General features: G+C 38.8%; 194 protein-coding genes, 1 pseudogene and 1 riboswitch. Of the genes and pseudogenes, 173 read left to right on the top strand and 22 right to left on the bottom strand.

What is annotated here, in order from left to right:
* Positions 1-99 precede the first annotated feature (99 nt).
* From MKX96_RS16660 to MKX96_RS16585, 16 genes are all read left to right on the top strand, one after another.
* A complete protein-coding gene (locus MKX96_RS16660) occupies positions 100-573 on the top strand; it encodes a DUF2975 domain-containing protein (RefSeq protein WP_340885489.1) in 474 nt (157 codons plus the stop codon).
* Positions 570-884, top strand: coding sequence for a hypothetical protein (locus MKX96_RS16655; RefSeq protein WP_340885486.1), 315 nt, complete (start codon positions 570-572; stop codon positions 882-884). Before MKX96_RS16660 ends, MKX96_RS16655 begins: the two co-directional genes overlap by 4 nt.
* 34 nt (positions 885-918) lie before the next feature.
* Positions 919-1,545 (top strand): immunity protein Imm33 domain-containing protein, encoded by a 627-nt coding sequence (locus tag MKX96_RS16650; RefSeq protein WP_340885482.1) that lies wholly within the window; start codon positions 919-921, stop codon positions 1,543-1,545.
* A 12-nt stretch (positions 1,546-1,557) separates the two neighbouring features.
* Positions 1,558-2,238, top strand: coding sequence for a DUF1963 domain-containing protein (locus MKX96_RS16645; protein ID WP_340885479.1), 681 nt, complete (start codon positions 1,558-1,560; stop codon positions 2,236-2,238).
* A 534-nt stretch (positions 2,239-2,772) separates the two neighbouring features.
* A riboswitch (cobalamin riboswitch) is annotated at positions 2,773-2,914 on the top strand.
* A gap of 120 nt (positions 2,915-3,034) precedes the next feature.
* Positions 3,035-3,988, top strand: coding sequence for an ABC transporter substrate-binding protein (locus MKX96_RS16640; RefSeq protein WP_340885477.1), 954 nt, complete (start codon positions 3,035-3,037; stop codon positions 3,986-3,988).
* 4 nt (positions 3,989-3,992) lie between these two features.
* Positions 3,993-4,976 carry a FecCD family ABC transporter permease gene (locus tag MKX96_RS16635; protein ID WP_445678221.1) on the top strand — a complete coding sequence of 328 codons (984 nt, stop codon included), beginning with the start codon at positions 3,993-3,995 and terminating at the stop codon, positions 4,974-4,976.
* A gap of 1 nt (position 4,977) precedes the next feature.
* Positions 4,978-6,447 carry an adenosylcobinamide amidohydrolase gene (locus MKX96_RS16630; protein WP_340885471.1) on the top strand — a complete coding sequence of 490 codons (1,470 nt, stop codon included), beginning with the start codon at positions 4,978-4,980 and terminating at the stop codon, positions 6,445-6,447.
* Position 6,448: 1 nt separating this feature from the next.
* Entirely contained in the window at positions 6,449-7,405 is a 957-nt protein-coding gene (gene cbiB, locus MKX96_RS16625; RefSeq protein ID WP_340885468.1) for an adenosylcobinamide-phosphate synthase CbiB, read from the top strand.
* Positions 7,392-8,468 carry a pyridoxal phosphate-dependent aminotransferase gene (locus MKX96_RS16620; RefSeq protein ID WP_340885466.1) on the top strand — a complete coding sequence of 359 codons (1,077 nt, stop codon included), beginning with the start codon at positions 7,392-7,394 and terminating at the stop codon, positions 8,466-8,468. The genes cbiB and MKX96_RS16620 overlap by 14 nt, the downstream gene beginning before the upstream one ends.
* Positions 8,441-8,971 carry a bifunctional adenosylcobinamide kinase/adenosylcobinamide-phosphate guanylyltransferase gene (locus tag MKX96_RS16615; RefSeq protein ID WP_340885464.1) on the top strand — a complete coding sequence of 177 codons (531 nt, stop codon included), beginning with the start codon at positions 8,441-8,443 and terminating at the stop codon, positions 8,969-8,971. The genes MKX96_RS16620 and MKX96_RS16615 overlap by 28 nt, the downstream gene beginning before the upstream one ends.
* Positions 8,972-8,980: 9 nt before the next feature.
* Positions 8,981-9,730, top strand: coding sequence for an adenosylcobinamide-GDP ribazoletransferase (cobS, locus tag MKX96_RS16610; RefSeq protein WP_340885462.1), 750 nt, complete (start codon positions 8,981-8,983; stop codon positions 9,728-9,730).
* Complete coding sequence (locus MKX96_RS16605; protein WP_340885459.1) at positions 9,700-10,299, top strand: histidine phosphatase family protein; 600 nt, start codon at positions 9,700-9,702, stop codon at positions 10,297-10,299. The genes cobS and MKX96_RS16605 overlap by 31 nt, the downstream gene beginning before the upstream one ends.
* Positions 10,251-10,664: a bifunctional adenosylcobinamide kinase/adenosylcobinamide-phosphate guanylyltransferase gene (locus tag MKX96_RS16600; RefSeq protein WP_340885457.1), complete on the top strand. Its 414-nt coding sequence runs from the start codon at positions 10,251-10,253 to the stop codon at positions 10,662-10,664. The genes MKX96_RS16605 and MKX96_RS16600 overlap by 49 nt, the downstream gene beginning before the upstream one ends.
* Entirely contained in the window at positions 10,639-11,229 is a 591-nt protein-coding gene (locus tag MKX96_RS16595; RefSeq protein WP_340885455.1) for a cob(I)yrinic acid a,c-diamide adenosyltransferase, read from the top strand. The genes MKX96_RS16600 and MKX96_RS16595 overlap by 26 nt, the downstream gene beginning before the upstream one ends.
* Before the next feature lie 5 nt (positions 11,230-11,234).
* Positions 11,235-11,717, top strand: coding sequence for an ECF transporter S component (locus MKX96_RS16590; RefSeq protein ID WP_340885451.1), 483 nt, complete (start codon positions 11,235-11,237; stop codon positions 11,715-11,717).
* Positions 11,710-12,372, top strand: coding sequence for a hypothetical protein (locus tag MKX96_RS16585; RefSeq protein WP_340885448.1), 663 nt, complete (start codon positions 11,710-11,712; stop codon positions 12,370-12,372). Before MKX96_RS16590 ends, MKX96_RS16585 begins: the two co-directional genes overlap by 8 nt.
* 61 nt (positions 12,373-12,433) lie before the next feature.
* Here the strand turns inward: MKX96_RS16585 and MKX96_RS16580 are convergent.
* Positions 12,434-12,806: pseudogene (locus MKX96_RS16580) on the bottom strand (enoyl-CoA hydratase).
* A gap of 305 nt (positions 12,807-13,111) precedes the next feature.
* On the opposite strand from MKX96_RS16580, the gene MKX96_RS16575 reads away from it, so the two are divergent.
* Complete coding sequence (locus MKX96_RS16575; protein WP_340885446.1) at positions 13,112-15,166, top strand: bifunctional diguanylate cyclase/phosphodiesterase; 2,055 nt, start codon at positions 13,112-13,114, stop codon at positions 15,164-15,166.
* An 88-nt stretch (positions 15,167-15,254) separates the two neighbouring features.
* Here the strand turns inward: MKX96_RS16575 and MKX96_RS16570 are convergent, their stop codons facing one another.
* A complete protein-coding gene (locus MKX96_RS16570; RefSeq protein WP_340885444.1) occupies positions 15,255-15,920 on the bottom strand; it encodes an HAD hydrolase-like protein in 666 nt (221 codons plus the stop codon).
* 922 nt (positions 15,921-16,842) lie between these two features.
* Here MKX96_RS16570 and MKX96_RS16565 point away from each other — a divergent pair.
* The 10 genes from MKX96_RS16565 to MKX96_RS16520 all read left to right on the top strand — a co-directional run bounded on the left by MKX96_RS16565 (position 16,843) and on the right by MKX96_RS16520 (position 30,675).
* Entirely contained in the window at positions 16,843-18,996 is a 2,154-nt protein-coding gene (locus MKX96_RS16565; protein WP_340885443.1) for a (Fe-S)-binding protein, read from the top strand.
* Positions 18,997-19,154: 158 nt separating this feature from the next.
* Positions 19,155-20,363, top strand: coding sequence for an acetyl-CoA C-acetyltransferase (locus tag MKX96_RS16560; protein WP_340885440.1), 1,209 nt, complete (start codon positions 19,155-19,157; stop codon positions 20,361-20,363).
* Positions 20,360-21,211 carry a 3-hydroxybutyryl-CoA dehydrogenase gene (locus tag MKX96_RS16555; RefSeq protein ID WP_340885437.1) on the top strand — a complete coding sequence of 284 codons (852 nt, stop codon included), beginning with the start codon at positions 20,360-20,362 and terminating at the stop codon, positions 21,209-21,211. The genes MKX96_RS16560 and MKX96_RS16555 overlap by 4 nt, the downstream gene beginning before the upstream one ends.
* Before the next feature lie 20 nt (positions 21,212-21,231).
* On the top strand, positions 21,232-22,368 hold the full coding sequence (locus tag MKX96_RS16550; RefSeq protein ID WP_340885434.1) for an acyl-CoA dehydrogenase: 1,137 nt from the start codon (positions 21,232-21,234) through the stop codon (positions 22,366-22,368).
* A 114-nt stretch (positions 22,369-22,482) separates the two neighbouring features.
* Entirely contained in the window at positions 22,483-22,887 is a 405-nt protein-coding gene (locus MKX96_RS16545; RefSeq protein ID WP_340885431.1) for a DUF6188 family protein, read from the top strand.
* A 72-nt stretch (positions 22,888-22,959) separates the two neighbouring features.
* Positions 22,960-24,099 (top strand): acyl-CoA dehydrogenase, encoded by a 1,140-nt coding sequence (locus MKX96_RS16540; protein ID WP_169359441.1) that lies wholly within the window; start codon positions 22,960-22,962, stop codon positions 24,097-24,099.
* Position 24,100: 1 nt separating this feature from the next.
* A complete protein-coding gene (locus MKX96_RS16535) occupies positions 24,101-24,739 on the top strand; it encodes a TetR/AcrR family transcriptional regulator (RefSeq protein ID WP_169359442.1) in 639 nt (212 codons plus the stop codon).
* A gap of 49 nt (positions 24,740-24,788) precedes the next feature.
* Positions 24,789-28,046 carry a fused isobutyryl-CoA mutase/GTPase IcmF gene (gene icmF / locus MKX96_RS16530; protein ID WP_340885426.1) on the top strand — a complete coding sequence of 1,086 codons (3,258 nt, stop codon included), beginning with the start codon at positions 24,789-24,791 and terminating at the stop codon, positions 28,044-28,046.
* 319 nt (positions 28,047-28,365) lie between these two features.
* Entirely contained in the window at positions 28,366-28,935 is a 570-nt protein-coding gene (gene rpoE, locus MKX96_RS16525; protein ID WP_340885424.1) for a DNA-directed RNA polymerase subunit delta, read from the top strand.
* A 144-nt stretch (positions 28,936-29,079) separates the two neighbouring features.
* Positions 29,080-30,675: a CTP synthase gene (locus MKX96_RS16520; RefSeq protein WP_340885422.1), complete on the top strand. Its 1,596-nt coding sequence runs from the start codon at positions 29,080-29,082 to the stop codon at positions 30,673-30,675.
* A 510-nt stretch (positions 30,676-31,185) separates the two neighbouring features.
* Here MKX96_RS16520 and MKX96_RS16515 read toward each other — a convergent pair.
* Positions 31,186-31,704: a DUF2529 family protein gene (locus MKX96_RS16515; RefSeq protein WP_340885419.1), complete on the bottom strand. Its 519-nt coding sequence runs from the start codon at positions 31,702-31,704 to the stop codon at positions 31,186-31,188.
* Positions 31,705-31,901: 197 nt separating this feature from the next.
* Here MKX96_RS16515 and MKX96_RS16510 point away from each other — a divergent pair, with 197 nt between their 5' ends.
* The 43 genes from MKX96_RS16510 (at position 31,902) to MKX96_RS16300 (ending at position 68,972) form a co-directional block, all read left to right on the top strand.
* Positions 31,902-32,258, top strand: a complete 357-nt coding sequence (locus MKX96_RS16510) for a response regulator (protein WP_169359446.1) — start codon at positions 31,902-31,904, stop codon at positions 32,256-32,258.
* 198 nt (positions 32,259-32,456) lie between these two features.
* Positions 32,457-33,314: a class II fructose-bisphosphate aldolase gene (locus MKX96_RS16505; protein ID WP_340885414.1), complete on the top strand. Its 858-nt coding sequence runs from the start codon at positions 32,457-32,459 to the stop codon at positions 33,312-33,314.
* A gap of 101 nt (positions 33,315-33,415) precedes the next feature.
* Positions 33,416-34,063, top strand: coding sequence for a fructose-6-phosphate aldolase (gene fsa, locus MKX96_RS16500; RefSeq protein ID WP_169359448.1), 648 nt, complete (start codon positions 33,416-33,418; stop codon positions 34,061-34,063).
* A 20-nt stretch (positions 34,064-34,083) separates the two neighbouring features.
* The gene (locus MKX96_RS16495) at positions 34,084-35,361 is read left to right on the top strand and encodes a UDP-N-acetylglucosamine 1-carboxyvinyltransferase (RefSeq protein ID WP_169359449.1); all 1,278 of its coding nucleotides are present in this window, start codon (positions 34,084-34,086) and stop codon (positions 35,359-35,361) included.
* Positions 35,362-35,664: 303 nt separating this feature from the next.
* Positions 35,665-36,627 (top strand): class II fructose-bisphosphatase, encoded by a 963-nt coding sequence (glpX, locus tag MKX96_RS16490; RefSeq protein WP_340885410.1) that lies wholly within the window; start codon positions 35,665-35,667, stop codon positions 36,625-36,627.
* A 119-nt stretch (positions 36,628-36,746) separates the two neighbouring features.
* On the top strand, positions 36,747-38,030 hold the full coding sequence (rho, locus tag MKX96_RS16485; protein WP_340885408.1) for a transcription termination factor Rho: 1,284 nt from the start codon (positions 36,747-36,749) through the stop codon (positions 38,028-38,030).
* A gap of 151 nt (positions 38,031-38,181) precedes the next feature.
* The gene (locus tag MKX96_RS16480) at positions 38,182-38,724 is read left to right on the top strand and encodes a sigma-70 family RNA polymerase sigma factor (protein ID WP_340886090.1); all 543 of its coding nucleotides are present in this window, start codon (positions 38,182-38,184) and stop codon (positions 38,722-38,724) included.
* Complete coding sequence (locus MKX96_RS16475; RefSeq protein WP_340885406.1) at positions 38,709-39,122, top strand: helix-turn-helix transcriptional regulator; 414 nt, start codon at positions 38,709-38,711, stop codon at positions 39,120-39,122. Before MKX96_RS16480 ends, MKX96_RS16475 begins: the two co-directional genes overlap by 16 nt.
* Entirely contained in the window at positions 39,112-40,440 is a 1,329-nt protein-coding gene (locus MKX96_RS16470) for an FtsW/RodA/SpoVE family cell cycle protein (protein WP_340885404.1), read from the top strand. The genes MKX96_RS16475 and MKX96_RS16470 overlap by 11 nt, the downstream gene beginning before the upstream one ends.
* Before the next feature lie 164 nt (positions 40,441-40,604).
* Positions 40,605-40,820: a 50S ribosomal protein L31 gene (gene rpmE / locus MKX96_RS16465; protein WP_340885400.1), complete on the top strand. Its 216-nt coding sequence runs from the start codon at positions 40,605-40,607 to the stop codon at positions 40,818-40,820.
* A gap of 344 nt (positions 40,821-41,164) precedes the next feature.
* On the top strand, positions 41,165-41,743 hold the full coding sequence (locus MKX96_RS16460; protein ID WP_169359456.1) for a thymidine kinase: 579 nt from the start codon (positions 41,165-41,167) through the stop codon (positions 41,741-41,743).
* A gap of 435 nt (positions 41,744-42,178) precedes the next feature.
* Complete coding sequence (gene prfA / locus MKX96_RS16455; protein ID WP_169359458.1) at positions 42,179-43,258, top strand: peptide chain release factor 1; 1,080 nt, start codon at positions 42,179-42,181, stop codon at positions 43,256-43,258.
* Positions 43,251-44,108, top strand: coding sequence for a peptide chain release factor N(5)-glutamine methyltransferase (gene prmC, locus MKX96_RS16450; protein ID WP_340885397.1), 858 nt, complete (start codon positions 43,251-43,253; stop codon positions 44,106-44,108). The genes prfA and prmC overlap by 8 nt, the downstream gene beginning before the upstream one ends.
* 45 nt (positions 44,109-44,153) lie before the next feature.
* Complete coding sequence (locus MKX96_RS16445; RefSeq protein WP_340885395.1) at positions 44,154-44,684, top strand: stage II sporulation protein R; 531 nt, start codon at positions 44,154-44,156, stop codon at positions 44,682-44,684.
* A gap of 67 nt (positions 44,685-44,751) precedes the next feature.
* Entirely contained in the window at positions 44,752-45,783 is a 1,032-nt protein-coding gene (locus MKX96_RS16440; protein ID WP_340885392.1) for an L-threonylcarbamoyladenylate synthase, read from the top strand.
* A gap of 88 nt (positions 45,784-45,871) precedes the next feature.
* Complete coding sequence (locus tag MKX96_RS16435) at positions 45,872-46,375, top strand: manganese efflux pump (RefSeq protein WP_340885390.1); 504 nt, start codon at positions 45,872-45,874, stop codon at positions 46,373-46,375.
* A 44-nt stretch (positions 46,376-46,419) separates the two neighbouring features.
* A complete protein-coding gene (locus MKX96_RS16430) occupies positions 46,420-46,851 on the top strand; it encodes a low molecular weight protein arginine phosphatase (protein WP_340885387.1) in 432 nt (143 codons plus the stop codon).
* A gap of 11 nt (positions 46,852-46,862) precedes the next feature.
* Positions 46,863-48,173: a methyl-accepting chemotaxis protein gene (locus MKX96_RS16425; RefSeq protein ID WP_340885384.1), complete on the top strand. Its 1,311-nt coding sequence runs from the start codon at positions 46,863-46,865 to the stop codon at positions 48,171-48,173.
* Between the two features lie 115 nt (positions 48,174-48,288).
* Complete coding sequence (rpiB, locus tag MKX96_RS16420; RefSeq protein WP_298471536.1) at positions 48,289-48,726, top strand: ribose 5-phosphate isomerase B; 438 nt, start codon at positions 48,289-48,291, stop codon at positions 48,724-48,726.
* Between the two features lie 21 nt (positions 48,727-48,747).
* On the top strand, positions 48,748-49,293 hold the full coding sequence (locus MKX96_RS16415) for a TIGR01440 family protein (protein ID WP_340885380.1): 546 nt from the start codon (positions 48,748-48,750) through the stop codon (positions 49,291-49,293).
* A 20-nt stretch (positions 49,294-49,313) separates the two neighbouring features.
* Positions 49,314-50,549, top strand: coding sequence for a serine hydroxymethyltransferase (gene glyA, locus MKX96_RS16410; RefSeq protein WP_445678201.1), 1,236 nt, complete (start codon positions 49,314-49,316; stop codon positions 50,547-50,549).
* 378 nt (positions 50,550-50,927) lie between these two features.
* Complete coding sequence (gene upp, locus MKX96_RS16405; RefSeq protein ID WP_169359468.1) at positions 50,928-51,557, top strand: uracil phosphoribosyltransferase; 630 nt, start codon at positions 50,928-50,930, stop codon at positions 51,555-51,557.
* 599 nt (positions 51,558-52,156) lie between these two features.
* The gene (locus MKX96_RS16400; protein ID WP_340885372.1) at positions 52,157-52,528 is read left to right on the top strand and encodes an ATP synthase subunit I; all 372 of its coding nucleotides are present in this window, start codon (positions 52,157-52,159) and stop codon (positions 52,526-52,528) included.
* Between the two features lie 26 nt (positions 52,529-52,554).
* The gene (atpB, locus tag MKX96_RS16395) at positions 52,555-53,268 is read left to right on the top strand and encodes a F0F1 ATP synthase subunit A (protein WP_169359470.1); all 714 of its coding nucleotides are present in this window, start codon (positions 52,555-52,557) and stop codon (positions 53,266-53,268) included.
* A gap of 66 nt (positions 53,269-53,334) precedes the next feature.
* Entirely contained in the window at positions 53,335-53,559 is a 225-nt protein-coding gene (atpE, locus tag MKX96_RS16390; RefSeq protein WP_144540512.1) for a F0F1 ATP synthase subunit C, read from the top strand.
* Between the two features lie 142 nt (positions 53,560-53,701).
* Positions 53,702-54,229, top strand: coding sequence for a F0F1 ATP synthase subunit B (gene atpF, locus MKX96_RS16385; protein WP_169359471.1), 528 nt, complete (start codon positions 53,702-53,704; stop codon positions 54,227-54,229).
* Positions 54,226-54,762 (top strand): F0F1 ATP synthase subunit delta, encoded by a 537-nt coding sequence (locus MKX96_RS16380; RefSeq protein WP_340885366.1) that lies wholly within the window; start codon positions 54,226-54,228, stop codon positions 54,760-54,762. Before atpF ends, MKX96_RS16380 begins: the two co-directional genes overlap by 4 nt.
* Positions 54,763-54,789: 27 nt before the next feature.
* The gene (atpA, locus tag MKX96_RS16375; protein WP_340885363.1) at positions 54,790-56,298 is read left to right on the top strand and encodes a F0F1 ATP synthase subunit alpha; all 1,509 of its coding nucleotides are present in this window, start codon (positions 54,790-54,792) and stop codon (positions 56,296-56,298) included.
* A 44-nt stretch (positions 56,299-56,342) separates the two neighbouring features.
* Positions 56,343-57,209 carry a F0F1 ATP synthase subunit gamma gene (locus tag MKX96_RS16370; RefSeq protein ID WP_169359474.1) on the top strand — a complete coding sequence of 289 codons (867 nt, stop codon included), beginning with the start codon at positions 56,343-56,345 and terminating at the stop codon, positions 57,207-57,209.
* A 28-nt stretch (positions 57,210-57,237) separates the two neighbouring features.
* Positions 57,238-58,653 carry a F0F1 ATP synthase subunit beta gene (atpD, locus tag MKX96_RS16365; protein WP_169359475.1) on the top strand — a complete coding sequence of 472 codons (1,416 nt, stop codon included), beginning with the start codon at positions 57,238-57,240 and terminating at the stop codon, positions 58,651-58,653.
* Positions 58,654-58,677: 24 nt separating this feature from the next.
* Entirely contained in the window at positions 58,678-59,082 is a 405-nt protein-coding gene (locus tag MKX96_RS16360; RefSeq protein WP_169359476.1) for a F0F1 ATP synthase subunit epsilon, read from the top strand.
* A gap of 359 nt (positions 59,083-59,441) precedes the next feature.
* Positions 59,442-59,675: a DUF1146 family protein gene (locus tag MKX96_RS16355; RefSeq protein ID WP_169359477.1), complete on the top strand. Its 234-nt coding sequence runs from the start codon at positions 59,442-59,444 to the stop codon at positions 59,673-59,675.
* A gap of 325 nt (positions 59,676-60,000) precedes the next feature.
* Positions 60,001-61,296, top strand: coding sequence for a UDP-N-acetylglucosamine 1-carboxyvinyltransferase (gene murA / locus MKX96_RS16350; protein WP_340885359.1), 1,296 nt, complete (start codon positions 60,001-60,003; stop codon positions 61,294-61,296).
* A 452-nt stretch (positions 61,297-61,748) separates the two neighbouring features.
* A complete protein-coding gene (gene spoIID, locus MKX96_RS16345; RefSeq protein ID WP_340885357.1) occupies positions 61,749-62,690 on the top strand; it encodes a stage II sporulation protein D in 942 nt (313 codons plus the stop codon).
* Positions 62,691-62,721: 31 nt separating this feature from the next.
* On the top strand, positions 62,722-63,381 hold the full coding sequence (locus tag MKX96_RS16340) for a M23 family metallopeptidase (protein ID WP_340885355.1): 660 nt from the start codon (positions 62,722-62,724) through the stop codon (positions 63,379-63,381).
* Positions 63,382-63,447: 66 nt separating this feature from the next.
* Positions 63,448-63,708, top strand: coding sequence for a sporulation transcriptional regulator SpoIIID (locus MKX96_RS16335; RefSeq protein ID WP_340885352.1), 261 nt, complete (start codon positions 63,448-63,450; stop codon positions 63,706-63,708).
* 159 nt (positions 63,709-63,867) lie between these two features.
* Positions 63,868-64,287, top strand: coding sequence for a hypothetical protein (locus tag MKX96_RS16330; protein WP_340885349.1), 420 nt, complete (start codon positions 63,868-63,870; stop codon positions 64,285-64,287).
* 681 nt (positions 64,288-64,968) lie between these two features.
* The gene (locus MKX96_RS16325) at positions 64,969-65,961 is read left to right on the top strand and encodes a rod shape-determining protein (RefSeq protein WP_340885346.1); all 993 of its coding nucleotides are present in this window, start codon (positions 64,969-64,971) and stop codon (positions 65,959-65,961) included.
* Positions 65,962-65,977: 16 nt separating this feature from the next.
* Entirely contained in the window at positions 65,978-66,814 is an 837-nt protein-coding gene (locus MKX96_RS16320) for a flagellar hook-basal body protein (RefSeq protein ID WP_340885342.1), read from the top strand.
* Between the two features lie 21 nt (positions 66,815-66,835).
* The gene (locus tag MKX96_RS16315) at positions 66,836-67,675 is read left to right on the top strand and encodes a flagellar hook-basal body protein (RefSeq protein ID WP_340885339.1); all 840 of its coding nucleotides are present in this window, start codon (positions 66,836-66,838) and stop codon (positions 67,673-67,675) included.
* A 15-nt stretch (positions 67,676-67,690) separates the two neighbouring features.
* The gene (locus MKX96_RS16310) at positions 67,691-67,987 is read left to right on the top strand and encodes a DNA-directed RNA polymerase subunit beta (RefSeq protein WP_340885335.1); all 297 of its coding nucleotides are present in this window, start codon (positions 67,691-67,693) and stop codon (positions 67,985-67,987) included.
* Positions 67,988-68,002: 15 nt separating this feature from the next.
* Positions 68,003-68,443: a 3-hydroxyacyl-ACP dehydratase FabZ gene (gene fabZ / locus MKX96_RS16305; RefSeq protein ID WP_340885333.1), complete on the top strand. Its 441-nt coding sequence runs from the start codon at positions 68,003-68,005 to the stop codon at positions 68,441-68,443.
* A gap of 154 nt (positions 68,444-68,597) precedes the next feature.
* On the top strand, positions 68,598-68,972 hold the full coding sequence (locus tag MKX96_RS16300; RefSeq protein WP_340885331.1) for a hypothetical protein: 375 nt from the start codon (positions 68,598-68,600) through the stop codon (positions 68,970-68,972).
* A 40-nt stretch (positions 68,973-69,012) separates the two neighbouring features.
* Here the strand turns inward: MKX96_RS16300 and MKX96_RS16295 are convergent, their stop codons facing one another.
* Positions 69,013-69,447 carry a YwpF family protein gene (locus MKX96_RS16295; RefSeq protein WP_169359488.1) on the bottom strand — a complete coding sequence of 145 codons (435 nt, stop codon included), beginning with the start codon at positions 69,445-69,447 and terminating at the stop codon, positions 69,013-69,015.
* A gap of 247 nt (positions 69,448-69,694) precedes the next feature.
* Between MKX96_RS16295 and MKX96_RS16290 the strand changes: the two genes are divergently transcribed.
* Entirely contained in the window at positions 69,695-70,093 is a 399-nt protein-coding gene (locus MKX96_RS16290; RefSeq protein WP_169359489.1) for a single-stranded DNA-binding protein, read from the top strand.
* An 85-nt stretch (positions 70,094-70,178) separates the two neighbouring features.
* Here the strand turns inward: MKX96_RS16290 and MKX96_RS16285 are convergent, their stop codons facing one another.
* From MKX96_RS16285 to MKX96_RS16275, 3 genes are all read right to left on the bottom strand, one after another.
* Positions 70,179-72,890: a DEAD/DEAH box helicase gene (locus tag MKX96_RS16285; RefSeq protein ID WP_340885327.1), complete on the bottom strand. Its 2,712-nt coding sequence runs from the start codon at positions 72,888-72,890 to the stop codon at positions 70,179-70,181.
* Positions 72,887-74,467: a hypothetical protein gene (locus MKX96_RS16280; RefSeq protein ID WP_340885326.1), complete on the bottom strand. Its 1,581-nt coding sequence runs from the start codon at positions 74,465-74,467 to the stop codon at positions 72,887-72,889. The genes MKX96_RS16285 and MKX96_RS16280 overlap by 4 nt, the downstream gene beginning before the upstream one ends.
* A 142-nt stretch (positions 74,468-74,609) precedes the next feature.
* The gene (locus tag MKX96_RS16275; RefSeq protein WP_340885324.1) at positions 74,610-75,005 is read right to left on the bottom strand and encodes a helix-turn-helix domain-containing protein; all 396 of its coding nucleotides are present in this window, start codon (positions 75,003-75,005) and stop codon (positions 74,610-74,612) included.
* Positions 75,006-75,648: 643 nt separating this feature from the next.
* Between MKX96_RS16275 and MKX96_RS16270 the strand changes: the two genes are divergently transcribed.
* The 29 genes from MKX96_RS16270 (at position 75,649) to MKX96_RS16130 (ending at position 121,910) form a co-directional block, all read left to right on the top strand.
* Positions 75,649-76,110: a transcriptional regulator gene (locus MKX96_RS16270; protein WP_169359493.1), complete on the top strand. Its 462-nt coding sequence runs from the start codon at positions 75,649-75,651 to the stop codon at positions 76,108-76,110.
* A gap of 514 nt (positions 76,111-76,624) precedes the next feature.
* Positions 76,625-77,452, top strand: coding sequence for a flagellin N-terminal helical domain-containing protein (locus tag MKX96_RS16265; RefSeq protein ID WP_340885321.1), 828 nt, complete (start codon positions 76,625-76,627; stop codon positions 77,450-77,452).
* 345 nt (positions 77,453-77,797) lie between these two features.
* On the top strand, positions 77,798-79,174 hold the full coding sequence (locus MKX96_RS16260; protein ID WP_340885319.1) for a S41 family peptidase: 1,377 nt from the start codon (positions 77,798-77,800) through the stop codon (positions 79,172-79,174).
* Positions 79,175-79,189: 15 nt separating this feature from the next.
* On the top strand, positions 79,190-79,867 hold the full coding sequence (locus tag MKX96_RS16255) for a hypothetical protein (RefSeq protein ID WP_340885317.1): 678 nt from the start codon (positions 79,190-79,192) through the stop codon (positions 79,865-79,867).
* Entirely contained in the window at positions 79,864-81,123 is a 1,260-nt protein-coding gene (locus MKX96_RS16250) for a hypothetical protein (RefSeq protein WP_340885315.1), read from the top strand. The genes MKX96_RS16255 and MKX96_RS16250 overlap by 4 nt, the downstream gene beginning before the upstream one ends.
* Before the next feature lie 340 nt (positions 81,124-81,463).
* A complete protein-coding gene (locus MKX96_RS16245; protein WP_169359498.1) occupies positions 81,464-82,381 on the top strand; it encodes a DMT family transporter in 918 nt (305 codons plus the stop codon).
* 211 nt (positions 82,382-82,592) lie between these two features.
* Positions 82,593-83,573, top strand: coding sequence for a hypothetical protein (locus MKX96_RS16240; protein WP_340885311.1), 981 nt, complete (start codon positions 82,593-82,595; stop codon positions 83,571-83,573).
* A gap of 86 nt (positions 83,574-83,659) precedes the next feature.
* The gene (sigI, locus tag MKX96_RS16235) at positions 83,660-84,409 is read left to right on the top strand and encodes an RNA polymerase sigma-I factor (protein ID WP_340885309.1); all 750 of its coding nucleotides are present in this window, start codon (positions 83,660-83,662) and stop codon (positions 84,407-84,409) included.
* Positions 84,406-85,506 carry an anti-sigma factor domain-containing protein gene (locus tag MKX96_RS16230; RefSeq protein ID WP_340885306.1) on the top strand — a complete coding sequence of 367 codons (1,101 nt, stop codon included), beginning with the start codon at positions 84,406-84,408 and terminating at the stop codon, positions 85,504-85,506. Before sigI ends, MKX96_RS16230 begins: the two co-directional genes overlap by 4 nt.
* 417 nt (positions 85,507-85,923) lie before the next feature.
* Positions 85,924-87,222, top strand: a complete 1,299-nt coding sequence (locus MKX96_RS16225) for a right-handed parallel beta-helix repeat-containing protein (RefSeq protein WP_340885304.1) — start codon at positions 85,924-85,926, stop codon at positions 87,220-87,222.
* 304 nt (positions 87,223-87,526) lie between these two features.
* Positions 87,527-89,692 carry an NAD-dependent epimerase/dehydratase family protein gene (locus MKX96_RS16220; RefSeq protein ID WP_340885300.1) on the top strand — a complete coding sequence of 722 codons (2,166 nt, stop codon included), beginning with the start codon at positions 87,527-87,529 and terminating at the stop codon, positions 89,690-89,692.
* A 1-nt stretch (position 89,693) separates the two neighbouring features.
* Positions 89,694-90,611 carry a hypothetical protein gene (locus MKX96_RS16215; RefSeq protein WP_340885298.1) on the top strand — a complete coding sequence of 306 codons (918 nt, stop codon included), beginning with the start codon at positions 89,694-89,696 and terminating at the stop codon, positions 90,609-90,611.
* Entirely contained in the window at positions 90,586-92,421 is a 1,836-nt protein-coding gene (locus MKX96_RS16210; RefSeq protein WP_340885296.1) for a DUF2194 domain-containing protein, read from the top strand. Before MKX96_RS16215 ends, MKX96_RS16210 begins: the two co-directional genes overlap by 26 nt.
* 2 nt (positions 92,422-92,423) lie before the next feature.
* The gene (gene pelF, locus MKX96_RS16205) at positions 92,424-93,854 is read left to right on the top strand and encodes a GT4 family glycosyltransferase PelF (RefSeq protein WP_340885294.1); all 1,431 of its coding nucleotides are present in this window, start codon (positions 92,424-92,426) and stop codon (positions 93,852-93,854) included.
* A complete protein-coding gene (pelG, locus tag MKX96_RS16200) occupies positions 93,842-96,934 on the top strand; it encodes an exopolysaccharide Pel transporter PelG (RefSeq protein ID WP_340885292.1) in 3,093 nt (1,030 codons plus the stop codon). Before pelF ends, pelG begins: the two co-directional genes overlap by 13 nt.
* Positions 96,934-97,641 carry a polyphosphate polymerase domain-containing protein gene (locus MKX96_RS16195; protein ID WP_340885290.1) on the top strand — a complete coding sequence of 236 codons (708 nt, stop codon included), beginning with the start codon at positions 96,934-96,936 and terminating at the stop codon, positions 97,639-97,641. Before pelG ends, MKX96_RS16195 begins: the two co-directional genes overlap by 1 nt.
* A gap of 107 nt (positions 97,642-97,748) precedes the next feature.
* Positions 97,749-98,429: a DUF4956 domain-containing protein gene (locus MKX96_RS16190; RefSeq protein ID WP_340885288.1), complete on the top strand. Its 681-nt coding sequence runs from the start codon at positions 97,749-97,751 to the stop codon at positions 98,427-98,429.
* 283 nt (positions 98,430-98,712) lie between these two features.
* Entirely contained in the window at positions 98,713-99,747 is a 1,035-nt protein-coding gene (gene argC / locus MKX96_RS16185; protein WP_340885286.1) for an N-acetyl-gamma-glutamyl-phosphate reductase, read from the top strand.
* A gap of 14 nt (positions 99,748-99,761) precedes the next feature.
* Positions 99,762-100,988 (top strand): bifunctional ornithine acetyltransferase/N-acetylglutamate synthase, encoded by a 1,227-nt coding sequence (argJ, locus tag MKX96_RS16180; protein WP_340885284.1) that lies wholly within the window; start codon positions 99,762-99,764, stop codon positions 100,986-100,988.
* On the top strand, positions 100,951-101,730 hold the full coding sequence (gene argB, locus MKX96_RS16175; RefSeq protein WP_340885281.1) for an acetylglutamate kinase: 780 nt from the start codon (positions 100,951-100,953) through the stop codon (positions 101,728-101,730). The genes argJ and argB overlap by 38 nt, the downstream gene beginning before the upstream one ends.
* Positions 101,727-102,851 carry an acetylornithine transaminase gene (locus MKX96_RS16170; protein WP_340885278.1) on the top strand — a complete coding sequence of 375 codons (1,125 nt, stop codon included), beginning with the start codon at positions 101,727-101,729 and terminating at the stop codon, positions 102,849-102,851. Before argB ends, MKX96_RS16170 begins: the two co-directional genes overlap by 4 nt.
* Positions 102,852-103,882: 1,031 nt before the next feature.
* Positions 103,883-106,198, top strand: a complete 2,316-nt coding sequence (locus MKX96_RS16165) for a hypothetical protein (RefSeq protein WP_340885276.1) — start codon at positions 103,883-103,885, stop codon at positions 106,196-106,198.
* A 255-nt stretch (positions 106,199-106,453) separates the two neighbouring features.
* Complete coding sequence (locus MKX96_RS16160; protein ID WP_340885273.1) at positions 106,454-108,688, top strand: hypothetical protein; 2,235 nt, start codon at positions 106,454-106,456, stop codon at positions 108,686-108,688.
* Positions 108,689-108,980: 292 nt separating this feature from the next.
* Positions 108,981-109,814 (top strand): hypothetical protein, encoded by an 834-nt coding sequence (locus MKX96_RS16155; RefSeq protein ID WP_340885271.1) that lies wholly within the window; start codon positions 108,981-108,983, stop codon positions 109,812-109,814.
* 22 nt (positions 109,815-109,836) lie between these two features.
* Positions 109,837-111,570 carry a TcaA NTF2-like domain-containing protein gene (locus tag MKX96_RS16150; protein ID WP_340885268.1) on the top strand — a complete coding sequence of 578 codons (1,734 nt, stop codon included), beginning with the start codon at positions 109,837-109,839 and terminating at the stop codon, positions 111,568-111,570.
* A 66-nt stretch (positions 111,571-111,636) separates the two neighbouring features.
* Positions 111,637-113,046 (top strand): TcaA 3rd/4th domain-containing protein, encoded by a 1,410-nt coding sequence (locus tag MKX96_RS16145; protein ID WP_340885265.1) that lies wholly within the window; start codon positions 111,637-111,639, stop codon positions 113,044-113,046.
* 947 nt (positions 113,047-113,993) lie between these two features.
* On the top strand, positions 113,994-119,318 hold the full coding sequence (locus MKX96_RS16140; RefSeq protein ID WP_340885263.1) for a S8 family serine peptidase: 5,325 nt from the start codon (positions 113,994-113,996) through the stop codon (positions 119,316-119,318).
* A 380-nt stretch (positions 119,319-119,698) separates the two neighbouring features.
* Positions 119,699-121,582: an SEC-C metal-binding domain-containing protein gene (locus tag MKX96_RS16135; RefSeq protein ID WP_340885261.1), complete on the top strand. Its 1,884-nt coding sequence runs from the start codon at positions 119,699-119,701 to the stop codon at positions 121,580-121,582.
* A 166-nt stretch (positions 121,583-121,748) separates the two neighbouring features.
* The gene (locus MKX96_RS16130; RefSeq protein ID WP_340886096.1) at positions 121,749-121,910 is read left to right on the top strand and encodes a hypothetical protein; all 162 of its coding nucleotides are present in this window, start codon (positions 121,749-121,751) and stop codon (positions 121,908-121,910) included.
* A gap of 143 nt (positions 121,911-122,053) precedes the next feature.
* Here the strand turns inward: MKX96_RS16130 and MKX96_RS16125 are convergent, their stop codons facing one another.
* Positions 122,054-123,535 carry a methyl-accepting chemotaxis protein gene (locus MKX96_RS16125; RefSeq protein WP_340885259.1) on the bottom strand — a complete coding sequence of 494 codons (1,482 nt, stop codon included), beginning with the start codon at positions 123,533-123,535 and terminating at the stop codon, positions 122,054-122,056.
* A gap of 759 nt (positions 123,536-124,294) precedes the next feature.
* Between MKX96_RS16125 and MKX96_RS16120 the strand changes: the two genes are divergently transcribed.
* The 6 genes from MKX96_RS16120 (at position 124,295) to MKX96_RS16095 (ending at position 132,302) form a co-directional block, all read left to right on the top strand.
* Positions 124,295-125,536, top strand: a complete 1,242-nt coding sequence (locus tag MKX96_RS16120; RefSeq protein WP_340885255.1) for an Nramp family divalent metal transporter — start codon at positions 124,295-124,297, stop codon at positions 125,534-125,536.
* A gap of 18 nt (positions 125,537-125,554) precedes the next feature.
* Positions 125,555-126,571 (top strand): NAD-dependent epimerase/dehydratase family protein, encoded by a 1,017-nt coding sequence (locus MKX96_RS16115; RefSeq protein ID WP_340885253.1) that lies wholly within the window; start codon positions 125,555-125,557, stop codon positions 126,569-126,571.
* A complete protein-coding gene (locus MKX96_RS16110) occupies positions 126,572-127,606 on the top strand; it encodes a dihydrodipicolinate synthase family protein (protein WP_340885250.1) in 1,035 nt (344 codons plus the stop codon).
* 58 nt (positions 127,607-127,664) lie between these two features.
* Positions 127,665-128,975, top strand: coding sequence for a hypothetical protein (locus MKX96_RS16105; protein WP_340885247.1), 1,311 nt, complete (start codon positions 127,665-127,667; stop codon positions 128,973-128,975).
* A 10-nt stretch (positions 128,976-128,985) separates the two neighbouring features.
* Entirely contained in the window at positions 128,986-129,846 is an 861-nt protein-coding gene (locus MKX96_RS16100; protein WP_340885243.1) for a Gfo/Idh/MocA family protein, read from the top strand.
* Positions 129,847-130,133: 287 nt separating this feature from the next.
* Positions 130,134-132,302, top strand: a complete 2,169-nt coding sequence (locus MKX96_RS16095; protein WP_340886088.1) for a 5'-nucleotidase C-terminal domain-containing protein — start codon at positions 130,134-130,136, stop codon at positions 132,300-132,302.
* Positions 132,303-132,594: 292 nt separating this feature from the next.
* Here MKX96_RS16095 and MKX96_RS16090 read toward each other — a convergent pair whose 3' ends face one another.
* The 5 genes from MKX96_RS16090 to MKX96_RS16070 all read right to left on the bottom strand — a co-directional run bounded on the left by MKX96_RS16090 (position 132,595) and on the right by MKX96_RS16070 (position 139,223).
* Complete coding sequence (locus MKX96_RS16090) at positions 132,595-133,899, bottom strand: hypothetical protein (protein WP_340885241.1); 1,305 nt, start codon at positions 133,897-133,899, stop codon at positions 132,595-132,597.
* Positions 133,900-134,043: 144 nt separating this feature from the next.
* Positions 134,044-135,216: an iron-containing alcohol dehydrogenase gene (locus MKX96_RS16085; protein WP_340885240.1), complete on the bottom strand. Its 1,173-nt coding sequence runs from the start codon at positions 135,214-135,216 to the stop codon at positions 134,044-134,046.
* 12 nt (positions 135,217-135,228) lie between these two features.
* Positions 135,229-136,650 carry an aldehyde dehydrogenase family protein gene (locus MKX96_RS16080; RefSeq protein ID WP_340885236.1) on the bottom strand — a complete coding sequence of 474 codons (1,422 nt, stop codon included), beginning with the start codon at positions 136,648-136,650 and terminating at the stop codon, positions 135,229-135,231.
* A 65-nt stretch (positions 136,651-136,715) separates the two neighbouring features.
* Entirely contained in the window at positions 136,716-138,089 is a 1,374-nt protein-coding gene (locus MKX96_RS16075) for a hypothetical protein (RefSeq protein WP_298472066.1), read from the bottom strand.
* Positions 138,090-138,221: 132 nt separating this feature from the next.
* The gene (locus MKX96_RS16070) at positions 138,222-139,223 is read right to left on the bottom strand and encodes a LacI family DNA-binding transcriptional regulator (protein WP_340885233.1); all 1,002 of its coding nucleotides are present in this window, start codon (positions 139,221-139,223) and stop codon (positions 138,222-138,224) included.
* Between the two features lie 100 nt (positions 139,224-139,323).
* On the opposite strand from MKX96_RS16070, the gene MKX96_RS16065 reads away from it, so the two are divergent.
* The 4 genes from MKX96_RS16065 to MKX96_RS16050 all read left to right on the top strand — a co-directional run bounded on the left by MKX96_RS16065 (position 139,324) and on the right by MKX96_RS16050 (position 143,474).
* On the top strand, positions 139,324-139,722 hold the full coding sequence (locus MKX96_RS16065; RefSeq protein ID WP_340885231.1) for an acyl-CoA thioesterase: 399 nt from the start codon (positions 139,324-139,326) through the stop codon (positions 139,720-139,722).
* A 240-nt stretch (positions 139,723-139,962) separates the two neighbouring features.
* A complete protein-coding gene (locus tag MKX96_RS16060) occupies positions 139,963-140,796 on the top strand; it encodes an SLAP domain-containing protein (RefSeq protein WP_340885229.1) in 834 nt (277 codons plus the stop codon).
* Positions 140,797-141,444: 648 nt separating this feature from the next.
* Positions 141,445-142,113 carry a response regulator transcription factor gene (locus MKX96_RS16055; protein ID WP_340885227.1) on the top strand — a complete coding sequence of 223 codons (669 nt, stop codon included), beginning with the start codon at positions 141,445-141,447 and terminating at the stop codon, positions 142,111-142,113.
* Positions 142,110-143,474, top strand: coding sequence for a sensor histidine kinase (locus MKX96_RS16050; protein WP_340885224.1), 1,365 nt, complete (start codon positions 142,110-142,112; stop codon positions 143,472-143,474). Before MKX96_RS16055 ends, MKX96_RS16050 begins: the two co-directional genes overlap by 4 nt.
* Before the next feature lie 298 nt (positions 143,475-143,772).
* Here MKX96_RS16050 and MKX96_RS16045 read toward each other — a convergent pair whose 3' ends face one another.
* Complete coding sequence (locus MKX96_RS16045) at positions 143,773-143,934, bottom strand: hypothetical protein (protein ID WP_340726877.1); 162 nt, start codon at positions 143,932-143,934, stop codon at positions 143,773-143,775.
* 375 nt (positions 143,935-144,309) lie between these two features.
* On the bottom strand, positions 144,310-144,672 hold the full coding sequence (locus MKX96_RS16040) for a DUF4181 domain-containing protein (RefSeq protein WP_340885221.1): 363 nt from the start codon (positions 144,670-144,672) through the stop codon (positions 144,310-144,312).
* Positions 144,673-144,864: 192 nt separating this feature from the next.
* Between MKX96_RS16040 and MKX96_RS16035 the strand changes: the two genes are divergently transcribed.
* Genes MKX96_RS16035 through MKX96_RS16020 form a run of 4 tightly spaced genes read left to right on the top strand, consistent with a single transcriptional unit; the run spans position 144,865 to position 148,463 of the window.
* Positions 144,865-145,776, top strand: a complete 912-nt coding sequence (locus MKX96_RS16035) for an ABC transporter ATP-binding protein (RefSeq protein WP_340885218.1) — start codon at positions 144,865-144,867, stop codon at positions 145,774-145,776.
* Positions 145,773-146,483: an ABC transporter permease gene (locus MKX96_RS16030; protein WP_340885216.1), complete on the top strand. Its 711-nt coding sequence runs from the start codon at positions 145,773-145,775 to the stop codon at positions 146,481-146,483. Before MKX96_RS16035 ends, MKX96_RS16030 begins: the two co-directional genes overlap by 4 nt.
* Positions 146,484-147,209: an ABC transporter permease gene (locus MKX96_RS16025; RefSeq protein ID WP_340885213.1), complete on the top strand. Its 726-nt coding sequence runs from the start codon at positions 146,484-146,486 to the stop codon at positions 147,207-147,209. It begins immediately after the preceding gene.
* Positions 147,210-147,212: 3 nt separating this feature from the next.
* Positions 147,213-148,463, top strand: coding sequence for an erythromycin esterase family protein (locus MKX96_RS16020; protein ID WP_340885210.1), 1,251 nt, complete (start codon positions 147,213-147,215; stop codon positions 148,461-148,463).
* 36 nt (positions 148,464-148,499) lie between these two features.
* On the opposite strand, the gene MKX96_RS16015 is transcribed toward MKX96_RS16020, so the two are convergent.
* From MKX96_RS16015 to MKX96_RS16000, 4 genes are all read right to left on the bottom strand, one after another.
* On the bottom strand, positions 148,500-148,871 hold the full coding sequence (locus MKX96_RS16015) for a hypothetical protein (RefSeq protein ID WP_340885207.1): 372 nt from the start codon (positions 148,869-148,871) through the stop codon (positions 148,500-148,502).
* Between the two features lie 108 nt (positions 148,872-148,979).
* Positions 148,980-150,329: a glycosyltransferase gene (locus MKX96_RS16010; RefSeq protein ID WP_340885204.1), complete on the bottom strand. Its 1,350-nt coding sequence runs from the start codon at positions 150,327-150,329 to the stop codon at positions 148,980-148,982.
* A gap of 24 nt (positions 150,330-150,353) precedes the next feature.
* Complete coding sequence (locus MKX96_RS16005; RefSeq protein ID WP_340885202.1) at positions 150,354-151,220, bottom strand: glycoside hydrolase family 16 protein; 867 nt, start codon at positions 151,218-151,220, stop codon at positions 150,354-150,356.
* A gap of 413 nt (positions 151,221-151,633) precedes the next feature.
* On the bottom strand, positions 151,634-153,208 hold the full coding sequence (locus MKX96_RS16000; protein ID WP_340885200.1) for an NlpC/P60 family protein: 1,575 nt from the start codon (positions 153,206-153,208) through the stop codon (positions 151,634-151,636).
* A 755-nt stretch (positions 153,209-153,963) separates the two neighbouring features.
* On the opposite strand from MKX96_RS16000, the gene MKX96_RS15995 reads away from it, so the two are divergent.
* The 44 genes from MKX96_RS15995 (at position 153,964) to MKX96_RS15780 (ending at position 201,040) form a co-directional block, all read left to right on the top strand.
* A complete protein-coding gene (locus tag MKX96_RS15995; RefSeq protein ID WP_340885197.1) occupies positions 153,964-155,109 on the top strand; it encodes a hypothetical protein in 1,146 nt (381 codons plus the stop codon).
* Between the two features lie 126 nt (positions 155,110-155,235).
* Positions 155,236-155,958: a hypothetical protein gene (locus MKX96_RS15990; protein ID WP_340885195.1), complete on the top strand. Its 723-nt coding sequence runs from the start codon at positions 155,236-155,238 to the stop codon at positions 155,956-155,958.
* A gap of 146 nt (positions 155,959-156,104) precedes the next feature.
* Positions 156,105-156,833 carry a YveK family protein gene (locus tag MKX96_RS15985; RefSeq protein WP_340885193.1) on the top strand — a complete coding sequence of 243 codons (729 nt, stop codon included), beginning with the start codon at positions 156,105-156,107 and terminating at the stop codon, positions 156,831-156,833.
* 1 nt (position 156,834) lies between these two features.
* Complete coding sequence (locus MKX96_RS15980) at positions 156,835-157,545, top strand: CpsD/CapB family tyrosine-protein kinase (protein ID WP_340885190.1); 711 nt, start codon at positions 156,835-156,837, stop codon at positions 157,543-157,545.
* Positions 157,546-157,597: 52 nt separating this feature from the next.
* On the top strand, positions 157,598-158,368 hold the full coding sequence (locus MKX96_RS15975) for a tyrosine-protein phosphatase (protein ID WP_340885188.1): 771 nt from the start codon (positions 157,598-157,600) through the stop codon (positions 158,366-158,368).
* Positions 158,369-158,877: 509 nt separating this feature from the next.
* Complete coding sequence (locus MKX96_RS15970) at positions 158,878-160,710, top strand: polysaccharide biosynthesis protein (RefSeq protein ID WP_340885186.1); 1,833 nt, start codon at positions 158,878-158,880, stop codon at positions 160,708-160,710.
* An 86-nt stretch (positions 160,711-160,796) separates the two neighbouring features.
* Complete coding sequence (locus MKX96_RS15965; protein WP_340885184.1) at positions 160,797-161,912, top strand: DegT/DnrJ/EryC1/StrS family aminotransferase; 1,116 nt, start codon at positions 160,797-160,799, stop codon at positions 161,910-161,912.
* Positions 161,913-162,551 carry a sugar transferase gene (locus MKX96_RS15960; protein WP_340886086.1) on the top strand — a complete coding sequence of 213 codons (639 nt, stop codon included), beginning with the start codon at positions 161,913-161,915 and terminating at the stop codon, positions 162,549-162,551.
* A 26-nt stretch (positions 162,552-162,577) separates the two neighbouring features.
* Positions 162,578-163,210 carry an acetyltransferase gene (locus MKX96_RS15955; protein WP_340885181.1) on the top strand — a complete coding sequence of 211 codons (633 nt, stop codon included), beginning with the start codon at positions 162,578-162,580 and terminating at the stop codon, positions 163,208-163,210.
* Positions 163,211-163,248: 38 nt separating this feature from the next.
* Positions 163,249-164,538 carry a hypothetical protein gene (locus tag MKX96_RS15950; protein ID WP_340885179.1) on the top strand — a complete coding sequence of 430 codons (1,290 nt, stop codon included), beginning with the start codon at positions 163,249-163,251 and terminating at the stop codon, positions 164,536-164,538.
* Positions 164,539-164,565: 27 nt separating this feature from the next.
* Complete coding sequence (locus MKX96_RS15945; RefSeq protein WP_340885177.1) at positions 164,566-165,804, top strand: glycosyltransferase family 4 protein; 1,239 nt, start codon at positions 164,566-164,568, stop codon at positions 165,802-165,804.
* 43 nt (positions 165,805-165,847) lie between these two features.
* Positions 165,848-166,972, top strand: a complete 1,125-nt coding sequence (locus MKX96_RS15940) for a glycosyltransferase family 4 protein (protein ID WP_340885173.1) — start codon at positions 165,848-165,850, stop codon at positions 166,970-166,972.
* Between the two features lie 18 nt (positions 166,973-166,990).
* The gene (locus tag MKX96_RS15935; protein ID WP_340885171.1) at positions 166,991-168,175 is read left to right on the top strand and encodes an O-antigen ligase family protein; all 1,185 of its coding nucleotides are present in this window, start codon (positions 166,991-166,993) and stop codon (positions 168,173-168,175) included.
* On the top strand, positions 168,172-169,392 hold the full coding sequence (locus tag MKX96_RS15930; RefSeq protein WP_340885169.1) for a lipopolysaccharide biosynthesis protein: 1,221 nt from the start codon (positions 168,172-168,174) through the stop codon (positions 169,390-169,392). Before MKX96_RS15935 ends, MKX96_RS15930 begins: the two co-directional genes overlap by 4 nt.
* 83 nt (positions 169,393-169,475) lie before the next feature.
* On the top strand, positions 169,476-170,789 hold the full coding sequence (locus tag MKX96_RS15925; protein WP_340885167.1) for a nucleotide sugar dehydrogenase: 1,314 nt from the start codon (positions 169,476-169,478) through the stop codon (positions 170,787-170,789).
* Between the two features lie 27 nt (positions 170,790-170,816).
* Complete coding sequence (locus MKX96_RS15920; RefSeq protein WP_340885166.1) at positions 170,817-171,380, top strand: N-acetyltransferase; 564 nt, start codon at positions 170,817-170,819, stop codon at positions 171,378-171,380.
* A gap of 36 nt (positions 171,381-171,416) precedes the next feature.
* Positions 171,417-172,544 carry a DegT/DnrJ/EryC1/StrS family aminotransferase gene (locus MKX96_RS15915; RefSeq protein WP_340885163.1) on the top strand — a complete coding sequence of 376 codons (1,128 nt, stop codon included), beginning with the start codon at positions 171,417-171,419 and terminating at the stop codon, positions 172,542-172,544.
* Between the two features lie 104 nt (positions 172,545-172,648).
* Entirely contained in the window at positions 172,649-173,704 is a 1,056-nt protein-coding gene (locus MKX96_RS15910; protein WP_340885161.1) for a sugar-transfer associated ATP-grasp domain-containing protein, read from the top strand.
* 790 nt (positions 173,705-174,494) lie between these two features.
* The gene (locus MKX96_RS15905) at positions 174,495-175,166 is read left to right on the top strand and encodes a DUF1643 domain-containing protein (protein WP_340885159.1); all 672 of its coding nucleotides are present in this window, start codon (positions 174,495-174,497) and stop codon (positions 175,164-175,166) included.
* An 89-nt stretch (positions 175,167-175,255) separates the two neighbouring features.
* The gene (locus MKX96_RS15900) at positions 175,256-175,735 is read left to right on the top strand and encodes a DUF2628 domain-containing protein (RefSeq protein ID WP_340885157.1); all 480 of its coding nucleotides are present in this window, start codon (positions 175,256-175,258) and stop codon (positions 175,733-175,735) included.
* 449 nt (positions 175,736-176,184) lie between these two features.
* Positions 176,185-176,877, top strand: coding sequence for a GntR family transcriptional regulator (locus MKX96_RS15895; protein WP_340885155.1), 693 nt, complete (start codon positions 176,185-176,187; stop codon positions 176,875-176,877).
* Positions 176,878-176,931: 54 nt separating this feature from the next.
* Entirely contained in the window at positions 176,932-177,945 is a 1,014-nt protein-coding gene (locus MKX96_RS15890; RefSeq protein WP_340885153.1) for a C4-dicarboxylate TRAP transporter substrate-binding protein, read from the top strand.
* Positions 177,946-177,953: 8 nt separating this feature from the next.
* Positions 177,954-178,448, top strand: coding sequence for a TRAP transporter small permease (locus MKX96_RS15885; RefSeq protein ID WP_340885151.1), 495 nt, complete (start codon positions 177,954-177,956; stop codon positions 178,446-178,448).
* 12 nt (positions 178,449-178,460) lie between these two features.
* Positions 178,461-179,741 (top strand): TRAP transporter large permease, encoded by a 1,281-nt coding sequence (locus MKX96_RS15880; protein WP_340885149.1) that lies wholly within the window; start codon positions 178,461-178,463, stop codon positions 179,739-179,741.
* Positions 179,742-179,770: 29 nt separating this feature from the next.
* The gene (locus tag MKX96_RS15875; protein ID WP_340885147.1) at positions 179,771-180,529 is read left to right on the top strand and encodes an SDR family NAD(P)-dependent oxidoreductase; all 759 of its coding nucleotides are present in this window, start codon (positions 179,771-179,773) and stop codon (positions 180,527-180,529) included.
* 12 nt (positions 180,530-180,541) lie between these two features.
* The gene (uxaC, locus tag MKX96_RS15870; RefSeq protein WP_340885144.1) at positions 180,542-181,939 is read left to right on the top strand and encodes a glucuronate isomerase; all 1,398 of its coding nucleotides are present in this window, start codon (positions 180,542-180,544) and stop codon (positions 181,937-181,939) included.
* Between the two features lie 19 nt (positions 181,940-181,958).
* Positions 181,959-183,035, top strand: a complete 1,077-nt coding sequence (uxuA, locus tag MKX96_RS15865) for a mannonate dehydratase (protein ID WP_340885141.1) — start codon at positions 181,959-181,961, stop codon at positions 183,033-183,035.
* Positions 183,028-183,876, top strand: a complete 849-nt coding sequence (locus tag MKX96_RS15860; RefSeq protein ID WP_340885138.1) for an SDR family oxidoreductase — start codon at positions 183,028-183,030, stop codon at positions 183,874-183,876. The genes uxuA and MKX96_RS15860 overlap by 8 nt, the downstream gene beginning before the upstream one ends.
* A gap of 12 nt (positions 183,877-183,888) precedes the next feature.
* Positions 183,889-184,827, top strand: coding sequence for a sugar kinase (locus MKX96_RS15855; protein ID WP_445678220.1), 939 nt, complete (start codon positions 183,889-183,891; stop codon positions 184,825-184,827).
* 18 nt (positions 184,828-184,845) lie between these two features.
* A complete protein-coding gene (locus tag MKX96_RS15850) occupies positions 184,846-185,463 on the top strand; it encodes a bifunctional 4-hydroxy-2-oxoglutarate aldolase/2-dehydro-3-deoxy-phosphogluconate aldolase (protein ID WP_340885131.1) in 618 nt (205 codons plus the stop codon).
* Between the two features lie 466 nt (positions 185,464-185,929).
* Positions 185,930-186,508 carry a transposase gene (locus tag MKX96_RS15845; protein ID WP_340885127.1) on the top strand — a complete coding sequence of 193 codons (579 nt, stop codon included), beginning with the start codon at positions 185,930-185,932 and terminating at the stop codon, positions 186,506-186,508.
* Between the two features lie 113 nt (positions 186,509-186,621).
* Complete coding sequence (locus MKX96_RS15840) at positions 186,622-187,569, top strand: acetamidase/formamidase family protein (RefSeq protein WP_340885124.1); 948 nt, start codon at positions 186,622-186,624, stop codon at positions 187,567-187,569.
* A 149-nt stretch (positions 187,570-187,718) separates the two neighbouring features.
* Positions 187,719-188,924 carry a M20 metallopeptidase family protein gene (locus MKX96_RS15835; RefSeq protein WP_340885121.1) on the top strand — a complete coding sequence of 402 codons (1,206 nt, stop codon included), beginning with the start codon at positions 187,719-187,721 and terminating at the stop codon, positions 188,922-188,924.
* A gap of 44 nt (positions 188,925-188,968) precedes the next feature.
* Positions 188,969-190,516 carry an ABC transporter substrate-binding protein gene (locus tag MKX96_RS15830; protein ID WP_340885118.1) on the top strand — a complete coding sequence of 516 codons (1,548 nt, stop codon included), beginning with the start codon at positions 188,969-188,971 and terminating at the stop codon, positions 190,514-190,516.
* Positions 190,517-191,066: 550 nt separating this feature from the next.
* Complete coding sequence (locus MKX96_RS15825) at positions 191,067-191,984, top strand: ABC transporter permease (protein WP_340885115.1); 918 nt, start codon at positions 191,067-191,069, stop codon at positions 191,982-191,984.
* Between the two features lie 13 nt (positions 191,985-191,997).
* Complete coding sequence (locus MKX96_RS15820; RefSeq protein WP_340885113.1) at positions 191,998-192,897, top strand: ABC transporter permease; 900 nt, start codon at positions 191,998-192,000, stop codon at positions 192,895-192,897.
* 18 nt (positions 192,898-192,915) lie between these two features.
* Positions 192,916-193,926 (top strand): ABC transporter ATP-binding protein, encoded by a 1,011-nt coding sequence (locus MKX96_RS15815; RefSeq protein WP_340885111.1) that lies wholly within the window; start codon positions 192,916-192,918, stop codon positions 193,924-193,926.
* Positions 193,898-194,923: an ABC transporter ATP-binding protein gene (locus tag MKX96_RS15810; protein WP_340885109.1), complete on the top strand. Its 1,026-nt coding sequence runs from the start codon at positions 193,898-193,900 to the stop codon at positions 194,921-194,923. Before MKX96_RS15815 ends, MKX96_RS15810 begins: the two co-directional genes overlap by 29 nt.
* Positions 194,924-194,952: 29 nt before the next feature.
* The gene (locus tag MKX96_RS15805; RefSeq protein ID WP_340885107.1) at positions 194,953-196,062 is read left to right on the top strand and encodes a M20 family metallopeptidase; all 1,110 of its coding nucleotides are present in this window, start codon (positions 194,953-194,955) and stop codon (positions 196,060-196,062) included.
* 395 nt (positions 196,063-196,457) lie between these two features.
* On the top strand, positions 196,458-196,922 hold the full coding sequence (locus tag MKX96_RS15800; protein ID WP_340885104.1) for a GNAT family N-acetyltransferase: 465 nt from the start codon (positions 196,458-196,460) through the stop codon (positions 196,920-196,922).
* A 685-nt stretch (positions 196,923-197,607) separates the two neighbouring features.
* Positions 197,608-198,390, top strand: a complete 783-nt coding sequence (locus tag MKX96_RS15795; protein WP_340885101.1) for a transporter substrate-binding domain-containing protein — start codon at positions 197,608-197,610, stop codon at positions 198,388-198,390.
* Positions 198,391-198,423: 33 nt separating this feature from the next.
* Positions 198,424-199,578 carry a saccharopine dehydrogenase family protein gene (locus MKX96_RS15790; RefSeq protein ID WP_340885100.1) on the top strand — a complete coding sequence of 385 codons (1,155 nt, stop codon included), beginning with the start codon at positions 198,424-198,426 and terminating at the stop codon, positions 199,576-199,578.
* 36 nt (positions 199,579-199,614) lie between these two features.
* Positions 199,615-200,271: an amino acid ABC transporter permease gene (locus tag MKX96_RS15785; RefSeq protein WP_340885098.1), complete on the top strand. Its 657-nt coding sequence runs from the start codon at positions 199,615-199,617 to the stop codon at positions 200,269-200,271.
* Between the two features lie 22 nt (positions 200,272-200,293).
* Positions 200,294-201,040: an amino acid ABC transporter ATP-binding protein gene (locus MKX96_RS15780; RefSeq protein ID WP_340885096.1), complete on the top strand. Its 747-nt coding sequence runs from the start codon at positions 200,294-200,296 to the stop codon at positions 201,038-201,040.
* 95 nt (positions 201,041-201,135) lie between these two features.
* On the opposite strand, the gene MKX96_RS15775 is transcribed toward MKX96_RS15780, so the two are convergent.
* Positions 201,136-202,515: a Glu/Leu/Phe/Val family dehydrogenase gene (locus MKX96_RS15775; protein ID WP_340886084.1), complete on the bottom strand. Its 1,380-nt coding sequence runs from the start codon at positions 202,513-202,515 to the stop codon at positions 201,136-201,138.
* Positions 202,516-202,681: 166 nt separating this feature from the next.
* On the opposite strand from MKX96_RS15775, the gene MKX96_RS15770 reads away from it, so the two are divergent.
* The 12 genes from MKX96_RS15770 (at position 202,682) to MKX96_RS15715 (ending at position 221,502) form a co-directional block, all read left to right on the top strand.
* Complete coding sequence (locus tag MKX96_RS15770; RefSeq protein ID WP_340885094.1) at positions 202,682-204,328, top strand: SWIM zinc finger family protein; 1,647 nt, start codon at positions 202,682-202,684, stop codon at positions 204,326-204,328.
* A gap of 901 nt (positions 204,329-205,229) precedes the next feature.
* On the top strand, positions 205,230-206,054 hold the full coding sequence (locus MKX96_RS15765) for a phosphate ABC transporter substrate-binding protein (protein ID WP_340885091.1): 825 nt from the start codon (positions 205,230-205,232) through the stop codon (positions 206,052-206,054).
* Between the two features lie 34 nt (positions 206,055-206,088).
* Entirely contained in the window at positions 206,089-207,003 is a 915-nt protein-coding gene (gene pstC, locus MKX96_RS15760) for a phosphate ABC transporter permease subunit PstC (protein WP_340885089.1), read from the top strand.
* Between the two features lies 1 nt (position 207,004).
* Positions 207,005-207,829 carry a phosphate ABC transporter permease PstA gene (pstA, locus tag MKX96_RS15755; RefSeq protein ID WP_340885087.1) on the top strand — a complete coding sequence of 275 codons (825 nt, stop codon included), beginning with the start codon at positions 207,005-207,007 and terminating at the stop codon, positions 207,827-207,829.
* A 15-nt stretch (positions 207,830-207,844) separates the two neighbouring features.
* Entirely contained in the window at positions 207,845-208,654 is an 810-nt protein-coding gene (gene pstB / locus MKX96_RS15750; protein ID WP_340885085.1) for a phosphate ABC transporter ATP-binding protein PstB, read from the top strand.
* An 18-nt stretch (positions 208,655-208,672) separates the two neighbouring features.
* The gene (gene phoU, locus MKX96_RS15745) at positions 208,673-209,326 is read left to right on the top strand and encodes a phosphate signaling complex protein PhoU (RefSeq protein ID WP_340885082.1); all 654 of its coding nucleotides are present in this window, start codon (positions 208,673-208,675) and stop codon (positions 209,324-209,326) included.
* A 465-nt stretch (positions 209,327-209,791) separates the two neighbouring features.
* Entirely contained in the window at positions 209,792-210,874 is a 1,083-nt protein-coding gene (locus tag MKX96_RS15740; protein ID WP_169361322.1) for a Gfo/Idh/MocA family protein, read from the top strand.
* 127 nt (positions 210,875-211,001) lie between these two features.
* Entirely contained in the window at positions 211,002-211,850 is an 849-nt protein-coding gene (locus MKX96_RS15735) for an STAS domain-containing protein (protein WP_340885079.1), read from the top strand.
* A 69-nt stretch (positions 211,851-211,919) separates the two neighbouring features.
* A complete protein-coding gene (locus MKX96_RS15730) occupies positions 211,920-212,369 on the top strand; it encodes a VanZ family protein (RefSeq protein WP_340885076.1) in 450 nt (149 codons plus the stop codon).
* Positions 212,366-213,661: an MFS transporter gene (locus tag MKX96_RS15725; protein ID WP_340886081.1), complete on the top strand. Its 1,296-nt coding sequence runs from the start codon at positions 212,366-212,368 to the stop codon at positions 213,659-213,661. The genes MKX96_RS15730 and MKX96_RS15725 overlap by 4 nt, the downstream gene beginning before the upstream one ends.
* Positions 213,662-214,245: 584 nt before the next feature.
* Positions 214,246-216,942, top strand: coding sequence for a 5'-nucleotidase C-terminal domain-containing protein (locus tag MKX96_RS15720; RefSeq protein WP_340885072.1), 2,697 nt, complete (start codon positions 214,246-214,248; stop codon positions 216,940-216,942).
* Positions 216,943-216,987: 45 nt separating this feature from the next.
* Positions 216,988-221,502, top strand: a complete 4,515-nt coding sequence (locus MKX96_RS15715) for an endonuclease (protein ID WP_340885070.1) — start codon at positions 216,988-216,990, stop codon at positions 221,500-221,502.
* Positions 221,503-222,144: 642 nt separating this feature from the next.
* Here MKX96_RS15715 and MKX96_RS15710 read toward each other — a convergent pair.
* A complete protein-coding gene (locus MKX96_RS15710) occupies positions 222,145-223,116 on the bottom strand; it encodes a proline dehydrogenase family protein (protein WP_340885068.1) in 972 nt (323 codons plus the stop codon).
* Positions 223,117-223,359: 243 nt separating this feature from the next.
* Here MKX96_RS15710 and MKX96_RS15705 point away from each other — a divergent pair, with 243 nt between their 5' ends.
* On the top strand, positions 223,360-224,340 hold the full coding sequence (locus MKX96_RS15705; RefSeq protein WP_340885066.1) for a proline racemase family protein: 981 nt from the start codon (positions 223,360-223,362) through the stop codon (positions 224,338-224,340).
* Positions 224,341-224,371: 31 nt separating this feature from the next.
* Positions 224,372-225,721 (top strand): branched-chain amino acid transport system II carrier protein, encoded by a 1,350-nt coding sequence (gene brnQ / locus MKX96_RS15700; protein WP_340885063.1) that lies wholly within the window; start codon positions 224,372-224,374, stop codon positions 225,719-225,721.
* 481 nt (positions 225,722-226,202) lie between these two features.
* Here brnQ and MKX96_RS15695 read toward each other — a convergent pair whose 3' ends face one another.
* Positions 226,203-228,725 (bottom strand): LuxR C-terminal-related transcriptional regulator, encoded by a 2,523-nt coding sequence (locus MKX96_RS15695; RefSeq protein ID WP_340885060.1) that lies wholly within the window; start codon positions 228,723-228,725, stop codon positions 226,203-226,205.
* 317 nt (positions 228,726-229,042) lie between these two features.
* Here MKX96_RS15695 and MKX96_RS15690 point away from each other — a divergent pair, with 317 nt between their 5' ends.
* Positions 229,043-230,173, top strand: coding sequence for a hypothetical protein (locus MKX96_RS15690; protein WP_340885058.1), 1,131 nt, complete (start codon positions 229,043-229,045; stop codon positions 230,171-230,173).
* Positions 230,174-230,686 lie beyond the last annotated feature (513 nt).

Here is a 230,686-nt window from a genome sequence, read left to right as displayed (position 1 = left end):
TTATCCTAGAGTATTAATATTTTTTATTTACAATAGTATTTATTCTAAAACAATCAAATATGTAATATAATGTAAATTATTAATAGGGGAGGTACTTTTATGGAAAAAGGAATTCTATTGTTTTTAAAGTTAGCTATTGTTTTAATGGGAATCCCAGTTCTTGCTTTATGTATATTTCTAGTACCTGAAATAGCAAGCTTTGTAGTAGAATTATATCCTGAATATGCTTATTTGAAATACCTAGTTTATATCGATTTGTATGCAACAGCTATTCCTTTTTACTTTGCCCTATACCAAGCACTAAAGCTTTTAAATTATATAGGTCATCATAATACCTTCTCTGCACCTTCAGTAAGAGCCTTGAAGAAAATAAAATACTGTGGATTAGCTATTAGCTCTTTATACGTTTTAGGTATGCCAATATTCTTTCTTATGGCAGATAAGGATGATGCGCCTGGAATCATAGGCATCGGACTAGGCATGATTTTTGCTTCCCTTGTAATTGCAGCCTTTGCATCTGTTCTACAAAGACTTTTACAAGAAGCAATGACACGAATGGAACGTAACAAATGAAAAGTAGAGGCTTAATTATTGGAATGACTATAATCAGTATTGCTTTCCTTACTTTTTTTCTTTTAAATAGAGCTGATTACCATGGCAAAGTAGGGGATATAACGGATAATAACTTTACCTTATATCCTCTGGAAGTTAACCCTGAATACGAGCATTTTACTCCTAAAGTTCATATCTCTAATTTCACCAAAATAACAGGGGAAATAAATAGCATGCGGAGCTTAAAAGAAGGACAAGAGCTGAAAATATGGACTGAGGAAAAGGAAGGAAAGATAGTTGCAAAAAAAATTAAAGTGTTGAAAGACTCGTAAAAATTATGTTAAAACAGTTCAAGGAGAAAATATAATGTCATGGTACTTAGAGAGTGTTTATAAAAGAAATAAAGAAGCGCCCTATACTTTTTATATTCCTAGCCAGGAAGTAATTGATATTTTAAGAATAGGAGATATGGTCAAATTAATTTTCGAATTCGAGACTAGAGCAGACGGGTATGCAGGTGAAAGGATGTGGGTGAAAATTACCCATAGGGATATGGAAAACTTTAAGGGAGTTCTTTCAAACGACCCAATCAATATAAGTGAATTAAAAATTGGACAAGAAATTTCATTTCGTGCAGTACATATATGTGACACTGAGTATAACGATCCAAATGCTTCTAAATGGGATTATTATTTTGATACGAAAATAATTGTAAGCAACGATGTTTTAGAGAGAAATGAATTTAATTTTATGTTAAAAGATGATCCAAAAGATGCTCAAGATTCTGGTTGGTCTGTTTTAAGTGGTTACGAAGATGATAGATTTTTAAGTAATTCTGATAATTTTCAGTATATATCCATAGGTGTAATTTTAAATATAGATGACTCTGTTCTATCTTTTATTGATGAGCCACCTCTATGTGCATATGAAAGAAATGACCACGGTGTCTTCTATAAAATAGAAGATTACGATTGGGAGTCTTACTTAGCTTAGGAAGGGATTTATATGAACATTGCTCAATTAAAAGAAGTACTATTTAAGCAAGCTACCATTTTTGATACGGGTGGACATCAACCAACAGAAGAATTAGGTGAGAGCTGGATTGGAAAGGTCATGTGGGGAAAAGAAGAAAATATATCTTCCCAGTATGAGCCTTTAAGTACAATCTTTTTAAGCAATCTCCCTTACGTACCGGAGGAATTAAAAAACATTCAATTAATCACTATTTATATGGACTTTAATGTATATGATCATTTAAACAATGATAATTTAGCGTCTTTTTTTATGATTAATTGCTATACAAGCCTCAACGAATTACATAAAATAAACGATCAATCTGCAAGGACGAAACCTTTTCCATTAAAACCGAAACTAGTTGAGAATGATGCTCCCGCCTGGGACTCTGATGATATACCACCAGAAATTGTAGACGAGATTTTACGCATTGAATTAGAGGATGCGATCGAATATTACGATGATATCGTGGAAGATATCTATCCTATGCATAAGGTTGGAGGATATCCTTCCTTTACCCAGAGCGGAGTCTCCTATGGTGACGAATATCCCTTTGTCTTTCAGATAAGCTCTGATGCGAAAGCGCAATTCAACATAGTAGACAGTGGTAGCTTCTATTTTTTCTATAATCAAGACAAACAAGAGTGGATTGTGTACTGTGATTTTTATTAATAGCATTAGGGGTGAGTATCTCTCGAATATTTTCTAATAGGAGATGGACATTTTTTACTTAAGCTACAAAAATGCTACTCCCCTAGCTTTATAGAAGGTCAGAAAGTGAAACGTGAAATGATTTCGATAATATGAATGTAAAAATTTCACTGAAATCACCTTTAATCAATTACTACTGTTTTTTTACCTCGCTTGAGCTGGAGAAGATTCATTTCTCAAAATAGTTAAACACGAACCTTTTCTAAAATTGATTGTAGCGGCAGGCGGTGGCACAAGTAGGGATGAGTGAGACAGCTCAGACATCACAACCTTGCGCGTAAGCGACAGGTGATGACTTATCGCTCCCCCCCTCGAAAGATCGTCCGAGATATGAGCGAAAATCAATTCTACTTTCCACATATAAAAGTATATAAACTTGAATATTCTTTATTAATTGTTCGTATTTTTGAAATTATGAAACGGATGCCTTTCTCAAATCCCGACATCATCTCGACAACATCTAAATATAAGGTATAATAAATGCAAGAAACAATAGAATAACATTTGCGTAAAGGTGCTCTAGTTATTGGATACTAGAGTTAAAAGGGAAGCTGGTTAGAGTCCAGCGCGGTCCCGCCACTGTAAGTGATGCATGTGCATCATAAGCCAGAAAACCTGCCTTTATGTGCACACCCATTACCTACGCGGATAGGTCTGGTGTAGGTCCGCTTTCGGTATTTTTGGCAGATTTATACCTATCTATCTCTCATCCTAGGATGGGGGATTTTTTATTGTTTAAAATTAGGAGGAATGAAGGATGAAAAAGTTTTGGTTATTAATTGGGATAGCACTGTTTGTATTGGCTGGGTGCAATGATTCCGAAACACTTCCGTTAGAAAAAGAAGATAGTGTAGAGGTTGGTAGCTCGGAAACAGCATTTCCGCTGACTCTCACTGATGCAGTAGGACAAGAGATTACGCTAGAGGAAGCCCCAACATCAATTATATCTATGATTCCAAGCAATACCGAAATTCTATTTGCTTTAGGGCTAGATGAAGAAATTATCGGTGTGAATGATTATGAGAGCTACCCTAAGGAAGCCTTAGAAAAAGAAAAAATTGGTGGCATGGAGTATAACATTGAAAAAATAATCTCTTTAAGTCCGGATATCGTATTCGCTCATGAATCCATTGTTTCAATGGCAGAGTCAGGATTACAGCAGCTTCGAGATGCTGGTGTAAAGGTATTTGTGGTACAGGATGCAAAGGATTTTAACTTAACCTATAAAACTATTGAACAAATTGGCCGAGCAACGGGGAAATATGAGGAAGCACAAGCCGTTATAGAGGATATGAAGGCAAAGGTTGATGAAATTCAAGAAAAAGTTGCAAAAGTAGAGACAAAGAAAACAGTATTCGTAGAAACTTCCGATGTACCAGAAATTTATACTCCTGGTAATGGGACATTTATGCAAGAAATTTTAACGATGGTCAATGCAGAAAATATTATGGCCGATCAAGATGGCTGGTTTCAAGTTAACCCAGAGGAAATAGTAAGCCGTAACCCAGATGTTATGTTAATCACCTATGACTACGTAGAAGGAATTGTAGAAAAGGTGAAACGGCGTGATGGTTTTGACACAGTGACTGCCATTCAAAATGATGAGGTGGTACAAGTGGATGAGGATGCAACGAGTCGTCCAGGTCCACGTTTAGTAGAAGGCCTAGAGGAAGTGGCTAAGGCTATTTATCCGGAGGCATTTAGTGAGTAAATCAATGATCGGTTATATCTTGTCACTGGCTACGTTAATCGTAGCCATTTGGCTAGGTGTGTCGGTCGGATCTGTAAAGGTACCGATCAGTACTTTATGGGATACGGGTACAGATGCGATTGCAACAAATATCGTCTGGAAGATTCGCATGCCGCGAGTTATACTCGCAGGATTAGTCGGAGCATCCCTGGCAATAGCGGGAGCAGCTTTTCAAAGTCTGCTTAAAAATCCGCTAGCTGATCCTTATACATTGGGAGTGTCGTCCGGAGCATCGGTTGGTGCAGTGGCTACACTCTTTTTTGGAATATCGGTACCTTTTTTAGGAATGTTCACCTTGCCTGTTTTCAGTATGTTAGGAGCTCTTGCAACGATGCTCACCGTAATCACCTTCGCGAAGCTTGTTGATCGAGCGATGAAAATGGAAACGATTATTTTAACAGGTATTATCTTTAGCTCGTTTCTCGGCTCTGTTATTTCCTTAATGATTGCATTAACAGGGGAAGAGCTAAGGCAAATAATTGGTTGGCTCCTTGGAAGCGTCTCTATGCGTGGCTGGAGCTATGTTCAAATGGCATTACCTTTTATAATAATTGGTTCACTTTTATTATGGTTAAACCGTAGGGAGCTAAATGCAATGCTGTTTGGAGAAGAACGAGCACAGCATTTAGGTGTGGAAGTAAAGAAACGTAAAATGATGATACTAATAGGTGGGTCTATGCTTACTGGGACGGCTGTAGCTGTATCGGGAACCATTGGATTTGTCGGACTCGTAGTGCCTCATATGACGAGGCTGTTATTTGGCTCCGATAACCGACACGTCCTTCCGTTAAGCTTCATAAACGGAGCATCGTTATTAATTATTTGTGATCTCGTATCACGTACGATTATATCTCCAACAGAGCTTCCTATTGGAGTTATCACAGCCTTTATAGGTGCACCAGTTTTTGCATTTATCTTCTTCCGACAACGTAAAAAAGGAGCTGCTTAACATGCTAGAGATAAAAAAGCTTTCTGGTGGCTACAATCAAAAGCTTATAGTGCATGACGTCTCCTTTCAGGTATCTAAAGGAGAAATGCTAGGGATATTAGGTCCAAATGGTAGTGGGAAATCCACTCTTTTAAAATTGATGAGTGGCATACTTACACCTTCATCGGGAGAAGTACTAATTGAAGGTAAGCCACTGAAATCCTATTCCTCAAAGGAGCTGGCAAAAAGGCTGGCAGTTTTGCCGCAACTGCACAATCAGGCTTTTTCACATACTGTTTTTGATACAGTTTCACTAGGACGATATCCTCATCAATCCGGCTGGTTTTCTACATGGTCGCCAGAGGATGAAATGGCGACACAGGAGGCAATGAGGCTGACTGCTATCGATCAATATGAAAAGCATTTACTAGAGTTACTATCAGGAGGAGAACAGCAGCGAGTTTTTGTAGCGCAGGCTTTAGCTCAGCAAGCTCCAATATTGCTGTTAGACGAGCCGACCAATCACTTGGATATTGCTCATCAAAAACAACTTCTAGATACGATTAAGACACAAGCAATTGAGAATGGTATTACGGTTATAAGCATTTTTCATGATATTAACCTTGCATCGCTTTACTGTGACAGGCTTCTATTGATGGACCAAGGGAGCATTAAAGTAATTGGAGAACCGCATGAGGTAGTAAAAAAGAGTTTAGTGGAAACGGTTTATGAAGCCAGAGTTAGTACTAATCCTCATCCGGAACGCCCTAAACCACAAATAACCATTTTGCCAGATGTAAATGAAAAACAAGACGATAAACAAATCACAGCGTCCAATTTTCAAGTAACGGATGATTATGTTCTTTTCCGAGCAGAAAATCAATTAAAGACGTGGTCATCTGCAGTCATTAATGCAGGAAGTGGCTGGTATAGAAATTTTGTCAATCGAAGAGTGGATGCGAGCTACCATTGTGATAATGTTCAGGAGGAAATGATAGAATACCTTGCTGCTGAAGGGTTATCAGAGGCAGATACGGTAGGTATGATGACAGCGGTCAAAACTACGGACGCTATCATTAAAGAGTACAAAACACCTCTTGGTAATCTAGTCGTAATGGTAACTGCGGGGGTTGGAAATGCAGTGGATGTCTCTAGAGCGCATGAGGTTGAAATGTTTCCTTCTGTAGGTACGATCAATACATGGATTGTTATTAATGGAGAGCTAGCAGAGGAGGCATTTATTCAATCTGTTATCACTGCAACGGAGGCTAAAACGAAAGCGATGGCTCACGAACAAGTAATGGATCCTAGGACTGGTACGCTTGCAACTGGCACCTCGACAGATAGTGTACTAATAGCTGCAACACAAAAAGGCTCTTATATCAAATACGCAGGTCCAATAACAGAAATCGGTAAAAAGATTGGTCAAGGTGTATTTGAATGTACAGTGGAGGCTATTCAGGTATACAAAAAGGCAAAGGGCTGGGTGTAAGATGGCATCTCACATGATAGCAATAGCAATTGGTCTTATGCTTGACCGATTAATAGGAGACCCTCCTAATTGGCCTCATCCAGTCCGCTGGATCGGCACGCTTATTTCAAGGCTAACCAAGCAATTAAACAAAGGTAGTAAGAGGAAGCTTAAAGGGCTGATCCTAGTCCTAGTTATAGTAGGCATATCATTTAGCATTGCTCTAGTGCTTGTAACCGTTGCTTATTCCATTCATATTGTTTTAGGAATTGCGCTAGAAAGTATACTTATTGCCTCTGGCCTCGCGCAAAAAAGCTTAAAGAACGCTGCAATGGATGTATACAAACCTTTGATAGAGGGGGATTTACCTAATGCAAGGGTAAAGCTTTCATGGATTGTAGGAAGAGACACGGAGTATTTGGACGAGGAGGAAATAACTAGAGGGGTAGTAGAAACCGTCTCTGAGAATATAAGTGATGGAGTTACTGCACCACTATTTTTTGCCTTCCTATTTGGGGCTCCTGGTCTGTGGGCATATAAAGCAATCAATACTTTAGATTCCATGGTAGGCTATAAAAATGTACAGTACGAGGAGTTTGGTTATACAGCGGCAAAGCTAGATGATGTTGCAAATTATATCCCGAGCCGATTAACTGGGTTGGCCATTATGCTTGGAGGAAGAAAGGAAGCTGACATTCCCTTGAAGGAGAGAATGAAGGGCTGGTGGATGGATGCTAAGAAGCATCCGAGTCCCAATAGTGGCTTTTTAGAAGCAGCCACTGCCTATCAATTAGGCATACAGTTAGGCGGAAGAAATACATATAAAGGAGTCGTTTCAAATCGTGCATTGATGGGAATTCGTAAGGTTCCTTTAAGTGCAAGACATATATTAGGAGCGATTTCACATTTACACACAGCCGTCTTTCTTTTCTGGTTTGGAATGACGGGGATAGGAGGTTTAATACTTGTCGTTACCTAGCCACGGAGCAAATGCTCATCAGTTATATCAGCGTCTAAACATTCCAATACCTGAGATGGTCATTGATTTTAGCGAAAATGTGAATCCACTAGGTCCTCCAGATTTTGTGAGGGAACAGTGGGAATCCTATGCAAATTTAATAACGAAATACCCAGATCCCTATGGAGAGCCATTCGTAAGCGCAGCTGTAATGTATCACGAGGTAAGCTCTGAACAAATACTGATTGGAAATGGTGCGGCAGAGATCTTTGCAAGCTTAGCTATACGCTATCAGCAAAAAAAAGCCGTGGTTATTCACCCTACCTTCTCGGAATATGAGGCCACGCTCAAACCATATAAGGCAATCGTTACAGAGATAATAGCTATAGGTAAGCTTCAGATGAACGAGGTATTCGGCGAGGTAGAAAAGGCAGATGTTATATATATTTGTAGGCCGAACAATCCAACTGGCTACCTGATTCCGTTAGAGGAAATTCTGCAGATAGCGGAGCATGCAAAAAGGCATAATTGTGATTTAGTGTTGGATGAGGCTTTCTTAGATTTTATAGATGAAAAGGAATCCTTCATTCCTTATTTAAATGATTTCCCTAATGTAATCGTTGTCCGTTCGATGACTAAGATGTATGCAATTCCAGGGCTACGACTTGGCTATGCAGTAGCGGGAAAAGAAACAATAGATGATATTCGTTCAAGGCTGCCTCATTGGAATAGTAATGCATTGGCAACAGCGATTGGTGCCCAGTGCTTCAAGGAAGAGGAGTATAGACAGCATGCTATTCATTTTGCGCGAAAGGCACGAGCGGACTTCACCCAATTTTTAGAAGGACTCAATTGTAGGGTGCTACCATCTCATACAAATTTTCTTTGCTTTCAGCTTCCCGACCCTGTTCAGTCGAAGGATTTTTTTGAATATTTACTAGCTAAAGGCTGCGTGCTACGACATACGGAAAACTTTAAAGGACTAGACGGTAATTGGTTTAGAGTAGGGATGAAAAAAGAAGATGACATGCAGTACTTGAAAAAGGAGTTGACCACATGGTTCAAGGAAAGCTTGTCTTTATAACAGGGGGAGTGCGGAGTGGTAAAAGCCACTTTGCGGAGCAGTACCTGATGAACGAGCGGGCTCCTCGCAATATATACGTTGCTTCAGGTGTAGCAACAGACAGGGAAATGGAACAAAGAATTGCGTATCACCAGAGAGATCGAGAAAGTTATACGGCAAATTGGGTTACTATTGAGCAACCGAGATATTTTGAGGAACTAGTACCAGCCATAAAAGCTACAGATGGTATCCTTTGGGACTGTGTCACGACTTGGCTAGCAAACGAGCTTTATGTTAGTGACATAGAAGAGGTTGAAAAGAAGCTATTTCTAACAATTGATCAGTTGCTAGAAAAGGTAGAGGTAATGGTCGTTGTATCAAATGAAGTGCTCGATGAACAGGTTTCCAGTTATGATAGTGTACTTCTTTATCAGCAATGGATTGGTCGCATTCATCAAAAGTTAGTTGCTAAAGCTGATGAGGCATACGAAATGGAGTATGGATTAGGACATCAGTGGAAATGAGGTGGAATGATGAATAGCCTGTTATTGGCACTTCAATTCTTTACCATTATTCCGGTTAAAAAAAATCTACCGATGGAAAAAAGACAAATAACTGGGATGTACACTGTTTTTCCTTTGGTAGGAGCTGGCATTGGAGCAGTGGCTAGTTTGGCTCTCTATTTTGAATGGAGCCCCTTAATGACTGCATTTGTGATTGTCAGTCTCGGAATCTTACTGTCAGGCGGACTCCATATGGACGGCTTTATCGATACTTCAGATGCTTTTTTTTCTTATAGAGATTTAAAAAAGCGAATGGAAATTTTAGACGACCCTCGAGTTGGTGCTTTTGGTGTGATGGCCATTGTTTTATTGATTGTAGGTAAAGTAATCATCATAGCCGAGGTGTTGTCTTCTGAAAGTTTTCATTGGATATTTATAGTGATTATTCCTGTTTTATCACGAATAGTTCTTGTGACGCTATTTAGTACTACCGTAAATGCTAAAGAGAGCGGTCTTGCCCATTTCTTTAAGCAAAGGATTCATATTCCACTACTATTACCGTTAACAGCATGCTCATTGTTTGTAGCCATTTGTTTCATTGGTCTAACGACGTATTGGCTTATTGCGATTACAATCTTAAGCGTGTTAGTCGTATTTAGCTGTGTATATCGTAGCTGGACGTTAAAGAATTTCGGGGGCATTACGGGTGACTTACTCGGTGCCAGCCTAGAGCTGACGGAGGTTATTCTATGGATCACGATTATACTGTTACTCTCATAAGACATCTTCCGACGAAAGGGAATACTGATAGAAAGTATATTGGATGGACAGATGAGCCCGTTATTACTGGTCTAAAGACCGTTAATAAGATAGGAGAAGCAACACAAGTGTTTGGGAGTGATTTACTGCGATGCCGCCAAACTGCCGATATAATTTTTGGAGATATTCCATATATTGAAAGTGCTAAGCTCAGAGAGTGCTCCTTTGGTAGTTGGGAAGAAAAAACATACGAGGAATTAAAGCATGAAGCAAAGTACCAGGCGTGGCTAGACGATTATGAATGTATTGCCCCACCAGGAGGGGAATCTCTAAGACAGCTAGAAGTAAGGGTAACAAGTGGGTTTTGTGAAGTTATTACTAACTCTAATCATCCTATTATAATTACTCACGGTGGGCCTATTCGAGCATTGTTAAGAAAATTTGTCAATGACTCTAAAAAGTTTTGGGATTGGGATGTGCCCCATGGAAGCATGTATACACTGTGTTGGAAAGATAGACAAGAAGTACTGGAGGGAAAGCATTGCACGTCATATTCGGTGGAGCATTTAATGGAAAAAGAGCTTTTGTAGAAAAAAAGCTAGCTGGACGTCATGTTCAATGGATTGACGCAGGGGATGAACTCCCTACTACATTATTTCCCGATAAAGAAATACTGGTGATAACAGGATTTGAGACCCTGCAACAAGATCAGCTAAATATATGGTATACGCATTTAAAGAAATGGGATGTGGAAAAAGAGGTTTATGTGATTGCTACTGAAATCGGAAGAGGGATTGTTCCGATGGAGGCTAGTATGCGGAAGCTTAGGGATGATGTGGGAAGATTTTATCAGCAGCTTTTTGCTGTAGCAGAGAGTGTTACACGTATTTGGTATGGTATTCCACAAACTATAAAGGGAGATGTTCACAATGAAAATTTATACAAAAACAGGTGATAAGGGACAAACAGGATTAATCGGAGGCAGAACAGATAAAGACGATATTCGAGTAGAGGCATACGGAACAATTGACGAAGTAAACTCATTTATAGGAAAAGCAGTGACAGAGTTAGACCCATCTAAATTTGCAGATCTTCTAGAGGATTTGGAAACGATTCAGCACGAGCTATTTGACTGTGGTGGTGATTTAGCAAACGTATCTAATCGCAGAATCTATAAAATGACCGATGACGCAATCGAGGCAATGGAAAAACGCATTGATGTATTAGTAGAAGAAGGTCCAGTATTAGAGCGATTTATCCTTCCAGGAGGAACTCCAGCTGCGGCGACTCTTCATATTGCGCGTACCATTACACGTCGTGCAGAGCGATTAACTGTGACGTTATCTAAAACGCAAGAGGATGTGCCTTCCGTTGTACAGCGTTATTTAAATCGTTTATCGGATTATTTATTTGCAGCAGCTCGTGTGGCAAACGTGCGGGAAAACGTAAGTGACGTTGAATACGTAAGAAGCGCAAAAGTCTTTAAAAACGTTGGAAGCGAGAAAAAAGAAGGGGAGTAATCTATATGAAGCTTCGACTATTAACACTTGCAGCCATGTTCGCAGCTCTTTGTGCAATTGGAGCGTTGATCAAGATTCCAGTGGGGATTGGAAGTGCGGCACTAGATACAGTGCCTGCACTTATTTCCGCTCTTTTTTTACCGCCAATGTATGCAGGAGCGGCTTCTTTAGTAGGTCATTTAGTCTCTTCCTTATCAGCTGGGTTCCCACTAGGTCCATTACATATCATCATAGCCCTGGAGATGTTTGTCATTCTATTTGTTTTTACAAAGCTCCATCAAAAGGGATATCACTTTTGGAAATGGGTTTTCTTTATCTTTGCAAATAGTGTACTAGCAACTTTACCTTTCTACTGGATTATTTCACCTGCGTTCTTCATAGGTGCTTTACCGGGTATCACGCTGGCAACTATACTTAATGCTTCCATTGCTATGATTGTTTCTCCTGTTGTTGAAAAGGTAATGGAACGAGTGAAGACACATGCGTAATGCTATATTATTGCCAAATGGGATAGTACTAACCACTGATAATTCGGCAGCAATAGGTGAAAAGGAAAACGATGTGGTGTCTATATCAGATGAGGTAGTTGCCTACTTTGCCACTCGAGTCTCCATTTTGGAGCAATGGGCAGCTAGTGCCTACCCACAAACGATAGTGGTTCATAATTTTTCAGGGAATGACAGCTGGAACAAGTATATAAAAGGAATAAAGAAATTGTTTAATGAGATTGCAGAGGAATGTCCAACCATTACAGGTAGCAGCGAAACGAATATAGAAACCATGCAATCTGCCGTGGCTATTACGATGCTTGGTCAGCAACAGCTAAAACAAGATCAAGATGTTCAATGGTATGCCTATGGAAAGCCATGTGTAGGGGAAGAGGTTATTAAAGAAGCAAACAAAATTGCAGACTTAAAAAAAGTTTGGGAGGCAATGAGGTCTGGATTGGTTCATGCTGTTTGGCCGGTCGGCTCTAAAGGAATAGCAGGTGAATGTAAGCAACTAAAGCTCGAGTGCAATATGAAAGGCTGGGAAGTTCAAAAATCTGCAGGTCCAGCAACGACGGTACTAGTAGGTATTAATAGTTCGAGACAGCAGGAAGCGAAACTATACTTTGGCGAATACTTTCAAGCTATCATTTAGCATACTTAGCCTTATAAAAAGCAGTCCATTTCCTAGTTGGAACAGACTGCTTTTTTAGTGATTATAATATTACCCCTGAGAAACTTCCTTTTAGCACTACAGTGGTATGTTGATTGTGGCATCTAAAGGATGCAACGATAGAAGTTCTTTTCTCTATCGGTTCTAATTGATCAATCGTGACCTCACAAGTTATTGTATCTCCCGTATAGACTGGTTTTAGAAATTCAAAGTCCATATGACGAGCCAATACGTTGTTATCTCCACCCACTTTAATCGGTAATGTTGCAGTCAGTAATCCTTGAATTACAACTCTCCCTTGTTCATCTGGATTCATATGATGAATGCCTTCATCCCCTGAGATTTTTATAAATAATTCCCATCATTTAATGTAAAGTTCTTTCAAACCTAACTATATCTCCAGCCTTTAAAGACATATAATCTCCCCCTTAAAAGAATATTATATTTTTCCTATTTACTTGTATAGCCAAGTCTTACTGGATGGTACAACTCATAAAATCTAATGGAAATGAAGCTATTTTTCTCGTCTTGCGATACTCGTATCTTTATCACTCCCAATTGAGGTATATTAATTGACCGGTATCACCTTCAAAAGAAAGTTTCCGTAGAGCTTCGAGATGAGTTAATTTGTAGTACTCACTGCCGATAAAAGGAGGGTGATTACTATAGAGACATGGATTTTACGTTTATAGACACGAAAATGTAAAGGGAGATAAATTGAATGTTTGAAAATTATTTGGAAGAGGATATGGTCGTCATTCAAGGTGACTATGCTACTTCTGTTGTTATATTGTCCATTTTAATAGCCGTAATAGCCTCATATTCAGCCTTGACGATGAATGGAAGAGCGCAGAGGATTGGTTTTTTTCATCGAAATCTATGGTTAATGTTTGCTTCTATTGCTATGGGATTTGGAATATGGTCTATGCATTTTGTTGGGATGAGTGCCTTCTCCTTGCCTGTCCATATGACATACAATGTTACACTGACTGTTTTATCTATTGTGCCAGCAATGGTAGCATCGTTTATAGCCTTTTATTTATCTAACCTACCGAAAAGAGGGCTTTGGGTTTATATCCTAGCTGGAGTTTCGATGGGAGCTGGTATCTCTACCATGCATTATATGGGAATGTATGCCATGAAAATGGATATCTCTTATTCTTATAACTACTTAATATTTATAGTTTCTATTGGTATATCAGTGGCAATCTCGATGTTAGCCGTCTATATTTTTTCAAACCTGCAACTTTATATGAAAAATCGTTGGATTCAATTATTTACTGCTCTAATTATGGGTTTAGCAGTGTCTAGTATGCATTATACGGGTATGTCAGCAGTCACTTTTTATGTGCCAAGTGATTTTCATGCACACGCACTAGCACATGACATGGGGAATATAGGTGGTTTAGTTATCATTGTCACTGCAGGAATGGCGTTACTGCTTGGTATACTTTTTTTATTGGGTCAAATAGACCGTTATGTGGCGTACCACACGAATTTTTTTGATTCCTTTACAAAACTACCAAATCGACGACTATTTGAGCAAGATCTTCGAAAGCATTTATTTCCGGAATACTTAATCATATGGCAACTTCATGGATTAGAGGAGCTCAATAAAGAATATAGTTATCAGTTCGTTGATGAAGTGATTAAGCTAACAGCTCAAAGATTTCAAACAATGCGACCTCCATCCTCTGAACTATATAGAATTGAAGAGAACCGCTTCGCTTTTTTGATGAAGGATGTTAAGGAAAGCTCACATGTAAAAGAAGCTATGCAGAGAATTTCTGAATATCTACAAACGCCACTCTTTATTGATGGGGAAAAAACGTATCTTTCTTCCGTTTGTGCGGTTGCAGAAGCTAACAATAAAACCGAGGCAGCAACCTTGTATGCTAACGCTTTAGCTGTTATCCGCCACTCCTCTACTAAATTTGAAAACGAGGTAATTTTCTTTGATCCAGCAATTCACACACATGCTTTTGAGCGTGAGATAGTGGATGGAATTGGTCGTGCCATTAAAATGGGGGAACTTTTCATAGTCTATCAGCCGAAAGTTTCTCTTAAAGGGAATCAGGTGGAAGGTTTAGAAACCTTACTCAGATGGAAACACCCCATTCATGGACTACTATCTCCGGCCTTGTTTATACCTATACTCGAATCACATAATCGAATGGAGAGAGTTACGGACTGGATAATTGAACAGGTCTGTAAACAAATCGCAAGTTGGAGGGAAGAGGGTATCTCTTTTGAACAAATTTCTATTAATATACCTGGAGACTATGTAACCTCACCAAAACTTCTCCAAGTACTACAAGCTAATATGCGGAATTATGAGGTGTCAGCCTCTCAGCTGGAGCTTGAAATAACGGAAACGAGCTTTGTTAGAAACATAGAAAAAGCAATCCAAGCCGTCATCGCTTTTCGAAAGGAAGGGCTATCCGTAGCTTTAGATGACTTTGGCACAGGAGTTTCTTCTTTGTCCTATTTAAAAAAAATGCCTATTTCCACGTTAAAGATAGACAAATCTTTTATAGATGAAATTCCAGCATCTGAAAAGGATTCGTCCATATTGGAAGCAATGATTGGGCTTGGTCAATCGCTAAAACTGACGATTGTGTTTGAAGGTGTAGAAACGAAGGAGCAAATAGAGTTCCTACGAAACACGTGCATTAAACCGGTTGTACAAGGATATTATTACTCAAAGCCACAATCTAGTGAAGAAATAGTGTTGTGGAATCAATTCCATTTAGCGACATCTAAAGGGTTGGCATAGAAAGCATCGAGTGAGACTCGATGCTTTTTTCAAATTAGGAAAAGATAAGTCTCAGTGGCTAACCAATTCCGCTTTAAAAAGAGGAGAGTTATTTCTGAGAAAGGCTAGTTTTTATTAACACGTCCTGGATATTAGAAAAGCTATCAATAATATAATCCGCATGGATCAGCTCAGCTTCCTGTGAAAAATCAAATCGTACACCAATAGAGAGTAGATTGTTATCTGAAGCAGCCTTAATATCTGAGGAACGGTCCCCAACTACATACCCTCGCTTTACTCCATTCTCTTTCATGACTAATGATACTAATTCAGATTTATTGCCTGATTCAACTAAATCAATGCTATACATATCTTTTATCCATCTAGTTAAATGATAATGCTCCATAATTGCCTCTAGATATGCAGTTTGTCCATTACTTGCAATATACATGGGAAAGTCCTTTGCAAGCTCCGCTAGAGTAGATTCTACACCCTCATATAATGCGCCTTGACTGTTTTGAATTTGTTCGATAAGTGCCTTTTGAAAAAGTTGATTACTCTCCTCACGAACTACATCACTATGAGCTGGACATAGAGTTTCCCAAACAACGGGTAAAGGTACCCCCATGATCTCTCTGTAAGTGTCAATCGGAGTCTCTCCGCTCCATAGGCCTTTATATCGCAGTTGCTCAAAAGTAGCCTCAAGAGCAGGCTCTAATATTAGGTTTGTTTGAAACAATGTTCCATCCATATCAAAAATAATTGCTGTCTCCATTGGAACACATCCTTCCATTAAAATTTAGTATTGATTACTTATCACTATCATTTCACCTTTATAATGACGCCGTTTCGCATTGCCAAGATACTTAATAGGTTAAGGTCACCTTAAGCGTTATATTCGGCGTATCGCCTTTAAGTAATACACTATTAAGATTAAATCTAATTGATGTGAGGGGAGTCCTCTTTTATGGGTAGGTTTTGTGAGGTTATGGGCCATCTCAAGACTTTTATGGGTCACTTCTTCTAGATTTATGGGACGTTTCTTTTATGATTATGGGGCATATTATACCTTTTACGGGCGTTTTCCGAGTTTAGGTCACATTACTACTCTTTAATATTGCAGCATGCTTTTTGATTGAAGCGACAGGCGGCGACTCCTAGGGGAACAGCACGAGGGAGAGACTACAGGCTCGACCCGCGCCCCCAGGAAAGCGCCCTCCGAAAGCGGAAATCTGTGATTTCTAAATCGCCTTAATGATGTAGAGCTTATTATGAATTAATTAATCTATATAACATTCGATTCCAATATCTGGAACTCCTTTCCCCATCCTATATGATTGAAGCGACAGGCGGCGACTCCTAGGGGAACAGCACGAGGGAGAGACTACAGGCTCGACCCGTGCCCCAGGAAAGCGTCCGCCGAAAGCGGAAATCTGGATTTCTAATTCTACTTAACAATGCGAGATTCATTAATAAATTTATATCTATAATTCCTAAATACCATGTGCTATTAATATAATACCTTTAAAGCAATGCCTAGAAGATTAAATTATTTTAAAAAAATAACATTTTTGAAAAGAATATATATTTCCCTATTGACTGAATGCTCATTCAGTTTTAATATTGTATTAATTCATATAATTCTTTTATAATGTTATTCTATTAGTAATTAGGCACATCTTAGAGGGGGAAAAGGGATGAATCCATTGTTAATCGCAAACTGGGTGTTATTCATAGGTGTTGTACTGTATGCGGTATATCTATTTGTATATCTACTACGAACGAGATACGCATACATTAAATTGGGGAAAAAAGTTGAGTTTGAAGATAATGTGAAGGAAAGACTTCGCAAAATCTGGGTGTATGTATTTGGACAAAAGAAATTATTAAAGGACAAGAAGAGTGGAGCTATTCACGTCATGTTCTTCTATGGCTTTATCTTAGTACAATTTGGAGCAATCGATTTTATCTGGAAGGGACTAGCACCTGATTCACATTTACCGCTAGGACCATTATATCCAGCATTTACATTCTTCCAAGAAATCGTAACATTAGTTATTTTAGTAGCAGTAATCTGGGCATTCTACCGTCGTTACGTAGAAAAGCTAGTTCGTTTAAAACGTGGATGGAAAAATGGTTTAGTACTGATTTTCATCGGTGGACTAATGGTATCTGTATTAGTCGGTAACGGTATGGGAATGATCTGGCATGGCCATGAGGCAACCTGGAGTGAGCCTGTGGCATCTGCTGTTGCAACCGTTTTCCAAGGGATACCTGAGGCAGCCGCAATCACTGTGTTCTTTGTTATGTGGTGGATTCACTTATTGTTCCTATTATCTTTCTTAGTTTATATACCACAATCTAAGCATTTCCATTTAATCACTGGTCCTGCGAATGTATATTTTCACCGTCTAGATAAAGTAGGTAGACTACGTCCGATTAACTTTGAAGAAGAAGAGGACGAAGAAGCAGATGAAGAGGAAATGCCAGTCTTTGGTGTAGGTCGAGTTCAAGACTTTACACAAGCACAAATGATAGACTTCTACGCATGTGTAGAATGTGGTCGTTGTACGAATATGTGTCCAGCTACAGGAACGGGTAAAATGCTTTCTCCAATGGACTTAATCGTGAAGCTTCGTGATCACTTAACATTTACTGGAGCAGTAGAAACGAAACAAAAACCATGGGTACCTTCATTAGCGTTCCAAGGAACCAAAGGAAATCAGCTAGCAATGGCAGCTGGTGCAGAAGGTGCCGTTATTGAAGACATTTACAGTCCTTCCTTAATCGGTGATGTTATCACAGAAGAAGAGATTTGGGCTTGTACGACTTGCCGTAACTGTGAAGACCAATGTCCAGTTATGAACGAGCACGTAGATAAAATTATAGACCTTCGTCGTTATTTAGTAATGACAGAAGGCAAAGTAAACCCGGATGCTCAACGTGCGATGACAAACATTGAACGTCAGGGTAATCCTTGGGGTCTTAACCGTAAAGAAAAAGAAAACTGGAGAGATGCTCGTCCAGAACTTCATATTCCAACTGTCAAAGAAGCGTCTAAAGCAGGGGAAGAGATTGAATACCTATTCTGGGTTGGGTCGATGGGATCCTTCGACAACCGTTCGCAAAAAATTGCTCTATCGTTTGCTCATCTGATGAATGAAGCAGGAGTGAAATTCGCAATTTTAGGTAACAAGGAAAAGAATTCTGGGGACACACCGCGACGTCTAGGAAACGAATTTATGTTCCAAGAATTAGCTGCAGCAAATATTAAAGAATTTGAAAAAGCAGAGATAACAAAAATAGTTACAATCGATCCTCATGCATATAATATTTTCAAAAATGAATATGGCGATTTTGGTTGGAATGGAGAAGTTCTTCACCATACAGAGTTATTATACGACTTAGTAATGGCTGGTCGCTTAAAACCTAAGCATGCGGTAAATGAAACAATTACCTTCCATGATTCCTGCTACTTGGGACGTTATAACGATGTATACGATGCACCTCGTGAAATATTAAAATCAATCCCAGGAGTTCAGCTAGTAGAAATGGCGCGTAACCGTGAAAACGGAATGTGCTGTGGCGCTGGTGGAGGCTTGATGTGGATGGAAGAGCATGTTGGTAACCGCGTAAACGTTGCTCGTACAGAACAAGCGTTAGAAGTAAAACCAACAGTCATCTCTTCTGGATGTCCGTACTGCTTAACGATGCTATCAGATGGTACGAAAGCGAAAGAAGTAGAAGATACAGTAGGGACATATGATATTGCTGAGCTTCTAGAAAAATCCATCTTCGGTGAGTCAGTGACTGAAATAGAAGAGGTAAACGAAGAACAGAATGTTCAATAATAATTGCAATCACAAATTACTTTAAGTAAACTTAAACTAATGAGGAAGGGAGTGGAAATACTCCCTTTTCTTAACAGAATTAATCGAGCGAGCGTTCAGTCAGTGATATTTTATTTAAATAATCTTGAAAGCGTATACAAATCAAAGGGGTGACTGTATTGACGAAAACAGTAATTTTGGATGGGGCACGTACAGCTTTTGGTAAGTTCGGTGGAGCACTTAGTAACTTAACAGCTTCCGATTTGGGGGGAGTTGCTATAAAAGAAGCACTTGCAAAAGCAGGTGTAAATCCTGAGCAGGTAGATGAAGTGATTATGGGGACGGTTCTACAAGCCGGGCAAGGTCAAATTCCTTCTAGACAGGCAGCTAACAAGGCAGGTATTCCTTGGAATGTTCAAACAGAAACGATTAACAAAGTATGTGCTTCTGGGATGCGAAGCGTAACGATGGCAGACCAAATTATTCGTTTAGGGGACGAAGAGGTAATCGTTGCTGGGGGAATGGAGTCTATGTCCAACGCTCCATACTATTTGCCGAAAGGTAGATTTGGTTTAAGAATGGGCGATGGCCAAATGGTCGACGGAATGATTTACGATGGTCTTTCTTGTTCATTCCATCCAAAGCGTGTTCATATGGGAACTTACGGAAATTCAACAGCTGAGACGTTTGAGTTATCACGTGAAAAGCAAGATGAATGGTCATACAGAAGTCACAGCCTTGCGTTGAAAGCGATTGAATCTGGAATATTTGCAGAAGAAATTGTTCCTGTTGAAATTCCCCAACGGAAAGGTGATCCTATTGTGGTAAATCAGGATGAGGCTCCTCGAGCGGACACTTCTGTTGAATCACTTGGCAAGCTAAAGCCTGCGTTTGGAAAAGAAGGTTCTATTACAGCAGGTAACGCACCTGGAGTAAACGATGGTGCCTGCGCACTTATACTGACGAATGAAGAAAAAGCAAAGGAACTTGGAAAAGAGCCACTAGCATATATAGTTGGCCACACTGCCATTGCAATTGAGCCAGAAAACTTTCCACAAACTCCGGGGCTTGTTATTAACAAGCTACTTGAGAAAACAGGGAAATCTATTGACGACATTGATTTGTTTGAGATCAACGAGGCTTTTGCGGCAGTTGCGTTAGTGAGCAGCCAAATTGCTGGTTTATCAGAGGACAAAGTGAACGTGAACGGTGGGGCTGTTGCATTAGGTCATCCAATTGGAGCATCTGGTGCACGAATTATACTTACTCTTGCGTATGAATTGAAGCGTAGAGGGGGAGGCATCGGAATAGCTGCCATCTGTTCAGGTGGAGGCCAAGGAGATGCCATCATGATTGAAGTTCCAAAAACAGGGGGAAATCTAGCATGAACATTCAAAAGGTAATGGTAATAGGCGCAGGACAAATGGGATCGGGAATTGCACAAGTCTGTGCACAGGCAGGCTATGAAGTGAAGCTAAATGACCGAGAAGAAAAATTCTTTGAGCGAGGCTTTCAAACAATCTCCAAAAATCTTTCTAGAAATGTAGAAAAGGGAAGAATGACCGAGGACGACAAACAAGCGGTTTTAAATAAAATCAGTAAGTCACTATCTATTGACGATGCAAATGACGTAGATCTTGTCATCGAAGCAGCTGTTGAAAACATGGAAATCAAACAATCTATTTTTAAACAACTAGATGCTATTGCACCAGCTCATGCTATTTTAGCAACGAATACGTCATCACTTCCAATCACAGAAATTGCAGCAGCTACCAATCGTCCAGAACAAGTTATTGGCATGCATTTTATGAATCCAGTACCCGTGATGAAGCTCGTTGAAATTATTAGAGGTCTTGCAACTAATGATGAAGTTTATGCGGCGATAGAGGAAATGACGAAAAAGTTAAGTAAGGTTCCTGTTGAAGTAAATGACTTCCCAGGATTTGTTGCAAATCGTGTATTAATGCCAATGATCAATGAGGCAATTTATACATTATACGAAGGGGTAGCAACGAAAGAAGCAATCGATGATGTCATGAAGATGGGCATGAATCATCCAATGGGACCACTGCAGCTAGCAGACTTTATCGGTTTAGATACTTGCTTGTATATTATGGAAGTGCTTCATGAAGGATTTGGTGACAGCAAGTATAGACCGTGTCCGTTATTGCGTAAATACGTGAAGGCTGGATGGCTAGGGAAGAAAACTGGAAGAGGCTTCTATATCTACGAATAACCAACAAAGGGGATTTATTAATGGAGTTAACATTCACTGAAGAACAGCTAATGATGCGCAGCATGGTTCGTGATTTTGCAAAAGCCGAAATAGAGCCTTTTATTGAACGGATGGAGCAAGGGGAGTTCCCTCGTGAAATTATAAAAAAAATGGGTGAGCTAGGTTTAATGGGGATTACGATACCAGAGAAGTACGGTGGATCGGAGATGGACTTTACTAGCTATGTGATTGCCATCAATGAATTATCCAAGGTAAGTGCGGTTGTAGGGGTTATCCTTTCTGTACATACATCCGTAGGGACGAATCCAATTCTTTACTTTGGTAATGAAGATCAAAAACAGAAGTACATCCCAAAGCTTGCATCTGGCGAGTATCTTGGAGCATTTTGTTTAACAGAGCCGTCTGCTGGGTCGGATGCAGGTGCTCTTAAAACGAAAGCAGTCAAAAAAGACGATCAGTATGTGCTTAATGGAGCCAAGGTCTTTATAACAAATGGTGGAGAGGCAGATGTTTACATCGTATTTGCTTCGACGGATGCTTCGCAGGGCTCTCGTGGAATTTCCGCATTTATCGTGGAGAAGGACACACCAGGTTTTATCATTGGAAAAGACGAACACAAGATGGGCTTGCATGGATCGAGAACAGTCCAAATCACCTTCGAGGATATGAAAATCCCAGTAGAGAACCTACTTGGAGAAGAGGGCGAGGGCTTTAAGATTGCTATGGCCAACTTAAACACTGGACGTATCGGAATTGCAACTCAAGCTCTAGGCATTGCCGAAGCAGCTTTCGAAGCAGCGGTAGGATATGCAAAGGAGCGCGTCCAATTTGGTAAGCCGATTGCTGCAAACCAAGGAGTCGGATTCAAGCTTGCAGACATGGGGACAGCAGTTGAGGCAGCTAGATTACTAGTTTACCGAGCAGCCAATATGCGAGATAGAGGGCTTCCTTGTGGGAAAGAAGCATCGATGGCTAAGCTATTCGCTTCTAAAACAGCTGTAGACGTAGCAATTGAGGCGGTTCAGGTATTTGGCGGCTATGGTTACACAGAGGATTATCCTGTAGAACGCTACTTCCGCGATGCAAAGATTACCGAAATTTACGAGGGTACAAGTGAAATCCAACGAATCGTTATTAGCAAACATTTGATGAATTGAGAAATCACTGAATAGAAAACTAGATGAAGGTTACCATTCTCGACCATCCATACCTTGCAGCTTTAACAAATATTGAATGTAGCAGGTTAATAATTAAAAGTTAGGTAGGATGTTATGTATCGAAAGTTAAGTAATATCGATTTTAGCTATTTTATTGGTCAGAAGGTTGAAGAAGTAAATACAGAAAAGAATATAGTTTTTGGAATGGATTTTGAATCAGGATTTTTAACAATTGAATGTCCTTGGAGAATCCGATTTGCTAATGAAGTTGCGATTGGTTACTCCGATGTTCTCCATTCACCCGGGAAGTTTTCACACAAAGATGCTAAACAAATATTACTGGGAAAGAGAATCGTGAATATATTTCACTTCGAACATGTATCTGACCTAATTGTGGAATTTGAAAACAGTATTTATCTTGAAATATTCCACGACAGTTCTTATTACGAAGGATGGCAGTTAGGTACCGAGAAGGGATTATATTTGTTTACTTTGCCTGGAGGCTCTTACAGCGATTAATAAATAGACTAGGTGAACCACCAACAACCATCTGAAAATCACAAAAAAACATAGAAAAAGGCGGAGTGTACAATGAATTTTCAACTAACAGAAGAGCATGAAATGATTCGTAAAATGGTACGTGACTTTGCAGTAAATGAAGTTGCACCAACAGCAGCTGAACGTGATGAAGAGGAGCGCTTTGATCGTGAGATTTTCGACAAAATGGCGGAGCTTGGATTAACAGGAATTCCATGGCCTGAGGAGTACGGCGGAATTGGATCAGATTATTTAGCCTACTGTATCGCAGTAGAAGAGCTATCACGAGTTTGTGCATCTACAGGAGTAACGCTTTCTGCACACACATCTTTAGCTGGATGGCCAATATTCAAATATGGAAATGAAGAGCAAAAGCAAAAATATCTTCGTCCAATGGCAGAAGGAACAAAAATTGGTGGTTACGGATTAACAGAAGCAGGTTCTGGTTCCGATGCAGGTGGCATGAGAACAACTGCTAAATTAGATGGAGATCATTATGTGCTAAATGGCTCTAAAATCTTTATTACGAACGGCGGGATTGCAGACATTTATGTAGTGTTTGCTGTTACAGATCCAGAATCTAAACATAAAGGAACAAGTGCATTTATCGTAGAAGCTGGTTTTGAAGGATTCTCAGTTGGGAAAAAAGAGAAAAAGCTAGGAATACGTTCATCGCCTACAACAGAAATCATCTTTGAAAACTGCCGTGTGCCTAAGGAAAATCTATTAGGTCAGGAAGGTGAAGGATTCATCATCGCTATGAAAACGTTAGATGGCGGTCGTAACGGTATCGCTGCTCAAGCGGTTGGTATTGCTCAAGGTGCTTTAGATGCTTCCGTTAGCTATGCGAAAGAGCGTGTACAGTTTGGCAAGCCAATTGCTGCGAACCAAGGAGTTTCCTTTAAGCTAGCAGACATGGCAACATCAATTGAAGCTTCACGGTTACTTACTTATCAAGCTGCTTGGTTAGAATCTAATGGACTTTCCTACGGGAAGGAATCTGCAATGGCGAAGCTAATGGCTGGAGATACAGCTATGAAAGTAACAACAGAAGCGGTGCAGGTATATGGTGGATACGGATATACGAAGGACTATCCAGTAGAACGTTTTATGCGTGATGCTAAAATAACTCAAATTTATGAGGGTACACAAGAAATTCAACGTCTTGTTATCTCTCGTATGCTTACTAAGTAACATGGACAAAAAACACGAAGTATTGACCTCTGTAAAGGACGGAAACTTAATTGAAAAAAGACGTCAGCAAATGATTCGAGCAGCTGTCACTTTATTCAAACAAAAGGGCTTTCACCGGACTACTACAAGAGAGATTGCGAAGGAAGCGGGCTTTAGTATAGGCACGCTTTATGAATATATCCGTACCAAGGAGGATGTACTCTATTTAGTTTGCGATAGTATTTATCATGAGGTTCATGGAAGACTTTCAGAATTTCAGCCTGAAAAAGGCACGACGATGGAGGACTTGAAGAATGCAATATATCACTATTATGGGGTAATAGATGATATGTCAGATGAGTTTGTCGTCATGTACCAGGAATCCAAGTCGTTACCGAAAAAAGCACTCGAATATGTATTAACTAAAGAGCTAGAAATGGTGGATATATTCCATAAAATCATGGTTGGCTGTATTGAGGCTGGGGAGCTAAAGCTAACTGCGGAGCAGGCTAAACTATATGCTCATACCTTGGCTGTCCAAGGGCAAATGTGGGCATTTAGAAGATGGGCCTTACGCAAGGAATTTACCATCGAGCAATTTACAGATCTACAAGTGCAGTTATTACTCAGTGGGATGGGTAAAGCGAAGGACGTTCTTTAAATTAGTCCAGGGTTTGGAATAAATGTTCACACAAACAAGGAGGAACAACATGTCTAAGGTAGAAGTATATCGTCCAAAAAATCATGTTCGTTTTGTAACGGCGTCGAGTCTTTTTGACGGTCATGATGCATCCATCAATATTATGCGCCGCATTTTACAGGCGAGCGGAGCAGAGGTAATCCACCTAGGCCACAATCGTTCGGTTGAAGAGGTTGTTAATGCTGCTATACAAGAGGATGTTCAAGGGATTGCCATCTCTTCCTATCAAGGAGGACATGTCGAGTATTTTAAATATATGAAGGACTTACTTGCCGAAAGGGGAGCACCTCATATTCGTATATATGGTGGTGGCGGTGGAGTAATTATCCCAAAAGAAATTAAAGAACTGCAGGAATATGGTATTTCCGGAATATTTTCACCTGAAGACGGTCGAAAGCTCGGACTGCAAGGGATGATCAACAAAATGCTAATGGAGTGCGATGTTCCAACAGAGCCTTCAGGAGCAAAGGAAACAATCGAGAAAGTTACAACTGAAAATCCGGAGGTACTCGCTCATCTGATTACACTAGCAGAAGAGGCACATCACACCAAGGATTCCGAAACGAAGAGTATGCTTGAGCTGGCACAAGGCTTGTCTAAGAATACTCCAGTGCTAGGGATCACGGGTACAGGTGGTGCAGGGAAAAGCTCATTAACGGATGAACTGATCCGTCGCTTTCTTCAGGAATTGCCAGATAAAAAAATAGCAGTTTTATCGATTGATCCTACAAAGCAAAAAACTGGTGGGGCTCTGCTTGGAGACCGTATCCGTATGAATGCTATTTTCAATAAACGAGTATTTATGAGAAGCTTAGCTACTCGTGGATCACGAACAGAATTATCAGGCGCAATAGCAGATGTATTAGATGTTGTGAAGGTTGCCGGCTATGATCTGATTGTCGTAGAGACAAGTGGAATCGGTCAAGGGGATGCTGAAATTACGAATGTTTCTGACCTCTCTATGTACGTCATGACTAGTGAGTTTGGAGCACCGTCTCAACTAGAAAAAATTGATATGATTGACTATGCAGACTTAATCGTTATCAATAAATTCGAACGAAAAGGCTCTGAGGATGCATTAAGACAGGTGCAAAAGCAGTATCAACGCAGCCGTGAGCTATGGGATGTGGAGCTGGACAAAATGCCAGTTTACGGTACAATTGCTAGCCAGTTCAATGACAAAGGGACTAACTCATTATTTGCGGCATTAATCGATACGTTGAATAAAAAGTTGGGCACAGATTGGGCAACATCTTATGATCAGTTTGTGAAAACACAAAAGCAAAATGTCATTATCCCTAACGATCGCAGGTACTACCTTCGTGAAATTACGGACACAGTTAGAGGCTATCATAATAAATCTCAAGAGCAGGTAGAGTTTGCTAGACGATTGTTCCAACTAGAGGGTGCAATTGACGAGGTTAAGAAAAAAACTGCAGACGATGCTTTAATTCATTCATTAGAATCCCTAGCCGAGGGCATAAAAGATGAATTAACGGCAGAATCAAAACGTATTTTAGACAACTGGCAGGCACTAAAAGATGCGTATGCAGGCGATGAGTTTGTCACAAAGATTCGTGATAAAGAAATTCGTACAATTCTACGTACGGAAAGCTTGTCTGGCTTGAAAATCCCTAAGGTCGCTCTACCGAAATTTGTCGATTACGGGGAGATTTTGAAATGGGTTTATAAAGAAAATGTACCAGGATCGTTCCCTTATACTGCAGGGGTATTTCCTTTCCGTAGAGAAGGAGAGGATCCTAAGCGTCAGTTTGCAGGAGAAGGAACCCCAGAGCGTACTAACCGTCGTTTCCATTATTTATCTAAGGATGATGATGCAAAGCGATTGTCTACAGCGTTTGACTCCGTAACGCTTTACGGAGAAGATCCAGATTATCGCCCAGATATTTACGGCAAGGTCGGGGAATCTGGTGTTAGTATATGTACATTAGAGGATATGAAAAAGCTTTATGCTGGCTTTGACTTATGTGCGCCATCCACGTCTGTGTCGATGACCATCAACGGGCCAGCTCCGATTATTTTGGCAATGTTTATGAACACGGCAATTGACCAGCAGGTTCGCCTAAAGGAAGAAGAGCTAGGTAGAACATTGACGGTAGAAGAATTCACTCATGTGAAGGAAGCAACATTGCAAGTCGTTCGCGGTACCGTGCAGGCAGACATTCTAAAAGAAGATCAAGGACAAAATACGTGTATCTTCTCGACAGAATTCGCACTTCGAATGATGGGGGACATCCAACAATACTTTATCGACCATAAGGTTAGAAATTACTATTCTGTATCTATTTCTGGTTACCATATTGCAGAGGCAGGGGCAAATCCTATTTCCCAGCTGGCATTTACTATGGCAAACGGTTTTACGTACGTAGAGTATTATTTAAGCCGTGGGATGAATATTGATGAATTTGCACCTAATCTATCATTCTTCTTCTCAAACGGGCTAGATCCAGAATACACGGTGATTGGTCGCGTTGCCCGTCGTATATGGGCTGTGGTTATGCGTGAAAAGTATGGTGCAAATGAGAGAAGCCAGAAGTTAAAGTACCATGTGCAAACATCGGGGAGAAGTCTCCATGCCCAAGAGATAGATTTCAATGATATACGTACAACGCTTCAGGCCTTGATGGCATTGCAAGATAACTGTAACTCGCTCCATACAAACGCGTATGACGAGGCAATCACCACTCCTACAGAGGAATCTGTACGTCGTGCCATGGCTATCCAGATGATTATTACAAAAGAGCATGGTTTATCGAAAAACGAAAACTCTTTACAAGGCTCCTATGTAGTGGAAGAGCTGACGGACCTTGTAGAAGAAGCAGTTCTAACGGAATTTGATCGTATCAATGACCGTGGCGGTGTTCTTGGAGCCATGGAAACTCAGTATCAGCGTGGTAAAATTCAAGAAGAGTCTATGTATTATGAGATGAAGAAGCATACAGGGGAACTTCCGATTATAGGGGTTAACACCTACTTAAATCCAAACCCTGCTTCTGAAGATGATATAGACAATATGGAACTTGCTCGTGCATCCAAAGAGGAAAAAGAAACTCAAATAAATAATTTAAGAGACTTCCAAGCTAAGCATGAAGCTAAAGTGGAGCATGCATTAGAGCGCTTGAAGCAAGTTGCAATGAGTGGTGGCAATATCTTCGAAGAGCTGATGAGCACAGTCCAAATGGCTAGCTTAGGTCAAATTACTAACGCTCTTTATGAGGTCGGCGGTCAATATCGAAGAAATATGTAAAAATATTAGTGTCTCTAAGTATATTAGAGGCACTTTTTTATTATATTTTTTGTATAATGTATATATAAAGTCGTAGAGGAGAAGTGTGATGAAAAAGCCTGTTCAAATTATGGTTATAATTGTTCTCCTTTTAACGACAGTTTGGTTGTATAATAAAAGACTCGCTTCCATACCGTTACTCTTGCTTTCTTTTTATTTATTTTCTATAGTTGGTAGGAAAATATCTCTTTTCAAAAAGAATAAATGAATGTAGCATATAACTTAATTGTTTGTATATAATGGAAAGTATGCAAGCGGACATAGAAAGGACGTGCACGATTTGAATTTTCGTGAAATGACAACAGCACAATTACAAGAAGAATCACTAATAGATATTGGATTTGCAATACTAGAAGATAAGAAAAATTCTTTAACATTAACAGAATTATTTGATGAGATTCAAAAGTTGAACGGCTTTACAGATGAAGAGATGGCAGCTCGTAAGCCTCAATTCTATACAGACATGAATATTGATGGACGTTTCTTAGCAATCGCTGAAAACCAATGGGGTCTTAGAGAATGGTATCCAGTGGAACAAATTGAAGAAGAAACTGCTCCAACTGTAAAAGTACGTAAGAAGAAAACAAAAGCAGTAGATGATTTAGACGACTTGGATGATTTGGATGAGGATGAAATTATCTTCGAAGAAGAATTCGATGAATTTATTGAAGATGACGACGAAGACGATGATGACGACGAAGACGATGATGTAGTAGCAATCGATTTCGTGGAAGCGGAAATTGATGAAGTAGACGTAATCGAGGAAGATTTAATCGACGAAGACGACGAAGACTTTGAAATCATTGATGATGAAGATCTAGATGATGAAGAATTAGACGAGGAAGAATAATTCTTGACTTCTACTAGCAAACGCTATAAGATTTTATTGGGCTCTTTTTGAAGAGACATACTCATGTGCATACGCGCTCCCCTGCTAAAACCAGCAGGAGGAGCGCTTTTTATTATTGGAACACGATAAATAGGAGGAACGACAATGACTAAATTTATTTTTGTTACTGGTGGGGTTGTATCTTCGCTTGGTAAAGGTATTACAGCTGCGTCTCTTGGACGTTTATTAAAAAATAGAGGATTGAAAGTAACTATTCAAAAATTCGATCCTTACATCAATCTAGACCCTGGAACAATGAGTCCATATCAACATGGGGAAGTTTTCGTAACAGACGATGGCGCAGAAACAGACTTAGATTTAGGTCACTATGAGCGCTTCATCGACATCAATCTGAACAAATACTCTAACATCACAACAGGTAAAGTGTATTCGTCAGTTTTAAGAAAAGAACGTCGTGGAGATTATAACGGAGGAACTGTACAAGTCATTCCTCATATTACAAATGAAATAAAAGAAAGATTATTCCTTGCTGCGAGAGAAACTCAAGCTGACATCGTGATTACGGAGATTGGTGGAACGGTAGGAGATATAGAATCCCTTCCTTTCCTAGAAACAATCCGCCAAATGAAGCGTGATGTTGGAAGTAATAATGTAATGTACATCCACTGTACATTAGTACCATTTATCAAAGCTGCTGGTGAGATGAAAACAAAACCAACTCAGCACAGTGTTAAAGAGCTTAGAAGCTTAGGTATTCAACCAAATGTCATTGTTGTTCGCTCTGAAATGCCTGTACCACAAGATATGAAAGATAAAATCGCGTTATTCTGTGATATTAAACCAGAAGAAGTAATTGAATGTATCGATGCAGATTCTTTATATGAAATTCCTTTAAACCTACAAGCTCAGCATTTAGACCAAATCGTTGTAGATCACTTCCAGCTTACTACGCCAGAAGCAGATATGACGGACTGGATAGGATTAGTAGATCAAGTAAAATCATTATCGAAAAAAGTTCGTATTGCTCTAGTAGGTAAATACGTAGAGCTTCAAGATGCATACATTTCTGTCGTAGAAGCAATGAAACATGCTGGATATGCATTTGATGCAGATGTTGAGATTAAATGGGTAAATGCAGAGCACGTAAGCAATGAAAATGTTGCTGAAATTCTTTCTGACGTAGATGGTATCCTTGTCCCTGGTGGATTTGGAGATCGCGGAGTAGAAGGTAAAATTGCAGCGATTAAATTTGCTCGAGAAAACAAAGTACCTTTCTTCGGTATCTGTCTAGGTATGCAATTAGCAACAGTTGAATATGCTCGTAACGTGTTAAACCTAGAAGGAGCACACTCAACTGAGTTAGATCCAAGTACACCACACTCTATTATTGATCTATTGCCAGAACAAAAAGACGTAGAGGACCTTGGTGGTACACTTCGTCTAGGGTTATATCCATGTAAACTAACACCTGGCTCTAAAGCGCAAGAAGCATACGGCGAAGAGCTTGTATATGAGCGTCACCGTCACCGCTATGAATTCAACAATGAGTTCCGTGAGCAATTCGAGGCTGCTGGATTTATGTTCTCTGGGACAAGCCCAAATGGTCGTTTAATCGAAATCGTTGAGCTTCCTGAGCATCCTTTCTTCGTAGCATCTCAGTTCCATCCGGAATTTGTGTCTCGCCCGCAGCGTCCACAACCATTATTCCGTGAATTCATTAAAGCTTCCGTTGGAGAATAATTTAAGATAGAAAAATGAAAGCATCGAGCACTTTACTCTTTTGTAAAATGTTCGATGCTTTTTTGTACTTAAAAGTGATAATTTCACATAAACAGTAATGTAATTATTATACAGTATAGGTTATAATAGGATTAGTGGGGTAGGGAAGGAAGAGTCAAATAGAAATTCTATTATAAATCATATAAATTTCAAATATTCCAATTACATATGAAACTTTGATGTAAGATAATAAGTCTACTATACATAAAGAGTTTTTTGGTGAAAGCGAGTTAGCAGGCAAGGGATTGTAGTAAAAAGTGGGCTCATTGTCGTAAAATAGCCGGTGATTGTAGTAAAATACCTTTCTATTGTCGTAAAACTAGTCAGAGCGAACTAACGGAAGAAAGATTATTTCAGAAACAAACAACCGTTCAAGTCATGAGGCAGGCACCAATTCTAGTGAATAATGTTTGTATATTTTTATCATTAAAAAAGGCTAGCTTTTGGCAGCTAGCCTTTTATACCTAATATTTATTCCTCACTTTTAAGTATTTCGTCGATTTGTAATTTAACAGCCTCATATACGAACAATCCAGCGAGAGCGTGTGGGAAAACTACTCTAGAGCCATCTTCAGCAGGAAGTAGCCCTTTAGAAATCTTTAAGGATATATATGTATATGCAAGATCAAATAACACATTATCGTCCCCAGCTGGCTCGCTAGTTAGGACGCCAAAAGGGATAAACTGCTCACTTAAGCTTTTAGCAAGCGTAATTGCCTCATCATTAAGAGCGGAGCGAGTAATGATCCAAACTCTGTCTGCGCTAGTAAACGCTACGTCAGGACTCCATCTTTCCATTTTTGGAAAAGGCTCAGTAGCATATTGTGCATTTATCGCAATGCTATGCATTTCATCAAAAGTTGCAAAATAGATTTTCCCTTCCCCTGCCGCTGCTTGTGCAAGGAGGCGAGCGGTTTCTTCTATGCTTTCTTCCTCAGAGCTAGCAATTCTTTGGAGCAGCCCGGATAGTTGTGTTGTTAACATTTTCATTCTTTTCACCTCCAAATTATTATATAAGAATTTGGATAATCATTGTAGTAACTTGTATAGCAATCATAAAATAGTTTCTATTTTTAGGAAATTTTATCCTTTTTATCATAATATTTTCAACGGTAAAAGGAGGAAAGAGGAATGTTTGTAGCGAATATTACATTACTAGAAAATACGGTAAAAAGGGGTCTTCCTTCATGAAACAGTTACTAATTGTAGATGATCAACTTGGGATACGGATGCTCTTAAAAGAAGTTTTCGCTCAAGAGGGGTATGAGATTAGCCTAGCTTCAAATGGTTATGAGGCATTGAAGCAATTAGAAGAAAAGCCGATTGCTGGTGTATTATTAGACATGAAAATACCAGGTATGGATGGGATTCAAATTTTAAAAAAAATAAAAGAACAATCACCTGAGTTACCAGTGATGATGATGACCGCTTATGGTGAGTTAAATCTCATTCAAGAGGCGATGGGCTTAGGCGCATCTCTCTATTTTACAAAGCCCTTTGACATTTTTGAAGTAAGGGATGCTGTGAACAATTTACTAAAATAATGAGGGTATGAGCAGGCAGTGGAAAACATCGCCTGTTTTTGTTATGATTGTGTAGGAAATGAGTAGGCTAACTCTAAACAGTTTATTTGGACAAAATATAGGGTATTTTATAATGTGGAACGTTTAGATGGGTGTCCTGCTTAAGCATTTGCTTAATTATTTGAGATGTACCAATTAAAATATAGGAGGTCCTTTTAAATGGCTTTAGTTTCTATGAAAGAAATGCTTGAAAAAGGTAAAAAAGAAGGCTATGCAGTTGGACAATTCAACATTAATAACTTGGAATTCACGCAGGCTATTTTACAAGCAGCTGAAGAAGAAAAGTCACCAGTTATTTTAGGTGTTTCTGAAGGCGCTGCAAAATACATGGGCGGATTTACAACAGTTGTACATATGGTTAAAGGATTAATGGCGGACTATAATATTACAGTTCCGGTAGCAATTCATTTAGATCATGGTTCAAGCTTTGATAAATGTAAGGCTGCAATTGATGCCGGATTTACTTCTGTCATGATTGACGCATCACACCATCCTTTCGAAGAAAATGTAGAAATTACTTCAAAAGTGGTAGAGTATGCTCATGCTCACAGTGTTTCCGTAGAAGCAGAGCTAGGGACTGTTGGCGGTCAAGAAGACGATGTAATAGCAGATGGCGTTATTTATGCTGACCCAGCAGAATGTGCGGAGCTTGTAAAACGCACTGCGATTGATTGTCTTGCCCCTGCGCTTGGATCAGTTCATGGTCCATATAAAGGTGAACCAAACTTAGGTTTTGAAGAGATGGAAGAAATATCTAAATTGGCTGATTTACCATTAGTACTACATGGTGGAACTGGTATCCCAACAAAAGACATTACAAGAGCTATTTCGTTAGGGACAGCTAAGATTAATGTAAATACAGAAAACCAAATTGCTGCAACAAGAGCAATTCGTGAATACCTAGCAGCTAACGAAGAACAATACGATCCACGTAAGTATTTAATCCCAGCACGTGATGCAATAAAAGCAACTGTGATTGGAAAAATGCGTGAATTCGGAAGTTCTAATAAAGCATAAGTAATATAAATAGCTATAAAGGAGAAGTGCTCTTTGGCTCTTAAGTAGAGTGACAAGAGGGACTTCTCCTGTTTTTCCATCAAGAGGAGGATATTATTAATATGAAATTTTTTATCGATACAGCAAACTTTGACGAAATAAAAGAAGCACACTCATGGGGAGTAATCTCAGGTGTTACTACAAATCCATCTTTAGTAGCAAAAGAGAATATTTCTTTTCACGATCGTTTACGTGAAATCACAGCTTTAGTAGATGGTTCAGTAAGTGCAGAGGTTATAGCTTTAGATGCAGAAGGTATGATTAAAGAAGGTAGAGAGCTAGCTGCAATTGCACCAAACATCACAGTGAAGCTTCCAATGACACCAGAAGGCTTAAAAGCATGTTCGGTTTTCCGTGCAGAAGGTATTAAAACTAACGTAACTCTAATCTTCAGTGCAAACCAAGCATTAATGGCAGCACGTGCTGGTGCTACATATGTTTCTCCTTTCTTAGGACGTTTAGACGATATTGGCCATGATGGTATGGAATTGATTGCTAAAATCTCAACTATATTCTCTATCCATAACATTGACACAGAAATTATTGCTGCTTCAATCAGACATCCACAGCATATTACTGATGCGGCATTAAATGGTGCACATATTTCTACTACTCCATTTAAAGTTTTAAAACAATTATTCAATCATCCTTTAACTGATAAAGGAATTGAAGGTTTCCTAGCGGATTGGAACAATAGAAAAAGCGAGTAACCAACACGAAGGAGAACGGTATGGAAGTTTATAAAATAAAAGGAGGAAACACCCTCCGTGGCACGATTAAAGTAAGTGGGGCAAAAAATAGTGCAGTAGCTCTTATTCCCGCTTCGTTGATGGCTAATTCTCCCGTTACAATAGAAGGCTTACCTGAAATATTGGATGTTTTCACCCTAAAGGAAATTTTAGAAGAGGTTGGTGCAAAAGTAACCTTCTCTGAGGGGACTATGGTGATAGATCCGACAAATGTTGTAGATATGCCTATGCCTAATGGTAATATTAAAAAGTTACGAGCATCTTATTACTTAATGGGTGTTATGCTAGGGAAATTCAAAAAAGCAGCTATTGGGCTGCCGGGCGGCTGTCATTTAGGCCCTCGACCAATTGACCAGCATATTAAAGGGTTTGAAGCGTTAGGTGCAGAAGTGAGCAATGAGCACGGAGCAATCTATTTGAGAGCAGACGAGCTAGTTGGATCAAAAATATATCTAGATGTTGTAAGTGTGGGCGCCACAATTAACATCATGCTTGCTGCCGTCCTAGCAAAAGGTAGAACTATTATCGAAAATGCTGCAAAAGAGCCAGAAATCATTGATGTGGCAACGTTACTTTCAAATATGGGAGCTAATATTAAAGGTGCAGGAACAAACGTGATTCGTATTGATGGGGTAGAAGAACTGCACGGTACGAAGCACACGATTATTCCGGACCGTATAGAGGCTGGCACTTTTATGATTATGGCTGCGCTTGCCGGTGATGGAGTAACCATTGATAATGTCATTCCATTTCACGTTGAAGCTTTAACTGCAAAGCTTCGAGAAATGGGAGTAGCTGTAGAAGAGTTTGAAGAGAAGGTATTTATTCCTAAAACGACAAATTTACAAGCTGTTGACGTTAAGACACTTGTTTATCCTGGATTTGCCACGGATCTTCAGCAACCTTTTTCTGTTTTATTGACACAAGCTACCGGAACTTCGGTCATTACTGATTCTATCTATTCAGCACGGTTTAAACATATTGATGAGTTACGCCGCATGAATGCAAATGGAAGAGTAGATGGTAGAACTGCTGTGCTAACTGGACCCGTTAAGCTAGAGGCTGCAACCGTTCGAGCGAGTGATCTTCGCGCAGGAGCTGCTCTAGTACTGGCAGGCTTAATAGCAGACGGTGAAACCGAAATTCAAGATATCTACCACATAGACCGAGGATATAGCTCATTAATCGAGAAGCTACAAGGTATAGGTGCAGATATTAGAAGAGTGGAAGTCCTGGAAATCGAACAAAATAATAGCTAGAAAAATGGAGGTTGTTTTACTCCATTTTTTTAGAAATTAGACAAAACTTAAGTAATTTCTGTCGGGGCAGACATAGGCGATTGCGCTTTTCTATCTGTCTAGCTCCATCGCCTTGCCCCTCGGGGTCAAATGGGAAAAGCTGCGGTGGCTGAGGAGCTGCCTCCTCGCTTTTCCCCATTTGCCTGTCGGTGCAGACATAGGCGATTGCGCTTTTCTTATTTGACAAATATGCTACAATGATATCGGAAGAAACAAATTCGTATGTATTTATATACAATCCGTAATACGGGAGGCACAAACGAAATGGAACGTAGTTTATCAATGGAATTAGTCCGAGTGACTGAAGCAGCCGCTATTGCATCTGCTCGCTGGATGGGACGAGGATTAAAAAATGAAGCAGATGATGCAGCAACTACTGCGATGCGTACAGTATTTGACACTATCCCTATGGAGGGTGTTGTAGTAATTGGGGAAGGTGAAATGGACGAGGCACCGATGCTATATATCGGAGAAAAGCTTGGCCATGGCACAGGAGGTCCTCAAGTAGATGTAGCAGTAGACCCTTTAGAAGGTACTAATATTGTAGCTTCTGGTGGCTGGAATGCATTAGCAGTTCTAGCAATTGCAGATCGCGGAAATTTACTTCATGCACCAGATATGTATATGGAAAAACTGGCAGTAGGACCTGAATCCGTTGGCCAAGTGGACATAAATGCATCTGTACTTGATAATTTACGTGCTGTTGCTCGTGCAAAAAACAAAGATATTGAAGACGTTGTTGCGACTATCCTAGGTCGTCAGCGCCATGAAAAAATTATCGAAGAAATTAGAGCAGCAGGAGCTCGTATCAAGCTAATTACCGATGGCGATGTAGCTGGTGCGATTAACACTGCTTTTGATAATACTGGTGTTGATATTTTATTCGGCATGGGTGGAGCTCCAGAAGGAGTTATCTCAGCAGTTGGATTAAAATGCTTAGGTGGAGAAATTCAAGGGAAGCTTGTTCCTCAGGATGAGGCAGAACTTGAAAGATGTAAAAAGATGGGGCTAGATGTTTCCAAGGTATTGCGTATGACTGACCTTGTAAAAGGCGATGATGCCATCTTTGCAGCAACTGGAGTTACTGATGGAGAGCTCCTACGTGGAGTGCAGTTCAAAGGCGCTTTTGGTTCCACGCATTCTATCGTAATGCGCGCCAAATCCGGAACTATTCGTTTCGTAGAAGGTCGTCACAGCTTAAACAAAAAACCGAATTTAGTACTATAAAACTAAACTTCTTTGTATACCCGATAGTTCTCTATCGGGTATCCTCTAATAAAACTTCTTTCCTTTTATCCAGTTTCAATAAGTAAACAACAAAATATAGTAAAGAGTGGTGCGTGCTAATGACACAAACAACGATCAATGAGCTAGAGAATATGACCTTAAAAGAGCTCTATACTCTTGCGCGCAAGTATAAAATAGCTGCTTATAGTAAATTATCAAAAAAAGAACTTATTTTTGCAATCTTAAAATCTCGTGCAGAGCAAGAAGGCTTTTTCTTTATGGAAGGTGTTTTAGAGATCATTCAGCAGGAGGGCTTTGGCTTCCTACGACCGATTAACTATTCTCCTAGCTCCGAAGATATTTATATTTCCGCGTCACAAATTAGAAGATTTGATTTGCGTAACGGAGACAAAGTAACTGGGAAAGTACGACCACCAAAGGAAAGCGAACGTTATTACGGTCTTCTGCACGTAGAGCTAGTAAATGGAGAAGATCCTGAAATTGCTAAAGAGCGAGTTCATTTTCCAGGACTAACACCTTTGTATCCAGATCGCCATATTAAATTGGAGACTGTTCCAGAGAAGCTATCTACTAGAATTATGGATTTAGTAGCTCCAGTAGGTTATGGTCAGCGTGGATTGATAGTTGCTCCACCGAAGGCTGGTAAAACATTATTAATAAAAGAAATTGCTAACGCTATTACTACGAACCATCCGAATGCAGAGCTAATTGTATTATTAATAGATGAACGCCCGGAGGAAGTAACAGATATCGAGCGTTCTGTGAAGGCAGATGTAGTAAGCTCCACATTTGATGAGGTACCAGAAAATCACGTTAAGGTAGCAGAGCTTGTCTTGGAAAGAGCTATGCGCCTTGTGGAGCATAAGCGTGATGTTATTATTCTAATGGATTCTATCACTCGTTTAGCACGTGCTTACAATCTTGTTATACCGCCAAGTGGACGTACTTTATCAGGTGGTATTGATCCTGCTGCATTCCATCGTCCAAAACGCTTCTTCGGTGCTGCGCGTAATATCGAAGAGGGTGGAAGCTTAACTATTTTAGCCACTGCTTTAGTTGATACTGGATCACGAATGGATGAAGTTATTTACGAAGAATTCAAAGGTACAGGAAACCTAGAGCTTCACCTAGACCGTAGTCTAGCAGAGCGTCGTATCTTCCCGGCCATTGACATCCGTCGTTCAGGAACAAGAAAAGAAGAATTGTTAATTCCTAAAGACCAATTGGATAAACTATGGGCTATTCGTAAAACCTTCTCTGACTCTCACGATTTTGGAGAGCGTTTCTTGAAAAAACTTCGTCTAACGAAAACAAACGAAGGTTTCTTTGAGCAATTAAGCGAAGAAATGAAAGCACATCGCAGTGGTAAAGTATCATTGTAAATTGAACTAATAATTTCATAAATAGAAGGAGACTCAAGGCAATAGTCATGAGTCTCCTTTTTTGATGTTTTTAAATAATAATTTTATAAACGAAAACTTTTTTAACTGCACGCTCGTCTAATGTGCTAAAGGGGGGACAACGGTGGAGCGAATGTTAATGGGGGATACTAAATCTGAGAATTATGAGCAGCTCATCGATGAACTGATGAGTACACATGGTCAAGATATATTGCAGCTAGTCTATGCTTACGTACATAACGAAACGATTGCTGAGGATTTAACACAAGAGATTTTTGTGAAGTGCTACAAAGGGTTACCGAGCTATAGAGGACGATCATCTATTAAAACATGGTTATGGCGCATTGCCATCAATCATGCAAAAGACTATTTAAAAAGCTGGTATAACCAAAATGTCAAGATAACAGAAGATACTATTCTAAATAGAACTACATTGTCTTCAAGCGTAGAACAAATCGTTGTCCAGCAAGATGAGGATACCGAGCTTGCAGCAGCTGTCATGAGCTTGCCTATTAAATACCGCGAAGTGATCTACTTAGTTTATTTTGAAGAACTGACTATGAAGGAAGCAGCGACCGTTTTACAGCTAAATGAAAATACCATTAAGACGAGGCTGCGCAAAGGAAAACTTCTTTTAAAGAATATATTGGAGGGATCTGAATGGAAGAGCGATTGAAGGGCTTAAAAAAAGCTATGAAAAATACTACATTTGAGCATCTGCAATTTTCAGAGGTACATCGCCAAAAAGTAAATGACCAAATTAAACAAATCTCACCAGTTGCTTTAACAGAAGAGATTTTACCTCTTTTAGTAGAATCCAAGACGGGTAGTGAGTTAGTAGAGCTTCTGCATGTTAGAGGAGAAAAATCTATTAGATTTAATGAAGGAGCTGTATATACCTCACTTCATCTAGCGGAACAAAACGGTGAGCTAGAATCCTTTTGGACTGAAGGAGAAAAATACTATAGATTATCGAAAAAGGGACTTAAGCTATTACAGAAAAAGCATCCTTCTACAGCAGCTCGTTTCTCGCTAAGGCAGTTATTTCACGAGGTGACTACAGATGAGTATTAAAGAGTATTTACAGTCAGTAATTGCACATATTCGCTCCAAAGAGGCAAAAAGTTATATAGAAGCTGAGCTAGCTAATCATATGGAACACTCGAAGATGTCTTGGATGACAAAAGGATATACGGAAAAGGAGGCAGAGGGTAAAGCTGCTTTCGAAATGGGCAGTCCTACCGTGCTTGGTAAATCATTAAATGAAATCCATAAGCCTAAAATAGATTGGCTGCTTCTCTCCTTACTCATTGGAATATTATTACTGAGCTTTTTGCCAATTGTGGCTTTGAATCAACCGCATTATGAGTACAGATATGGTCATATGATTCCTGCGTTTTTATCTAATCATGTAATTCATATTATCTTAGGCTTTGTCGTAGCTCTTGGGTTAATGTTTTTGGATTATCGAAAGTTTGCACAATTGGGTTATGTTTTTTTCGGCATTGCTTCCGTATTTATTATATTTTTATATGGTTTTTACAATGTACAAATAAACGGAAAAGTAATGATCCAAATTGGGTTTATTAGTTTGAAGGTTTGGATGGCGATCCCACTTTACTGTATTGCCTGGGCAGCTTTGTTTTCAAAAAAGAACTTTGCCTTATGGAAAGCGTTTGTACTAGTTGGACTTTCATTTATTTTATTTAGTATGAATGCCGACTTGTCAATTTTATTAATTTACGGAGCTCTTGTTGGAGTATTATTCATGAAAAGTAAGTTTTCTAAAAAGCAAAAAAGTATAGTTTTTGGAGCTGTGGCAGCTTTAATCATTAGCTTTATTATATTTACGTGGTTCAGCTATCAAAATGGAAGCATCGCAAAATACCAGATAGACCGTCTATTGGGCTTCTTAAATCCAGCAGGTTACGCTGAAGGTGCAGGATATATGAATGTATTGCTTACAGATTTACTACAAGGAGCTAAATGGTTTGGGGCAGGAACTACCTATAAACTACCTGAAGCACATACAGATTTAGTGTTTGGACATCTAATTCAATACTATGGTTTAGCTGTGGCGATTGGAATATTTATAATACTAAGCTTAGTGATTATGCGCTTTTTACACATTACTTCTTCCGTGAAGGACTCCTTTGGAAGATTAATCATTACAGGATGTATTACAATTTTCTCAACACAATTCATCTATGCCATTGGAATGACAGTTGGGTTAGTTCCAATTGTATCGATATCACTACCGTTTTTTAGCTATGGATTTATGCCAACCGTCCTCAATGCTTTGTTAATAGGCTTAGTTCTTAGCGTGTATAGACGAAAACACTTTGTACAGACACTCCAGGTTCCCAAAATAACTTCTAAGACAAGTCATTAAACAAAAACTAATGACTTGTCTAGAACGTAAAGACATGTTATTATATGAAACGTAAGTTTATACATTTCTGCTACATATGCGATTGACATCAATCGGATCGTGTAAGGTATCAGTTTCATAACCAACTCTGTTCCAGATGGTTCAGGGCGAGAGGAGAGATAGAGATGAAAGCAGGAATTCATCCCGATTACAAAGAAGCAACAGTATCATGTTCATGTGGTAACTCATTCACAACTGGTTCTGTAAAATCAGACATTAAAGTCGAGTTCTGTAACGAATGTCACCCATTCTATACTGGACGTCAAAAATTCGCAGCTGCGGATGGCCGTGTTGATCGCTTCAACAAAAAATACGGAATTAAAGAAGAAACTCAAGACTAATAACAAAATACCTGCAGAGCACTTAGTGCTTTGCAGGTATTTTTGTTTATGGTTTAGGAAATTATAAAATTCGGAACCTGTGGATTAATTGGTGTCTAGCTCCACCGCCTTGCCCCTCGGGGTCAAATGGATAAAAGCTGCTCCTGCGCAAGCTCGTCGCAAACAAGAGCGTTTGCGGTGGCTGAGGAACTGCCTCCTCGCTTTTCTCCATTTGCCTGTCGGGGCAGGGATAGGCGCTTGCGCTTTTCTTATGACAATTCCTTTAAAATAGTTTCGGGGAATACACCCGTATGATATAAATAGATAGAAGCAAAATACATAGTCGATAAGTAAGGAGATATATCATGGCTCAACTATTTTTTAAGCATGGCGCGATGAACAGTGGAAAATCAATTGAAATTCTAAAGGTAGCACATAATTATGAAGAACAAAACAAACCAGTCGTAATTTTCACCCCTGGTATTGATACTCGTGATGAGGTGGGACACGTCTCTAGCCGAATTGGCTTGAAGAGAAAGGCCACTGCAATTTATGATGAAACGAACTTATATGAAGTAGTAAAAGAAATAGATCCGAAACCATATTGTGTGTTAATCGATGAGGTGCAATTCTTAAAAAAAGAGCATGTTCTTCAGCTTACACAAATTGTAGATGAACTAAATATCCCTGTCATGGGCTTTGGCTTAAAGAATGACTTCCAAAACGAAATGTTCGAGGGCAGTAAATATATGTTGATCTATGCGGATAAAATCGAAGAAATGAAAACGATATGCTGGTTCTGTCATCGCAAAGCAATCATGAACTTACGAGTGGATGAGAGCGGTCAACCAGTATATACAGGAGAACAAATTCAAATCGGTGGAAATGACTCCTATTATCCAGTTTGCCGCAAATGCCACTCCAATCCTCCGCTTACTCAGTGAACAGAAGTAGGTATTTCTAATAAAATATAGAGAACCTTGCGGAGACGGCGATGAACCTTGCAGAGATAGGGATAAACCTTGCGGAAATGAGAAAGAACCTTGCAGAAAGCCAAAAACCTTGCGGAGACGGCGATGAACCTTGCAGAGACGGGCATAAACCTTGCGGAAATGAGCAAGAACCTTGCAGAAAGCCAAAAACTCTGCGGAGACGAAGCGAAGCCTTGAACAAACGGTTCCCACCTGTGCAGTTGAGCTATCAATCCGTAAACCAGCAGATGGCGAGCGAAATTGCATCTTCGCGAGCGCTTTACTTAATAGAATAGGTATATATTCTTTCATTAGCATAAAGGCCCTTTAAAATAGAAAAAGTAGCAAGCGCTACGCTTTTTCTTTATAATAGTACTATTAGACATATAAATGAACGAGGTGAGCACGATGTTTGATCGATTACAATCGGTAGAAGACCGTTATAATAATTTAAATGAATTGCTTAGTGATCCAGATGTAGTGAATGATACGAACAAGCTAAGAGAGTATTCAAAGGAACAATCGAATCTACAGGCGACAGTGGATGCGTATAGAGAATATAAGGATGTTAAAAGCCAATACCAGGATGCAAAGCAAATGCTTGATGAGAAGCTAGATGCAGATATGCGTGAAATGGTGAAGGAAGAAGTGAACGAGCTAGAAGGGCAGATTGCTGAGCTAGAAGAGCGTTTACGTATTTTGTTGATCCCGAAAGATCCGAACGATGACAAAAACGTTATTATGGAGATCCGTGGGGCTGCGGGTGGAGATGAGGCAGCATTATTTGCAGGGAATCTTTTCCGTATGTACAGCAGATTTGCGGAAACACAAGGCTGGAAAATCGAGGTTATGGAATCGAATCCAACGGGTTTAGGCGGATATAAAGAAATCATCTTTATGATTAATGGTAATAATGCCTATTCTAAGATGAAATACGAAAATGGTGCACACCGCGTGCAGCGTGTTCCAGAAACTGAGTCAGGTGGCCGTATTCATACCTCGACTGCAACAGTTGCAGTTCTTCCAGAAGCGGAAGAAGTAGACGTAGAGATTCACGAAAAAGAAGTTCGTGTAGATACTTTTGCATCATCAGGTGCTGGTGGACAATCGGTTAACACGACTATGTCAGCTGTTCGTATGACCCATTTACCTACAGGAATCACTGTTTCCATGCAGGATGAAAAATCTCAGATTAAAAACAGAGAAAAAGCAATGAAAATTCTTCGTGCACGTGTAGCGGATAAGTTCCGTCAAGAAGCGCAAGCAGAGTATGATGCTGTTCGTAAATCAGCGGTAGGGACTGGTGACCGTTCGGAACGAATTCGCACATACAATTATCCACAAAATCGAGTGACGGACCACCGTATCGGTTTAACTATTCAAAAGCTAGACCAAATTTTAGAAGGCAAGCTAAATGAAGTGGTAGATGCACTGATATTAGAGGATCAAGCTGAAAAATTAGAAAGAATGAATGATACAAATGTCTAAGACCATTTATGAGGCCCTGAACCGGGCTTCTTCTTTTTTAGAGGAGAATAACCGTGAAAAAGAAGTAGCTCGTTATATTTTACAATTTGTCCTAGGGAAAAATTACTCTGCGCTTATGATGGCCATGTATGAAGAGATATCAACAGATTCTTTTAATACCTTCTGGAGCTATGTGGAGGAGCATGCAACCGGTAGACCGTATCAATATATAATTGGTCAGGAAACCTTTTATGATCGAGAATTTTTAGTGAACGAGTCTGTTTTAATTCCCCGACCTGAAACCGAGGAACTAATAGAAGAGGTAAGAAAGCGTGCACCACATCTATTTAAGGGTAAAAACCCGTTAAATGTTGCAGATATTGGTACAGGAAGTGGAGCCATTGCGATTACTATTCAAAAGGAACTGCCAAATGCAAAGGTGACTGCTACAGATATATCTGAGAATGCATTACAGGTAGCAACTCAAAATGCAGAAAGACTGTCAGCGATTATCGACTTTAAACAAGGAGATTTGGCGGAGCCTATATCACATGAAAAATGGGATATTGTTTTATCGAATCCACCTTATATTGCACATTCAGAGGCGCCAAGCTTATCAGATACAGTGATAGATTATGAACCGCATTTGGCTTTATTTGCAGATGAGGATGGTCTTTTACTTTATCGTAAATTAGCAGAGCAGCTACCTTCCTTGATGAATTCAACTAGTTTAATAGGTTTTGAGATTGGCTATGAGCAGGGGCCAGCTGTTGCTGATATGCTTCAAAAAGCCTTTCCTAAAGGGAATGTAGAGGTCATTCAAGACATTAATGGAAAAAATCGTTTTGTTTTTTGTACAAATGCTGAATAAGATATGAATCTATTGGTAACAATGTTCCTAAGGGAGGAATGTTACATGTTACCAGATTACGAGATAAAAAGAGCAGGTAAAGTAGGACAAAAAATAGATGCAGTTATTCTCTTTGTATGGATGCTATTGGTTATTCAAACGATATTATTTGTTTTCATTCATAATGCGGAACAAACGGAGGCGATGCGCTTTCGATTAGTTGCTAACAGCAACACCGCTTATGATCAGCAGGTGAAAATGGAAGTACAGGATAAAATAGCGCCAATCTTAGTCAATTATGAAAAGGATCCAGACGCTACGATAAAAGAATTAGAGAAGACAGTCCTGAGCCTATCAAGTAGCTTGCAGGAGAAGATGACAATCACACAAGGGCAAACGATCTTTCCGCCAAAGGAATGGGAAAGTGGAATTGCAGCTCAGACGCAGGTGGAGGCGATTGTAGTTTCTATCGGTAGTGGAAGAGGAGATAATTGGTGGTGTGGTCTATTTCCTAAAGCATGCTATAAAGAAGAAGTAAAAGAAGAAAAGCCTAAATTCTTTGTTTGGGAATGGTTAAAAAAGAAATTTTCCACATAGTTTTCCACAATTGTCTGAAAGTTATTAACATTTTGTGGATAAGGTTCTAAAAAAGGAGAAGTTACGTATGAATACAAAAATTTTATCTGTGGGTAACTTATCCACAGAAGGAATAAGTTATACAGAGGCCGTCCATTTATTACATTCGGGTGAAGTGGTAGCTTTCCCAACGGAAACTGTTTACGGCTTAGGAGCCATCGCAACGAATGAAAAAGCGGTAGCGAAAATTTTTGAAGCAAAAGGCAGACCCCAGGATAATCCTCTTATTGTGCATATTGGATCTAAGGATGAAATTAGTGATTTCATCTCTCACATCCCGGAAAATGCACAGCTATGTATGGATGCATTTTGGCCAGGACCATTAACGTTAATACTACCGCTGAAGGAAACTGTTTTGGCTTCCAATGTTAGCGCAGGCTTGGATACAGTCGGGGTAAGAATGCCTAATCATCCCGTGGCTTTAAAACTTTTACGTGAACTAAAACTTCCGGTTGCTGCTCCGAGCGCAAATCGAAGTGGAAAACCTAGCCCAACTAAAGCAAGACACGTGTACAAGGATTTAAATGGTAGAATCCCTGCTATAATTGATGGCGGAGCAACTGGGATGGGGCTTGAATCGACGGTGCTTGACTGTACTAGTGAGATTCCAACTATTCTACGACCAGGTGGAGTAACAAAGGAAATGCTTGAACAAGTTATTGGCCAGATCAATGAAACAAAGCTTGTAGATAAATCAGAAGCTCCAAGAGCACCTGGCATGAAATATGCTCACTATGCCCCAAATGCACCTGTCTATTTAATAGAGGCATCAGTACACTCGATACAAGAAGCTATCGCTAGTATACATAAGGAAGATAAAAAAGTTGCCCTCATTGCAACGGATCAATTGAAAGTAGTAGATGCCAACTATTATTTTTCACTTGGTAACCATGAACAAGTAAAAGAAGCTGCTCATTTGTTATATGAGGCACTTAGAAGCTGCGACGATACAGATGCAGATATCGTGCTTGCCCCTGTTTTCCGAAAGGATGGCGTTGGAGCAGCAATTATGAATCGTTTAGAAAAAGCAGCGGATGGCAAATGGTTTTTCGAAAAGTAAAACAAGTAAAAAAAGGTTGTCTATATTTTGTATTCTCTCCCGTCCATTTGCATACATTTAATTATGCAAATAGACGGGAGAGATTTTTTTGTGGACAGAAATATTAGCAGGATTCTTAATGTCGGTAGATGTACTTATCTTATTTTCTCTTGTATCATATAGAAAACAGGTTTTGACTCTAGCTGCTTGGGTCGCATCCTTACATATGCTCTTCCCCTTAATAGGTTATTATGCAGGTGTTTTGGTACAAACCTATTTACAGCAGGCAAGCCCTTATTTATCAGGAGTCCTGCTAACCTTGGTAGGTCTTCAAATGGTATTATCAAAATCTCCAAAAGAAATACCGATGATGCCACCATATATCTTGGCTATAGTAGCGAGTCTAGATACCTTCTCGGTCAGTATTTCCTTTGGTATGCTCCAAATAGAAAAGTTCATTTTTATTCTAAGTGCAGGCATCTTTGCTTTTGTTGGAGTACTTGTTGCACAGAAAATTATATATAAAAACACTGTTATGAACAGAGGCATGATCATGAAACTGGCCGGTGGAGTTTTATTAGTCATGGGCTTGCTTACTCTTCAAAATCTATAACAAAATAGATAGCCGATACACATTAACATAAAGGAATGATTAGTATGAATATTTTATTTGTCTGTACAGGTAATACTTGTAGAAGCCCGATGGCAGAGGCCATTTTAAAAGCAAAGAACTTAGCTGATGTAAATGTGAAGTCAGCAGGTATTTATGCAATGGATGGGGAAAAAATGTCTTTAAATAGTCAAAAAGTTCTAATAGACAACAACATTCCTTTTACCCATAAATCCTCCTCCCTACGGCCGTCTATTGTGGAGTGGGCAGATCTAATTTTAACGATGACTGCTGCTCACAAACAGGCCCTTATTTTTGCTTTTCCCGAAGCAATTTCTAAGATTTATATGTATAAAGAATTTGTAACTCCGGACGATATACAGGATGTAATGGATCCTTTTGGAGGAAACCTGGGTATATACGAACGGACTTATGAAGAACTTAGTATGCTAACAGAGGGATTAGTCAAGAAGCTATAGGGGGAAAAGGGATGAAAGAGAAAAGAAAAAGGCACGCTTTTGGATTTCAAAAGAAAATTGTGCTTTTTGTAACGGTTCTTGCTTTAATTACTTATTCAACAAGTGCATTTTTTATCAATTATGTACAGCCTTATTTACAATCAATCGATATAAATATAGGTTCGCTCCCATTTGAAATTCTTACATATGCTTTAGGTATATTCTGGTCAGGCCTTCTTGCTTACTTTTTCAGTGGGTTAATCATCAAGCCTCTGTTTAACTTAGAGAAGGTTGCAACACTTGCCTCAGAAGGTAAAATTGGTGTGGATGTAGAAGTTCCAAACTCTAAAGATGAGATTCAATCCGTAGCTATTGCCTTCCAAACGATGTTAGAAAACCTTCGTGAAATGGTCCAAGGAATAGAAGAAAACTTTGATAAAACAAACAACAGTGTACAAAAGCTTGCAGAAGAAGCTTCCGTTGCATCTGATCAGGCAGAGGCAATCGCCTCTACTATAGCTCAGATTTCCGAAGGAGCAGAGCAATCCGCTATGGCTGTTCAAGAAACAGCTGAGTCAGTGGAGGATGTTAGAGTACTTGCTTCAGAGGTAAATAAGCGTGCTGAAAAATCGTCTGCACAGTCAAAAGAAATGATTACCGAGCTATCAGAAACTACTAAGGTCATACAATCTTTAGTGAGTGGCATACAAAAAATTGCCTCTGGCAGTGAATCTGCTTTAGGGAACGTTCATCAGTTAGAAGAGAATGCCAGCAAGGTTGAAAGTATCATTCAGTTAGTTGGAGACATAGCAGCACAAACTAATCTGCTAGCACTGAATGCTTCTATAGAAGCTGCACGTGCAGGAGAGCATGGTAAAGGCTTCGCGGTAGTAGCAGAGGAAGTACGTAAACTTGCAGATGAAAGTGCGAAGGCAGTGCAAGGTATTTCTACCCTTATTCTAGCGATACAAAGTGATGTTCAAACAGTAGTTCAACAGATGACGAACCAAGTAAGCTTTGCAGTTGGGGAAGCAAAACGTGTATCTGAAACGAATGCAGCAGTAGAAGGTATGTCGACAAAAGTTCATGAAATGGCTGAATCAGTAGTAGAGATTTCTTCTCTTGTAGAAAAACAGCTATCTAATATAGAAAGCACCGCTCGACAATCTCAGGATGTGGCAGCGATTGCAGAGGAAACTTCAGCGGGAGCAGAGGAAGTAAGAAGTGCTACGGATGAACAAGCTCGCTCTATTGAACAAGTTGATATTTTAACAGAAGACTTGAAACGTCAGTCCGAAGATCTGTTCCAGGTGATCTCTCAGTTTGACCGTACTACCCGATAATGTTATAAAATGAATATGTCAAAAACTGATACAGCTCAAACGATTTGAGTTGTATTTTTTTGCTCAAAAAGATGGTATGATGAATTTGAGTACTAAACAGAAAAGAGGGAACAAGATGAAAATTGCAATTTCTTCTGATCACGGAGGCAATAACCTTCGTAAAGAAATTATTCAACAGCTTGAAGAACTCGGACTTTCCTATAAGGACTTTGGTCCACAGACAAATGATTCTGTCGATTACCCTGACTATGCAGCACCGGTAACAGAAGGTGTAGCAAGTGGAGAGTATGATCGTGGAATTTTAATTTGTGGGACGGGTATTGGAATGTCCATCGCTGCCAACAAGATTAAAGGAATTCGTTGTGCTTTAGTGCATGATGTTTTTTCTGCTAAAGCAACACGTTGTCATAATGACTCTAACGTTCTTGCAATGGGAGAGCGAGTAATTGGTCCAGGCCTTGCACGAGAAATCGTGGCAACTTGGTTAGCTCAAGAATTTGAAGGTGGTCGTCACGAACGCCGTATTGAAAAAATTTCAGCTTTAGAAAAATAACTTTGAATAGAGGGATTTCAGATGGAAGCAAAAAATTTGTGGCAACAGCAAATGGAACAGCTTCTCCTGGAAGTGGAGCAGCAAATAACTTTTCATGAAAATGATTTGTTCGTTGTAGGATGCTCTACCTCTGAAGTAATCGGGAAAAAGATAGGAACTGCCGGTGGGTTAGAGGTAGCAGAGGTTTTATTTGAACCGATTCGAGCATTTGCGGAGCGCAATAAAATACTTCTGGCCTTTCAAGGCTGTGAACATATCAATCGTGCATTAACGATGGAAAGAGCCTCACAGCAGCTATATAGACTGCCGGAGGTTTCAGTTATTCCAGTTGTTCGTGCAGGAGGCTCTATGTCCGCCTACGCATATACCCAATTCCAGGACCCTGTAGTGGTTGAGCATGTGCAGGCTAAAGCAGGACTTGATATTGGTCAAACAATGATTGGCATGCAGCTGCAACCAGTTGCTGTACCGATACGTGTATCCACCAAAATGGTAGGGGAAGCGATTATAACGATCGCTAATACTAGACCAAAACTTATTGGCGGGGTACGAGCATTTTACGGATGAATTTAGAGGAGGAACTAGAAGTGAAAAAGATTCAATCACAAGATCCAGCAGTATTTGAGGCAATGTTATCAGAGAAAAAACGTCAACAATCAAACATCGAACTTATTGCATCAGAAAACTTTGTATCAGAAGCTGTAATGGAAGCACAGGGTTCTGTTCTGACAAATAAATATGCAGAGGGCTATCCTGGCAAACGCTATTACGGTGGCTGTGAGCATGTAGACGTAGTAGAGAATATTGCTCGCGATCGCTTAAAAGAAATTTTTGGAGCAGAGCATGCAAATGTGCAACCACATTCTGGTTCTCAGGCTAATATGGCCGTTTATATGACAGCTTTACAGCCAGGTGACACTATTTTAGGGATGAACTTATCCCACGGCGGGCATTTAACGCATGGTTCTCCTGTAAACTTTAGTGGAATTCAATATAATTTCATTGAGTATGGTGTAAACAAAGAAACAGAAATGATAGATTACGAGGAAATTCGCTCTATCGCTCTAGAACACAAGCCTAAAATGATTGTTGCTGGTGCAAGTGCATATTCACGTACAATTGACTTCGCTAAATTCCGTGAAATTGCTGATGAAATTGGAGCATACTTATTCGTAGATATGGCTCATATAGCAGGCTTAGTAGCTGCAGGTCTTCATCCAAACCCAGTACCACACGCTCATTTTGTGACTTCTACAACGCACAAAACGTTACGTGGACCACGTGGTGGATTGATCTTAACTACTGAGGAATTCGCTAAGAAAATTGATAAAACTATTTTCCCAGGTATTCAAGGTGGGCCATTAATGCATGTAATTGCTGCAAAAGCGGTTGCTTTCGGTGAAGCACTTCAACCTGAGTTTAAAGAATATCAACAGCAAGTGGTTGCAAATGCTAAGGTATTAGCTGATAGCTTAACAGCAGAAGGAGTTCGTATTGTTTCTGGTGGTACGGATAACCACGTTATGCTATTAGATGTTTCTGCACTAGGCTTAACTGGTAAAGTAGCAGAGCATGTACTAGATGAAGTAGGAATTACTGCTAACAAAAATACAATTCCTTTCGATACTTCTAGCCCATTCATTACTTCAGGAGTTCGTGTAGGAACACCAGCGGTATCTTCACGTGGCTTCAAAGAAGAAGAAATGAAAGAAATTGCTTCTATTATTGCTAAACTTTTAAAGAATCATGAGGATGCTACAGTAATTGCTGAAGCGAAAGAAAGAGTGCAAGCTCTAACTAATCAATTCCCTCTATATAATTAACTGTTGTGTGGGAGGCCTATGACTGTGTCATAAGCCTCCCTTATCTATGGCCAAAAGTAATTCTCCAATCATCGAGTGTGGTACAAGATTAAAGAAGCGCGCTATCGGGGAAGATACTATTGGAGGTTGGGTAGATTAACTATTCAAAAAATCATTTTAAGATGAATGAGCTGAATGAACCTCTTTGGTCAAACAATAAAGACAGCTCTTGTCTGTGAACCAATTTATTTGTGTAAAAAGACTTTTAAGTTAAGCAACAGATAATTGTTCAACTGCATGAAATAGACGCAATATTAAGTCCTTGTGATTACTAGTATGAATACTACCGTTTTTGTTATAATGGCAAAGATGAAAAAAAACAAGAAGGAGAGATGTAATATGGCAAAAGTATACGTATTTGATCATCCACTGATTCAACATAAACTTACATATATCCGTGATGTGAAAACTGGTACGAAAGAATTCCGTGAATTAGTAGATGAGGTAGCGACATTAATGGCCTTTGAAATTACACGTGACTTACCTTTAGAAGAGGTGGAAGTAGAAACTCCTGTTCAGGTTACAAAATCGAAAGTAATTGCAGGAAAGAAATTAGGACTAGTACCAATTCTTCGTGCGGGTATAGGCATGATCGATGGTATGCTAAATCTTATTCCAGCTGCAAAAGTGGGACATATCGGACTATATCGTGATCCAGAAACATTAAAACCGGTTGAATATTACGTGAAGCTTCCTGCAGATGTTGCTGATCGTGACTTTATCCTAGTAGATCCAATGCTTGCAACTGGCGGTTCTGCCATAGAAGCAGTTAACTCTCTGAAAAAGCGTGGCGCAATGAGCATTAAGTTTATGTGTCTAATCGCTGCTCCTGAAGGTGTAAAAGCACTTCAAGATGCTCACCCAGATGTTGATATTTATATTGCTGCATTAGATGAAAAGCTAAACGACCACGGTTATATAGTTCCTGGTCTTGGAGACGCAGGAGACCGTTTGTTCGGAACGAAGTAAGGGAAGTAAGTTCTCTATTTGAGTAAAAATTAGTTAATTAGGTAATGCTTGCAGTAAGTTGGCCTTCTTTCTACGTAAGGTCAACGTACTGCATAAATGTATGGTAAGATTGTAAAGGTGTGACTAAGCGGATTAAGTATTTAATAGAAGAATGCCCCTATTATTAAAAGTTGCGAAATTTTCTTTTAAATTTGTCGATAAATTGTCAATCTAGTCATCTACGTGAAGTTTTTCACTGATAGCAATTGACATCAAATAGACCCTATTGTATGCTTACAAAGGATAAATCATGATAGGGGTTTCATGCGTGAAACGCTTGATGTATCAACTTTCTACTAGATTCACAGTTTTTACTTATATTAGGGGAAACGTGAGTACACTTTTATGCGTCATTTTGACGTCCGTTACAAGGGATAGCTCTATTTTTAGCGATTCTCTCACAGCTTGTAGGTTCTATAGACGATACGTTCACATTTTAGTGAATTGATCATACTTTTGGAACCACTCCAATCTTTTAGTGATTTGTTTATGCCTAGTTTTTATAACGAAAGCAACGAGAATCACTACCATTCGAAAATACGATTCAGGAGATTAGACCAATGCTAGAAATGCAACGTATTTTTACGAGGCAAAAGAAGTACATAATTTTTTTGCTTGCGATCTGTGTTCTTGGATGGGCATTTACGCCGTATTCTGCTATTTTTGCGGGCTTAGCAGTAGGTTCCTTATTCGGTCTGTACAATTTCTGGATACTAGTACGTAGAATGGAAAAATTTGATCGTGTGATGTTAGGTGAAAAGGGACGAGCAGGCTTAGGGACAAGCTTTCGGTTTGCCTCAGGTATTGCTGCAGTTGCAATTGCACTTATTTTCCCAGATGATATACATCTAATTAGTACGGTTATCGGATTAATGATTCCCTATGTTCTACTTATTGTAGAACGAATTTTGTTAGTTAGAAATCAGCCATGAGTATGTGAAAGAGAGGTGAAAGAATCGTGGGACACTCAAATCCAGAATTTGTGCTTTGGGGTATGACGGGGAACTGGTCAAACATCCTTATGTTGTTTGTAACTTCTCTGATCGTTTTCTTAATTGCATTTTTTGCAACGAGAAGCTTAAAGCTTAAACCAACTGGGATGCAAAATTTCATGGAGTGGATTATGGACTTCGTGAAAGGAATTATTAAAAGTAATTTCGACTGGAAAACAGGCGGAAGATTCCATATTCTAGGAATTACATTAATCATGTTTATCGCAATAGCCAACTTATTAGGTTTACCGTTTGCAATTACGTATGACGGAGTGCTTTGGTGGAAATCACCGACAGCAGATCCAACAGTTGCTATGACACTATCAGTGATGATTATTGTTTTAACTCACTATTACGGTATTAAGATGAAAGGTTTCAAACAGTACAATATTGATACTTACTTGAAGCCAATGCCACTATTATTCCCATTGAAAGTTATAGAAGAATTCGCAAATACGTTGACACTCGGTCTACGTCTTTACGGTAATATCTATGCGGGGGAAGTATTATTAGGCTTAATCGCAGGTTTAGCAACATCTAGTATTTTTGGCTTTTTCGGAGCAATCGTTCCGGCAATGGCTTGGCAAGGGTTCTCTATCTTTATCGGTGGAATCCAAGCATTCATTTTCGTTATGTTAACAATGGTTTATATGTCACATAAAGTGTCAGCAGACCATTAATATAACTGTTTAGGAAACTAGGCAGAAAATAAAAAAAAAACAACATTCCAAGGAGGAAATTAAACAATGGTAGGTTCAGTTGGTCTTTTAGCAGCAGCTATAGCAGTTGGTTTAGGTGCACTTGGTGCAGGTATTGGTAATGGTCTAATCGTTTCAAAAACAGTAGAAGGTATCGCTCGTCAACCAGAAGCACGTGGAGCTTTACAAACAGTTATGTTCATCGGGGTAGCGTTAGTTGAAGCCGTGCCGATTATCGCAGTAGTTATCGCGTTTATCGTATTAAACCAATAGTATTTATATTTAAGTCTATAATGGCGGAAACTAACTCCGCCATTCTCTTTATGAAAAAACATGAATTAGAAAATAATAAACACAAGTTTAAACATTATAGAAGCAAGATCTCTTAATAGCGTTTGAAAGGAGTGAAACAATCGTGTCTTTTGAATACCTAGTACTTGGTGCTGGTGATACTCATAATGGGTTAAATGTTTGGGATATCGCAGCTACATTATTCTTCTTCATCTTATTGATGATCTTATTGAAGAAAGTGGCTTGGGGTCCTTTAATGGGAATCATGACACAGCGTGAAGAGTTGATCGCGAGCGAAATCGAAGCAGCTGAAACTAGCCGTCAAGAATCTCAGCGTCTACTTGAAGAACAACGTGACTTACTAAAAGAAGCACGCACAGAAGCGTTAGCGATTGTAGAAAATGCGAAGAAGCAAGGGGAAGCATCACGTGAAGAAATTATCACTACTGCTCGCTCAGAAGCTGCGCGTTTGAAAGAATCTGCTATCCGTGAAATCGATACAGAAAAAGAAAGAGCGATTGCAGCGGTACGACAAGAAGTCGTTTCACTATCTGTACTTGCAGCAGCTAAAGTTCTTGAAAAAGAAGTTTCGGAAGAAGATAACCGTGCGCTAATCGAGGCAACGATTGCGAAGGCAGGCGAAGTTAATTGAGTAATTCAACTGCAGCAAAACGCTATGCCATCGCATTGTTCGATCTAGCACAACAAAAAAACGAAATTCAAGCAGTAGAAAATGATTTACGTGAGCTTAATGTAGTCTGGAAAGGCAATAAAGATTTGAAAACATTGTTTACATCTCCTAAGCTTTCTATAGATAAGAAAAAAGAGCTAGTACGTCAAATTTTCTCAAACGCTAATCCAATCGTCATCAATACACTTCTAGTGCTTATTGACAAGAAAAGATTAAGCGAAGTTACAAACATCATTGAAGAGTTTATGACCCTTTCTAATGAAGCACAAGGTGTTGCAGATGCAAAGGTGTATACAACTCGTGAGCTTACAGAAGTAGAGCGTGCAAACGTTTCTACGGTATTTGCTAAAAACGTAGGTAAACAATCATTACGTATTCAAAACATCGTTGATCCATCTATTATTGGTGGTATCCGCGTTCAAATCGGAAACCGCATTTACGACAGCACTCTAAGTACAAAGTTAGATCGCTTAAAACGTAACTTGATCGGTTAATATTATGAATTATGAGAGGTGACATACATGAGCATCAAAGCTGAAGAAATCAGTGTCTTGATTAAACAGCAGATTGAGAGTTATGAATCTGAGATGAAAGTTAGCGACGTTGGTACGGTTATTACAATTGGTGACGGTATCGCGCGTGCTCATGGCCTCGACAACGTCATGGCTGGAGAGCTTTTAGAATTCTCGACTGGTGTATTAGGTATGGCACAAAACTTGGAAGCGAATAACGTTGGTATCGTTATCCTTGGGCCATACACAGACATCAAAGAAGGCGATGAAGTACGTCGTACAGGCCGTATTATGGAAGTTCCTGTTGGTAAAGAATTGATTGGCCGTGTAGTTAATCCACTTGGTCAACCACTTGACGGACAAGGCCCTATTGCAACAACAAAATCACGTCCAATCGAAAGTCCTGCACAAGGGGTTATGGCACGTAAATCTGTACATGAACCACTTCAAACAGGTATTAAAGCGATTGACGCTCTTGTACCAATCGGACGTGGTCAACGTGAGTTAATCATCGGTGACCGTCAAACAGGTAAAACATCTGTTGCGATTGATACAATCCTTAACCAAGCAGACCAAGATATGATTTGTATCTATGTTGCTATCGGTCAAAAAGAATCGACTGTTCGTAACGTAGTAGAAACACTTCGTAAAAAAGGTGCTTTAGATTACACAATCGTTGTAACTGCATCTGCATCTGCTCCAGCTCCATTATTATACTTAGCTCCTTATGCTGGTGTAACTATGGCAGAAGAATTTATGTTCGATGGTAAGCACGTATTAATCGTTTATGATGATTTATCTAAACAAGCTGCTGCATACCGTGAGCTTTCATTACTTCTTAAACGTCCTCCAGGTCGTGAAGCATATCCAGGGGATGTATTCTACTTACACAGCCGTCTACTTGAGCGTGCTGCGAAGTTAAACGAAACATTAGGTGCAGGTTCAATCACTGCATTACCATTCGTTGAAACACAAGCTGGGGATATCTCTGCTTACATTCCAACAAACGTAATCTCAATTACGGATGGTCAAATTTTCTTACAATCTGATTTATTCTTCTCTGGTGTACGTCCAGCTATCAACGCTGGTTTATCAGTATCCCGTGTTGGTGGATCAGCTCAAATTAAAGCAATGAAAAAAGTTGCGGGTACACTTCGTCTTGACTTAGCTGCATACCGTGAGCTTGAAGCATTCTCTCAATTCGGATCAGATTTAGATGCTGCAACACAAGCGAAACTTAATCGCGGTGTTCGTACAGTAGAAGTACTAAAACAAGACTTGAACTCTCCTATTAAAGTAGAAAAACAAGTTATTATTTTATACGCTCTTACTCGCGGTCATTTAGATGATGTTCCAGTTAAAGATATCTCTCGCTTCGAAGCAGAGCTTAGCAGCTGGTTAGATACAAACCACACAAACGTTTTAGATCATATTCGCACGACAAAAGATCTTCCTTCAGAAGAGGATTTAAACAATGCAATTTCTGCATTCAAAAAAACTTTTGCTAAATCTGAATAATATCTTTGTCTAAGTGAAAAAAACAATAAGGTGGTGAAATACCAGTGGCATCTTTACGCGACATTAAAAATAAAATTACGTCAACTAAGAAAACGAGTCAAATCACAAAAGCTATGCAAATGGTTTCTGCTTCTAAGTTGAACCGTGCGGAGGAAAATGCGAAAGCATATGTTCCTTACATGGGTAAAATTCAAGAGGTAGTAGGTGCAATTGCTTCAGGTACGAGTGACAGTGGACATCCAATGTTAATAAACCGTCCTGTAAAAAAGACTGCATATCTTGTAATCACTTCTGATCGTGGGTTAGCAGGAGCATACAACAGTAACGTTATACGTGCTGTTGCAAATGCAATCGCTAGTCGTCATGCATCAAAGGATGAGTATGTTGTTTTAGCAATTGGTCGTATGGGACGTGACTTCTTCGTAAAACGTGGTTCTAATGTAATCGGAGAAGTTATCGGTTTACCTGACCAACCAGCTTTTTCTGATATTAAAGAAATTGCTCGCAAAGCTGTTGGTATGTTCACGGATGGTACATATGATGAACTTTATATGTACTATAACCACTTTGTCAGTGCCATCTCTAGTGAAGTTACAGAGAAAAAGGTACTGCCACTTACGGATATTGCACAAGAAACTGGCGCAGCTACAACTGCTTCATATGAGTTCGAGCCTTCAAGTGAAGCAATCCTTGAAGTGTTACTTCCTCAATATGCAGAAAGCCTAATTTTCGGTGCATTACTCGACGGTAAAGCAAGTGAACATGCTTCGCGTATGTCTGCGATGAAATCTGCAACAGATAACGCATCTGATTTGATTAGTAACTTAACATTAGTATACAACCGAGCACGTCAAGCAGCGATTACGCAAGAGATTACGGAAATCGTCGGCGGAGCATCGGCTCTAGAATAGGAAGAAAGTAAGACAGGAGGGAACAGTAGTGAACAAAGGACAAGTACTACAAGTAATGGGTCCAGTTGTTGACGTAAAGTTTGACAACGGCCACTTACCAGCTATCTATAATGCATTAACTGTAGCTATTGAACGTCCAAACGAAGCTCCTACTACGTTAACGTTAGAAGTAGCTTTACACTTAGGTGATGATTCTGTTCGCACAATTGCGATGTCATCTACTGATGGACTTAAACGTGGTGCAGAGGTAATAGATGCGGGTGCAGCAATTTCTGTTCCAGTTGGTAATGTAACTCTAGGACGTGTATTCAACGTTCTTGGTGATATTATTGACTTAGGAGAAGAAATTCCTACTACAGAGCGTCGTGATCCAATTCACCGTCAAGCACCAACATTTGAAAACCTTTCAACGGAAGTTGAAATTCTTGAAACAGGTATTAAAGTAGTAGACCTTTTAGCCCCATATATTAAAGGTGGTAAAATCGGTCTATTCGGTGGTGCCGGAGTAGGGAAAACAGTTCTTATCCAAGAACTTATCAATAACATTGCTCAAGAGCATGGCGGTATCTCGGTATTCGCTGGTGTTGGAGAGCGTACGCGTGAAGGAAATGACTTATTCCATGAGATGAGCGATTCAGGCGTTATCAAGAAAACAGCAATGGTATTCGGACAAATGAACGAGCCACCTGGAGCACGTATGCGTGTTGCCTTGACTGGTTTAACAATGGCTGAATATTTCCGTGATGAGCAAGGTGCAGACGTACTTCTATTCATCGATAATATCTTCCGTTTCACACAAGCAGGTTCTGAGGTATCAGCACTTTTAGGTCGTATGCCATCAGCAGCTGGTTACCAACCAACACTTGCTACAGAAATGGGTCAATTACAAGAGCGTATCACGTCAACTAACACTGGTTCTGTAACATCTATCCAAGCGATTTATGTACCAGCCGATGACTATACGGATCCAGCTCCAGCTACAACTTTCGCTCACTTAGATGCGACAACAAACTTAGAGCGTAAATTATCTGAGATGGGTATCTACCCAGCGGTTGATCCTTTAGCTTCTTCTTCACGTGCACTTTCACCAGAAGTAGTTGGTCAAGAGCATTACGAAGTAGCACGTCAAGTGCAATATACGTTACAACGTTATAGAGAGCTTCAAGATATCATCGCAATCTTAGGTATGGATGAATTAGGAGACGAAGACAAGCTTGTAGTAAACCGTGCTCGTCGTATTCAGTTCTACCTATCTCAAAACTTCCATGTTGCAGAACAATTTACAGGTCAAAAAGGTTCTTACGTTCCAGTTAAAGAAACTGTTGCAGGATTCAAACAGATTCTTGAAGGGAAATATGACCATTTACCAGAGGATGCATTCCGTCTAGTTGGACGCATTGAAGAAGTTGTTGAAAAAGCGAAAAGCATGGGCGTAGAAGTATAATAAATCGGACCAGGAGGTAAAAATATGAAGACACTTATAGTCAATATTGTCACTCCCGACGGCCCGGTATACGATTCTGAAGTAGACATGATTATCGCTAATACAGCATCGGGTGAAATTGGTATTTTACCTGGCCATATTCCAATGGTTGCACCTCTTCGTATTGGTGCAGTTAAATTGAAAAAAGATGGTAAATCTCAATATGTATCAGTAAGTGGTGGATTTGTTGAAGTACGTCCTGAAAAGGTAACGATTTTAGCTCAATCTGCTGAGGTTGCCGATACAATTGATGTAGCTCGTGCAAAAGAAGCGATGAAACGTGCAGAATCACTACTTCAAAGTAAACAAGACACGACAGACTATGTTCGTGCTGAACTTGCTTTGAAGCGTGCGATGAATCGTATCAACGTTTATGAGGGTAACATTTAATTTGGACGAAACATAAAACGGGCAGATTTATTTCTGTCCGTTTTTTTTCTTGCAAATCAGCTATAATTTACGAACTCAAGTGGATAATACAGATTATTCGTCATAAAATAAGGTATAAAAAGAAATGTTTATTTAGAAGACAGGAGAGCATTTTTAGCAAGAATTTTGTTTAACTACATTGGAACTGTAATCTTCTGAGCGATTGAATGAACAGAAAGAAAATCTTTTGATCATTTATACTTTTTTATAGACTATACATGTATTATTTACATTTTGATCAAATGACAAACATGGAAGAATTTGATGAACATTCTTCTTAAAAGTATAAAAGAAAGATTTAGCTAAAGTGGAGGGGAAATATGGGTCTTTTAAATTCAGAGCAAGCATTAATTGCCATTCTTGCTAATATCTTTTTTATTGGTATTTCTTTTTATGCTTTACAAGCTCTTATGGTGGACAAATTTATTAAAAAGAATCATGTATTTCAAGCCCAGCTTTTCTTTATTTTGGCAAGCATTATGTTAGGTTCGACGGTAGCAAACTTTTTCTTAAATTTAACTTCCTGGTCTAACCAGTTACAGTACTTATTTTAGTAGAGATCCTACATGCTCATGCAAATTATGGACAAGTTTGTATGAGCATGTAGAATCTCCTCATATTTCCTGGGAAATATGCTGTCGAAGATGTTTATTACTAAACATGTAGGGTAATTTATAAATATCTACACGAAAAGACTGGGTACTACGTATAATAGACTAAGAAAATTTACCAAAAGAGGACATGAAAATAGGGTTTTCGGTGCTTGTATATAGTCGAAATACGTTGTATGATGATATTGTTTTGAAATAATAAACAACACCATACATATTTTTCTTTTATATATTAGCTAAAGAGGATTATGAACGCGGAGGGAACTAAGTGGATAAAATTGTTGTTAAAGGCGGCCAAAGGTTAACAGGTAACGTACGGGTCGAAGGTGCTAAAAATGCAGTATTACCTGTATTAGCAGCAGCTCTACTCGCGACAAAGGGTAAGAACGTAATTAAAGATGTACCAACACTTGCAGATGTTTTGACGATAAATGAAGTACTAAAAAGTTTAAATACAGAAATTTCATATAGCCCCGAATTAAACGAAGTAATAATTGACTCTCAACAAAAATTATCAAGTGAAGCACAGTTTGAGTATGTGCGTAAAATGAGAGCATCCATTCTTGTAATGGGACCAATTCTTGCTCGTAATGGTTTTGCTCGAGTAGCATTGCCGGGTGGTTGTGCTATTGGCTCTAGACCAATTGACCAACATTTAAAAGGCTTTGAAGCAATGGGTGCGGAAATTTCATTTGGACATGGATTTGTCGAAGCTAAAACTGAAGGACGTTTAAAAGGTGCTAAAATCTATCTAGACGTACCAAGTGTTGGAGCGACAGAAAACATCATGACTGCAGCAGCTCTAGCTGAAGGAATTACAGTTATTGAAAACGCTGCGAAAGAACCAGAAATTGTTGATTTAGCAAACTTTATCAATGAAATGGGCGGTAAAGTTAAAGGTGCAGGTACAGATACAATCCGTATCGAGGGTGTAGAAGAATTGCACGGTACTGAGCATCACATTATTCCAGACCGTATTGAAGCAGGAACTTTTATGGTTGCTGCAGCAATTACAAAAGGCGATGTATTAATTGAAAATGCTGTTCCTGAACATATGACAGCTCTTATTTCTAAAATGCAGGAAATGGGCATTGAGATTAAAGAAGAAGGCCAAGGTCTTCGTGTGCGCTCTAATGGAAACTTAAAATCAGTGGATGTTAAAACAATGCCACACCCTGGATTCCCAACAGATATGCAATCACAAATGATGGCATTGATGATGACAGCTCACGGTACAGGTATTATTACTGAAACAGTTTTTGAAAATCGTTTTATGCACGTAGAAGAATTTAGACGTATGAATGGTAATATGAAAATTGAGGGACGTTCTGTGATGATGGATTCTCCATCTAACCTACAAGGTGCAGAGGTGGCGGCTACGGATCTTCGTGCAGCTGCAGCTCTAATTATTGCAGGTTTAGTGGCAGAGGGCGTAACTCGAGTAACACAGCTTTATCATTTAGATCGCGGTTATGTTAATTTTGACAAAAAGTTAGCTGCTTTAGGCGCTGACATTGAGCGTATTGGAACAGAAAATACCGAAAAAGCGGCTCAGCTCGTTTAATCATATGAAAGGCACAATGCATTTATTCCTGCATTGTGCTTTTTTTGTGGATTTTTTACATTAAATCAAGAGTGGTTTTAGGGAGTCTAAGTTTTACGGGACAATAGAAAGTAAGCAAGAATATCACTAACGAATAGCGGGTAGCTCGCGAAATTGTATCTTCGCGAGCTGTTTTATGAATAGAAGAACTATTTATTCTTTCATTAGCTAAAATGTTTTAAATGTATAAAGCATTAGGAAAACTTGTTTAATTCCCTTATTAGTGTTTTAAGCCGTTTTGAGAAGAGTAATACTTTTTAAGATATTTTCCCTCAACTAATTATTAAAAGTAGGTTCTAGACCCCTTAAAATGAGTTTAAATGGGTATTTATCTTGTAGACTACTATTCTTTTAGGGAGATGCATAGAAGCTTGTCCGTCATGAGATAGTTTTGTACTGCATATAGTAATCCTATGAAACAATACATTCTCTTAATAATCCTTTGCATCGGTCTAATGATTTTGCCTTTTCTTATGATTAAAGACAAAGTGAAAGAAAAGGCTGTACCAGAAGTCGTACTTGAAATTGAAGTTGACTGTCCAATACTAATTGAGGTGAAAGGGGTAAAGGAGAAAATTCCTCTTGAAACGTATGTATTAGGGGTAGTTGCTGCAGAGATGCCAATCACATTCCATGAAGAAGCATTAAAAGCACAGTCGATTGCTGCGAGAACTTATGTTTTAAGAGAAACTGATTATGGATCAAAGTCAATTGATAAGACAGTACAAAAGCAAGTGTATGTAGGTCCAGAAGAAAGGAAAAAACGCTGGGGTGATTCCTTTAAGGAATACGAGGACAAGCTTCAACGAGTCGTCGCTTCTACGGAAGGTGAAATTATTGTCTACCAGGATCAGCTCATAACTGCAATGTTCTTTTCTACGAGCAATGGTCAAACAGAAAGCGCCGAAAACTATAGTGGGTATGCAATACCTTATTTGGTATCCGTACCGAGTCAGAAAGAAGAAGAGTATTCAAAGAAGGTGCAACAAACGTTTGAGTTCACTCATAAAGAGTGGGCAGACGCGTTTGATATGAAGTGGTCTAAGAATATCGTAGGTAATGTAAAAATAAGCCGAACTGATTCAAATCGAGTAAAGACTATAGAAATGAACGGTAAAAGTTGGACAGGCAGAGAGGTTAGAACATTACTTGGCTTGCCTTCTACTGATTTCAAGGTAGCTTTCCAAAATGATAAAGTGATAGTGGAAACTACTGGTTACGGGCACGGAGTAGGGATGAGCCAATACGGTGCCGAGGTTTTAGCAAACGATTCCAAAAAAGCACATGACATATTATTGCATTACTATACAGGAACAAAAATAAAAAGTTTTTCTCCATGTTTAAAATCTCCTTAATATGCCAACAATGCAATTAGAGGTGATGAAAATGAGAGAAGAACAATCTAAAAAGCCTTCTCAGCAGAAGAGTAAGAACCCGAAAAAACCTTGGTTTTGGCCACTAGTATATACAGGTTTTTCGGTAGCGTTTGTCGGAATGATTTGGGGTTATAATGTGTATGTCAGCGATGATTCTGCAGAAGAATCTGAATGGACGGACGCAAGTAATCCAGACAAAGTTGCAATTGAAACGAATGCAAAAGCTGAATCTATGAAATATCCTTTTAAGGAAGCTATGCTAGATAACGTGGAAATTGTACAGCACTATTATGATTTAGAGGCAGACGAAGCGACTCGTGAGAAATCACTGCTTGTGTTTGACCAAACTTACGTAGCAAGCACTGGAGTATCTTTAACAATGAACAATGAGCCATTTGAAGTTGTAGCTGCATTAAGCGGTAAAGTGGAAGCAGTAAATGTAGACCCATTCGTAGGAGACGAAATCGTAATCTCTCATGCAAATGGTATGCAAACAAAATATCGTTCTGTCACTGGCATTCTAGTAAAAGCAGGAGACGAGGTTGAACAAGGCCAAGCTCTTGGAACTGCAGCTGAAAATGAATGGAATCCTACTGCAGGTATCCACCTTCAATTTGAAGTACTTGAAAATGGAGTCCTTGTTAACCCGGAATCATTACTAGCATTTTAATTCATAATAGCCCACTCGTATGCATAAAATGGTGAAAAGTTCCTTTACTAACGAAAGGAAGAGTTGGTGCACGAAACGATTCGTCATAGATGCATACGATTGGGTGAAATGGTAATTGAAACAAAGAAAACAGTTCGCGCCATCGCGAGCAAAACAGGTCATTCCAAAAGCACCGTACACAAAGACTTAACGGAAAGACTTCATCTGGTAGATCCAGTCCTGGCTAAGGAGGTCAAGGAAATTCTTGCCTACCATAAGTCAGTCAGGCATCTGCGAGGCGGAGAAGCTACGAAACAGAAATGGAAGACCAAAAAAGATGATAGGTAAGGTCGTGAAATATTATATTTCACGGCCTTTTCTTATGACTAAATGTATTCTATGTATCGGTAGTATGGATGGATAAAATAAGATTATACATATGAAAAAGAAAAATATACTTTCCAAAATTAGTAATTAAAAGCTAAAATATTTAAAAGGGGTGTGGAGTTGAAAAGGAATTATATTCTTAGTGGCGTTATATTGATATTGTTAGTCGGAGGCATTCTTTTATACAATTATTTTTCCAAGGAACTTACAGTAGGAGACGTTTTAGAAGAAAACAACTTTAGTAAAGAGGCAGCAATATCCGTTCAAAAGCTAAAAGACGGAAAAATAATACCCATTCAAGTTTCCGATGATAAACAGAAGGATTTAGTGAGGTTATTCGAGGATTTAAAGCTAATTAAATCAGACGAAAGATATCCCGTCCTCGATGCAGATTATATAATTGCTCCTAAATCAAATTACTCGCAAAAATTGTACGTATTCCTCGATGAAAATGTAATAGTCTTCAGCGAAAAAACAAGTGATAGTTATGTAATCCAAAATAAAGATTTTACGCAAACGATCAAACGATTACTTGATTAATCACATATTTTCTAAAGTGGCTTCAGCAGCTGGCTAATTGAGGTGCTTTTTACTTTGCTCAATTGACGAATATAACATATTCATATGCAAACTTACGCATACTAAATTTAGGATGCAGAGTAGTTTCCGCAACACTTTAAGTGGTAAGCGCAACACTTTGATCAAAAGGCGCAACACTTTCTAGATTCCCGCAACACTTCAGGCCATATGCGCAACACTTTCGAGATTCCCGCAACACTTCAGGGCATAAGCGCAACACTTTTCGAAATTGCAACACTTCAAGTGGTAAGTGCAACACTTCGAACAAAAGGCGCAACACTTTCGAGATTCCCGCAACACTTCAGGCCATATGCGCAACACTTTCCAATTTTCCTGCAACACTCTCAAAAACTCCATTTCAAGCCATCCTCGTGTATATAAAACTCCCCTATGTGTATTTTTTAAAGAACCCCCTATTTAATTTAAACCTAAAGTCCCGATATAAGGGTAAGAACACTTGCCTAGACAGGAATAGTGATAATAGTTTCTAATTCGTCAAAAATTTCTATTTTTTTATACTTTTTTGTCCAAAATGCTATTTAAAAAAACTGTTATTCTGACAAAACTATGATAAAATTAGATGTTAGATACATTACGGAGTTTACATATAAAAGTTTTAGTGAGGAAGGGGAAACACTAGTAATGTTTGCAAAAGATATAGGAATTGATTTAGGGACAGCAAATGTGTTAATTCACGTGAAGGGTAAAGGAATTGTATTAAACGAGCCTTCCGTGGTTGCTTTAGATAGAAATACGAATAAAGTACTAGCAGTTGGAGAAGAAGCTCGACAAATGCTAGGTAGAACCCCAGGAAATATTGTAGCGATTCGTCCATTAAAGGATGGAGTAATTGCTGATTTTGATGTGACAGAAGCGATGCTTAAGCATTTTATCAATAAATTAAATGTAAAGGGCTTTTTATCGAAGCCACGTATTTTAATATGCTGTCCTACAAACATTACAAGTGTTGAACAAAAGGCCATTCGTGAAGCAGCAGAAAAGTCTGGCGGGAAAAAGGTTTATTTAGAAGAGGAGCCAAAAGTTGCGGCGATTGGAGCAGGTATGGATATCTTCCAACCTAGCGGGAATATGGTCGTGGACATTGGTGGGGGAACTACTGATATCGCGGTACTTTCTATGGGTGATATTGTTACCTCTGAATCCATCAAAGTTGCTGGAGATGTTTTTGATAATGATATCCTTCAATATATTAAAAAAGAGTACAAGCTGCTGATCGGAGAACGAACTGCAGAAAATATAAAAATTGCGGTTGGAACAGTTTTTCCAGACAGTCGTCATGAGGAAATGGATATTCGCGGACGTGACATGGTAAGTGGTTTACCAAGAACGATTACGATCAAGTCCGATGAAATTGAACATGCACTTAGAGAGTCTGTATCGGTTATTGTACAATCGGCTAAAAATGTGCTAGAAAAGACTCCACCAGAGCTATCTGCAGATATTATTGACCGTGGTGTAATTATTACTGGTGGTGGTGCATTATTGCATGGAATGGATACTTTATTGATGGAAGAATTAAAGGTTCCTGTGTTTACTGCAGAAAGACCGATGGATTGTGTTGCGATTGGCACTGGAATTATGCTTGATAATATCGATAAAATAAGTAGAAGATAAGAGTGGAGGCTTCATCATGTTTCGAGGATTTAATACAGTAGCATCTGGAATGATTGCCCAACAGCGAAGAACCGAGCTATTAACCAATAATATGGCAAATGCGAATACACCAGGCTTTAAAGCAGATCAATCAACGATTCGTTCGTTTCCTGATATGTTAATGTCACGTTTAGGGCCGACTAAAATTCCAACAGAGAATCCGATAAGCGGGAAATCTCTTTCTACAGTTGGTGGAATTAGTACAGGCGTGTATATGTCTGAGATTGTTGCCTTGCAAACCCAAGGACAGCTGCAGCAAACGGATTTGAATACAGATCTTGCTTTAATAGATGGTGGGCTTCCAGTGGATGCTGAAACAGGAAAAGCTGGTGCATTATTTTTCCGTCTCGAGCATCCTGCAGGTGGAGAGGCATACACTAGAAACGGTAACTTTACGTTAGACGCAGCAGGCTTTCTGACGAATGCTCAAGGGTTATATGTATTAAATTCTTCCGGACAACGCATTCAAATGCAAAATGATGACTTCCGCGTAGGCGATGATGGACAGATTTATGTGGATAACGAGTCTGTTTCTCAAATTGGCGTTTCATTTGCAGCAACACCTGATCGTTTAGTTAAACAAGACAATGGTTTATTTAGAACCGAAGATGGCAATGGGCTACCTTCCGCATATGACAATGGAGAAGTAAGCTTTGCGATGCAGCAGGGCTATATTGAAGGGTCTAACGTGGATAGCGCAAAGACGATGACAGAACTCATGTCTGCGTATAGAACGTTTGAGGCAAATCAAAAAATACTTCAAGCATACGATCAAAGTATGCAAAAAACAGTCAACGAGGTTGGCCGAGTTTAACTAATGAAGGAGGTGCGGTAAATGCTACGTACTATGATTACAGCAACCAACACGATGTCCCAACTACAAAACCAATTAGATATTATAGGGAATAACCTTTCCAATTCTAATACGCATGGTTATAAATCAAAAGAGGTTAAGTTTCAGGAATTACTGTATCAGCAATTCAACAATGATAAGTTAGATAAAGCCGACAGACAGTCACCTGTAGGTATTCGTTATGGGGTTGGAGCAGCGCTTGCTCAGTCGCAGATGAATTGGAAGCAAGGGAGTATCCAATCTACTGGTAGAGACCTAGATTTTGCTTTCCAGGAGCCTAAGCAATACTTTCAGGTTATTATGCCAGACGGCCAAAATGGTGAAAAAACAGCTTATACTCGTCAAGGAGCGTTTTATGTTTCTCCAATAGAGAATGGTCAGCTGATGCTCGTTAACGGGGAAGGATATCCAGTAGCCGACGCACAAGGACAAGCGATTACCTTACGAGAAGGTGTTTCCAGATTCTCTGTCAATGAATCCGGAGTCTTAGTAGCGGAGTATCCAGATGGCACAACTGAGCAAAGAGAATTAGCAGTTTCTGTACTGCAAAAACCTCAATTCATGGAACACTTGTCTGCTGCGTATATTGTTATACCAGAGAATTTAGATGAACTAGGTGCAAATGCTGAGGATGTTATGGTAGATTTACAAGGAGCGGCCAGAGGAGAAATTTCTTTAAGCAACCAAGTGTTAGAAATGTCTAATGTGGATGTTTCCAAAGAGATGACAGACTTAATGACCACTCAACGGCAGTATCAGTTTAGTGCACGTTCCATTTCCATTGCAGATCAAATGATGGGCTTAATTAATGGGATACGCTAGTAAGGAGTAATTTGTATGACAGAAGAAGTAAAATCTTCTAGCAGACAACAACGTAGGCTAGAAAAAGCACAAGGGCAAGCAAATAAGAAAGAACCAGCAAATGATTCAACAGAGCAAACGAAACAAACCAAATGGGTTCAAATTCGTATGTTTCCAATTTGGTTGCGTATCCTAATTGTTGCGGCTCTTATAGCAGTGGCAGTAGCTGCTGGACTTATGGTCGGCTACGGAGTAATAGGCGAAGGCGAGCCAAAGGATGCGCTCAAATGGGAAACGTACCAGCATATATTTGACATTAAAGACGGTAAATAATTGGAGGGCGATTCCATGCTAACAACGGAGCAAATACAAGCTATTCTACCTCATCGATATCCATTTTTAATGGTAGATCGTATTTTGGAAATAGAAGAGGGTAAACGAGCGGTAGGATTAAAAAATGTAACGATTAATGAAGAATTCTTTAATGGTCACTTTCCTGGATATCCGGTAATGCCAGGCGTTCTTATTGTGGAAGCGCTAGCCCAAGTTGGAGCAGTGGCAGTATTACAAATTCCTGAAAACAAAGGAAGACTCGCTTTCTTTACAGGAATAGATAACTGTCGTTTCAAACGCCAAGTGAAGCCAGGCGATCAACTGAAACTTGAAGTGGAGCTGACTAAGCTTCGCGGGCCGATGGGTAAAGGCCACGGTATTGCGACAGTAGATGGCGAGCTTGTTTGTGAAACAGATATCCTGTTTGCACTAGGACCTGTTCAAAATAACATTTAATCGTAATATTCCACCTCTAGATAAGTATATACAATTTCATTTTTGTTGAAAAAAGAGGTAATAATGCCATAGGATAGTTCCTTCTTCTCTTGGATAACCTATCGTAAGTCACATGAAGATGTGATGACGATATCAAGAAAGGAGGAATTTTTTTATGTGGAAAAAAGCTGTTCCTACTATTGCATTATGTTCGTTTTTATTGGTTGGATGTAATAACGATGAAGCAGTACCATCAAACAACGAAACACCAATGGGAGAGTTAAACAATGGTAATCGTGTGATCACCCCTTCACCAGGTGGAGATACTGGTAACGGTGTTGGAGGTAATGGCGGTGGAGCTGGTACTGGCACAACTGATGGTATGAACGAAGGTAACGGACGTAGTGGCGATTATGATGGCAACCGTGGAATAAATAACGATGATAATAACGGTACAATGGGCGGAAATAATGGTAATGGAAACTCTACATTAGACATGGACAAAGGTACATGGGTAGACGAACCTACTGTTGATGGCAATGGCCGATAAAAAAATTCTTCACATAAAGAAAAGCTGATTCCAATTGGAGTCAGCTTTCTTTATCTTTCTTTAGGGAAGGTCTTGTTTTCATATCCTTTTCGAATTGTGTTAATAATTCTTCTCCAATTAATCCATCCTCGATTAGCTCTGCCAGTAATGATTCGGCATATTTTCTACGTACACGCTTTAACGTTCCGCGAAGCAGGACGGAAAGATGATCACCGATTTTTTTCACGGAGTATGTCGCTACTTCAAAATGAGCGGGTTCATTTTCCGGGTAAGAGATGACAACCTTGGCGTTAAACAATTCATTCGATGCTTTTAATTCATTAAAGAAATCCTCGTGTTTTTGGTCGATAAATAACTCTAAAATCCAAGAACGACTGGTATTCTCTTGGTTAATAACAATACCATCCTCTAATAGAATCGGCAGTTCTTCATTATTACGAATAAGGGATACGGAAATCATTTTAAAAGTTTTCATGGACAATCCACCTTTAGTCTGGCTAATTATTCTCCATTATAGCATAGGGATTCTATGGAAAAAAATAATTATAAAACTAGCAAATTTCTATTTTTGATTTTTAGGAATGAGAAGGAGAAAGGGATTGTCGAAAAAGAGGTTTTCAATTTTGAATTTTAGTCTGGAATAACGCCCCAAAACGCTAAAATGCGACTTTGCCAATAATGCTTGTAAAGCTTATGATATGGCTAATGAAGGAGGTGACAGATTGAATACAGTTTCGATAATTGGAAGAATGACGAAGGCTCCACAGCTGAAACACTTATCCGAGGGGAGAGTACAAACAGGATTTGTAGTTGCTGTAAGCAAAGGCTATAAGAGCGAAGAAGCAAATTTTGTCCTTTGCACGATTTGGGGGAAGCTAGCTGAAACAACTGTGAAGTACTGTGGAAAGGGCTCCTTGGTAGGAATTACTGGCCGCTTAAATACGAGATCTTATGAAAAAGGCGAGGGCATAAGAGTATTCGTTACGGAGGTTATAGTGGAGGATATCCGATTTTTAGCTACCAAAAATCGTGACGAAACAGAACAAAGTAAAGAAGAAAATAAGCAAGTAGAAAGTGATTTTGAATTTCCAGCAGAACAAATAAAAAAACTTCCAGTGTAAAAATTTGAATGGCCGCAACCAAATCAAATGATACAAGAGAGAAAAAAACCTGACCAATCGCTGGCCAGGTTTTTGCTAAAAAATTTTAAATAGAAAGGGTGAGTAAATCCTTCAAGTCTGCGTCAGACATTTCCGTGATCCATTGACTAGAATGAATCAGTTCCTCAGATAATGCCTGCTTCTCTTCAAGTAGCTTATCAATTTTTTCTTCAATGGTACCAATTGTTATAAACTTATGAACATGAACAAAATTCGTTTGTCCGATTCGATAAGCTCTATCTGTCGCTTGGTTTTCAACCGCAGGATTCCACCAGCGATCAGCATGAAGGACATGGCTAGCAGCTGTAAGATTCAGTCCTGTTCCCCCTGCCTTCAATGATAGAAGGAAAACTGGGAATTCCTTGGCCTGAAATGCTTCAACTAAATGGTCACGCTGATTTTTTGGCATACTTCCTGTTAGGAAAGGAGCGTCAATTTGGAACAGCTCCGTCAAGCAATGCTGTAGTAAATGGCCCATTCCAATGTATTGGGTGAAGATGAGACATTGCTCGCCTCGGGCAGCGATTTCACCAGCCAGCGTCACAATTCGTGCTAGCTTTTCAGAGCGTTCAAGCATGTCATCTGCGTCATCAAAAGGCTCCTTCAAGTATAGGGCAGGGTGGTTACATAGTTGCTTTAACTTACTAAGCATTTTTAAGATGAGTCCTTTTTTTTCAAAGCCGGAAAGCGTATCCAGCTTACTGACCGTCTCTTGTATGAGAGACTCATACAAAGCCGCTTGCTCGGTTGTGAGGCCACAGTATTCTCGCTGCTCCAGCTTTTCTGGTAGGTTAAGCAATAATTCAGGATCCTGCTTCGTTCTTCTAAGTAGGAAGGGCTGGATTTTGACACGTAGCTTATGCTTCACAGAGTCCGAATTATCTCGCTCAATTGGTGCTATATAGTTTTCCTGGAACTTACGGAAAGAGCCTAAATATCCCTTATGGATAAAGTCGAAGATGGACCATAGCTCGGATAGTCTGTTTTCAACCGGTGTTCCAGTTAAAGCGATATGATGCTTACCAATTAGCTTACGAATGGCACGTGATTGTTTGGTATGCATGTTCTTTATATTCTGAGCCTCATCGAGTGTAATACTAGACCATTCGATTTCCTGTAATGCTTCAATATCCTGCATTGCAGTACCGAAAGTAGTAATGACAACATCTGCTTCTTTGTCTATTTCCCGTGTTCGTGCTGTCCCATAATGAGTTTGAACAGTTAACGATGGAGCAAATTTAGCAAGCTCCTTCTGCCAGTTTCCAAGAACAGAGGTCGGACAAATAATTAAAGATGGTGTCTTTTGTTCACCGCTTTCATGAACATGGAGCAGATAGGCGATTAATTGAACAGTTTTTCCAAGCCCCATGTCATCTGCAAGACAGGCACCAAACTTTTCATTGCGCATAAAGACAAGCCAGTCTAATCCTAGCTGCTGATATGGGCGTAGTGAGGTTAATAGGTTGGGTGATACATCAACCGTAGGATAACCTTTTTTCTCTGAAAGTTGTTCCATTAACACCTTAAGAGATTGCTGCATTTCAAATTGAAATAGTGGATCCTCATCAGACTGCTCGTCATCATCAATGGCTAAAGCAATTTCTTCAGGAATCTCACGGAACAATAGCTCCTTAACCGTCCAATTTTCATCCTCGGACTGCTTCATCAATTTTCGGATTTGTTGCATCCATGCAGCGTCAATTCGGAACCATTCATTTCCTGCTTGAATATAAGAACGATTTTCATTGACCATTTTTTGAAATTCATCTGCAGAAATTTCGTGACCGTTTAAAGAAAAGTTCCAGTTAAACTGAAGAATTTCATTTAAACCAGCAGCTGTCTTATACGTATTAGCAGTCTTTGCGATTGTTTTTACCTTCATTTTGGATTCCTTGAGGCTCTTCAGCCAGCTCGGAAGGACAACCTCAAACCCAAGAGCCTGTAATTTGATCAAGTCATCACGTAAAAAAACACGCACTTCTTCATCAGTTAACGGTGAAGAGAAAAAGGTAGATAATTCTACAGCATCAATGGAGGAAACAAGGGAAAATATTTTATCCTGAGTTTCCTCGATGTAGGTGCTATGATCTCTCCATTTGTCTGGCAGTGCTTCCTTAATAGGTGATGTCTTTTTACGATAGGCAGGCGTCCAATAGACACTGCTTTTCTTACCGCGAACAACTGTCTCTATTAACCAAGTGTCATCTGCTTCATCTGGCTCGGATAGACGTAAGGCAACCAATAGATTCGGATGTGTCGATTGGGACTTTATCGGCCAGCCGCCCTGCTGGAAGAAAGGTATTAAGGCAGGTAAATCCTCCATCGTCAGCCCGGCCTGGAACAGCTTCTGCTGAATGGCATGCTGGACAAGCTGTTTTCCTCGTTCTTCAAGCGGAGCCGAAACCTCTAAGTTATTCTCCTTTAGCTCGACTGTGTTCCAAAGGTCAGGTGAACTCCAAACGCCTCCAGCTTCTTTAAACGTCGTTAGCCATTCTTGAGCAGACTCATTTGCCGCAGAAAAGGTGATAAAGGGATGCCCTTCGGAAGAAAAAATCTCCATTACCTCTACTGGAGAAGCTACTAATACGTTATCCTCAATTTGTGCATTGAGTCCAAAAAAGCTTTCACGATGATTTAAGTAGAGAGCCTCCACCCATTCTTGAATAGAAGCTGCATTTGTAGATAAAAGAAAGCTTCCATTTGCTGCTTGTTCGATATACAGAGAAAATTCTTTTGTAATAGATAAAGGCTTATTCATAATGGCAGGTTTCCTTTCTCTATTTCTTGTTGCAAGGCGCGAAGTCGGCGATATTTTTCACGAACACTTTCTACGTAAGCATTCCAATAGTCAATTTCGTTTGCTTTCTTCGCCACCTGTTTCATTTTCTTCCAAACGCGAACAGCTTGCTTGTAGCTGTATCTGTTTTTTTCTTGGATATAACGCATGGCATAATGATGATAAAGTGGAAGAAGTACTTCAGGAGCCTCCTCTCTTACAACCGCTAAACCACAGGACTCCGTATACTCTAGTGAAGAGTTGGTAGCCTGGTGAAGCGCCATCCATTCTTTATACCGCTTCTGTTCGATTAGTAAACCGGAGTATGCCTGGATCCCGTATAAACCAAAAGATAAATATAGCTTCTCCAGTTCCTCTGTTGTTAAGTCCACTTGGTTGAATAGTATTTGCAGTCTTCTAATGAGCATAACCTTTGCTGGATGTTGAATGACTTCCGTTAAATAATAGGAGATATGAGGCAATAGCTTTCTACTCAGCTCATTTACTAAATCCTTGTTGGACGCATGTAGAGCCTTTTCACTAACCTCTACCCACTCTAGTAGTTGGTTTCTATCCATATTCTCCGCTGCTTCCAAAAGCTCATCAATCATAGATAGGGTAAGATAGAAATATGGAAGCACCATATTTAACATGAGTCCATCTTCTTCTATAGTAAGCTCCTGCAGGTGTTTAACCTCTTGCATACGAGTAGCCTTATCCGTTACTAGGGCATCCCAGAAAGCCAAGTATATGTGCTTTCGGTAATAGATCAGCCCTTCCTCCTCATAGTAAAAGGAACGTATAATTTCCATCATTCGATCGTAAAACGGATCTGCTGCGAACATTCTAGGTTTTGCAGCTAGCTGGGACAGACTCTCATCTAAATCCTCCGTATAGTTTGTTAAAAACTGATACACTCGGTTGCGCATATTAGTTTCGGCATATTCATTAAAATAAAACCAGGCACGTTGCAGAATACCTAGCTTGACATACACATCAAAAATAGGTTGCCATTCTCGCTCAAATGGTCGAGATTTTCGAACCTGAGCCTCAAGGTCATGGATTGCAAATTCTAACAAATAGAAGCTTGTTGGCGGGTAACTTGAGATAAACTTCCGGAAAAAATTATCGATAATTAAATCCCAGTTTTTCGGATTTCTTTCATTGGAAAGTAACGATAGTTGTAGATGCTCCGAGTTGGATTTCCAATTAGAAACCCAATCCGATAAGGAAAAGTTTTGTTGATATAGATAAAAAACGGCTGCAACAATATGTCTACATGGCTTTTGCATTTGGCAAGGACAATGAATGAGGTCTACCATCGGCAAATATTTAACCTCAATATTTGTTACGTCCCGGATAACAAAATCTACCCGGTTTTCGGATAGGGAATAATTTGATATGGATACCGCACCATTACGTACAAAAAAGGTTGCTCTTCTTACGAGTTCCTCATCTTCTGTGACTGTCGGATTTAATTTCTCTTCTATATTTCTCATCGATGTATCTATATATTCTTTATAATGACGAGCTAATTTTTGATACGAAGTTAGGTTCAAACAAATCTCTCCTAATAAAAAAGGCTTTCCTTCCATTATACGTTTAAACCTGCTCGAATAAAAGCCAAAGGGAGAGCAAAACTGTTTCCGAGGAAAAAAAGCAAAATAAAAAGCCTCACTAGTATTGAAAAAAGTGAGGACCTTACTCTGTTTTTAATTTCTTTATATACCGCTTAAGCTCTTTGTCGTCGTTAGAATGTGATTTAATATCCATCACTAACTCACGGAACTCTTTCAGATGCTGTAGTGGTACGATGTTTTCCTCGTAAAAGGACTCTAAGTATCTTGCTCGACTTTCTCGCGCCTCTAGCCCAGGGTTCTTACTTTTAGAAGGCTTGCCCATCAGCATATGTAAAAAATCATCCTTAGGTATGGCATAAACCTCCTGGATTGTTCCCAGTAAGGTGATAGGGATTGCTAAATCACCTTTTTCGTACTTAGACAAAGCAGAATGATCAATGCCCATTCTTTTCGCAGCTTCCATTTGTGTAATATCTAATTGTTCACGGTACGCTCGGATATGCTCGTAAAAGGCCATATAATTCCTCCTCTACAATGCCACAAGAATAACGAAAAGAGAGAAGGTTAGATTAAAAATCGCCAAATTGGAGATTAATGTAATTATTTTGATGTAATGCAGTATAAAAGTAGTATAGGACAATTTACTTAAGAGAGGAGAGGAAAGTAGTAGAAAGAATCCAAGTATTTATCCCTTTGTTGTTTGATTCTTTAGATGGTTATTCGAAGAATGGTTTAAATCATGTGAAGCTAATTGGAGTAAAAAAGCAAAATGTACAATACATTGTAGAAAGTCCTAAAAAAGATATGAGGCATATACCCTTAATCGTCTCGGAATATTTCAGCATCTATGATCTTCAGCTGGACTTTAACCGAAATATGCTTCTGTTCTATATAAATTGTGTGAAAGAGGTATCAAGAGAGGAAGTCCTACAAAGGATTTTTGATGCTATTTTAGTAGAATATAGTGCGGAAAGATATGGTTTTTTTATATGCCCTAGAGGAAAAAGGAAGATAGAGAGTGCATTGTAAATTAAATAGAAATATTTTAAAAGCGAATGCATTTAGCGTTCGCTTTTTTGGCTAAATACACTACACGAAAAAAAGATATTATGATATACTACAATAAATCAGAAAATTCAAAAAGGATAGGAGGGGATGGAATGTTACTTGTACAATTAATGAAGCCTTTTTATACTCAGCTGGAAGGGGATAGGATCAAGCTGGTCTTCGCCTATCAATACTTTTCCTTGCGTAAGGACGATGAGCTTTTTGACTTCATACCTGTAGAAGGAAAAGAGATCATAGTTAACGCTAACTCGTTACAAGTCGAGAACCTGTCCGAAGTATTTGTCTTCCAAAAAGGAAATCGTTTTATTCGACTTCCTCTATACCAACTCCTATTAGTCTCTGATATTCATGTACACCTTCAAACCATTATTAATGCAAACAATGTAGACGAGTCTAGCTCGATGCTATTAGAAGGAACACAGGAAATTATAGACCATTTAGAAAAAGAAAATTTTGATAGAATGATAGATTATGCCTTACTCCATAAAGATGCAACTCTATTTAGAGAACTACAACAATACAAAGACACGTACGGAGGACATCATGTCGACTAATTTCATACCTTGAAAACACCTTGCAAAAGTTTATCTGCTGCTAAGGTGTTTTTTTTATGGCTAAATTACTGAAAGGATGAAAATAAATGAAAAAGAATAACAAATGTACTTGAACCTACTATTCCAAACAAAATATCCTCCCAATTAAAACCCAACTTAGCCATATACATAAACCTCCCACGCTTTGTGTGTTACGGGTGCCTGGCACCTGCAATAAATCTGTAATGCATGTGTAATATATACCCAATGTTTAGGAGGTTAGACAGTGTTTTAAAAATTTTTTTGTTGTTTAGGAAGGCGTTAATTTTCATAGTATCAATTGTTGGCTAGCTACACCGCCTTGCCCCTCGGGGTCAAATGGATAAAAGCTCCGGTGGCTGAGGAACCGCCTCCTCGCTTTTCTCCATTTGCCTGTCGGGGCAGAGATAGGCGGTTGCGCTTTTCTTTTTTTTTGTTGATATTCTAGGTGGGTGGGTCGATATAAAGGTTAGTAGAGTGAATGGGGGGTTAGGGGATGCTAGGTAAGTGGAATGCTATGGGGTTATCTATTCTTCGCAATATGAATCAGCATTGGTCGGTTGCTAATCGGTCGATGGAACGTCTTTCCTCTGGTTATCGGATTAACCGAGCTGCGGATGACCCGGCTGGTCTTGCTATTTCGGAGAAGATGAGGGCGCAGATTAGAGGTCTTGGTCAGGCGGCTCGTAATATTCAGGATGGTATTTCGTTGTTGCAAACAGCTGAGGGAGCACTTAATGAGACACATGCTATACTCCAACGTATGCGTGAGCTAGGAGTGCAGGCTGCGACCGATACTTTAACGGATGAGGATCGCAGCTTACTTAATATTGAGTTTGAGGAATTGAAAAAAGAGGTTACTAGAATCTCCAAGGATACTAATTTCAATACGAAAACCATGCTTGATGGCACTAACACCTCCATTAACATTCAGGCAGGGGCAAATGCAGGACAGTCTATTGAGCTCCTCTTTGGAGATATGTCAGGAGGAAGCCTTGGCTTGAATGATCTGTCGATTTCCTCAAGAGCTGATGCAGAAGATTCAATCGGTGGGTTAGACGATGCTATTAACAAGGTTTCTCGGGAAAGATCTCGGATGGGGGCATACTCGAATCGATTGGAGCACGCCTACAATAACGCAGTTAACATGGAAGAAAACTTAACTGCAGCGGAATCTCGTATACGTGACGCAGATATGGCAAAGGAAATGATGGCATTAGTGAAAGCTAATATACTAATGCAGGCCAGTCAATACGTACTAAGCATGCATATGCAACAGGCTCAATCCGTATTGCAGCTATTAAATTCGCACAAACAATCGTGACGCATTGTTCACGGTTGTTTTATTGTTTTGGAAATCATAAAATTCTGAACCTGTGGGTAAATTGATGTCTAGCTCCAGCACCTTGCCCCTCGGGGTCAAATGGGAAAATCTGCTCCTGCGCAAGCTCGTCGCAAACAAGAGCGTTTGCGGTGGCTGAGGAATTGCCTCCTCGCATTTTCCCATTTTCCTGTCGGGGCAGAGATAGGTGCCTGCGCTTTTCTTATTTTGCTGTCTACTTTGTTCTAAAATAGAAGCTTTGTAACCAAATATATACAAGAAATTTTAGCCATTCACAATTATTTACGTTAAGATAGGTTTATAGATTATAGAAAGAGGGAAAAAGGTATGAGGAAGGTCTCGGGATTAACTACATTTGTATTCCTATTAACATTATTACTTGCACCCATGTACACATGGGCAGCTCCAATTGATGAAGTCAGGCAACTGGTCAAGGAATATTACAAAGGAGAGCTCCAGTCTAACATAACAGAACTGGATTCCATAGAGTCCATAGTGGGGCAGTTAGATCCTTACTCTACCTACTTTACAAAGGAAGAGTTTGAAAGATACACAGATTCGATAAACAATAAACCCACTGGTATCGGGATCTCAATTGAAGAACATGAAAAAGGCATCCAAATAGTGAGCACGTTTGACGGTGCTCCAGCAAAGGAGGCTGGCATCGAGCCGGGAGACATTATTCTTTCTGTGGATGGGAATTCTACAGAGCGCATGTCTGTGCAGCAGGCTTCCTCACTAATCACAGGAAAAGCCGGTACAAAGGTTAACATAGAAGTGCTAAAGATTACAGGACAAAAACAGTCATACATATTAACAAGAAAAAGCTTTCAGGTTCCAGTTGTTTCTACTGAAATGTTATATGGAAACGTTGGCTATATAAGCATCAACTCCTTTTCAGAGGATGGCGCTTCCTTAGTCATTGCAGGAAAGGAGCGACTTGCAAAGAAAGGTGCAACCTCTTATATTTTAGACCTGCGCAATAATGGCGGGGGCTACGTAAACACTGCGGAGGAGCTAATTGGTTTATTTCCAAATAGTCCTCATGCGTATATGCTAATGCTGAAAAATCAGGTAGGTTTAGTAAAATCGATACCGCAAAAGGATTTATTTCCTACTAATACAAAGGTACTGATTAATGGCTATAGTGCGAGTGCATCTGAAATGACTGCGGCTGCACTATTAGATCACAAATCAGCTACTCTTTACGGACAACGAACTTATGGGAAGGGCTCCATGCAGTCGTTTTATCCATTGTCGGATGGGTCTTACCTAAAACTGACGGTGGCCGAATTTGCAGGTCCTAAAGGCACCGTTGTGAATAAAACAGGGGTACAGCCACAGGTGGTGACCAAAGAGGGAATGGAGCTTGAGAAGGCCCATTTAGATACGATTTTAGAAAGCTATCCATCTTATAAAAGATTATCTAAACTAGAAAATGTAGCGCAGACAAAACAATTCACGGTTACATTTTCAGAAGCTGTTCAGCTGAATAAAAAAGAGGGAATCGAATTGATCGCATTAGGTGATGCCAAGAAAATCCCTTTGAAAGTAGAACAAAAATCTACCAATCAAATTAAAGCAATACCGACAAAACTAGAAAAAGGAGCAGCCTACTTACTACTGATCCACCCTACCTTCCAATCTTCGAAAGACATTCAGATGGAACAAGGTGCTTACGTCGAGGTAACTGTTCAACAATAAGAGGGGGAACACTTGGTGTTTTTTGAATTTAGATTTTGGAAATATCTTTTCCATCAGCAAGACTTGGCGAATTCATTAAAGGATGCGACATTGCGCGATTTTAAGGGACGTGTATGGATGGTCGCTTTGTTAGGCGTGCTTCTTTTTGCACTTCGCGATATCTGGGGGATGCACACAGAAGGACTTACGACTTTATTTGCAAAGGGATTTGGAGAAACCTATTTTATTGCTAGAATTGTCTCCTTAATAGGAGCTATTCTTTGGTCGCTTGTCTACATGGCATTTTATTTTTTCCTCATTTCTTACGTGCTTCATAAGCTAACGAACGTAGACTTATCTAAAGTTGCAGTGCTGCAACTATTTGTAGTCGGACTTCTTTTATTGGAAAAGGCATTTGTCTTTGTTTTATACGCAATCGTTGGTTATACAACAGACTTTTCAGTACTATCGTTTGGACCACTAGCAGCGGTGTTTTTAGATAATGATTTTTTTGTTTACTTCTTTAATGAATTAAGTCTAATTACTGGCTTAATCATTGCGATTCAGTTTCAGTTCCTGCGTAACTACACAGAATTGTCTACTCGAAATCTAATCATTATCTTAATAGCAATTCCTATAGTATTGGCATTACTTGTGGCAGGCTTTGAAGTTCTTCCTATTGAAACATGGATTGAAGGGGGGCAAGCCGTATGAATAAATGGTTAGTAATAGGAGTTTCTATTATTGTTTCTACGTTTATAGCAGCAAACGCAATTCTGCTGTTCGAGGAAAATAGTGAGATTGCGAGAACGTACTACTTAAAGGATCATGAAACTGTTCAAACGAATACATATTCCAAGGAGCTAGAAAAAGAATCGGTTGTAGTCCCAACGGATGCAGTGATGGTGACTGTCGATGTGGAACGAGTAAGTAATTTAGCGGTCTCAGAAGGTGAAGAAATAGGTGCTGATACCGAACTGGCCCAGCTAAAGCCAGATTTTGCTGAAGAGCAACGAGGCATATGGGAAACCGAGGTACAGGCCTATAGACAGGAACAAATGCAGTTAAATCAAATTATAAGTGACCTAGAATATGAAAAATCGAATACAGAAGGGTCTTACACGGATACAGACACAGCTACTAGTAATACGAACGATGAGGTAACAGATGTCAATGTCCAGGTGGATGTTCAGCTTTCCCAAGACGGAAGCTATTCACAGGCTATCGGAGCAGCAAAGCAAAAGCTTGCGGAGATAGACCGTCAGCTACAAATCATGGAAGCTCAGCTAAACCAGGAGCCAGGCGCAATGTCACTGCTTAGCCCAATCGCAGGAACCGTTGGGTCGATTGAGAATAAAGACGGCAAATACTTTATAGAAATATACTCCGTGGAGAAATCCTTGCTTACCTTCGTGCCTGAGAAAGAATGGCATAAGCTAGAAGCAGGAATGCTAGTGCGAAATTATTCCTCACATAGCGAGTCCATGGCAGAGGGAACGATTGCTGCAATCACACAAGTACCTGCAAATGGCTCTCCTTGGCTTTCGGCATATAAACAATATGACGCGCAATCAGAGGAGCCACTTTACGAGGTAATGATCCAACTAAACGAGCAGCCAGAACAGTTACCGTTTGCCGCAAACATGAACTCTGCAATCACGACACAGCAAGCAGAGAACGCAGTAACGATAAAAAGAGAATGGCTTTTAAACCCGTCAAAGGAACAAGCCGAGCTTTACGTGTTAACTCCTGAAGGGAAGATTACACGAACTGCAGTAAATACTCCATTCCAATTAAACAAGCATGCTGTCGTATCAACAGGACTTGAAAATGGCATGATCGTCCTAGACGATAAACCAAAAGCAGAGATGGCCCCAGCCTTCCTACCGTTCCCGTTGGAGACACCGTCATGGACGAGCATCAAGGCAGTTAGCTGGAAGGATTACGTTAAATATCTGACGTATAAATAATGGTATTCTATTAAACTAGAAAGAGGATGTATGTTCACTAGGTGGGCATACATCCTCTTTTTTTGATTAAAAGTGGTTGACCCGTTGCGGGATTATTACAAGTGCCTGGCACCTGTAATAATTTATTGGGTGATTGTAGTAATTGATGGCTTGATTGTCGTAAAGTAGCGATGGATTGTAGGAAACTACCCTCGAATTGTCGTAAATTTTTCTCGTCCGACCGATGCTTGGGTTTGATTGCTATCTTAATCTATCAAAAACGATTACTAATACTTAACATATTAATATTACTTCGCTATACTAAAGATTAATCTAAATTGAAAGTAAGGCGAATAACTATATGAACAACCAGTGGAAAATTTACGGTATACTCGTACTCGTTATGTTAATATGGGGCGCTAATCTTCCGATGCTTAAATATTTGATCGCAGAGGTATCCCCAGTAACCCTGACCGCCTTCCGTATTTTTACAGCTGGTGTTACAGTTTTTCTTATTTTATGGAAAATGAAAATGATTCGAAAGCCTTCGAAGCAGGAATGGAAATATATTGCGATAGGGTCTTTGACTAACGTAGTAATCCATCACTATTTCCTGAATATTGGGCTCTCGGTTACAAGTGGAACACACGGAGCACTGATCCTAGGGACAGGGCCAATGCTTACAGCGATAGCAGGAGCATTTATCCTAAGGTATTTTCCTTCTTTGATTCAATGGCTAGGTCTGGTATTAGGGATAATTGGGGTAAGCCTTTCTGTAGTAGGCGGTGGTGACTTAGGGGGCTCTGCCATCGGAGACTTCTTTGTATTCCTTGCTATACTTGCACAGGTCATGAGCTATATGGTGATAAGTAAGGCTGCAAGAACATTGGATCCAAGACTGCTGACAGCATATATGCTTGTAATCGGCTCATTTATATTAATGATTATCAGCTTTATACAGGAGCCAGGAGCAATTGTTCAATTTACAGAAGTAGATCCAGTATTCTGGTTGATTTTCTTTGCCTCTGCGATCCTAGGCACAGCAGTTGGTCACATGCTATACAACTACTCGATAGGTCAAGCGGGTGCAACTAAATCAGCGATATTCATGAATCTAAACACTATTTTCTCATTAGTATTCTCTGCCATTTTCTTAAACGAGGTGCTAGGGTGGAATCATCTGGCCAGCCTAATCTTCATCATAGCCGGGGTAATACTCGGCTCAGGAGCAGCAGAGGATCTATGGAAAAAGCATAAAAAGAAAAAAGCAGCTGCCTAATATTCGGTAGCTGCTTTTTCATTGTTGCGTGAGTATTACAGGTGCCTGGCACCCGTAATGTGTTTGAAACATGATGACAAGTGCCAGGCACCTGTAATAATAAAAAAATAAAAATAAAAAAATTTTAAAACGACCCCCACAAAAATGGTTCAGCTTTCGAATAACTAGGTGTCCGATAAAGATTGGGCAAAATATTATTCGAGGTGATTATATGCAGAATTGGAAGAAGACTGGTGCTGCTCTATTAGTGGCAACTTTGACAGTATCAGGCGCAGGCTATGCTTGGGCAAACAGTAATTACGACACCGTAAACATTAATGACGTAAAGAAAAACACACAGGAAACATCGTCAGCTTCTGAGACAGCACAGGTAACGCCGACTCAAGCGGTTGCAGCAACATCAACGACTGCAGCAACAGCACAAACGACTACAAACAAGGATCTTCCCGTGGAATTGGCAACCGAAAAGCTAGTTGGATTGGTGAAGGCATATGAAACTGCTAGTAATGATGACGCAAAAGCAGCAATCTTGAACGTGATTAATCGAGTTATTGCAGAGTATGAAACGACTCAAAAAGATATCTACCAAAAGAAAGCTCCAGAGCTTACGGCTGCAATCGATCGATTAATCGTGTTATTCAAAGACTATCAGCAAGCGCCTAATGCAGACAAAAAAGCAGCAATTATCGCTCAGGTAAAAACTGTAGTTACGGAGCTGCAAAATTATTTAGCTAAACAAGAGGAACCTAAAGAAAATACGCCACCAGTCATTGTTCCTCCTATTAAAGACAAAGACAAAGACAAAGCAGACAGAGATAAGAAAAAAGCAGAGCTAGAAAAGAAAAAGGCTGAAGAAAAAGCAGCTAAGGAAGCAGCAAAAGCAGCGGCTGAAGCAAAAAGAGCACAAGAAAAAGCAGAACGCGAAGCAGCAAAAGCTGCAAAGCAAGCTGAAATAGAAGCGGCGAAAAAAGCGAAAGCCGCTGAATTGGCTGCAAAAAAAGCAGCTCACGAACAAAAGAAAGCTGAACAGAAACCAAAGCATCCTAATGGTAAAGATGAAAACCGTCATAACAAGGGACCAAAGCACAATCAACAACCAAAACATGATAAGCATGAAAAACATAAAGATCAACATAACAAACATGACCACAAACATGGTCATCATGGGCAAGGAAAAAATGATAGAAATTGATCATATTTCAGATTACCGCTTTTCATTTCCCGGATAGACAGATACAATACAAGTTTATACGGAACTAATGGGAACGGAGGGTATATATGCTTTTGTCCATAATTCATGGCCTCTTCAAATCAAAACAGAATAAAAGAAAGCTAGAATTAAGGACAATTGCTAGCGATGAGGAGGCAATCAATGACCTTCTCTTAGCCAATACCTCCTTTATAAAGAAAACTGCAGCTTACATTTGCAAGCGGTCGATCGATGAACAGGATGAAGAGTATAGTATCGCGCTTAATGGATTTCATGAAGCGGTCCTTGCATTCAATCCTGAAGAAAATGCATCCTTACAAACACTTGCACATCTTATTATAAAAAGACGACTTGTTGATTTTATTCGAAAGGAAGCTACCCGCAAGGAAAAGGTGCTTCTACTCCAAACGGGAGCTACCGAGGATAGAATAGACGAGCAGCATTATATATGGAACGAGCAATCCATTGAATCATATACAGAAGAACAGCGAGCGGAAGCCAGGAGAGAGGAACTGATCCGTTATGGGGAGCTGCTAGCAGAGTATAATTTATCATTTGATGAATTGACCGCTTCAGCACCGAAGCACAAGGATACACGGAAGACAGCATTCTTAGTTGCGCAAATTATTTCCGAATCCGAGGAGCTTTATGATTCCTTTATCCAGCATAAAAGACTTCCGCTCAAGAATATCGAAGCACTGGTTGATGTATCACGCAAAACGTTGGAACGGCATCGCAAGTATATGATTGCCGTAGTGCTGCTTTTGAACAGTGACTTCGTTTATATAAAAGATTATGTGAAAGGAGAAATCATATGATGCGCACGTATAGAGGCGTTGTCTGTGAGAAGAAAGACACTTACTATGTTTTTCTTACAAGTGAGGGCGAATTTTTGCGCGGCACCCCATTGGCTGATGACCCAATGATTGGTGACGAAGCAGAGTTTCAATTGCTAGAAGCAGGTAATCCATTTTTACTGACAAAAATAAAACCGAAAGTTCTAGCACCAATACTTGTCGCGGCAATAGTTCTCATATTCTGCGTCGCTTCTTTGATTCCTCAGCAAACGAAAGCGTATGCCTATTTACAATTAGAAGGTGAGCATGCTGTTGAAATCGGTGTAGATGAGGATGGGCAGGTTATATCGCTCCGTTCTCTCGATGACGACACTCCCGTAAACTTAGATAATTGGGAGAACCTAGCGCTTGCTGCTGTCTTAGTCCACGCAGTAAAGCAGGTAGGAGCAGCTCAGGATGAACTAGTAATCACAACCGTTTATGAGAATGAAAACAATCAACACGTGAAAGCTCAAGTAGACAAAGCGGTGAACGAAGTAAAATCAGTACAACCAGAGCACCAGATTAATGTCACAGAAAGCTCTGCAGAAGAACGTGACAAAGCAAACGAAAAAAACACATCGATTCAAAAGTACAAGCAAAAAGAACAACAACCAGTTAAAGAAAATAAAACCAGTGTAGATCAACAAAATAATTCCAGTGAAAATCAAAAACAAAAAACCAGTGTAGATCAACAAAAAAAATCCAGTGAAGATAAGCAACAAAAAAACAGTGTAGAAAAGCAACGACCAGTCGTTCCATCTCCAGCTGACACCCAGAAGCCGGAGAAAAAGGAACACCAAAACAAACATGAAAATGAACCAAAAAATAAAACTCATAATCCCGAAAACAAACCGAACCCTAAGCAGTCAAAAGATGAGCCGAAACATCCAAATGACCGTAATGACAAGGATGAAAAACATAAACAGTCTAATAATACTGGTCCTAGAGGTAAAGATATTAACAACGGGTACGATAAATCGAAAAATACGAGTAACAAAGAACGAAATAAGGATAATCACGGCAAAAACAATCATGGTAAAAACCATAATGATAAGGGTCATAACAATAAGCCCTAAGCTCCTAATAAATGCTTTGTCCCTGAGGGGCAAAGCATTTTTTGTTCTATGATGAGAGAATCGGACGGTTTTCTCAAATAATCGGTCGGTTCAGCGAAATAATCGGACGGTTTTCTCAAATAATCGGTCGGTCAACCCCAATAATCGGTCGCAAACTCGATAAACAGTCCTCTAACAGATATTTTCATTTATTCATAGCAAATATGAAGCGCAAGAATGTTGTTAAAACAACGTTCTTGTGCTTTTTATTCTGCATACTAATTAGCTCATCTCTTTCATAATGATTTTCTTCATCTAAGGAAAGGGGTTGCTCATTAAAAAGGAAACTTTTTTTATTGGCATAAAAATATTTAGTGGAGCTTGGAATAATTGATTTTGGATTTCATACAATGATTATTAGCCTAGGAGGTTTATCACATGAATGTAGCTAGGAAATATATCTTTGTTTTGGGTGTGTTATACATACTCTTTTTTTTATTTACTTCATCAGCTATTGCAGAAGGCTTAGAGGGAAAAATTTATTATGTATCACAAAAAGGTAACAATAATCATTTGGGCACGAAAGAGAAGCCATGGAAGACAATCCAGCATGCTGCAAATAATATGGAATCCGGTGATACCGTGTTTGTTCGAGGAGGCATTTACTCTGAATTTGTACGTATAACGAAGTCTGGATCTAAAGCAGATGGTGACATTACCTTTCAAGCTTTTGCAGGAGAGGTTCCTATCCTCGATGGGAAAAAAATTAAATTATCATCAGCTAATAGAGCCTTCTTTTTTATAGAAGATGCAAGTTACATACGAATAGAAGGGTTCGAATTAAGAAATTTAAAAACGAGGGACGCTGATCTTTATCCTGCTGGAATACTTGTGAAAGGTGGAAGTAACCATATCACACTTTCCAACAATAATATTCACCATATTGAAAATAACTCTAAAAAAGGAAATGCACATGGGATATTGTTTTACGGAAATAGCCCTCATGCAATGAGCAACATCACTATTAACAACAATGAAATTCATCATCTTAAACTGGGAAACAGTGAGGCACTCACGCTTAGTGGAAATGTAAAGGAATTTTCCATTACTCATAATAAAGTCCATCATAACAACAATATTGGAATAGATATTGCTGGACATTATAAGGCATGTGAAGTGGCCGGGTGTATAGATCAAGCAAGAAATGGGACAATTTCTAACAACACAGTCTTTCAAAATAGTTCAAAAAGAAATGTCGCTTACAAGGAGTATTCTGCAGCAGGAATTTATGCAGATGGTTCTACTCAACTCACCATAGAAAATAACATCGTATCTCAAAATGATTTTGGAATCGAGCTAGCAAGTGAAAATGGAAAAAAGGCTACAAGTACAATAGATGTGATTAGTAATATAATTCACTCCAATAAAGGGGCTGGCATTATAACAGGAGGAGCGGAGCAAACGAATGGAGGTGCAATTGGCAACAAAATAGCCAACAATATTCTTCTCTTTAATGATCAATCAAAGGAAGGCTATGGAGAAATAGTAATGCAATGGAACACTAAGGAAAATCAAATTTTAAATAATATGATTTATAGCAAGGAAAAGGACGAATTTATTCAGCATAATAGTGAAAATGCGATAGATAACGTATATATGAACAACACTATTTATTCATTTGAAGAAAAACCTTCATTCTTTACTAGAGTTAAAGATTTCTTTAACAACTTACGTTAGTAAGTATATTTAATAACTAGTATCACCCGGGTTAAACACGGGACGGACTTTATCTAATTTGATTGTAGCAACGGTTAGTGAATCGAGTGAGATGTGCGAGACAGAAGAAATATCATACGGTGCGAGAAGTGTAGCGATATGAACGGAAATCAGTTAATATTCTCTTTTGAAAATTAGAGATATCACTGTTCTCTTCGCGAATTTTGGGAAGACAGGAATGATGAAATTGTCCTAAACAAGAATTGTATAGTTAATCCTGGCGGAAAATCTTTTCTAAAAATGGATAAAGGGGAATGTCATCTAGTTGAGAGTTTTAATAACAGGTGGATATGGTTTTATTGGTTCTCATGTAGCAGATCGATATTTTAAAGAAGGCTATGATGTTTTTATACTGGATGATTTATCTACAGGTCAAAAAGAGAATATAACATTCAAGCATAAGGGTTATATTCTTTCGGTGGAGGACTCAAAATGCGAAGAAATCTTCCGTGCCTATCATTTCGATGTGGTCGTTCATTTGGCTGCACAGGTCAGTGTATCAAAATCGCTTATCAATCCAAAGCGAGACACTGAGATTAACGCTGTAGGATTAGTCAATATTTTATCTTTATCTCAAAAATATCATGCGGGCAAATTTATATTTGCATCCTCAGCTGCTGTATATGGAATGAACGAGCAGATACCACTGCAAGAAAGTGATTTATGCAATCCTATCTCACCTTATGGAATAAGTAAATGGCTAGGAGAATCATATTGTGAAAAATGGCGAGAACTTTATAGCTATGAAAGTGTAGTCTTGCGATTTTCTAATGTGTATGGTCCCCGCCAAAGCGACAAAGGGGAAGGTGGGGTAATCTCTATTTTCTTAGATAGAGCATTAGAGGGAGAAAATTTAGAAATATTTGGTGATGGTGAACAAACAAGAGATTTCATCTATGTTGGAGATGTGGCAGATGCGATTTATCGAGTAGCTAACTCCCATTTAAATGGAATCTATAATTTATCTACAAATAGTGAAATTAGTATAAATGAGCTGGTAGATTTGATGAAGGAGCTTCATGGGGAAATGGAAGTCACCTATGGATCAGCAAAGGATGGCGACATTTATCGTTCATCGTTATGTAATGAAAAGCTAGTGAACGCTTTAGACTGGAGTCCTATGTATAGCATGAGACGGGGATTAGAACAGACATATGAGTGGATGGAAGATAAAAAAATAAAGCAGAAAACAGAAAATGCAAGCTTATCCCCTAAGAAATTTAGTGGTTTTTACAAAAAGTTCCAACCATATATAGAAAATGGATTAGTATTCTTTTTAATCGCGTGGTTAACTCTTACTAATCAGGTCAGTGTTTTGAATATAGCAGACTTTTCCCTGTTTTATATTATGATCATCGGCGTTATTTATGGGAACAGGCAGTCTATTATAGCTGTGTGCCTCTCTATCGGTCTCCTTATCTTTGAAAAATTATTAGAAGGAAGGGAGATAATTTCTTTAACCTACGATACCTCTTTCCTCTTCCAAGTAGCACTCTTTTTATCCATGGGACTAATAGTAGGCTATTCAATTGAACGAAAGAATAATTTAATAAAAAAACAAAAAAGTCTTTTGGACGATCAGGAATCTCGCTATTCCTTTTTAAATGACATGCACACTGAGTTGAGAGAGGTAAAAAAGGAATTACAGCTACGTATATTGAACACAGGAGACGGCCTCGGAAAAATGCATTATCTCCTGAAAGAGCTTGATACATTGGATTCAGAAAAAATATATGTCAATAGTATTAGTGTGCTACAAAAAATGTTGAAAGCTAAGTCAGTGTCTATCTATAAGTTTTCAAATGATAAATCCTCCTTAAGATTAGTTACTCATTTAAATTCTTTTGAACTACCAACGACCCTAAATGTGCATGAGGAAGACTATGTGCAGCAAGTAATAGGTAAGCAAAATATCTTTGTAAATAAAAAACTCCTTCCGCAAACTCCCTTAATGGCTGCGTGCCTTTCAGATGGAGAAGAAAAACTAGCACTTATTACAATTGATGGAATAGACTTTGAGCATATTTCTCTTTATCATGAAAACCTCTTTAAAATTGTGACAGAAATAATTGAAACTGCATTAATAAAGGCAAAGCGTTTTCAAGAGCTTACAGAGGATGATCGTTTTGTTTCGCAAACCTCTGTATTAATAGAACATATTTTTGAAGAAATTTTAAAAGCTAAAAAAGTAGCCTTTTCAAAATATCAAGTTCCTTATCTCCTTCTAGAAGTGCTTGCTGATGAGGAATCCTTCATTTCATATGCAAATGAAATATCAAAAGAAATAGAGGAAACAGACTATATAGGGGCAAGCAAGGACCATGGTTTATTCGTTCTGCTTTCTAACACGACTAAGCAAGCAGGTCAGCATGTATTATCAAGGTTGAGTGAAAAAGGAATTGTATGGAAGTTAGTTGAGGGAGAGCTTTAATATGATTTACACATATTTGGTTTACGTTATTTTGTCAGCAATAGCTCTCTTTTTTCTCACTAAGAAAAATAGGAAGGAATGGTTGTTAAAACTAACTCTTGTTAGCTTCCTTCCTATTATAGGTTGGCTATTGCCAATTCAATGGCCTAAAAGAGCGATAGAGAATAAGGGAACAGAATTCAGTGATTATATCGATAATCTAAACGAGGATATTGCCTTAAACATATCATCTTTTCAAGAAATAATAGATAGAGAAAAGATATTAGATATTGTCCCAATCGAAGACGCCTTAGTAATAAGTGATTATGCAGCTAGAAGGAAAGTGATGATCAATGTTTTAAAAGAAGACCCCCTGGAGCATATAGAAGTTATTAAAACCGCAGTGCTGAATGAGGATACAGAAACCTCTCATTATGCGGTTACCGCTGTGATGGAAGTCAAACGAAAGCTATCTATCTCTATTTTTGAGTTGGCAGAGATTTATAACAGTAATAAGCAGGACTTCCTCACTAGCACATTCTATAAAAAGGCGATTAAAGCATATATGAATACTGGATTTTTGGATGATCTGACACTAGGAAAATATAAGTATTTATATATTGAGGTGTTAGACCAACTAATTCTTAATCATGTTGCAAATGAACAAATATACAAGGAAAAATTTAAAGCAGAGCTACAGATGCAGGAATATAGCGCTGCAGAAAAAACATGTAAAGATTATTTAAAAAAATTCTCAACATCTGAAGAGCCTTATATTTGTCTCATTGAATTATATTACACGACAAAATCTACAAGGAAATTGCAGGAAACCTTAGTTCGTTTAAAAAACACGACTATCCCATTTTCAAATAGGGGACTCACCATTGTCAGGTATTGGTCGGAAGGATTTGAATATGAAACCAGAACAAAACTTCTCTAAAAAAATATATGCCATTTTCTTGGTAGTTTTACTATTTGGTTTAATGCTCCAATTCGCACATTCCAAGTTCATCTTACAATTTCAACAGAATCAAACTCTTATAAAGGAAAAAGAAGAGATATTGAAGAACAGGTCTGCCCAACAACGGCCTGCATATAGTGGAAATACTTATTGTGTTATATATGATGCAGCTGATAATTATAGCAATAAATTAAAGGACAATGCAGTTCGATCTCTGGAATATATGAAAAAGAAAACAGTAGTAGTAAGTGTAGATGATAAACCAGAAGAATTAACGAATTGTGATGTAGTAATTTTGGCAACTGATAAAATACGACATTTAGGTAGTGTAGAAGAAGTAGAGGAGTATGTTGAGAAGGGTGGCTATATTCTTTTCATGTCAGTTCTAGAGCCAGATAACAATTACAAAATTTTATATCGGAAATTTGGTGTTGCCTCTTTTGCTAATTATACAAACACAAAGGGTATTAAGCTAACCTCAAATGTGTTGATAGGAGAGAAGAATCTTACTATAAATGATGGTTTCATTTCTAATACCTCTTTGAGCATATCGCTGGATGATGAAGCAGAACTGTTAGCTAAAAGCTATGAGGATGTTCCGTTGCTCTGGAGGACGAATTATGGTGAAGGGGCATTTATGAGTTTTAACGGAACCCTGCTTCAGGAAAAGATAAATCGTGGATTTTTTGTTGGGGCATTGAGCTTGCTGGAACCTGATTTTATTTATCCTATTTTTAATCTTAAAGTATTTTTTATCGATGACTTTCCAGCCCCAATTGTTAGAGGAACCACCGATGTTATCTATGATGAATATAAAACCGACATTCCTACTTTTTATCAGGAAATATGGTGGCCTGATATGTTGAAGACAGCAAGAGATTATAACCTCAAATATACCGGGGCGATTATTGAAACCTACAACGATCGAGTAGAACCTCCGTTTGACAATATAGATGATAAGGACACACATTATTTAATATCCTATGGACGGGAGCTGTTAGACGGTGGAGGAGAATTAGGGTTTCATGGCTATAATCATCAATCTTTAGTGATGGATAAAGATATTTCTAAAATATACGGATATAAGGAATGGAAAAAGAAATCAGACATGATTAAATCCATACAGGAGCTTGTTACCTATACTAAAACTGCTTTTCCCGAATATACAGTTACCTCCTATGTCCCTCCCTCCAATACACTTTCCCCTGAAGGGAGAGAGGCTCTGAAGGTTGGTTGGAAAGACTTAACGGTTATCTCTTCCTTATATCCACAGGATGGGGAAGGAGTAGCATATGTACAAGAATTTGAGATAGCAGAAGATGGAATAATTGAGATGCCACGAGCAACCTCTGGTTATTTCGAAAAGATTTATGATCGGTGGGCAGAAGCAAATACAATGACAGGAGTAGGGGTGTTTTCTCACTTTGTTCATCCAGATGATGTGATTAGCGAGGATCGTAGTAACAATATGGGGTGGGAACAAAACTATGAGCTTTTTAAGGAGTACATGAGTCGGGTTCAGCAAACCTATCCATGGATTAGAGCCTTGCCTGCAACAGAGGCGGCGTTAGATATGGCGAAGAGTATTTACTCTAATGTTACTTGGAGTCAAAGTAATTCTAGTATAGAAGGCCATGTCTCCAATTACCGTTCCGAAACCTTTTACGTATTCAGGACGACAAGTGAAATAGGGAGCTTAACTAACTGCACCGTTTCAGAAATTGACGAACACACATATTTAGTTACAGCTAAAGCTGCTAATTTCAAAATAGAACTGGAGGGAGCTTAAACATGAGAATATGTCTGATAGCCGAAGGGTCATATCCTTATGTAAATGGAGGGGTATCTAGCTGGATTCATAGTCTCATCACAGAGATGCAGGAGCATGAATTTATCATTTATGCCATTGGAGCAGAGATGAAACAAAAAGGGAAATATAAATACACTCTCCCTCCTAATTTAATAGAGGTCAAAGAAGTTTTTTTAGACGAGTATGTGTATGAGGATAAAAAATGGGGGAAAAGCTACAAGCTTTCGATGGAAGAAAAGAATAATTTAGTTTCTCTTATTAGTGGAAGCAAAGATTTGAATTGGGGTAAATTATTTGATTTGCTCAGTAGTAAAAAATTTGAGAACGTCGGGCAGTTTCTTTCCAGTAAGGACTACTTCGATTTAATTGAATTTTTAGCAGAGGACCAGTATAGTCGTGTTCCTTTTACCGAGTTATTTTGGACTGTGAGATCCATGATCCTGCCATTGTTTTTAACTATTCGTCATGACATTCCAGAGGCGGACTTATATCATGCAGTATCAACAGGCTACGCAGGAGTCATTGGTACGTTAGCGAAGCATACTTACCAAAAGCCTCTCTTGCTTACAGAGCACGGCATTTATTCGCGAGAAAGAGAAGAAGAAATTATTAAAGCAGATTGGGTAAAGGGATACTTCAAGGATTTATGGATTAATCATTTTTATACATTATCTAACTCCATTTACGAGGCGTCTGACCAGGTCATTACATTATTCGATCGCAACAAGGAAATAGAAGTGGAGCTAGGATGTCCGGAAGAAAAGATACGGATTATCCCAAATGGAGTAGAAATATCTAACTATAGTAATCTTCAGCCAGCAGTAAATGACAATGTCCTCCGAATAGGGGCAATAGTCCGTTTAGTGCCAATTAAAGACATCAAGACAATGATTCAAAGCTTTGGACTAGTTGAGAAGGAACTATCTAATGTGGAGTTATTTATCCTAGGGCCTACCGATGAGGATGAAATCTATTATAAGGAATGTCTTCAAATGGTGAGTGCATCAGGTATTAAAAGAATCACCTTCACGGGCATGGTAGATGTGAAAGAGTATTTAGGGAAAATGGATATTATGCTATTAACAAGCATAAGCGAGGGGCAGCCGCTAGCCATTTTAGAGGGATTAGCAAGTAAAAAGCCATTCGTTGTAACGAATGTCGGAGGCTGCAAGGAATTAATAGTAGGCGGTAGGGGAGACACCTACGGCCAAGCCGGCTTTATAGCATCAGTGATGAATTATGAAGAAATAGCCAGCTATATTCTGCAGCTTTGTAAGAACAAGAGATTGAGAGAAACAATGGGGGCGAATGGCTTTAACCGAGTTCAAAACAAATACAAGCGAAGCAGCTTTATCGCAGGCTACCGAGATTTATATCTGTCAGTAGGAGGGAGTGCTACATGGCAGGCATAGGATTTGAGCTAAGAAAGCTATTTAAAGAGGAAGGTATTGTTCAAAATATTAAAGCCTATGGGTATTCCTCCTTTACTACAATTGGACCCATGATTCTTTGTATTATTTTAGTGTTCATTCAGCAAAATATGATCACGAAAAGCGGTGGTAAGTCGTTCGACAATGAATTGTTCATCTCTACGATGACCTACTGTTTTATCTTTTCAATTCTAGTGACATCTGGATTTTCTATGGTGTTAACTAGATTCATAGCAGATAGAATCTATGAACGGAAGCTAAGTGATATAATTTCGTCTTTTTATGGAGCGCTTATTATTATGTTACCGGTAGGGGGAATTATTGCAGCTGTATTCCTTTACGGAGTATCAGCAGGTCTGGGATATAAAATAGCGGCCTATTTATTTTTTGTAGAACTGGTCATTGTTTGGGTGCTGGGTGTATATCTCTCTGCCTTAAAGGATTATAAGCGAATTGTTAGGAGCTTTACTATTGCAATTCTCACATCCATTGCCGTTAGTTATTTGCTTTTCGTTTTCACGGAGATCAACACAACAACCACTGCATTAATCGGAATGGATATAGGCTTTGGTATTTTAGTAGGAATGTCTATGTACCATTTTGAACAGGTGTTTCCAAGAGATGAGGAGAATAACTATTTTTACTTTCTATCCTATTTTAAAAAGTTCCCGGCTGTTTTTTTCAGTGGAATCTTCTTATATTCCAGTGTATATATTCATAATATTATTTATTGGATTTTTTCAGATAGTCGTATATTGATAGCGGATAAGTTTCTATTAATGCCTTTTTATGATTTACCTGTATTTTATGCATATTTAACGGTGGTACCTTCCCTAATCATGTTTGTCGTTATTGTAGAAACAGATTTTTATGAAAAATTCTTAAGTTTTTATAAAAATATTATAGATGGTGGGACTTATAAAAGTATCCATCTATCGAAAAAAGAGATGCAGGATGTATTGTATTTAAGAATTGGATTTGTAGTAGAGGTACAGCTTGTATTTTCGGCGTTGTCTATTGCGCTAGGATTAATCTATCTTCCAAGGATAGGATTTTCTATGGAGCAGCTAGATTTGTTTATCTTTTTATGCTTAAGCTATTTCTTTTACATGATTGGCTTCATTGTAATACATGCGCTCATGTATTTTGATGATCGTAGGGGTGTATTATGGATCAGCGCTATATTGTTCTTCTCCAATGCTATCCTCACATTTTTCTCGTTGAACTTAGGGATAGATGGATTAGGGATATTTATCGCTGCGTTTGTGACGCTTGTGGTCGGACTTTTGAGGCTACGCTATGTTCTTTCTAATCTTTATTATTACACGTTTTGCTCTCAGCCTTTAACCTTAGAGAATAAAAAGCCTAAAGTGTCCAAAAGTATTGTAATGATGCTACTGAGTGTTTCCATTATATTAGCAGGCTGCACGGCTACAGAGGGTGAACAAGTAGAGGTAAATGTTGAACAAACTCCTACATTAGCTCAGACCAACATAGAGAATCCAAAGCTAGTAGAAGATAAGAGGCTGTATGAAAGAGATACAGATAACTCTATTAAATCTCTGTATATAACCGTTTTGCCGGAGGATAAGTCGAAAGAAGATATAGTGGACTGGTATAGTTTAAATAGGATAAGGGACCGGTACAGTGAAGAAAAATTAGATATTATCTTTGCAGAAGGAACAGAAGACGGAGAAGGATCGAAGGAAGGAATGTTCGGACACGGCACAGCAGAGGCCAATGGAAATATCAGTTTAAGAGGGAATACAGCGAGATACTCCGCTCAGAAATCCTATAAAATTAAACTATACGATAATGCTGGTTTATGGCAAGACCAGCGTATTATCAATTTAAATAAGCATGTTTTGGATCCGAGTCGCTTAAGAAATAAATTGAGCTTTGATTTGATGGAACAAATACCCAATTTAACTAGCCTTCGCACCCAATTTGTACGTCTATATGTGAAGGACCTAACAGCAGGGAAAAATGCTACATACAAGGACTACGGCTTATATACACATGTGGAACAGCCAAATGAGATGTTTTTAAAAAACCATTGGCTAGATCCAAATGGTCAGCTATACAAAGTTAATTTCTTTGAATTTGGGCAATATCCACAACAAATTAAGTCACAGAATGACCCAGACTATGACAAAAAAGCGTTTGAAACAATATTGGAGATAAAAGGAAGAGAAGAGCATGACAAATTAATTAAAATGTTAAATGACGTGAATAATACGAATATCCCGATAGAAGAAACGATGGAGAAGCACTTTGATTTGGACAATTTTTTAACCTGGACCGCAGTAAATATTTTAATGGACAATATGGATACCGATGCTAACAACTTCTATTTATATTCCCCTTTAAACTCGGAGAAGTGGTACCTACTTCCATGGGATTACGACGGAGCCTGGGAGTTTCAAAGAGAAAATAATTATATAAGACCTTATCAGGCCGGTATCAGTAATTTTTGGGGAATAACCTTGCATAATCGCTATTTCCGAACAGAAAAGAACGTGCAACAGCTTACCGATAAGTTGGAGGAACTTTCGATGGTTATTAATGAGAAAACTGTGGAAAAGCAAATAAATGAATATGCAGATTTAGTAAAGCCTTTTTTATACAGAGATCCGGACATAAAATTTCTCCCTGAACTAAATACTAGCTTTGAAGAGGAACTTATGAAGATAAGGGAAACACCAGAAAGGTCTATGGAAAGATATTTAGAAGACCTGCAGAAACCAAAACCCTTTTTTATGAACGAAGTAGAAACGACAAACTCAGAGCTGTTGTTCTCCTGGCAAATATCATATGACCTTCAAATGGATGACCTCTTCTATAAAGTTACTGTAGCAAAAGACCCCAATTTTACAGAAATTGTAGAAGTAAAAGATAATATTCGTGAAAACTTTTATACAATGAAAAAACCAGAAGATGGACTTTACTTTTGGGAGGTAACAGCTTCAGATTCAAAAGGGAACGTTCAGAGCTCTTTTGAAATGTATATAGATCCAGAAGGAAATGAGTATTTTGGGTTTAGAGAATTCGAGGTGGACTAATGGCTATTGCAAACAAGAGATTTCGACATGAGATGAAGTACTATTTAAACGTATTCGATTATCTGGCCCTTCGACAGAAGGTATCATCGATTCTTTCACTTGATAAAAATTCAATCAGTCCTAATGGTTATGGAATACGGAGCTTATATTTTGATGGGATCCATAATCACTCCCTCTACGATAAAAACAATGGAGTTTTTAATAGAGAGAAGTATCGTATAAGAATTTACAACGAAAGCAAGGAAAAAATCAGCCTGGAAAGAAAGAGCAAGTATGGTGATTTCATATGTAAAGAATCGGCACCTCTTTCACTACGAGAATATGAGGCAATTCTAGCTGGCGAAGTAGACGTACTTGCCAATAAGGACAATGCACTGTTAAAGGATTTTTATATGGCATTGAAATACAGAGGATTTAGAGCAAACGCCATCGTAGATTATATTCGTGAGGCATATGTGTACGAGCCAGGAAATGTGCGGATAACATTCGACAAAAGACTTGCAGCAGGCGTGAACACGGTTGATCTATTTGACCCTAATATCATTTTAGAGGAGCCTCTACACCCGGAGCAAACCATTTTAGAAGTGAAATTCGATCATTTTCTCCCGGACAACATCCGCCAGCTAGTACAGCCAGAAAGATTCGTCCGCTCCGCTATATCCAAATATGTCATTTGTAGAGAAGTAAACTTTTTGCATTTTAAGTAGTAAAAATTAAGAATAATCTCCACTAGCATAGCTCGAGCAGGTTGTTTTCTGCTCAGGCTAATGCAATATTTTATATCAATTAAAATAAGTAGCCGAGGAGTAGAATGATGAATGATACTGTAAATTTTCAAGACGTTATAAAAAAGAGCGTTCTTCATCTCGAATCATTTCGTAGTGTTTCCTATATTGATATTTTTCTAGGCCTAGCCTGTTCTTTTGTTATTGGCATGTTCATCTACTGGATATATAAGAAATTTTTTCGAGGTGTCGTATATAGCTATAACTACAATGTCTCTTTTGTTTTAATGACGATGATTACCTCTCTAATTATCATGACAATTAGTACTAACATTATTCTATCGCTCGGAATGGTAGGGGCACTAAGCATAGTCCGTTTCAGAACAGCCGTAAAAGATCCTTTAGATATTGTCTATATGTTTTGGGCGATAGCTGCAGGAATTGCAACAGGAGCAAAAATGTACCCATTAGCGATTATAGGTTCCCTAGCATTTGGTATCACCATCGCATGGCTTTCCAAAAAGAAAGTAAGGCACCAAGCATATTTACTAGTCATTAGGTACACAGACGACGCAACCTATCAGATCCGTGCAGAGCTAAAAAGCTTAGGAGCTAAACTCAAATCCAAATCCGTCCGCAATAACTTCACCGAACAAACAGTAGAAATCAATCTAAAAGACGACAACACAGCCTTCATGAAAACCATAGGGGACATAGAAGGCGTCATCGAATGCTCCTTAGTCAACTACACCGGAGACTATGCACAATAATTAGTACAGACTTGTTTTTTATGAGTTTTGTTTTGTTACAGGTGCCTGGCACCTGTAACAAAACTCCACAACCTATTATCTGTACAAACTAGCCAATCTAAGTGGAAACACTCCAACTAGATTGGCTTTTTTCAATAACGAAGGTGTTACTGGTGCCAGGCACCTGTAACAATATGTATATAATAATTCACCCATAAAAACTACTAAAAACAAATAAAAATACAATTGACTTTATATTTATACATAGTTATAATATTGCTAACAAATGGTAAGAGGTGAGTGCATGAAGGTAGGTATTATTGGAGCAACAGGGTACGGTGGGCTTGAGTTAGTTCGTTTCTTACATAATCATCCTGAAGTGGAAGTCGTTGATCTGTTCTCTTCATCCGAACAGGGTATACATTTTTCGGATAAATATTCACATTTAATGAATATTCATGATCAGCCCCTTCTAGAAATTGAGTCTGATAGATTAGCAGAGTACGATGTTTTGTTTACGAGTACACCCTCAGGGGTCTCCTCAACTCTGTTACCACAGCTTATCGGTAAAAAGCCGAAGCTGATCGATCTATCAGGTGATTTTCGTCTAAAGGATTTAGCTGCATACGAGCAATGGTATAAAAAATCTCCAGCTCCCGCTGCTGCAGTAGAACAAAGCGTATACGGATTAACCGAATGGAATACACCAGCCATTGCAGAAGCACAGCTTATCGCCAACCCCGGATGCTATCCGACAGCTGTCCTGCTTTCTTTACTACCGCTTATCAAAGGAAATCTGATCGACGCAAATCATCTCATCATTGACGCAAAAAGCGGGATTTCTGGAGCAGGCAACAAGCCGAGCCAGATGACGCATTACAGCGAGACAAATGAAAATACAGCGATCTACAAGCTGCACGGGCATCAGCATATCCCAGAAATCGAGCAGGCGATTCAAATGTTCGCAAACCAATCGGCACCAATCACCTTCACTACGCACCTTGTACCGATGACGAGAGGAATCCTCGCAACAAGCTATGCACCGGTAAACGCTGGCATCACAGAGGCAGACCTAGTCAACGCCCTACAGGAGACATATGCCGGCCATCCATTCGTACGAATCATAAAAGAAACCAATAAATTCGGCACAAACCAAGTGTATGGATCTAACTATTGTGATATTCACGTAAAAGTAGACTCGCGCACGAACCGAGCAACAATCGTCTCGGTCATCGACAATCTAGTCAAGGGTGCAGCCGGGCAGGCTATTCAAAACATGAACGTCCAATTCAATCTCAACCAAACGACCGGACTATCGCTCGTTCCATTATTCATTTAAAAGGAGGAAACCCCATGTTGACAGAAACAATGACGATGAAGCGCATCACCTACAAGAACATCGCTTCACCAAAAGGTTTCAAGGCGACCGGCATCCACTGCGGCGTTAAGCACAAGAAAAAAGACTTAGCCCTACTCACAAGTGAGGTGCCCGCAAGTGTTGCTGGGGTTTTCACAACGAACGCAGTCCAAGGAGCGCCACTCATCGTCACGAAAGAAGTCGTATACACCACACAGAAAATGCAAGCACTCATCGTGAACTCAGGAATCGCAAACTCCTGCACAGGAAAGCAAGGCTTAATCGATGCCTACACGATGCAGGAAAAAACAGCGGAAAAGCTTGGCATTAACCCAAACCTAGTCGGAGTTGCCTCCACTGGCGTCATCGGTGAAATGATGAAAATGGAGCCGGTCCTAGCGGGAATCAAACACCTCGAGCCAATCGACGAGCTAGAAGGGGCTATCAATTTCTCCCAGGCGATCATGACAACCGATACAGTCACTAAGGACACTTCCTACAAAACCGTCATCGATGGCAAGGAAGTCATTATAGCAGGGACTGCCAAGGGCTCAGGTATGATCGAGCCTAACATGGCGACTATGTTTGCGTTCATTACGACAGACGCCAATATCGAATCAACCCACCTGCAGGATGCACTAAAATCCATCACAGATGTTACTTTCAACTCCATAACAGTAGACGGCGACACATCCACGAACGATATGGTAGTAGTAATGGCGAACGGCTTAGCGGAAAACAATCCATTGACTCCACTTCATCCAGACTGGGATAACTTCGTCCAAACGCTTCATACCGTGGCATTGGATTTAGCTAAAATGATTGCAAAAGACGGAGAAGGAGCTACCAAATTGATTGAGGTAGAAGTTAAGGGTGCGGTCAACGATGAGGAGGCGCGTAAAATTGCCAAGACGGTCGTAGGCTCACCGCTAGTTAAAACTGCGGTTTTCGGCAGTGATGCCAACTGGGGCAGATTGATTTGTGCAGTTGGTTACAGTGGTGCAACGATAGATCCGAACGCTATTAAGATTTCAATCGGTCCAACACCGGTTGTAGAAAATGGGGAGCCTGTCCCATTCTCTGAAGAAGTAACGATGCTTTATTTAAAGCAAGCAGAAGTGAAATTTTTAATCGAACTGAACCAAGGGGAAGGCCAAGGAACTGCATGGGGGTGTGATTTGACTTATGACTACGTTCAAATCAATGCAACCTATCGTTCCTGATCGCATCGTTATTAAGCTTGGAGGCAGTATGCTGGAAGGGTTAAATGAACAGTTTTTCAAAAACTTCAAAAAGCTACAAGCTGAGGGCAATGAAATCATAATCGTCCACGGCGGTGGTCCAGCTATCAACAAAGCACTAGCAGACAAGGCAGTAGCTTCCACTACTATTAATGGCTTCCGAGTAACTTCCGAGGAAGCGGTAGACATTGTCCAATGCACACTCGTCGGCAAGGTCAATCCAGCCCTAGTGCTCCAGCTCAATCAAAACGGGATAGCAGCTGTAGGCTTGAGCGGCTATGATGGCAATCTACTCGAATGCGACTTCTTAGACAAGGAGACTTACGGCTTCGTCGGGGAAATAAAAAAAGTAAACACCGGTATACTGGAAACACTGCTTGTAAACGGTATTACACCAATCATTTCCTGTATTGGCTGCCTACCAGACGCAACACCACTCAATATAAATGCAGACACAGTAGCAAGTAAGATTGCTTTAGCAATCAAAGCAGATTGCCTGCTGCTCGTAACAGATACACCAGGTATCAAAATCAACGGAGAAGTCCAAGAGGTCGTGCAAACACCCTCTATCAAGGAATGGATAGCATCCGAAGACATATATGGCGGGATGATTCCTAAAGTGACTGCAGCTATGGAATGTCTAAAAGAAGGCATTCCGTCCGTCAAAATTGTAGATGAAAAGCTAAACGGCACAACGATAGTTCATCAGGAGGTTTTTGCATGAGTTCTCTTTTTCCAAACTACGCCCGACGCCCCGTACATTTAATAGAAGGAAAGGGCACAATCGTCACTGATGATCAGGGCAAAAAATACTTGGATTTCACTAGTGGCATAGCGGTGCTCAGCCTAGGGCATGCGCACCCTGCCATTGTAAAAGCAATCCAAGAGCAAAGCGAAAAGCTTTGGCACACATCCAATTTATTCGAAAGTAAAAAGCAAGAGCAGCTTGCTAGCACTCTAATAGAAGGAACTCACTTTTCCCATGCTTTTTTCTGCAATAGTGGAGCCGAGGCAAACGAAGCTGCCATCAAGCTAGCCCGTAAGCATACAGGCAAGCACACGATCATTACCTTCGAGAACTCTTTCCACGGCAGAACATTTGGAGCAATGTCCGCAACTGGTCAGGAAAAAGTACGTCAGGGCTTCGGTCCAGTGCTAGAGACATTCAAAACTGTGCCATTCAATAATGTGGAGCAGTTAGAGGCTTCTATCGATGAAGAGGTCGGTGCGATCATGCTGGAGGTTATCCAAGGAGAAGGGGGAGTCAACAAAGTTACCCCTGAATTCGCCGAAGCAATCTCTAATATATGTGAATCCAAGGGAATACTATTGATTGTAGATGAGGTCCAAACAGGCATCGGCCGAACAGGTACCCGCTACGCCTACGAGCAAACCGTCTTAAAGCCTGATATTATGACACTGGCAAAAGGTCTTGGCGGTGGTTTTCCAATCGGCGCTATGGTAGGAACAAGTGAACTAGGAGAAACATTTAGTCCAGGAACACATGGCACAACGTTCGGAGGCAACCCATTAGCAGTCACAGTTGCACAAGCAGTCCTAGAAAATGTATTTGAATTGAAGTTTTTAGACGAGGTTAATAAAAAGTCGGAGTATCTTATGCATAAACTAAACGAAACTCAGCCAGCCTACGAGATAGTTGGTGCTGGCTTATTACTAGGACTCGTCTGTGAAGACGAAGCGGCACCATACATAACCAAAGCAGAAAAAGCCGGACTTCTATTAGTAGGAGCAGGACCAAACGTCATTCGTCTGCTACCACCTTTAACAGTAACTCGTGACGAAATCGATCAAGCAGTAGAAATCCTATCTAGCATCCTAAACTAAATAAACTTGAATTAAAGCGCTCAGCGAACCGCTATTCACAAATCATGGACCACTCTTTAATAGAGGGGTTCTTTTTGTGTTTCCACCTTTATATAGAAGAAAAGCTAGATTTCAATAGTATTACAGGTGTCTAGCCCTTGTAATAATTACTAAATATAAAGGAGCTTACTATATAAATAAAGCAATATCGTTTGGAATCTTACCAAATTGATAAATCTTTCATACTAAGTCTAACATCCTACTATTTCAAGTATTTTACAGGTGTTTTACAAGAAGAAGAGCTATATTACAATGGAATAAGAGTCTCGTTTTCCATTATAAGTAATTAATTGATATCTATTATACTATCCAATTGAATCATATAATTATTAATCTAATATAGGGATTATGGTTAAAAATGGTTTAAATATAGAAAACTACTAAAGGTCATCGCACAAAAAGATAACCAGAAAATAGAAAAGCATCGACCCAATATGAGGTCGATGCTTCTTTTTAGAATGGAAATTATATTTGTCTCATAAAATAAGAAAAGAAGCATCCGAAGATCAGATGCTTCTTTTCTTGAGCGATAAAACGAAGGAAGTAGAAGGCTGCACACTAATCAATGTACAAACAAGTTTACGGCGTTACACATCTATAAGTAACCTTCTATACTGTACATCATAACATATATTTGGAAAAATGCACGCCTTTTTCTAAAAAATATAAAATTATTTTTTTAATCAGACTTATCCTAATAAATGGGAGGTAACAGAAATCTATCAAACTATATTGTAAAAAGAAAAAATTCTAAAAAAGACTAGCATAAATGGTAATGTTACTGTATTATGGAAAGTGTAATGAAGTCACTGGTGCTTTCATAACATCATTCTTTAAAAAAACTGGTAAACTTTCTATATTATTGGTTGATTTTAGTATAAGAGTTGGGTATACTCATATATTGTTAGGGTGATGATAATGGACGCGATCAGGCGACCGCATTTACACACTACAAAAAAAGCAACACACAAGCGAAGGGAGATCACAAGTTTATGAAGAAAAAAGCTATTAAAATTGCAGCTTCAACTGCAGTAGCAGCTTCAGCATTCGTTGCAGCAGCACCAGCTCAACAAGCAGATGCAGCAACAAACGTAAATCAATTAATCACAGACGCACAAAATGCAGGTACAGTTCTTAAGTGGGCTATTTCAGTAGAGGGTTCTGCTAACTTTGTAGATCGTCCATACGATCACTACAATGCAGCTAAAAAAGCAATTGCTAATGCAGAAAAAGCTGCTGCAAAACTTTCTGGATCTGAAAAATTAAGCACTGACGCAAAACTTGTTGAACCAAAACTACAAGTTAAACGCGCTGGAGCTTACATTGATGCAATCACTTCAAGTGAAAAAATTAAAACTTTAACAGCTGGCTTAGATGCAGCTATTAAAACTAACGATATCGAAAAAGTAGAAGCAGCTTACCATACTGCAACTGCAGAGTACCGTAAACAAGCAGCTCTTTTAGATCGCGTATACGGACAATCCACACGTGATGAAATCCGTAACAAAGTAAAACCATCTATCGAAAAATTAGTTGCAGACGTGAAAAATGATGTTACTGTTAACATGCTTGCAAAATCTGCAGCATTAGATGTTAAAGCTTCAAAATTTGAAGAAGCATCTAAAAAATTAGCTGATGCACAAGCAATCTTAGATGCTAATATCCTTAAATGGGAAACTTCTCTTCAAAAATCTGTTGAGGATGTAGCAACTTCTATGCCATTACAAGTTTTAACTGTTTCTCGTGTAAACGACACGAAAGTAACAGTTAATTTTACTAAAGCAGTTGACACAGCGGTTGCAACTAGTGACTTCGTATTTGATAATAGCTTAGTGGTAACTGAGGCAGTTTTATCATCTGATAAAAAGTCTGCAGTTTTAACAACTACTAAACAAGTTGCCTCTAAAACTTACAAATTAACTTATCGTGGAGCGGAAACTGGTAAATCATTTACTACTCCAGCATCTCCAACTGAGAATAATTTAGTAGTAGACGCTAAAGATACAGTTGATTTAGAAAAAGGTTCTACTCGTACTTATACTGTATCCGTTAAAGATGCAAACGGTCGTCCGTACACAGGTAATGTAAACATACAATTGTTTACAAAAGAAGATGGTACTGGTGCAGTGACTGCTGGTAATTCATACATTTCAAATATTGATGGTGCAAACAAGGCTGCTGATACTGGTCATTCGGCTGTTCCAGTAACAGTTGGTGCAGATGGCAAGGTAGTGTTTGTAGTAACAGCTGCTAACGCGTCTGGCTTATCAAATGTAGTATATCCTGTAATTACACGTACAGATGATGATTTTGATATTATCGCTGGTGGTACTATTTCTCATGTAGCAGCTACTGATGCTCAGTATTCTTTTGTATTTGGTGATGGAGACTTTGACGCACTAAACAAAACAAATGACTTTGTTGTTGCTAATACATCAGCTACTACAGATTTTAAATTAAACTACGATGCTAATGATCAATTCTTTATTGAAGGTAAGCCAGCTACGCTTGAAGAGTTTGAAGCTGCTCTAAATGCAGAAGATCAAGTAGAAGTAGATTATAAAGCTACAAAAGCTTCAACTTCTGTTTGGAGCATTATTGAAGATGCAAATGTTGCTAATTCATTAACAGTAGATAAATTCGGTGGTACAAAAGCTTATACAGTTGATAGTAATTCAGTTCTATTAACAGGTAAAGGTCAACCAGGAAGTAAAGTATATGTATTCGAAAGTGCAGACTCTACTTATGACTTTAATGCTGACGCGGTTGTAGCTGGACCAGTTACTGTTAAACCTGATGGCACTTGGTCAACAAATGTTGCGACAGTAACTCAAAATGCTAGTAACAACTTTATAGTTGCTCAAGTAGTTGCAGGTTCTAAGTTGTCCGATCTTGATGGTGGTGTTGATGCAGATGCTCATATAGAATATACTTCTGCAATTAATTATGGACTATTTACAGCATCTAAAATTGAGATTACAGATAACGGTAATGATCAATTAGGAATCAATGATACTTTAACATTCACATTTAATAATGCTGCCTTTAACCATGATTTTAAATCTCCAACAAAAGCTACTATTGTTGTAGATGATACAACTGGAGACACGGCTACATTAACTGTAGAACGTACTGCAGCAGGTGTCCTAACTATCACAGATATTAAGAAAACAGCTGGTTTTGATGGAACTGTTACAGGTGGAGAATTTATTATTAAATCTGTATCTGGTTTAGTAAACCAAGATGGATTAACATTCAAAACTGCAGATAAAACTCAAACTACAGTAGTAAATTATTTAGCTGAATAATACAGTTATATTCCTAAATAATATAAACTGTAATTTTTAACAAAAAACTCTTGATTATATTATAATCAAGAGTTTTTTTGTACGACTACTTGGCAGAGTAAAAAGTGTAGCCAAAGGCTAGAGTATTAATATGATAGAGAACTATTACGATGAAATTTGGAATATTTTAAAATACTTGATTTAAGTGCATATGGTTTAAATTTCACTAATTTAATAAATGTAAACTGTAATCAATATTAAAAAGGAGAAATATTCATGCAAAATAAAATAGCAAAATTATTGATACCAAGCTTGATAGTCGTTTCTTTAATTCTGGCATTGCCACCTAACAAGTCAAAAGCAGCTAGTAACATTGATCAACTAATGACGAACGTTCAAAATTCAAGTACTGTTTTAAAATGGGCAATCTCAATAGAAGGTTCGGCTGATGGGGTCACTCAGCCGTGGAGTCAATATAATGAAGCAAAAGCTGCTATCGCAAATGCAGAGAAAGAAATAAAAAAGCTAAGCTTTTCCGAACAGTTGAAATATGATCTTAGATTGACAGAAGCAAAAACACAATTAAAAAGAGCGCAGGGATACTTAGATGCCATTACTGCTAGCACCAAAATTAACGATAAAACAATTGCACTTTCAGCAGCTGTTTCAGCAAATAATCTTGGTTTAGTGGAAAAGTCATATCATGAAATGACTGCAGAATTTCGCAAACAAACGATTTTATTAGATCGAGTTTATGGACAATCTACTCGTGATAGAATTCGAAACGTAGTTAAGGGTCCTGCCGAGAAGCTGATTAATGAATTGAAAAATGATGTAACCGTTCATATGCTAACTAAAGGAGCTGCTGAAGATATTAGATTATCTAGACAAGCAGAAGCAGCTAGAAAAATATATGAAGCTCAAGCGATATTAGATGCCAATGTTCTGAAATGGGAAAGTAGACTGCAAAGTAGCTTAACCTCCGTGACAAATGCATTGCCTATCGAAATTACCTCCATCACTAGAATAGATAATACAACACTTAATTTAAAGTTGAATAGAGCTATTTCATCAGTTAGAAATTCAGAATTTACTGCCGATAATTCTTTGTTAATCACTAATGCTACTTTAAGCAGAGATGGGTTGACGGTAACCTTAACCACATCTGCTCAAACCCCTAGTGTGATGTATTCAGTAAAGTATAAGGGAAGTACAGTTAGCTTTATTGCACCGGGAACCATCATTCCAATTCAAATGGGTAATTCAACAATTCAACATAGAGACACTACAGAAGTATTAGCATTAACTGGCACATTTTCTGGTTATGGATATAGTACAGTTAAAGTTGATATCCCCACTGGATTAAAAGTACTTACAATTAACGGGATAGAAAATAACATTACTGGAGCTAAAAGTGTAAACGTAATACCTGATAAAAATGGTACTATTAACATTACCTTTACAGCGGGCAACGTAAATACACCAGCATTAGACAAAGTAATTATCTTTAATAGATTAGAAAATAATAGAGTAGCTGACACACAAACATCACCTACTTTAAACTTCTATGCACCTGCCAAAACAGGTACTATATCAAATAAAGCAGTTCGTTATATAGACTATACTAATAATTACTTTGTAACCTCAGACGGCTTAAAATATATTTTGAAGGGTTACACAGATACTTATAAAAATGAAGATGTAGCGGTATCTTTAGATACTTTTAAAGCTGCATTGAATATTGAAGATATTGTAAACGGTAATTATCAAACAAATTCATCATCTTCTTTCAATATATCGGTAAATCACTACTCAGTACCGTTAATGTTGGATACTAAATTTGTTTCTAAAAATTCCTCTGGCTACCGCATGATAGGTAATCAAATTGAATTGTCTGGGACAGGTCAGCCTAACTATGAGGTATTCTTCTTTAAGAGTACAGGTGCATTCCTTGGTAAGGTGAAAATGGGTTCTGCGGGAACTTGGAAATACAATACTAGTATTGAGCAGAGTGCTATAAATGATATATATATAGTTCAACAGCCGGCAGGGAAAACAACTCCAACTTTTAATAGTGGAATGTTATTCAGAGTAATTGAAGGACCTTTTAATCTACAGTCGGTCTCTGAGGGCAAAACAGAGAACGGAAATATTACTGATGAAGAATTGGAGTTTACAGTTGCACCAATCTCTCGTAATAATTCAATAGTTTTTAGAGACAACGCTGTAATAGCTAGCTCAGCATATATTACTTTAAAAGACGAAGATGGAACAACCGTTCAATACAGTAATAGTAATAATAAGAACGGTAACTTATTCTCCAAAACTACTAACGGTTTCAAAGTGAAAATTGGAGCAACAGAAGAGGATAAGTCAGCTGGTGAAGTTATTAATGAAGGAACAGAATCAGGCTTACAAGGACCTTTAGAAGTAGTTGCAGTCGGTGGTGTATCGAATTCCTATGATTTCGAAATAAAAATGCCTTCAAAATTAATAATAACTAAATATTAAAAAATCAACGCCTCCAAAGATAATAATCTTTGGAGTTTTTTTATATTCGCAGAGCTACTTATTTTTCTTCAATGAATATTAGTTGATAACATTAAATTAGAATTCATTATTTTTCAACAAAATAAAACATTGTTCTTCATATCCAGACAAAATATGATATAGTTATATAGAATTACTTAAGTTTACCATTTTTATATGTTAATGGTTTTATTGGTAACTTTAAAATTATATCTAAAGACATGCTAATAGATGAGTCTTAAGTAAGAATATATAAATAATCTAGGAGGAAAAGATGAAAAATTGTTTAGAATGTGGCACAAGCCAGGAAACAGGTAAATTTTGTGGAAAATGCGGGTCATTATTGGGGGTATCAGTCTCCAATGAACAAGTATCAGCTACTTCGGAAACAGTCAGTCAGGAAGGACCTTCCTTTTCACAACCAGTCGCTCCACAGGTGCAACCAAGCGCACATGTAGAAAAAGTGAAGGCACAATCAAAAGCTTATTGGTCTTATTTTCTTAATTTTATTAAAAACCCATCAAAAGTCTTTATTGCTGGGAATAAAGAATTTATAAATGGAATGATTTCAATAGTCATCCTTGCAGCTATCATAGGGTTAGCGATATATGGATTTGTTCAAAGTATCACATCATCTATTTTTGGAAGTGTAGGAAGTTTATTTGAAAATGAATATGTAGGTCCATCTTTCTTATCTATTTTTAGCAGTATAGTCTTTTTTATTTTATTTACCGTACTTATCGTTCTATTAAGTATGTTCATCGTGGGAAAGGCCTTTGGATCCGGCGACTCTTGGAAAGAGTTAATCAGTTATTATGGAGCACATATTTTATCCGTTATTTTACTATCCTTATTTGGATTATTTTTAATGTTAATAAAGTCATATTTATATGGAAATATTATTTTGGTCATTTCTTTCCTTATAATTCTTATAGTCATTCCACTTTATATTATGTCAAGGTTACTTTCTAATAGTCCGAAGGGCATTGACTCCTATTATGGATATCTTCTATATATCGTTCTTGTTTGTATTCTATACAGCATCTTTATTTCTGTCATTGCAGATTCAACAATTGGTCAATATTTAAATTACTTTACAGACTATTAGACATATTTGAAAGAGGGTTCGTATGGATAGGTTTTGCCAAGAATGTGGTCATAAAATAGGAAATAATGATTTTGCTTGTACAAATTGCGGTACAAGATTTTCGGATCAACAAGAAAAGAAAATAATAACAAAGAAACAGATGGTTATAAGAAGTATGATTGGTGCCGTACTAGTTATACTTGTTGGGTTTTCTCTTTGGGCATCAAACTACTATTCAGAGAAGTCCACTATAAAGCGTTATACGGAAGCATTATCTGAAGAAAAGGTAGATAGATTAATAGATTTAACTGTTCATGAGGATGGTTCTTCTATTAAAAAAGGGGAAGCAAAAGCATTGCTTGCATTAGTGAAAAAAGAGGGAAAAGATATAATTGACCCATTAACGTCGATTGAACCTAGTGGGAAATTTTTAGGTGTGTTCCAACAGTATCGCTTTAAACTTAAGGATCAGTTTGTTTATACGGGAGAGATTATTGAAGGACTCCATTTCGAGTTTAACCAAATGGAAGTTCCAATTAAGGAAGATAGTGAAGGGGTTATTTTTGGTCCTCTAACTCCCGGCATTTATACTGTATCGACCAATTTGAATAACGATTTTGGTAAATCTTCTAGTAAACAAGAGCTTTACTTGACAAGTGATATGTCTAACCCTAGCTTTTTGGAATCTAACTTACCAGTTTCGCACGCGGTAATAGCTGTAGAGAATTACGATGCTAAGATGATGAAGGATATTCAAATTGTCATCAATAATAATTCATATTCAGTAAATGAGAACGGCATCACTGAACCATTTGGGCCTCTTATTTTAGATGGTTATATAAAAGCAAAGATAATTGCTCAGTTTCCTTGGGGGGAATCGACTACAGAAGCATTTCCAATTGATCGAGATTACATTGAAGTGAAAGTAGCCCCTGTTTCTGGCAAACAAAGAGAAATTATTTCTTCCACCTTACTCTCACTCGGAGAAGAAATAGCAAATGCAAAGGCAAGTAAAACAACTACTGTATTGACCACTGCTTCTACGAATTTTAAAAAGGATTTTCAAGAAGGAGAAATTGATTACTTAATTGATGATCAACGGTATTACAAGGGGAAGCTTAATCAATTAGATATCAACTGGAATTCCCTTGGCTTAATAGAAAATGAGACTATTATATCTTTAGATATCGCTTATAGCTTTGATGAATCCCTATATTCATTGGAGGAAGTCCCTAGTCTAGAGAATAAAATTTACCCCCAAAAAGTTTATCTTAGCTATGATTCAAAAGAACAGAAATGGAATGTACATTCCCTAGAAAATACTTGGTCAGAAATAATCTCTACTGAAACACTATTAGGATCAGAAACTATTTATGAGCCTAATAAAGAAATGTTTCAAACAGAGAAGCTTGCATCCGTCAAAGAAGAGCTACAAGATTTCATGGAGGATTATGCCTACTATGGAGTGGCTGCCATCAATAATCGTAATATAGAGTTTGTCGAGGATTATTTGTCAAAGGATGGTCCTAAGCTACAGGAATCTATTGATTATATTTTTGAGTTAGAGAAAAAAGGAATTAAGGAAGACTACATATCTTCAGTCGTAACGAATGTAGTTGATAAAGGCGATAATACATATGAGGTTACGACGACTGAAGCGTTTACAATTTATTATCCAGACAGTCAGCAGGATAAGAAATACAATACAGTTACCCTTGTAAAAAAAGTGGATAATCGTTGGCTTGTGCACCAGCTAGTCTCTACAAAGGAAATTTAAATAAGGCATATTTTTAGGGCAGTCAGTACGTGGTATTGGCTGCTTCTTGTATAGGAGGGGAAATGAGTGAAGAACTGTATAAACTGCGGAACACATATAAGTGGGGAAGAAAGATTTTGTTTAAATTGTGGTGCAAAGCTAGAATCAGTAGAAATGACTCAACCATTGAAGAAGGAATTGACACCAAAGCAGCGCAATAGACGTAGATTAAGTTATGCTTCTGTTCTGGTGATCGCTGTCGCGCTAATTGGAGGACACTACTTTTTACAATGGAAGTATGATGCGTCCAGGCACCTTTCAGAGATGAACAAAGCATTTTTAAAAGGTGAGAAGGAAGAATTTTTATCTTATTTTACGTTTTCAGATGAAGTAGTGAGTGATCCAGAGGGTTTTTATTCGTATGTAGAGACTGAAGGATGGGAGGGCTTACGTGAAAAACTCCTTGAAGAAGTAACTATTCTAGAAAATGATGAATTATCCAATATAATAGATGACTCCATGGGTAATAAATTCTTGTCTGTCACAAATGACTCCATCCTTTTTGGGATTTATGACAGCATATCATTTAATCTAAAACCGATTGAGGTTCATGTAGAGCTACCTTTAGATAAAACTTCTCTAGCAGTAAGAGACTTAGATGTTTCAGGTAAGCAAGGAGAGGTTAAAAGTCTAGGTAAATTTTTGCCAGGTATTTACGCTTGGAAAGCTACTGTACCAAGTGAATATGCAGTGATTGAGGATTCAGGTGATATGGCGGTAATAGGAGAAGGGGATAATACATACAGATTTATTCCTCCACTAAAAGCCGGGATGGTCTCTCTTACATCCGATGTAGAAGAGGCTGTATTATCGATTAATAACATAACCACAGAAAAATTAATAAAAGACACAAATACTATTGGACCATTTCCTTTTGATGGTACTATCCAGCTTTCGGCAGAAATAAAAGGATCAGATGGAAACGTCCTAAAGGGAACACCAGTTAAGGTCACATCAGATAATACTCATATTGAATTCGCGCATGTACAAGAAAAGCTACAAATTGACCGTGCAAATCAACTAGCAACAGAAGAAAAGAAACAACTTGTAGACATGTATGCTGAAACGGCTGCAGAGTATATTGATTCATTTAGGAATGAATTTGAATATGCTTTAAATTATGCAGATTACTCCTATATCTCATCCTTTTTCCCGGCAGGAAGTGAAGCGCAAACTATTTATATGAAGGAAATAGAAAACCACGGTAAAATCGATGGCTATTATAAGTATCAGTTTCAGTCTAATACAGCTACGGGAGTAGAGGCAGTAGATGCCCAAACACTCTATGTAAAAACAGCAGAAGTATTTTATTTTTACTCGGATGAAGATAATTACATCTATAAGAAAACAAAGGGATATACAGTAAAAGTTATAGATGGTGAGATGTATATATTAAATATTGAGCAATTAACGACGGATAAAGAGATTATCGATTAGTGTCTGTCCCTGTGTCACACACAATTTCCACACAATTCATTAAAAAGGAAGCAGCCGGTATATGCCAGGCTGCTTTTTTGTATATACCTATTTGACCAGTCAGTATTTAAGAATTGTTCCCAATTATAGATAGCGATAAATTTTCGTATTCATATTATCTAATAGAGGCTATAAAATTAACAGTCCTATAAAAAACTTTCCTCGCTTTTTTTACAGAATAATACATAAGTTGCTGTCGAGAACAATCGAATATAGAGGAATTTTCAACTAAGAGAATGCAAATGAAGTTAATTGTCGGAATAATGTGATTTATTTATTCTTGAAATATTTGTATATTTTAATAGGGGTATTAGGAATAAAGATTTACTGTTGACGCATGGCATTTAACCGAAAGTTCCTGTCAGAATTGGCCTAAATCAAAAACTGCAGTAGGCATGAGACGCAACTAGATGTAGTAACAATGAAAAACAAAAATAATAGTGTTCTAGATTTTTGTACAGAGTTGATTGGAGGTGAAGAGGAATGCAGTAATTACTTCATGACATGCAACACATATAACACTGCTCAACGTGGGACAAAATTTAGATACAAGTTCATATATCAAAGCTACAAAAATGTATTCTTTTATCCAAGTTGCAATTTAGGTTGCCTCTGGTAAAGCTATGCCAAATGCTAGTCAATAATCCAAAAAAGTGATCATTTTCTTATCCCCACGTCATACTAAATTCAAAACTCATATGTAAAATTTTTCATAAAAAGATAACTAATTTTTCATATTCTAAATCATATAAATAGAGGCTAGCACATAGATTGGTAGGTATTAAATTTTACATTTGATACTTATTTTAATAGGAAGGGTGCGATCCTCATTCTAAGACATTAGCTGAACGATTGTCACAAATACGCTTTAAAGGAAATAACATTTGTACTTAATAGGGGGAAACTAAGTGAAGAAAAAACTAGTCTATAAGTTTTTTAAAGTGTTTTTGGTACTAGCTATGGTCTTAACGATGTTCAGTCCAATGATGACTGCATCTGCAAATGGGGAGAAAAAACAGTTCAAACCAAACGTACCAAGTGAAAGTACAATGGAGTTAAAGGCGGCAATAGCAGAGCAGGAAAGTTTGTCGCTTGGTGGACCGAAGCTTCACAGAGATTTACAAAACCTTTCGGGTAATCAGGAAGTTGCTGTTATTATACATCTATCCGAGAAACCTGTTGCTCTTGAAAAGGGGATCAGTGAGCTAAAAGGAAGAGCATTCTCTGCTGCACAGGAAACTAAGATTAGAAACAATGTACGTGCCCAACAAACAGCTGTAAAAAAAGAAATTAATCTAAAGAAGATAACAATGAAACAAGGGTATACATTTGATACTGTTTTGAATGGCTTTGCAGCTGTAGTGAAAGCTGAAGACCTTCCAAAACTATTAGAAGTTAAGGGTGTAACGCTAGTAGAGCCAGATGCAATCGTTTATGCGTCAGAAGCACCTCAAAAAACGAAAACGGTAAAATCTTCTTCTATTAAAAAAGAAGGAAAAATAGATGCGAAGATGAACACAAGTATTTCATTCCTAGGCATTGAGAGGCTTTGGGATGAGGGAATAGAAGGACAAGGTATTAAGGTTGCCGTACTTGATACGGGTATTGATGCGGACCATCCAGAGTTTGCTAACATCTACAAGGGCGGAAAGAATTTCATACCTAATTCATCTACCTATACAAGACCTCGTGCAGACAATGATGCGTCGGAAACTTTACCTTCCGAACGTCCTGCTGGAACTCCTGAATTTAATGCGAATGGAAGCTCATTCTATACATCTCATGGTACACATGTTGCTGGTACAATCGCAGCGATCGGGGCTAATGAGTTTGGAATCAAGGGAATTGCACCAAAAGTAGATTTATATGCTTACCGTGTATTAGGTGCCTACGGAAGTGGATCTACTTCAGGTATCATTAAAGCTATTGATACTGCGGTAGTGGAAAAAATGGATGTTATTAACCTTTCTCTTGGTGGGGGAGCTAACTCTGAAACAGATAGTGGATCTTTTGCGATTAATAATGCAATGATGGCAGGTACTATTTCCGTAATTGCTACAGGAAATTCAGGTCCTAACCGTGGGACTATGGGAACTCCTGCTACTGCTCGATTAGGAATTGCTGTTGGTAACACTACTAATCCAGAAACAATGCATAATGGACAAGTGAACGTTACGGTTGGTGAATATAATTTAACAAAGCAATTACAACTGATGGGCACAACTTTTGGTACAGATGTTTCTACTCAGCTTCAAGGTGAATTTGATTTAGTTGCTGTACCTGGAAATGGGGAAGCAAAAGATTACAATGGACTAGATGTTCAAGGTAAAGTTGTTCTTGTTTCTCGTGGTGGGATTGCATTTGTCGATAAAATTGCATATGCAAAGCAAAACGGGGCGAAGGGAGCAATTATTCATAACTTTGCGGGAGGTACCAATGCACCAAATGCCTCTGGAACATTCTTAGGAGACTCTTTTGACTTTATCCCAACGTTTGATATGTCTCAAACAGACGGGGACGCAATTCGTGCAGCGTTAGTAAACGGAACAGGGAAAGTTTCATTCGGGAACTTTGGATCTGAACAAACTACTGGGGATGAAGTGAACAGCTCAAGCTCACGTGGGCCTTCCACTCCTAACTTTGATATTAAGCCTGATGTGAGTGCACCTGGTACAAACATTATGTCTACAATACCTATGTACAAAACAGACTTCCCGGAAGCTGTGTATGGTGAAGCTTATGATCGTAAAACAGGAACGTCTATGGCAACTCCTCATATCGCAGGGATTGCAGCTCTTGTTAAACAAGCAAATCCAACATGGAATGCTTTCGATGTAAAGGTTGCTCTTTCCAATACAGCTAAAATTCTAGACAAGACTAAATTTGATGTGTTTTCACAAGGCGCTGGCCGTGTAGATGCGTATGCCGCTGCTCATCCAAATGTACTTGCTTATGCAATTGACACAGCTGTATTAGATGGAAGTGGAGCAGTTGTTGAAAACTTGAAAGGGACGGTCACATTTGGTCCGCAATCTTTGAAGGACAAAAACCTTTCTGTTACAAAACAAATTCTAGTAAAAGATTTAAAGAATACAGGTGGAAACTATAATGTAGCTGTAGATGTTACAAAGACATTTGCGGATGCTAAAGTTACGGTTGATAAACCGACATTTACATTAGCAGGTGAGCAGTTGTTAAATGTCACGTTGACTGCTTCTAAAGTAGCAACAGCACCAAAGGGATCTGAAATTCTAGGTTATATCCGTATTAACGGTGGAGGTTCAGAGGTTTCATTACCATTTGCTGCAGACTTTTCTACTGTTACAGCACCTGCTACAGAAATTAAAGATATGTCTATTACAGAAACAGACCTTTCCTTTAATGGAGATGGTGTGAAGGACACAGCTAACCTTTCATTCACATTAACTGGTCCTGTGACAACAAACTATATCGAACTTTGGGATATTATGAACCCTGAAGGCGGGGAGTATGGAGACGGTTACATCGGTTATTTACATGCAGGTACTTCACTTGCAGCAGGTAAATGGACGCTACCGATTACTGGTGAGTACAAACCTTGGGGTACTGCACCTGCAACAACTATTCCAGACGGTCTGTACACAATTGACTTTACTGGTCAAACAACAACAGGAGCAATCATTGGTGATTATGTAGGCCCTATCGTTGTTAAGACGACCAAACCAGCAATCGCTGGCTCTGTGAAGGACGGAGTGGCAACCGGGAAAGTAACGGACAAGTATATTACGTATAACGAAGAATTATATTTATACGGATTAGAATATGATTTGAATACAAAATTAAATGCAACCTATGTTGCAACGGTGAACGGTGTACCTGCTGCGCCTGTAAAATTCAATTTAGCACAGGACGGGTCATTCACATTCCCAGTGGCAACAGGAACTAACTCTATCAAAGTAGTTGTCCAAGATGCTGCAGGTAATGTAGGAGAAGCATTAATCTATGAAAATAACAATCCTGATCCAGAACCAGAACCAGTAGTAACACTAGCTGTTAATCCATCTAAACTTGATTTAGAAACTGGAAAAACAGCTCAGGTTACAGTAACAGAAACTTCTACTCCAGCAGAAGGAACAGCAACTGATAAGGATGTAACTGCAGAAGCTACTTACACAGTAGCGGATGAAGGTGTAGTAAAAGTTTCCAAAGGACTAGTAACAGCTGTTGCTAAAGGATCTACAACAATCACTATTACTCATGGTACAAATACAGTGACTGTAGAAGTTACTGTCAAAGATTCAGTGGTTATTGTTCCAGGAGTAAAGCTTGTTGCAAACAAAACGCAAGTTGATTTGGAGCCTAAAAAAGAATTCCAATTGAATATTAAAGAGGTAACAACAACTGCTGATGGTAAAACAAAACAACAAGATGTAACGAAGGCTGCAACATACAAGGTAGCAGATACTAAAGTTGTTACTGTTAAGAATGGTTTGATTACAGCTAAAAATGCAGGAAGTACAACAATTACCGTTAAGTATGGTAAAAACGAGCTGACTATTAATGTAAATGTAATAGAACCAGTCGTGACATTGACTGCTAACAAAACTGAGCTTAATTTAGAGCCAGGAAAAGAAGCTCGACTAACGATTAAAGAAGTAACTACAGGAGCAGACGGAAAAACAAAAACAGTTGACGTAACGAAGGCTGCTACGTATAAAGTTGCGGACAATAAAGTGGTTTCTGCGAAAGAAGGATTAGTAATTGCTAAAAATCCAGGAAGTACAACGATTGCAGTTAAATACGGTAAAAATGAGTTAAATGTGAATGTTACAGTTACAGAGCCAGGAGTGACATTGACAACAAACAAAACACAAATCGATCTAGAGCCAGGCAAAGAATCACAACTAGTTATTAAAGAAGTTACAACAGGTGCTGACGGAAAAACAAAGCAGAAGGATGTAACAAAATCTGCAACGTATCAAGTAGCAAACGGTAATGTAGCTTCTGTTAGCAATGGCTTAGTAATAGCGAAAAGTGCAGGAGAAACAACAATCACAGTTAAGTATGGTAAAAATGAATTAAAGGTAAATGTCACAGTTACAGAACCAATCATCACTCTGACTACAAACAAATCAGAGGTTAATCTGGAACCAGGCAAGGAATCTCAACTGAAGATCAAACAAGTAACAACTTCAGCAGATGGAAAAACAAAAGAGGTTGATGTAACAAGCTTTGCAACGTATAAAACTGCCAATAACAAAGTGGCAACGGTAAGCGGTGGCTTAATCAAGGCTAAAGGTGCGGGCACTACAACCATTACAGTAAAATACGGTAAAAATGAATTAACTGTAAATGTATCAGTTACCGAGCCAGAAGTAACATTAACTGTTGATAAAACAGAAGTTAGTCTAGGGTCAGGAAAAGAAGTGCAATTAAAAGTGAAGGAAATTACAACAACAGCAGATGGAAAAACAACAGAAAAAAATGTTTCTGCATCTGCAAAATATAAAGTAGCAGATACTAAAGTTGCTACGGTAACTAATGGTTTGGTAAGAGGAAAAGCAGCAGGAAATACTACAATTAAAATTACGTACGGCAAAAACGAACTTACAGTAAATGTGACGGTCATTGAACCAAAAATCACACTAAGTGTAGACAATAACCAAGTAAATTTAGAAAAAGGAAAAGAAGCTCAGCTGACTGTTAAAGAAGTAACAACAACGGCAGATGGGGAAACAACAGAAAGAGACGTAACATCTTCTGCAAAATATAAAGTAGCAGATGGTACAGTCGTTTCAGTTAGCGGTGGTTTAATAAAAGCAAAATCTGCAGGAGATACGATTATAACTGTTGGATATGGTAAAAATGAGCAAACAGTAAATGTATCTGTTACAGAACCAGTCGTAACTATTAAAGCTGATAAAACGCAAGTGGTATTAAAGCCAGGCAAAGAATCACAGCTAACTATTACAGAAGTTACGACATCAGCAGATGGGCAAACAACAGAAAGAGATGTAACGGTAGCTGCTAAGTACACTACAGATAACAAAAATGTAGCCTCTGTCACTAGTGGACTAGTAAGAGCAAAAGATATTGGAGAAACAATAATCACTGTTAAGTATGGTAAGCACACAATTACTATTAGCGTAGTAGTTTCTGAACAAGGGAAATTGGGCATTGAATCGGTTAATAGCGAATTGTTCCTACTTCCTGAAGTCCCTACTTCTACGATAGAAGAAAAACTTGCTAGTTAAGAAAGTTAAAAAGAAGCAGCAGACGTGTAACCGTCTTGCTGCTTCTTTTTTTGGTAGGGAGCGTTGTGTCTGTCCCTGTGTCACACACAACTTCCACACAATTAGCTTCGTACTGGGGGCCATTTGGATATTTGATACCGACTTGGAGGAATTTTTAAATATATCACCGTTCGTAGAAATATATCACCGGTTGATGAAATCTATATCCCTGAGAGAGTTGTGTCTATCCCTGTGTCAGACACAATTCATTTTAATAAAGTAGCCAAGGAGAAACCTGGCTATTAATACTAGTAATCTAGGGATTTTATCTTTAATACATGGTAAGCATCGACCTGAGTCTATAAACTTTGTTATGATAAAAAGAAAAAGGTGTGATTTCGATGACGGTAGGTCGCAATGATCCTTGCCCGTGTGGGAGCGGGAAAAAGTATAAGAAATGCCACGGCGCGAAGGATGTAGTGTCGATTGAAAAAGTGGTGGAGGATGAATTACGGCAAATAGTAGAATCCTATTACGCCGAGTATCCACAACAAAAAGATATGTTCGAGTTAAATATGATGATGAACACATGGGCTTCCAGGTTAAGAGGTATTTGGGATGAGGAGCAAATCGAGCTACTTGCATTAGACTATTATTTATTAATAAAGAAAGAAGAACAATGGAAAAGCTATATAGAGAAACAAATGAAAAAGTCATCGAGAGCATCTGTCACGGAAGTACTGAAAGAGTGGACAAGTCCTATTATACTTATTGGGAAAGTGACGAACGTTAAAGATGAAATGGTACTGGTGCAGGATATGGTCAGTGGAATTGTTCATGAAATGGAAAGATTAAAGGGAATAGATCTTGACATGATGTCATATATCATGGGGGTAGTATTTCCTGACCATCGAAAAGGCTCTAACGGAATAAGTGTTGCTACTGGCGTTCTTATTATTCAAGATATGCTTGATGGAGAAATGAAAAGAATTAGGGAACTTGCTAAAAAGAGTAAGCTAAAACCTCAAGAATTTCTTAAAGAACAACTTTTGGAATGCTTTGAGATTCTACATGAAGGTGAGGACGTTGAGCCTGAGATTTCACCTGCACATCTAGAAATACTAGAAATATTAGAAGAATTTTTAGAGGAAAATGAACTGACTGATGAGTTGCTTACACCTCTTTTGGCTGCATACTTAATGGCTTATTCCCCGAATCCAAGAAAAAAAGAAGCTGTTGTTGCGGGGGCTATACGTTTTGCGAATGAGTATCTTAGCTTTAATGTTGATTGGACGAACAAAGATATTGCTGAAATGTTTGATGTCTCCCCTTCTACTGTCAAAAAGTACTTTGAAGAAATAGAGGAATTCTATTTTACTGTTGGGGAAGAGTTGGAAGAAGAAACGAGCGTAAGTCAAAGATCGGGGAATTTTGGATTTGAGGTAGGAACATATCCTCGTCTGTCTGAATATCGAAACTGGGAGTTACTGATGCACATGAATAGTGTTGAAATTGAAAGTGAAGAAGAGATGCAAGGATTAGTATCTCAATTGATGAATAAACCTTATAAACCTAAAAATAATTTGGAAAAGGCTCAATTAAACGCATATGAAGGTTATTTTGCAGAAACAGAGCAGCTTCGAAATAATTATTGGAAGATTGCTAAATTATCAGATGCGAACAATCCAGATGTCCTACTGCACCAGGCCGAATTAGCAAAAACTGAAAAAGTTGCAAGAGATTTTTATAAAAAAGCCATTAAAGAAGCTTACAAACAGTTCGATTCATCATTTGATGTGGCGTGGGGTTACGTGCCTAATCGTCCATATTTACGTGCCCTGTTTGCATATGGAGTTTGGGAATTTGAGCTTGGTAATTTCGAGGCTGCGCTGGATCAGTTCCTACAAGTAATGGAGCTAAACCCAAATGATAATCAAGGTGCCCGATACTTGTTAGTAAGCACCATGCTACACCTCGGATCACCGGAAGAAGCGGAGGCAGTTTTAGCGATGTACCCGGATCCTGATGATGCAACCTACGAATTCTTAAGCTTCCAAACGAAGAAAATGTTGCGTAAATCCCAAGGTAAGCCGCTAAGTGAAAAGGAATTAGAGCCTATAATGGAGAAACTAGCAAAGCTGAACCCTTTAGCACTCTACTTACTTGCAATGGATCAAATTCCTCCAAAACCTTATCCTAAATCAGCTGTCATAACAGCAAAAAGCGAAGAAGAAGCACAGATCATTCATACGCTTATGGAAGGATTTGATATGCGAGAGTTGTGAAAAGGAATTGTGTCTGTCCCTGTGTCAGACACAATTCATTGCAGAAGGAATGTGTCCCTACCAGCAGTTGTACTCGCTTTAAATCAGCTAGAAGATTGTTCATAAAAGTTAGAGATATAGGGTAATGCCACACTATGTAAAAGGATTGCAATAATAGGGGGTGCAGATGATGGATAATCAATACTTCGTAGGCTGGGGGACATTGGCGTTGATAAATGCTGGCCTTGCACAAGGAAAGAATAGAACGGGATTAAATTGGTTTTTCCTTTCTCTTATATTAGGTCCATTGGCAACATTAATTTTGTTGTTTGTTGAAAAGAGACCGTAGTTTAATTAATAAATGTAAGCCGTCAATTTCAATTATTGTTCGGCTTATTTTTTACTTTCACATTACTAACGAACAGAAAAGCTTAGTACCGGTTTCAACAAAAAAACAGCATTCCAAAAGAATTTGAAATGCTGTCTGAAGGCTTATTTTGTTAGCGTTATTAGTTCATGGCTTAATGTATGAAGTTTTGCTGTTACTTCACCAATGGATTCTAGTAATTTATTTTCTTCAAAGATGGAAGAAACAATCTCTTCTGTTGCTGCACTGTTTTGCTGGGATGCTGCCGAAAGCATATCAACTTCCCCTAATAATTGTGTGAACTGATCATTCACTTTATCGATTGCCAGTACACTCTGCTTCACATTTGTATGTGAAATGTCACTTGATACCTTGACGTTGTTAAATGCTGCTGATATATTAGCTAATAATTTGTGTCCTTCCATAGCTGCTGTTTGTCCATGAAGTGATTGCTCTTGAGCAGCAGCTGATTTGGTGAAAAGCAGGGTTGTAACTTCTGTAATTTTAGATGCTGTTACTGCACTTTCTTCTGCTAACTTTCTAACCTCATCTGCCACTACTGCAAAGCCTTTCCCATGTTCACCTGCACGAGCTGCTTCGATAGCTGCATTCAGTGCCAATAAGTTCGTTTGGTCAGCAACGCTTTTAATGCCCTCTAGTAAATCATTCACCCTCTGTAAGCTATGTTGTAATTCATCCATTGTAGTAACCGTCATACTCATGGAATCGCTTAATACACCCATGTGCTTCGTCACCTGTTCCACACTTTGCGTATTTCTTGATAATTGCTCGTTTACTTTTTGTGAATGTTCCATTGCCTCTTGGGATAATTCCACAGTTTGCGAAAGCTCTGATTTCGAATCATGCATTACATTATGCATTGCAAAAATCATTTCTGCCTCACTTTGAATAGACTCGGCAATTTGTTGTGTGGAGTCTAAAATTGTATTACTCACAGAGGCTAACGAATTTGATGTATTTTTGACTTCTCCTGTTTCCGCTTCTAATGTATGAGCGCTTTTTTCGATCATTATTACTAATTGCTTTGTTTCTTCTAGTAGCTTATTTGCCTCTAGCTCACCCTTTTGCGATTCGGTAACTAATTCGCCACCCCACTCATTTAATTTATTTAACATATATAAAATTCCGTTAAAAATAAAGAATGTGGTTAGGAAATAAGCGAACGTGTTGTTTACGCCTAAAAATTTATCGGGCACTAAAACGTAAAGTAATATGAGATAAACGTTAAAAATAAGCCCATAGACAATTAATACTTTTCGTTCAAAATAAACGGCTGCCATCACAATTGTTATGAAAAGTAAGTAATGCTTGGTTATTCCATAGCCATCTAGTATAAATAAGGCAAATACTACTGTTCCATTTAAGGTTGCAAATAAAATTGCCTTCATCAAATGGGGGAGCTTCAAAAAATAATTTAAGCATGCCAACGCAATAACAATGACACCGGTAATCATATATTTTTTTGAATCTACAAAACCATGATTAGAGAGTATGGGAAGTAAGACCAGTATGACCAAGAAACATGTAATTTTTAAGTTTAACTGATGAACCTTTTGAAGATTAAACGAGAAAGGTGCTCTTTGCATTGAGATTTTCCTCCATTTGTTATATATAGTATTTTGAAAATTTTAATATATCACAATAATATCATAAATAGGTAAAAATTCATGGTGTTTTAGTACTATTTATTTGTATAATTTCAATTATTTCTGGTTATATAGTTAGTAGTAGGTTTCCGGTAGATACAATTGTGTCTGTCCCTGTGTGTCTGTCCCTGTGTCAGGCACAATTCCCACACAATTCGCTTCGTACTTGGTGACCGCTTGCATATTTGAATTTGAGAGAGTTTTTGAAAATATCACCGTTCACGGGGATTTATCACCGCTAGGATGAAATTTTTCCCTTTGTAGCGTAAAGCAAAGTAGTTCAAAGTGTTGAATAAAGAGAGTAGGTATGCATGTAGCAAGGACAACGTAAAGTGTTGCGCGAAAGTGATTAAGTGTTGCAGAGAGAGTTGTGTGTCCCTGTGTCACACACAACTCCCACACAATTTAATTTCAACCTAAAAAGTAGCCAGCAACCACTGTGGCTGCTTTTTTATTTACAGTCCTATTAACTTCATGTCATTAAATGACATAAAAATCCGCAGCTGTTGCAGAGAGAGTTGTGTGTGTCCCTGTGTCACACACAACTCCCACACAATTCAATCCAACCTAAGAAGTAGCCAGCATCCCACTGACTGCTTCTTTTTTATTTACAGTCCTATTAACGTCATGTCATTAAATATCATTATACGTTAATATAAAAACATATAATTCAGAAAAATCAGCAGAAGGGGGATTTCTATGAACGAAGGGGCAAAGATTGGGGTTGCTGGTAAGGCGAAGACTGGGAGAAAGAGTATTTTTAGCTATTTGGGGCCAGCGTTAATTACTTCTGCTTTGGTGCTTGGGCCGGGGAGTGTGACGTTGTCGTCTAAGATTGGGGCGATTTATGGGTCGCAGCTTGTTTGGACGTTGGTTTTAGCTGTTGTGCTGATGATGGTGTATACCGAGATGAGCACAAGAATTGGGATTGCGGCCAAAGGTAGCTTTATTGGTGTGATGAAGGAAAAGTGGGGGTTCTGGTCTGGGCTGCTGATTGGGATCGGGGCATTTTTGGTTACGGCTTCGTTTCAGGCGGGGAATGCGATAGGCACGGGGATTGCAATATCCACGGTAACTAATATGGAGCCGACTGTTTGGATTATTGTGTTTACGCTTATTTCTATAGGGCTTTTATTTGCGAAGCAGTTTTATCAGATTCTAGAGAAGCTGATGCTTGTGCTGGTAGTAGTGATGCTATTGGCATTTCTTAGTACCGTTATTGTAGTGAAGCCGTCGATTGGGGAGATTTTTCAAGGATTTGTTCCTGTTATTCCGGATGGAAGTATGGGGTTGATTATCGCTTTATTTGCTACTAGCTTTTCGATAGTTGGGGCGCTCTATCAGTCTTATTTGGTTAAGGAAAAAGGCTGGACTTTGACGGATGCTGCTAGTGGGAAGAGGGAGTCTTTCTTAGGCATTTTTCTGCTTGGATTTATTTCCTTCCTCATCATGATTACAGCAGCAACGATCCTCAAACCACAAGGACTGGTTGTGAATGATGCATCGGAAATGGGCTTGGCGCTCGAGCCGTTGTTTGGTAGCTGGTCGACGGTTGTATTTATGCTCGGGTTGTTTGGGGCTTCGTTTTCGTCATTGATGGGGAATGCGACGATTGGTGGGTCACTGCTTGCGGATGGATTTGGGGTAGGGAATAATCTTTCTAATATGAAGGTGAAGCTTTTCATTATATTAGTGATTTTGTTCGGCTCGGTTATTGGAATTGTGTTTGGTTCTGCGCCGCTCAATTTAATCGTTTTTGCGCAGGCCGTTACGATATTTGTTGTTCCGTTTATTGCGATTGCCATTTTAGTCGTAGCGAATGACAAGCGAGTGATGGGTGAGCTGAAAAATAAATGGCTTAGCAATTCGCTCGGCATAATAGGGTTACTTGTATTAATTTATTTGGCATATAACAACGCAAACAATATCTTTTTTTCTTAAAAAGGAATGGGGGACATTATGAAAACAGTAGAAGAGTTAGAGAATTTGATGACGCAGCCATCCACTGCATTGATCGATGATATGGTGAAGCTAGACGGCAATATTATGATATTAGGGATTGGTGGAAAGATGGGACCGACGCTTGCTGTGATGGCGAAGCGTGCGATTGATGAGGCCGGCTTGGACAAAAAGGTGATTGGGGTTTCACGTTTTTCGAATGGCACGCTGCAGGCGGAGCTAGAAAGTGCAGGGGTTGAAACGCTTGCCTGTGATCTATTAAACGAGGACGAACTAAAGAAGCTGCCTGTTGAAAAGAACATTATTTACATGGCTGGCAATAAATTCGGGACGACTGGCAACGAGCATTTCACATGGGCGATGAACACCTATTTGCCTGGTCGAGTGGCAGAGCATTTTAAGGGATCTAATATTGTGTCATTCTCTACGGGAAATGTGTATCCGTTAGTGCCTGTGATTGGGAGCGGCTGCGATGAGAACCACCAGGTTGCACCGGTTGGAGAGTATGGGCAATCCTCTTTAGGAAGAGAGCGTGTGTTTACATATTTCTCAGAAAGAGACAATACGCCTCTTGCCATTTTCCGCTTAAATTACGCAATCGATATGCGTTACGGGGTTTTATTGGAGATTGCAAAGTCTGTGTTCAATGAAACACCGTTAGACCTTTCGATGGGGCACGTCAATGTCATCTGGCAAGGAGATGCAAATGAGTATGCAATCCGTTCGTTGCTTCACGCGAGCACGCCTCCAACAGTTATAAACGTTACTGGACCAGAGACGCTTTCTGTTCGCTGGCTGGCAAATGAGTTTGGGCGTTTGTTTAATAAGAAGCCAGTATTTGTAGGCTCTGAGCAGGAAAATGCGTTGCTTAACAATGCAAGCAAGGCTCACAAGCTGTTCGGCTACCCGCGTGTATCGATCCGTGAAATGATTGAATGGATTGCAGACTGGGTCGCAAATGACGGAGAAACGATCAATAAACCTACTCACTTCCAGGAGAGGAAGGGTGAGTTTTAAATGAAAGAAGAGTTAAAAAAGCATTTACATGCCGGGGCGTTCATTCCGGCGCATCCTCTTGCGATCACGCAAGACAAAAAACTCGACGAAGAGGCACAACGCCGTTTAACTCGATATTATTTGGAGGCAGGCGTTGGGGGGGTCGCGGTTGGCGTGCATACCACACAATTTGAGATTCGAGATCCTCAGTTTGATTTGTATGAAACGGTATTAAAGCTTGCGATGGAGGAAATCAACAACGCAAAGCTGAATCGTCCTTTCCTAAAAATCGCTGGTGCTTGTGGTAAAACAGAGCAGGCAATAAAAGAGGCAGAAATCGCTAAAAGTTTTGGCTATGATATGGTACTATTAAGTAACGGTGGATTAAATGAATATTCCGAAAAAGAGCTGATTGAGCGTACGAAAGAGGTCGCTGCTATTATTCCAGTGTTCGGCTTTTATCTTCAGCCAGCAGTAGGTGGACGGGTATTTAGCTATGAATTTTGGGAGCAGTTCGCTGCAATCGACAATGTATTCGGTATTAAAATGGCTCCGTTTGACCGTTACTTAACGTTAGATGTGATTCGCGCAGTGAACGCCTCTCCGAGAAGAGACGAGATTGCGCTTTATACCGGCAATGATGACAACATCGTAGTGGATTTGTTCACCAATTATAATGACAAGCAAATCGTCGGCGGCTTGCTAGGTCACTGGTCTGTGTGGACACATAAGGCAGTGGAGCTTTTTGAGCAAATAAAAGAAGCAAGGGCACACGGTCAGATTGATCCAAAGTGGTTCAGCATTGCCCAGCACGTCACGGATGCCAATGCAGCATTCTTTGATTCGAGGAACGACTTTAAGGGAAGTATTGCGGGTATCAATGAGGTGCTCAGAAGACAGGGGCTTATGCAAGGGAATTGGTGCCTAATGGATCACGAGGTATTGAGTGAGGGCCAGCTAGAGGAAATCAATCGTGTGTACTACGCGTATCCAGAGCTGAACGACGATACATTTGTAAAGGCTTTTTTGGAAAAGGAAAGTGTAGTAAACGGGTAAGCAATGGAGGCACATCGATTAGGTGTGTCTTTTCTTCTATTTCAAAGGGGGGAGAGGTATGGAGACAAACATAAAGGTGGGAGTTATAGGGCCGCAATGGATTCGAGAGACGATGGTTAGATGCTTTGGACTTTTTCCGAATATCCAACCGATTTTCCGTTTATCCGATGAAATAAAAGATGCAAGGAAGCTGACAACTGAGCTATTGGACAAGGTGGATTGCTTGTTTTATTCGGGAAGAATCCCTTATTTAGTTGCAAAGGAAGACATACCGATAGAGACACCTGCCTACTATATTCCACTGAAGGGAGCAGGGCTCTATCAATCTCTGTACAAGCTAAAGAGCAAGCAAGATTTCACGAACATTAGCCTAGACGGCATACAAGACAATTACATGGAGCTCATTAAAAACAATTTAGAGGAAACGTTTACGTATCAAAATTTCCAAGAAATCGTTTATATGGAAAACAAAGATGACGTGGTGAATTTCCATCTACGGAATGTGGAAGAGAACCCTAATACGGTTGTCATTACTAGTCTCAAGCTAGTTAGTGAGCAGCTATCCGAGATGAATATTATAAACGAATGGCTAAAGCCTACGGACCAGGACATTATTGTGGCAATTGAACGAATGCTACTCGCAACCAATCAACGAAAGCAAAAAGAGATGCAAATAATAGTAGGTCGAATCTTTATCGAAAATTCCAGTGATGCGAGTGAATTTATGTCCGAGCAGCAGGTACATACTCGAAATCATGCCATACACCGTATGCTTCTTCAATTTGCCGATCAAATAAATGGTTATCTGATTGCCCTTAGCAGCAGTGAGTATGTATTTATCACGAATCGAGGGATTTTCGAGCGGATTACAGAGGGCTATAAATACTTGCCAATTGTTGATGAGATGAAGAAAAAGCTGGAGGTGTCTTTATCAATAGGAGTCGGCTTCGGTTTTTCAGCGCTCGAGGCAGGATCGCATGCAAGGGTGGCACTCATTCAGGCACAGGAGCATGGAGGGGGCTGCTGTTTTATCGTTCGAGAGGATCGAAGCGTCTTTGGACCAATCGATTTGATTGTCCCGATGAAATATCCACTCACAGTGACGGATCAGCTGTTAATAAATAAAGCAGAGCATATCGGCATGAGTGCAGCAAACATCCAAAAGACAATGGCCGTCATCAAGCGAAAGAAGGAAAATGAATTCACGGCGCATGAGCTTTCTTCTATTTTAGGCATTACACCTAGAAGCGCCCACCGAATTATCCAATCCTGGCTGGACGCAGAGCTCATCAAAATTATCGGGATGGAGAAAATATCAAAGCGCGGTAGACCAAGACAAGTATTCGCACTCGTAACAACCGAAAGCTAGGAGGGACTCTATGAAAATAGGATTGATAGGACTAGACACTTCACATAGTGAAATATTCACTAGATTATTGAATAACCAAGATGATCCCCATCATGTACAAGGGGCAACCATCACCCACGTTATCCCAACATTCTCGGAGGATTTAGCAATTAGCTCAAGCAGATTTACTGACTTCTATCAAATTGTCATCAAGAAATACGGTGTAGCAGAGGTAGATACAGTTGAGGAATTAATGGGTGAGGTAGACGCCGTCATTATAGGGACAGTTGATGGGCGTAATCATCTAGAATGGTTCAAGGAAATTGTGCCTTATGGTAAGCCGGTGTTTATCGATAAGCCAGTCGTCATGAGCAGTAAGGAAATGGCAGAGGTGATTAGACTGAGTCAAAATCATGGAACACCTGTCATGAGCTCCTCTGCTTTACGTTTTTCGGAGTCGGTTATGGCGGTCAAAGGGTCAGTAGACTGGAGCAGTGGCTATTTCTATGGTCCAACCCCGATGCAGGAGCAGCTAACCGGATACTTCTGGTACGGTATCCACCTCGTCGAAATGGCGGTTACTCTTTTCGGGACAGGCGTGGAAAATGTAGAGGTAGAGCATAAACCAGATTGCCACCATGTTCATCTAACATACAAGGATGGTCGACATCTCATCATTCGAGGAGAAACCGAATGGCACAGCCGTTTCGGTGCAGTATTGCATTCCGCAGATGATGTACAAACATTGAAGCTGTGGGAAGAAGAGAAACCTTTTTACGCTGGCTTGGTCGAGCATATAGTAGAATTTTTTGAGACAGGAAAGGCAGCCGTATCTTTAGAGGAGACGGCAGAGATTGTAAGGATTATTGAGGAGATAAATAAGGGATTATAGAGATGATGAAACCATTCGAGCTTGTGCTTGAGTGGTTTTTTTGTGAGGTTTAAATACTAGGTGGTTAATTAAAAAGCATATAAAATTTATTTTTTTGTACTAATCGTTCGTGTTTTCAACTTAAAAAAAGTTGAATTTTATTAGAAAAATAGTATTCTTACGATTATTCCGAATGATATAATAAAAAAGTTATAATAAATGAACTTTAACAAGGGGGAGAAAATTTGTTTAGTGGGAAAAGGATTGTAGCAAGTTTTTTAGTTGTGGTTTTATTATTAGGGAATGGAATGTTTCTAAAACAACTTCCTGTACATGCAGAAGAGAAGGATATTAATATTACCCTTCTTGCAACTTCAGATATTCATGGGCGATTTATGCCATGGGATTATGCGATAGATGGACCGAATGTAAGCGGGAGTCTAACGCAGTTATATACCATTATCAAGCAAGTTCGAGCAGAGAATCCAAACACCATTTTATTGGATAATGGGGATTTGATACAGGATAATTCTGCAGAGCTATTCAATGATCAGCCATTATCTCCTATGACTCAAGCAATTAATGCCATGGGCTATGAGGCATGGACTTTTGGTAACCATGAATTTAACTTTGGTTTAGATGTGTTAGACAAGGTTTCTAGTCAATTCAAAGGACCTAGACTTGCAGGTAATGTATACAAGGAAGATGGGGAACGTTTTTTGCCTGCTTATACTATTATCGAGCGTGATGGAGTAAAGGTTGGAGTAATAGGGATGGTCACTCCATTAATAACTCAATATGAAAAAGGTACGGATCATCTAGAGGGTCTAGTCGTCAAGGATCCTGTAGAGGAAACGAAAAAAGCAGTGAAAGAGCTAGAAGGTAAAGTAGATGTAATGATTGGTCTTTTACATATGGGTCTTGAAAATGAAAATGGTAATCCTGGAACAGGCGTAATGGACATTGCAAATGCAGTGCCAGAGCTAGCTGGTATTTTTGCAGGGCATAACCATGTGCTGATTAACAATGAAAATGTAAATGGCGTTGTAATTACAGAGCCTGCAAAATATGGCACACATATTTCAAGAATTGACTTAACCTTTACCAAGGATGGGGAAAAGTTAACACTGAAGGATAAGGGTGCTTCCACAATTCCAGTGAAAGCGGCAGACGGAACCACTGTTAAGTCGGATGAAGAGCTGGAAAAATTATTGCAGCCTTACCATGAGTTCGCTCGTGCAGATGCAAATGTGGTGGTCGCACAATTAAAAGGGACAAACCTTGTTCCTCCTAATGAAATAGAGGGTATCCCAGCAGTACAAGTCCAAGAAACACCGTTGTCGGACTTTTTCCATGAGGTGATGCTTCATTATAGTAATGCAGATGTAGTAGCTCATCAGATTGACAATGACAAAGCGTCCTTAAATGTTGGACCTATCAAGAAAAAAGACATTGCTTACAACTACCAGTTTGCTGGAGGAGAAGTTTCTGTCTATGAAGTAACAGGAAAAGATTTAAAGGATTATATGGAGTGGGCAGTTGGCTATTTTAATAGCACTCGTGATGGAGACGTGACAGTAAGCTTTGATAAAACTCGTCGTGCTTCCAAATACAGTACAAATGACTTTTTCGGAAATGTGAAATACGATATCGACTTATCCGAGGCACCAGGAAAACGTATTAAAAACCTTAGAAAGCTAGATGGAACTCCGATTAAAGCAGAGGATCACTTAACATTAGGGATGAATGCATATAGAATGGACTTTCTTCTATCTAAAGGACAAGCGTTAGAAGGGCGTAAGTTTAATATGACCTGGTCCTCGAAGGATGAAAGTGCCTATGGTGAAACTGGCGGTACCATTCGCAATCTTGCCATTAGATACTTAAAGGAAGAGATGAAGGGCGAATATAAACCAACCATTCAAAGCAACTGGAAAATCGTCGGTGTAGATACAAAATCTCCAGCACGAAAAGCAGTTGTAGAACTAGTCAATAAAGGAATTCTAACAGTACCTACAACGGAAGATGGAAAGTACACGAATATCGCATCCATCAATGTTAAGGATGCAATTACACAGCAGGAAATAAAAGAGCTATCAGCAAAAGCTAAAGTGGACTCCGCCCAATTTGCAAAAGTAAAAACAACAGGAGAATTCTATTTAGCTTTAGCCAAAGCATTGAATAAACCAGAACCACCAAAGGATAAAGATAAACCAGTTAAATCAGCTAAACCAGTAAAGCCAACACCTCAAGATAATAAAAAACCAGCTGTAACTAAGCCAGAAGCACCAAAAGGAAAAGTAACAGCTTACCATTTGAATGTCCGTGCTCAAGCAGCAAACAGTGGAAAAGTGCTAGGAACCATTGCTAAAAACAAAGAAGTAGAAGTGCTTGGCAATGAAAAAGGCTGGTATGTCATTTCCTACAAAGGTAAAAAAGGATATGTGTACAGTCGATATATTGACTTACTGAAATAATTGATCTAACACTCATTCGGGAATCCCGGATGAGTGTTTTTAAGATGGGACGGGGGAGAACCTTGCGGAGACGAGAGAGAACCTTGCAGAAACGAAGGGGAACCTTGCAGAGACGGGGTAGAACCTTGCAGAAACGAAGGGGAACCTTGCACAAACAGAATAGAACCTTGCACAAAGGAACGAACCCCTAACACACAAAAAGCCCCCATGCCAACAACCGGCATAGGGGCTAACCTAAATAAATCTACTCCATCGATAAATCCAGAACGAATTAAATCCCTCCAAAGGCTATCTACAAGGTCGTAACGTCATTACCCATATATTGTTGTAGCTGTTGCTGATATTTATGAATTCGGTTGGAAGTGCTAGCTATTGGATTCATAAGATATGTGTCATTTAGTAGGTTGTCGTAGTTTGGATATTTGTATCCGGGCTGCTTAAGAGTACTTGTTATATCGATTTTACTAGCCACACAAAAATTCACATATACGATCTTTGCGAAATGCTCTTCAAAATAGAATGACTTTCGTAAAAAGGTGGAGTCATTAGCCCCAAATAAGTCATCCAGTATAATATTTAATTTCTCTCGAGCCACTATAGCCTTGTTCATACTGGTAGCCCATTGATTAGAATATGTTTCGGTTAAAAGTTCTAAGAAAAAATCTGCTCTTGCACGGTTAAAAGAAACAAACCCTATCCACATAATATCTGTCGCTGAACTTTCCAAAGCCTGGTCAAAGGCTTGCTGGGCTTCCTCCAGGTACATAATAGCTATCTGCTTGGATTCAGAATTGATTCCACTTATATTTCCTCGAATTTCCTCTAAACTTGTTATTTCTAATAAATCCTTTGTAGAAAGGTTTAACTCTTTCGAAATGATATCCATTGCCTTTTGGCGATAGTACAGCCCTAGGTAATTATTGTAAATAGTTTTAGACACAGGATTTTTTAATAAACTTCCTCTTATCTCTAATATAGAAGCAGGGATATTATTGTTTTCGGTATTCACTAGCTTTTGATATTTCATTACATATTTTAAAAGCTGTATAGTTTCTTCAACCAATAAAAGATTTCCTGTGCTTATTGTCATTAAAGACTTTAAACGTTTATCGATTAATTTCAAAATCTCATCCATTTTCTTCGCATTTTCTTTATGATTTGCATTGGAATCAGTAAACAAGGAAGGAAAGAACATAATTAGATCAATAAAATATTGTAGGTTATTAGCAAACTCAATCGCAGATTTGGATTGCTTCTTATATAGAACGGTTAAATCTCCATATATTGCTTTGGATACGTCAGTAGCATTGGATTGTGAATATTTTTTCATTAAAGAAGGAATAGAGGTAACATAATCCGGATTTTCAAGAACATTGCCTTGCATTTTATTAATGGCGTTAACGCTATCAATAGATACATAGGTTTTAAGTGCAAAATGGAAAGCAAGAATAGATACGACAATAGAAATTAATGTTATAGAGAAATCCACGAAGTCAGCCGTATCCTTCATTTTAGAAATGCGAATGGCACTGTACACACATACAATAGATATAAGAAGAAAGAAGATATAAATATGTCGAAGCTGTAGTTTTATCACAAAAATCTTCCTTTTAATGTTTTATCCCAATTATATCAGGAATGGTAAAACAGGGTAGATGGTTTTTTTATTAGGTGAAAAATAAAACCAAATAATAAAAATCCCCATGCCACCAACTGGCACAGGGACTAACCAAAAACAAATCTACTCTACAATCTCTCCATCAAAAGCTGCTCGATAAATCGCAGCAATCTCTTTTTCACCTAGCTCCAGCGGACTGCGAGCCAAAATGCGCTTCTGTTTTGTTGCGTCTTCCGTCAAGCTTTCTAGGGCACTTTCTGGAATCTCGAAGCCTTGAAGGGTAGAAGGGATTCCTACGTCTTCTACTAATCTCTTTAGCTCAGCCACGCATTTATAGGATGCTTCTTCCTGAGACAGATTACTAGAGCTGAAGCCCATTGCTTCGTAAATATCTTTCATACGTTTCTCGCAGCTTTTGCGTATGTATCCCATAACATAAGGGAGTAGGACGGCGTTGGAATCTCCGTGGGCGATATGGAACTGACCGCCAAGCGGATAGGCGAGTGCATGAACACCAGCAACTCCTGCGTTGAAGAAAGCAAGTCCTGCTAAATAGCTGCCGTAGCTCATATCAGTACGAGCTTGTTTGTCTTCACCGTTCGATACAGCGGTACGAATGGAATTGCTGATTAAACGAATGGCTTGCAATGCCAACGCGTCTGATACAGGACTAGCATTTTTCGAGATATACGCCTCAACTGCATGAGTTAGTGCATCAACGCCAGTAGCAGCAGTAACCTTTGAAGGCAATGAAACAGTCAATGCTGGATCGACAATTGCTACGTCTGCCAATAAATAATCATGCGTCACAACGTCCTTAGTAGTCTCTAAAGATAGCACCGATATATTAGTAACCTCAGATCCTGTCCCAGAAGTAGTAGGGATTAAAATGGTCGGTAATCCTTTATGAGTAATTTGCTTAGAGCCAGTTAAGTTTAAATAATCCGCCACATTGCCTTCATGAGAGGCAATTACTCCTGCAAGCTTCGATAAATCGAGCGCACTGCCGCCACCTACACCGATGACCATGTCAAAGGCATGCTCACGAGTATAGGAAACTAGCTTTTCGCCGATTGCTAAAGGGGGCTCAGGCACAACATCTGTATAAATATCAACCGTGTAGCCGGCTGACTCTAGCGGCTCTGAGACTTGATTCGTCAAGCCGATATCCTTTAAAAATGGATCGGTGACAATCAGTATTTTCTTTACTTTAAAGCGCTCCACTTCAGCTAGGAGATGGGATAGTGCATCCCATCCTGTATAGCTGATTGGTGTGAACGTAATTTTTTCTGACATACTGCTCACTCCTTATTGGTTATTCCAAACAACAAGCTTCGTTTCCGTCATTTCGTGGATTGCGTATTTGATACCTTCCTTACCGGTACCGCTATCCTTCACACCACCGTATGGCATTTGGTCCACACGATACGTAGGAATGTCATTGATCATGACACCGCCAACCTCTAGAAGCTTAGCTGCCTTAAAGGCTGTCTTAATATCGTTTGTGAAAATACCTGCCTGAAGACCGAAGCTTGAATCATTGATTGCTTCAATTCCTTCTTCAATAGAAGAAATGCGACTCACGCCAACAATCGGAGCAAATACCTCCTGGCAAGAAACCTTCGAAATTGCATTCACATTTTTCAAAATCGTAGGCTGGAACACATCATTTTCAATCTTCCCACCAGTGATAATCTCCGCACCATGACCGACTGCCTCCTCGACCCATTCCAAAGCACGTTCCGATTCAGAAGTAGCGATCATTGCGGATATATCTGTAGCTGGATCGAAGGGGCTTCCAACGACAAGCTTTTTCGTCATCTCACTAAATTGTTCAATAAACTCATCGAAGATTTCATCCATCACATACGTACGCTGTAAGGAAATACATACTTGGCCTTGATTGGAAAAGGCACCCATCACACATTTTTGCACGACATTAGCAAGGTCCACATTTTTATCGATGATCAAGCCTGCATTTGAGCCAAGCTCCAGTGCTACCTTCTTCAAGCCAGCCTTGTTACGGATTCCCTTACCTACAGCGGGACTACCAGTGAACGTAATCATCTTCACTTTGTCACTTTCTACTAAAGCATCGCCAACCTCGCGACCGCTACCAGTCACCACATTAAAAGCACCTTTTGGTAGAGCAGTTTGTTCAATCAATTCAGCTAAAAACAGAGCAGACAGCGGAGTCTGTGACGCAGGCTTCAATACAATCGTATTCCCGGCCGCGATCGCAGGTCCCACTTTATGAGCTACTAAATTTTGTGGGAAGTTGAACGGAGTAATGGCACCGATGACACCAATAGGCTCCTCAATCGTATAGCCAAATCGATCAGCCCCGTTTTTTGCAGCGTCCATTGGAATCATCTCGCCGGTTAAACGCTTCGCTTCCTCGGCAGCAAACTTATACGTTTCAATCGTACGGTCAATTTCTCCATACGCATATTTCAGTGGCTTCGAAGCCTCTAACGAAATAATTTTTGCAGCCTCTTCACGATGAACGGCGAACAGCTGAGCAATTTGCTCCAAAATAGCAGAGCGCTCGAATGCTGTTAAAGCCGCAATTTTTTCTCGTGCACCATGTGCCACTTCAATTGCTTCATCCACTTCCTCACGAGTTGCCTGTGGAATTTTCGCAATCAGCTCTTTTGTATGTGGGGAGAAAAGCTCCGCATATCTTTCAGAAGATTTCCATTCACCGTTTACATAATAGTTTTTTTCCATGTCGATCATCCTTTCATTCGTTACAGTTGTAACAATATTTTACCATGCGAGGATGCCATATATGTTTAGTCCGCCTTCTGATCCTTCATGAAGGTGTTGTCGACCTCACCTCTAAAGAAATGCTTACCGTAGATTAATAAACAAAGAATGATTCCTACAGCAAACGCCCAAGCAGCACCCTTTATGCAAAGTACGGCACCAATAATACCAGCGATACCTAGGTCACGTTGACTGCGTGATTCTAAAATACCGACCTTAACACTAACATACCCTTGAATGAGTAAAGTTAAAGCCAAAGCTACCCCTAAAATTGGTTCTACTAAACTAACAATTGGAAGTAATAGTAAACCAGTATTAGTACCCCAACGGAATGAGCCAACTCCGCCAAAGATCGAATCCATTGCTTTTCGTCCTTTTTTAAAACGTTCGATCATCACGACCTGCATAGCTGACCATAATGGACCACACATCGTTACGTCTGGACCTAATATACTCATCGCGCTATTACGAATTCCGAAGATTAAGTGAGCACGACTAGGATTGTATTCTACTTTTTCATCAGGACGTGCCGCAGCCCCTTCTTCAACTAATGCTTTCGTTTGTAGCACATCTCCGAACAACACGATATACGCTGCTAGAACGGTAGGTAAACCAGTAAGGAACATCATCAGTGGTGGGAACCCTAAACCAAATATTGTATATTCGTTCCACAGTGTGACAAAATCAGGAGTTGAAAAGCCCCATTGAAGTGTTGGCCATGGTGCTTCTCCAAAAATCGGAGCAATCACGACCGCCAAAATAATTACAGGGAATATCCCGAGCTTAGCTATCGTTCCCCAAAATGGATTTCTATTTTGGAAAGTAGCAAAATGGTTAGAGAATAATAGATAGAAAGCTATTCCAATTGCAATTGTAATGGTCCATGGGAAGGACTCAAATCTTCCTCCGATTTGGAAAACAGAGATAACAGCTGCAAAACCTGCCCCAAGGATAACCCCTGATTTAATGGCAGGTGGGATTAGCTTAACAACCTTAGATGCGAGACCGGTTGAACCGAGCAGCAAGGAAAGAATCCCTAGCGTCATCTGGAAGGCAATCAAGGCATGAACCCGTTCGGCACCTTCAGGGAACTGCTGGCAATACAGCATAATCAGCGGTATAGCTGGAGTAATCCATCCCGGAACTGCTGGGTCACCAAGTAAATGATGTAACAAATAAAAGATTCCGTTTAATAATACGATTGCCATAGCAACCTCAAATGGCATTCCCAGCAACTCGATTAAAAGTGGAATAGCAGACAAATCGACTGCACACATGAGCAAGCCTTGCACATAATCTGGCCATTCAAAACGGTAGTGAATAAAAGGTAAGCGGATCTTAAAAGGGCCCGCTGGTATGTACGGGGATTCCTCTCCATACTTTCGGTTTTTCCATAACATAAACTAAATCTCCTCCCAATTTTTAATGTAACCCCTTACATAAAACCCCTTTTGAATACGTAACCATTTTATTGGAAAGTAAAATGGTTACGTATTCATTGTTAGAGAAAAAATAAAACAAACCTGGCTTCATTAGTTTGTTTTAAGTGCTCTCGTCGTGCTTCTTTTAAATACTTTAACAGACTCCGTAATTTGTGTGCAACTATTTTTTTTATTTTCAATCATTTCTATTAATTCCTGAATAGCTAAAAATCCTAGATTCTCTTCAGAGATGCTACCCACTGTTGTAAGCTGAATCGACCCGTGCATACTCATATCCACGTTATCAATTCCTATAATACTCAAGTCATTTGGGATTGATAGCCCGTGCTGAAAAGCTTCGTCCATTAAAAACAACGCGAGCGAATCCGAGCCCCCGCAAATCGCAGTAGGACGATCCTCTAAATTCTTCAGCTTTTCAAAAGCCAAGGCAATATCCTGTTTGGAAGTATCCGTATTAAAAATATACCTCTCAGATACATGTAGCTCATAATCCTCCATAGCCTTCTTGTAACCAAGATAACGATTACGGAAGGTACTAACAGACAATGGACCACCAACCCACGCAATCCTTGTATGACCCAGCTCCACCATATGTTTGACTGCTAAATAACCAGCTTGAAAATTATCGATTTCCACAAAATACTCATTGTTTTTATGCTTGCGGTTATAGGTGATAAAAGGAATGTTCATCCGCTTGAGCTTATCAAAAATAGGGTCATCCAATAAAATACAAGATAAAATAATGCCGTCAATTTTATGCTCAAATGCAGTCGCATATGCTTCACTAAGCTTTTCATCGTTTACAAACTGTACGCTTACACGATATCCCATTTCATTGGCATAATTGACGATAGCAGTAGTACTGTCCACAAAAAATGGATTATGTAGCGGTCCAGATAGAAGGGCAATCGACCCTGTCTTATTTTGAACTAAAGAGCGCGCATGAAGATTCGGCATATAGTTTAACTCATCAATCGCCTTCATTACTTTTTCAAGAGTGGGTTTCTTAACTAACTCCGGTGTATTTAAAACACGAGATACTGTCGTTTGGGAAACACCCGCATGCTTTGCAACGTCTTTTGATGATACCAAGACAAAACCTCCTTTTAGGTCTATTCTATATCGTTTCTCCCAGAAAAAGAAGGATTATAAATACGCTTGTGGAAATAAAGGAAGGAGGGGAGAGGAAGAAATGTTCCAAACTATAATAGAACCAAGAGTCTCAGAAACCGATGGAGTAGGGCATATCAACAACACCACCATTCCTATATGGCTAGAGGGTGGCAGAAACCAATTATTTACCCTCTTCAACCCGGATTTAAGCTTTCAAAATTGGAAAATGATTATCCTAAAAACAACCGTAGAATATAAAGCGCAAATCTATTACGGAAAACAAGTAGAAATCAAATGCTGGATCAAACGAATCGGTAACTCCAGCCTCGAGCTATACGAGGAAATCTGGCAGGAAGGAAAGCTAACTGTCCAAGCCACCACCATTTACGTAAATTACAATGTACAAGAGAATAAAAGCGAGGCAATCCCAGACGATATTCGAAGAGAGCTAGAGAAGCATATGTATGTGAAAGATTAAAGAAAATTGATCAGCATCAAACTCTTTAAAATCTAATTGGTGCATTCGAGCAAACTCGAATGGCATTTCAATCTTGTTTCTTAATCTATATATGGGGCACTCCATTTCGAATCCATATAATGTATTACATAAATATCCCTGCAATACTACTTAATAGATACATAGGAATGACCTAGTATTATCAGAGTAGTCTTTGTGATATAATGTCTATATAGTTCGAATTTTGAAGGGAATGTTTTCATGTTTAAACCAAACCAACCAAAGACATCCAATAGATTAAAAACAATACTAGAGTTCAGTGACCTATGGGAATTAGATCAACAGGAGCGCTATGTTTTCCAATACTATCACAATAAGCTAAAGGGATTAGACCCGAACCAAATTAACATCCATGGTGTGGCATTGCATAAAAATGATAACGGGTTTATTATGACTGCAATCATTCGTCACTCCCTACAAAAAACATTGAATATGGAAGTCATTAGATTAGTAGTTAGAGATGAGGATGGCAAAGATATAGCCCGTAAGGAGTTCAATATGGAGGTATTCGGTCTATTAAACTCTTTAAGAGCACGTCCTTGGATTTTTGAATTCGACAAGAATTCCTTGCTAGTGCCAGAGGAAGAAATCAAAGACAAAATGGAATTTGAAGTACTGTTTGAATACCAGCAGCCGGTTGTATCTGACTTTACATTACAATTAGATGAAAACTGGTCCAATGGACTATCGGCAGAGCAGATTGCTTCGCTAGAGGCTTCTTTAACTGCCATGGAGGCAGTTGAAGAAAACTCCTTATCAGTTAATGCCTTTCACTTTGCAGAAGTTGAAGACGGCGTTCATGTATACGTAGTACTACGCAACGGATACAAAGAAGAAATCACAATCAGCAACCTTCCAGTTCAACTATTAGACGCGGCAGGCGATGTAGTTGCAAAACTAGGCTTCCCATTAGAACAATTTGCTGTAGGATCTCATCAGGCTAGACCAGTAAGTCTTCACTTCCCGAAAAACGTATTCCAAAAAGAATCACCAGATTTCAGTAGCTGGAACGTTCAGCTAATACCACAAAACTAATTCAAGAACTCCTCACCAATCGATGGTGGGGAGTTTTTTTTGCTACAAGAAAACTCCTTAACTTGAAAATATTACATGGGAAATTTTCATGATATAATTTCTTTATTGAGGACAATCGCAATCCAGTCGAATTCGCCAAGTCGAGCCCGATTTACGATAATCAAGGCAAAATTTACGACAATGGCCACTTAGATTACAACAATCAAGCGATATTTTACAACAATCAAGTCCCAGCTCTCCAAGTGGAGCCCGATTTACGACAATCAAGGCAAAATTTACGCCAATGGTCACTTAGATTACAACAATCAAGCGTTATTTTATTACAATCAAGTCCCAGCTCTCCAAGTCGAGCCCGATTTACGCCAATCAAGGCAAAATTTACGCCAATGGTCACTTAGATTACAACAATCAAGCGTTATTTTATTACAATCAAGTCCCAGCTCTCCAAGTCGAGCCCGATTTACGCCAATCAAGGCAAAATTTACGACAATAGGCAGCTAGCTGGATTACTACAATCGAGAGCTACTTTACTACAATCCAGCATTACTTTACTACAATCACGAGCAAACACGAAAAGAAGCTCTTCAACTAAGTGCTACTACTAAAAGTGATGCTCTTCAAGAGACAACCCCAATGAGGAGGACGACCATGACACACATTTTATACATAGAAGACGAAATAGATATAGGTACCTGGGTGACGAAGGATTTAACAGAAAGAGGATATGAGGTGACGTGGCTGAAGTCTGGGGAGGATGCGGAAAAGTATGTTTCGCAGGTGGATCTTGCTATTTTGGATGTGATGATTCCAGGGCTCGATGGCTTTTCGATTGGAAGGCGGATGAAGAAGGAGAAGGGGGACCTGCCTATTTTAATGCTTTCGGCGCGGACGGCGGTGGAGGATAAGATAGAGGGGCTTCATTTTGCGGATGATTATTTGACGAAGCCGTTTCATCCGGATGAGCTGGCTGCTCGTGTCGAGGTCCTTTTACGGAGATACCAAAAGAATGACGATGTATTGAAGCTTCAGCATCTGACCATACATACTAAGGATATGCGCATCGTGGACAATGAGACGAATGAAGAAATCCAGTTAACTGGCAAGCAGTATCATCTGCTACAATTTTTTATTCGGCATCTCAATCAAATCCTAACGAAGGAGCAGCTGTATGAAGGGGTCTGGGGAGAACGATATATCGAGGGAGATAAGACGCTGATGGTTCATATTCGTTACTTGCGGGAAAGAATTGAGCGGAACCCGGCGAAGCCGACCATCATTGAAACGATCCGTGGAATTGGGTACAGGGTAAAGCTATGAAGAGATTATTTCAATCCTTATTAGCGAAGTATATGCTACTGATTTTGTTAGCGATGTTTATCGTTCAGGCTGCATACTTGATTATTGCCTTGTTTGTGTTTGGGGTTTCCTATAATTCTGGGGAAACACAAAATAAAGGTGCGGTTGAGGAAAGTGCAGTAGAGGACAAATGGCATCAGGAAGCAAACGCAATGCAAAACGCCACGTCCGAATCCGTTCAACAGGTTTTTGAACGTTGGAAGGAGCAGTATCCACGAGCAACCATGTTTTGGGTGGATGGACAAGGGAAACTTGCGAGCCAAAAGGACGTACAGGAGCAGCTCCCTACTGAGTGGTCGCCCGCCTATACTGCAAAGTTTATCAAACAGCGTTATGGAGGGAACCCTTTTACAGTTATTGCGTTTGTTGGACAAGATGAGACGAACGGCTTCGTTGTACTCGAGCTGCCAAGGTCCGAGTTTGATCCGCCACTTGCCAATATGTATGACAGATATGGACTCATTTTCATAACAGGTGTTATGGTTATCATTTTCCTGTTCCTGTTCATGTCCTTTCTATTCTTTAGAAGCATTCGAAAGCGGTTATTGCATTTACAGGAGGCAATGGAAATACGTGATGTAGACGGGCTGCCAATTGGGATTCCGGTGAAAAAGAAGGACGAAATTGGACAGCTTGAAAAGACATTCAATCAAATGGTAGGCGAGCTGAGGGAGAGCAAGCAACGCGAACAGAAGGAGGAGCAGCTACGTCGAGAGCTGATCGCCAATCTGTCTCATGATTTGCGAACTCCGTTAACGAAAATAAGAGCACAAGCCTACTCGATCGCAAAAGAGGATTTATCAGACGAAGGAAAGAAAGCAATCCAATCGCTCGAGTCATCGGTTGTGAATGTGGACAGGCTCATTGAAAATCTTATGTCTTACACGCTACTCATGGCGAGTAAATATAAATTTGAATCGAAGGATATGGATGTTGTCCGCTATGTAAAGGAATGTCTAGCTTTATGGTATCCCGTATTCGAAAAGGAAGGGTTTGAAGTGGACGTCCACTTGGTCCCTTTTGAACAAAATAACTGGAGGATCGACCCGATTTGGTTAGGGAGCATACTAGATAATTTATTGCAAAACGTGCTTCGCCATGCAAAGAATGGGGTTTACGTTTGCGTCAAAACAGAATCTACCGACCAATACGATGCTATCGTTATTTCCGACAGAGGAAATGGAATGAAAAATGAATCCGATGAAGCTGGAGCAGGAATCGGCTTGTCCATCGTGGATATGATGGTGAAGGGCATGAAGCTGGACTGGGATATGGAGTCTAGTGAAAATGGAACGACGATAAAAATTAAGAAGTATAAGTAATGGATATATTTTACGATTAACCGATTAGGTTGATGGGAAGAAAACGAATAAATTCAACTGAAAAAAGCAAATAAAAACGCATAGATGATTACGTTAATGGGTTCGGTTTAGGAGTACAAAACATAAAAAAATGTTAAAAAAGGACCCTTATTGGTTTAGATTTGACATTGTAATTTGTAAGGTAATTAACAAGGAAAATAACACAATAAGGAGCTTGGATAACCAAGCTCCCTTTTCTATGAATTGTAATGACATTTTCTTAAACTAAAGCGCCTGTTAACTAAATAAGAATTTTTTTCTATTTATCATTTTTACGTTGAATCTCTGCTAAAATAAATCCCCCCATAATTGCAAGAGGAATACTGTTTGCAAAGATTGGTGGTTCTAAAAAGCTTTCTAAAAAACTTCCGAAAATTCCACCCAAAATCGTTAATATAATTGCAATTATAATTCTACCCATATAATTACCTCCCCTATCCAACTACTACCCCGTTAGTTAAAGAACGCCATTTCAAAATCTCTTTATTTATTTTAACACAAAAATTTCCATATACCTTCAACCTGGTAATTAACAGACTAACCTTATATACAATTACCACCAGTTTTAGCACTAATATTAACCATACGGCATAAATTTATGTTGTGCTACTAATTAACCTGCTAAAACAATTGCTAATTATTATGTTAATATCAATAAAATATTGATTTGACAATAAAAAGAGAGACACCAATTCACATAAGAATCGTGTCTCTAAAATGTGTTCTAATTATTATTTTGTCCTCGAAAACCGAACCCGTTATCATTACGTCTATGCGTTTTATTCGTGACCTTTGTTCAGATATAGCCAACTATTACTATACTAAAGAGTATGCAAAAGGTTCCAAGATCGACAAGGGTGATCATATATTGTCTTTCTTCTCGTTCGTATTTATATGATACAAAAGCCCGGTGACACAATAAAACAACGAGAACAGCCATTAGTAAATAGACAAATACCCAATCCTCCATAATCAAAAAAAGAACAAAGAGAACACTGCCTAAAACAATTAAGATTATTTCTATCCATTTTTGTGTAGTATTCACAAATAACCTTTGATGAGTAGAAATGTTATATTTCTGTCTTATGGAGTACCGCAGCACAATATAGATAACCAGTAATAAAAAGATTAAAGCAATATACATATCGACAGTCATCATTCAACACCCCTTTCTACCTGTACCGTTCATTTCTATATAATATTTTAACACAATAAATATTGTAATATTCAAATACTTCCAACATCATTGTACAGCACCCCATTTCCACCGCCATTTTTTAAACAAAATTTAACCTTTCCTCTTACGTTCTTTTAACCTTTCATCTTTAACATAGATAAAGAGGTGAGGGAAATGGAATATGTAGTACAGACAAACAATTTATCAAAACGTTTTGGAAAGGAAGTCGCCGTAGAGGGGCTGAATATGAAAATACGTAAGGGAGAGATTTACGGATTTTTAGGACCTAACGGAGCGGGGAAGACGACGACCATCCGAATGCTGTTAGGGCTGATGAAGGCGTCTTCCGGCACAATTCAAATCTTTGAAAAGGATTTACATAAAGACAGGATAGACATTTTAAAAAGAGTGGGCTCCCTAGTAGAGAACCCGTCGTACTATCCTCATTTAACGGCGTATGAAAATTTAGAGGCATTACGAAAGATTCTAGGGGTACCGAAAACAAGAATCCACGAGGTTTTAGAGATTGTCCGATTATCTGAGGTGGCCAATAAAAAGGTTAAAGGATTCTCACTAGGAATGAAGCAACGCTTAGGAATAGCTGCTTCCCTTTTAAACAGTCCGGAGCTATTAATATTAGATGAGCCGACTAACGGATTGGACCCATCCGGCATTATCGAGATTCGCAATCTGATCAAACAACTACCCGCTGAAACTGGGATGACCATCTTAATCTCCAGTCATTTATTGTCCGAGATCGACCAAATGGCGACGACCGTTGGAATCGTGACAAAAGGAAAAATGATTTACCAGGATTCCATCGAGGCTCTTCGCATGCATGCCAAGCAAAAGATTTTACTGAAGGTGAGCAATAGTGAACAGGCATGGCGTTCGCTATTAGGGAACGGCATAAAAGCAGAGTGGCAGGACGGCATCATTCTACTGTCTGAGCATTCCGATGGAAAAGTAGCGAAGGCAATCCATACCCTCGTGCTCGGAGGCTACTCCATTTACCGAGTGGAAGAGGAAAAAAGATCGTTAGAAGATACGTTCCTTCAAATGACCGCAGAGGAGAAGGTCGTATGATTGGCAAACTGATAAAGGCAGACTTTTTGAAAATAAAACGAAAAGGGTTATGGTTTCTAGCATTTTTAGGTCCGTTCGGAGTGATTGCACTGCAAATGGTCAACTATGGAGTTCGAAAAGATTATTTACTAAAGCAGAGTGACGATGATTGGGGATATTATTTAGCTAACGTACACTCGTTTACCCCGTTAGCACTTGTGTTAGGAATCGCCATTTTGACTTCATTTATAGCAAGTATAGAAAATGAGACGAATGCTTGGAAGCAGCTGATTTCATTGCCGGTCTCCAAAATGGGTGTGTATTTATCGAAGTTCACGGTTCTCGCAAGCCTGCTATTTGTATCCTCCTTGCTTGTAGGAATATTTTCTTTAGTATATGGCATTTTTCTGAGCTTGGGAGATGACATTCCTTACTTGGAGGTTTTGAAATATAGCTTTTATCCTTATTTGGCAGCTCTACCAGTACTAGCGTTACAGCTATGGATTGCGTCCGTCAGCCAAAACCAAGGCATTCCCATTACGACAGGAGTGTTAGGTGTCATTTTTGCCTATTCTGCCTATGTATTGCCGGACTGGATGATATGGAAATGGCCTTCTTTGATGAATGAGTGGGATGAGCCAATCATCAATGTCCTGCTTGGGGTTGGGGTAGGGCTTGTACTGTATATCGCAGGAATGCTCGACTTTATGAGAAGGGACGTGAAATAAATGCTGTCGATTTTACAATCAGAATGGTTTAAGTTTAGACATTCCAAAATTTTGTTCATGATCTTGACCGTACCGCTTGTAGGTATTTTTCTTGGATTGACTAACGGATTTTCAGATGACCGTATGAATGAATGGTATCTGTCCTTGCTAACGATGAATTTTACGTATGGCCTACTATTTTTACCTTTGTTAACTGGAGTTTTAGCAAGTGTGATTTGTAGATACGAGCACCAGGCAGGGGGCTGGAAGCAGCTGCTGGCATTGCCAGTGACAAGAGGTAAAGTATTTGCGGCGAAGTATATATTGTTAATATTGCTAGTGCTGGTCATTCAATTATTATTTTTTGCTTCCCTTTACGTAGTAGGTATCATGCAAGGGTTCACCGATCCATTCCCCATGCAAATTGTATGGAAAAGCTTAGTGGGGGGATGGGTGGCAACATTGCCGCTAGTCGCATTACAGCTATGGATGGCCATTATGTTCAAAAGCTTTGCAGCACCCTTTGCCGTTAATGTGATCTTAACATTGCCTACGATACTAGTTGTAAATTCCGAGCGCCTTGGCTCCTTCTATCCGTGGGCACAGCCATTTTTGATGATGTATATTGGTGGAGATGCCGAGGACATCTTTTTTGTTCCATGGGATCAATTATTGACGGTCGTAGGCGGAAGCTTTTTGTTATTTTTTATCTCAGGATATATATATTTTCAAAGGAAGGCGGTTTAAAAAATGGAACGAAATTTTATAGTAGTGATTGCGATTTTGCTCTCGGTTTTATTGGTAGGGTGCAGCAGTAAAGCAGCTGATAACGCGGAATCATTTATTTCAACCGTGGAAGCGATGAATATTCCAGACGGTGTGAAGGTCATCGGCTTAGGGGAGGCGACACATGGGAATGTGGAGTTTCAAGAGCTGAAAAAAGATGTATTTGAATCGCTAATCAAAAATGAAAACGTTCGAGTATTCGTCATCGAGGGTGACTTTGGTGGCGGCCAGCAAATAAACGATTTCATCTTAAATGGAACGGGCACAGCTGAAGAAGCAGTAAACACGCTGGACTACGCCATTTATAAAACAGAGCAAATGGTCAATCTCGTACAATGGATGCATGATTATAACGTAACCGCAAGCGAGGAAGAGAAGATTTACTTTTACGGAAACGATATGCAGCGCTATGACTATAGCAAAAAAGGTGTGCTGGACTATTACCAAACGGTTAACGAAAATGCGTTCACTGACTATGAATCAAAGCTGGAGCGCGTTTCTAATGAAAGCATGCGTGAGCTAACAACTGAACAATTAAATGATATCAATCAAACAATAGAAGAGATTATTCAAGATTTACAAACTAATGAAGCAGCTTATATAGAAAAATCTAATAAAGAAGCTCATACTCTTGCGCTACAATACGCTCAAATCATGAAGCAGCGAACCCAGCTATTCTTAAATGAAAAGGATTATATGCAGCTGCGAGATGAATACCTGGCTCAAAATCTGCAATGGATCATGGAGTTCGAGGCAGGAAGAGGCAATGAGAAGGTATTCTTTAACGGTCATAACGGACACGTGGAAAAAACGTCTGCATCGTTAGCCGGCTACAAATCGATGGGGCATTATTTAGACGAGCAATATGGGGAAGCTTACTTTGCAATTGGTACGGACTTCACCGAGAGCAAGTTTCAGTCCAAGAATGGCAGTGGAGAGCGTAAAAACTATAAAGTAAAAAATAACAATGACTTGACCGATGCCTTTAGCAAGGTAGAGTCCAACATTTTCTATGTGGATTTTGAAAAAGCAGGAGAGTCGGATGTATTAAAGGATATAATCTCGAAGGAGCAAAAGATGGCTAATATCGGGGATGACTTCCGTTACTGGTACAAGTTTTTGAAGATGTTTTACACAATCGAAATGGTGCCAAATGAAGCATATGACGGTGTCATTATCGTAAAGGAAGCAACACCGACAAGTGTAAATGAATAGAAACAGCAAGAATCCATTAGAATGGATTCTTTCTTTCTATTGAACGACGATGGAAAAAGCATAATGACCGTCTCCTTTGTTCCAGTTAGCTGTCACATAATAGACGTAGACCCCTTTTTCCGTTGGTGCAACGAGTGCATTGTCTTTCATTTTTATAGGATGGACATGATCCTCATCAATCCATTGCTCGACCTTCAATGATTGAGCAATAGGACTTGTTCTAAAATCGATGGTAACCTCTTCACCTGGTGAAACAGGCGTGGGTGCATGCTTTTTGGGCAAAATTTGTTCTACACATTTAGTAGACAAGATTCCACTCCAACAATAGGAACCTTGGGTAGTAGATACTTTTGTGTTGTTTACCATTACAGCAGGTAAGGGAGGCTCGGTACGAAAAGGCTCGAACACGAGCAACCCCATGATAATTAATCCAATCATACTAATTACAGTGAATATCTCTCTAATTGCAATCGCCTCATTATCTACAGTCTAAGTTTATTTATCTATCACATTAGTTTATTGGGCAATAACCTTTGCAGGCTCGATGTCTTCAAAATGTACTGCACCGCTTCTAGTTAATTTATTCCAGTTGGTTCTGCTTCCGAAAAAGTATAAAATAGTGCCGTAAGTAAAGAAAAATGTATCCAAAAAGCGATAGGTGATAGATTCCCACATCGTGAATAGGATGATACGAAGCCAGTGTAAAATAGAAAATTTATAGCCGTAATATCCTGCCCGTTGAACTGCCACTAAACGGAGTATAAATTCACTAAACCAAGCGATAGCCATTAACAAAAATGTAATGCCGGATACGTTTCCGAGTATGATGGAGATTGGGAATATGACCAGTGCTACTGTCCCCACTATACTAAGCGTGATGGATTCAAATAAGAGAAAACTAGAAAACTTCTTACCCAAGTTAATGAAAAAGTCTTTCTTATATAGATTAATGCAATCGATGAATCCTTTTTGCCAGCGAATACGCTGATGCATGAGGGATGCAAAATTTTCTGGAACCTCTGTGTAACAGACAGCCTCCGGTATAAAAATCATTTTTTCTCCCAAATTTCTATTGTGCATATATTTTTGAAGTCGGAAGGTGATCTCCATATCCTCACCAAGCGTATCCCGATAACCACCAATTTGTTGAAGAACATCTCTTCTAAATGCCCCGAAGGCCCCAGACACTACATTTAACACATTTAGTTTCGCTTGTGTGACCTTCCTTACGTAAAAGGATGAAAGATAACCTGAAACCTGATACTTTATAATCCAATTTTTAGTGTAATGAATAAGGCCTTGTTTATTTATTTGCTGTCCGACGTGGACCATCCCGCCACCGGCTATCACCTTTGAATCAACAAATGCTTCATTGATCTTGTTTAAGCTATTCTTTTCTAGTATAGAGTCAGCATCCAAGGTGATGACAATTTCACCCGTCGCTATAGATATTCCTGTGTTTAAGGCTGCTGATTTCCCGCCGTTATACTGATCCACAACTAGAATATCAGGATATTTTTTACTTAGGTAAACATTTTTAATTCCCCTAGGGTTTAAGGGGACAGTAGAGTCTCTAGGCGTCACTTCTAAATCGAGCATTTCCTGTAATACGTGTAAGGTGGCATCCGTCGACCCGTCATTTATAAATATGGCCTCTTTATTCGTATAATCCAACCTAAACCAGCTATCTAAGCATTGTTTTAAAACGAGTTCCTCATTGTAGGCAGGTATTAACACAGAAATCTTTTTCTCTGGCAAAATAAGAAGCTTCGTTTTAGTTGTGTTCAGAGAGCTGTATATATACTTTAATTGTAGGAGCAAATAAAGTATAAAAATTATGATTAAGCCAATAGATAGTAAATCCAAATAAATCCTTCTTTCTCTATTTTATTATTTTTGATAAATTCTTACGTAATCCACTTCCATATAGGCTGGAAATTGCGTTGTTGCGTTCGGGTCACCAACCCAAGTACCACCCACTGTCACGTTCATTAGTAGATACATGCTTGTATGAGAGATATTGCTTGTTCGAAAGGTTATTTCACCGTCAATATAAAAAATCAACTCATCCGGTGACCAATCGAGCGTATAGGTATGCCACTCAGACCCATCTATTTGTTCGTTCAGATGAAATGCTCGATTACCTTCCTCCTGGTGAGCGACATGCCACAGTTCATTTGGCAATTGGCCTAGCATTTCCACTATGTCAATTTCTGGATAAGAAGAATGGTCAGTGGGGAGCAGCCAGATTGCAGGGAATAGCCCTTGACCTTTTGGAAATTTAGCCCTTATTTCAAACTTTCCATACATTTGCTCGTGTAAGCCTTGTGTCGTCACAGCTCCGGAGCGATAAGGATAACTTTGATAGGGGGAATCGCTAACCTCTAGCTTTAGAACACCAGAATCGGAGGTTACCTGTTCTGGTAAGTAGTGATGTAATCTACCATGTGCTTTGTAGCCAGTATTTAAGAGATTCCATTTAGAAGCAGAGACGTGATCCTGATCAAATTCATCACGAAAGGTAACTTCCCAACCATTTACTGTGTGATGATCTTCATGGGGAATTTCTACGATTGTTGGTTCTGTTGGATGTTTTATAATTCTCATCTCTTCTTCCTTTTCATATACTTCTTTTACCTCTTCCTTAGTTATTTGATTATTGCTGACCGGGTCACTATTACAACTGCATAATAAAATTATGAAAACAATAAAAAATGCCCTGATTAGTTGCCCCTCCTCAATGAGAAGTGAATTCATAAAAATGGTTTTTAAGGATTTCTAAGAGTACAAAATGGCAAATGAATACTAAATAAAATATTGCTATTTCTTAAGTACTTACTAATATTAAAATAGTTTTTAATTTACTAAAACTGAGTTTTGTTAAGAGTTTTTCAATTAATATATTGAGTAATGTTAAGGTACAAGCCATAATCGGATAAAAAGAGCACTCCAATCGGAGTGCTCTTTTTAGTATTTTAAAATAATAAATTTAATGGGATATATAATCGGAATATAGTATATTTTGTAGATTTTTGACTACTCTTTTTAGCGAGATATGCGTATTTTGCTGAAAAACAGCCTGTCACTAGAGGGGAAGGTAATTAAATAGCGAAAGATTGAAAAACATAAAAAACCCTCCACAAAAGTGAAGGGTCTAAAAGTGTTAATTATTAATCCAAATATCTCTGTGCACCTGCATAATTTGTTTTAAAAGTCCCATTATTCATCGACTCAATTCTTACTTTGGAGGATGAGCTAGGGGCGTGAAGCATTTTACCGTCGCCCACATATAGCCCTACATGATATACCTTTCCTTTGCCACGGTTACCAGCAAAGAATACTAGATCTCCCGGCTGCAGGTTAGCTTTTTTTACCGCTTTTCCTTTTGTTGCTTGAACAAAGGAATCCCTTGGAATGATGATTCCGTGGTTTTTGTAAACAGAGTAGATGATACCTGAGCAATCATAGCCGTAAGAAGAAGTACCAGCCCATAAGTATGGGAGGTTTAGAAACATTTTAGCGCTGTTGACGATATCCTTTTGAGTCGGCTTCGGGATAGATTTGTAGTTTTTGAAAACCTTTGCATCTTTCTTATGCATATACTTCACACCATTTTGAGGAGTCTGTACATGTAGCCAATCGCCTTCCTCTTTTACTACTGGAAGGATAGTAGAGTAGCTAATGCTGATGTATTTATTCTTTTTAGCTGTGTCGCTATAGAGTGTTGTGCTTTTTGCATTTACAACGGCAATGGCACAATCGGAATAACCCTTTGTAGTTTCATAAATATGTGATTTTGGAACCCATCCTGGATAGCCTTCCTTTTGGTGAGGGACATATTGATCCTTGATGGCGATTTTGACCCAGTTGCCACTCTTCTTTAAAATCGTTACCTCATCACCAAACAATGCTTGGGTATCAACTTTATTTACTAGCCACCATTTTTCCTTGATGCTCATATTTTTTGTCCATTTATGGATATCCACTGGAGCAGAAATAGACGGCTTATCTACTGCACGATATGCGTTTGGCGTCTTCCAAAGGGAGGTTACCTGCACATTTACCTTCACTATTTTCTTATTACTTGGCTTCTCGCAAGATTTTGCAGGAGGGACGGGTTGGGCTGGTGGAGCAGTGACCTTACGTAAGTTTGGCTCCATACTGCGAGCTAACCAAACGACGAAATCTCCTTTTGTCACGTTTTCGAGTGGTCGAAATGTATTGTTGGTAGTCGAGCTTATAATGTTTTGGGATTGAAGAGTTTTAATGGCATCCGATACCCAATACTCCGGTAATACATCTTGAAAAGTTTTCGAAACCGTTCCAGTCAAACCAAAGCCTTGAACAAGAAAGACGGCAGCCTCTCCACGAGTAAATGGCTGATCTCTATTAAAGGCGCTATCTCCATCGAGACTCATCATTCCCTTTTCAACTACAGCAGCTACAATCGGATAACTAGGATGGTCTCGATCAAAATCTGATATGAGTACATCAAATTGCTTTGCTGTATCTATATCTAATGCTTCGACAAGTAGCTCGGCAGCCTCTAATCGAGTTATTTCCTTGGTGACTCCAAAATTACTAGTGGCGTTAGTGATAATAAGACCCTTTGTAGCTAGAAAATCGTAGGCGACTTTGTCTGGATGGGAGTCATCCACATCCTTGAACAATGCAGCGGCAGAGGCGGTAGTGAAGGTAGACAACAGTAAAATAAACAAGGTGACAATCATGGTGAGTTTTTTCAAAATATTGCTCCTCTTCAGTTTTACAACCTCTTCAATTATATGGTTTAAATTGGTAAAAAGGAATGTTTTTTATCCCTAAAAGTTAAAGTGAAATAATTTTAAAAAGCTTGTTAAAGTTATTGGTGGATTTTGACTAATAATTCTTTTTTATATTGACTGTAAACATTAAAAAAGGAACTTTCAAATGGCTATTAAAACATAAAAAGATCATGATATTGAGGTTTCTGACAGTTATTATCTTTGTTTATGCGAGTAAATTTATTAGTCCTTTATCGATGCTCTAGCTCTTTCCATGTATTGAATTGGAGCACCAAACGCCGACTCCAGCGGGATGAGTGAGACAGATAAGCCATCACAACCACGCGCGATAGCGATGGGTGATGGCTTATCGCTCACCCCGCGAAAAAGCGTCCGGCTGGTGCGGAAATCAATTCTACTCTCTGATTTAAAGTTTTCTTTGCATTATAAATCAACCCTACCCTTTAACATGGCTTTTAAAATTACATATCCTACTAATTACTAAAATTAAATTTATATATCCTAATCATATAGAAGTAAAATTAACCCTATAAATGAATTTTAAAATAAGGATAAAAGGACTAAAAAATAATTAATTGTACATATAAATGGTATTAAAATTGTGAAATTATGGAGTTTTTGTTTGAATTTTGTCGAAACGGATAGTAGGATGAAGTTGTTGAAATATATTGGTAATTCTCAACGAAATTTTACTATTAGTTAAGAGGAGGAGTAATATGACAAGGAGATTTTGGAAACAAACAGCAGCAGCAGTATTGTTAACATCTTCAGTTCTATCATTTTCATCCATTGCTTATGGGGATACATCGAAGGTGAATCGATCCTTTGAGGCAACAAAAGCTGAATTGAATCGCAGCACTACACATTATGTCTATCCAGCTTTAGAAAACAAATTAGTAACAAGTCAAGCGTTATACTCGTCGCTAAATAGTGCAAAGAAGAATTATCAGCAAACTAGGAATCTGATAAATTCATCTACTTATTCTTCTTCTCAAAAGCAAAGTTATCTAAGAGACTTAGATGCGCTCTACAATGAAAAAGTTTCAAAAGGATTAGTTCCATATATTGATGCTTATAATTATGCGACAAAATATCTCGATCCGATTATGAATAATATTACTAGTGCTCAATCTAGGAATGATTTTGCCGCAGTTGAAAAAGAATATCATAAATTATCCTACCAATTAAAAGGTAGAACAGCTATTTTATATAGATTTTCCGGTAAAGCGGCTCGCGATTTATTATTAGAGCAATATAAAAAGCCAGCTGATGCTAAAAGAGCAGAGCTAATGATCCCTGTGACGATTTATATGGAAATTGTCAAAATCAAGGATTTTTTAAATGCAGGTAAACTTGAAGAGGCTCAAGCTTCGTACAATGAAATTAATGCTCTATTAAGTAGCCTGCCATCTGCAACGAGTAATCCGTTTATAGCGGCTTTGTTAGAGGAGGTTGCTAAAGTCAAAAATGCAATTGATAATACAGCTAACCCTATTCAGCAAGAGATACTTAACTCTAAAATTGCTAACTTAGTGACTACTCTAAATGCTGCTCAAAGTAATATTGCTACAATTGAATCAACTGGACTCAATGCTATATCTGTTGCAGTGAAAGCAGATGCAAAACCAGAGGATATAGCGAATTATTTAGGGGTAGATCTATTTAATAATGTGGTTAGTCAATTAGGTGTAACTCATGTTAATGGTTTCACTCCTCTTTCACCAGAGGGACTAGCTTACATTAAAGCACAGGTTCCCGGAGCAGATTCATTGGATGATGTAAAAGGAAAGACAGTTTCACTTCCTTTAACAGTAAACAATGGTGTGCCGATGAATGTGGATTTTACCATTACTTTTAAATAAGTTGCTAATCTATTAGACCCACCACGTATAAAAAGTGGTGGGTTTTTATACATAATGTTGCTACTTTATGTACTATTAAAATATTTATCATGCTAAACTAAGGTTACTTTTTGGGAGGGATTTATTATGAGGAAATTTAAAATTTTTGCTATTATTGTCCTTGTTCTAATTATTGCAGGCGGCAGTTACTTACTGTATATGTTTAAATTTAAAGAATATGATGTTGCAGACGAGGAAGTAAAACAGATTGTAGAAAAAGAACCATATAAAGTAGATTTACCGGGCGGTGGTACTATTTTTATGGATGAGAACGGTGAAGTAGTAGAAGAAGAGGGGATATCTACAAATGGAGAGAGTGGTAGCGAAGCTGTTGCTGATGGAAACAGTGAAACTAAGAATGGCAATGGTGAGAGCTCCAATTCTAATAATGTAAAGAATGATACTAATAAGTCTTCTGAAACAGATGCTAGTACTGGGAGCACTACTGCCTCCAATGAAATGACGGTAACTACAATAAAGGAAAAGTATAGACCAGCTCTAGAAGGATTAGAGGAACAAGCGGATGTTAAAGTAAACGCATTAATTGTTAGAGCTAAAAAAGAATACGTAGAGAAGCAGGCTAACGGTGAAAAGATCGATCTTGGTTACTTTTACAACAAGTATATGGCTGCTGCTAAGGATTTGGAAAGTAATACTGACAAAGTATTTGATGCAGTTTTAGGTGCGGTAGAAAAGGATTTAGCAGCAAATGGCTTTGACAAGGCTGAAGCTAAAGCTATGGAAGAAGAATATGAAGCGAAAAAGAAAGCACGACGAGATAGCATAATGAAAAGAGTGGTAGGAAGTTAAAAGAGACCATTAGTAATTTGGTAAATCCCATTATTTTGGGGAAATGATATTAGTAGTTATCTCAAGTCTGTATATGATAGAATAATAGAAACTTTTTAGCAGTACCTAAATTAGTAATAAAAAGATAGAAGGAGTTATCAATTTGAATGAAAGAAACAATAACAATTCAAGATATTTTTAAAACAATTAAGAAACGATTATCATTAATTGTTATATTGACGATAATTGCCTTAGCTATTAGTGCAATCGTAAGCTATGTTGTTTTAACCCCTATATACCAATCATCAACACAGATTTTAGTGAGTCAAGAAAAAACAGAAGTGAATTCGTTTAGCTCACAAGATATTGAAACGAATCTTCAACTTATTAATACATATAATGTAATCATCAAAAGTCCAGCAATCTTGTCACTAGTGATTGATGAATTGGAATTAAATACTACTGCTGCAGCCTTAACCAATAAGATTACAGTAAGCAATGCAGAGGATTCGCAAGTAGTTAATATTACAGTTCAGGATCCTGATCCTCAAAAAGCAGTTGATATTGCAAACAAAACTGCAGAGGTTTTCCAAGCACAAATAAAAACGCTCATGCAAGTAAACAATGTTAGTGTATTAACCCCTGCTGTTCTTGGGGATAATCCTACTCCAGTTAAGCCTGATCCGATGTTGAATATGGCCATAGCAGCGGTAATTGGAATGATGCTAGGGGTAGGACTGGCATTTTTATTAGAGTATCTAGATACAACTGTCAAAACAGAGGAAGATATAGAGGAACTATTACAATTACCTGTTTTAGGTTTAATTAGTAATATTTCCGAAAAAGATCTTCAAAGCACCAAACTAGAAGTAATCGATAGACGAAAGAGGTTGTGAAATGTCCAATAATAAAAAGAAAAATAAAACTTTATTGACTGCTGCTAGAAAGCTAATTACCACAGCCAATTCGAAAGCAATCGTTTCCGAACAATTTAAAACGCTTCGAACAAATATCAATTTTTCTATGCCTGATAGGGAAACGAAAACTATGCTGTTTACTTCTGCCTCTCCTAGTGAGGGGAAATCTACAGTGGCTGCAAATAGTGCAGTGGTTTTTGCTCAGGAAGGAAAGCGAGTGCTTTTAATTGATGGGGATATGCGTAAGCCGACAGTCCATTATACCTTTCATCTGACTAATACTTCAGGTCTCTCCAATTTACTTACAGGTCAAGCTCATCTAGAGGGAGTGATTAAGCATCATGAAATAGAAAATCTAGATATTGTAACTTGTGGTCCAATACCTCCGAATCCAGCAGAATTGCTAGGTTCTAATAGGATGGAAAAGATAATTGGAGATTTGAAAGAAAAATACGATATGATTATTTTCGACGCTCCTCCGGTATTGTCGGTTACTGATGCACAAATATTATCTAATTTATGCGATGGGACAGTTATTGTATTAAGTGCAGGGAAAACACAAAAGGATGCATTGTTAAAAGCCAAGGAAGCATTGATTGCTTCAAAGGCTAATATTTTGGGAGTAGTATTAAATAATTATGTACTTCAAAAAGATCATTATTACTATCAATATTATGGAGTTGAAGAGTGATTGGGAATTGTCCTAATCACTCATTTTTCTATTAAAAAATGGAGGTTAGATTATGGTAGATATCCACGGACATATACTTCCGGGAGTTGATGACGGTCCTGAGTCTATGGTGGAATCGCTTGGTCTTTTACATCAAGCAGAGAAAGAAGGAATTACGGATATTGTTGTGACACCACATGCTTACCACCCCCAATATAACGTAAGGAAAGACCTAGTGATAGAGAAATACAATAATGTTAAGGAGGAATTAGCAAAATTAGATTTGCAAATAAATTTACATTTAGGACAAGAGATAAGAATTGGAGACTCAATTGTAGAACAAATAAAAGAGGGGAAGGCATTGACCTTAGCCAACTCGAAATATGTTTTGTTAGAGCTGCCTTCATCAAATGTCCCTAACTATACTATAGCTATTATTCAAGAATTACTAGGTTTGGGGAAAGTACCGGTTATTGCACATCCGGAAAGAAACAAGGCTATTGCAGAAAAACCGAGTAGACTGCTAAAACTTATAACTCATGGAGCGATCTCTCAGATAACCGCAGGCAGCTTAGCTGGACACTTTGGAAAAAGTATTCAAAAAACCTCCATGCAACTAATAGATTGTAATCTGATCCATACGTATGGTTCTGATGTACATAGTAGGAAAACTAGGCCTTTTTTATTTGATGCGGGTCTATGTTATTTGGAGAAACATAAAAAACAGGATACAGTAGATATCTTTTTAGAAAATAACGCTAGAATTATCGAAAATAAAGAAGTCATTATTTTAGAACCAATAGAGCCACCAAGCTCTAAAAAATGGTGGAGTTTTATCGGCTAATTTAAAAGTATGAAGGTATATTCATTTATAATGTGGCCTTTTAAAAAGCGAGCAAAAAGTCAACTCGATTTGACTTTTTGCTCGTTTTTTTTATAGGAACACGTTGTTAATATTTTCCGGTCTGTAAGTAATTGAAATCAGTAACCAATTTATTCTATTAAAATACTAATGATAATACCCTTATTTTCCGTAAAGTAAACGTATAAATATTCTAAAAAAATTTAGAATCAAATGAACTATCGAGTGCAAATATGTATTTAGGTAATTTAATTTTATTACGAAATGCAGTAATAAATAATTTTAAAAATGGATTTATAAGTAAACAAACAGGGATTTATTTGACTGAATTAAAAGTAAGAAATACCTAGATAACAGTTATATTTCAATTGCATTACAATAAAATTACAACAAATTTATATCTAAAGTGCTATAATTGTGACCAGCTGGAATGGAATTATACATAAGTAAAAGAAATAGCTTACATAGGAAAAGAATAGGAGAGTGACACGATGTCATTAAAGCGAAGAATGTCGATGCTGATATTAGTCGATTCTTGTATAGTGTTGTTTTCAATATACATTGGCTACTTTCTGCTACATCCGATCGATAATCCATTTACGGATGTATTGTTATTGATTAGTTCGCTTGCGATATTTGTAGCGCATCACAGTTTTGCAATGTATTACGGGCTGTATCGGAAGGTATGGGAGTATGCATCCGTGAAGGAATTATTGTCGATATTCAAGGCTGTAACTTTCTCTATATTGATTGTTGCTCTTATCCAAGCAATTGTAACGGGAGGAGTACTTGGTAGAGCACTATTTGTTACTTGGATGTTGCATATGTTGCTCATAGGAGGTACTAGATTATCCTGGAGAGTGCTAAGGGATACGTTCATAAGTGAGAAGAATTCTAAAGGGTCAAAAAAAAGGACACTTATAATTGGAGCTGGGGCAGCTGGAACAATGATTGCTCGACAATTGTTAAAGAATACAAACTCACCACTTCAACCAATAGCTTTTTTAGATGATGATTTAGCTAAAAAGGGATTGGACATCTTTAATATGAGGGTGTTGGGAGGTACAGACATAATAGAGGATGTTGTGTTGGATCAAAACATTGAGCATATCATAATTGCTATACCTTCAATGGAAAAGACCAGACGGGCAAGGCTTTTACAACAATGTCTAGATACTGGTATACGTACACAAACGATGCCTCTGATAGAGGACTTGCTAACTGGAAAGGTATCGATCAATGAAATAAGAGATGTAAAGATTGAAGACTTGCTTGGTCGAGACGAAGTAGAGTTAGACTTAGAAATAATTTCTTCAAAACTAACAAATAAAACAATACTTGTGACAGGAGCGGGTGGCTCTATTGGTTCAGAGATTTGTAGACAGGTGGCTAGGTTTAATCCAAAGGCAGTAATTCTACTCGGGCACGGAGAAAATTCTATTTATACTATAGACATGGAACTTAGACAAAAGGTTTCAAGAGATACAAAATTAATACCAATTATTGCAGACGTTCAGGATCGAGGTCGTATTTTTGACATTGTATCCGAATATAAACCGGATGTAATTTATCATGCAGCTGCGCATAAGCATGTTCCATTGATGGAATATAATCCAATGGAGGCTGTAAAGAACAATATATTTGGTACGAAGAATGTTGCTGAGGCAGCTGATGTATTCGGAGTAGAATACTTCGTTATGATTTCTACTGATAAAGCAGTAAACCCACCAAATATCATGGGGGCGACAAAACGCTTTGCAGAAATGGTGGTTCAAAATCTTGCAAAAGAAAGCAAAACTAAATTTGCTGCGGTTCGTTTTGGTAATGTTCTTGGTTCACGTGGAAGTGTAGTACCACTTTTCAAAAAGCAAATAGCTATTGGTGGACCAATAACAGTTACGGATCCAGAAATGACAAGATATTTTATGACAATACCCGAAGCTTCAAGACTTGTTCTTCAAGCAGGTAGCTTAGCAAGCGGGGGTGAGGTATTTGTTTTAGATATGGGAGAGCCGGTTAAAATAGTTGACCTTGCAAAAAATTTAATAAAACTTTCTGGGTACAGAGAAGACGAGATAGGTATAGAGTTTTCAGGTATAAGACCAGGGGAGAAATTATATGAGGAACTCTTAAGTGAAAATGAAATTCAAAGTAGGTTTGTATTTCCGAAAATCCATATAGGTAAGGCGAATCCAATCAGTCAATCTGAGCTAAAATATGTGATGGAGAAGCTTCCTCATATGAATAATGTAACGCTAAAAGAAACATTAATAGGATTGGCAAATCATAAGTTTGTCGACTCACAAATTAAGGAAAAAGTTTGATACGTTAAACTAACTTTAATTAAGATTCAAAATGAAATTATTATAATTTCTAACCATGCTATTTAAATAGGAAGGAAGTCTAGTAAATGAAAGAAAGAATTTTCCTTTCATCCCCTCATATGAGTGAGGAAGGATATGAAATGCAATATGTGAAAGAAGCTTTTGATACTAACTGGATAGCTCCATTAGGTAAAAACGTAAATGAATTTGAAAAAGAGCTTGCTCTAAAGGTAGGATCAAAGGCAGCAGCAGCTCTATCAGCTGGAACTGCTGCACTACACCTAGCGCTTAAAGCAGCTGAAGTGGGGGCGGGGGATATTGTATTTTGTCCAACCCTAACTTTTTCTGCAACGGCCAATCCTATTATTTATCAAAATGCTACACCTGTCTTTATAGATAGTGACTATGAAACGTGGAATATGTGTCCAAAAGCTTTAGAAGAGGCTTTTGAAAAGTTCCCTCAAGTGAAAGCTGTTATAGTTGTTCACTTGTATGGTTTATCAGCCGATATGGATAAAATAGTTGCGCTTTGTAAAAAGTATAAGGTTACTTTAATAGAAGATGCTGCTGAGTCTCTCGGAACATATTATAAAGGTCAGCATACAGGAACTTTTGGAGATTACGGTATATTTTCTTTTAATGGAAATAAAATTATCACCACTTCAGGTGGAGGTATGTTGGTGTCTAACAATGTAGAAAGAATCGAAAAAGCAAGATTTTGGGCCACACAGTCTAGAGATCAAGCTAGACACTATCAGCATAGTGAGCTTGGTTACAATTATCGAATGAGCAACGTGGTTGCTGGAATAGGTAGAGGCCAGCTAAAAGTTTTGGATAAGAGAGTAGACAAGAAAAACTACATATATAATTTTTATAAACGGGAGCTTGGGAATCTAGAGGGTATTGAATTTATGCCTAATAACGAATGGGATAGACCAAACTATTGGTTAAGCGTTATAACGTTGAACGGTAAAATAAGACCTATTGATATAATGCAAGCTCTCGAAAAAGAAAATATAGAATCAAGACCAGTCTGGAAGCCAATGCATCTACAACCATTTTTCGAGAAGTATGACTACATCGGTAATCATGTATCAGAAGACTTATTTAATAATGGAGTTTGCTTACCATCTGACTCGAAGATGACAGATTCCGAACTAGAGAGAGTTACTAAGACTATTAAGGGAATATGGGAGGCATAAATCATGAGGCAAAAAGATGGGATGTATAAAAAACTCATTAAAAGACCATTAGATTTTATCGTTTCCCTTACGATGCTTATCATTCTTAGTCCTTTGTTGTTAGTTGTAGCAGTTTTTGTAAAAAATAAATTAGGGAGCCCAATTTTATTTAAACAAAATAGACCGGGCTTAAATGAAAAGATTTTTACAATGTATAAATTTAGAACGATGACAGATCAAAGAGATGAACATGGAGAGCCATTACCTGATCATGTAAGACTCACGCGTTTCGGAAAGCTCCTGCGTTCTACTTCGATTGATGAATTACCAGAGCTATTAAATATATTAAAAGGAGATATGTCCTTTATTGGTCCTCGCCCTCTATTAGTAGAATATCTAAAATTTTATAATGAAGAGCAAAGAAAAAGGCATAATGTCCGACCAGGTTTGTCTGGTCTTGCTCAGGTGAGTGGTCGAAATTCACTTAGTTGGGAAGAAAAATTTGAGTTAGATGTTAAGTATGTTGATAATATATCCTTTCTAGAGGATGTAAAGATTCTATTTTTGACTATAAAAAAAGTATTTGTAAAAGAAGGTATAAACTTCGACAATACTAAAAAGAACAATAGATTTCAAGGAACCAGTAATAATCCAAAATGACCCATATTTGAATTTGAGGGATACATATGAAAAAGGTTTTTATAATAGGTAGTGGTGGTTTTAGCAAGCAGGTTATAGAAATTGTTGAAAAACTAAACAAGAATGAAAATAAATATAAGCTTATGGGCCTGATTGATGATAATGAAAGTCTTGTTGGTAGTAAAGTAATGGGTTATGAAATTCTCGGAAATACTGACTATCTAAGAGAATATTCAGAGGAGAATCAAGTTTTTGGTGTAATTGCTATAGCTAATTGGAAAGTGAGAAAATTGTTAGAAACGAAACTAACAGCAGTTAATTGGTTAAACCTAGTTCATCCAAGCGCTATAGTAAGTAATTATATTCAAATGGGAGAAGGTAATGTTATTTGTGCTGGTGTGGTGATAAATCCAGATTGTCGAATTGGAAGTCATTGCCACATTAATATAGGTACGACCATGGGGCATGATATAGACATGCGAAACTTCGTAACAGTTATGCCTGGCAGTAGAATATCAGGGAATGTCACTTTAATGGATTGCTCAATGATAGGAACTGGATCCACTATTTTGCAAGGGTTGACTGTCGAAGAAAATGTAATAGTTGGGGCTGGTGCAGTCGTAACCAAAAATACGAGTCCTAATGGTTTATATTTGGGTGTACCGGCTAATAAAAAATAGATATAAATAAGAAGCGAATTAAATGAAGGGTGATTATAATGGCAAGAAAGACTCTTAGAGGAACTGTGTTTTGGGGAGTAGATGCATTAAAAGGTAAAACGATTAAACAACACTATCAACATATAAAACAAATAATGGAAAGTAATACTTCGAATAACAAACAACTACTGTCCATTTGTAGTCATGCTTGTAATACCGTTCCTTTCTATAATTCCTTTAAATCATCCAACTTTAATGATTTACCTGTTGTCACAAAAAAACATTATAAAGAAATGTATTCATCCTTTCAATCTGAAATACATTTGAATAATGTATTTCATCAAATGTCCACTAGCGGTTCTACTGGTACACCCTTTACTGTCAACCAAGACAAAGCAAAACGTGAAAGAACGATGGCAGAGGTAATCTATTTTAATGAAATAGAAGGACAGACACTTGGTCAAAAATATATGTACTTTAAAGCTTGGCCAGAAAAGAAGACTAAATTAGAAAAGCTTAAACAAAATCTAGTTCCTGTCGACGTATTACGATTAGATGAAGAGGCATTAGAGAGTATTAGAGATACATTAAAAAAGGATAAACAAATTAATAGTTGTTTAGCTTATGCTTCTTCCTATGAAATTCTAAGTAATTATATATATAACAAAGGTGACACTCCGGATATGTATAATTTAAAGGTTATCTTTTCTAGTTCCTCGTTATTAAAGGAAGAAACGAGAGAAAAGCTAGAGAAGATTTTTGGTTGCCCTATTATTGATAGATACTCCAATCAGGAAAATGGCATTTTAGCACAGACAAAATCTAACGACAAAGTATTTAAAGTAAATCGTGCAAGCTACCATATTGAATTATTAAGGTTAGATAGTGATGAACCAGCTAAACCGGGCGAGCTAGGTAGAATAGTGGTCACAGATTTATATAATCATGCGATGCCTGTTATACGCTATGACACAGGAGATCTTGCAATATCAGATGATTTAGATCGTCAAAATATCTTTACTTTAAGAAGCATTCAAGGAAGAAGAATTGATATGGTATATGATACGCAAGGAAATGTTCTAACTCCTCATACTATAAGTGTACATATGAAAAAATATAAGCAGTTAAAACAATGGCAATTTATTCAAGAGGATAAAAATTACTATATTTTAAAGGTTAATGGAGCAGAGGGTATTTATATGAAAGATGATTTTGTAGATTCATTTAAGAAAATTTTAGGTGAAGATGCCCTCGTAGAAGTGATGTATGTAAATGAAATCCCTGTTTTATCTTCAGGTAAATTTAAGAACACTATATGTAATTATAAAATTCCAGAAAAAATAAAATAATTACAACGAACAGAAGAGGACATGACAATGCAAAAAAAAACAGTATGGATTTTCAATCATTATGCTCACGGTACATTCTTTAATAAGGGTGGGCGACATTATTGGTTTGCTAAAAATCTTATAAACAAAGGTTATGAGCCTACTATTTTTTGTGCTAGTACTAAACATAATAGTGATTCTTATATACCAATACAAAATGGAAGTTACGAATTAAAGTCAGTAGAGAAAATACCGTATGTCTTTGTGAAGACTACTAGATATAAAAATGGGATAGAACGTCTACAAAATATGTGGAACTTTTACCGAAACCTTTTCCCCTCTAGTAAGCAGTATAGTAAAAAGTATGGTAAACCAGATGTAATCATAGCTTCTAGTGTGCACCCACTAACTCTACTAGCGGGGATTAAAATAGCTAAAAAATTTAATGTCCCATGTATTTGTGAGATTAGAGATTTATGGCCAGAGACAATTGTCCAGTACGGAACTCTAAAAAAGAATAGCTTTGTGGCAAAGCTTTTGTATAAGGGTGAAAAATGGTTATACAAGAAAGCAGACAAGCTTATTTTTACTATTCCAGGAGGAAAGGATTACGTTGAGGAAATTGGACTGGACTCATCAAAGGTTAGGTACATTAATAATGGTGTTGATTTAGAAGAGTACAATACAAACAAAAAAGAGCTCATATACTCTGATGAGCATCTAGATGATCCTTCTACATTTAAAATTCTTTATACAGGCACCATGGGTGTTGCTAACGAATTAACTTATTTAATTAAAGCAGCAGAGGAAATACAAAGAAAAGGTATTCATGATATTCAATTCATCTTATTTGGTAACGGTAGTCAAAGAGAAAAGTTAGAGCAGTATACAGTTAGTAAAGGATTAACTAATATCGTTTTTAAAGGTAAGGTAGATAAAAAACTAATCCCAAACATTTTAAGTAAGTCTAATTTAAACGTTTTCACTGGAAAACATATCCCATTGTATAAGTATGGTCTGAGTCTAAACAAGCTCTTTGACTATCTGGCATCTGGAAAACCTACCTTATCTAATATGGAAAACGGCTACGATATTCTAACTAAATATAATTGCGGGAAAACCGTAAAGGGTGGCTCAGTGGACGCTTTAGTTCAAGGGATTTTAGAATTTTATCATATGGATGACCAAGAATACAATCAGTATTGTCTTAACTCCTTATCTACCATACAGGAATATGATTTTAAAACGTTAACTGACAAATTAGAGAATATTATTATTGAAAGCTAATAAAATGTTTTCATTTTGAGGAGTAAATAAGGAGGGAGTAAATATGCAAATTTTACATATAAATTCATATTACGGTGGCGGAATGCTTTATAAAAATATTTACGATCGCCAAGTAAAAAATGGCATTCCTATTGATGTTTATGTCCCCACTCCTTTTACTACGGATTTATCTCACTTGCAGCTAGGAGATTATACAACCGTTAGAAAAAATCATCATAAATTCGATCGTTACTTGTTTTATGTGAAGCATCAGAAAATCTATAGGGATTTAGTAAAAAATTTCGAAATACAGAAATATTCAATAGCCCATGCACATACTCTTTTCTCTAATGGGTATATTGCTTTACAGACAAAGAAAAATTTCGGCATCCCATATGTAGTAGCAGTTAGAAATACAGACGTAAATCAGTTTTTCAAAAAAAGAGTTTTTCTTCGTAAACTAGGTGTTGAAATATTAAAGGAAGCTGAATCTATTATTTTTCTATCTGATCCGTATAAAAATATTGTGATGGAAAAGTATATCCCACAGAAAGATAGAGAAACGATAATCAAAAAGTCTATCATTATTCCTAATGGTATAGATGAATTTTGGTTTAATAATTTAGGGAAGCCAAAAAGTCTATCTCAACCTCTGTGCATAAATGCTGTTTTCGTAGGGGCTGTAAACAATAATAAGAATCTTTTAACCTCGGCAAAAGCATTAGAAACTTTACAAGGTAGGGGCTTTAACGTTAATTTTACTGTTGTTGGGAAAATTAGTAATGAGCAGGTATTTGAAGAGCTAATGAAGTTTTCGTTCGTAAATTATTTAAAGCCACTGCCAAAAGAGAGGTTAATAGAAATATATCGTTCCAATGATATTTTTATTATGCCCTCTTTAACTGAAACTTTTGGGCTCGTGTATCCAGAAGCAATGAGTCAAGGCTTACCGCTAATTTATTCAAAGGGACAAGGATTTGATGGTCAATTTGATGAAGGGAAAGTTGGATATCACGTGGATGCTCACGACCCTACTATGATAGCGGATCGAATAATAGATATCATGAAAAATTATGAGGATATATCTAAAAATTGCTTGGAGTTAGTAGACATCTTTAATTGGGATAGATTGTTGACTCAATATGATGATGTGTATGCTAAAGCATTAAAGAATGAATCCAAACGATAAGAGGAATGTGAATAATTTATGGTAAAAAATAAATCAGATGATCAAAAAATAAGCATAGCAATAATGGCGTCCTTTATAGTCCTGACTATTCAATATTTTCTTCTGATTTATTTTAATCTTATTGGTACGGGTATCGGCTCAGGAATACAACTGTTTTCTAAAATAATGGTTGGAGTATTATTTTTGTATGCACTACCTGCTGTGTTAAAAAGAAGTTTAGGGAAGTTTATCGGAGTATATTTTGTTGCTATTCTAATTTTCCTTATAAATTATCTGTTTTTCCCACAGAATCATCTCTACTTAAAACAATTAATTTTTCCATTGTTTGGTATGTGCTTGCCCGCGTTCATATATACAATGAGCCTAAGAGATTTAGATGTTTTTAAAAGAGTTATGGTTAAGGCGAGCTATCTAGTTTTCTTTTTTGGTGCATTACTAGGAATCATCATTGTTACTGGAAATGCTAGTGCCGGGTCTTATAGTATGGCTCTATCCTATTATATGCTACTCCCAGCTATTCTATTTTTAGATAGCCTAATAAATAAATATTCAAATAGGGCACTACTTTTTTCTCTAATCTCTATTTTTGTAATACTAGCCCTTGGTTCTCGGGGCGCCATATTATGTATTGTTGTGTTCATTGCATTAAAAATGATTCGTTTAATCTTTCAGGTTTCCTATTCCAAAGTATTTTACAATCTTTTAGTAGTTGTAGGTTTAGTTTTTATAAGTCTAAACTTAGATAAGTTATTTAATATGCTTTATGAAATATTAAACAAATACGACATCAATAGTAGAAGTATAAAATTATTTTTGAGCGGGGAAGTTCATCTAAGTGGAAGAGATTACATATATGAAAATCTTATAAAAGCTGTAATGAACAATCCCTTCCTAGGACTTGGTTTAGGAGCAGATCGTCGAATTATTGGTAAAGAGGGAGGATATGCACATAATTTCTTTCTTGAGATAGTTGTTAACTTTGGCGTAATCGCTGGAGGAATAGCAATTTTGATTATCTTGTTTTTATTAATAAGAAGTCTCTTATCCCAAAATTTAAATAATTATTATTTAATAATTATTTGGATATGTTTAGGGTTCATCCATTTGATGATAAGTAGTTCCTATATTACAGATATCAAGTTTTGGATTTTATTAGGGTTGCTTATCAAACTAAATATAGAAAACGGTGAGAGATTAACATGAAAAAAAAACAATTTCTCGTGGATTCCCTGCTAAATATTATATCAGCTGCATTACCACTGCTTATTCTTCAGCTAGTTTCCTATCCTTTAATCGCCAGGGCACTAGGAGGGGAAGAATACGGGTTAATAATAACCTTGATTAGTGTGTTTACCGTTGTCAGTTTTCCACTAGGGAATGTATTGAATAATATTCGTTTATTGAGGGACAAAGAATATAAAAACGAAAACTTAGAAGGAGATTTTAATCCTCTATTAGTAGGGTCTTCTTTTATAAGTATTCTTCTAATTATCATTATTTCCTTTTATATCGATTCTAGCTTAAGTATTCTGGATTACCTATTATTATGTTTGATCACGGTTGGGTCTATTTGGAAGGAATATTTAGTAGTAACTTTCCGGTTGGTATTGAATTATAAGGGGATTCTTTTAAATAACATATATATGAGTGTAGGTTATTTAATAGGTTCAATCATATTTTTGTATTTAGAATACTGGCAGATTATCTATTTCGTAGGATTGTTATTTAGCTTAATCTATATTATCCGTCATACTAGCTTACATAAGGAAAAGTATAAATTATCTACATTATTTAAGGATACAGCTTCAAATGGGGTATCATTGTATATCGCAAACCTATTGAAAAATGTTCTTTCCTATGCGGACAAATTAATTTTACTACCTTTGCTTGGACCTGTGAGTGTTGCTATATATTATAGCTCTACTATTTTGGGGAAAATTATATCGATGATGATTAACCCAGTAAACTCTGTCATTTTAAGTTATTTAGTTAAAGTAGATAATATAAGCATAAAAAAAGTAGTGAAAATGTTTAGTGTTTCTTTAGTATTAGGTGCGGTAGGCTATATCACTACTATTTGGATTAGCCCGTACTTCTTAGGATTTTTCTATAATGATTGGGCCGAAGAGTCGTTAGAGCTAGTTTATATAACTACAGCTACAGCCATTATAAGTGTACTGTCTACAGTAGTTCAGCCCTTCAACCTTCGATTTAACAAAATTAGCTGGCAAATTTACATGAGTGGTCTTCATTTGTTCGTATATGTTGCAGCGGCGTTCTACTTTTATAAAATTGATGGATTAAAAGGATTTACATTTGGCGTTCTCGTAGCTGCAGTATTTAAACTAATTATGCAGTTAGGTGTATTTATGCTTAATTATCGAAGAAGCCAAACAGTGAAAGGTTCCAAAGGGGGGTAAGTCCTGTTCACCAGGCTTTCCTAATTTGGCACTTAATAATTTACATAAAAATAAAAACGATAGAAGAAAGTAGGACATATAAGATGAAAACAAAAATATTAAATAAAATTGAAAATAAACAAATAACAGTAGGTGTAATCGGACTAGGATATGTTGGACTTCCATTAGCGGTTGAAAAAGCGAAAGCTGGCTTTAAAACAATAGGCTTTGATGTACAACAAGAAAAAGTAGATATGGTTAATAAAGGGCAAAATTATATTGGGGATGTAGTCGAGACAGAATTATCAAGTATAGTCGAGAGTGGTTTGCTGTCAGCAACTATAGACTTCAGCTTTATTAAAGAAGTAGACTTCATCGCTATTTGTGTGCCAACTCCTTTAGATGAATATCAACAACCAGATGTGAGTTATCTTGAGAGCTCTTCAAAAGAAATAGCGAAGTATCTTACAAAAGAGACGATGGTAGTCCTTGAATCTACAACTTACCCTGGGACAACAGAGGAATTAATTAAACCAATTTTAGAAGAAGGTTCGGGCTTAGTGTGTGGAACTGATTTCTACTTAGGGTTTTCTCCAGAACGTGTAGATCCAGGGAATTTAGTCTATAAAACAAATAATACACCTAAAGTTGTTGGTGCTATTGGTGAAGAGGCTACAGAAGTAATTGCAGAAATGTACCGTGCTGTTTTACAAGGAGAAGTAATAACTGTTTCCTCTCCAGCAATAGCTGAAATGGAAAAAATTCTGGAAAATACATATAGAAACGTTAATATTGGGCTTATTAATGAGCTTGCAATGTTAAGTAATAAAATGGGAATCAATCTATGGGAAGTAATAGACGCAGCTAAGTCAAAGCCTTATGGTTTCCAAGCATTTTATCCAGGTCCAGGATTAGGTGGACATTGTATTCCTCTTGACCCTTACTATTTATCTTGGAAAGCACGTGAATTTGGATTCCATACATCTATGATTGAATCTTCCATGATGGTTAATGATCGTATGCCTGAATATTGTACAGAGCGAGCAAGTAAAATATTGAATAGAGATAAAAAACCAATGAATGGTTCTAGAGTTTTAGTTTTAGGTGTTGCTTATAAACAAGATATAGAAGACTTCAGAGAAAGTCCTGCTATTCGAGTAATTGAAGAATTAGAGAAAGAAGGAGCAGATGTAGTGTACTTTGATCCTTTTGTTCCTGAATATCGCGAGAATGGAATAGTGAAAAAAGGAGAACCTGAGTTAACTGCAGAATTATTAGGTAGTGCAGATTTAGTAATTATAACAACCGCTCACTCAACTGTTGATTATGAATTTGTTCAGAAACATTCAAAATCCATTTTTGATACGAAGAACGCAATGAAATCAATTACTAATAGAGATAATGTGGAATTGTTATAGTCTGCAAGATAGGACGGAGGTTTGTTCATGAATTTTTTTGTACATGAAAGCAGCTACGTAGACGAAGGTGTGGAAATAGGTTCTGATACGAAAATTTGGCATTTTAGCCATATCCAAAAAGGTGCAAGAATCGGTGAAAAGTGTTCTATTGGTCAAAATGTAAATATTTCTAATAACGTTCAAATAGGTAATGGCGTGAAAATCCAAAATAATGTCTCCATATATGAAGGAGTAGTGTTAGAGGATTACGTCTTTTGCGGACCATCTATGGTTTTTACAAATGATTTAACTCCTAGAAGTAAGTATCCTAAAGGGACTGAAGGATATAAAAAGACGCTAGTAAAATACGGAGCATCCATCGGAGCAAATGCAACAATCGTTTGTGGTAATTCAATTGGTCGTTGGGCCATGATTGCTTCAGGTGCTGTAGTAACTAAGGATGTTCCAGACCATGCTTTGATGGCAGGGGTACCTGCCAAACAAAAAGGCTGGGTCTGTGAGTGTGGTCATGTGCTAAAGGAACAATTGAAATGTAGTGAATGTGAAAGAGAATATAATCTTTCTAACGGAGTACTATCAGAAACTCTATAGTTTAATTAACTAAAAAGTATAGAAAGCTGGGTTATCATGGAATTTAGAGATTTAAAAACTCAATATGAAACATACAAAAATGAAATTGATTCGGCTATACAGAAGGTTTTAACTAACACGAACTTCATTGGAGGCAATGAAGTAAAAGAATTAGAAGAACAATTATCAAATTATACAGGAGTAAAGCATACTATTACATGTGCTAATGGAACAGAGGCGTTATCTCTTGTATTAATGGCATGGGGTATTAAAGAGGGAGATGCAGTCTTTTTACCTGACTTTACTTTCTTTTCAACAGGTGAAGTAGTTTCATTTGTTGGAGCAACTCCCATTTTTGTCGATGTAGACAGAAACACATTTAATATAGACACCCAAAAATTAGAACAAGCAATCGTTCAAACAATTGAGGAAGGAAAATTAACTCCTAAAGTCATCATTCCTGTCGATCTATTTGGACTTCCAGCCGATTATCCTGAAATCGAAAAGATTGCACAAAAATATAAGTTATTAGTACTGGAAGATGGAGCTCAAGGCTTTGGTGGTAACATTGGCGGTAAACGGGCATGTAGTTTTGGTGATGCGGCAACTACATCGTTCTTTCCCGCGAAACCATTAGGAGGCTATGGTGATGGAGGGGCTATCTTTACGGATGACGATAATTTAGCAGAATTGTTGAGATCCCTAAAAGTACACGGAAAAGGTAGTAATAAATATGACAATGTTAGAATTGGTGTGAACTCGAGGTTAGATACCATTCAGGCTGCCATCCTTCAAGTGAAACTAAAGGCCTTTGCTAATCATGAGGTTACAGATGTCAATCGAGTAGCTGGTCATTACAATGAACGCTTAAAGGATGTCGTTGAAATTCCTTATATGCCAGAAGGCTATATTTCTAGCTTTGCTCAATACACGATTAAACTTAAGAACAAAGCAGAAAGAGATAATCTTCAAACCAAGCTAAAAGAAGAAAATATCCCAAGCATGGTCTATTACGTCAAACCGATGCATAAACAAGAAGCATTTAAAGACCTTGGTTATAATGAGAATGATTGTCCGGTGACCAATGAGTTATGTGATACAGTACTATCATTACCAATGCATCCTTATTTGAGTGAGGAAGAGATCGAACAAGTTTGCAAAGTAATCAAAGAATTTATGAACTAAAATTATGAGCAGTCGATGTAATAACTCGACTGCTTTTCTATACCTGAGAGTTTTTCAGATATAAAGTGGTTACTATTTTTATACAAAAAGGTGGAAGTGCTTTCATGATAAAAGATAAGGCTATGAATGTATATCGTCAGGCGAATATTTATCGGACGTTTATTAGAAAAAACTTAAAATCATCCGTTAATAAAGGAGTTAGCAAAAAAATTTCTAACTCGAGGTTAGGTTTCTTAAGTGAGTCAGAAATAATTTATAATTTTAAGGAAAATAATCCTCAAGAATACTTATCTGATATACAAAGACTAAATACAAGATATTTAAATAGCCCATATAGTTTTGTTTTAGATGAAAAGCTAGTATTTGAATCCATGTATAAGCAATATATCAACGTTCCTAAGAATTTGAGTTTAATTGAAGCAGGGAAGTTTTTATGTTTGGAAGAAGTAGAAAAGATTGATTCTCCTATGAAAATTTTAAAATACTTAGACAGACATTCAGCATGCGTTATTAAACCAATACGTAACGGTGGAGGTTATGGGATACTTGTTTTGAAGAAGACAGAAGGAAATTACTTTCTAAATGGAACGCAGATAGATGAAGCTGGACTCGAAAAAGTAACTTCCAAGCTAAATAATTATATAGTTAATGAGTTTGTTGAACAAAGTAATTTTAGTAAAGACTTTTATCCGAAGACAACGAATACGATTAGAATTTTAACTATGATAGATCCTCTTACGAACAAACCTTTTATACCTATAGCTGTCCAAAGAATGGGGAATTTAACATCTATACCTGCTGACAATTGGACGCAGGGAGGATTAAGTGCCGAAATTGATTTAGAGACTGGAGAGTTAGGAAAAGGTGTATCCTATCCTAAAAATGGGAAACTACAATGGTATAGTGAACATCCAGAAACAAAATCACCAATTGAAGGAAAGTTAGTTCCGAATTGGAATGAAATGAAAGAAAGTATACTAAATGCTGCCTCTCTCTATCCATATATTAAATACGTAGGGTGGGATATTGTTATTACTAATGGAGGATTTTCTGTTCTAGAAGGAAATAATTTTAGTGATGTGAATTTATTGCAGGTACATAGACCCTTACTTAGAGATGAAAGAGTGAAAAGGTTTTATAAACATCATAGAATCATCTAGACCTTCTTAAAAAATGTACTTATGAAGTAATAAATAGAAGATAATCCGCTAGACAGTTACATAAGATATTCACATTACTGTCTCTTAGTCCTTAGTATAAAAGAAAGAATTGAAGAAAGAAGCAGTGTTATTAGCAGATTTAGCTGCTTCTTTTACTTTTATGTTAATGAATTAAAATCAAATCGTTTTATATAATTACACCCTTCACAAGCCATACCTATTTGTTTATTTGTTTCAGGGTCAATAAAATAAAACTCATTATAACCACAAATCTCACACTCTTTTACATGTAAAATTCTACGTGGTCCTATTTCTTTGTCTAACTTAGTACTAAAGTCTGACAACACTTCCTACACCCCATCACATAAGATTCTTTTACTCCCTTTAACTTCGACAGAATTCTTAAATATTTTATAATAAATACATAATGGAGAAAGAAAAAGCGTCTTTTCACCATCATTGATATGCAAACAAGTAATTGTAGTCTTTTTACGTTATTAATTAATGTAATTAAATTGTAAAACCCATTTTTATGATATTAAATAGTAAAAAAGTTTTTCTAATTTAGGTGAAAGGTAAAAAGAAATAGTTCAAAAAAATTAATTACAATAAAAGTATAAATCGAAAGGTCTAAAGGGTCAATCATATTCTTTTTGTATTTAGATTTAAATTTAAACATAAAATAAGAGGAATTTATAAATAATGGAGTTTCTAGAAAGGTATTTAAAGGTATTTTAATAAATAAATAGAATTACTCATTAGTAATCATATTTTACTAAGGGGGAATACGATGATAAGTGGAAAGATATTAAACGAACAGTTCGTCGTCATGGCTAAATTTGAATATAGACAGTTTGAAGTACACCAGGTTTTAATTAGATCAGAGGCTCGTATTTTAAGGAGGGGCACACAAATACCAGAAGATTTATCTAATAGGAAAGCTAATGCATTAATAGTTATGCAAAACCCCGGAAGTTGTTTACCGAAAGAAGAATTAAAAGATGAATGGCAGGAAAGTATTCCAGATAAAACACAATACCAGCTTATGCGCTTGATGGAGAGGATGAATTGGGATGAACTAATTATAGTGAATCTATCCGATATGTGTGAGGGAGACTCCTTTGAATTCAAGCGATTGCTGAAAATTTGTGAGCTACAAAATGTTCCAAACTCACGCTATGCCAAAAACATTCAGGATTTTATAGATATGACAGAACTAGTGGATTATGTTATATACGGTTGGGGATCAAGGCCAGAGGCAAAGCGGCTTGCTATGGAACATGGTTTTTTACCGATTGAAGGTCTGAAATTGAATGGAAAAGAACCAAAGGCATACTGGAATAAAAGTAGAGATTATCCAAGGCATCCATTCCCGTATCTGCCTAATAGATGCGAGGAGTGGTTGAATGAAATGACTGCCGTTTTAAAAGAACCCAAAGAAGTGAGCATTGGCGAGGCATAATAGAGTAACGGTCTAGTTTAAACAAAAGGAGCAGTTGTTCGAACGACCGGTTAACTGCTTCCTTTATTAACAAAGGGAGGAATACATAGATGGCTAATAAGAATTATCCCGAATTAGATGAGTCGTTACATGGGGCATTTGTAGGAGCTAGCAAATGGGAGTATTATTCCCGAAAGTGGAATCACGGGCTATCATGGAATTGGGCGGCATTTTTTCTTTCGTTCTTTTGGTTAGGCTACCGGAAAATGTATGCGTATATTTTTACCATATTTGGTCTTTTTCTTTTATACGATATCATCATTGTTCTCAGTGGGTTAGATTTTGGACCAGATGAAACAATCGGTATTACAGCAGGAGTGGTCTGCGGAATCTTAGGGAACAATTTATATCTGATGCATGCGAATAGGCAGATCAAGCGAGTAACAGAGCAGCAACATGGCAGTGAGGAATTCGTGCAGTCAGAGCTTCAACTGCGCGGGGGTACTAGCTGGCTAGGAGTGTTAGCGGCCTTTGGTTTACTCATTCTTTATGGAGTTCTTGCGGGGTTGATTTATGGGTTTGGGGGATAAGAGGATAATAGGAAGTGGTTGGCCGTCCCTGTGTCAGACACAATTCTTTTGGCTGAAACCTTGTGGTAGGCGGGTTTCTGGTGGAATTGTGTTTGTCCCTGTGTCGCACACAATTCGCTACAATTCGGAGAGTTGACTTCATCCCTGTGTCAGACACAATTCTTTTGGGTGAACCCCTTTGGTAAGTGGGTTTTTCGGGGAAATGTGTTTGTCCCTGTGTTACACACAATTCTCTACAATTCTTGCGATTAGAAAATTTCCATGGCATCTTGATTATAAGATGCTTTTTTTATTTGTCCTTGTGATTTTATTAGCAAAAATCGTTTGTGTTATAACAAAAGTACTAATGATATTAAACTATTAAGTTAAAATATAACTATTTTTCTGAATGTTGAAATATATACTACCATACAAGTATACAATTATGGTAATATGACTTTAGTAAAGGGGTGAGTATTCTGCTAGCAGATAATTTTAATAAAAGAAAGAATGTCTCTACTCGAGATCATGTGTATGAGACGTTAAAGGAAAGCATTATTAAACTGGATTTGAAACCGGGGCAGAGTGTCTCGGAAAAAGAGATTTCGGAGTTGCTTAGTGTCAGCCGTACGCCTGTTAGAGAAGCGTTTGTGAAGCTTGCGCAGGAAGAGCTGTTGGAGGTTTATCCTCAGCGTGGCACGTTTATCTCTTTAATAGATTTAGAGCATGTGGAAGAGGTCCGATTTATACGGGAGTTGTTAGAAAGAGCGTCCGCTAAGCTTGCTGCGGAACGTCCAGAAAACGTGGACTTCGTTTCTTTGAGAGAAAATTTACAGAGGCAGCGGTATTGTATAGAAGAAAAAAACTATACGAAGCTTTTTGAACTGGATGAAGAGTTCCACTATATCATTTCGATTGGTGCTGAAAAGCCGAGGATTTGGTCCGTGCTCCAAAATTTTAATTCCCATCTTAATAGAATTAGAATGTTGAGCCTGGCAGCTAACTATAATTGGGAACAAATATTGTCTCAGCATATGGTGATTGCTAACGCAATAGAGAATGGGGATCCCCAGCTTGCAGATGAGGCAATGGGAGAGCACTTGAGGAAATTACGATTTGAACTTGATTCATTAAAAGAGGAATATCCGGATTATTTTAAGTAATTTTTTTAAAGAGAAATGTAAGCGCTTTATTCAAAAAAACAAGGGGGCTTTTCAATGAAAGGGAAAAAGTATTTACTATTAAGTTTGGTTTTCATGGTTTTCACATTGCTTGCAGCATGCTCGGATGGCGAAGATGGTAAGACAACGGCTAGTGCGGATAAGGTTTATACACTCAAGATTAATACTGCATTGGCTTCAACTGACCCAATTTATCAAGGAATAGAAGCTTTTAAAGATCGGGTTGCAGAAAGAACAGATGATAAAGTGATCGTTGAAATTTATGGGAATGGTTCACTTGGTGATGATAGCGATGTATTGGAGCAAGCGAAGGTAGGAGCGAATGTAGCTGTGCTAGTAGACTCTGGTCGTTTAGCGGAAATGGTTCCTGAGATCGGTATTCTTTCGGCGCCGTATATTGTAGACAGCTATGATGAGGCTAACAAGGTAGCTCAGTCAGACCTATTTAAAGGATGGGAAGAGAAGCTTGCAAGTGAACATAATTTACAAATTTTATCGTTTAACTGGTATCAAGGAGATCGACACTTTTTAACGAACAAAAAAATTGAAAAGCCATCTGATTTGAAGGGCTTAAAAATTAGAACACCGGGAGCTACTGTATGGACAGAAACTATTTCTGCAATGGGAGCTAGTCCTGCTGGTATGGCATTCTCCGAGGTTTACCCAGGAATTCAACAAGGGGTTATCGACGGAGCTGAGGCACAACATCCAGCGTCGTACGGTGCAAACTTACATGAGGTTGTAAAGTATATTGCAAAGACTGGTCATTTCCAGTTGATCACTGGTATTGTAGCTGGAGCTGATTGGATGGCTGAGCTACCAGAGGACTATCAGGCAATCGTTTACGAAGAGGCTCAAAAGGCTGGAGAAGAAGCTTCTGAAAATACAATCGGACAGCTAGCTGACTTTGAAGAAAAGATGAAAGAGGCTGGCGTGGAGATTAACGAAGTAGATATCGAGGCATTTAAAAAAGCTACAGAGGTTGTGTATGAAAAGATAGATGGCTATGCAGATTTGAAGGATGAAGTGAACAAAATTCTAGGGAAGTAGTGATTGCAATGATCAATAAAGTTGCAGGAGTATATGTGAAGTTCGAAAACTTTCTGACAAACCTTTTAATGATTGGAATTGTGTTCTTTGTCTTTTTAGCTGCGGTTATGAGATGGGCTGGATGGCCCCTCTCATGGTCAGTTGAATTTGCTCAATTGCTCTTTGTCTGGGCAATATTCTTAGGCGCAAATCGCACATTAAGAGAACGAAAACACATTACGGTAGATGTATTTGTAAAGGCCTTGCCTCAAAAAGCTAAAAACATTATTGAACTCTTTACGAAGATTCTTGTTTTGGCATTTTTGTTTTTTTTAACAAAGTATGGTTTCCAATTAAGTATGGAGAATTCATCTCGTCAGATTAGCAACCTTCCAGTAAGTTATTCCTTTATAACTTTAGCTGTACCTGTAGGAAGCGTTTTGATGATATTAACAATTCTTAGTCAAATCAGGGAAGAAGTTATTGGCTTTAAGTCATCATTATCAAACGAGTTGAAATCATAAGGAGGGAATCATTTGTTAGTAGTTGCAGTCGTATTTTTTATTTTACTTTTTCTTAATATGCCAGTTGCTTTTGCTATAGGGATTGCCAGCCTTATGTATTTTTTAGTAGGTTCAGATTTACCTATTGAAATTACCACCCAACGGATGGTGGCTGGAACGCAGTCTTTTCCGCTTCTAGCTGTTCCTTTCTTTATACTTGCAGGGAATTTGATGAATGCATCAGGTATTACAGATCGTCTAATTCGTTTTTCAAATGCTTTAACGGGACATTTGAAAGGAAGCCTTGCACATGTATCTATTGTTTTGAGTACTGTTATGGGCGGTGTATCCGGTTCAGCCAATGCCGATGCAGCTATGCAGAGCCGTATCCTAGGTCATAAAATGATTGCCCGTGGATATTCAGGGGGGTATTCTGCTTCTGTTATAGCGATTAGTTCCTTAATCACCGCTACTATACCGCCTAGTATCGGACTTATCCTTTACGGATATGTCGGGCAGGTTTCCATTGGGAAACTTTTCTTGGCTGGTATTATCCCTGGTCTTTTAATGATGGTCTTTTTGATGGTCATCTCCTATGTTATAGCTAAAAAGCGTAACTATGATAGTAATGTTGTACAAAAAAGAGCAACTTTTAAAGAGATTATGATCACCTTAAAAGAAAGTATTTGGGCGCTTATGTTCCCAGTCATATTAGTAGTGGGTATTCGCTTTGGAATATTCACAGCCTCTGAAGCGGGAGCATTCGCAGTAGTTTATGCCCTAATAATTGGTTTCTTCATTTACAAAGAGTTAAACTGGAAAAACTTTAAAGAAGCACTTTCTCAATCAGTGACAGATAATGCATCTATATTATTAATCATTTCCGTTTCTTCTATTCTAGGATTCCTAATTACATATGATCGCTTACCACAAAATGCGGCTGACTTTTTAATAGGTTTAACTACGAACGGAAATCTGATGATTATTTTAATATTGATTTTCTTAGTGATTGCGGGAATGTTCATCGAGTCTACCGTATTGGTTCTGTTACTGACGCCTATTTTCCTACCAATTGTTCAGCAAGTAGGAGTAGATCCAGTACATTTTGGAATCTTGATGATGACGATCGTTACGTTTGGAGGAATGACTCCGCCCGTTGGCGTTACGATGTATACTACTACCTCGATTATGAAGGTGCCATTAGAGGATTATGTGAAAGAGTCGATTCCTTTTATATTAGGTGTATTCGCATTGGTTCTTTTATTAACCTTTGTTCCTTCTATTGTAATGTTCTTACCAGATCTATTTATGTAAGAGAATAATATGGTTGGAGGGGGTATCTCATGTATTCATTTACAGACAAGGTTGTATGGGTGACAGGTAGCAGCACGGGAATTGGCAGCTCTATCGCTAAAGCGTTTGCGGAAGCTGGTGCAAAGCTAGTGGTTCATGGCAATTCGAATGTGGACGCAGCAAAGGAAACAGTGAACGCCGTGCAGGCATTGGGTGCAGAGGCTTTACTAGTGACTGGTGATGTGACAAAGCCACTTCACATACAGGAAATGGTGGAGCAAATAAACGCTCGGTTTGGACGTTTAGACGTTTTAGTCAACAATGCAGGAACGATGGTAAAGCGTTCTAAAATAGAGGATCTCGATCATGACACATGGAATAACATCTTTGATATTAATGTATCCTCTGTCTTTCATGTAACAAAGGCAGCCCTTCATCTTCTAAAGAAGTCTGCAAATGGAAATATCATTAATATCACCTCTATTGCAGCGAGAAATGGAGGAGGCGGTGGTGCAGTGGCCTATGCATCGGCGAAAGGTGCAGTGAGCACATTGACTAGGGGGCTTGCCAAGGAACTGCTAGAATACAATATTCGTGTCAATGGCATTGCCCCTGGAGTTATAGAAACACCATTCCATGAAAGATATTCATCTCAGGAGCTACTGGATAAGATGACAGCACAAATTCCATTGGGAAGAACGGGAACACCAGACGATATTGCAGGGGTAGCGCTTTTTCTAGCATCCGATTATTCTAGCTATCTAGTAGGAGAAATAGTGGAGGCTAACGGCGGAATGCTAATGGACTAAGGGAGGATGCGTATGAAAGCATTTATGGATGAGCAGTTTTTATTGAAAACAGAGACAGCTCAGAAGCTATATCACGAGTATGCGAAGGATATGCCAATCATCGATTATCATTGTCATCTATCTGCCAAGGAAATAGCAGAGGATAAAGCTTTTGCAAATTTATATGAGATTTGGCTGGAAGGCGACCATTATAAGTGGAGGGCACTTCGAGCAAATGGAATAGAGGAGCGCTTTATAACAGGTGATGCAACCCACAAGGAGAAGTTTGATAAGTGGGCAGCCACTGTTCCTTATACACTCGGTAATCCGTTGTATCATTGGACTTCGTTAGAATTAAAACGGTATTTCGAGTTAGATAAGCCGCTGAACAAGGAAACGGCTGATGAGATTTGGGAGCATTGCAACAAGCTTTTACAAACGAAAGAGTTCACGGCACGTTCCCTTATTCAAAAGTCGAATGTGCAAGTGATTTGCACGACAGACGATCCAATAGATGATTTGCAATATCATAAGGCAATCCAAATGGATGATAGCTTTCCAGTAAAGGTGCTTCCAACCTTTCGACCAGATGGTGCGCTTGGGATAGAACTGGATACTTTTTCAGAGTGGGTTCAAAAGCTAGAAAAAGCAAGTGGGCAGACGGTCCATACCTTTAGTGATTTTTTATCCGGGTTACATAAACGTGTTGAATTTTTTCATGAGGCTGGCTGTCGCTTGTCAGACCATGGGCTCGACAGTGCTTTTTATAGAGATTTTCAGCAAGCTGATTTAGAGACTATCTTTCAAAAGGGTTTAAACAATTCTCCTTTGTCAGAGGAGGAGGTCGTTCAGTTTAAAACTGCAACGATGATCGAGCTTGGGAAGATGTACGCTCAACAAGGCTGGGCGATGCAGCTGCATATAGGGGCTATTCGAAATAACAATAAAAGGATGCTTGGGGTTGCAGGACCTAATACCGGCTTTGATTCGATAAATGATTTTTCCTATGCTTCCGATTTGTCTAATCTATTGAATGCTCTAGATTATACGGGTGAGCTGCCAAAAACGATTATCTACAACTTAAATCCAAGGGACAATTATATGGTAGGAACTATGGTTGGGAATTTCCAAGGGGATGTGCCTGGAAAGATCCAGTTTGGGACTGCCTGGTGGTTTGGTGACCAACGGGACGGTATGCTGGAGCAATTAAAGGTGCTTTCTAACACAGGATTATTAGCACGTTTTATCGGGATGCTGACTGATTCCAGAAGCTTTCTTTCCTATATCCGTCATGAATATTTTCGGAGAATTTTATGTGACTTGATTGGGGATTGGGTGGAAACAGGCGAATATCCACCAGACTTTGAATTATTAGGTCAGATTGTAAAAGATATTTGCTATAACAATGTTCAAAACTATTTAGAAATATAAGGATTGTTAGGTGATATAAATGGAAATGGTTTTTAGATGGTTTGGTGAAGAAAATGATCATGTGAAGTTAGAGCATATTCGACAGATCCCTGGTGTCAAAGGCATCGTATGGTCATTGCATCATGTGGCAGCAGGGGAAAGATGGTCCATTGAAGAGATAAAAGTGGAGCAACAGAAGGTAGAGTCTCATGGCTTGCACATAGAGGTAGTAGAAAGTGTGAACATCCATGAAGATATAAAGCTAGGCTTGCCGACTCGCGATCAATATATAGAGCATTATATTGAGACGATGCAGGAGCTTGCAAAGGTAGGAGTAAAGGTCATTTGCTATAACTTTATGCCCGTGTTTGATTGGATTCGAACGGATTTAAAAAAGGAACTAGAGGATGGCTCTACTGCATTATTCTATGAAAAAAAGCTTATTGAAGGCATCGAGCCATCTGAGCTGGTGAATCGAGTATTACAGGATAGCAGCTTTACGCTTCCAGGCTGGGAGCCAGAAAGATTGGAGCAGTTGAAGGAAATATTGGCTGCGTATAAGGAAGTAAATGAAGAAAAGCTGTGGGAGAATTTAAAGTATTTCCTAGAGGCGGTTGTTCCTGCTGCTGAAAAATGTGGAATTAAGCTAGCTATTCATCCGGATGATCCACCATGGCCGGTTTTCGGACTTCCTAGAATTATTGTGAATGAAGAGAATCTTGGTAGATTAATAGGGTTAGTAGACAGCCCTTCTAATGGTCTGACCTTCTGCAGTGGTTCTTTAGGAGCAAATCCAGCAAATGATTTACCAGCTATTATTCGTACATATGGTGACCGAATTCACTTCGCGCATGTACGTAATTTAAAGCGTTATGAGAATGGAGACTTTATCGAGACATCTCATAAAATGTCTGAAGGTTCTGTTGATATGGTAGGTGTTATGAAAGCTTTCCGAGATATCGGCTATACAGGCTATATTCGACCAGACCATGGGAGAGACATATGGGGCGAGGTAGGCAGACCAGGCTATGGCTTATACGACCGAGCACTTGGCGTCATGTACTTATGGGGTCTGTGGGATGCCTTGAAATCTACTGGAGGTGAAGAAAATGCTTGAGGTGCATGAAAATTTATCGGGTAAGGTGGTCGTCATTACAGGCGGCAGTGGCGTGTTATGTAGTGCGATGGCAAGAGAAATGGGACGCCAGGGCGCGAAGGTGGCAATCTTAAACCGGAAGCTAGAAAAAGGAGAAGCGGTTGCAGAGGATATACGTAGTGAAGGCGGGGAGGCACTTGCGCTTTCTTGTAATGTTCTAGATAAGGAATCGATTATGGAAGCGAAGAAACAGGTGAACGAGGCGTTTGGTTTCTGTGACATTTTGATCAACGGAGCTGGCGGTAATCATCCTAAAGGAATTACAACGAAGGAGATTTTTGCTCAAGATGATTTGCAGAATGATTCTATTCAAACATTTTTTGATTTAACAAAAGAAGGTTTTGGGTTTGTATTCGACCTTAATATTATGGGGACGTTGCTGCCGACTCAAGTTTTTGCAGCCGATATGATTAATAAAGAACACCCGACAGTTATTAATATGTCCTCGATGAGCGCCCCATCTCCTATGACGAAGGTTCCTGCCTATAGTGCGGCGAAGGCTGGTATTGAAAATTTAACTAAATGGTTAGCGGTCCATTTTGCAGATGTAGGTATTCGTGTGAATGCGATTGCACCAGGGTTCTTTTTAACCGAGCAAAATAAAAATCTTTTAACGAATGAGGACGGCTCTCTAACGGAGCGCTCGAACAAAATTATTACCCATACGCCGATGCGTCGCTTTGGGAAACCAGAGGACCTGCTTGGAACGCTGTTATGGCTTGCAGATGAAAAGATGTCTGGGTTTGTAACGGGCATAACTGTACCAGTAGATGGTGGTTTTATGGCTTATTCTGGAGTGTAGGGGGTAGTGATGATGGATGTAGTGACGATAGGCGAGTCGATGGTTTTATTTACACCGGAATCAGTAGGCTCCATGACATATGCAGCTAAATTTAACAAAACGATTGGCGGTGCTGAATCTAACGTGGCAATCGCCCTTTCGCGACTTGGTCATCAGGTAGGGTGGATTTCGTTGCTCGGACAGGATGATTTTGGAATCTATTTAAGAAACACGATTCGGGGTGAAGGTGTCGATACGTCGGAGGTTAAGTTTCTAAGTGATTGTCCTACTGCTGTCTTCTTTAAGGAACGAAAGATGGAAGGTGAGCCTAAGGTTTATTATTACCGAAAAGGCTCTGCCGCTTCGAAATTGACGCCTAATGATATACGTGAGGATTATATCAAGCAGGCGAAGTACTTACATATAACAGGTATTACTCCTGCTCTCAGTGCCTCCTGTTTGGAGACAGTGCATCATAGTATTGATATTGCTAGAAAACATGGTGTCCAGGTAGTCTTTGATCCGAATATTCGTTTGAAGCTGTGGACAAAGGAAGAGGCGGCTCCAGTGCTTCGGGATATCGCTAGCAAGTGTGATATTGTCCTGCCTGGTGTTGAAGAAGGAACAATGCTCACAGGAGAGACTAATCCAGAGGCTATCGCTAAAGCGTTTTTGTCTGACGTGACGACAACGGTAGTAGTGAAATTGGGGAAAAGTGGCGCTTACTATGGGACTGCGAGTGAGTCCGGGTATGTGGAAGGGTTTGTAGTAGAGAAAGTAGTCGATCCGATTGGTGCTGGCGACGGCTTTGCAGCAGGCTTTTTATCAGGGATGCTGCGAGGCTATCCAGTAGCGGAGTCTGTGAAACTAGCTAACCGTGTAGCTTCGTTTGCTTTAACGGTACCGGGTGATGCAGAAGGGTACCCGTATGAAAACCAGATAGATCCAAGTTTTGTAGAAGTTCAACGATGAGTGAAGGGGGAGAGGCTTGTGAGTGTCTTGGACCAGTTAAAGGATTGTCCTATAATACCTGTACTTAGAAAGATTCCTTATGAGAAGAGTGCTGGTATCATACAGGCGCTATACGATGGTGGGATTAGAGCAGTAGAAATTACGATGGATAGCGAGAACGCAGAAGCTATGATCCGGGAAGCGTTGGATCGTTTTACGGGGAAGCTGCTTGTTGGAGCGGGGACAGTTCTAACGATAGCAGATTGTGATCTTGCTATGGATGCAGGCGCACAGTTTCTTGTAGCACCAAATTTCAATTCTGACGTGTTGGCTTACTCCGTAGAGAAAAACGTTCCTTTTATACCTGGAGTGTTTACACCAAGCGAAATGGTTCTGGCAGATCAGGCAGGAGCAGCTATGGTCAAGTTATTCCCAGCATCTACACTTGGTCCAGGCTTTATCAAGGACGTGAAGGGGCCACTTGGTCATATTGATATTCTGACGACTGGTGGGATTACGAAGGAAACAGTGAGGGCCTATTTGGATGCCGGGGCAGTTTCGGTTGGAGCCGGTAGTGCACTTGTGCGGAAAGAGTTTGTGGAGCGTGAGGACTGGGCTGGGTTGAGTGCGGAGGTTCGGGGGTGGCTTGGGGGGTAGTGTTTGGGTGTTGGAGTGTTTTGTGCGCGTCCCTGTGTCAGACACAATTCGAATGGTTGACTCGATCCCTGTGTCAGACACAATTCTTTTAGGTGAGACCTGTGGTAGGTGGGTTTCTGGAAGAATTGTGTTTGTCCCTGTGTGAGACACAATTCTCTACAATTCGAAGGCGAGTCTATATGTTCATCCCTGGATTACTTCTATCAAAAGTAGATTTAATATTTTGAAAACTGTGTATTAGTAGTTTATAATGGATTTGTAGAACAAATTTATTAGGAAGTAGGGATGACTATAAGTGGTGAGATATTTATTTGGCAGATATGCCGATGTGCAGTTTAGTGGTTTACTTTCCCCCTCGATTTTTCTCAGTATGGTTAATACCTCGCGTGACTCTCTTCTATCTGTATATTTTTTTCCCGCAATTCTCTTTTGTCGGCGCTTGCTTGGTTTGGCAGGGTGAGGTGAAATGACAAGGAGACGAAATTTTAATCCCCATTCGTATTATCATGTAATTATGCGAGGTAATAATCGTGAGGCTATTTTTAAGTCGCACGAGGATATGGTGGAGCTTATGCGTGCTGTTTTGCATGTGTATGATAGGTATCCATTTACGGTTCTTGCGTATTGTTTTATGAGTAATCATTATCATATTTTGATTAAACCGACTAAGGATCCGCTTAGTAAGATTATGGCTCTTATTAATAGGAGGTATAGTGATTCTTATTCTAAGCGTTATAATCATGTTGGCAGAATTTATCAGAAGCGATATTTTGCAAAAGAGGTGAGATCTCGAAAAGGTTTGCTTGTAGTGAGCAGTTATATTCATCGTAATCCAATTAATACTAAGAAGCCTATGGTTGATCGATTAGAAGCCTACCCTTATAGCTCCTATCCCTTTTATTTCCACGAAATTAAAGAATCTCCTCAATTTCTTGATCAAAACTTCTTAAAAGATTTGCTACCTCCTCCTATGGAAAAGACTAATCAAGCGTATTGTCAGTACTGTTTAGAATCTCGTGAGCTGGTGGAAGAAGATATTAAGTAGCGTTTATTCTTTTACTGTGTTTTTTATTTAACTGAAAATTTTATAAATTCATTTAAATTATAGTAGAATTATGATAGCCTTTTTATATAGATAGATTGATAAGGAGGAAGACTATGAACGTTCAAACAGCAAAAGTCCATCATTTTCCGGAGGATATTGTGCATTACGCGTGGGAGAAGGATCCGAAGCCGGTCTTGACGATTGAAAGTGGGGACACGGTCATATTTAAGACGAGAGAGGTAACGGACAACCAGTTTTCGATTGATTCTACTACTGAATCTATTGCTAGCTTAGATTGGGACAAGGTTTACCCACTTGCAGGTCCAGTGGCCATTAAGGGGGCAGAGCCGGGAGATATGCTGGAGGTGGAAATTGTAAATTTAGAGACAGGAAGCTGGGGGTGGACGGCTATTTTGCCTGGACTTGGATTGCTGCCAGAGGAGTTTCCAGATGCGTATTTAAGAACCTTTGATTTGACCGATGGGGAGTTTATTCATTTCCGCGAGGATATTAAGATTCCAATCGAGCCGTTTTTAGGGACGATGGGAGTTAGTCCTAAGGATGCAAGTGGACAGCCGATTATGCCCCCGGGAACGTTTGGAGGAAATATGGATGTCCGCCAGCTGACGATTGGGACAAAGTTGTATTTACCTGTCCAGGTGGCTGGGGCATTGTTTAGCTGTGGGGATGCCCATGCAGCTCAAGGAGATGGGGAGGTTTGTGTTTCCGCTTTAGAATGTCCGATGACCGCTACCTTAAAGTTCAATCTTATTAAAGGCAAAACGATTCCTTCGCCTCAGTTTTTGACGAGTGGTGAGCTTACTCCAAAGGTGAACCATAAGGGATTCTTCGGCACCACTGGCGTTGGTCCAGATTTGATGAAGGCTTCGCAGGATGCGCTTCGTGCGATGGTAGATCACATTTCAACTACGTATGAAATGGAGCCAAAGGATGCCTATTTGTTGTCTAGCCTTTGTGTGGATTTAAAAATCTCAGAGATTGTAGACGCGGGACAATATATCGTTAGTGCAGTATTGCCGATGGCAGTGTTTGAGGATTAATGGAGATTATAATATAGGAAAGTTATTCGACAAATATATGGGAAACTTTTCTTGACTAAAGAAATTATCTAAACTAATATAAAAATAATAGTCAGAAAATAGAATTATTTCATAATATTATGCCGAAATATAGTGAAGAGGAGGATTACATGAAAGAAACAGTAGTAGAAGAGAACGTCTTACTTAAGGAAGCCTTAGACATAAAGGATAATTTAATACAGTGGCGCAGACATCTTCACGTGAATCCAGAACTATCATTTGAAGAATATGAAACTTCCAAGTTTGTTTTAGAAAACTTAAAGGATCTTGGTTATGAGATTCAAGCACCGGTTGCGAAAACTGGAATTGTGGCTCTTCTAAGAGGCACTGAGCCAGGTCCGACAGTTGCATTAAGAGCAGACATGGATGCACTTCCTATACAAGATGAGAAATCTGTCTCATACGCCTCGTCGGTTCCTGGTGTTGCACATTTATGCGGACATGATGCCCATACTTCGATGCTGCTGGGAGCAGCGAAAATACTAAGCAAGCATAGACCGACAAAGGGAAATATCAAGTTGATATTTCAACCAGCAGAGGAAGGGTTAGCAGGCGCCTTACATATGGTTCAGGAAGGGGTTCTTCAAAATCCCGATGTGGCTGTGATTGCTGGCTTGCATGTACATCCTACAGCACATACAGGTTTTATAACGGTTGCGAAAGATGTCGCAATGGCATGTGCGGATTCTTTTGATATAGAAGTGATTGGAGAGGGGGGACATGCGGCTCATCCACATATGTCTATCGACTCCATAACGGTGGCAGCGGAAGTAATCTCTTCATTACAACAAATTGTGAGCCGTTCAATTGATCCTTTAAAGCCAGCTGTTTTGACAATAGGGAAAATTGAAGGTGGCTTTAAACGAAATGTCATCGCACCGTCCGTTCGACTCGAAGGAACGGTTAGAGTGTTAGATCCTTCACTGCGAGAGGTCATTTCCAAAAGAATGGAGCAATATATTAAAGGCGTTTGCGAAGGGATGGGGGCTACTTATAAGTTCGATTATCAATTTGGCTATCCTTCCGTGAAAAATGATAATCGATTGATTCCATTATTAGATTCAGTTGCTGAAAAAATATTGGGAGCCGATACATTATCGATTATTAATCCGAGCATGGGAGGAGAGGACTTTGCTTACTATGCTGAGAAGGTGCCAGGGATCTTCTTCCGATTAGGTACTTACAATGAGACGAAGGATTGTATCTATCCCAATCACCATCCGAAATTCGATATTGATGAAGATGCGCTGCCATATGGCTCGGCTTTATTGGCCCAGTTCGCTCTTGATTACATAGAGAGTAATACGAACGAATAATAAGTATAGGTTCAATGAAATTATATATATAAAGGGGAATGACTATGAGGAAATGGGTAGGATTAGCAAGTTCTGTACTTTTGACAGTAGGATTGCTGGTAGCTTGTAGTGGAGATGATTCATCTACTTCTACGACCAAAAAAGAGGACGACAGGACATTGACGATTGCGATGGGAACGGACATGGTAACATTTGACGTTCATAACCATGTTAATACTTCTACAGAAGCAATTCACGTGAATATGTTTAACTATCTTTTTAAGCGTGATAATGAGACTGGCGAGATTTTACCAGACTTAGCAGAGGGGTACGAAAAAATAGACGATAAGACTTGGGAAGTGAAATTAAAAGAAGGAGTTACTTTCCATAACGGCGAGGCGTTAGATTCGGAGGATGTTAAATTCTCACTTGAACGTGTTGCGCATGATTCCACGTTACTAGACCACATAAACTATAACTCTATTAAAGAGGTACAAGTTGTGGATGACTTAACGTTACGTATCGTTACAAATGAGCCAGACCCGGCTTTATTAAATAGAATTTCAAGGATTGCTTCTAGTATCCTTCCTTCTGAATATATTGAAGAAAACGGAATGGATCACTTCTTGGAAAATCCAGTTGGGACAGGACCATTTAAATTTTCGAAGTGGGTACGTGACGATCGTATCGTGCTAGAAGTCTATGATGATTATTTTGACGGTAAAAATGAAGAATGGGATGAGGTTGTATTCCGTGTCATTCCAGAAAACTCTACACGTGTATCTGAGCTATTAACAGGTGGAGTGGATATTGCAACAAACATGCCACCAAGTGAGTGGAAACGTATTGATGAAAACGAGGGTACGCATTTATCTCAAGGTACCTCTAACCGAACGATGATGATATTTGTACGTTCAACAGAAGGATATCCAACCTCTGATCCTAGAGTTAGAAAAGCTTTGGACTTGGCTATTGATAACAAGGCGATAACCGATAACCTGTTAAATGGAGCAGGTATACCAACGATTACACGTGTCGCACCAGGGAACTTTGGTTTTGCAGAAGATCTTTATGACACGTATAACTATGACGTGGAAGAAGCAAAGAAATTATTGGCAGAAGCAGGATATCCAGATGGTTTTGAAATGACCTTCCATTCTCCAAAAGGGCGTTATTTACAAGATGCTGAAATAGCGGAGATGGTTGCGGGAATGTGGAGTGCAATTGGGGTAAAAGCAAACGTAGAATTCATGGAGTGGAGTAATTTCGTTGAACTTCGTAATTCAGGAAAAAATAAGGATGCTTATTTACTAGCTCTAGGTAACTCTATGTTTGACGCTGCGAACGCATTAGATTGGTATAACTATGAGAGATTCAAAGGTCAAATTGATTATCATAACGAAGAGGTAGAAGAACTATTAGCAGCAGCTGCTCAAAATATGGACCCAGAAGAAAGAGCAGAACAATATATTAAAGCACAGCATTTATTAGCTGAAGACACGGCTCATATCGTATTACACCAAGAATCTATTAACGTAGGTGTAAGTGATGCAATTGATTATACTCCTACAATGGATGAAATCATTTACGTAGAATCTATCAATAAAAAGTAAATATGGTGATTGGTAGGGAGAGCTTGCTCTTCCTTCCTTTACTATATAGGTAGAAAATTTAGTTGGTTTGTTCAAGTTCATAGAAGATTGTAGCGGAAGGTGGCGACTCCAGCGGGATGAGTGAGACAGATAAGACATCACAACCACGCGCGTAAGCGATGGGTGATGGCTTATCGCTCCCCCCGCGGAAAGCGCCCACCTGAAGCGGAAATCCATACTACTTTCTTATTTTAAAAGGATATTTTTATAGGAAAAACTATGAAATTAATAGTTAATTCAATTTCTTAAAATAATGTTTAACTGATTAGACATGACCATTATCTTCGTATGGATTGTAGCGGAAGGTGGCGACTCCAGTGGGATGAGTGAGACAGATAAGACATCGCAACCGCGCTTGTTGTGCTGTGGGTGATGGCTTATCGCTCCCCCCGCGGAAAGCGTCCACCTGAAGCGGAAATCCATACTACTTTCTTATTCTAAAAAGATAAAAAGGACTATGAAATTAATTCAGTCTACAAATCATTTCAAAATATGTGTGAGGTGACAATTAATGAACAATTACTTCGTTAGGCGAATACTACAAATAATACCCGTATTATTAATCATTTCATTTATTGTCTTTGCACTAGTCTTTATAGCAGGAGATCCAGTGGCATTAATGCTACCAGATGACGCTTCTCAGGAAGATGTAGAGCTATTAAGAGAATCCTTAGGCTTAAATGAATCCTTTATCGTTCAATACACTACATACATTATGAATCTTGTACAAGGTGACTTTGGAGAATCGTATCGTTATGGGCAGGATGCGATGTCCATCGTCTTAGAGCGTCTCCCCGCAACACTTGAACTAGGTATTGCAGCACTTCTAATAGCAATTGTTGTTTCGATTCCACTTGGTATTTGGTCAGCTACAAAACAAAACTCTAGTCTAGACTTAGTGGCGACAGGAGCGGCGGTATTAGGGAAAGCGATGCCTAACTTTTGGCTAGGGATCATGCTAGTTTTATTATTTTCCGTTACGTTAAGCTTCTTCCCTGTTTCAGGGAGAGGGACGCTTATGCACTTGGTTCTCCCTGCCATCACTCTTGCTACTGGGATAGCGGCGGAAATGACGAGACTCATCCGGTCGAGCATGATTGAAACCTTAAACCAGGATTACGTACGAACAGCAAAGAGTAAAGGTTTAAAGGATAGAATCGTAGTTTATAAGCATGCTTTCCGAAACTCACTTATTCCGGTTATCACAATTACTGCACTGCAAACCTCTACTGTGGTAGGTGGCGCATTGATAACTGAAACTGTATTTTCGTGGCCGGGTTTAGGTCAACTATTAATACAGGCAGTAAATACACGTGATATGGCAATTGTTCAAGCCAGTGTTTTTGTTATCGCAATACTCGTAATTCTTATGAATCTAGTAGCAGATATTCTTTACCGACTATTAGATCCGCGGATTAAATATAGCTAGGGGGGAAGTTAAGTTGACCCAATCACAGACAGTAAGCATTACACAAAACAAACCCTCTTCTTTTAAAAGGTGGAGTAGATTACTACTTAGAAGCAAGACAGGTACCGTAGGATTCTTTATCGTATTATTTGTTGGTATAGTGTCCATTCTTGCGCCATTACTAGCACCGCATGATCCTGCTGCTATAAATGCAGCTAATATGCTAAAGCCTCCTTTCTGGATGGAGGGTGGTAGTACTGCAAATCTATTGGGAACGGATAATCTTGGTAGAGATATTCTTAGTCGAATTATATATGGTTCTCAAATTTCTTTATTAGTAGGTATTACATCTGTAGTTGTTGCCGGAATTATCGGTGTGACGATTGGTTTAATCGCAGGGTATTACGGAGGTTTTATCGACAATGTACTGATGCGCCTTGTAGACTCCTTCCTTGCAATCCCTACTATTCTTTTTGCGCTAGTAATACTTAGTGTTTTTGGCCCTAGTGTGATTACGCTTATCTTCGTTCTCGGTGCTACGAACTGGGTAAATTATGCACGGCTTGTTCGTGGAGAAGTGTTAACTATAAAGGAACGTGATTTCGTAAGAGCTGCTCGTTCCATTGGAGTGAAAAACCATAAGATAATTACTCGTCATTTATTGCCAAATGTTATTTCCTCTTTTATCGTAATTTCCACGTTAAGTGTGGCAACAACGATCATTCTAGAAGCGTCACTTAGCTTTTTGGGACTTGGTGTTCAACCACCTACTGTTTCATGGGGATCTATTTTGAGTGACGGAAGAGATTATTTAGCGACTAGCTGGTGGCTGGCAACTTTTCCGGGTCTAGCCATTACGGTAACAGTGCTTGGAATCATATTCTTGGGTGATTGGTTAAGAGATGTTCTTGATCCACGCTCTATCAAAAAGTAATCTAAAGGAGGAATCCCAATGGCGGAAGAAGTACTGAATGTAAAAAACCTCAAAACTTATTTCCATACTGAAAATGGGGTTGTTCCCTCAGTCGATGACGTTTCTATAAGGATAAATAAAGGCGAAACAGTAGCGATAGTAGGTGAATCGGGCTCAGGGAAGAGCGTAACATCTCTATCCATTATGCGTTTAATCGAATCGCCAGGAAGAATTGAAGATGGACAAATTTTGTTTAAAGGAAGAGATATTGTACCAATCTCGATGAAAGAGATGCGTCATCTTCGTGGTAATGAAATTGCGATGATTTTCCAAGAGCCTCTTACTTCCTTGAACCCTGTTTTCACAATAGGAAATCAAATGGCAGAATCGATTATGCTGCACCAAAAGAAGAATAAGAAGGAAGCACGTCAGATAAGTATTGAAATGCTGAAAAAGGTTGGAATACCAAGGGCTGAGAAGGTCATTGACTCCTTTCCCCATTCCTTAAGTGGAGGGATGAGACAGCGTGTCATGATTGCGATGGCACTCTCCTGCAATCCGGAATTGTTGATTGCAGATGAACCAACTACTGCTCTAGATGTAACGATTCAGGCTCAAATTCTTAAATTGATGAAGGGCTTAATCACGGAGTTTGATACATCTATTTTGCTAATCACCCATGACTTGGGCGTCGTGGCTGAAATGGCAGATCGTGTAGTAGTGATGTATGCAGGTCAGGTAGTAGAAGAAACGGATGTATTTACATTGTTTAGAGAACCTAGACACCCATACACGAAAGGTCTGATGGATAGTACTCCTAAAATCCATGAATTAAAGGATGAACTAACCTCTATACCGGGTACTGTCCCAAGTCCGTTAAATTATCCAACTGGTTGTCGGTTTATGGATCGCTGTCCATACGCCATGCAAAAATGTGCTGAGGCTCAACCAAAGCTTGAAGAAATTCTGACAAATCACAAGGTCAGATGCTGGCTCCATGAAGAAAAGGTGGTTGATTTGTATGAAACAAAATCATTTGCTGGAAGTTAAAGGGCTGAAAAAAGCTTTTGATATATCTGAAGGTTTCTTAAAAAGAAAAAAACAGTTTCTTTATGCAGTCGACGGCTTGGACTTTTATGTAGACGAGGGAGAAACACTAGGGATAGTTGGAGAGTCAGGATGTGGGAAGTCGACTACTGGGAACCTGATAGGTCAGCTATTGGATGCCACGGAAGGAGAAATTTTATTTGAGGGAGAAGATTTGACGAAGCTAAAAGGAGAGGTGTTAAGAAAGAAACGAGCCGATATCCAAATGGTATTTCAAGACCCTTTCTCATCCTTGAATCCACGTATGCGCGTGTTTGATTTGATAGCTGAGCCTTTAAGAACTCATAAATCTCTCCATAAAAAAGAGCTCACTGAACGAGTAATGGAGCTGATGGACCTAGTTGGTTTGAATCGTGCTTATGTCAATCGATATCCACATGAATTTAGTGGAGGGCAAAGACAACGAATTGGAATTGCTCGTGCTATTTCCTTAAATCCCAAGCTCATCATATGTGATGAGCCGGTTTCGGCACTAGATGTATCGATTCAGTCCCAAATATTAAACTTACTGGCTAAGCTACAAAAGGAACTCAATCTAACGTTCATTTTTATTGGACATGGATTGCCGGCAGTAAAGCATATCAGTGACAGAATTGCCGTGATGTATCTTGGTAAAATCGTGGAGCTGACGACAAAGGAAAAGTTGTTTTTACATCCTATGCATCCTTATACAGAGGGTTTATTGTCCGCTGTGCCAGTTCCCGATCCCACTCAACGGAACATCGAGGGAAGACAGCTTTTAGAAGGCGACATCCCGAGTCCGGCAAATCCACCACCTGGCTGTAATTTCCATACAAGATGCCCTTATGCTCAGGACATATGCAGTAAAACGGAGCCTGTATTTGAGGAAAAAGCGTCAGGTCAATTTGTAGCTTGTCATTTCCCGCTTGAAAATGGTAAAGGAATTATCAATGAAGAGAAAGTGAAGGTAGATGCGTGATGGACTATCTGAGGAGAAACCTTGAGCCCATGCTTGAGCTCATAGAAAAGCTAGTGAATATAGATAGTGGTTCAACGTGTAAAACGGGAGTAGATAAAATAGGGGAAATCCTAATAGATGAATATAAACAAATGGACCTCTCTATTGAAATTAAAGAAAATGAGGAATTTGGTAATAACATTGTCATCAAACATAAAGAAGCCTTGAAGCCTGAAATACTGCTAATCGCTCATATGGATACGGTGTTTCCAATTGGAACGGCAGCAGAAAGACCGTTTACCATTAAAGATGGCCTTGCATTTGGTCCAGGAGTAGCGGATATGAAGGCAAGTCAGGTAACCTTATTGTATGCTATGAAGTATTTGTACGAGAAACACGATGCTGCTTTGAAAAATGTCATCATTATTTTAAATAGTGATGAGGAAATAGGTTCTCCAACATCAAGGGAACTCATTGAGGAAATTTCAAAGGATGTTAAATATGCCTTGGTGATGGAGCCTGCCCGTAAGGATGGATCGATTGTGTCCTCACGAAGAGGGGGCGGCAGATATACGCTACATGTACATGGAAGATCTGCACACTCCGGAGTAGCGCCAGAAGAAGGCAGAAGTGCTATTGAAGAGCTTGCATATAAAACGATAAAGCTCAATCATTTAACTGACCATGAACAAGGGATATCAGTAAGTGTAGGGATAGTGGAAGGCGGAGACGCGGTAAATATGATCCCAGACAGCGCCACTGGATATGTAGATGTACGCATCGAAAGTGATGAGCAAAGCTTAGAAATTGCTAAGCAAATCGAAAATATTTGCTCCGTACCAGATGTACCAGGAACCACAATCGACCTAGAAGGCGGCATCACCCGTCCACCAATGGAGCTTGATGATAAGAATCAGAAACTCCTAGAAATCGTGAAGGAAGTCGGAAACTCCTTTGGCCTAAAAGTAACCGATTCTCATACCGGTGGAGGATCAGATGCATCCTTTCCATCTCACCTAGGCGTAGCCACCATTGACGGTGTAGGACCAATCGGTGGAAAGCTGCACAATGAAGGAGAATATCTCGAAATAGAATCACTGACGGAAAGGTGCTTTTTGTTGGCTGAAACGGTGTCGAGGTTGTCGGGAACTGGTGGGTAGGGGATGCTGGTGTGTCCCTGTGTCAGACACTATTCTGACAATTAACTACAATTCTCGGTAATTGTGTGAGCGTCCCTGTGTCAGAAACAATTCTAAACTATTCTGACAATTTACTACAATTCTCGGTAATTGCATCCCTTTGTCATACATAATCGGCAGTGAGCAGTTGGATTCAAAGCCTCGGAAGCGTGTAGGCCCAAGGAGACTGGTTGTTGTTTAAGAAGGATAAATTAGAGGTCACTCATTATTGAGTGGCTTTTTTTATGTAAATAGGAAAAGCCGCGAAACTATAAAAAGCAGGATTTTTTCGTGTCTATTGCGAATGAATAACGAAGGATGTTAGGAGGGGCATGTATGAACAATATCAAAGTATAGAAGTAAAGGAGAATATATATATGATTAAGCTTAGAGAAATGAATGACCATGAATTTAATAACTACTTAAGTTTTATGATACCGGATTATGCGAAAGATATTTCGGACAACTATAATCTTCCGATAGATAAAGCTATGGAAGAATCAGAAATGATGATGAAGGATTTGCTTCCAGATGGTTTATCCACCGAGGGACAATATTTATACAACCTTTATGATCCTGTAATAGCTAAGGAAGTAGGAATAATCTGGTTTAGTATAAATATGGAAATTAATCGCGCCTATCTTTACCACCTTTATATTAAAGAAGCATACAGGCAAAAGGGTTACGCAACAAAAGCCTTAGAGGAATTACAAGATAGAGTAAGAGGGCGTGGAATAGATTCAATTGCCTTGAGCGTATTCGGAAATAATGAGCATGCGTATCGACTATATACAAAGCTGGGGTTTACTTCATCTGCTATTTCAATGCACAAACTGTTATAATCTTTTGCAGATTATTAGGATAAATACTTACATAAAGTTAGTGTTTTTCTGAAACGAGATGGGGGCAAGCTTTCTGCTTCTAAACTAACATAAAAAAAGTTTTAAAAAAATTTATAAAAGATGTTTAACCATTATTAAGCGGGGTATATAAATAGTACAAGGCGGAACTACCGAAGGAAAGGACTGGTAAACAATGTGTTTACAAGAAACTCCAAAGGATGATTTGCACAGCCTTGGCGGAAGATTTGCTTTACTGACGAAAGGTACTCTCGTCGGGAACCGATATATTTAGGTTTCGATTCAGCGTATTTTAGCAAGTGAAAGAAAAGTTTTTTGTTTTAAGTGCACCTAAATGTCTGGTTCATTAACAGACGGATTGTCAGTTACGATTTACAACGCAACATGAAGTAAATTTTCCGAGTGTATTCCCGGTTCTATAGGGAAAGAAGAAGCGTAATCCGAAATTTGGATTACGCTTTTTTCTTGTTTGTGTCTCTGTGTTAGACACGATTCATTCCGATAGTTTATAAAATAACCCGAAGGAACCGTGATTCTTGTTCCTTCGGGTTATTTTAATTGAGTCGAATATATTTATTAGATTATCTGTTAATAAAAGCCAATCATAAAGAATACATTGTTTGAAAGGGAATTTATTTTCTAATGAATAGACAGAGGAGGACAAGTGTTGAAGAAGAGCATAGTTTTGAGCATAGTGGCTTTATTAGTTATGAGCTTAATTGCGGGTTGTGGGTTTGGTGAGGACAAGGTATTAGATCGTATGGAAAAAACAAAAGTGCTGAATGTTGCATTTGAGGGAACGTATCCGCCATTTAACTATTTAGATGACAATGGTGATTTAACAGGCTTTGATGTTGATATTTCAAATGAGCTTGCTAAGAGATTAGGTGTAAAGGCTAATTTTATCACATCCAAGTGGGAAGGTTTAATAGGTGGCTTAAAGGCTGATAAGTTCGATATTATTATTGGCCAGATGACTGTGACAGAGGAAAGGAAAAAAAGTGTAGATTTTACTGACCCATATGTTATTACAGGCTCTGTGTTAATCACCCGTGAGGAAACAAATGATATTAATAAACTGGAAGATATTAAGGGGAAAAAAGTTGGTGTTGGCGGTGGAACGACTTTTGAAGAAATCGCAAACAGTGTAGAAGGCGCAGATGTGAAGCTGTATAAAGCTTTTACCGATTACCTAGAAGATCTTAAAAATGAAAGATTAGATGTAATTATAAATGACCAATTGTTAATGAGCTATAACATAAAAGAAAATAAGCTGCCGATTAAAGTTGCGAGTGACATTTTGAAGGTGGATGAAGTAGGAATGGCTGTCAATAAAGGTAACGAAGACTTCATTGAGAAGGTAAACGAGGCTTTACGCGACATGAGAGAAGATGGAACCTATAACGAGATATATAAAAAGTGGTTTGGATCAGACCCGGTAGAACAATAAAGAAAAGTAGAAGCATTAGGAGGTAGAGTAAACTTGCATATCATAGTTTTAGGCACAGGGATGATAGGGACAACTGTCGTAAGCGAACTAGCAAAATTTACGGAGATAGACTTAATAACTGCGGTTGATGTACGACAAGAAAGTGTCGATAAATGTTTAGAGGTTTCCAATAGTCCTAAAGTAGTTGGAAGGGTTACCTCCTTAGAAACAATAGAAGATATAGCTGAGGTATTGAAGGGTGCCGATGTGGCCGTTGCTTGTCTTCCTCATTCCTTGAGTCTAGTTGCTATAAAAGCTGCGATAGAGTCTGGTTGTCATTTAGTAGACTTAGTTGGGTCTTTATTCAAAGAAAAAGTAGAACTGATGGAAGCCGCCAAAAATGCAGGAGTCATTATCGTTCCAGGCTGTGGAGTAGCTCCTGGAATAACAAATTTTTTGGCCGCTCAAGGAATTGAAATGCTAGACGAAGCCGAAGAAGCAATTATGACTTGTGGAGGGATTCCGAGACATCCAGTCCCACCATTGTGGTATCAGGTTGTTTTTAGACTGGAGAGTGTGCTAGGTCTATATACAAAACCAGCAATAGCGGTTGAACATGGACAGCTTATAGAACTAGCTCCTTTATCAGGATTAGAAAAGATGACATTCCCTCAGCCTGTAGGTAATTGTGAAGCAGTTATTACGGATGCACATAGCACTGCTTATATTTTAAAAGATAAAGTAAAAAATTTATACGAAAAAACGGTTAGGTATCCGGGACATTGGGGCAAGATGAACGTTTTAGGAGAGCTAGGATTTCTAGATAACACTCCTATTAAGGTAGCAGGGGTTACTATAACACCACGGGCATTTGCAGAACAAGTTCTTGCACCTAAAATGATTGGTGCCTCTCATGAGGATGTAACCGTCTTAAGAGTGGAAGTTAGTGGCACCAAGGATGGTAAATCTACCAAACTTACATGGGAAATGGTTGATTTGTATGATCATGAGCGAAATATTACGTCAATGGCTAAAACTACTGCCATTCCTGCAGCAATTATGGCGAAATGGATAGCTAATAAAAAGATTAGAGAGACAGGTGTTGTTCCGATAGAAATTTTAATCATTAACGAGAGATTTCAGCCATTTATGGACGAGTTATTTAATTTAGGAATTCAAATAGAATTTAGTGAAGAGATTATATTTTAAGTCCGGCATTAAAAAGTTACGAAAGGAGGGGAATGTATGGATGTTACGATCATTATTGATTCGTTGCCATCCTTACTCAAGGCAACTTTAATGACTATTTTGTTGGCGGCAATATCTATTGTAATAGCACTCGTTATTGGATTTTTTGCTGCAATCATAAGAATATTAAAAGTAAGAGTATTAAACGGAATTGCAACAGCATATGTTTCGATTATTCGTGGAACTCCTCTTCTTGTTCAGATTTTTGTCATTTACTATGGTTTACCGCAAATCGGTATCTCTTTAGACCCGATTTCTTCTGGAATTGTGGCATTAAGCTTAAATGCTGGTGCTTACTTATCAGAGTCCTTTAGAGCTTCTATTCTTGCAGTGGATCATGGTCAAATGGAAGCATCCCTAGCTTTGGGAATGACGTATTCCCAAGCATTAAGAAGAATTATTCTCCCGCAAAGTCTTCGCATATCTATTCCTACCTTATCAAACACATTTATTGTGTTGATCAAAGATACTTCCTTAGTATCGGTTATAACCGTAACTGAGCTATTGCAAATGTCGAGTTTAATCATTGCAAAAACTTTTGAACCACTCACAATTTACTTACTAGCAGCGGCCATTTACTGGATATTAATAACGTTCTTCACAACCAATTTAGATAAATTAGAAGTGCGTACATCAAAATACTTGGTTCGATAAATACGAATGATAGGAGATGTCTATGAGTATCATTCAAATTAACAATTTGAAAAAAACATTTGGAACAAATGAGGTATTAAAAGGGATAGACTTAACGATTGATAAAAGTGAAGTAGTTGTCATTATGGGCCCAAGTGGCTCTGGAAAATCCACCTTTTTGCGTTGTTTGAATTTCCTAGAAGAGCCCACCGAGGGTCTTATTCGCTTAGGTGACTATCAAGTAGATGCAGGTGGCAAAGCAAATCGCAAGCGAAAAAAGGAAATAAGGGAACTACGAAAGAGAACAGGCTTTGTATTTCAATCGTTCAATCTATTTCCGCATAAGACAGCCATCGAAAATGTGATGGAGGGACCAATAATAATACATGGGACCCCATCAGAAGAGGCTAGAATATTAGCGAAGGCCCTCCTTACAAAAGTTGGCCTTGGGGATAGATGTGATTACTACCCAGCTCAATTATCAGGTGGACAGCAACAAAGAGTAGCAATTGCACGGTCATTAGCATTAAATCCAATGGTCATGCTCTATGATGAGCCTACCTCAGCGTTAGACCCAGAGCTTGTGAAAGAAGTGCTACAGGTCATTAAAGACTTAGCACGAGAAGGAATGACTATGATCATCGTGACCCATGAAATGAGCTTTGCAAAAGATGTGGCGGATAGAGTCATTTTTATGGATAAGGGAGTAATAGTGGAAGAAGGAACATCAGAGGAAATATTTATTAACCCAAAAGAAGAGAGAACCAGACAGTTCTTGTCGATTTTGTAGGGGAAATTGTGTCTGTCCCTGTGTCAGACACAATTCACTACTGGTTCCCGCTAACAATAAAAGGATGGAGTGACTGACGTCGCTCCATCCTTTTATTAATATAGTTTTCCTTGTCGATACAGGACTGTAGACAATCGAATTACCGCATGGATAAAGCAGTTTTGGCGAAGCGGTAATGGGTCGCTGAAGTATAGTGGGAGCAGCGTGTCCATCGTATGTTTCATTTTATCGAGAAGCTGGTTGTAGACTTCTTCCTCGGAGTAAAATTGGGTTTCGCGTCCTTGTAGCCATTCTAGATAGGATACGATTACCCCACCGGCATTGGCTAAAATGTCGGGTATGATGATGACACCCTTTTGGCTCAAGTATTGATCTGCATCCTTTGTCGTTGGGGCATTTGCGCCTTCTACAATAATCCGGGCTTTAATCTCGGCTTTGTTCGTTGCGTTTAATTGATTTTCTAAAGCAGCCAGGAATAAAACATCCACATCCATCGTAAGAATTTCTTCTCTACTCAAGATAGTCGCTGTGACTCCAGCTTCTTTTAGCTGTTGCTCTGACGTTGGTAGGTCACCCTTGTTCCCGGCAGAGAATTGGACAAGTGACTGGATATCTAAGCCTTCTTTATTAAAGAGTGTTACATTTCTATCGCTTACAGCAACGACTTTATTTTGTAAATGCTCGCATTTAGCTGCCTCGAGTGCTGTGACTGAGCCAACGTTACCAAACCCTTGAACAGCTACATTTAGTGGCCGGTTGGCGTGTTCCATTAAAGTTTTCGCGTAAGGATTATCGGAGCTGGCTAGTGTTTGCTCGTGTTCCTTTGCATAATTGCCTAGCATATAGCGGAAGGTGAAATAAACACCCTTACCTGTGGCTTCACGTCTACCTAATGATCCACCATTCGCAACACTCTTACCCGTAAAGCTACCGAGATAAGGCTGCCCTTGGTTAATCTTTTTGTACTCAGCCATCATCCAGTCCATTTCACGCTCACCGGAACCAACATCTGGTGCTGGAATATCACGGTCAGGACCAAGTACATGATTAAAATAACGAACGTATTTCGTACAAATACGATGTAGCTCCTTATCGGTGAAGTTTTTAGGATCGATAACGATTCCGCCTTTTCCTCCACCAAATGGCACATCATGCAGGGCGTTTTTTAGAGTCATTAAAAACGCTAAGTTAATAACCTCTTCTTCATTAACCGACTCATGAAAACGGATCCCACCCTTATACGGACCAAGCGCATCATTATGATGCACCCGATAAGAAGGAATTCGAACTACCTCTCCACTTTCAAGCGGGACACGCAGGAAGGACTTATGTATCTGATTCGGCGTTGATAAAATCGCATTCAACGAAGTAAAGGCCTTAATCCGCATTTCACCCTGTAACTCTGGCAAAAACGTCTCGTTCTCCAATAATGCATTCAGTGACTGCTTTACAATAGATATCGTTTGCTCTTCCACTAATTCCAGCACCTCCAATAAATTGTTCATCGTTGTTAGTTATACCCTAAAAGTTTGGGAAAAAACGTTGGAAATTTAATTAATGATCTAGCTTTCATAACTATTTTTGAGAGCAATTTATTGGTATGATTTGTTTTAATTAGACTAATAAAAAGGAGCCTTACTAATGAATCTAAATAACTTTCAAGAAAGAATGGACCAAGAAATTTTGATGCGAGGCTTTGACTATTATAGAGAAGATAGGGTCATAAAGAGCTATAAGCAGGATGAATATACGTATAATTTTATTGTACAGGGTAGTGGAGATTACGGAGTTATTGTCATGATAGAAGAGAACGGAGAAATATCTTATTCCTCCTGTGGTTGTCCATATGATTATGGGCCTGTTTGCAAGCATGAAGCTGCTGTTTATTTTAAAATACTGGAAGATGAATTTGATGGTGAAATGGTGGGGAAGAAAAAGCCTGCTGTCTTTGAGGTATTGAATGATTTATCTAAAGACAAATTGGTGGAAATATTAATGGAAATGGTAGAACAGGATTCAAAGTTTGGGGAAAAGTTGGTTTTTAAATATGCAAAAACGAATGAAACTAATTTGTTAGATCAGTGTAAAAAGTTACTTTCTTCTATTGTTAAAGAGCATAAAGGTAGAGAAGGCTATATCTCTCGTCGAAATGCTTATGCATTTGTAATGGACTTCGAAGAACTGTTGGAGAAGATTAAAGAAACGGAAGATACATTAATAGCTATTAATATTGGATTACTCGTGCTAGATGAAGGTATGAAGGCACTCCAATATGCAGATGATTCGGACGGAGATATAGGGTCACTTATAGACGAAACATTAGGGCTTATTGGCGAGCGAGCAATGGATTGCGATCCTTTAGACGTGAAATTACGAATAGACATATTTAATAAACTAATGAAGCATGTGGATCGACGCATATTTGATGGATGGTCCAATTTTAAATTGAATATATTAGAAATCTGCGAGGAGTTTGCGGATATAGAAGTCTTGAGGAATAAGTATAGAGCCAAATTGGAAAAGATGATAAAAGAGGAGTCAGACGATGCGTACTCGAATTATTATAAGGAAAGTCTTCTTCAGTTATTATGGAATTTAATAGTAAAATACGATTCTGACGAGGAAAAGGCTTCTTTTATTGAAGGAAATATACATTATAAATTCTTTCGACAGCTATTGATAAATCAGCATATGGAGAAGAAAAATTATGAGCGAGTGATAGAGCTTGCTTTGGAGGGAGAAAAGCAGGACCAAAAGCTCCGAGGTTTAGTGATACATTGGAAGAAGGAGCGATACGTAGCCTATAAAGAGCTTTCACTTCAAGAAGAGCAGAAGAAGCTTGCGAAAGAGCTATTGCTGTCCGGTGACTTTGAATATTATAAAGAGTTAAAAGAGCTTGCCCAAGATGACACATTTTATAATTCTCTAATCAATGAATTAAAAGTTTCCGAAGGGTGGAATGCAAGGGAAGTATACTTGAAAATTATCCTCGAAGAAAACGATTTAGAGGAGCTTTTGCATTATGTGAAAGGATATCCAAGTCAGCTAGAAAGCTATGCTGATCAGCTAGTGGAAAAATATCCAGAGGACATTATAGAAATGTATCAAAATTATATACACTCCACCGCAAAATCAGCCACGGACAGAAAGCGATACAAAGGCGTATGTAAAATAATTAAGAGATACAAAACGTATGCTGGTGAGGAAAAACAAGCAGAGCTAATCCAGCAATTGAACACACAGTATGCAAGACGACCCGCTTTTATAGATGAGCTCGGCAAGCTATAAGCAACAATAAGTCGATGAAAGAGAATCATTCTCTTACATCGGCTTTTTTATTGAGTTGAATTTTGTCCTCCTTCTATTATACATATGACCACTAGTTGAAGACCAAACTACGCGAAACAGCTTTATGATTGATTCCTGTTTATTTGTGCTTTTAGCGTAATAGACTTTTTGTAACAAAACAACTGGATTAATGGGCGCTTTCTCCTTGGTTAATGGGACATTTTTTGATTTTTGTGTGGTCGATTTAGTTAATGGGTCACTTTCTTCATTTTATGGGACATTTCTACTTGATTAATGGGCGCTTTCCGCATAGTTAATGGGACACTTCTTAACTGTTATGTACCACTGTCACAATTTTAGGTGACAGATAGCTCCTGTTTAGGTGCGGTTACCGCTGATTTAGGTGTTACTTTTTAATTTTTACGTGCGCATCTCCGGTTTAGGTGACACTTTCTCAATTTTAGGTGACATCTAGCTCCGTTTAGGTGCGGTTATCACTGATTTAGGTGTCACTTTTTAATTTTTATGTGCGCAGCTCCGGTTTAGGTGACGCTTTCTCAAATTTAGGTGACATCTAGCTCCGTTTAGGTGCGGTTATCGCTGATTTAGGTGTCACTTTTTAATTTTTATGTGCGCAGCTCCAGTTTACTTGACACTTTCTCAAATTTAGGTGACAAATAGCTCCGTTTAGGTGCGGTTATCCTGACACTTCAACAATTTTAACCGTCCCCAAATCTCTCTATTCACACCATATCTTTTTACCGATTTTTCATTAAATTCACAATATATTTAATTCATTTTTAGAAAGTTTACAATACCTTTACATTCAGTTAATAGAAGGTTAAGAAATTAGCCTTATGATGGATAGTAGATAGAAGTCTATAACTTTTGGAGGTTGTCCATGTTATTTAAAAAAGCGATTGTTTCTCTCGTGATTCCGTTTGCGTTGTTAGCTGGCTGTGGAGGTAATGATTCGGGGCAGGGTAATGGCGATAAGCAGACGATTTCTATATCTGGGTCTACTTCGGTTGGACCTTTGACAGAGAAGCTGGCGATGAAGTATGAGGAAACGGAATCAGTCAAAATAGAGGTAAACCAGATTGGTTCGTCAGCTGGTATTACCAATGCAACAAATGGTGTTTCGGAAATTGGGATGAGCTCTCGTGATTTAAAGGATGAGGAAGCGGCTCAATTAGAAGAAATTATCATTGCTTATGATGGGATTGTTATTGTGACGCACCCATCAAATAAGGTGGAAAACTTAACGATGGAACAGGTGAAGCAGATTTTCACTGGTAAGGTGAAGAACTGGAAGGAGCTTGGCGGGGAAGACTTAGAAATCGTAGTTGTTTCGCGTGAGGACGGCTCTGGTTCTCGTGATGCGTTCCAGGAAATTGTCGGCTATTCCTCTGGGGAATTGATTCGAAATGCGATTGTTGCTAGTGGGAACGGTAATATCAAGACAACAGTGGCAACAAATAAGCACGCAGTTGGCTTTATTTCCTTTGAATATATCGATGAAACGATCTACCCGATGAAGATTAATGGCATAGAGCCGACCGCACAAAACGTGCTGGACGAAAAGTACAGTCTTTCAAGACCATTCTTATTCGTTTATAAGGAAGGCGAACTAACAGCGGCTGGTCAGCAATTTATCGATTATATTTTAAATCCTGAAGGACAGGAAATAGTTTCGGAGGCTGGGGCTATCCCTATTCTTCAATAAAATCCGTTGAAATTACATAATGGGAGGAACTTGCGTGACTACACCACCAAACGAAAAGCAAACCGTTGAAATAGAAAAAGCGAACAAACGCAAGTATTTTCTAGAAGGTTTATCTGCAAAGGTTTTCCTTGCTTGCGCCTTATTATCGGTAATCAGTTTAGCGTTAATAGTAGGTTTTGTATTTTATAAAGGATCCTATCCGTTTATAGCAGAGGGCTATAGCTTTATAGACTTTATATTCGGCTCGGACTGGGTTCCTAGTGAGGATAAATTCGGTATTTTCCCAATGATCGTGGCTTCTCTATTCGCGACAATTGGTGCATTAATCATTGGAGTTCCAATTGGCTTGTTCACCGCGATTTTCTTAGCAGAGATCGCACCTAAATGGCTAGCTAAATTAATTTCTCCAGCTATTCAGCTTTTAGCTGGGATCCCTTCCGTATTATACGGGGTATTTGGACTGGCGATTATCGTTCCATTTTTACAGGACAATTTTGGCTTAGCGAGAGGGCAAAGCTTGCTAGCTGTCATTCTTGTGCTAGCCATTATGATGCTTCCTACGATTGTAACGGTAGCAGAGACTTCAATACGTGCTGTACCTAAGGCATACACAGAGGGCTCTTTAGCGCTTGGTGTATCTCATATTGGGACAATTTTTAAAGTAATTGTTCCTGCTGCAAAGTCTGGAATTATGGCAGCGATCGTCCTTGGATTAGGACGAGCTATCGGAGAGACGATGGCGGTTATATTGGTTGCGGGGAACAGCTTGATCATCCCTACAAGCCTTACAGACAGTGTTCGACCGTTGACTACGAATATTGCTTTAGAGATGGGATATGCGTTTGGAACTCATCAGGAAATGTTATTTGCAACGGGGATCGTTTTATTCTCCTTCATTCTAATTTTAAATTTCGTACTAGCTAGAATTACAGCAAGAGGAGGCAACTGATATGAATAGGGTAAAGGATAATGTTTTACGTGGCCTCTTATGGTTTTCCGCTTTTATATCGGTTGCCATTCTCGTTGTCATTGTTGGTTATATTTTTTATAAAGGCTTTCGATTAATCAGTTTCGATTTTATATTCGGCGATTACTCTCCAACTGAGGGCGGGGGCATCTGGCCGATGATCGTCACGACGATTTATTCGATTATTATCTCACTGGCTATTGCTACACCAATTGGTATTTTAGCAGCCGTGTATTTACACGAATATGCAAAGCAAGGTCGACTAGTGAAAATTATTCGCTATGCAACTGAAAGTTTAACAGGGATTCCCTCTATCATTTATGGATTGTTTGGTGCGGTATTCTTTGTGGCAACGTTAAAGCTTGGTATGTCTATTATCGCGGCATCCCTGACATTAACGATTATCGTTTTACCAGTCATTATCCGAACGACGGAAGAGGCATTAAAGACGGTACCTAACACGTATCGAGAAGGCTCTCTAGCACTCGGGACGACGAAGCTACAAACGCTTTATAAAATTATTTTGCCAAGTGCGATGCCAGGGATTTTGTCAGGTATTATTCTTTCCATCGGACGTATCGTGGGAGAATCAGCAGCAATCTTCTTAACAGCAGGAACAGTTGCGGCGATGCCAGATAGTATTTTCTCTTCAGCACGAACGTTAACAGTACATTCGTACTTAGTTACACAGGAAACGGGAAATATTGAATTGGCAGCAGCCATTGGTATTGTCCTTATCGTGATCATCTTAGTCCTTAACTTGTCTGCAACGTATATATCGAAGAAATTCAATAAGGCAAATCATTAAACGAAGGAGACCAATATGAAGAAAATACTTTCTAAATCTACCGCTGAAAGCTATGGTGCAATTACAACTACGGAGCAATCAAAAATTAATGTGTACGACCTGAATTTATTCTACGGGGAGAAGCAGGCGTTATATGGTGTTTCCTTAGGTATCCAGGAGAAAGAAGTAACTGCATTGATTGGCCCTTCCGGCTGTGGTAAATCCACATTCCTACGTACGTTAAATCGTATGAATGATTTAATCGATGGAGTGAAAATCACTGGGAGAATTGTTATTGACGAGGAAGATATATATGCAAGTCAGGACGTTATCAAGCTACGCACAAAGGTAGGAATGGTGTTCCAGAAGCCGAACCTGTTCCCGATGAGCATTTTTGATAATGTAGCTTATGGACCACGTATGCAAGGCATTAAAAGCAAGAAGGATTTAAATGAGATCGTCGAAGAAAGTCTTCGTGGGGCTGCGATTTGGGACGAAGTGAAGGACAGATTAAAAACGTCTGCTTTAGGACTTTCCGGTGGACAGCAGCAGCGTGTGTGTATCGCCCGTGCGATTGCCATGAAGCCAGATGTGATTTTAATGGACGAGCCAACTTCTGCACTAGATCCAATTTCAACGCTTAAGGTAGAAGAGCTTATCACACAAATGAAAAAAGATTACACGATTGTGATTGTGACACATAATATGCAGCAGGCAGCTAGAATCTCTGATAAAACAGCATTTTTCTTAAATGGGGAAGTCATCGAGTACGATCAAACAGACATTATCTTTTCAACACCAAGTGACTCTCGAACAGAAGATTATATTACTGGTCGTTTCGGATAATAAGATGGGAGACGGAAAATGATACGCGAAAACTTTGAAAATAACATGCAGGAGCTAGAAAACAAGCTAGCTGAAATGGTAAGAATTACAGAGGAGCAGCTAGAATGCTCCTATCAAGCATTAGAAACGCAGGACATCGAGCTTGCTTTAAAGACAATTGAAAAAGACAATACGATCGATGACATGGAAAAGGAAATAAACCAGATGGCTATTTGGTTTATCTCCAAAGAACAGCCGCTTGCTCGTGACTTACGCCGAATTATTGGCGTGCTGAAAATATCAAGCGACATCGAGCGCATCGCTGACTTTGCAGTTAACATCTCCAAGGCAACTATTAAAATTGGAGAGCGCGAATCCCTGTTACACATGACAAAGCTTGAGCCGATGAAGACTGTATCCATTACTATGCTACAAAAATCGTTGAAGTCGTTTGTTGATGAAGACATTGCGCTTGCTAAGGAAGTAGCCGACCTTGATGACCAGGTTGATGCAAATAGCAGAGCTAACTACCAAAATCTCATTCAATATTTAAGCGAACATCCCGAGGACACAGCCCAGCTTGTCCAGCTCCTATTCATCAACCGTTTCTTAGAACGCACAGCCGATCACATCACCAACATAGCAGAAAGCACCGCTTATCTGATTAAAGGTCGGATGTATGATTTTAACTAACATTGTATCGCCTCCGAAAATTGCTTCGGAGGCTTTCTTGTAAAAGTAATCCGTTTTCAATTAGTAAGAGCATTTCTGGAGACGGTTTTGAAAGTTATCACCGTTCACAGAGATTTATCACCGTTCAGCGAGAGTTTATCACCGTTCGCAGAGATTTATCACCGTTCGTGAGACATTTATCACCGGTAGGAAGAAATAAGGTAGCTCGCAGGAATAAAAAATGAACAAAAAGAAACATTTAGTAGAAAATGCACGTCCTTTTAATTAGTAAAAGCGCTTGTTAGATCACGTGCAGGTTTTATTTCCAAAATGAAGAGTTTAACTTTTAGTTGATAAAACTATAGATTGGAATATGATATAATAGTGTAGGCTTTATGTGAGGATATTCACTAAGAGTACAACTTTAAGTGTTTGGATAACATAAGAGCATATAGATTTTGGATATTACAAAGGAGGAAGACGTAAGTGAGTTTAAAATATGCAATTATCGGGTGTGGACGAATCTCTCCTAATCATGTTGCTGCAGCTATAGAAAATAATTTAAATATTGTGGCTTTATGTGATGTGGACGAGAGCAAAATGGATGCAACTATTTCCATGTTTGAGCTACCAGAAACAGTGAAGAAATATACGGATTACAAGGAAATGCTTCAGCAGGAATCTCCTGAGCTAATCGGGATTTGTACAGAAAGCGGAAAGCATGCACAAATCGCTTTAGATTGTATCGAGCATGGTAGCAATCTAATTATCGAGAAGCCAATCGCTTTATCTTTAGAGGAAGCAGATCAAATCATCGCTTTAGCTAAAGAGAAAAACGTTAAAGTAAGTGCTTGTCACCAAAACCGCTTTAACAAATCTGTTCAAAAAATGAGAGAAGCTGTGGAAGAAGGTCGCTTTGGTCGATTACTTCACGGTACTGCTCATATCCGTTGGAACCGTGGGGAAGATTACTATACACAAGCTCCATGGCGCGGTACTTGGGAGCAAGATGGCGGCGCGTTGATGAACCAATGTATACATAATATTGACTTGTTACGTTGGATGATGGGCGACGAAATCGTAGAGGTTGTTGGAATGACGGACAATCTAATGCACGGCTTCATCGAGGCGGAAGACCTTGGTATGGCGCTAGTTCGCTTTAAAAATGGAAGCTACGGAATTATCGAAGGTACAACGAATATCTTCCCTAAAAACCTAGAAGAAACACTTTATGTGTTTGGTGAAGAAGGTACTGTTAAAATCGGTGGTAAGTCTGTTAACATCATTGAAGAGTGGATGTTTGCTGATGACAAAGATAACTCTGAAGAAGTAAAAGCAAAATACTACGAAAATCCACCATCCGTTTATGGATTTGGACACAACCCACTATATACAGATGTGATCGATGCGATTAAAAACGACAGAGATCCTTATGTAACAGCAGTGGACGGTAGAAATGCACTTGAGTTAGTATTAGCTATTTATAAATCAGCTGCAGAAGGTAAAAGTGTTAAGCTTCCATTGGAAAAATGTAGCACAATGGACTTTGCAGGAAGATTTTCAAAATAAATATATTTAAGCAGCCGGAGTTTAACTTCGGTTGCTTTTTTTAATTAAAAATAGAATAAAATACCTTTTTTCCACCGAAACATTTATAATAGAGATATTATTGTTTAGACAGAAAGAAGGGGAGCCTTTGTCTTCTATTAATGAGCAACTATACGATTATTTAATTGAAAATTCTCCATATATTACACAGCAATGGCTGGAGGAAAAAAGAAATTTTACAGATCCTTTTTATTCTAATAACTCTAATCCTCTACAAGACGAATTATTGAGGGAACAAAATGCCCTAACTATTAGGACAGTCGCTACCGCGTTTTGGAATGAGAATTCCTTCTCCGATCTTTTAAAAACTTGGGCTGAAACAGTTGCCAAAAATAGAGTGGAAAATGATATAGCCATTCATCATGTTATAGAAGCACTTAACAAAACGAGAGAGATCATTTGGAGCTATGTCGAACGTTTTGTCCATGCAAAAGAGAAGGAAATTTCCAATGCAAATATAATCAAATGGAGCACGACGTATAATCAATCGTTTGACCGTTTGATTTTTGAGTTCTCCAAGCGCTATTATTATCTTTTTACTACTCGGTTCAATGCTCAACAAACATTAATCCGTGAATTGAGCAGCCCAATTATACCTATATTAGAAAAGGTTGGTGTATTGCCAATCGTTGGGGACGTGGATACATATCGAGCAAAGGCTCTAACTGATGAAATTCCACAAAAGTGTATAGAACTTGGATTAGATAAGCTATTTATTGATATTTCTGGAGTTTCAATAATTGACACAATGGTTGCCAATGAACTGTATAAGTTTATGGAGGTTTTAAGCTTACTAGGAATTCGTCCTTATATTTCGGGCATCCGCCCAGAGGTTGCGCATACATCTGTTCAGCTAGGGCTGGACTTCGGTAAAATTTCTACTTTTAGCTCGTTAAAGCAAGCATTGCTTCGTACGGGCGTCTATAAAAATATGTAAGATTAATAGCAGCTAGAGCTATGGCTTTAGTTGCTTTTTTGATAAGAAAAGCTTTAAAGGTGAGGTTATATGTCGAAAATTTGGTCGTATTTAGCAGTGGTTTTATGGATGGGGTTAATCTTCTTTTTCTCCAGTCAACCAGCTGATGACTCAAAGGAATTAAGCACAGGGGTAACAGAGGTAATTTTATCAGTGGTGGAAGCTGTTGCTCCGGAGTCGGATTTATTTGTTGATAATTTACATCATTTCGTACGAAAGAATGCACATTTTCTTATTTATTTTGTATTGGGAATATTGGTTGTCCGAGCTTTCCGGGTAAGTGAGATTCGCGGTAAAAAAAGTATGTTATTAGCCTTGGCCACTTGCATTGTATATGCCGTTAGTGACGAGATTCATCAGTTGTTCGTACCTGGAAGGGGAGCGCAGGTAAAGGATGTTATGATCGATAGTACTGGCGCTTTTGCTGGAATCATAATATATAGTTGGCTAAAGGGTTTGCAGAGGAGTTCAAAAGCATAGGATTTGGGGTGGTTAATATTTCACAGGGAAAAGTTGAAATTCAAAAATACATAGATTCTCCAGAGGAAATACAGCGACTATATAAAAGAACGCTGTGGATTGTCGTTTTGTCACAGGTTTTTGGAGGAGCGGGGTTGGCAGCTGGGATAACCGTGGGGGCGTTGATCGCCCAGGATATGCTAGGGACTGATAGCTATGCAGGTATACCTACTGCCTTGTTCACGTTAGGGTCAGCTGGAGCGGCGTTGATGGTTGGAAGAATGTCACAGCGTTATGGTAGAAGGTATGGCTTGTCAGGAGGATTTATAGTCGGTGGTATTGGTGCCATTGGGGTGGTTGCTGCTGCTATGACTGACAGTATCATTTTGCTGTTTGCCTCCTTGTTAATATATGGTGCAGGGTCAGCGACAAATTTGCAGGCAAGATATGCCGGGACAGATTTAGCCACTGCCAAGCAACGAGGTACAGCAATTAGTATTGCGATGGTATCGACCACATTAGGGGCGTTTGCGGGTCCAAATTTAGTAGGGGTTATGGGAGAGTTTGCTGAGTCTATCGGGGTTCCATCTCTTGCTGGGCCATTTATATTGGCGGCAGCTGCCTATTTATTGGCTGGAACAATTCTTTGGGTTTTATTGCGACCAGATCCGTTAGTAATTTCGACTGCTATTAATAAGCAGGTGGAACAGGATACTTCAAGTGTGGAAGAGGAAATAGAGGATAGGAGAGGTATTTTCATCGGGGCTGCCGTTATGGTCATCACTCAGGTCGTGATGGTTTCCATTATGACAATGACTCCCGTGCATATGAGGCATCATGGACATGACTTGAACGCAGTCGGTCTTGTCATTGGCTTTCATGTGGCTGCGATGTATTTACCCTCACTTGTTACTGGGATCCTAGTTGATCGTTTTGGTCGTGTGGCAATCGCGGTTGCTTCTGGATTTACACTGCTGGGTGCAGGGTTAGTGGCAGCATTTGCACCAGGTGACTCGTTGGGCATGCTTATTGTGGCGCTTGCTTTACTCGGGCTAGGCTGGAATTTCGGTTTGATCAGCAGTACAGCTTTGATTGTCGACTCCACCGTACCTGCGACGCGGGCGAAGAGACAAGGGTCGATTGACGTGTGGGTAGCGCTCGCTGGAGTTTCGGGTGGCGGCTTGTCAGGTGTGATTGCGGCTCAAACTAGCTATATGACGCTATCGTTAGTAGCCGGGATTTTGTCGTTCCTACTCATAGTTGGCTTATGTAAGGTTCCGGGTAGAGCCTGGAGATTTTCTTGGAAGAACTGAATGGGTAATTGAGCTGTCTTGTTAGGTGAGTTTTACACCTAGGGAGGCAGTTTTTTTGTGTTTTACGACAATCAGAGTGTAGATTACGACAATGACGGGCTAATTTACGACAATCACCGAGTATTTTACGACAATCGAGCTCTAGTTTACGACAATCACCCCGTAGATTACTACAATCCCCATAAACATAAATCCTCACGCTTCCCATAGCCCGATATTACTTGGTCCATTACTTTTTGATTCATCTATTTATTATGAGATGCCCAAAAATTCGACTTGTTTTGTAGAAAGAATCCTATTTGGTTGTACATCCTATTTAAAATCTCCCTTTACTCTATATTGTTTCTGTTTAACAAAAAAAGAACGGAAGCGTGGGTGATATGAGCGGACAGAGAAAAGTATATGGTTTTCCATTTTCTTTTAATCGTTCGTGCTTTCTATAAAAGTGATTAATGTAAATCTAATTTTACAAAACGTTAATGAATGGCTGATTGTTCTTAATACGTAAGATTGCTATATTTGCCAGGAACATTGGAATGATGAATATTACTTTTGTCTAGTGACTAAAAATATGGAGGGAAATCATGAACAACAAGATGAAGAAATCTGTCATGGCAGCAGTACTCACAACTTCTCTGCTAGTTTCAAGCAATACAGGTTATGCTAATAGTTCACTTCAATCGATGGTGGATCAGGCAAGAAAAGACATGAAGGAGGCTGCATATGCTTATGTAGTTCCTGCTCAGAACGGTCAGGTAGCAACTAGCGCAGAATTATATCCGGCATTAAACTTGGCAAAGAAGAATTATCAAAAGGCAAGAAGTGCTATACAAAAATCGAACGCTTCAAACAAGGCTGCTATGTTGAGAGATTTGGATGCATTATACGAGGAGCGTGTTACTAAAGGGATCATACCTTATATTGATGCTTATAATTACGCGGACAAGTATTTAAATCCTATAATGGCTGATATTAAAAAAGCGGAAAGTGCAAAGGATTGGGAAAAGGTTGAATCACTTTATCACAAGCTTTCAGTTCAGCTAAAAAATAGAACAGTTATCCTTTACCGTTTTTCTGGTAAGGCAGCTAGAGATCTATTACTAGATCAGTATAAGGAGCCTGCAAATCAAAAACGAGATCAGTTAATGATACCTGTCACTATTTACATGAAAGTGAAGGAAGCGGATAAATTACTTGCTGCAGGTAAAAAGGCAGAAGCTATTAAGATATTAGAATCTATTAAACCATTAGTTAATCGTTTACCTTCTCCTAGTGCTTTACCTATGGTGAAGGAGCTTATCGACAAGGTGACGGAGGTATCTAAAAAAGCTGGAATGGATATTATTATACCGACACCAATGCCTACACCTGTTCCAACACCACCATCCATACCAAGCCCACCACCATCGTCCGGTGGCGGAGGAGGAGGGAGTAATCCAGCTCCTAACTTCAAATTATCTATTATGCATACAAACGATACACATGCTCAATTAGATAATGTGGCAAAGCGCGTGACAGCTGTAAAAGATTTTCGTAAGGAAAAGCCATCAGCCCTTCTCATTGACGCTGGAGATGTATTTTCTGGAACTTTATATTTTAATGAATTTCAAGGACAAGCAGATTTAGAATTTATGAATTTAATGAAATATGATGTGATGACAATTGGTAATCATGAATTTGACCTAGGTTCGAGTTCGGAAGGGCATCAAGCTTTAGCAGAATTTATTAAGAAATCTAAATTCCCTATTGTAAGCTCCAATGTCGATTTTTCAGAGGATGTAGATCTTCAAGGATTGTTTAATGTAAAAGTAGCAAGCAGTGCGAAAGACGGTCAAATCTACAGTGGAATTATCAAAGTAGTCAATGGGCAAAAGATAGGATTATTCGGTTTAACGACAGAGGAAACAAAAGATATATCTAGTCCAGAAAAAGTAACTTTTACGGATTATATAAAAGCAGCAGAGACAATGGTAGCGGAGTTCAAAAAGCAAGGTGTCAACAAGGTTATTGCGGTGTCTCACCTAGGCTATGATGATAATCCGGCATACGACAATGATTTAGAGCTAGCTGCAAGAGTTTCAGGAATTGATATTATAGTCGGAGGACATAGCCATACAAAACTAGAAGCCCCAGTAGTGGTCACTAAAGACAAAAACGGTAAAGCCAAGGATCCGACTGTTATTGTACAAGCCTATCAGTATAGTGAGTTTTTAGGTACTTTGGATGTAGAATTTGATAACAACGGTAGAATTGTAAAGAATGCTGGAAAGCTAATCAGTGTAAATGATAAAAAAGAAGATGAAGAAGCAGCAAATTTATTAAAAAAATACTCGAATAAAATTAAAGAAATAAAAGAGATGGAAACGGGAGCGACTGCTGTTAAAGCATTAGAAAATCCACGGGCTACTGCAGATAACCCAGCTAGTGTACGAAGCAATGAAACTCCACTTGGTAATTTAATAACAGATGGCATGTTAAATAAGGCAAGAGTGTATAACAAAGATGTAATTATGGCATTCCAAAATGGTGGGGGTATTCGAGCTGCTATTAATCAGGGACCGATCACAGTTGGAGAAGTAATCTCCGTACTTCCATTCGGTAATACTTTAGCGACGATGAAGCTTTCAGGTGCAGAGATAAAAGCCGCATTTGAGATTAGCTTTAAAGAGTCTCCAAAGGAAAATGGAGGTTTTCTTCATGTATCAGGAGCAAAGGTTGTCTATGATTCTTCAAAACCAGTTGGTCAACGAGTAGTTTCTATTCAATATAAGGATGCTGCAGGTAAGTATGTTTCGCTAGAAAATGGACAAGAATACATGATTGCGACAAACGCGTTTACTGCTAAAGGTGGAGACGGTTACGATGTGCTCAAAAAAGCATATGAACAAGGCCGTGTAACTGATTTAGGTCTTTCTGACTGGGAAAACCTACGGGAGCATATTGCAGCTCTTAAAACTGTAGATCCTCAAGTGGAAGGAAGAATTGTGAATGTTGCTGGTCAAGGTGACACTGAAATTCCTGGCGGAAATATCCCTGCCGATGACTTCTCAGGAACTAAAGAGGAGCCTAAAGTATATAAAGGCGATGTAACCGTATCATTATCAGATATAAGTAAGCTCGAACATGCAGTAATAAAAGGAAATCTAACATTAGTTGGTAGCCCATCAGGAAGTGTATCCTTCTTCAATATTACAGTTGAGGGCGATGCAGACTTTTCAGAGTTAGATAGTGATAGCTACACCTTAGACGGAATAACGGTCTTAGGAAATATCATTCTATAGCTTTTATTAATACTAAAATCCCTAACTAAAAGGAGAAATATAGAGATGATAAAAAGGAACTGGAAAAAGCATTTGAATGTGCTTTTGTCTGCAACACTTATGGCTGGACTAGTTTTACCAGCGTTACCTTCCAAGGCAGTTGCGGCAACTAATGCCACGGATTTAATCATATCGGAGTACGTAGAGGGAACTAGCAATAACAAGGCAATCGAGCTCTATAATGGGACTGGCTCCGACTTAGACCTTTCTAACTATTCGATAGAACTTTATGCGAATGGTAAAACAAGTGGACCAGCTGCTCTAAAATTGTCAGGCACGTTAGCTAACGGTAAAACTTACGTAATTTATAATAATCAAGCGAATGCAGCCCTTAAAAACAAAGGGGATTTGCAAAATAGTACTGTGACTGCCTTTAACGGAGACGATGTTCTACTGTTAAAGAAATCCACAGAGGTTGTTGATTCCTTTGGTCAACTAGGAAGCACAACAAAATGGGGAGAAAATGTCACGCTAGTGAAAAAGGCATCTGTTCTTTCTGGAGATTCAAATCCTAATGATGTATACGATGTAACTGTTCAATGGGACTCGTATCCAATAGACACATTCGATCATCTAGGCTCTCATACAATGGGTGGAACAACTCCAGTGGAACCAGACCCAGAGGAGCCAGAGGAACCAACATCTATCACAGTTGCTGAAGCTCGATCAGGAAAAATAGGAGACACAGTAACTATTAAGGCAATTGTAGCTGCTAACCTGAAAAACAGCATTTCTGTACAAGATGGGACGGCGGGGATTGCGGTTCGACCTGCAAGCCTGCCAGCAACGATCGGTGATGAAGTTATAGTATCAGGTAAACTAGCAGAATATCTTGGACTTTTACAATTGGACAATGCAACTATAGTTGATAAGCAAGAACAGGTAGGTGCTCCAGCTCCTAAGGTTGTAACAGGTGCAGAGGTGAATGAAGCAAATGAATCACTTCTCGTGCAGGCGAGAGATATTACATTAACTGCAGTGAACGCAAATAACTTTACTGCCACTGATGGAACAAATAGCTTTATCGTCCGTGATGAAAAAGGAATATTAAATCTAAAAGTTGGTAATGTCTATGAATCTATCACAGGAATTGTTCAACAATTTAATAATGACTATCAAATTATTCCACGATTTGCTTCAGATATCGTAGAGGATAGTTCTATTCTACAGTCGGTTGTTGCTACACCAGGTAGCGGGACATATGTAGGGGGGACCACGGTTACTCTTTCTACTACGACATCCGGTGCTGAAATTTATTACACGATAGATGGCACAGATCCTACTGTGGAAAGCATAAAATATACTGCACCAATCGATGTTCAAACGAATATGACAGTAAAGACGATAGCAGTAACGGCTGATGGAGTCTCAGAGATAAAAACCTTTGAGTATATCATTACAGACAGTCTGCAAATCCACGATATTCAAGGTGAAGGACATACTACGTCTTTTGTAAATCAAACGGTGGAAGGAATCCAAGGTGTTGTCACGTATTCTTTTGTTCTAAACGGTTCAACTTATTATACGATTCAGACGCCAGATGAGTTTGTTGATGACAATTCGAATACTTCAGAAGCAATCCTACTTTACAGCGGAACTAAGGCTTGGCCAATTAAAGTTGGAGATTTAGTTGAGGTTACTGGGAAAGTTAGTGAGTATGCCTATGATGGATATTCCGATGCTAACGCAACTGATTTGAAAACAACTCAAATTAATGTAAGAAATGACCAAGGCGGGAAAGTTACTGTGGTGAAGAGCAATGTGTCTTTACCAGAGCCAATTATCATCGATGAGTCAAAGATGAATTTAGAAGCAATTGATAGCGATCACTTGCAAGTTTTTAACCCAACAGTAGATGCAATTGATTTTTGGGAAAGTATAGAAGGAATGCGTGTGCAGGTTGGTAATGTGAAGGCTGTATCCCCTCAGGAACACGGAGATTTGATTACCGTATTAGAAAGTGCACCTACCAATTCTCTTCATGGTGGAGTTCTTTTCGAGGAAGGTAACCAAAATCCAAATCGTATTCAATTCCGATTGGAGCCAAATGGAGCGGCACGTAATTTTGAGGTTGCTACAGGAGACAAGTTTAATGGCCCGATTGTTGGGGTTGTAGGGTACTCGTATCAAAACTTTAAAATTTATGTTTCTTTAAATGAAATGCAAGCAGCACATACAAAAGGTACTGCTTCTCCAGAGAAAACTACAATTGTAAAAGCAGAAGACAAACTGACAATCGCTTCCTACAATTTAGAGAATTTCTCTAATAATAAATCGTCTACTTCAGACGACAAAGCTAGAAAATTAGCTAGAGCTATAGCTAATGATATGCAAAGTCCAGATATCGTTGGAGTAACAGAGGTTCAAGATAATAATGGAGAATCTACAGGAGATTCAAAAGCAAATCAAAGCTACGAGCGCCTAATAACAGCGATTAAGGCTGCCGGCGGAGTGGAATATGAATATGTGAATATCGATCCTGTCAACAATGCGGATGGTGGAGCACCTAATGCTAATATTCGTGTTGGATTTCTTTACAACCCTGAGCGTGTGTCGTTAACCAAAGGAATGCCAGTAGGTGGAGCAACCACTAAAGTTGGTTATGAAAATGGTAAGCTAACGCATAACCCAGGTCGTATCGACCCAACCAATAGTGCATTTAATAGCAGTCGTAAACCTTTGGCAGCTCAATTCGACTTCCAAGGTGAGAATGTAATCGTGATTGCGAATCACTGGAATTCTAAATCTGGAGATACTCCTTTGTTTGGAGCTATTCAACCACCAGTTTATAAAAGTGAAGCACAGCGCCATCAAATTGCAAACATAGTTTATGGATTTATAAAAGATGTTCACACGAAAAATCCAGAAGCAAATATCGTTTCATTGGGAGACTTTAACGACTATCAATTCTCTCAATCGTTAAAAATTCATGAAGGTCAATTAATGAAAAATATGATCAATAAAGTGGAAGCTTCGGATAGATACACGTATTTATACCAAGGAAATTCACAAGTTTTAGATCATATTTTAGTTACGAATAACCTTGCTAACAAAACTAAAATTGATGTTTTGCATATCAATGCTGACTTCACAGATATGGCAGGACGTGCTTCTGACCATGATCCTGTAATGGTTCAAATTGACTTGCTTGCAGAGGACGAAGTGACACCAATTGTTGCAGAAAAACAATATAGCTTGAAAAATGTTCAATCAAACAGAGTGACCATTACTAAACCAAGCGTTTCCATCGAATTGGATGCTCAATCTGAAATAACAGAGGGGATTTTCTTTACCGGTGCATATGCAGAATTTAAAGGAGAAGGCTTTGCAGAGCATTCTGTTACCCTTGTCCCGGCAAAGGATGGAGCAATCACAGATTTTAAAGGTACACACGTGCTTAAGGTCGTTGTGGATGGTACACATGTTAAGGAAATAAAAGGCGCAGAAAACATTCAAGAATTTGATTTTATTAACGGAGCAACAAGAGATTCTATCAAGATTACCAATTCAAAAGGGGAACCCATTGTGGTTCCTTCTTTACCTGGAGAAAACCGAGCACCAATCGCTTCAACTATACCTGCTATGAGTGTAAAAGCAGGTCAAACAAAATCCATTGAATTAATGGATTATTTCTCTGATCCAGATGCGGATGAACTAACGTTTACTTCCACATTTGGAAAGATTAAAGGTTCGGTACTAACCCTTGACTTGGAAGAGGGCACTTATTTAGTAGGAGTTACCGGATCAGACGGCGATAAAGAAGTAACGACTCGGTTCAGTGTATCTGTCTCATCGGCAAGCTCACCGACAGATAATTATTATAAGGATGCTCTTGGTAAAGAAGGCGCTGCACTAAAAGTAGCTCTTCATGAGATTATCGACGGCCATACACAGCTTAGCTATGATCAAGCATGGGCTGCATTACGGGAAACAGATGAGGATCCAAATAATAAAAATAATGTTATCTTGTTTTATTCGGGGAAATCCCGTTCTAAAACTGCTAACGGAGGAAATGTAGGGCAATGGAACCGCGAGCATACGTGGGCTAAGTCACATGGGGATTTTGGTACAAGTAAAGGGCCAGGAACAGACATCCATCACCTACGTCCAACTGATGTTCAAGTGAATAGTGCGAGAGGCAACCTAGACTTTGATAATGGCGGGTCACCAGTTAGTGGCTGTGACGGCTGTTATAAGACAAAAAATTCCTTTGAGCCACCTGATAGAGTCAAGGGGGATGTTGCTCGTATTCTTTTTTATATGGCTACACGTTATGAAGCAGGAGATAGAGTAGATTTAGAGCTTAACGAAAAGCTGAATAATGGCTCTGCTCCTTTTCATGGAAAGCTTTCTGTTTTGCTAGAATGGCATGAGCAAGATCCAGTAGATGAATTTGAACTTAACCGAAACAATGTTATCCAGGAGTGGCAGGGGAATCGCAATCCATTTATCGATCATCCTGAATGGGTGGAGTTAATATGGGGAGAAGCAGGTTCTTCAAGCCTTCCTAAAGCTTCATAAGCCATAGTAAAAGACTGGACCCCTTCAAACAGGGGGTCCAGTCTTTTGGTTACTGGAAATTATCGATACATTTTGCATGGGTAGCTAGAGGTGGTTAAGTTTAACATCTAATTTTAGGTGGTTTACGACGATCATGGCTTAGATTACGATAATTCCGCTCCTGAATGCGATAATGAGCGCCTGTATTACTACAATCAAGCTCAAGTTTACGACAATCGCCCCGAAGATTACGACAATCCCAAAACTGCTCACCGGTCTAAGCACTTTTACAACAATGCGCGCCTGGATTACTACAATCAAGCTTAGGTTTACGACAATCGCCCCGAAGATTACGATAATCCCAAAACCACTCACCGGTCAAAGCGACTTTTACAACAATGAGCGCCCAGATTACTACAATCAAGCTCAAATTTACGACAATCGCCCCGTAAATTACGATAATCCCAAAACCACTCACCGGTCAAAGCGACTTTTACAACAATGAGCGTCCAGATTACTACAATCAAGCTCAAATTTACGACAATCGCCCCGAAGATTACGACAATCGCAAAACTGCTCACCAGTCAAAGCTAACTTCACAACAATCCACCCTATCCTACAATTAAAAAACCTGGACCCCTATAAAGGAGGTCCAGGTTTTCATTATTTACGTTTTGTTAAGCGACCAGCTAGGAATGCAGCTGCTGCTAGTCCAATTACTGTATTTGTTTTTTTATTGAATACTTGTTTGGTAACAAGTGCTAAGTTTTGTGGTCGTTCAGCTAGACGGCGCATGAAGTATCCATACCAGTCACTACCAAAAGGTACGTATGTACAGAAGTTATACCCTTCTTTAGCAAGTTGGAGCTGCATGTCCTTACGGAAGCCGTACAGCATTTGGAATTCGAATTTATCGTTAGGAATATCATTGATTTTAACAAATTGCTTCACATGATCAATCACGTTATGGTCGTGTGTCGCAATGGAGGTGAACTTGCCGTTAAGCAAATGATACTCAATCAATTGGATAAACTTGCGATCAATCTCTGCTTTATCCTGATATGCGATGTTAGCTGGCTCTTTATAAGCCCCTTTTACTATTCTTAAACGATAGTTTTTATATTTCTCAATATTTTCATCAGACTCATGGAAGTAGGCTTGAATTACTGTGCCGATGTTGTCGTGCTGTTCACTTAGTTCCTCCATTAGCTCAAAGGAAGGATGCAGTCGACCGTAGTCTTCCATATCGAAGTTAACAAAAATATCGTATTCGTCCGCCAAGGCAACAATCTCTTTTAAATTTTCATAACAAAAATCACGATCTATATCTAGTCCTAGCTGTGAAGGTTTTAAAGAGATATGTGCATCCACACCATGTTCATGTATTGCTGTAATAACCTCTAAGATTTGCTTCTTAGCAGCAGTAGCCTCTGATTTTTCGAACACGAACTCACCTAAATTATCAACCGTACAGGAGATTCCCTGTTGGTTTAGTTCTTTAATGCTCTCAATCGTTTCTTGAATATTAGTTCCTGCAACAACACTTTGTGCACCCATTTTTAAACCATATTTTTGAGCTGCACTGTTAAGTGTACGGTTTTCAGATAAAGCGATAAAAAAGTCACGTAATGCCATCTAATATCTCTCCCTCATGTTCATCAATCAATTTCTCAAGCATTATAACATATATTTTAAAATTGTGATAAATTTATCTTTTTTTAATATAAATATATTTTTGCGCAAATCCCTGTATGGCGGGGTTTATTATTAGAAAATAACAAAAAAATAAAATTATATGAATGCAATATACTTTTCAAAACATATTAAATATTATATGTTTTAAGTTAAAGAAGAAATTAATAGAAAGTGAGGACAAGTATGGATCAGTATATTTTAAGTTTAGAAACAATAGATACACATACGATGGGAGAGGCAACACGTATAGTTATCAACGGCTTTCCAGATATTGTTGGAGAGACGATGATGGAGAAAAAGGAGTATGTCAAAGAAAATTACGACCACCTTCGTAAGCTATTAATGAACGAGCCAAGAGGGCATAAAGATATGTTTGGCTCCATTTTAACTGAACCATGTAATGAAAAATGTGATATAGGAATAATTTTCATGGACAGTGGCTCCTATTTGAACATGTGTGGTCATGGTACTATTGGCACTGTTACGATGTGTTTAACTAAAGGGATTATTCCTAAAAAAGAGCTTATCTATGTAGACACGCCTTCTGGAGTTATAGAATGCAGAGCTTATTTTAAGGGAGATCAGGTGGAGAGTATCGAATTTACGAATGTCCCTGCGTTTATCTTACATAAAGGATTATCTATCAAGTTAAATGACATAGGTGATGTATCCGTAGATATTGCATTTGGAGGAAGTTTTTTTGGGATAATCAATTCCTCTGATTTAGGGGTCAATATTGACCTATCGGACAAACAAAGAATATTAGAACTTGCTACTGAGGCAAGGGATTATATCAATCACCATATCAATATTGAGCACCCGACTATTCCGAACATCCGAACGGTGGATTTGATCGAAATTACTAATAAGATTAGTGACAATCATTATAAAAATGTAGTTGTATTTGGAGACGGTCAGATTGATCGCTCACCTTGTGGAACTGGAACGTGCGCTAAAATGGCTGCCCTCGAATTAGAACCAGGAGCTTCCATTATTCAAGAAAGTATTATTGGTTCAACTTTTGAAGGAAAGGTATTAGGCAAAACAAAAATCGCAGAAATAGACGCTATTATCCCAGCTATCAAGGGGTCTGCTTGGATTACTGGAGAGCACAGATTTATTCTTCAGGAAGCAGATATTTATGCGGAGGGTTTCGCGATTTAAAGAAGGTTTTTATTTAAAGGGGGCAAAAAAAATGGAAAAAAAATTATCGTTTTTTCAAATTGTAGCCATTGGGTTTATGTTATTTGCCATGTTCTTAGGAGCTGGTAATGTGATTTTTGCTCCAGTTTTAGGGCAGCAGGCAGGGACCAATACACCGATTGCCATGGCAGGATTCTTAGTAACTGGAGTAGGCTTAGTTTTACTAGCAATAATTGCACTGACTAAAGGTGGAGGAACTGTGGAAAAGCTGGCAAGTAGGGTTTCCCCTAAATTTGCTGTTGTTTTCTCTGTTTTGTTGTTTTTAACGCTAGGACCAATCTACGTTATTCCCAGGACTACCTCGGTAGTTTATGAGATTGCTATTAAACAGCTGATTACGGACAATAGTATGATAGGTTTATTTTTACTTGTTTTTTCTATCATTTTTATCGCTTTGACGGTTTACCTATCATGGGAGACTACTAAATTTGTTGATCGATTAGGAAAGTTAATCACGCCTGTCTTTGCAACGCTTTTAGTGATCATCGTTGCTAAATCTATTTTCACTCCGATGGGCTCTGTATATGGACCTATGGATGGAATGGGTTACGAAACTGCCAGTGAGGCTTTTTTAAAGGGGTTCACGCAAGGGTACTTTACGATGGACGTGTTAGCTGCGTTTGTCTTTGGTGGGATCTTTATAAAATCAATTGATGCTTTAGGTATTCGCTCTAAAAAGGAAGTATCCAAGGTGTTTATCAAGGCCGGTCTTATCACAGTAGTTGGACTAGTTCTGTTGCAGGTTTCGATGTCTTGGATCGGGGCAACTAGTATAGATGCTGTTGGCTATACAACAAACGGCGGAGAGCTGATTGCACTTGCTTCTAAAGCGTTATTTGGCCCAATTGGAATTTATTTAATTGGAATTGTTATTTTCTTAACTGGTATTACGACGAATGTAGCTTGTTTAGCTGCTGTAGCAGAATACTTTGAGCGGATTATTCCAAGGGTGTCCTACAAGAAATGGTTAATCATCTTCTCACTAGGAAGCTTGGTTATCACTAACTTCGGATTAACTAAAATCTTGACTATGGCATCACCAATACTAATGCTGCTGTACCCAATTGCTATTGCACTAATTATCTTGATTTTTACGGATAGCTGGTTCAAGGGTTCACGTGCGGTATATGTTGGCACTATTATCGGTGTAAGTATAGTTGCTATCATGGATGCGCTAAAAGATGCGAACATCGCGGTGGAAACGCTTAACAATATATTTGGCTTTATCCCGTTGTTCTCAAACGGAGCAGGGTGGATTGTTACTGGTCTGATTGGTGCGATCATCGGCTTTTTCTTTAAAAAGGAGAAGCAGGAAGAGACCGGGGAACTGCGGGAGGCTTAGTATGTGTCCCTGTGTCAGACACAATTCATTTGGGCGGAACATTGAGATAGGTTGGTTTCGGGGGAAGTTGCGTGTGTCCCTGTGTCAGACATAATTCGCCTAGGCTTACGAGAATCTTTTTGAAACGATGAAAAAGCTCCCATATTAGGGAGCTTTTTTAGTTGTTTAGGAAATTATAAAGTTCTCATTTGCCTGTCGGGGCAGTGACAGGCGATTCCGCTTTTCTTGATGTCTAGCTTCATCGCCTTGCCCCTCGGGGTCAAATGGATAAAAGCTCCGGTGGCTGAGGAACTGCCTCCTCGCTTTTTCCCATTTGCCTGTCGGGGCAGTGATAGGCGATTCCGCTTTTCTTGATGTCTAGCTTCATCGCCTTGCCCCTCGGGGTCAAATGGATAAAAGCTCCGGTGGCTGAGGAACTGCCTCCTCACTTTTTCCCATTTGCCTGTCGGGGCAGTGACAGGCGATTCCGCTTTTCTTGTGTTTATAAGAATTTTTGGTTGTATAGCAGGATTGCTTTGGCTCTTGATTTCACGCCTAGCTTGCTGTATATCGTTGTCAGGTAAACGCGGATGGTTCCTTCGGATAGAAATAGTTTTTGTGCGATTTCCTTGTTGGTTGCACCATCTACAAGTAGTTGGAAAACTTCCAGCTCTCGAGGTGTTAGTTGGTCTAGTATGCTGCTCTCCGCTTGGCTGCTGCTTTCTATGAGCCGTTCTACGTAGCTTAACGGCACCGAATTCCAGCCTGTCTTTTTATGTTTTTGTCGTTCTTTGCTATAGGCTTTTAATAATTTAATACTACCTTCCTCATCTAGGAAGGTTCGGACGTAGTCATAAGTAGAGCCGTAGCTTAATGCTTCATGCAATGCGTTCAAAGCGCTGTCCTTATGGTCCATTTCCATTTCACAAATTGCTTCTAACAAGGAAGCTTCTACGATTGTAGATACTTGATCTTCCTCTATGGCTTTAGTTTTCACTTGAATCACAGTCTTTAAGGCTTCTTCTACTTTTGCAGTTGCTAGCAATAATCGAGCATGGACGAGTAACCAAAAAGGTTGTCTCGATTCCGCTTTTCGTAGCTCTGCTTCTGCTCTTAACGTATTACCTTCTAATAAAAAGCAACGAGCTTTCATCGTGAGTAAAATATTTTGCCAATGCTTATCATTTATTGAATCTAGTACGTTATCTAATAATGCATGAGCTGCTACAAAGTTTTTATTTAAGGCATAAATTTGAGACTTTAAAACATACATGGGAATAAATAATCCAGGATCTTTTAGACTATGGCCATACTTTAAAGCAATTTCTAATTCTCCAATGGCAGCATCGATATAGTTTCTTTCATACAATGTTTCTGCGGACGCACCATAGCTAAAAAGAGTCATATTTTTTTCCTTAAATTCTGTTTCACGGAATAGCTTTGCAAACGGAATAGCTTTTTCTAACGACATAAACCTACCCTTGGATCCAATGCTAGTTCGAGTAATCTTATGTTCAAATAAGTTGAACCTTATCGGTATTCCATCCCACCTAGAACTAACATATCCTTGGTCTACTTGCCTTTGAATTATTTCTATCGCTTTCTCAATCCCTGTCCCCATACTAATAAGCGCATATACTTGCAGTGTTGTAAAAATATCAGCTATTCCTTTGTTCTCCTCTTTATCCATCCATTGTTCTAATTGTTGCTTTAGCTCTAACTCATAAATGATTAGACCAGCCTCTTCTATTTGAAGGGCAGATATTAAGGTAATGGTGTACATCACTAGTATTTCATAATTAACTGGGTAATCGTTTCTTCTTAAAGTTTGGATCCAACCTAAAAAAGTGGAGGTTTCTCCATTTTTGAATATTTCTACTAAATGTTCTGTTATCCACGACTCCGCTAGTGTAAAGGCGCCTTCTTGTAATGCCAGGTCAATCGCACTGTTGATATCACCTTTTAAGTAAAGCAGCTTCGCGGTTTCCAAGATGATGGATGAAACAAATTCCTTTGGATAACGGTTTTTAAGTTCGATTTGTAAAGCTTCTGCGAATAAATGATGATAACGAAACATCGGTTGGGCATTGTTTAAACGAACAGTGAAAATTCCCTTGTTTTCTAGTTCTAGAAGCATTGCATAGCTATCACTTCGGTTCGTTAGGCTATTACAAATTTCTGGTTCTAAAGATTGTAAAAAAGACGTCTTCAGAAGAAAATCTTGAATAGATGACGGAAGTGTATCTAGTATCTCTTGTAGTAAAAAATCAGTGATCAAGGGCTGTAAAGGGTTCATCTTTTCTAATGTTAATGCATTATTGGAGTTGGACCTCATTGAAATACTCGTTAATTGGATGCCGGCTGGCCAGCCTTCTGTGGTGTTTAATACGTGATGTAGTAGCTTCTCTTCGAGGTTTTTCTTTTCGTAAAATTGTTCAATCTCCTCAAATGTAAAGCACAGTTGTTCCGTGCTTATCTCATTGAGCCAGGATTTAACTCGCCACTTGGCGATTGGAAGGGGTAGATTCTCACGACTAGTTACGTAGACGTGTACGTTGTCAGGTAGATATTCGATTAGTTGGGTAAGCATTTGATGAATCACTTTATTGTCAATTAGATGATAGTCTTCCAACACAATACTGAGAGGACGTTCTATTAAACTCATTTCGTTTAAGAAAGAATCAATCAAAAATTCCAACGTGGAAGGATCCTGTGATTGGAACAATGAGGCGAGCGTGTTATACATATTACTTTCCGTGACATTAGATGTCGTGTGAATAACATATTTCCAAAATCGAATTGGATCATTGTCAGATGTATTCAGGGAAATCCATGTAACGGTGTCATTCGTTTGGTTAAACCATTGGCTTAATAGCGTAGTTTTACCGTAGCCTGCTGGTGCTTGAATAATGGTGATTCTCTTAGAATGGTTTTTCTTAAATAATTCATATAATCTATTTCTATCTAGTGCTTCTACTGTAGCTTTAGGTACCGTTGTTTTGGAACTCAACCAGACCATTTGCATCCTCTTTTACCTCCATGGGTTGCTTAGACTTTAAAAGACATAAGAATAAATAACTAGTCTCCTTGTAAATCTATTATACTATTAATCTGTAACTTTTTATTCAAAAAATTAAAATAATTAACATTCCTCAATATTTTCTGAAAGTCATTTCGTATAAGCTTAAGTGGTATGTGTTTTTAAGGGTTTTTGCGAATGAGAAATGGTTTCTTAAAGTAGGTAGGGGGGATACTTGATAAATTATAGTATATTAATGATTTTTTAAATAATGCATTATGAATTGAAATAAAAAATGGAGCAATTTATTAGGAGGAATAGTTTTGAGGAATAAAGGATGGAAGACAGCAACAGCGGTAGCCTTATTAACAAGTTCGGTTTTAGCCTTTTCACCAATTGCGTATGGTAAATCATTTTCAGTGGAGCAATCGGTAGCCACGGTGAAAAGTGATTTACACAAGGCGACTACAATATACGTATCTCCGGCGCTTGATGGGAAATTAATCCCAAGTGACTCGCTTTATACAACGTTAAATAGTGTGAAGAAAAATTATGAGATCACAAAAAGTGTAATTACCTCATCCAAATTATCTGCAACTGAGATAGAAGGTACGTTGAAGGAAATGGATGCCATTTACAATGAAAAAGTAACTAAGGGATTAGTTTCTTATATTGATGCGTATAATTACGCAACAAAGTATTTAGAACCTCTAATGAGGGAAATTAGCCAAGCGGAAGCAAAAAGTGATTTTGCAGGGGTAGCTGCTGGTTATCATAAGCTATCGTATCAATTAAAGGATAGATCCTCTATTTTATATCGCTTTTCTGGTAAAGCTGCACGGGACTTACTACTAGAAAAGTATAAAAAGCCTGCTGATGCAAAGCGTGACGAACTAATGCTACCAGTCACCATTTATATGAAATTAGTAGATTTAAACAGCTTATATACGGCTGGGAAACAAGCGGAAGCTTTAAAAGTATATGCAGAAATAAATGGATTAATGGAAGGGTTGCCGAAAACAAGTAAGTATTCGCCTAATCTATTGGCTGAAGTAGCTAAAATTAAAGCGATAGTGGAAGGACTTCCTAACCAATCCACAGAACAGCAGGTACTTGATGCAAAGGTGGAAGGCTTCGTGAAGGCAGTAAATGCTAGTCAAAAAAATGTTCTTTTATCGTCTAGCTCGTCCAATTCTTTAACGATAACAGTTCAGGAAGATATCAGTATGTTAGACTTTTTGAGTAAAGGATTTTATCCGACCCTCATTAGTAGCTTAGGTGTATCTAAGGTGAATGGAAACGACCCATTGTCAGAGGCTGCTATGAATGAATTAAAGGCTTTGTTTCCTACAGATGCAAAAGTGCTATCGGATTTAAAAGGCAAGTCATTTAATCTTCCAGTAACAGTTAATAATGGTACCTTGGATGTCGTATTTACACTAGTTTTTAACTAAACAAAAAAAGACCATGTAAAAGTTTAACTTTTACGTGGTCTTTTTTTGTTCATGAATGTTCATTTTGAAAACTGAAGGTTTTTACATAATTGCACCCTTCACAAGCGAGGCCTATCTGTTCTTGGGTATCGGGGTGCTGATAGTAAATTTCATCGTACCCACAAATGTAACACTCCATGACATGAAAAATGAGACGAGGACCAATGACGTTGTCTAACAGCTGATTAAAATCGGACTGCATATTCTACATCTCCCTCTGCTTTTGTATCAATATAGCAAGTTAAAACCATATTATTCGTCGAAAGCCGGCAGAAATTTGGAATTGATTTCGACTATTTTCTGTTAATAGATTATATGGAGGGAGCGTGTTCTATTATGAACATTTTTTTAGGAGGAACATACTAAAGGTTAGGTCTATTTGTAATCTTTTATTCATAGTAATTGAACTCTATTTTCAATTAAAAAGTACGATTTTTATTCGACGGTGGATTGTTTGTCGGAAAGAAAGGGAAA

This window comes from Psychrobacillus sp. FSL W7-1493, assembly GCF_038004905.1.
Lineage (GTDB): Bacteria > Bacillota > Bacilli > Bacillales_A > Planococcaceae > Psychrobacillus.
Note: the sequence above shows the minus strand (reverse complement) of the source record. Positions and strands in the feature narration are given on the sequence as shown.

Coding starts and splice junctions, on each gene's coding strand:
- MKX96_RS16660 (WP_340885489.1), top strand. CDS start 100: ATGGAAAAAGGAATTCTATTGTTTTTAAAGTTAGCTATTGTTTTAATG.
- MKX96_RS16655 (WP_340885486.1), top strand. CDS start 570: ATGAAAAGTAGAGGCTTAATTATTGGAATGACTATAATCAGTATTGCT.
- MKX96_RS16650 (WP_340885482.1), top strand. CDS start 919: ATGTCATGGTACTTAGAGAGTGTTTATAAAAGAAATAAAGAAGCGCCC.
- MKX96_RS16645 (WP_340885479.1), top strand. CDS start 1,558: ATGAACATTGCTCAATTAAAAGAAGTACTATTTAAGCAAGCTACCATT.
- MKX96_RS16640 (WP_340885477.1), top strand. CDS start 3,035: ATGAAAAAGTTTTGGTTATTAATTGGGATAGCACTGTTTGTATTGGCT.
- MKX96_RS16635 (WP_445678221.1), top strand. CDS start 3,993: ATGATCGGTTATATCTTGTCACTGGCTACGTTAATCGTAGCCATTTGG.
- MKX96_RS16630 (WP_340885471.1), top strand. CDS start 4,978: ATGCTAGAGATAAAAAAGCTTTCTGGTGGCTACAATCAAAAGCTTATA.
- cbiB (WP_340885468.1), top strand. CDS start 6,449: ATGGCATCTCACATGATAGCAATAGCAATTGGTCTTATGCTTGACCGA.
- MKX96_RS16615 (WP_340885464.1), top strand. CDS start 8,441: ATGGTTCAAGGAAAGCTTGTCTTTATAACAGGGGGAGTGCGGAGTGGT.
- cobS (WP_340885462.1), top strand. CDS start 8,981: ATGAATAGCCTGTTATTGGCACTTCAATTCTTTACCATTATTCCGGTT.
- MKX96_RS16605 (WP_340885459.1), top strand. CDS start 9,700: ATGGATCACGATTATACTGTTACTCTCATAAGACATCTTCCGACGAAA.
- MKX96_RS16595 (WP_340885455.1), top strand. CDS start 10,639: ATGAAAATTTATACAAAAACAGGTGATAAGGGACAAACAGGATTAATC.
- MKX96_RS16590 (WP_340885451.1), top strand. CDS start 11,235: ATGAAGCTTCGACTATTAACACTTGCAGCCATGTTCGCAGCTCTTTGT.
- MKX96_RS16585 (WP_340885448.1), top strand. CDS start 11,710: ATGCGTAATGCTATATTATTGCCAAATGGGATAGTACTAACCACTGAT.
- MKX96_RS16575 (WP_340885446.1), top strand. CDS start 13,112: ATGTTTGAAAATTATTTGGAAGAGGATATGGTCGTCATTCAAGGTGAC.
- MKX96_RS16570 (WP_340885444.1), bottom strand. CDS start 15,920: ATGGAGACAGCAATTATTTTTGATATGGATGGAACATTGTTTCAAACA.
- MKX96_RS16565 (WP_340885443.1), top strand. CDS start 16,843: ATGAATCCATTGTTAATCGCAAACTGGGTGTTATTCATAGGTGTTGTA.
- MKX96_RS16555 (WP_340885437.1), top strand. CDS start 20,360: ATGAACATTCAAAAGGTAATGGTAATAGGCGCAGGACAAATGGGATCG.
- MKX96_RS16550 (WP_340885434.1), top strand. CDS start 21,232: ATGGAGTTAACATTCACTGAAGAACAGCTAATGATGCGCAGCATGGTT.
- MKX96_RS16545 (WP_340885431.1), top strand. CDS start 22,483: ATGTATCGAAAGTTAAGTAATATCGATTTTAGCTATTTTATTGGTCAG.
- MKX96_RS16540 (WP_169359441.1), top strand. CDS start 22,960: ATGAATTTTCAACTAACAGAAGAGCATGAAATGATTCGTAAAATGGTA.
- MKX96_RS16535 (WP_169359442.1), top strand. CDS start 24,101: ATGGACAAAAAACACGAAGTATTGACCTCTGTAAAGGACGGAAACTTA.
- icmF (WP_340885426.1), top strand. CDS start 24,789: ATGTCTAAGGTAGAAGTATATCGTCCAAAAAATCATGTTCGTTTTGTA.
- MKX96_RS16520 (WP_340885422.1), top strand. CDS start 29,080: ATGACTAAATTTATTTTTGTTACTGGTGGGGTTGTATCTTCGCTTGGT.
- MKX96_RS16515 (WP_340885419.1), bottom strand. CDS start 31,704: ATGAAAATGTTAACAACACAACTATCCGGGCTGCTCCAAAGAATTGCT.
- MKX96_RS16510 (WP_169359446.1), top strand. CDS start 31,902: ATGAAACAGTTACTAATTGTAGATGATCAACTTGGGATACGGATGCTC.
- MKX96_RS16505 (WP_340885414.1), top strand. CDS start 32,457: ATGGCTTTAGTTTCTATGAAAGAAATGCTTGAAAAAGGTAAAAAAGAA.
- fsa (WP_169359448.1), top strand. CDS start 33,416: ATGAAATTTTTTATCGATACAGCAAACTTTGACGAAATAAAAGAAGCA.
- MKX96_RS16495 (WP_169359449.1), top strand. CDS start 34,084: ATGGAAGTTTATAAAATAAAAGGAGGAAACACCCTCCGTGGCACGATT.
- glpX (WP_340885410.1), top strand. CDS start 35,665: ATGGAACGTAGTTTATCAATGGAATTAGTCCGAGTGACTGAAGCAGCC.
- rho (WP_340885408.1), top strand. CDS start 36,747: ATGACACAAACAACGATCAATGAGCTAGAGAATATGACCTTAAAAGAG.
- MKX96_RS16480 (WP_340886090.1), top strand. CDS start 38,182: ATGTTAATGGGGGATACTAAATCTGAGAATTATGAGCAGCTCATCGAT.
- MKX96_RS16475 (WP_340885406.1), top strand. CDS start 38,709: ATGGAAGAGCGATTGAAGGGCTTAAAAAAAGCTATGAAAAATACTACA.
- MKX96_RS16470 (WP_340885404.1), top strand. CDS start 39,112: ATGAGTATTAAAGAGTATTTACAGTCAGTAATTGCACATATTCGCTCC.
- rpmE (WP_340885400.1), top strand. CDS start 40,605: ATGAAAGCAGGAATTCATCCCGATTACAAAGAAGCAACAGTATCATGT.
- MKX96_RS16460 (WP_169359456.1), top strand. CDS start 41,165: ATGGCTCAACTATTTTTTAAGCATGGCGCGATGAACAGTGGAAAATCA.
- prfA (WP_169359458.1), top strand. CDS start 42,179: ATGTTTGATCGATTACAATCGGTAGAAGACCGTTATAATAATTTAAAT.
- prmC (WP_340885397.1), top strand. CDS start 43,251: ATGTCTAAGACCATTTATGAGGCCCTGAACCGGGCTTCTTCTTTTTTA.
- MKX96_RS16445 (WP_340885395.1), top strand. CDS start 44,154: ATGTTACCAGATTACGAGATAAAAAGAGCAGGTAAAGTAGGACAAAAA.
- MKX96_RS16440 (WP_340885392.1), top strand. CDS start 44,752: ATGAATACAAAAATTTTATCTGTGGGTAACTTATCCACAGAAGGAATA.
- MKX96_RS16430 (WP_340885387.1), top strand. CDS start 46,420: ATGAATATTTTATTTGTCTGTACAGGTAATACTTGTAGAAGCCCGATG.
- MKX96_RS16425 (WP_340885384.1), top strand. CDS start 46,863: ATGAAAGAGAAAAGAAAAAGGCACGCTTTTGGATTTCAAAAGAAAATT.
- rpiB (WP_298471536.1), top strand. CDS start 48,289: ATGAAAATTGCAATTTCTTCTGATCACGGAGGCAATAACCTTCGTAAA.
- MKX96_RS16415 (WP_340885380.1), top strand. CDS start 48,748: ATGGAAGCAAAAAATTTGTGGCAACAGCAAATGGAACAGCTTCTCCTG.
- upp (WP_169359468.1), top strand. CDS start 50,928: ATGGCAAAAGTATACGTATTTGATCATCCACTGATTCAACATAAACTT.
- MKX96_RS16400 (WP_340885372.1), top strand. CDS start 52,157: ATGCTAGAAATGCAACGTATTTTTACGAGGCAAAAGAAGTACATAATT.
- atpE (WP_144540512.1), top strand. CDS start 53,335: ATGGTAGGTTCAGTTGGTCTTTTAGCAGCAGCTATAGCAGTTGGTTTA.
- atpA (WP_340885363.1), top strand. CDS start 54,790: ATGAGCATCAAAGCTGAAGAAATCAGTGTCTTGATTAAACAGCAGATT.
- MKX96_RS16360 (WP_169359476.1), top strand. CDS start 58,678: ATGAAGACACTTATAGTCAATATTGTCACTCCCGACGGCCCGGTATAC.
- MKX96_RS16355 (WP_169359477.1), top strand. CDS start 59,442: ATGGGTCTTTTAAATTCAGAGCAAGCATTAATTGCCATTCTTGCTAAT.
- spoIID (WP_340885357.1), top strand. CDS start 61,749: ATGAAACAATACATTCTCTTAATAATCCTTTGCATCGGTCTAATGATT.
- MKX96_RS16340 (WP_340885355.1), top strand. CDS start 62,722: ATGAGAGAAGAACAATCTAAAAAGCCTTCTCAGCAGAAGAGTAAGAAC.
- MKX96_RS16325 (WP_340885346.1), top strand. CDS start 64,969: ATGTTTGCAAAAGATATAGGAATTGATTTAGGGACAGCAAATGTGTTA.
- MKX96_RS16320 (WP_340885342.1), top strand. CDS start 65,978: ATGTTTCGAGGATTTAATACAGTAGCATCTGGAATGATTGCCCAACAG.
- MKX96_RS16315 (WP_340885339.1), top strand. CDS start 66,836: ATGCTACGTACTATGATTACAGCAACCAACACGATGTCCCAACTACAA.
- MKX96_RS16310 (WP_340885335.1), top strand. CDS start 67,691: ATGACAGAAGAAGTAAAATCTTCTAGCAGACAACAACGTAGGCTAGAA.
- fabZ (WP_340885333.1), top strand. CDS start 68,003: ATGCTAACAACGGAGCAAATACAAGCTATTCTACCTCATCGATATCCA.
- MKX96_RS16300 (WP_340885331.1), top strand. CDS start 68,598: ATGTGGAAAAAAGCTGTTCCTACTATTGCATTATGTTCGTTTTTATTG.
- MKX96_RS16295 (WP_169359488.1), bottom strand. CDS start 69,447: ATGAAAACTTTTAAAATGATTTCCGTATCCCTTATTCGTAATAATGAA.
- MKX96_RS16285 (WP_340885327.1), bottom strand. CDS start 72,890: ATGAATAAGCCTTTATCTATTACAAAAGAATTTTCTCTGTATATCGAA.
- MKX96_RS16275 (WP_340885324.1), bottom strand. CDS start 75,005: ATGGCCTTTTACGAGCATATCCGAGCGTACCGTGAACAATTAGATATT.
- MKX96_RS16270 (WP_169359493.1), top strand. CDS start 75,649: ATGTTACTTGTACAATTAATGAAGCCTTTTTATACTCAGCTGGAAGGG.
- MKX96_RS16265 (WP_340885321.1), top strand. CDS start 76,625: ATGCTAGGTAAGTGGAATGCTATGGGGTTATCTATTCTTCGCAATATG.
- MKX96_RS16260 (WP_340885319.1), top strand. CDS start 77,798: ATGAGGAAGGTCTCGGGATTAACTACATTTGTATTCCTATTAACATTA.
- MKX96_RS16250 (WP_340885315.1), top strand. CDS start 79,864: ATGAATAAATGGTTAGTAATAGGAGTTTCTATTATTGTTTCTACGTTT.
- MKX96_RS16245 (WP_169359498.1), top strand. CDS start 81,464: ATGAACAACCAGTGGAAAATTTACGGTATACTCGTACTCGTTATGTTA.
- MKX96_RS16240 (WP_340885311.1), top strand. CDS start 82,593: ATGCAGAATTGGAAGAAGACTGGTGCTGCTCTATTAGTGGCAACTTTG.
- sigI (WP_340885309.1), top strand. CDS start 83,660: ATGCTTTTGTCCATAATTCATGGCCTCTTCAAATCAAAACAGAATAAA.
- MKX96_RS16230 (WP_340885306.1), top strand. CDS start 84,406: ATGATGCGCACGTATAGAGGCGTTGTCTGTGAGAAGAAAGACACTTAC.
- MKX96_RS16225 (WP_340885304.1), top strand. CDS start 85,924: ATGAATGTAGCTAGGAAATATATCTTTGTTTTGGGTGTGTTATACATA.
- MKX96_RS16215 (WP_340885298.1), top strand. CDS start 89,694: ATGATTTACACATATTTGGTTTACGTTATTTTGTCAGCAATAGCTCTC.
- MKX96_RS16210 (WP_340885296.1), top strand. CDS start 90,586: ATGAAACCAGAACAAAACTTCTCTAAAAAAATATATGCCATTTTCTTG.
- pelF (WP_340885294.1), top strand. CDS start 92,424: ATGAGAATATGTCTGATAGCCGAAGGGTCATATCCTTATGTAAATGGA.
- pelG (WP_340885292.1), top strand. CDS start 93,842: ATGGCAGGCATAGGATTTGAGCTAAGAAAGCTATTTAAAGAGGAAGGT.
- MKX96_RS16195 (WP_340885290.1), top strand. CDS start 96,934: ATGGCTATTGCAAACAAGAGATTTCGACATGAGATGAAGTACTATTTA.
- MKX96_RS16190 (WP_340885288.1), top strand. CDS start 97,749: ATGAATGATACTGTAAATTTTCAAGACGTTATAAAAAAGAGCGTTCTT.
- argC (WP_340885286.1), top strand. CDS start 98,713: ATGAAGGTAGGTATTATTGGAGCAACAGGGTACGGTGGGCTTGAGTTA.
- argJ (WP_340885284.1), top strand. CDS start 99,762: ATGTTGACAGAAACAATGACGATGAAGCGCATCACCTACAAGAACATC.
- argB (WP_340885281.1), top strand. CDS start 100,951: ATGACTACGTTCAAATCAATGCAACCTATCGTTCCTGATCGCATCGTT.
- MKX96_RS16170 (WP_340885278.1), top strand. CDS start 101,727: ATGAGTTCTCTTTTTCCAAACTACGCCCGACGCCCCGTACATTTAATA.
- MKX96_RS16165 (WP_340885276.1), top strand. CDS start 103,883: ATGAAGAAAAAAGCTATTAAAATTGCAGCTTCAACTGCAGTAGCAGCT.
- MKX96_RS16160 (WP_340885273.1), top strand. CDS start 106,454: ATGCAAAATAAAATAGCAAAATTATTGATACCAAGCTTGATAGTCGTT.
- MKX96_RS16155 (WP_340885271.1), top strand. CDS start 108,981: ATGAAAAATTGTTTAGAATGTGGCACAAGCCAGGAAACAGGTAAATTT.
- MKX96_RS16150 (WP_340885268.1), top strand. CDS start 109,837: ATGGATAGGTTTTGCCAAGAATGTGGTCATAAAATAGGAAATAATGAT.
- MKX96_RS16135 (WP_340885261.1), top strand. CDS start 119,699: ATGACGGTAGGTCGCAATGATCCTTGCCCGTGTGGGAGCGGGAAAAAG.
- MKX96_RS16130 (WP_340886096.1), top strand. CDS start 121,749: ATGATGGATAATCAATACTTCGTAGGCTGGGGGACATTGGCGTTGATA.
- MKX96_RS16125 (WP_340885259.1), bottom strand. CDS start 123,535: ATGCAAAGAGCACCTTTCTCGTTTAATCTTCAAAAGGTTCATCAGTTA.
- MKX96_RS16120 (WP_340885255.1), top strand. CDS start 124,295: ATGAACGAAGGGGCAAAGATTGGGGTTGCTGGTAAGGCGAAGACTGGG.
- MKX96_RS16115 (WP_340885253.1), top strand. CDS start 125,555: ATGAAAACAGTAGAAGAGTTAGAGAATTTGATGACGCAGCCATCCACT.
- MKX96_RS16110 (WP_340885250.1), top strand. CDS start 126,572: ATGAAAGAAGAGTTAAAAAAGCATTTACATGCCGGGGCGTTCATTCCG.
- MKX96_RS16105 (WP_340885247.1), top strand. CDS start 127,665: ATGGAGACAAACATAAAGGTGGGAGTTATAGGGCCGCAATGGATTCGA.
- MKX96_RS16100 (WP_340885243.1), top strand. CDS start 128,986: ATGAAAATAGGATTGATAGGACTAGACACTTCACATAGTGAAATATTC.
- MKX96_RS16095 (WP_340886088.1), top strand. CDS start 130,134: ATGTTTCTAAAACAACTTCCTGTACATGCAGAAGAGAAGGATATTAAT.
- MKX96_RS16085 (WP_340885240.1), bottom strand. CDS start 135,216: ATGTCAGAAAAAATTACGTTCACACCAATCAGCTATACAGGATGGGAT.
- MKX96_RS16080 (WP_340885236.1), bottom strand. CDS start 136,650: ATGGAAAAAAACTATTATGTAAACGGTGAATGGAAATCTTCTGAAAGA.
- MKX96_RS16075 (WP_298472066.1), bottom strand. CDS start 138,089: ATGTTATGGAAAAACCGAAAGTATGGAGAGGAATCCCCGTACATACCA.
- MKX96_RS16065 (WP_340885231.1), top strand. CDS start 139,324: ATGTTCCAAACTATAATAGAACCAAGAGTCTCAGAAACCGATGGAGTA.
- MKX96_RS16060 (WP_340885229.1), top strand. CDS start 139,963: ATGTTTAAACCAAACCAACCAAAGACATCCAATAGATTAAAAACAATA.
- MKX96_RS16055 (WP_340885227.1), top strand. CDS start 141,445: ATGACACACATTTTATACATAGAAGACGAAATAGATATAGGTACCTGG.
- MKX96_RS16050 (WP_340885224.1), top strand. CDS start 142,110: ATGAAGAGATTATTTCAATCCTTATTAGCGAAGTATATGCTACTGATT.
- MKX96_RS16045 (WP_340726877.1), bottom strand. CDS start 143,934: ATGGGTAGAATTATAATTGCAATTATATTAACGATTTTGGGTGGAATT.
- MKX96_RS16040 (WP_340885221.1), bottom strand. CDS start 144,672: ATGATGACTGTCGATATGTATATTGCTTTAATCTTTTTATTACTGGTT.
- MKX96_RS16035 (WP_340885218.1), top strand. CDS start 144,865: ATGGAATATGTAGTACAGACAAACAATTTATCAAAACGTTTTGGAAAG.
- MKX96_RS16030 (WP_340885216.1), top strand. CDS start 145,773: ATGATTGGCAAACTGATAAAGGCAGACTTTTTGAAAATAAAACGAAAA.
- MKX96_RS16025 (WP_340885213.1), top strand. CDS start 146,484: ATGCTGTCGATTTTACAATCAGAATGGTTTAAGTTTAGACATTCCAAA.
- MKX96_RS16020 (WP_340885210.1), top strand. CDS start 147,213: ATGGAACGAAATTTTATAGTAGTGATTGCGATTTTGCTCTCGGTTTTA.
- MKX96_RS16005 (WP_340885202.1), bottom strand. CDS start 151,220: ATGAATTCACTTCTCATTGAGGAGGGGCAACTAATCAGGGCATTTTTT.
- MKX96_RS15995 (WP_340885197.1), top strand. CDS start 153,964: ATGACAAGGAGATTTTGGAAACAAACAGCAGCAGCAGTATTGTTAACA.
- MKX96_RS15990 (WP_340885195.1), top strand. CDS start 155,236: ATGAGGAAATTTAAAATTTTTGCTATTATTGTCCTTGTTCTAATTATT.
- MKX96_RS15985 (WP_340885193.1), top strand. CDS start 156,105: ATGAAAGAAACAATAACAATTCAAGATATTTTTAAAACAATTAAGAAA.
- MKX96_RS15980 (WP_340885190.1), top strand. CDS start 156,835: ATGTCCAATAATAAAAAGAAAAATAAAACTTTATTGACTGCTGCTAGA.
- MKX96_RS15975 (WP_340885188.1), top strand. CDS start 157,598: ATGGTAGATATCCACGGACATATACTTCCGGGAGTTGATGACGGTCCT.
- MKX96_RS15970 (WP_340885186.1), top strand. CDS start 158,878: ATGTCATTAAAGCGAAGAATGTCGATGCTGATATTAGTCGATTCTTGT.
- MKX96_RS15965 (WP_340885184.1), top strand. CDS start 160,797: ATGAAAGAAAGAATTTTCCTTTCATCCCCTCATATGAGTGAGGAAGGA.
- MKX96_RS15955 (WP_340885181.1), top strand. CDS start 162,578: ATGAAAAAGGTTTTTATAATAGGTAGTGGTGGTTTTAGCAAGCAGGTT.
- MKX96_RS15950 (WP_340885179.1), top strand. CDS start 163,249: ATGGCAAGAAAGACTCTTAGAGGAACTGTGTTTTGGGGAGTAGATGCA.
- MKX96_RS15945 (WP_340885177.1), top strand. CDS start 164,566: ATGCAAAAAAAAACAGTATGGATTTTCAATCATTATGCTCACGGTACA.
- MKX96_RS15940 (WP_340885173.1), top strand. CDS start 165,848: ATGCAAATTTTACATATAAATTCATATTACGGTGGCGGAATGCTTTAT.
- MKX96_RS15935 (WP_340885171.1), top strand. CDS start 166,991: ATGGTAAAAAATAAATCAGATGATCAAAAAATAAGCATAGCAATAATG.
- MKX96_RS15930 (WP_340885169.1), top strand. CDS start 168,172: ATGAAAAAAAAACAATTTCTCGTGGATTCCCTGCTAAATATTATATCA.
- MKX96_RS15925 (WP_340885167.1), top strand. CDS start 169,476: ATGAAAACAAAAATATTAAATAAAATTGAAAATAAACAAATAACAGTA.
- MKX96_RS15920 (WP_340885166.1), top strand. CDS start 170,817: ATGAATTTTTTTGTACATGAAAGCAGCTACGTAGACGAAGGTGTGGAA.
- MKX96_RS15915 (WP_340885163.1), top strand. CDS start 171,417: ATGGAATTTAGAGATTTAAAAACTCAATATGAAACATACAAAAATGAA.
- MKX96_RS15910 (WP_340885161.1), top strand. CDS start 172,649: ATGATAAAAGATAAGGCTATGAATGTATATCGTCAGGCGAATATTTAT.
- MKX96_RS15905 (WP_340885159.1), top strand. CDS start 174,495: ATGATAAGTGGAAAGATATTAAACGAACAGTTCGTCGTCATGGCTAAA.
- MKX96_RS15900 (WP_340885157.1), top strand. CDS start 175,256: ATGGCTAATAAGAATTATCCCGAATTAGATGAGTCGTTACATGGGGCA.
- MKX96_RS15890 (WP_340885153.1), top strand. CDS start 176,932: ATGAAAGGGAAAAAGTATTTACTATTAAGTTTGGTTTTCATGGTTTTC.
- MKX96_RS15885 (WP_340885151.1), top strand. CDS start 177,954: ATGATCAATAAAGTTGCAGGAGTATATGTGAAGTTCGAAAACTTTCTG.
- MKX96_RS15875 (WP_340885147.1), top strand. CDS start 179,771: ATGTATTCATTTACAGACAAGGTTGTATGGGTGACAGGTAGCAGCACG.
- uxaC (WP_340885144.1), top strand. CDS start 180,542: ATGAAAGCATTTATGGATGAGCAGTTTTTATTGAAAACAGAGACAGCT.
- uxuA (WP_340885141.1), top strand. CDS start 181,959: ATGGAAATGGTTTTTAGATGGTTTGGTGAAGAAAATGATCATGTGAAG.
- MKX96_RS15860 (WP_340885138.1), top strand. CDS start 183,028: ATGCTTGAGGTGCATGAAAATTTATCGGGTAAGGTGGTCGTCATTACA.
- MKX96_RS15855 (WP_445678220.1), top strand. CDS start 183,889: ATGGATGTAGTGACGATAGGCGAGTCGATGGTTTTATTTACACCGGAA.
- MKX96_RS15845 (WP_340885127.1), top strand. CDS start 185,930: ATGACAAGGAGACGAAATTTTAATCCCCATTCGTATTATCATGTAATT.
- MKX96_RS15840 (WP_340885124.1), top strand. CDS start 186,622: ATGAACGTTCAAACAGCAAAAGTCCATCATTTTCCGGAGGATATTGTG.
- MKX96_RS15835 (WP_340885121.1), top strand. CDS start 187,719: ATGAAAGAAACAGTAGTAGAAGAGAACGTCTTACTTAAGGAAGCCTTA.
- MKX96_RS15830 (WP_340885118.1), top strand. CDS start 188,969: ATGAGGAAATGGGTAGGATTAGCAAGTTCTGTACTTTTGACAGTAGGA.
- MKX96_RS15825 (WP_340885115.1), top strand. CDS start 191,067: ATGAACAATTACTTCGTTAGGCGAATACTACAAATAATACCCGTATTA.
- MKX96_RS15815 (WP_340885111.1), top strand. CDS start 192,916: ATGGCGGAAGAAGTACTGAATGTAAAAAACCTCAAAACTTATTTCCAT.
- MKX96_RS15810 (WP_340885109.1), top strand. CDS start 193,898: ATGAAACAAAATCATTTGCTGGAAGTTAAAGGGCTGAAAAAAGCTTTT.
- MKX96_RS15805 (WP_340885107.1), top strand. CDS start 194,953: ATGCTTGAGCTCATAGAAAAGCTAGTGAATATAGATAGTGGTTCAACG.
- MKX96_RS15800 (WP_340885104.1), top strand. CDS start 196,458: ATGATTAAGCTTAGAGAAATGAATGACCATGAATTTAATAACTACTTA.
- MKX96_RS15785 (WP_340885098.1), top strand. CDS start 199,615: ATGGATGTTACGATCATTATTGATTCGTTGCCATCCTTACTCAAGGCA.
- MKX96_RS15780 (WP_340885096.1), top strand. CDS start 200,294: ATGAGTATCATTCAAATTAACAATTTGAAAAAAACATTTGGAACAAAT.
- MKX96_RS15770 (WP_340885094.1), top strand. CDS start 202,682: ATGAATCTAAATAACTTTCAAGAAAGAATGGACCAAGAAATTTTGATG.
- MKX96_RS15765 (WP_340885091.1), top strand. CDS start 205,230: ATGTTATTTAAAAAAGCGATTGTTTCTCTCGTGATTCCGTTTGCGTTG.
- pstA (WP_340885087.1), top strand. CDS start 207,005: ATGAATAGGGTAAAGGATAATGTTTTACGTGGCCTCTTATGGTTTTCC.
- pstB (WP_340885085.1), top strand. CDS start 207,845: ATGAAGAAAATACTTTCTAAATCTACCGCTGAAAGCTATGGTGCAATT.
- phoU (WP_340885082.1), top strand. CDS start 208,673: ATGATACGCGAAAACTTTGAAAATAACATGCAGGAGCTAGAAAACAAG.
- MKX96_RS15730 (WP_340885076.1), top strand. CDS start 211,920: ATGTCGAAAATTTGGTCGTATTTAGCAGTGGTTTTATGGATGGGGTTA.
- MKX96_RS15720 (WP_340885072.1), top strand. CDS start 214,246: ATGAACAACAAGATGAAGAAATCTGTCATGGCAGCAGTACTCACAACT.
- MKX96_RS15715 (WP_340885070.1), top strand. CDS start 216,988: ATGATAAAAAGGAACTGGAAAAAGCATTTGAATGTGCTTTTGTCTGCA.
- MKX96_RS15710 (WP_340885068.1), bottom strand. CDS start 223,116: ATGGCATTACGTGACTTTTTTATCGCTTTATCTGAAAACCGTACACTT.
- MKX96_RS15705 (WP_340885066.1), top strand. CDS start 223,360: ATGGATCAGTATATTTTAAGTTTAGAAACAATAGATACACATACGATG.
- brnQ (WP_340885063.1), top strand. CDS start 224,372: ATGGAAAAAAAATTATCGTTTTTTCAAATTGTAGCCATTGGGTTTATG.
- MKX96_RS15695 (WP_340885060.1), bottom strand. CDS start 228,725: ATGCAAATGGTCTGGTTGAGTTCCAAAACAACGGTACCTAAAGCTACA.